Source organism: Thalassorhabdomicrobium marinisediminis (assembly GCF_003072065.1).
GTDB lineage: Bacteria > Pseudomonadota > Alphaproteobacteria > Rhodobacterales > Rhodobacteraceae > Octadecabacter > Octadecabacter marinisediminis.
This window is the reverse complement of sequence record NZ_QCYG01000008.1, coordinates 56,957-224,181: the sequence shown is the minus strand read 5'-3', so window position 1 is coordinate 224,181 and position 167,225 is coordinate 56,957. Positions and strand designations below refer to the sequence as shown.

The window sequence follows — 167,225 nt, the reverse complement described above, 5'->3', positions numbered from 1 at the left end:
AGGAAGGGGTGGGGCAACTGGAAGCGAAGCTCGAAGAACTTATGAGCGACTTCACCGCGATCCGCACGTCAATGGAACGTCACGCGAAATCTCTGGATGCGTTGGTCCCCCGAGCAGACGCCATGAACGAGGTGCGGGGGATGCAGCAGCAAATCATGGAAACCCTACAGAACCAGGCTTCCGCTATCAGCTCAATTCAAGCGCAATTGGGGCTGCCGATCTTCGACGATGTGACGTGATCTGTTTGGCGAAACGAGCGGATGCCGGTCTGAAAGCCGTCATGGTCCAAGGCGACAGCGGAGCCCTCATTTTACAGTTCGCTCCTCACGTTGTCGAAATCGGACGCGACGGACGGCTGGAGGTCCGGGATGTTAAAGACCCAGAGGAGGCCGCGCGGATCGCCGAGAGCCTCGCGTCAAACTTGGCGGTGGAGCTGATCGACCCAGAACAAGGCGTGCCCGAAGCTGGCCCCGATATGGAGTGGTAGGTTGCTTGGCTCTGCGAAATATCTGTCGTCTGCATAGAAGATTGGGAGACGAATCCTGCGAAATAATTGCCGGTCGAATTTTGGGGATAACAGGAAAACACTTGCTGCAATGTGGTACGATGTGGCTAAATTGGGGGGCATCTTTAGACGAATTAAGAGGTGCAACATGCAACCAAAGCAAACCCCAACTCTCCGCCTGATCGACCGCTGGGCCGTCATCGACCGGCTTGGAATCTCGGAATCCACTCTCGAGCGCATGATGGTGCGCGAGGTCGATTTCCCGCAACCCCGCCGGATCAGTTCCAGATCCATTCGCTGGCTCGAACACGAGGTGGACGCATACAGTCGAAAGCTGGAGACCGTGGATTACTTCGGCGAGGATGATTGAAGTTGGGTTCAAGCCGGACATATCAATTGTTCGGCTTGAGTGCACTTAAACCAAATCGATCAACTGCGGTGGCACCGCGCCGCCCGTTACATAGTCGGCCCAGTCCTGCATCAGGATGCGCCGCTCATCGAGCAAGTCATCTCGCATGTAGGCGGCAACGAGCTCATCCTTTTCATGAGACAACGCCATCTCCATGACGTCGTGGGCGTATTTGCTCTGCTTGCGCGCCCAGGTTCGGAAGGTGGTTCGAAGCCCATGGGCCGTGATGCCAGGATCGAATTTCTGAACGAGAATACAGGCGGCGTTTTCGCTCATTACGCCGGACTTATTACGGGGGCGTGCGAAAACCCAGTCGGATCCTTGGGTTAAAAGCTCCATGTTGGAGAATACGCCACCGAGTTGCCTGCTGACCGGAATCCGGTGAGTCCGACGCATCTTCATGTGCTCAGACTGGCTGGTCCAGATGCCACGTTTGAGATCAAGATCCGCCCACTCGAGAAATCGAATTTCTTTGGTACGTTTGGCAGACAGGATCAACCCCATGACCATCTGTCGGAGGTCCTCTTGTACATCGCATTCCAGAAGCCAAGTCCACAAATCGGGAGCTCGCTCCCATTCCAGTGCGGGCAAATGCTTGGTTTTCTTTTTCACGTGGCCAAACGCGATCTTGGTATTGAAGTCCGCGGGGTTTACCTCGACATGCTCCAACAGTCTTGCGAGTTCAAAGATCTCGCTGACACGACCGAGGGTGTGGCGAGCCGTTGCATGTTTCACGCGCCAGATCGGGTCGAACACGGCGATCACATGGCGCTGTTTGATCTCGTCCAGACGCATCCGTCCGAGGTGAGGGAAGACGTAGGTTTTCAGCGTGCTCCAGATCTGATCAATGTGCTTGCCGTTTGAAAGGCTCAGCCTCTTGCGATCGAACCACACTTTGGCAAACTCTCGAAAGAGGGGTTGCACGCCACTTGCATCGGGGAGGTCGGGCATGTGTGAAAGACTGTCACTTGCTGGCGGGGTGTAGTCGGGATCGAGCAATTCTGCTTTCTTCAGAACAGCCTGCATCCGTGCATCCCGGAGGGACAGTTTCGGGAACTGTCCAAGGGTAATCCAGCGCGCGGCCGTACCCATTCGCAACCGAAGCTGGAAAGTCTTGCTCCCGCCCTTGTTCAATCGAAGATAAAGCCCATTGCCATCATGCAAACGGTCCGAAGAAATACCATAGACCGCGGCTTCGATTTGTTTGACTGTCAGCATGACGCAGATCCTTGCTCGAAATTGGGGTTTTTCACTCGGGACAGGGTACGAAACGGCATTGGACTGCTACAGGGCCGTCTGAATGCGGGTGAGGGCAGTCGGCGGAAAAAATAAATGAAATATAATGACTTACGAGGAATCTTTGAAGGCTCTTGGACGCATGAGATGCGTTTGACTGCCATATCCTCGGCCCGCCACTCATATTGGGCGGCAGCTTATTCCTGATGGGGTGCTCCGCAGGCCGCGGGGAACGCGTGTCTGTCTAGGCACAGCGAATGCGCACCGTCATCTAATTATGCGGGGCCAGCAGCATTCCCGTCTCGGTCCCTTCGGTCACCTGCTGTCACGATGCGGGCGAGCGGGGGGAAAGCGCGTTAAGGCCAACCCCTGTCGCTTTTCGTGTTGGAGCTCACTTTGACCTTGCTTGGCTCCGGTCAGGCCAAGCTCAGGAGAGCCAGGCCTTGACCTCGGGTCGTTCAAGAACGGCGCGCATATGCGCTTCGGCCTTGTCTTCGGGCATCCGCAAGGCCATCGGCGCGCGGGTGGGGCCGCAGTCGATGCCCTGCAGGCGCAAGGCGATCTTCATGCCCGGCAGCACGCCGGTCTCGAGAAGTGCTTCGACGAAAATCTGCGACACGTCCTGCAGCTCTTGCGCGCGGCGCAGGTCGCCGTCGTTCATCGCTGCGTCAAGGGCGACGTAGAGCTTGCCCAGAAGGTTATAGGTCGTGCCGATGCCGCCATTCGCGCCCAACACCTTGCCGGTCGTGTAGATTTCATCGAAGCCGAAGAAGTAGCTGCTGTCGGGACGCTGGCGGCGGAGCATAGAGAACTTGAACGTGTCGGTCGAGGTGAACTTGATCCCCGACACGTTGGGCAGATCGAGAATCCGGACAAGCGAATCCAGCGGGATCGGACGCCCGGTGCGCACCGGCACCTCATAGACGATCAGGGGCAGGTCGGTGGCTGCCGCCAGATCGCGGTAGTAGCCTTCGATCTCGGCGTCGCTGAACGGATAGGAATGGGGGGGCAGGGCGGACAGTGCGTGATAGCCCAGCCCGGCCGCCTGTTCCGCCAGCCGGATCGAATCGCGCAGATTCGGCATGCCCACATGGGCGATCAGGGTCGTGTCGCGCCCTTGCGCGCAGTCTGCCACGATGCCCTGCTGCTGCGACAGCTCCTCAACATCCAGAAGGCCCGCTTCACCGCTGCTGCCGCCGACGTAAAGCCCCGCCAGCCCCTGGCCAAGGACATAGTCCGTCAACGCCCGCTGCCGCGCCTCATCAAAGGCGCCGTCGTCGTTCAGGCCGGTCATCAGCGCGGCGTACATGCCGCTCATTTTCTTGGTCATTGTCGTCTCACCTTGTGGGTTTCGTGCGACGGTCTGGCTCCGTCAAAACCGGTCTGGCCTTACAGCATCGCGCTTGGAAGTTGCCCCATCCATACACCTCTCATTTTTAGTTTGACAAGATTTTATTATGGTCATACCAAAACGGCGGGAGGAACTATCAGGATGCGAGCGACCGCCACACCGACGCGCAATACGCCCGATGTGATCGCCGAGGCGCTGATCGCCGAGATCAGGGGCGGCGTCTTTGCGCCCGCCACACCGCTGCCCACCGAGCGCGAGCTGTGCGAGAGGTTCGCAGCCTCGCGCCCCACCGTGCGTGAGGCTTTGGCCCAACTGCAGATGCGCGGCTATGCCGAGGCGGGGGCGGGCAAACGGCCGCGTGCCGCGCTCCCGTCAATCACCAGCATTCTCAAGGGCACCGGCGATCATATCCGTGAAATTCTCGGCGACACCGAAAGCGGGGCCCATCTTGAGCAGATGCGCCAATTCATCGAAACCGGCGCCGCGCGCGAAGCCGCGAAACGGGCCGACAACGCCCAGTTGTCCAAGCTGCAATCTGCGCTCGAGGACAACTTCGCGGCAATCGGCACGGCCTGTTTCGCCACCACCGACATTGCCTTTCATCGCGCCCTTGTGGCGGTTGTCGGCAACCCGGTCATTCTGGCGCTGCACGATATGTTCGTCAGCACCATGATCGCCCACCGGCCGCCCACCGATGATGCCCGGCGTTACGACCAAATCGCCTATGAAGAGCATCGCGAGCTGTATCAGGCCATTCTGAACGGCGAAGTGCTGGCCGCAACCGATGTGATGGACCGTCATCTGACGCGGTCCTATCGCGCGCGTTTGCAGGTCCCGAAAATCACGACCGCTGCAAAAGACCAGCCGACGGGTTGAAGCAGCCCACGACGACCCAATCGTCAATCATCGAAAAACAAGGAGGATACGATGACTTTGAAGACCCACCTGCTCGCCTGTGCGGCGACCCTGGCGATGGCCCTGCCGGCCCATGCCGAACGCGAACTGACCCTTGGGATGCAAGACAACGAAGCGTCCAACGTCTACGCTGGCACGCAGGAATTTGCCGCGCGGCTGGAAGAGGCCTCCGGCGGTGAGCTGACCGTGAACATCTTCCCCTCCTCGACCCTTGGTGACTTCAAGGCGATGGTCGCGCAGGTGCAGGCGGGTGAGCTGGACATGGTCATCACCGGCTACCCGGACATGAGCTACATCATCCCCGAGCTGAACCTGATCGGCGCGCCCTATGTCGCCGACGACTTCGACCACCTTAAAGAGATCATCGCCGGGGACTGGGGTCAGGAGATGGCCGCCAAGTTCGAAGAGAACGGCGTGCATCTGCTGGATGTGTGGTATTACGGCACGCGCCAGACCACAGCCAACCGCGCCATCGAATCCATGGACGACATGGAAGGCCTGCGCATCCGCACGCCGAACGTGCCTTTCCTGATCGCCTATGCCGAAAACACCGGCGGCACGGCGGCCCCCGTTGCCTTCGCCGAGGTCTATCTGGCCCTGCAGACCAATCAGGTCGACGCGCAGGAAAACCCGCTGCCCACAATCGAGGCGATGAAATTCTACGAGGTGCAAAGCCACGTGGCGATGACCAACCACTTTGTGGCCTCCGCCGCAGTGCAGATTTCCAACGATCTGTGGGACAGCCTGAGCGATGAGGAAAAGGGCTGGATTCAGGAAGCCGTCGAAGCGGGCGGCGAAGTGAACAACAGCAAGACGATCCAGGCCGAAGAGGATCTGATCGCGACCTTCGAAGAGCGCGGCCTGACCATCACGCGCCCCGATCTCGCGCCGTTCCGCGAGGCGATGCAGCCCTACTATGACACGCTGGAAGCCGAATTCGGCGAAGGCGCAATCGCCCGCGTTCGCGGCGAATAAGCCATCTGTCGGCGGGCGCGCTGGCGCCCGCTGACCCCCTCTTTCCACAAGGACCGCGCCATGAAACCCCCAAGCCGATACAGTGTCGGAGGCACCGTCGCCGCGGTCCTGTTCATCGTGCTGATCGCCGTGGTCCTTGTGCAGATCCTCGGCCGCACGCCGGTGCTGCGCGGCCCGGTCTGGACGGAAGAGGTCGCGCGCTGGGTCTGGGTCTGGATGGCCTTCATCGGCATCGCCGAAGTGGAACGGCAGGACGGCCAGTTGAAAATGGCCTTTCTGGCAGACCTGTTGCCCGCAAAGGTGCGGCTGGTGCTCTACACGCTGATTGATGTCGTGTTCCTGGGCCTTGTGGGGCACTTGATCTGGATCAGCTACAAAACCGTTCTGCGCACCTCCAACAATATCAGTGTCACCCTGCCGACCACCGATGCGGTTCTCTATGCCTCGGCGCTGGTCGGCTTTGTCCTTATTCTTTACCGCATCCTGCGCCGCATCTTCGGACGACGGGATGTCACCGTGACACGGGAACCAACGCTATGACCCTTGCCGCCGTCGGCATCATGTGGCTGATCTTCGTGTTGATCGGCGTGCCCATCGGGATCGCCATGATCTTCGTCTCCATGGGATATTTCTACTATACCGGCATGGGGATCAGCTTTGCCTCACAGCGGATGGTGGACGGGCTGAACAGCTTTCCGCTCCTTGCGGTGCCGCTGTTCATCCTTGCCGCCGGCGTGCTGAACTCCGCCGGGATCACCAAGCTTCTGTTTGGCTTTGCCCGCTCGCTGGTTGGCCATATCACCGGCGGGCTGGGCCATGTGAACGTGCTGGCGTCGCTGTTCTTCTCGGGCATGTCCGGCTCGGCGCTGGCCGATGCGGGCGGCTTGGGCAAGATGGAGATCGAGGCCATGCGCGAAGCGGGCTATGACGACGATTTCGCCGGCGCGGTCACGGCGGCCTCGTCGATGATCGGCCCGCTGGTGCCGCCCTCGATCACCATGGTGCTGTACGGCGTGATCGCCAACGTCTCGATCGGCAAGCTGTTTCTGGGCGGGATCGTGCCCGGCGTGCTTTGCGCCGTCGCGCTGATGACCATGGTCTGGGTCATCTCGCGCCGGCGGAACTACCCGACCGACACCCGCTCCACCCCGGGCGAGATCGGCACCCTCTTCGTCAAATCCCTTCCTGCACTGCTGACCCCCGTGGTGATCGTCGGCGGCATCTTTTCGGGGATGTTCTCACCCACCGAAGCGGCCGCGATCACCGTGCTCTACGCGATCCTGATCGATCTTGTCTTCTACCGCGAGCTGACCTGGCGCAAGCTGTGGGACGCGCTTTACGAGACAACCGTCACGTCCGCCTCCATCGCCACCATCGTCGCCGGTGTCGGCCTGCTCAGCTTCATCATGGCGCGCGAGCAAGCGCCGCAGCAGATTGCGACGTTCTTTTTGTCGATTGCCGACAGCCCGATCACCTTCCTGATCGCCGCCAACCTGATGATCTTCGTTTTGGGCTGCTTCATCGAAGCGCTGGTGATCCTGCTGGTGGTGGTGCCGATCCTTGTGCCGGTCGCCATGGGCTTCGGCATCGATCCGGTGCATTTCGGGATTATTACCGTCCTCAACCTCATGATCTCGATCCTGACGCCGCCCATGGGCATGGCCCTGTTTGTCGTGGCGCAGGTCGGGGGCATTCCCTACCAAAGGCTGGCGCGGGCCATTCTGCCTTGGCTGATCCCGCCTTTCGTCGTGCTGATCCTGATCTGCGCCTTCCCGATCCTGGTCACCGGCCTGCCCAACCTGATGGATAGATAACATGAACCCTTTGACCCTTTTGCGCCGCGGGCTGGTGGTGTCCTGTCAGCCTGTCGATCATGGCCCGATGGACCGGCCCGAGATTGTCGCCGCCATGGCGCAGGCGGCGGTGGCGGGCGGTGCCGACGGTCTTCGCATCGAAGGCGTCGACAACCTCGCCGCGGTGCGGCCTGCCGTATCCGTGCCGATCATCGCGATCCTCAAACGCGATCTCGACGACAGTCCGGTGCGTATCACGCCTTTCTTGCAAGATGTCGAAGCTTTGGCCGCCGCGGGGGCCGACATCATCGCCTATGACGCCACAGACCGGCCCCGCCCCGCGCCCTCAGCCGCCATCGTCGAGGCGATCCGCAGCTCGGGTGCTTTGGCCATGGCCGATTGCGCGACCCTTGCCGACGGGCAGCGCGCCCTGCGCGAAGGTGCCAGCATACTCGGCACGACCCTGTCAGGCTACACCGACGAGACGGCGGACCGTGCCGACGGGCTCGACACCGACCTGATCAGCGCCTTCCGCGCCTTGGACGCTTTCGTCATGGCCGAAGGGCGCGTGAACACGCCAGAGCTCGCCGCGCGGGCCATGCAGGCAGGGGCGGATGCGGTGACGGTGGGCACGGCGCTCACGCGGTTGGAAATCATGACGGACTGGTTCGCCGCCAAGATAAAATCGTCCCCCGAGGACCGGTAATGCGCCCCGTGATGCCCCCCGTGCCGCGCGATGCCCTGACGGGCTTTGCCGCCGATCTGGGCGGCACCAAGACGGCCGCGGCCCGCATCGAAGGCGGCGCTGTCGTGCAGCGACTGACAGTGCCCACCAATGGGGCCGCCGAACCGGACGCGCAAATTGCAGCGATTGGCGATCTGTTGGCACAGCTCGGACACGGCCGAGGCGCGCCCCTTGGGATCGCGGTCGCGGGGCGCGTGGACGGGGCCGGCGGCTGGCACGCGGTGAACGAGGGCACGCTGTCGGGGATCGGGGACTTCGACCTGCGCGGCGCGCTCTTGCAGGCGTTCGGACGGGCGACGTGTCTGAATGATGCTGCCGCTGCGGCCTTTGCCGAAGGCCTTTACGGGGCTGGCGCGACAAGCGAGTGTTTCGCCTACATCACCGTGTCCACCGGCGTGGGCGGCGGTCTGGTGATCCACAACCGGCTTTTGTCCAGCGCCAACGGGCTGTCGGGCCATGTGGGTTTTGTCGCAAGCCGTCTCGCCCGCACCGCCTGTGGCAGCGGACGTCAGGCCACGGTAGAGAGCGTCGCCGGAGGGCGGGGCATCGCGGCGGCGGCCCGTGCTGCGGGATATGCAGACCACGACGCCCGCGCCGTTTTCGAGGCAGCCGCGAAAGGACAGGACTGGGCCGAACAGATCGTCACCACATCGGCCCGCGCCATCGCCGCGCTGATCGGTGACCTGACGGCGATCCTTGGCCTTGATACCGTGGCGCTGGGTGGCAGTATCGGGCTTGCCGAAGGCTACCTCGACCGGGTGCGCCACGCCCTGACCGAGGAGCCCGCGCTGTTCCGGCCCGACATCGTCCATGCCAGTCTGGGGCACGACGCCCCGCTGTTCGGCGCTCTGGCCCGCTTTCAAGAATGGGAAACGACATGAAAGTATTGATCCTGCCGGATTTGCAGGCCGCGATCGCGCGAGCTGCGGATATCATCGTCAAGACCGTGCAGACCAAGCCCGACGCGGTGCTGGGTCTGGCCACCGGGGGCACCATGTTGCCGCTCTACGACGAACTTGCGCACCGTCACCGTGCGGGCAAGGTGTCCTTTGCCAGCACCACCAGCTTCAATCTGGACGAATACATCGGCCTCTCGCCCGAGCATCCGTGTTCCTACCACCACTACATGCAGCAGGCGTTCTTCGACCACGTGGACATCGACCCGGCCCGCACCCATCTGCCCAAAGGCGACGCAAGCGATCCGCAGGCCGCCGCCGACGACTACGAGGCGCGCATTTCTGATGCGGGCGGGATCGACCTGCAACTGCTCGGCATCGGACAGAACGGGCACATCGGCTTCAACGAACCCACGGCAAGCCTGGGTTCGCGCACACGGATCAAGACCCTGACCAGAAGCACGCGCGAAGCGAACCAGCGGTATTTCAGGTCCTTCGACGAGACGCCGCAATATGCGATCACCACCGGCGTGGCGACGATCCTTGAGTCGCGCAAATGTCTGTTGATTGCCACCGGCGCCGCCAAGGCCGAAGCCGTGGCCCGCATGATCGAAGGCCCCCTTGCGGCCGTCTGTCCGGCCTCGGCGCTGCAGTTGCACAAACGCGCGACCGTGGTCCTTGACGCCGAAGCGGCCGAACAGCTCGCCTTGCGGGACTACTACGAGACGGTGCACCCCGACGGCCGTGAAAGCGCGTTCGGCGGGTAAAACATTATGTGCCGCGCCCTATCCGCGGCACTCGATAAACCCGGTGAAGGTGGTGGCCATGTCGGCCAGCTCGGTGGGGGGCAGCGGGGCGTCGCTGGTGCCAAGCTGCGGTTCGATGCCGTTCTGGAACAAAAACAGCTTCGCCAGCTCGCCCCGGATGGCAAAATTGACGTTCTGCGGCGTGTCGCCGGTCGCTTCGGCAATGGCACGTTCGTCAAGTTTGCTGACGACCACCCCGACCACCTCACCGTCAGCGGCAAGGACCGGCCCCCCGGAATTGCCCGTCTGCACCGGCGCTGTGATCTGCATGCCGCCGATCTCCCCTCCGAACCCCAGCTTCGAAGACACCGCCCCCCGCGTGACGTTCAACCCCGACAGGATCCCGGCCAGTGGGAAGCCCACCACCGTCACGTCCGAATTCAGACGCGCCGGCGTGGGAGAGAAGCGCGCGAAGTCGTCGCCGGACCAGTCGGACACATGCAGCAGGGCAAGATCGTCATCCTCGGAGGCGGCAACACGGGTCGCGGGCATCCCGTTGAAGGTGATCGTGCTGCATCCTTCGATCACATGGGCATTGGTCAGAACATGCCCCTTGGCATCGACCACGAAACCCGTCCCCGACGACACCTGCGGCGTCGCCGGTTTGGCGGGAGTCGCAATGGAGGTCTGCGGAGCGTCCTCCTCGGCGCTGAGCACTGCGGCAGTCTGCAGGATCGCCGTCTCGAGGGTGCCGTTCTCGGTGATTTGCAAGGGCGCGGTGCGGCCCACCGCGATGCTTCCCGCGACCGCGTTCAGAAGCGCGGTATCGCGGCGATTGGCCGACAGCATGATGGTCCGCCAGGCACCGTTGGTGAAATTGGACCGCGTATAAAGCACCGCGCCGCCTGGTTGCGTGACGCTGCTGATGGCATAGTCCTGACGGCGCAGGATGTAGGGCTCGGCCCCCGCCGCTGCGCTGTGTTCGGTGTAGTCGTGCAGGCGCTGGGTCGTCGCGCGGGAATGCACCCCTACGGAATAGGACAGGCTGCTGTTGCGGTGCCGGAAGTTCACGAAATTGTCCGTCGGAGGGTCAGTGCGCGCTGCGCCATTGGGAAACAACATCGACATGTTCAGGCCGTCGAAATACTCGATCTGCCAGCCGTCCCGGTCGACCAGCTGAAAGAAGCCGAAGGCCAGCAGGGCCATGTGCCAGTCTTCCGTCGCGGAGCCGAATTCCTGCCGCGAAAACCGTTGCATCGCGCGTTGGCTGCGGGGGCCCCAGTCCCCGTCCAACAGTCCGTTGTAATGTCCCTCGAACGCCAATGCCGCCTGCAGGAAACGACGATCATTCCACGAAAGGGTGTCGGCGCGGAAGGTTCGGAACAGGTTGCTGTAGTCCTGCGCCTCGGTTTTCGGGGACCCCACAAGCGCGAACAGGACAACGGCGAGCAAACGACAAAAAACGACCATGGCACTCCCTCATGACCCTGGTGGATCGTGCCACAGGGGCGCGCGCTTTCGCAATCCCCCGAGGGGGCGTGGCGCTTGGGTGTTGCAGGAGGGGCTGGTGGGCGCCCGTCGCATAAGAGCAGGGCCGGGGGGGGAGGGGCGGCGGGCCGGGGTGCCGGATGGCACACCGCCCCGCCGCTTGGTTTGTTTAGTGGCTCGCGGTCTCGGCAGAGGGGCCGCGGGGGACCAGTGCGCGAACGAGGTCGCGCATGTGCAGCACGCCCACCTGTTCGCCGTCGCGCGTCACCTTGTAGTGCTTGTTGGTGTCGCCGCCCGAGGCCTCGATCACGTTTTCCAGCGTGTCGTCGTGGTCAACCTCACCGCTGACACCCTCGGCGGGGGCGGTGGTCTTTTCCATCACCGAGCGCACGCGCAGCACGCGGGCGCGGTTGATGTCGGCCACGAAGTCCTCGATGTAGGGATCGTTGGGGTGCAGCAGGATCTGCTGCGGCTCGCCCTGTTGCACGATGAACCCGTCTTTCAGGATCACCAGATGGTCCGCCAGCTTCAAGGCCTCATCCAGATCGTGGGTGATGAAAACGACCGTTTTCTGCAACTCGTTCTGCAACTCGATCAACAGGTTCTGCATGTCAGTGCGGATCAGGGGGTCGAGCGCCGAGAAGGCTTCGTCCATCAGCATGATGTCACTGTTAGAGGTCAGCGCCCGGGCGATCCCGACGCGCTGCTGCATCCCGCCCGACAATTGCGCCGGATACTGGTTGCCCTGACCCTCAAGCCCGACCCGGTCGAGCCATTTCGTCGCCTCGGCGGCATAGGCCTTGGGGCGCTGGCCGCTGATCGACGGGGCAAGCCCCGTGTTCTCCAGCACCGTGCGGTGCGGCAGAAGCGCGAACTTCTGGAACACCATCGACATCCGGTGCTGCCGCAGGTCGCGCAGCTGCCGCGCCGAATAGTCAAGGATGTTGTCCCCGTCGACGAGGATCTCCCCCGCCGTGGGTTCAATCAACCGGTTGAGGTGCCGGATCAGGGTGGATTTCCCCGAGCCCGACAGCCCCATGATCACCGTGGTCTTGCCCGTGGGCATGTCGACGTTGATGTCGTTGAGCCCCAGCACGTGGTTGGTCTCGGACAGCAGCTCGGCCTTGCCGATGCCGTCCTTGACCCGTTGCAGGGCGGTTTCAGGGTCGTTTCCGAAGATCTTGTAAAGACCCCGGATCGAGATTTTGGGTGTCGTGTCAGTCATCTCAATATCCTTACTGGGGTTGCTGTGCATTGATACGGGCCAAGGCGGCCTTGGTCACCCGGTCAAGGATGACGGCAAGGAACACGATGCCCAGACCGGACAACAGCCCGACGCCCAGTTCAAGGTTGCGAATGCCGCGCAGCACCAGCACGCCAAGCCCGGGGGCCGAGACGAGGGATGCGATCACGACCATGGCAAGGCTCATCATGATGGTCTGGTTGACGCCCGCCATGATGTTGGGCAGCGCCAGCGGCACCTGCACCCGGTAAAGTTTCTGCCGCTCGGTCATGCCGAAGGCATCCGCCGCCTCGATCACGTCGGGATCGACCAGCCGGATGCCAAGGTCGGTCAGGCGCACCACGGGCACGATTGCGTAAAGGATGATCGCAATGCCGTAGAGCTTCGGCTCGGTCACGCTGAACAGGAAAATCAGCGGGATCAGATAGACGAAGGGCGGCAGCGTCTGCAGCATGTCGAGGATGGGAATGACCGCCCGCTGCACCCGGTCACTGCGCGACATGGCAATGCCGATGGGCACCCCGAGCAACACGCATATAAAGGCACAGACGAAGATGATCGCCAGCGTCTGCATGGTGTAATCGTAGTAATCCACAAATGCGAGCAGGCCAAAGACGACCGCCACCAGCCCGACCAGCTTGAGCGACCGGCCCACCAGCCAGGAAATCAGCATCAGCGCCGGAATCATGATGAACCAGGGCATCGCCTGCATCAGCCAAAGCGCATTCTCGAGCGCCCAGCTCAGCGGTTGCGTGATCGGGTCGACGATGACCTTCAGGCCATCCTTGATGTCGAGAAACCCGCGCTCCAGCCCTAGTGTGAGGTCCCGCGACTGGGGGATCTTGTCACAGGCGTCGTGCAGCGCATCGAGCGAGGGAAACGGCGTATCCCACAGCGATGTCGTGTCGTCCCCGCCGCCGGAATTGCCCAGCAGGTCCGCCATCGAGGACAGGCCGCTGCTTTCTTCGCCGCACCAGCCCCTCAGCCCTGTCTTGTCGAATAGAAAATCATATGTTGCCATCTCATTACCCTTCCGGCGCCTGGCGCCGTCGTCGTCTTTGTTGTCATCCGTCCATCTGCGCGTGATCGCGCGGCGCCCCTGCGCCAAAAAAAGAGCCGACGGCCCTGCGGGACCGTCGGTGATAAAAAGCAGAAGGGCGGCACCCGCAGATGCCGCCCTTCGTAACAGGATTATTCAAGCAGGGGTGCAAGTTTCTCGCGGGCATCGTCGTTCAGCCACGCCCCCCACTGGTCCTTGTTGTTTTCCAGGAAATACACCGCGGCTTCCTCGGCCGTTGCGTTGTTCTCATCCTGCCAGGCCAGCAGACCGCTCACCGTGTCGGACTTGAACGAGATGTTCGTCAGAAGCTCCGACTCCTCGGGGTGGGACTCGTAGAAGTCCTTGGTCACGATGGTCAGGATCGGCGCCGTCGGGAAGGCCGAAGGGCGCGGGTCGGGGGTGTTGGCGTTCTGGTTCGCGGCGTGGGCGTCTTCGTCGAATTCACCCAGATCGATGCTCACCATGTCGTATTTGCCAAGCGGCGTGGTCGGGCCCCAGTAGTAGCCGAACCAAGGCTCTTCGTTCTCGAACGCCGAGGCCATGGAGGTGGCCAGCGTCTCACCGGAGCCGTGGTTGAAGACTTCGATGCCGTTGCCTTCCAGATCGAACGCACGGGCAAGGTTGTCGCTGATCACGCGGCAGCCCCAGCCATCGGGACAGTTGTTGAACATGCCGCCGACCAGTTCGGGGTTGGCCAGCACGCCGTCGATCGTCTTCAGTTCGGGGTGCTCTTCAACCAGATAGGCGGGCAGCCACCAGCCTTCGACACCACCGGGGTCAAGAACACTGGTCAGCTCGACGATCTGGCCGCCTTCCTTGAGCTTGTCATAGACGTCACCGGCTGCGTTCGGCCAAAGTTCGGGCACGATGTCGGGTTCGTTGTTCTCGGCCAGCGATGTCACCGCAGGCGTCGTGTCAGAGGGCACGACAGCGACGTCACAGCCATAGCCCTGCTCAAGCAGGAACTCGGACACGGCGACGACGATCTTCGCCGAGGCCCAGTTCATTTCGGCCATCGTCACTTCGCCGCAGTCGTCGGCCGCCAGTGCGGCACCGGGGATCGCAAGCGCGACGGCGCTTCCCAACAGATACTTTTTCATCACGTTATCTCCTTCTGTGTGGCGCCGGTCGCAAGGGCTTCGGCGCATGACTCGTCAGGGTGGGTGCATCAGGCCGGCGCCCGGACAGGGGCCCACCTTGGCACCGTTCGGCCGGAACCAAACAAACCACCGCCCAAGGTTCAACCCCCGGGGGCAAGGTATATCCGGTGGCGGACCAGTCTGATCCGTGTATAGGCGGTCGCGAATCAACGGACAAAGGTCGGTTTTCTGCCTCGCAGCGCCCGGATTTGGCGCGGGGGGCGGCCGCGCCTAAGCCGGACCGGGCTGGGCTGCCATGATCGACCAGGACTGCAACAGGCGCACGGCCGTGTCCGATGCGATCCGGCGGCGTTGCAGACGGGTGCGCAGGATCGTGTCGGCGACCTGCGCCACAACGCTGTGGCGCACCTGGCCGTCAGGCAGATCCATGTCGTTCAACTCCTCCGGCAACAGGCCGAACTGGGTGCCGACGGCCAGCTCGGGGGCGTTCTCGTAAACGCCGACGTGCTCGAGCATCAGCAGGTTGTGAAACAGCTCACCGGATTGCTGATGCACGTTCTTGAGCACCACAAGGGTCGGGCGTTTCTCGGTCAGCGCGGTGCGAATCTCCGCCCGCGCGGCGTCGTTTTCCGTGTCGCCCTGCAGGAACCGGCAATTCTGCCCCAGATGCTCGGCGGTCGCCCCGGTCAAGGTCTGAAACGCCGGGTTGAAATAAACCAAAGGTTGATCCGGGGCCGACAGGTTCGAGATGGTGATTGCAAAATGCATCTTGTCGAGTGCATTTTGCAACTTTCCGAATTCGACTTTTCCGCTAAATTGCATCGAAACCCTGTCCTTGTGATCTTGTCATCATCCACCCCTGCTATAGATCGGTTCGTTCCCCATGTCCAAAACTCCTAAGTCGGTCGCGCCTATCCTTGTGGGCGTCGGGGCCTCTGCGGGCGGACTCGAAGCGTTCCAGCGATTGCTCAAGGGGCTGCCGGACGATCATGATCTTGTGCTGATCCTGGTTCAGCACCTTGACCCGGACCACGACAGCCTGATGCCCGAGCTGGTGCGCTCGAAGACCGCCTCACCAGTGCACAGCATCACCGACAACATGACGATTGAAGCCGGGCACATCTATCTTCTGCCCCCCGGTTACGAGCTCGGGATCGAGGGCGCGACGCTCAAGCTGATCGCGTTTGAAGAGCCGCGCGGGCTGCGCCGGCCGATCGACCACTTCTTCAAAAGCCTCGCGCAGGCCCACAAGGACAACGCCATTGCGGTGGTGCTCTCGGGGACGGGCAGCGATGGCGCCGAGGGCGCGCGCGAGATCAAGGGCGAGGGGGGCCTTGTCTTCGTGCAAACCCCCGATCAGGCGAAATACGATGGAATGCCCCGCAGCGTGATCGATCAGGGCACGGCCGATGTCGTGCTGGACGCGGAAGAAATCGTCGATGTCGTCAAGGATTACTTCGCCCTGCGCACCGACGACGGGATCGAAGCGGACGATGATGCCTATGGCCGGATCATCCGCCAGCTTCGCTTTCGCACGGGCTACGATTTCTCCGAATACAAGGATGCAACGATCCGGCGCCGGGTCGCCGTGCGCATGTCGGTCCTCAACTGCGCGACGCCGGGCGAATATCTGGCCTATCTCGTGGCCCACAAGGATGAGGCCGACCTGCTGTTCCGCGATCTTCTGATCAACGTGACAAGCTTTTTCCGCGACCCCGAGCACTACGACGCGCTGGCGGCCGATGTCATCCCGCGGCTGGTGGAGGAAGCCGAGCCCGACAGCGACCTGCGGATCTGGGTTGCCGGCTGTTCCACGGGGGAAGAGGCCTACTCCATCGCGATGCTGGTTGCGGAAGAGGTCAAGCGCGTGAGCAAGAAGGTCGGCGTGGTGGTCTTTGGCACGGATATCGACGAGCAGGCCCTGAACGCCGCGCGCACCGGCATCTATTCCGACGCGATCTCCGAAGCCGTGCCTGCAGACCTTCTGGCGCAATATTTCAGTCCGGTGGCGAACGGCTATGAAATCAGCAAGGAACTGCGCGGCATCGTGCGCTTCTCGCGGCATTCCTTCGTCAAGGATCCGCCCTTCTCGAAGCTTGATCTGGTGTCCTGTCGCAACGTGTTGATCTACTTCAAGGACAGCCTGCAAGAGGTCGCGATGCAGGTGTTCCATCACGGCCTGCGCGACGGCGGGCACCTGTTTCTCGGGCCCAGCGAAAACCCCAGGGGGATCAAGACCCTGTTTGAAGAGACATCAATGCGCTCGCGCCTGTTCCGGCGGCGTCCCGGGGCGTCCAAACCGCTGTATCTGGGGCGCATGGCGCAGCCCGGCGCGGTCCCGTCGATGCCCGACCCCGAGGCGACGGAGCCTCATCCCCGCGCCATCGACCGGCTGGTGCTGGAAAACTACGCCCCGGCTTATTTGCACGTGGATGAGCACCGCGATGTCCTTTTCGCCTCGCCTCAGGCGACACGCTTTCTGGCGCTGCGGTCCGGCGTGATCTCGGTCAAGCTGTTCGACACCATCGCGCCCGAGCTTGAGCCGGCCCTGCGGCAACTGTCCCGAAAGACCCTTGACGTCGGAGAGGCTGCCGAGGTCGATTTTCAGGGAGAGATCAACGGCCGCACCGAACGCGTCGTCGTCATCGTCCGGCAACTGGCCGATGGCAGCCAGTTGATCGTGCTGCGGGACCGGCTTGACCTGCTTGAGGACCGCCCCGAGGTCGGGATCACCGCCGGATCGGAACCGGACCAGTATGTCGCGACGCTGGAACGCGACCTTGAAGAAGCGCGGCAGGAAGTGCGCACCACCGTTGAAGAGCTCGAGACCTCGAACGAAGAGCTGAAAAGCTCCAACGAGGAAATGATGTCGATGAACGAAGAGTTGCAGTCGGCCAACGAAGAGCTGACGACGATCAACGACGAGTTGCAGCAGAAGCTGCGCGACCTGCATCAAGCCAACACCGACCTTGCCAACTTTATCCAGTCGTCGCGGATTCCCACCGTCTTTCTGGACGATGCCTTCCGTGTGCTGCGCTACACCCCCGAGGCGGAGAATTATTTCCGCTTCTCCGAGGCCGATCTCGGTCGCCCGTTGGAGGACCTCAACTCGGAACTCGATCACGCGCGCCTGCTTGAGCTGTGCGAAAGCGTCATCACCGCGCAACAGGAGACCGTCGAGGAATTCGCCACCGACGAGGGCAAGGCGCTGTCCGTGCGGATCATGCCCTATTCGCCCGACGGGCTTGACCAACGCGGCGTTGTTTTCACGATCCTCGACGTCACCGAACTGCGGACGGCCGTGAAAGCCGCCGATGAGGCCCGCGCACAGGCCGAGGCGCGCGCCGAAGAGGTGCGCCAGATCTACGAGACCAGCCCCCTTGCTATGGGGTTGATCAGCCGCGACATGGTCTATCTGCGGCTGAACGAACAACTGGCGCGCCTCAACGGGTTGTCGCGCACGGATCACGTGGGCCGCACGGTCCGCGACGTCCTGCCCTCGGCCGCCGAGGTGATCGAAGCCAACGTCCGGCAGGTGTTCGAGACGGGTCAGCCGGTCATCGATCAGGAGATCTCCGGCACGACCCGCGACGACCCCGACAAGCAGCACATCTGGCTGTTCGACTTCCTGCCGTTCTTCAGCGACGGGCGGCTGACCGCCGTGTCGACCAACGTGCGCGAGATCACCGAGCACGTCGAGACCGCGAACAACCTGCGCCAGATCATGCGCGAGCTTGAGCACCGCGTGAAAAACATGCTGTCCAACGTCAATTCGCTTATTAACCGCGCGTCCCGCGACGCGACCACCGACCGCGCCGTGTTCGAGACCTTGCAGCGGCGCATTCGGGCGCTATCGCAGACCCATTCCCTGCTCACCGCCGAGAAATGGTCGTCCGCCACCCTGCGCAGCATCGTCGAGCCAGAGACCATCGACGTCTATGGAGAAGAGCGGGTGACGATCAAGGGGCCGGACCTGCGCGTCACTTCGGAAGCGGCGCTAGCGCTGGGCATGGCGGTGCATGAACTGGCGACCAATGCCACCAAATACGGTGCCTTTTCGGTCCCCGAAGGCTATGTCACCATCACGTGGTCGCGCATCAATGACGCCGACAGCGACCGGCTGGTGCTAACCTGGACCGAACGGGGCGGCCCGCCGGTCGAGAAACCCGAACGCACCGGCTTCGGCTCACAGCTGATCACCTCGACCCTTGAAGGCAGTCTTGAGGGAAGTATTTCGCGAATTTGGGAACCAGAGGGCCTTACCATGAGTATAGCCATCGAATACGCCCTCATTGCGGCCCCGATGGAAGACCCTGTGAATGTTTGACGACAAGAAGATCCTGTATCTTGAGGATGAGCCTTTGGTCGCCCTCGACACCAGCGAACATCTGGAATCTCTTGGATTCGGACAGGTCGAGGTGGCCTACAGGCTGGCGAGCGCGGAAAAGAAAGCCGCCGAAGGGGATTTCGACCTCGCCATGCTCGACATCAACGTGGATGGGGGGCAGACCAGCATCGCCTTGGGGCAAAAGCTGAAGGAATCCGGCGTTCAGGTGGTCTTTGCCTCGGGCAACAGCTTTGAGGCGGATCGCCTTTGCAATGAGGGGTTCGCCTTCCTCGACAAGCCCTTTAGTCTCGGCCAGCTGTCGGAAACGCTCAAGACCCTCGCCAGTCAGTCCTGAGGCACCGCCAGCTGGATCACGGCCTCGCGCACGGCACGCAGGGGATGCTGCACGTGGCCGGCCCAGTCATGCACGGCCAGTTCCGGCCCGTAACCCCAGCGCGCCACGGCATCCGCTTGCGTAGGCGATAGGGCGGGGGCGCCCACATAGGGGCGGTTGCCGTCGGCGATGGCCTCCGGCGTGCTGGCGGGCTTGGTGTCAAGAAACGCCGCGATCTGATGCAGGGCGCGGTCCGGCGCGCGGATGATGCCCTCATACCGCAGGATCAGCACCGCATGGAGATAGGGCAGGTCCGCAGCCAGTTGCGCATGGGCCTCGCACCAGTGGTCGATCAAAGCCGCCGGTGCCGCGTCCACCCAGGCGGCGACCGAGGCGGCGACCGCTTCGGGGTGGCGCAGGACGACGATGAATTGCGCCATGGGGAACAGCTGCTGCAACAGCCGCATGCGCGTGAGGTTCACAGGCGATTTCTCGACCCGCCAGTCCAGCCCCGGCGCGAACCACGGGTCCCAGTCATGGTCCAGCCGCAGCCGGGTCTCCAACCGGTTGAGCGGGTGCGCCTCGGTCAGATGTTCTTCGGGGTTGGTGGCAAACTGCATGGGCCGCCCCGACAGGGCGGTGTGCGGGATGGCCCCTTGCAGATAAACCCCCTCATTCTCGGGCGCGGCCGACCCGGTGATCCCGCCCGCACCGGGCAGGGCGTTGGCCAGCCGGTTGACGAGCGACGTGCCCGACCGATGCAGCCCGCCGATGAAAAGATACCGCGGACGCGGGGCGAATTTATCTGTCATCGCGGCACCTTCGCGCATTCAAATCAAAGGGAATTCTTAGCAGGTAGGCCGCCGCCCCGGTTTGCCCAGCCTTCCGCGCCGTAACATATGTTATTGGAACAGCCACCCAGACCCCGGGGGTTCCCCCCTCAGCAAGGAGTTTGGGTATGTTCATCTGTCACATCGCATTGGGGGGCTGTCTGACCGCTCCGAACGTCAACTACGGCGTGACCGAGGATACCGGCGGGCATATCACCTACATCCTTGGCGCGGCCAACGCGCAGGCGCAACGCAAGGACGTGGATGCGGTGCAGATCGTCACCCGTGCGTTCGAGGATCCCGCCCTTGGCTTGATCCACGCGCAAACCAACCAGCCGGTGACGCAGAAGCTGTCGATCCGCCGCCTCTGGACCGCGCAGCGGGCCTATCTGCGCAAAGAGGATCTGGCCGCCGAAGTGCCGGCCCTGACCCGCGCCTTTCTTGACAATCTTGAGCGCGCGCCGCGCCGCCCGGACGTGCTGCACGCGCATTTCGCCGACGCCGCGGTGCTCGCCTTTGCCGCCCGGGACAGGTTCGGCATCCCGGTGATCTACACGCCCCATTCCCTCGCGCTGAGCAAGTCCACCGCCACCCCCGATGAGCCCCGGATCGAAGCCGAGCGCCGCGCGCTGTGCGAAGCCGATGCGGTCGTGTTGTCGTCGCGTGACGAAGCAGAGTGCCAGACGGCCGCCTATGGGCGCGGGGCGCAGGCGCGGGTGCATCGCGTCTCGCCCGGTGTCGCCTTGCCTCGGCTGACCGATCCGACCGCGGCCCGCGCATTGCTTGAGCCGCACCTTGCCAACCCCGAGCGCCCGATGCTTTTTGCCGTGGCCCGTCCCGTGGCGCGAAAGAACCTGACCACGCTGGCCGAAGTCTATGCCCGCAGCCGCAAGCTGCAGGAGCGCGCAAATCTCGTGATCCTTGCGGGCCAGCACGGGGACCCATTGCAGGCCAACGCCGAGGCCCGCGCCGAAGTGGACCGTCTGCGGCACATTCTGGGGGCCAACACCCTGACCGGCAAGGTGGCGCTGCCCGACCGCCACAGTCAGGCCGAGGTCGCGGCGCTGTATGACTGGGCCGCGCGCAGTCGCGGGTTGTTCGTGAACCTCGCCCTGCATGAACCTTTCGGCCTGACGATCCTTGAAGCCGCGTCCTATGGCGTGCCGGTGGTGGCAACGCAGGAAGGCGGACCGGCGGACATCGTGGCCGATTTGCAGCACGGCATCTGCGTGCCGCCGCGCGACCACCGCGCGATCGAGACTGCGCTGCTTGAGCTTCTGTCCGACGCCAAGGCATGGGACGCGGCCTCACTCGCCGGGCAATGCAACGTCGGGCGCTATGACTGGGCCCATTGGGCCGAGGACGTGCAGGCGATCTATGCCGAGACCCGCCCCGCAACCCCGCTCCACGCCCCGACGCTGATGCTCGCCAGCGACATCGACAACACGTTGACAGGCTGCGCGGCATCGGCCGAGCGGTTTGGTGCATGGCACAAGGGCAGCGGTGCGCTGTTCGCCGTGGCGTCGGGCCGGACCCTGAGCGAGGCGCGGCGCGTGCTGCGCCAGTGGAAGCTGCCCACGCCGCAGGTGTTTATCACCTCGGTCGGCACCGAGATCTATGCCCCCGATGCGCAGGGCCGTCTCGCGCTGGACAATGATTTTGCCCTGCGGCTTGACGCTGGCTGGGATCGCGCGGCGGTCGAACGGGCCCTGCACCGCTTCGGCCTGACGTGGCAGCCGAAGGTCGAGCAACGCCAGTGGAAGCTGAGCGGCTATGGCACCGCATGGGACGCCGCGCGGCTGCAGCGCTACCTTGGCAAACGCAGCATTGCGGCCCGCGTCGTCCCCTCGCACGGGCGGTTCATCGACGTGCTGCCCCGCGCGGCTGGCAAGGCGCAGGCGATCAAGGCGGTGGCGCGGCGGATGCAGATTCCCCTCTCACAGGTGGTCGTGGCGGGGGACAGCGGCAATGATCTGGACATGCTGCAGGCCGCGCAGGCCGGGCACGGGCGCGGCATCGTCGTGGGCAACGCCATGGACGAGCTGCGCCGCGCCCTTGGCCCGCAAGGCGTCTATATGTCCGACGCCCATCATGCGGCGGGCGTGCTCGAAGGGTTGAGCGCGTTCGGATATGCGCCCGACGCCATGGACCCCGCCGTTCAGGTGGCCGCACAATGACGCGCCCCATCGGATATTTCGTGCACCATCAGGGGCGTGGCCATGCCGAGCGTTGTGCCGCCGTGGTCAATGCCTTGCCTGCCGATCAGCCCGTCACGGTGTTCTGCGCCCGGTCGGGCATCTTCCCCCGGTTCACCCGTCCGGTGGACCTTGTGACCCTGCCGTCCCTGTTTGAGCCGACGGGGGCCGAGGACATCAACGACATCACCACCGCCCCCGAGACGGTCCATTGCGCGCCCCTAGGCTGGCCCGGCATCCGCGAGGCGATGGCCACCATGGCGCAATGGTTCGCCACCGCCCGTCCGATCCTGATGATCTCGGACGTCTCGGCCGAGGTCGCGCAGCTTGCGCGGCTGTGTTCCGTGCCGCACGTCAAAGTCCTGCAACACGGGCTGCGCGACGATCCCGGTCATCAGGCGGCCTATGACGGGGCCGTGGGCCTGTTGTGTCCCGCCGCGCGCGCGCTCGCGCAAGAGGATTGGTCGCCGCGCCATCTGGCAAAGACGCATTTCGTCGGCGGGCTGGGCGTGGACGTGCGCCGGCCCGATCCATCCGCCCGGCAAAAGGCCCGCGCGACGCTGGGCGTGCAGGACGATCAACGCATGGTGCTGGTGATGTCCGGTGGCGGAGGCACAGGCTTTGCATCGGCCCCGCTGGGCATCGCCGCCCGCGCCATGCCCGACGTTGCTTGGCGCACCATCGGCCGCATCGATGAGGATTGGCACGCCACCGAGCCGGGCAACCTGATCCATCACGGCTGGGTCGACAACGCGCAGGAGTTCCTCGCCGCCGCCGACCTTGTCATCGCCTCCACGGGCAACACGACCTGCCACCAGATCCTCGCCTCCGAGACGCCGTGGCTCGCGATCCCCGAATGGCGCTATTTCGACGAGCAGGTGGAGAAGGCCCGCGTCCTGCACCTGGCGGGGGCGGCGCACATGATGCCGCATTTCCCCGCTTCTGTGGGCCAATGGCGCGACGCGATTGATCGCACGCTCGGCACCCACGACCCGGCCCGCCAACGCGCGCTGGTGGATGAAAAAGCCGCGCCGAAAACGGCCCGCTGGCTGTGCGGGCTGATCGAACAGTTGACCCCCAACACCCCTGTAACGACTGGAGAGTATAATGAGTATCCGAGTGAGCACCCCGCGTCCGAAACAACAGACCGTCAGCGCCTTGACGCTGGCGCGGGGGCGTGAGGCGCACCTGCGCAACGTCATCCTTGGCCTGACTCGCCAAACGCGCCAGCCCGACGAGCTGGTCATCGGCGTGATGCAGGACAGGCTCTACGACGACCTCCCCGACACGGATTTCCCGATCCGCCAGATCCGCATCGACGGCAAGGAGTTGCCCCTGTCCCGCGCCCGCAATTCCGTGGCCGAGGCTGCGGCGGGCGACTGCCTTGTCTTTCTCGACGTCGATTGCATCCCCGCGCCCGAGCTTGTCGCCGACTACGCGGGCTATGCCATCCCGGGCAACGGTCTGATCATGGGCGAGGTCAACTACCTCCCCGCCGGGGCGGCGACCGAGGGCTGGACCTATGCGGGCTTCGACGCCGTGGCCGAACGCCACTCCGACCGGCAGGGACCGCCGGCCGAAGGGCTCAAACGGTGCGAGGATTACCGCTGCTTCTGGTCGCTGAACTTCGCGATCCACCGCGCCGACTGGGACCGGACCGACGGCTTTGACGAGGCTTTCACCGGCTACGGCGGCGAGGATACGGACTTTGGCCGACAGCTCGACCATCTGGGGGTGCCGATCTATTGGGCCAAGGGGGCCAAGGTCTATCACCAGCACCACCCCCACTGCATGCCGCCGATCCACCACGTCCCGTCGATCCTGCGCAACACCGAGGTGTTCGCCGCGAAATGGGGCCACCGCACGATGGAGCACTGGCTCACCGCGTTCCGCATCATGGGGCTGATCGAAGAGGTCGACGGCACCCTGCGACAGATCCGTGAGCCCGACGCCGCAGATTTCGCCCTGTGCGAGCAACAGTCGCACATGCCTTACGCCAACACCGCCCGCGTGTTGCGCCACCTCAAAGCGACGGCGCAGGTGGCCGCGGAATGAGGTTTCGCATCGCCATCGTGGGGCACATCCGGCACCCCATCGCGCCGCCCTTCATGGGCGGGATGGAGGCGTTCACCCATACGCTGGCCGGCCAGCTCGCCCGCCGCGGCCATGACGTCACGCTGCTGGCCAGCGCCGACAGCGCCGTGGGCCTGCCGGGGGGCGTGACGCTCTTGCCCATCACTGATGCCCATTACGACACCCGGTATCCGTGGCACGAGTTCCACGGCACCGACATCCTCAACGATCATCTCGACGTCTGTTATGCCCGCGCCGCGCGGCTGCTGCTCGACGGCGGGTTCGACGTGATCCACAACAACGCGTTGCACCGGTTCATTCCGCGTCTGTCGCGGGCGCAGCGCTTGCCTATGGTCACCTCGCTGCACATCCCGCCCTTCAAGGTCCTGCGCCGCGCCCTGAGCGACAGCGCGGCCCCGTGGCACCTCAGTTCGGTCACCTCGGCGCGGCAGGCGGAAATCTGGTGGCCCGATGGCGCGCCGGACACCGCACATGTGGTGCACAACGGCATCGAGTTGCAACGCTGGCCCTATCATGCTCAAGGGGACGGCAGTGCCATCTGGGCCGGGCGCATCACCCCCACCAAGGGCACCGCATTGGCGGCGGAGGCGGCGCAGCGGGCTGGCGTGCCGCTGCGCATCTGCGGCACCATCGAACATCGCGACTACTTCAACGACGCCGTGCGCCCGCATCTGGGCGGCGGGGTCGAATATGTCGGGCACCTTGCCGCGGCGGATCTGGCGCAGGCCTACGGGCAGGCCTCGGTCGCGTTGTTCACGCCACTTTGGGAAGAGCCGTTCGGCCTCGCCGCGGTTGAGGCCATGGCAACGGGCCTTCCGGTTGCCTCAACAGGGCAGGGGGCCGTGCGCGAGGTTCTGGGCAACGCGGGGGTGATCGCGCGCAGCGATACTGCCGCTGATCTGGCCGAGGCTTTGGTGCAGGCTGCGGACATTCCGCCAACGGTGCCGCGCTCCCGCGTGGAAAGCTATTTTTCGGCAGAGACGATGATCGACGGATTTGAGCGGCTCTATGCACGCGCACGGGCCGAGCAGGACGTGCCGCTCGCTGAGGTGTTCTACCCGTCCCACGCCTTGCAGGTCGGACGCGCCGGGCCTGGCCGCACCGGCACACCGGTTGGAGGGCAGGGCGTTATGGCGGCCGGTTATTCGACCGAACCTGTGTCCTAGACCGTTTTGAACGGTTCGGGGAAATACAGGTAGGAATCGTCGAACTCCCCCCGTTTGCGCAGCCGGTCGCGGCAGATGATCTCAAGCGTGCCATTGCGGATCGCGCAGCATTGATCCTCGCGCAGGTCGCGCAAGGTTCGGCTCACGTGGACCTTGGTCACGCCCGTGGCGTCCGCAATGTCGGCCTGGGTGATCGCCAGCGGGTAGCGGTCGCGCTCTTCGCCCAAGGCCACTGTCATACGGGCGTCAAACTCGCTGAGGAAATTGGCGACCCGCCCGAAAGCCCGCATGGCGCTGTTGCGCATGACCCAATGGCGGTGGATCGCCGCATCGACCAGCGTCAGGGACCACAGGACGCGGGCAAGCTCTACGTCATCGTTGAGCAATTCCGTCAGTTTGTCGTGCCGGATCACAGCCAACTCGCTGGGCGTCAGCGCCACAATATCATGGTCAAGCTTTTTCAAAGGAAAGGCATGCAGGTCGACGAAATCGCCGGGGAATTGCAAGGCGACGAAGGTGCTGCGGTCGTGATCGGCCCGCGGCACGCTGCGCGCCACCAGCCCGTCGAGCAACAGCAGGCTGTATTCCAGCTTCTTGCCGCGTGTGCTCAGCACCGTGTCGGGCAGCGCGGTCACCCGCTCGGTCATGGCCGGGGCCAACCTTGCCCATTGCTGATCACTCAAGTGACGCATCATGCCCATCTGCCGTGGACTCAGCGGATGCGGCGACGCAGGCCGCAAGGTGGCGTCGGGCAGGGTCGTCTCGTTTGTCATGTGTCGTCCTCTTAAACCCTTACTGAACAGGGACACCGTCACTACCGTAAGGGGGCATGGACCGGATACGCCTGCCACAAGCATGCGGGTTCTGGCCGGAACATCAAGGTCGTATTGGTTATCCCGGTCCGGTTTCATAGTGAAATCGGACGTTGCGCGCGCTATGGTACAGCGCCCACAACCGCTGCAAAAGCGCAGCGACCGTCGGCCCCGCGTCATATTTTCGGCCCATTTTTCGCTGATACCGGCGCGCGGTGGCAACGGCAATGTGTCGCACGGCAGAACAGTATGAACCAGAATGGGAGAGACGATGGGTCTGGGATGGAAGGGCGTGATCACGACATGCGCGCTATGCTGGGTGGCCGCCTCAACGGCGCAGGCCGAGGCGCAGGACCGCGCCTTGCTTGGCATCGGCCGGCTGTTCACCAATGACTTCTTCGCGGACCACCGTGACCGTTGGCGCACCGGGTCCTATTCCTATTCCATCGTGCACGGCCGCCCTTGGAGTGGGGCGCGACCGCAGGTGCCCGGCGCGGTTCTGGAATATCGTCTGCGCTCCGAGATCATCGCCCCGGCGCGGCTAAACGGGGCGGGCTCGAACGATCGCGCCTATGTGGGGGCGCTTTCGGCGGGGCTGCACACGCATTACAGCCACGGCGCGCTCGACATCTCGGCGGGGGTCGATCTGGTGGCGACCGGCCCGCAAACCGGCATGCTTGACCTGCAGGACGCGTTCCACGACCAGATTTCGGCGCCCAGCATCTCGGACCGGGTAAGGGATCGGCAGGTCGGGGATGACGTTCATCCCACCGCGCTGGTCGAGCTGTCCTCTCCGGTGGCTTTGAACGACCGCACCAGCCTGCGGCCCTTTCTTGAGGCGCAATACGGGGTCGAGACCTTGCTGCGCGTCGGTGCCGACGTTCTGATCGGGCCGATGTTGCAACAGGACCTGTGGCTGCGGGACGTGCCCACGGGCCAGCTTTATACCGGCGTCGATCACGGCAAGGCCGGCACCGGCTTCGTGCTGGGCGCGGATTACGCCCGCGTCAGCGACAGCGCCTATTTCCCCGCCAGCTTCGGCACCCGCGCCAAGGACGAGCGGTTCCGCGCGCGCGCCGGGCTGCACTGGCGCTTCGGCGACGGGATTTCCTATTTCTATGGCGTGACTTACCTCAGCGAAGAGTTCGAGGGCCAGCCAGAGGGCCAGATCGTCGGCTCACTGAAGCTTAATTTCAACTTTTGAATAAATAGTTAACGCGGGTTTCCGAAGTGTCTTGATCGGCGCGAATCACCTCTGCTAGGCCTGTTCAAAGGTCCCCGCGCCAAATGACGGGGCCAACACGAAGGCAGAGGCAGAAACAGGTATGAAAACGGGCTTTCGAGGCACGTTCGTCATTTCCTGGTCACAGACGGAACTCGACGGGTTCTGGGCGGCACCGCTCGAGAATTTGCGGGTCGGGACAGCGTGGTCATGGGCGGGCGAAGCGGTGCGGGTGGACGGACCCGCGGAGATCCTTCCATTGGGCGACGCGCTGGGCGAGGCAGACATCCGCACGCGGGCGGCACTCTCTGTGCGCAGGTTGCTGCGGGCCGTCGAGGTGAACACCGCGCGGCTGGATCTGGTCGAGGTGGAGGCCCCGGCGTTCGAGCAGAGCTTCACCGTCACCGACGGGCGCGACACCTGGACCGTGACGCTGATCGAAGGGGCGACACCGTCTTCCCGGCTGTGCATGTTCGTGGGAGAGATCCCGCCCCGGACCACCGATCTGTGGATCGTCAATCACACGGTCGACCTCAAATCGCGTGACCAGAACGAAGATGCCTCGGGCGGGGTGATCTGTTTCACCCCGGGCACGATGATCGCGACCGAACACGGCCCCATGCGGGTCGAGGATATCGGCGAGGGTGTGAAGATCCAGACCAAGGATAATGGCTGCCAAGAGGTGCTTTGGACCGGCGCGCGCCGCGTAACCGGGGCACGGCTTTATGCCATGCCGCACCTGTGTCCGGTCCGGCTGCGGGCAGGGTCTCTGGACAAGGGCGTGCCCGGCGCGGGCCTGCTGGTCAGCCCCGATCACCGGGTGATGGTCAAGGGCGCGCGGGCGCGGGACCTGTTCAACACCGACGAGGTTCTGGTCGCCGCCCGCGATCTGGTAGACGACCAGTCGATCTATGTGGACCGCTCCCTGCGTGAGGTGCGCTATATCCACCTGCTGTTGCCGCGCCACGAGGTGGTGTTTGCTAACGGGGTCGAAAGCGAGAGCTTCCACCCCGCCAGCGCCGGGCTCGACAGTCTGGACGAAACGGACCGCGCCCGCCTGTTCGCGCAGGTTCCGGCGATCGAGGCAGATGCGAATTCCTACGGTGCCTATGCGCGCCGCGTCGTCTCAGCCTCGGAGGCGGCGATCCTGCGGCACGCCGCCTGATCTGTTTGCGCCCTGCGGGTGGCGGCCGCGCTTGTGGCTGCGTCGGAGCCTCCGGCGGAGGTATTTTCGAACCAGAGAAGGGCCGGGTGTTGACAGGCGAGGGGCGCGCGCGTATGGGGGCCGCTCATTGGTGTTGGTGGACCCCGCAAGGGGATTCCTGTCGGAGAGTATCTCAGAGGACAACGCCCTTCGAGCGCCGTGTTCGCAGAGCTTATCTGCGGATAAGGCGTTAACAAAACATGAAGGAGATCAGCCGTGACCAAACGCACGTCTGCCAAGTACAAAATTGACCGCCGGATGGGTGAAAACATCTGGGGTCGCCCGAAATCCCCCGTCAACCGTCGTGAATACGGCCCCGGCCAGCACGGTCAGCGCCGCAAGGGCAAGCTGTCCGACTTCGGCATCCAGCTGCGCGCGAAGCAGAAGCTCAAGGGCTACTACGGCGACCTGACCGAGAAGCAGTTCCGCCGCATCTTCGGCGAAGCCGAGCGCGTCAAAGGCGACACCGGTGAAAACCTCATCGGTCTGCTCGAGCGGCGTCTGGACGCGGTCGTTTACCGCGCCAAGTTCGTGCCCACCGTCTTCGCGGCCCGTCAGTTCGTGAACCACGGCCACGTCCGCGTGAACGGCAAGAAGGTGAACATCCCCTCTTACCGGGTCAAGGAAGGCGACGTGATCGAAGTGCGTGACCGCTCCAAGCAGAACGTGGCCGTGCTCGAGGCCGTCGGCCTTGCCGAGCGGGACGTGCCCGACTACATCGACGTCGATCACTCCAAGATGACCGCGACCTTCGTGCGCACGCCAAGCCTTGGCGACGTGCCGTATCCTGTCATGATGGAACCGAACCTCGTCATCGAATATTACGCCCAGAACTAAGTCTGGGCAGGGCGCTGTCGCGTCGTTAGGAATAGGGCCTGCCACCTTCGTGTGGCGGGCCTTTTTGTTTGAAAATGCGAAGGAAACGCCATGGCGGTCACACCGCAGCCGGGGATCATGGAAATCGACCTTTATGTGGGCGGCAAGTCCCATGTCGACGGCGTCGAGAATGTCTTGAAACTGTCGTCCAACGAGAACCCGTTCGGCCCCTCGGACGCGGCGAAAAAGGCGCTGGAACGCGCGGCGCTTGGCTTGCACCGCTACCCTTCGACCGATCACGCCGGGCTGCGGGCGGCCATCGGTGAGGTCTGGGGGCTTGATCCGGCGCGGGTGATCTGCGGCAATGGCTCGGGCGAGTTGTTGATGCTGATCGCGCAGGCCTATGCGGGGCCAGGCGACGAGGTGCTGTTTACCGAACACGGCTTCGCCATGTATCCGATCTATGCCAATGCGAACGGGGCGACGCCGGTGATCGTGGCCGAACGCGATCGGCGGATCGACGTGGATGCGTTGCTGGCCGCCTGCACCGAGCGCACGCGCATCGTCTATCTTGCCAATCCGGCGAACCCCACGGGCACCATGCTGGGCGAGGCGGAGCTGCTGCGGCTGGCCGAGGGCATTCCCGACACGGCGCTGCTGGTGCTCGACGGCGCCTATGCGGAGTTTGTCGAGGGCTACGATGCAGGCAAGGCACTGGTGGACCGGTTCGACAACGTGGTGATGACGCGGACCTTCTCCAAGATCTACGGGCTGGGCGGGCTGCGGATCGGCTGGGCCTATGCCAGTCAGGGCGTGATCGACGTGCTGATGCGCATTCGCGGGCCGTTCAACCTGTCGGCACCCGCGCTGGCCGCCGCTGAGGCCGCCGTGCGCGACCGCGCCCACACGGAGAAATGCCGCAGCGAGAACGCCCGCCTGCGCGAGTGGATGGCCGGTGCCCTGGCCGAGTTGGGCGTGCCTTCGGACACCTCGACCGCCAACTTCATTCTGGCGCGCTTTGCCTCGGAAGAGGAGGCGCGCGCCTGCAACGATTATCTCGCGGCGCAGGGAATCCTGCTGCGCTACGTGGGCGGCTATGGCCTGCCGGATTGCATCCGCATCACCGTGGGGGACGAAGCCTCCTGCCGCCGGGTGGTGCACGCCATCGGCCAGTTCAAGGGGGCGTCGTGATGGCTGTGATCTATGACCGCGTGGCGCTGATCGGGCTGGGGCTGATCGCCTCGTCCATGTTCTGGGCGATGAAGCGCGCCGGTGTTGCCGGTGAGGTTGTGGGCTATGCGCGCTCGGTCGAGACACGGGACACCGCGCGGCGCATCGGGCTGTGCGATGTGGTGTGCGACAGCGCCGCCGAAGCTGTCGCCGGCGCCGATCTGGTGGTGCTCTGCGTGCCCGTGGGCGCGATGGACCGCGTGGCGCGCGAGATTGCGCCCGCGTTGAAACCGGGCGCGGTGCTCTCCGATGTGGGGTCGGTCAAGCGGGCGGTGATCGAGGCGGTCGGCCCGTACGTGCCCGAAGACGTCCATTTCATCGCCGCGCACCCGCTGGCGGGGACCGAGCAGTCGGGGCCCGAGGCCGGGTTTGCGGAACTCTTCGACAACCGCTGGTGCTTGCTCACCCCCGAAGGCGCGGACCCGGGAGAGACCGCCCGCCTGCGCCGGTTTTGGGAGGCGCTGGGATCGAAGGTGGATGAGATGGACCCGGATCATCACGATCTGGTTCTGGCCGTCACATCGCACACGCCGCACCTGATCGCCTATACGATGGTGGGGGTGGCCGATGATCTTGGCCGCGTGACGGACAGCGAAGTGGTGAATTTCTCGGCCGCCGGTTTCCGGGATTTCACGCGCATCGCCGCCTCGGACCCGACCATGTGGCGCGATGTGTTCCTGACCAACAAGGACGCGACGCTGGAAATCTTGGGGCGCTTCACCGAGGAGCTTTTCGCGCTGCAACGGGCGATCCGGCAGGGCGACGGTGAGCACTTACACGCCTATTTCACCCGCACCCGCGCCATCCGGCGTGGTATTATCGAGGCTGGTCAGGATACAGATGTTCCCAACTTTGGGCGCAATCCGGAGAAGTCATGACCTTTCGATCCAGCGTGTTCGTGCTGCTGCTCGTGCTGGCGAGCTGCGCAAAGAAGGAAGAGCCTGTGGCGCTGTCGCTTGAGGGCAGCGTCTGCGGTGATCCCGCCCTGCGCGGCGAAGTGATCGGTGAGGTGCAGGGCGCGGGCGCCTGCGGGATCGAGAACGCCGTGCGCCTGCGCGAGGTGTCGGGCGTGCGTCTTTCCACGGCGGCCACCGTGGATTGCACCACCGCGCGGGCGTTGAAGACGTGGGTTGATGAAGGGTTGAAGCCCGCCGTCGGCACGGAGGGCGGTGGCGTGGCGGCGCTGCGGGTGGTGTCGCACTATGCGTGCCGGTCGCGCAACAACCAGTCCGGCGCGCGCCTGTCCGAGCACGCCAAGGGGCGGGCCATCGACATCGCGGGCATCCGGTTGAAGAACGGCACCGAGCTGACTGTGCTGACCGATTGGGGGCGCGGCGGCGTGGGCCGGCGGTTGCGGCAGATGTGGCAGGCGGCCTGCGGCCCCTTCGGCACAGTGCTGGGACCCGAGGCGAACCGCTTCCACCGCGATCATTTCCACTTCGACACCGCGCGCTATCGCTCGGGCAGCTATTGCCGCTGACCCACAGGGCCGAGCCGTTTTAGCGCAGGCGTGGAGCTTCGCCCAGGGGCAGGGGGCCCAGCGTCATCACGCCGTCGTCAAAGGCCAATGTGGCGGTCAGCGTGTCGGGGATATGCGGCGTCTCATCCAGCCCGTTGAGGATCGTGGTATAAAGCTCGCGGCTGTCCCCCGAGACGACGCCCGCCGCGATCAGCAGATCGAAAATCCGCGACCAGTTGCGCGCGGCCAGCGTGACCGAGCCGTTGATCCGCCCCATTTCGTCCGGCGTCAGGTCGCCAATCGCGGAGAGGGAGATCTCGCCCCAGTCCAGCGCCAGTTCGCGAATGCTCAGGGTCTCGATCCGGCCCATGGTGACATCGGCGTTCAACGCAATCGGCGCGTCCAGATCAATGTCCGCGTCCAGTCGCAGGCTCTGGATCATCGGCGGCTGCAGGTTCTGCGGGTCCGCGAGCCTGCGGATATAGTCGGGCAGGGCCAGACTGCGGGCCTCGAAAAACGCGTCGTAGGTCTGATCGGTATCCGGCGCGAGGCGCATGGCGGCAAACAGGCGAGCCAGCGAGATTTCGGCCCCTTCCTCGGTGCGCAGGCGCGGGTTGACGAGTTCGAGTTCCGCTTGCTGGAACGGCAGGGTGGTGCTTGGGCTGACCTGCCCCCGGGCGACCATCTCTTCGGTCAGCAAGGTGAACCGTTCCCCGTCAAGCGTGAACACCTGTTCCTCGGGGAAATGCGCGCGCACGTTGTTGGGGCGGTAGGACAAGGCGAGAAGCTGGAAAATCGGGGTTTCCCAGCGCACCCCGGCGGTCGGGTCCGCAACGGTGAGGTTGGTGATCGTGGTGTCGAAGCGCGACGGGAAGCCCCGGGTGGACAGGTCGTCATAGCTGATTTCGGTCGCGCCCGCGTCGATCTGGGCCAGCGCCTCGGTCAGGCGCGACTGGACCTGCGCGCGGCCAATGAACCAGTAGCCGCCGTATAGCGTGGCAAGGATGACCACCAAGGCAATGAGTTTGCGCATCTTTGACCCTTTCGCGAAGCGTTGGTTTGGTGTTTAGAGGAGCCGCAATAAAAGGACCATAAGCAGATGACAATGTGGGTATTCGGCTACGGATCTTTGCTGTGGAACCCGGGCTTCGTGCCGGCGGAAACCGTCACGGCGGTGCTGCATGGCTATCACCGCAGCTTTTGCATGCTGTCGATCCACCACCGCGGCACGGTCGAGAAGCCCGGCCTTGTGCTGGCGCTGGACAAGGCGGACGCGATCTGCACCGGCGTGGCTTTTCGCGTGGCCCAAGAGGATGAGGCGCGGGTGCTGGCCGAGCTGCGCGAGCGTGAGCTGGTCTCCTCCGCCTATGTTGAAGCCCATGTGCCCCTGTCGCTTGAGGATGGCCGCGAGATCGAGGCGCTGGCCTATGTGGTCAGCCCCGAGCATGAGCAATACTGCCAGTTCGATCTGGAAACCCAGGCCCGGATGATCGCGCGGGCCGCGGGCGGGCGCGGGCCGAACCCGGAATACCTTTATAACACCGCCGCACACCTTGAGCAGATGGGCATCCACGATCCCGACCTTGCATGGCTCGTGGAGCGCGTGCAGACATTGGCGTGAAGGTGTTTGTGCCTGATTTTGTTTGGGGTTTGGGACCGCTGTCTTTATGTTGGATACAATGACAAACGCAAAAGGGCCTGATCCCGTGGCAGGGGGCGAGCAAGAGGCCGCGCCGCATTTCTCGCAACCCTGGCGCCAGATCGTTTCGATGCTGGTGGTGCTGGGGCTGGTGACGGCGGGCGTGATCCTTGCCTTTCCCCGCGTGGGTCCGGTGTTTCTGGCCAATCCCTACCTGAACGGTTTCATTTTCGTCGTCTTCGTGATCGGCGTGCTGTCGTGTTTCTGGCAGGTCTGGCAGTTGATCAAATCTGTCAGCTGGATCGAAGGCTTCGTGCAGGACCGGCTGGGCGCGCCCAACGTCAAGGCCCCCGCCCTGTTGGCACCGTTGGCGACGTTGATGCGGTCGCGGGGCGCGCGGATGCACCTCTCGGCAAGCTCGAGCCGTTCGATCCTCGACACGGTGGCGCAGCGGATCGACGAAGACCGCGAAATCACCCGCTACATCGTCAACACGCTGATCTTTCTGGGACTTCTGGGCACCTTCTACGGGTTGGCGACGACCGTTCCGGCACTCGTCGACACGATCCGCTCCCTCTCCCCCGGGGAGGGGGAGAGCGGTGCCGAGGTCTTCGCGCGTCTGCAAGCGGGGCTTGAGAGCCAGCTGGGCGGCATGGGCGTGGCCTTTGCCTCGTCGCTTCTGGGTCTCGCCGGCTCGCTTGTCGTGGGCCTGCTGGAGCTGTTCGCGGGCCACGGGCAGAACCGGTTCTACCGCGAGCTGGAAGAATGGCTGTCGTCGATCACCCGCGTGGGGCTGGCGTCGGGGGATGAGGTCGACGGCGAGACCACGGCGATGGCCAGCGTCGTCGATCACATGGTCGACCAGATGGAGCGGATGCAGGACATGTTCGCGGCTTCGGAAGCCAGCCGGACCGAAGCGAACACCCGTCTGGGGGCGCTGGCCGAAGTCGTCGAACATCTGGTGCAGAACACCGCCTCGGCCGATGCCTCGGCGCAACTGTCCCGCGTGGCCGACGCGCAAGAGGCGCTGATCGCCGCGCTCAAGGACACGGGCATGGAGGGGATCGACGCGGAAAGCCGGATGCGGCTGCGCTCGATCGACGTGGGACTGATGCGCATTCTGGAAGAGATGGCCGCGGGTCGGCAAGAGGTTGTGCACGACTTGCGCGCGGATATGGCAGCACTCACCAAGGCCGTGCGGCAGGGCAACCGCGAAGCCCGAAAATCCGCGCAGGATGGCAGCTAGGCCATGGCACTGAGCCGCAGAACCGGTGCCCGTTTTCAGGCCTCGATCTGGCCGGGGTTCGTGGACGCGATGACCGGTCTGTTGCTGGTTTTGATGTTCGTGCTGACCATCTTCATGGTGCTGCAATTCGTGTTGCAGGAAACGATTTCCGGACAGGAGGATGAGCTCTCGCAGCTCTCGGACGAAGTGGCTGCACTGGCCAGCGCGCTGGGGCTGGAGCAGGATCGCGCGGCGGCCTTGGGCTCGCAGGTGGGCTCTCTGTCCAGTGCGCTGTCTGACCTTGAAGACGATCTGGCCGAGAGCGAACGCCTCGTCACCCAGCAGAACGCCCTGATCGCGCGCCTCACGGGGGAACGCGACGACCTGAGCGCGGCCCTCTCCGATGCCGAGACCAAGATCACCGGGTTCGAGGCGCAGGTGGCGGGGTTATTGGCGCAACGGCGCGAGGCGGAGACGACGATCGCGGAGCTTGAGGACCGCGAGGCGGAGCTTTTGTCCGCGCAAGAGGCCGCCGCCGTGGCGCTGGCGCAGGCCCGTGAAGAGATCGACGCCGGCGCTGAAGAGGCCCGCCTTGCCGCCGCCCGGCGCGAGGCGCTGGAAGCAATGATCGCCGACTTGCGCGCCCAAGGAGAGGCCGCCGCGACGCGGATCGAGACGTTGCAGTCCGAAACCGATGACAACGCCGCGCGGATCGCCGAGCTTGAAGCCGCAGAGCAAGCCGCGCAGGTGGAAATCTCCGAGTTGGAGGCCGCCATGCTCGTGGACGCCGCTGCGGCTGAAGCCCTGCGGGAACGGCTGGCCAATGCGGACACGGAACTCACCGCGATGACGTTGGCGCTGGAAGAACAGCGGCAAGAGGCCGAGGACACGTTGACGCTTCTGGCTGCCGCGCGGGCGGCGCGGGATGAGTTGGACGAAAACCTCGCCATCGCCCTGCTGGCCCAGCAGGAGGCCGAAGCCGCCGCCGAAGCGCTGGGCAGCGAACGGGACGCGCTGGCCGAACGGTTGGCCGGCGCGCTGGACGAAGCTGAGGCCACGGGCGAGACCGCCGAGGAGCTGCAGGCGAGATTGGCACAGGCGTTGATCGCACGCAGCGAGCTTGAGGAGGCGGTGGAAGAGGTCGAAGCCGACCGGGCTGCCCTGCGCGATGAACTGGCCGCAGCGGTGGCGGCGTTGGCCCGAACCCAGACGGAAGCGGACAGCAGCGCCAGCGAACAAGCGCGGCAGGCGGCGCTGCTGGCGCAGGCCAATTCCGCACTGGCCGAGCAAGAGGCCTTGTCTGCCGAAAGCCAGCGGCAGGTGGCGCTTCTCAACGAACAGGTGGCAACCCTGCGCAATGAGCTGTCGCGCCTGCAGGGGCTGCTGGACCTTGCCAACGACGCCGACGCCTCGGCCAATGTGCAGATCGAAAGCCTGACCGAAAACCTCAACACCGCCATGGCCCGCGCGCTTCTGGCGGAACGCCGTGCGCGGGCACTGGAAGAGGCGGAGCGCGAACGGCTGGCCTCGGAAGCGCTTGAATTGGAACGGTTCCGTTCGGACTTCCTCGGCCTTCTGCGCGAGGTTCTGGAAGACGTCGACGGGGTACGGATCGTGGGCGACCGCTTCGTTTTCTCGTCCGAGGTGTTGTTCGAGCCGGGGTCGGCCACGCTGTCCCCCGACGGGCGGGCGGAAATCGCCAAGGTCGCCGGTATTCTTCGCGAGGTGGCCGACGAGATCCCGGACGAAATCGACTGGGTGATCCGTGTGGACGGGCACACCGACGACGTGCCCCTGTCGGGGACCGGCGAATTCGCCAACAACTGGGAACTCAGTCAGGCGCGCGCGCTGTCGGTGGTGCTTTACATGGTGAACGCCCTTGGCATTCCGCCGAACCGGCTGTCGGCCAACGGGTTCGGGCAGTACCAGCCCGTGAACCCCGCCGACACGGAAGCCGCGCGCGCGCAGAACCGGCGGATCGAGTTGAAGCTCACGGAACGCTGAAATGGCTAGGGCAGGGTGATCCGCGCGGTCCGTCGGCTGAGCTCCGCCCCGTCGCGACTGTGGCTGACGCTGCCGACATATTCGCCTGATGGCCAGCCCCGGTTCGGCGCTCTCAGCCCCCCCGCCCGCATGACAAGCGCCTGCCTGCGGTCAAGAACATCCTGCGTCTCGAAGGTCGGTCCCTCGGGTCCGTCGATCCGGATGCCGATCACGTCACCCGGTTCAGCGCCGAAGGCCAGCCCCCAGAACACGATGGGCGCATCCGCGACAAGGGTTTCGGCGGCGGCCGTGCCCGCCTTGACGGCGTCGAAGTCGGGCACATGGTCCGCAAAACCCACTGCGATCACCCCGCCCGGTGCGGTGTCGGGCACCTCGCGCCACAGGGTTTCATCCGCAGGGGTGCTGCACAGGATTTCCCCGTCGCGGTCGAAAGGATCGACGACCTCACCGTTGCGGCGCAGGGATAGGTGGACGTGGGGGAACTGCGTGCGTCCCGACAGGCCAACCTGGCCGATCACGTCGCCTGCGGCGACCTCGTCCCCCGGGGCGACGGTGACCGAGCCTTGTTTCATGTGGCAATACTGGGTTTCCCAGCCGTCCCCGTGCAAAAGCACCACGCCATTGCCGCATTCCCTCGGGCCGATCTCGGCAGCGCGTTCGGGCGTGAAATAGGCGTCGGCCATGTTGCTGCGGACGGCCTGCACCGTGCCTGCCGCGGCGGCAAGCACATCGACGCCCACATCCATCGCCGCACGCGAGGGCAGGGCGAAATCGGTGCCCTTGTGGGTGTCATAGGTCAGGTGGCCACAGCGGTAATCCTGCGCCCGGTCGCTGGGGTCGTGGTCAACGTAGTTCTGGATGTAGCAGTCGTCGCCCGGGGTGCAGTCGATGGGCAGGTCCAACAAAAAATCCTGCGCCGTGGCGGGCACGGCGCAGGATATGATCAGCGCTGCAAGGCGCATCAATCTGCTGCGAGAAGCGGCGGGGTGTGCTTCGACAGGCGGGCCTTGGCGGGCGGGTCGATCTGCAGATCAAGCTCACCCTTCTTGACGCCCACCTTGACGTGACCACCCTTCGCCAGTTGACCGAACAAGAGTTCTTCGGCCAGCGGCTTCTTGATGTGCTCCTGAATCACACGGCCCAGCGGGCGCGCGCCCATCTTGTCGTCGTAGCCACGCTCGGCCAGCCATTCGGCGGCTGGACGGCTCAGCTCGATCGAGACGTTGCGGTCCATCAGCTGCGCTTCCAGTTGCAGCACGAACTTCTCGACCACTTGCAAGATCACGTCCTTGCTGAGCGGCGCGAAGGACACGACGGCGTCCAGACGGTTGCGGAATTCCGGCGTGAACGTCTTCTCGATCGCTGCCGTATCCTCACCGGTGCGGCGGTCGCGGCCGAAGCCGATGGCTTCTTTCGCCATTTCGGACGCACCCGCGTTGGATGTCATGATGATGATCACATTGCGGAAGTCCGTCGTGCGGCCGTTGTGGTCGGTCAGCTTGCCGTGGTCCATCACCTGCAACAGGATGTTGTAGACGTCCGGGTGGGCCTTTTCCATCTCGTCCAGCAGCAGCACACAATGGGGGTTCTGGTCGACCCCATCGGTGAGCATGCCGCCTTGATCGAACCCGACATAGCCCGGAGGTGCGCCAATCAGACGCGAGACCGCGTGTTTCTCCATGTATTCCGACATGTCGAACCGCAGCAATTCCACACCCAGCGTATCGGCCAGCTGTTTTGCCACTTCGGTTTTACCCACACCGGTCGGACCGGCGAAGAGGTAGTTGCCAATGGGCTTTTCAGGCTCGCGCAGACCGGCCCGCGCCAGTTTGATGGCGGAGGAGAGGGCGACAATCGCGTCGTCCTGCCCGAAAACCACCCGCTTGAGGCTGCCTTCGAGGTCTTTGAGGACTTCGCTGTCGCTCTTGGTGACGGTCTTCGGCGGGACGCGGGCGATCTTGGCGACCACGGCCTCAATCTCTTTCGCGCCGATGGTCTTGCGTCGCTTGCTTTCCGCCACAAGGTGCTGTGCCGCGCCGGCTTCGTCGATCACGTCGATCGCCTTGTCGGGCAGCTTGCGGTCATTGATGTAGCGGGCCGAGAGTTCCACGGCGGTCTTGATCGCATCGGCGGTGTATTTGATCTGGTGGTGATCTTCGAAATAGGGCTTGAGGCCCTTGAGAATCTTGATGCTGTCCTCGACCGAAGGTTCGTTCACGTCGATCTTCTGGAACCGGCGGGCCAGCGCGCGGTCCTTCTCGAAGTGCTGGCGGAATTCCTTGTAGGTGGTGGAGCCCATGCAGCGCAGCTTGCCACCGGCCAAAGCGGGTTTCAGCAGGTTCGAGGCATCCATCGCCCCGCCAGACGTCGCACCGGCCCCGATCACCGTGTGGATTTCGTCGATGAAGAGCACGGCATCGTCGTGCTCTTCCATCTCGGTCATCACGGCTTTCAGGCGCTCTTCGAAATCACCGCGGTAGCGGGTGCCGGCGAGCAATGCGCCCATGTCGAGCGCATAGATCGTGGTGCCGGAGAGCACTTCGGGCACTTCGCCCTCAACGATCTTGCGGGCCAGACCTTCGGCGATGGCGGTTTTGCCCACACCGGGATCGCCCACCAGAAGCGGGTTGTTCTTGCGGCGGCGGCAGAGCACCTGCACGGCGCGCTCGACCTCATGCCCGCGGCCAATCAGCGGATCGACATCCCCTTCCGAGGCTTTGGCGTTCAGATCGACGCAGTATTTCGCCAGCGCGCTTTCGTCCTTGCTGGTGTCCGAGGCCACGTCAGCCTCTTCATCCAGGGTCGGAGAGCCGGACACGGGGCGGGATTCGCCGAACGCAGGGTCCTTGGCGACGCCGTGGGCGATGAAGTTCACCGCGTCATAACGGGTCATGTCCTGATCCTGCAGGAAATAGGCGGCGTTGCTTTCGCGCTCGGCAAAGATGGCGACCAGCACGTTGGCACCGGTCACTTCGGTGCGGCCCGAGCTTTGCACGTGGATCGCGGCGCGCTGGATCACGCGCTGGAACGCGGCCGTTGGCACGGCTTCGGAGCCTTCAACCTCGGTCACAAGGGTGCTGAGGTCGTCGTCGATGAAATCGTCCAGCGTCTTGCGCAGCTCATCAAGATCGACGGAACAGGCCTTCATGACGCGGGCGGCGTCAGGCTCGTCAATCAGGGCGAGCAGCAGGTGCTCGAGCGTGGCAAGTTCGTGCTTGCGCGCATTGGCGATGGCCAGCGCGGCGTGAATGGACTGCTCAAGAGTTGTCGAGAATGATGGCACTTCAGTGCTCCTTTTCATCGGGGTCCGGCGGGGTCTGGCACCCTGTCGGACGGTAGCCTCTTACAGTTAAGTTTTGGCTTATTTCGATCATCTTCAAGGAAAAAATGCCCACAAAGATGTGATGGTGCGGCGGGTGTGGCGGACGGGTTGTCACGGCTGGGCGATGATTTACGGGCTAAAGCCTTAGAAATTATCGCGTTTCTTGCGGATATGGGCGAAGACCTCGGCGGCGGGCCGGCCGGTCATGTTCAGCGCGGCCTGAAGGTCGGGATCATCGGCCCGAAGGAAGGGGTTGGTGCGCAACTCTTCTGCGAGGGTCGACGGGACGGTGGGCCGTCCTTCTGCGCGGGCTGTGGTGATGTCGGCTGAGCGAGAGATAAGGTCTGGATTGTCCGGTTCAAGGGTCGCCGCGAAGGCCGCGTTGGTGGCGGTGTATTCATGGCCGGAACAGACGCGGGTTTCGGGCGGCAGGGCGCGCAGTTTCTGCAATGAGGCCCACATCATCTCGGGCGTGCCCTCGAACAGCCGTCCGCAGCCCAAGGCCATCAGGCTGTCGGCGGTGAACACCGCACCGGCGTCCGCCATATAGACCGCGATGTGGCCCACCGTATGGCCGGAGACGTCGAACACCTCGGCCCGCGCGCCGCACAGCGTCAGGTCGTCGCCCTCGGACACTTGCAGATCCAGCGCGGGCAGGCGGCGGGCGTCAGCCTTGGCCCCGATCACGCGGGCCGTGCCGCGCAAGGGCTCAAGTCCGTCTACGTGGTCCCAGTGGTGGTGCGTCAGCAGGATGTCGGTGAGTGTCCAGCCGCGTTCGTCCAGTGCCGCCTGAATCGGCGCGGCTTCGGGGGCGTCCACAAGCAGCGTCTCCTCGCTGTCGGGATTATGCAACAGGAATGCATAGTTGTCTTCAAGGCAGGGCACGGTGATCAGTTCAAGGGGCATGGCGTTGACGGTCCTGATTGGTATTGTGCCCCCAACTGTTGCCCAAAGGCGGTGCCGCTGCAATGCATCTGGACGTTCACGACCTGAGAGAATTCTACTACCGCAGCACGCTGGGTCGCGCTGCCCAGAAGGTGATCCGGGACGAGCTGGTGCGCCTGTGGCCCGAAGCGAAGGGCCAGACGGTGGCGGGGTTCGGGTTTGCGGTGCCGCTTCTGCGCCCCTATCTGGGCGATGCCCGGCGCGTGATCGGCCTGATGCCCGGCCCGCAAGGCGTGATGCCCTGGCCCGCAGGGGAGCCCAACGTCAGCGTGCTGTGCGAGGATACGCTTTGGCCGCTGGCGACCGGATCGGTGGACAAGTTGGTGCTGTTGCATGGGCTCGAGACGTCGGAGCGCCCGCTCGCGTTGCTCGACGAATGTTGGCGGGTGCTGGGACCCGGGGGGCGGGCGGTCTTCGTGGTGCCGAACCGCACGGGGCTGTGGTCCCGGTCGGACCGCACGCCCTTTGGCTACGGGCGGCCCTATTCGCTGGGGCAGTTGGAGGCCCTGCTGCGGTCGGTGGGGCTGATTCCGGTCAAGACGCTGTCGACCCTGTATCAGCCGCCCTCGGCGCGGCCGCTGTGGCGCAGGCTCGCGAAAACCATGGAAAGCGCGGGTCAGCACCTTCCGGTGTTTGCCGCTGGCGGCGTGCTGATGGTGCAGACCACCAAGCAAGTGCCGCAACCCAAGCGCCCGGGGCTGACCGAGGCGGTGAAACGCCCGCTGAGCGTGCTGGAAGGCATGGGCGGGCCGGTGGTCAAGCCGGTCTAGGCCCCGGTCGAGCACCCCGTAAGCGGTGACGTTGGGCAACGCGGGCCCGCGCGAAGAATCGCCCCGCTGGCCGGTCCACCTGTGTGCCAGATCGCATGGAACGTCGCGTCACGGGGGGCAGGCGGGGGCGCTGTGGCGCGGATCGGTGGGGGCACACTCTCTTTTATGGCTTTCTTGGATGCACAATGGCATGTCTAGGCGGTTGCCGTGGGCGAAACCCTCTGCTACATCGCCCCTGATTTTGCCGCCTCGCAAGGACGTGAGGCATGACCATGCCGCGTTACTGGCCCCATCCGGGAGCCGGGCGGGGCCAAGACATCGGAAGGGTGGACGTGTCCGAACCAGCTTCGATTTCCTCAGGCATTGCCAAGCGCTATGCCACTGCTGTCTTCGATCTTTCGAAAGACGCCAACAGTCTTGCGGGGCTGGAGTCCGACATCAACACGCTTTCCGCCGCGCTGGACGACAGCGATGATCTGCGTGATCTGATGTCGTCGCCGCTTTACAGCCGCACGCAGCAGTCCGACGCCGTCGTCGCCGTGGCGCGCAAGATGGGCCTGTCGGACACGATGACCAACACGCTGGCGCTGATGGCATCCAAGCGCCGCCTGTTCGCGGTGCCGCAGATGCTGACCGCCCTGCGCGACATGATCGCGACCGAAAAGGGTGAGGTGACGGCCGAGGTCGTATCCGCGAAGTCCCTGACCAAGGAACAGTCCGACAAGCTGGCCCAGACGCTCAAGGCGTCCGTCGGCTCGGATGTGAATATCAATGCGACCGTTGATGAAAGCCTCATCGGCGGTCTTGTCGTTAAAGTTGGCTCCAAGATGATCGACACCTCGGTCAAATCGAAGCTCAACGCCCTCCAGAACACCATGAAAGAGGCCCGGTAATGGCGATCCAAGCTGCGGAAATCTCCGCGATCCTCAAGGACCAAATCAAGAACTTCGGCCAGGAAGCCGAAGTCGCAGAAGTCGGCCGCGTGCTGTCCGTCGGGGACGGTATTGCGCGGGTTTACGGCCTCGACAACATTCAGGCCGGTGAGATGGTCGAATTCCCCGGCGGCATTCAGGGCATGGCGCTGAACCTCGAATCCGACAACGTCGGTGTGGTGATCTTCGGCTCTGACCAGGACATCAAGGAAGGCGACACCGTCAAGCGCACCAACTCCATCGTGAGCGTGCCGGTCGGTGACGAGCTTCTGGGCCGCGTTGTGGACGGTCTGGGCAACCCGATCGACGGCAAGGGGCCGATCAACACCACCAAGACCGCCGTGGCTGACGCCAAGGCGCCGGGCATCATCCCGCGTAAATCCGTGCACGAGCCCATGGCGACCGGCCTGAAGTCCGTGGACGCGATGATCCCGATTGGCCGTGGCCAGCGTGAGCTGATCATCGGTGACCGTCAGACCGGCAAGACCGCCATCGCGCTCGACACGATGCTGAACCAGAAGTCCTACAACGACGCCGCCGGCGACGACGAGAGCAAGAAGCTCTACTGCGTCTATGTCGCCGTGGGTCAGAAGCGTTCGACCGTGGCGCAGTTGGTCAAGAAGCTCGAAGAGAACGGCGCGATGGAATACTCCATCGTCGTGGCGGCAACCGCGTCCGACCCGGCACCGCTGCAGTTCCTTGCCCCCTATGCGGCAACCGCCATGGGCGAGCACTTCCGTGACAACGGCCGCCACGCGCTGATCACCTATGATGACCTCTCCAAGCAGGCTGTGGCCTATCGCCAGATGTCCCTGCTGCTGCGTCGCCCACCAGGCCGTGAAGCCTATCCCGGTGACGTGTTCTACCTCCACTCGCGCCTGCTTGAGCGGTCCGCGAAGCTGAACGAAGACAACGGCGGCGGCTCGCTGACGGCTCTGCCTGTCATCGAAACCCAGGGCGGCGACGTCTCCGCGTTTATTCCGACGAACGTGATTTCGATCACCGACGGCCAGATCTTCCTTGAGACCGAGCTGTTCTATCAGGGCATCCGCCCCGCCGTGAACACCGGTCTGTCGGTGTCGCGCGTCGGCTCCTCGGCCCAGACCAAGGCGATGTCCTCGGTTGCCGGTCCGGTGAAGCTGTCGCTCGCCCAGTATCGTGAGATGGCCGCTTTTGCGCAGTTCGGCTCTGACCTTGATGCCGCAACGCAGGCCCTGCTGAACCGCGGTGCGCGTCTGACGGAACTGATGAAGCAGCCGCAGTATTCGCCGCTGACCAACGCCGAGATCGTCGTGATCATTTTCGCCGGCACCAATGGCTACCTCGACAACGTCGAAGTCAGCGATATTGCCGCCTGGGAAAATGCCCTGCTCAAGCATATGCACGGCAATCACAGCGACATCATGGACTGGATCACCAACGAGGATCCGAAGATCAAGGGTGACGCAGCTGATCGGTTGAAGGCAGCCCTCGATACCTTCGCCAAAGACTACGCGTAAGGGAAAGGATGCAGGCTGATGCCTAACCTTAAGGACCTTAAGAACCGGATCTCGTCGGTCAAATCGACCCGCAAGATCACGAAGGCCATGCAGATGGTGGCCGCCGCAAAACTGCGGCGGGCACAGGAAGCGGCCGAGATGGCGCGCCCCTATACGGAGCGTTTCAACTCGGTCATGGCCGGGCTTGCGGCATCTGCCAGCGGTGAGGGTGCGCCCAAACTGCTTGCGGGGACCGGCTCCGACGACACCCATCTGCTGGTCGTAATGACGGCGGAGCGCGGTCTGTGCGGCGGGTTCAACAGCAACATCGCCAAGCTTGCCAAAAGCCATGCCGCCGATCTTCTGGCGCAGGGCAAGACCGTGAAAATCATCACGGTCGGCAAGAAGGGCCGCGACGCGATCCGCCGCGATCTGGGTGACCATTTCGTCGGACACGTGGACCTGTCCGAGGTCAAGCGCGTCGGCTACGACAACGCGCAGGACATCGCCCGCGATGTGCTGGCCCGTTTCGATGCCGGTGAATTCGACGTGGCGACGATCTTCTATGCGAAGTTCGTCAACGTCGTCAGCCAGATCCCGACCGCGCAACAGATCATTCCGTTCGAAGTGCCAGAAGGCACTCAGGCGGATGACAGCACGCTGTATGACTACGAGCCCAGCGAAGAAGCCATTCTGGCCGATCTGCTGCCCCGTGGCGTGGCGACGCAAATCTTTGCCGCGTTGCTTGAAAACGGCGCATCCGAGCAAGGCGCTAGGATGTCCGCGATGGACAACGCGACCCGCAACGCGGGCGAGATGATCGACAAACTGACGATTGAGTTCAACCGCTCGCGTCAGGCGGTCATCACCAACGAGCTGATTGAAATCATTTCCGGCGCTGAAGCGCTGTAAAGAACCGGAGAAACGATAATGGCAAAAGCAACTGGCAAAATCACGCAGGTGATCGGCGCCGTGGTGGACGTGCAGTTCGATGGCGAACTGCCCGCGATCCTCAACGCTTTGACAACAGACAACAACGGCAAGACCCTTGTGCTTGAGGTTGCCCAGCACCTTGGCGAGAACACCGTGCGCGCCATCGCGATGGACGCCACCGAAGGTCTGGTGCGCGGGCAGGACGTGACCGACCAGGGTGAGCCGATTTCCGTGCCCGTGGGTACCGCGACCCTCGGCCGCATCATGAACGTGACCGGTGAGCCTGTGGACGAGCAGGGCCCTGTTAACACAGACTCCCGTCGTTCGATCCACGGTGAAGCGCCGAAGTTCGAAGACCAGTCCACGGCGACCGAAATCCTCGTGACCGGGATCAAGGTGATCGACCTTCTGGCCCCTTATACCAAGGGCGGCAAGATCGGCCTGTTCGGCGGTGCCGGCGTGGGCAAGACGGTTCTCATCATGGAGCTGATCAACAACATCGCCAAAGTGCACTCGGGTGTGTCCGTGTTCGCCGGTGTGGGTGAGCGGACCCGCGAAGGCAACGACCTCTATCACGAGATGATCGAATCCGGCGTTATCGTCCCCGACAACCTGCCCGACTCGAAAATTGCGCTGGTTTACGGCCAGATGAACGAGCCTCCAGGGGCGCGTATGCGGATCGCTCTGACCGGTCTGTCCCTTGCGGAACAGTTCCGCGACGACACCGGTTCGGACGTGCTGTTCTTCGTCGACAACATCTTCCGCTTCACGCAGGCCGGGTCCGAAGTGTCCGCACTTCTGGGTCGTATTCCTTCGGCTGTGGGCTACCAGCCAACGCTGGCCACCGACATGGGTGCGATGCAGGAACGCATTGCCTCGACCCGTGGTGGTTCGATCACCTCGGTGCAGGCCGTCTACGTCCCTGCCGATGACTTGACCGACCCCGCGCCCGCCACGTCGTTCGCCCACCTCGACGCCACGACCGTTCTGGACCGTGCGATTTCGGAAAAGGGCATCTATCCGGCTGTGGACCCGCTCGGCTCGACCTCGCGTCTGCTTGACCCGCTGATCATCGGCGAAGAGCACTACAAGGTTGCGACCGACGTCCAGCAGATCCTGCAGCGCTACAAGTCCTTGCAGGACATCATCGCCATTCTCGGCATGGACGAGCTGAGCGAAGACGACAAGATGACCGTGACCCGTGCACGTAAGCTTGAGCGTTTCCTCAGCCAGCCGTTCGACGTCGCCAAGGTCTTCACCGGCTCTGACGGTGTGCAGGTGCCGCTGGAAGACACGATCGCGTCGTTCAAAGCCGTTGTGAACGGTGAGTATGACCACCTGCCCGAAGGTGCGTTCTACATGGTCGGCGGTATCGACGAAGTGAAAGCCAAGGCCGAGAAAATGGCTGCGGACGCGGCCTAAACCTCGGAACAGGAGCCTATCACATGGCAGACTTCAAATTCGATCTCGTCTCTCCGGAACGCCGTCTGGCGGAACTGGACGCGACCGAGGTGCAGATCCCGGGTGCGGACGGGGACATGACGGCAATGGCCGATCACGCCCCCACCATCACCACCCTGCGCCCCGGCATCCTGAAGGTGGTCCACTCCGGTGGCACCGAGGAATTCGTCGTCTCCGGTGGCTTTGCCGAAATCACCGCGAACAGCGTGACCGTCCTTGCCGAAAAGGCCCTGCCACGCAGCGAGGCCACGAAAGAGCGCATGGACAAGCTGGTGGAAGAAGCGACCGCCGCGCACGAGGCTGCGAAAGCGTCCGGCCAAGGCGTGGACGAGGCCGATCAGGTCCGCAACGCCATGGTCGAGGTTGCCAGCCACGTGATGCTCTGAGCGCCACGACCATCTATGCGTGAATTTGAGGAATGGCGTCCCGCAACGGGGCGCCATTTTTCGTTTTGGCCGATCACTGTTAACCTCGGACGACGGACGCTCATCGCAGCCGCTCTGGCCGCGCCATACCTGACGCGTGACGTCGAAGCGATGATAGCGATGAAGATAGATTGTGCTTGCCTCGGCGCGGCGCAGGGGCTCATGTCCGCCCATGAAAAATCGCGCCTATCTGTTCATCCTCATCACCTTGATGATCGACGCCATCGGTATCGGGATCGTCTTTCCGATCATGCCCGATCTGATGGCGCGGGTGGGGGCGGGCACCACGGGTGAGGGGGCCTTTTGGGGCGGGATCCTCATGGCGTCTTACGCCGGCGCGCTGTTTCTGTTTGCGCCCATCGTGGGCAGCCTGTCGGATGCCTATGGCCGCAAGCCGGTGCTGTTGCTGGCGTTGGCGGTGTTGGCGTTGGACTACGTCATCATGGCGCAGGCGACGGTGTTCTGGCTGTTGCTGCTGGGCCGGGTGATCGCCGGGGTGGCGGGGGCCACCTACACCACGGCGACGGCCTATATCGCCGACATTTCCAGCCGCAGCGAACGCGCCGCGCGGTTCGGGATGATCGGCGCGGCCTTCGGGCTGGGCTTCGTCATGGGGCCCGCGTTGGGCGGGGTTGCCGCAGCCTATCACCTGTCAGCCCCGTTCTGGCTGGCCGCAGCTCTGTCCACCACAAACGTCGCCTTTGGGCTTTTCGTCCTGCCTGAAAGCCTGCCGCCGGAACGGCGCCGCCCGTTCGGGGCGCGCGACCTCAACCCGTTCTCGGCCATCGTGCAAGCCTTCCGTCTGCCCGGTCTGGCGGTGCCGCTGATTTGCCTGTTCGTGTTCGAGTTCGCCAACATGGTCTATCCCACGCTCTGGGCGTTCTTCATCCGCGAGCTTTTCGGCTGGTCCACCCTGTGGATCGGCCTATCGCTGGCGGGCTACGGCATCATGCTTGCGGGCGTGCAGGGCGGGTTGATGCCGGCCCTGATCCGCCGCGTTGGGGAATACCGGACCTTGCAGATCGGCATGGCCGCGGCGATCACCGGTTTCGTCGGGTTCGGGCTGATCTCGACGGTGACGGGGTTGGTCGTGTTTATCATCCTCGCGGCTTTGTCCGACCTGTCCCCGCCGATGATGACGGCGATTGCCTCAAACGTAATGGACGAGGATCGGCAGGGGCTGGTGCAGGGGGTCATTGCCTCGCTGGCCTCCATCGCGGCCTTTCTGGCGCCCTTGCTGGCCACCGGACTGTTCGAGGCTTTCGTCGACGAAACCGGCCCCTACCTGCCCGGCGCTCCGTTCCTGTTCTCGGCGGTGCTGGTTCTGGCCTTGCTGCCGATGGTTGCAAAAATGCGGCCCCTGGCACAGTCCTGACGCGTTTGGGGGGTTAATCCCGCCAAATTTCCCGTTAATGTCTGACGGATGACCCACACAGCGAAGACCGGTTGGACCTGACATGAAGCGAATGCGCAATCACCTGATCGGCGTGGATCATGGCGAAGTCGTCATGTTTTCCGACTTCGAGCATGACGGTGCCATGTGGACCGGAGAGGGCGCGCGCCAGACCCGCGCCCATGTGGAATTTTCCGAAGGGTTCCGATCGGTTCCGGTGGTGCAGGTCAACCTGTCGATGTTCGATATCTCCAACGCGACGAACGCGCGGATGGATGTGCAGGCCGAGGACATAACGCCGGAAGGGTTCGCCATCGTCTTTCGCACCTGGGGCGACAGCAAGGTCGCCCGCGTGCGGGTGGCGTGGCAAGCGATGGGTGAGTTGCGACAGGCGGATGAGTGGGACCTTTACTAAGGCCCCACTGTCACTGTCAGATGCTGGAATACATGCCTTCGTAGATCGGCTGCAGCGCCTTGTGATCGAACAGCGAAGAGACCGAGGTGCCGTTCCAGGTATTCAGGATCGCTTGCGCAAACATCGGCGCGGTGGGCACGATGCGGATATTCTCGCAGGATTTAACCGCCGCCGTGGGCTGGATCGTGTCGGTGATCACAAGGTTCTTCATGACCGATTTGCCAACCCGCTCAATCGCCGGGCCGGACAGGACACCGTGGGTGATATAGGAATGCACTTCCTTTGCGCCATGCTCAAGCAGGACTTCGGCGGCCTTGCACAGGGTTCCGGCGGTGTCGACGATGTCGTCCACGATCAAACAGGTGCGATCCTTCACATCGCCGATCACGGTCATCTCGGCCACTTCACCGGGTTTGCCGCGGCGCTTGTCGACGATGGACAGGGGCGCACCGATCCGCTGTGCCAGATCCCGCGCCCGGGCCACGCCGCCCACATCGGGGGACACCACCATCACGTCTTCCATCCGGCCCTTGAAATTGTGCATCACGTCCAGCGCAAACACCGGCGAGGCATAAAGGTTGTCCACGGGAATATCGAAGAAGCCCTGAATCTGCGTGGCGTGCAGATCGAGCGTCAGGATCCGCTCGACCCCCGCTTCGACCAGCATGTTGGCCACCAGCTTAGCGGTGATCGGCGTGCGCGCCTTTGAGCGGCGGTCCTGCCGGGCGTAGCCGAAATAGGGGATCACGGCGGTGATGCGCGACGCGGACGACCGGCGCAGCGCGTCGGCGATGATCAACAGCTCCATCAGGTTATCATTGGCCGGGTTCGACGTGGGCTGGATGACGAACATATCCTCACCCCGCACGTTTTCGTAAACTTCGACGAAGATTTCGCCGTCGTTGAACCGCTCCACCCGTGCGTCGACAAGGCCCACGTTCATGCCGCGGTGCATCGACATGCGCCGTGCGACGGATTGGGCCAAGGGCATGTTGGCGTTACCGGAAATGAGTTTCGGTTCGATGAGATTTGGCATGGTCTGGGGGTCCCGAGGTGACAGATTCGCAGCGTTGACACGAGGTAGCACAGCCTTAGGGTCGCACCAAGAAAGCAAGCAGGGTGAGGAGCCGGAAATGCCACATATCGACTATTACTTTGCGACGATTTCGCCCTTCACCTACCTCGCCGGGCCCCGGTTCGAGGAGATCGTCGCAAAACACGGGGCGACGGTGACCTACAAGCCGCTCGACATCATGGCGCTCTTCGCCCGGACCGGCGGGGTGCCGCCGATGGACCGGCATCCGAACCGGCAGGACTACCGCTTGCAGGACCTGCGGCGGCGGGCCATCGTCGCGGGGCTGCCGCTCAACCTGCGGCCCGCGCACTGGCCCACCAACATGGCGCCGTCGTCCTATGCGATCATTGCGGCGCAATCGGCGGGCGGCGATGTGGGCAAGCTGGTCAATGCTGTGACGCGCGCCTGTTGGGCCGAGGAGCGTAACATTGCCGACGACGATGTGATCCGCGCCTGTCTGGAGGAGGCGGGCTTCGATCCGTCGCTGGCGGACAGCGGCCTGTTGGCCGGGGCGGAAACCTATGCCCGCAATCTCGATGAGGCCGTGACCAACGGAGTGTTCGGCGCGCCGTTCTTCATCACCGACGGGGATGAGAGGTTCTGGGGGCAGGACCGTCTTGACGATCTGGACCGACACCTGTCCGGCGAGTTGTAAATGCTGAAAGAAATCGCGGGCCAGCGCATCTGGACCACCGAAGACGGGCAGGGCGCACCGCGACTGTTCCTGCATTGCTCGCTGGGGCAGTCCGAAAGCCTGTTCAGTCTTGCCGGGGCGCTGCCGCCTGCGCGCAACCTCTTTTTCGACCTGCCCGGACACGGCAAAAGCGGCCCTTGGCGGGGCGAGGATCTGCACAAGGACGTCTTCGACGTGGCCGAAGCGCTGCTGCAGGGGCCGACCCATGTGGTGGGCCATTCTTTCGGCGGCACGGTGGCCTTGCGATTGGCGGTCGAGCGCCCGGATCTGGTGTCGCGCCTGACCCTGATCGACCCGGTGTTTTTTGCCGCCGCAAGACGTGGTGCCGAGGATGCGGAAGCCCATTCAGCCTACAAGGTCGCCAGTCCGGCCTTTATCGATGCCTGGGAGGCGGGCGATCTCGAAGCGGCGTCGAAGGCGTTTCTGGCGCAATGGGGCACGGGCCGGCCGTGGGATGCGATGTCTCAGGCCACGCGCGAACGCATCATGGGGCAGATTCACCTGATCGCCGCCGCCGTGCCGGTGCTTGAGAATGACGCGCCGGGCCTGTTGGACCGGCTGGATCGCGTGACCTGTCCGGTGGACTTGATCGAGGGCGGCGCCAGCGATCCGGTGATGTCGAAGATCGTCGCGGCGCTGGCGGTGGACCTGCCGCAGGCGGGCCACCACGTGATCGAAGGCGCGGGGCACATGGTCGCCGTCACCCACCCGCAAGAGGTTGCCGCCGCGATGGCGGGGCGGGGTACTGTGATCAGCGCTTGAGCACGTCGAGAAAGGCGTCCACCCCCTCGGCCCCGATGGACCAATCGCAGACCAGACGCCCCACCACCGGCGCATCCGCGTCCCCGTCAAGGCTGTCCATGACGTAATATTGCGCGCCGGCCCCTTGCAGTTTTCGGTGCAGATGGCGCGGGGCGCTGAAAAACATCAGGTTGGCCTCGGGCTCGTGCGTAAAGGTGACCTGTCCGGTGGCGCGCAGCCCCTCGGCCAGCCGCTGGGCCGCAGCGTTCGCCCGCGCGGCGAGGTCGCGCCAGAGGTCGTCAGTCAGATAGGCTTCCATCTGCGCGGAGAGATAGCGGTGCTTCGAGAAAAGATGCGCCCCGCGCTTGCGGCGCAGCTCGAACTCCCAAGCGTGTTTGGGGTCGAAGAAAATCACCGCCTCGACGCCCATCAGGCCGTTCTTGGTGCCGCCGAAGGACACACAGTCGATGCCCGCCTTCCATGTCATCTCCGCCGGGGTGCAGCCCAGCGTCACGATGGCATTGGCGAATCGCGCGCCGTCCAGATGGGTGCTGACCCCGAAGTCCCGCGCAACCTTTGTCACTGCCGCAATCTCGTCCAGCGTGTAGACCGTGCCCTTTTCCGTGACCTGCGTGATCGACACCGGCCCGCGCTGGGGGCCGTGGACGCCGCGGGTCTCTTCCGCTTCCATCGCCGCGCGCAAGGTCTCGGCGGTCATCTTCGCGTTTACGTCGTCCACCAGTGTCAGCTTCGCCCCGCTGTAGAATTCCGGGGCGTTGCACTCATCCTCATTAATGTGGCTGGGCTTGGTGCAAAAGATCGTCTCCCACGGCTGGGCGAGCGTCGCCAGCGCAATCGAGTTCGCCGCCGTGCCCGTGGCCACCAGATAGACCGCCGCCTCGGGTGCCTCAAACAGGTCGCGCACCATCTGGCGCACGCGGTCCATTTCCGCGTCGGCGCCGTAGCCGAAGCGGTAGCCTTCGTTGGCGCGGTGCAGGGCGTCAAGCACCGAAGGATGGGCAGGGCCGGAGTTGTCGGAGGCGAAAAACATCAAAGGGGCTCCTCGATTATATGGTCTTCCCAGTCGTCTTCGGGCGTGTTGGCTTCCGAAACGGTCAGATCCTGCGCTGAAACGCCTGCGTCATGGACCGACTGCGGCGTGCCGGAGATGAGCGGGTGCCAGTCGAACAGGGGTTTGCCTTCGTAAACAAGGCGGTAGGCGCAGGTTTGCGGCAGCCAATACAGGCTGTCACGAATGGTGTTCGGCGTGAGCACGATGCACTCGGGGACGTATTTGTGTCGCGTGGGATAGTTCGAGCAACGGCAGGTGCTGTCGTCGAACAGCTTGCAGGCGACACGGGTGAGCACGACTTCTCCTGTGGCCTCGTCCTCAAGCTTGTTGAGGCAGCACTTGCCACAGCCGTCGCACAGCGCCTCCCACTCGGTGGGGGTGAGCTTTTCCAAAGGAACGGTGTCCCAGAACGCGGGCCGGACGTCGTCGCGGGGGATTGGATCGGACGATTGCTCAGTCATCGGCCAGAATATCCCGCGCCTGGCGGCAGTCGGCGTCCATCTGGGTGATCAGCGCATCGAGACTGTCGAATGTCTCTTCCCCGCGCAGATAGTCCACAAGCCCGACGCTGAGCTGCGCGCCGTAAAGATCACCTGAGAAATCAAACAGATAGGTTTCGCAATTCGGCACGTTCTCACCGAACATCGGGCGAACGCCGATTGAGGCGGCACCGTGGTAAGCCCCTTTGTGCGGTCCGTCGAGGACATCGACCTTGACCGCGTAGACGCCGAATTTCGGCGGATGCAACCCGTCGATGGACATGTTCGCGGTGGGATAGCCCAGATCGCGGCCGCGCTGCTCGCCGCTGATGACCGGACCGTCGATGCGGTGCCGGTGGCCCAGCATCTCGGCCGCGCGGCGGGGGGCGCCGTCGCTCAGCGCGCGGCGGATCGCGGTGGAAGAGACGGCACCCGCGGAGGTTTGCAGCATCGGTGCGATGGTCACACCAAAGCCCAGCTTGGCGCCGAAGCCCTCAAGGTCGGCCGCATTGCCCGCGCGATCCTTGCCAAAGCAGAAATCCGCGCCAACGACGACATGGGTCAGGCCAAGACGGTCATGGATGATGTCTTCGGCAAATTGCCACGGGGTGAGCGCGGCCAAAGCGGCGTTGAACGGCACCTCGTAAAGCCGCTGCACGCCGAGCTTTTCCAGACGGTGCGCCTTGGCTGTCGGGCTCATCAGGCGGAAGGGCGGAGCGTCGGGGGCGAAATATTCGCGGGGGTGGGGCTCGAAGGTCAGCACGCCCAACGGGGCGCCGTCGGCCACACTGCCGGTCAGGTCCAGCACCGCCTGATGGCCCAGATGCACGCCGTCGAAATTCCCGATCGCCGCGGCGGCGCCACGGTCGGCAGGGGCAATGAAGGCGGGGTCTCGGATGATGCGCATGGGCTTGCCTAGCCCGCCCGCGCGCGGGGTTCAAGACGGGTTTGTTCAGTCGAATTTGCGCGACGGGGCAAGGACGACAGCCTCCCCCTTGAGGACCTTCTTGCCGTCGATCTCGCAATGGGTGTCCATGGTCACGCGGCGCTTGCCCACGTCCATGTCGGTCACCGTGACGACCGCCTGCACGCTGTCGCCCGGACGCACCGGTGCAAGGAATTTCAGGCTTTGCCCCAGATAGACCGTGCCATGGCCCGGAAGCTGTTCCCCGATCACCGCCGAGATCAGACCGGCGGTGAGCATTCCGTGGGCGATGCGCCCCTCGAAAATCGTGTCCTGCGCATAGGCCTCGTCAAGGTGGACCGGATTGTGGTCGGTCGAGACTTCGGCGAAGAGTTCGATGTCCCGGTCGGTGATCACCTTGCGCAGTGACCGCGACATGCCGATTTCGATGTCCTCGATGCAGATCGTGCCGCGGGGAAAATTGTCGAGCATTGCGTGATCCGTCCCGTAATAATAATTCAACCCGTGCAGGGCGGGTGAAATAAGATTACTTCGCAGTCGCAGAAACTGTCAAGCCTGCTTTGGTCTAGCGCAGGAACCCGATGGCGTAAGTTGGGGTGACCTGTTCGCTGTCGATGTAAGAGGTGAGAGAGGTCTGATCCGGGTCGGTGACGGTCTTCGTCTCTTCCGCCGCAAGCCCGCCGGTGATGAACAGGCTGTCGATATCTTCCTGCTGCGCCCCGAGAACGTCAGTGCGAATCCCGTCGCCTATGGCGATGACGCGCGGGTCGGGAACCGATCCGTCCAATGCGGCGTAGCGGCGGCGGGCAAGGTCGTAGATCGGCGGATGCGGCTTGCCGAAATAGAGGCTTTCTCCGCCCATCTCGGTATAGAGCGCGGCAAGGGCGCCGGCGCACCATTCGCGCCGCTCACCCCGGTCGACGATGATGTCGGGATTGGCGCACAGCAGTTTCAGGCCGCGCGTCTTGGCATAGAGGAACTCGGGGCGGTTCACCGCCGGATCGGCATAGGGGTCGAACGGACCGCAACAGACGATGCCCTCGGCCTCTTCCAGCGGCACGGTCTGGATATCGACGGGATCCTTGATGATTTTCAACGGTTTGAAGAAATCATCGTCTCGGGGGCTTTCGCCCATGAACCACACTTTCGACCCAACGACGCCGCGGAACATCGCCGCGCGGGCGCTGTCGCCCGAGGTCGCGATGGCGTCCCAGCATTCGGCCATCCCCATGGCGCGCAACTGCTGGGCCACGCTGTCCCAGGGGCGGGGCGAGTTCGTCACCAGCACCACTTTGCCCCCGCGCGCGCGGAAATCCTGCATCGCGGCGACGGCCTCTTCAAACGGGGTGATGCCATTGTGCATGCAGCCCCAGATGTCGACGAAGGCCACATCGTAGCGGTCGGAAATCTCGGCAAAACGGGGGATGATCTGGGGCATGGGTGAACCTTTTGCAAAAGGGTGGGGCCGGACCGCCGGGCAGATGCCCATGAGGATAAGCCACCGGGGGGATTTGTCGATCCGATGAAAGCGGGCCGGACGCCTGTGCAGCCTCCGGCCCGGTCGTGTCAGCTCGGGGGGATCAGATCTTCAGCGCCGGAATGATCTGTTTCTTGCGGCTCATGATGCCCGGCAGGATGACGTGATCTTCGGTGACGGTCACGCCAAAGGACTTTTCCGCCACGGTCTTGCACATCTCGTTGGCGATCAGCAGCGTCGCCTCTTCCTTGAGGATGTCGACCACAAACAAAAGCACCTGATCGACCCCGTCCTCGGTCGCCACATCCGCCATGCTGCTCAGGAGCGACGCCTTGCGGTCCAGCACGATGTCCGGCGCGGTCGTCTCAAGCACCGAGACGCGGAACTTGGTGCCATCGACGGCGAATTCCTTGGAATCCATGCGCAAAAGCTCGGCATCCGAGAAGGCGGAGACGTCGGATTTCGCCGCGAACATTTCCGCCGCGTAATCATTGATCGCGATGCCCAGCTGTCCGGCCAGAGCCACCGCAAGATCGCGATCCCGGTCGGTGGTGGTCGGGGAGCGGAACTCAAGCGTGTCCGACAGAATGCACGACAGCATCAGGCCCTTGATCGCGTCGGGCATCTCGGCCGCGTGATCGCCCATCAGGTCATACATGATCGTCGCGGTGCAGGCGAGCGGGCGCACTGTGATATCGATCGGGCCCTTGGTCTCAAGCCCGCCGACAAGCTTGTGGTGGTCGATGATGCCGCGGATGTCCGCGTTGTTGATGTTGGCGGGCAGCTCGGCGGGGTTGTTGGTGTCGACGATGACGCAGGGCTGGTCGTCGTCAATATCCGTCAGCAGCGCGGGCAAATCGAAGCCCCAGCGCTCGGCCACGAATTTCGCTTCGGTGTTCGGCTCGCCCAGCAGGCGGGCCTCGGCCTTGGTGCCGGTGTGGTTGAGGAACCATTCCCAGATCAGCGGGGAGCCGGTGGAATCCGTATCGGGGGCCTTGTGGCCGAAAACGAGGGTGGTCATAGCAAACGCCTTATCGGTTGAATTTGCCGCCTTATAGGAGTGGCGCGGGCCGGAGTCACCCCCGGCGCGGGGCATCACGCCCATGCCGCGGTCGCAACGCTTGGGGCTTGGAGCGGGGCGCGAAACCGCGATAGGTTGCGCGCCATGAGCAAACCCCGCGAAGCCGATCTTTATGCCCCCGTGAAAGCCTATCTTCAGCGGCAGGGCTATGACGTGAAGGGCGAGGTGGGCGCGGCGGATGTGGTCGGGCGGCGCGGCGCGGATGTCGTCATCGTTGAGCTGAAGTTGGGGTTTTCGCTCTCGCTGTTCCATCAGGGGGTCGAGCGGCTGGCAATTTGCGACGATGTCTATGTTGCCGTGCCAGCGGGCGGGCGGACGAAGGCCTTACGCTCCAACGTGAAACTGGCGCGACGGCTCGGGCTGGGCGTGCTGACCGTGCGGCTGCGCGACGGCTTTGTTGAGGCGCTGGCCGATCCGGGCCCCTATGCCGCGCGCAAGATCGCCAGGAAGAAAAAGGCGCTGTTGCGGGCGTTTGACCGGATGGAGGGCGACCCGAACGCCGGCGGCGCCACCCGACACGGGATCGTCACCGGCTACCGGCAGGACGCGCTGAAATGCGCCCGGTTTCTTGCGGTGCACGGGCCGAGCAAGGGGGCGACGGTGGCAAACTGGACCGAGGTTCCGACGGCCACGCGGCTCATGGCGAACGATCATTACGGCTGGTTCGAGCGGGTCGAGCGGGGCGTTTACAGGCTGACCGAGGCGGGCGCCAAAGGGCTGACTGATTGGGGCGACGTCTAGGGCATCACGCCGAGCAGCGCACTTGCAAGCTTGGCGCACCGGCCACCAGCGACGCTGGAAAAAATCCCCGCAGTTGCCCGTTGACAGGCCCTGTCGGGTTGCCTACCTATCCGCCGTTAGCACTCGCCCTTGGTGAGTGATAACGGCCCGCAAGACGGGCATCAGCACAGAAACATTAGCTAGGGAGCTATAGACATGGCTTTTAAACCGCTTCACGACCGCGTCCTCGTGCGTCGCACCGAAGGCGAAGAAAAGACCGCTGGCGGCCTGATCATCCCCGACACCGCAAAAGAAAAGCCTGCCGAGGGTGAAGTCGTCGCATGTGGCGAAGGCGCGCGCAAGGACAGCGGTGAGCTGGTCGCAATGGCTGTCAAAGCTGGCGATCGCATCCTGTTCGGCAAGTGGTCCGGCACCGAAGTGACCGTCGACGGCGAAGAGCTGTTGATCATGAAAGAGAGCGACATCCTCGGGATCATCTCCTAAGGCCCTCGCCCCCAATCAAACGAAATTCCAAAGGAGCTAAAACATGGCTGCTAAAGACGTAAAATTCGGGACCGACGCCCGCAATCGCATGCTCAACGGCGTGAACATCCTTGCGGATGCGGTCAAAGTGACCCTCGGCCCCAAAGGCCGCAACGTGGTGCTGGAGAAGTCCTTCGGCGCCCCGCGCATCACCAAGGACGGTGTTTCTGTCGCCAAAGAGATCGAGCTTGAGGACAAGTTCGAGAACATGGGCGCGCAGATGGTCAAGGAAGTCGCATCGCGCACCAACGACGAAGCCGGTGACGGCACCACCACCGCGACGGTTCTGGCTCAGGCCATCGTCAAGGAAGGCATGAAGGCTGTTGCAGCCGGCATGAACCCCATGGACCTCAAGCGCGGCATCGATCTGGCGACCTCGAAGGTTGTCGAGTCCATCAAAGCCGCAGCCCGCAAGGTCGAGAACTCCGACGAAGTGGCCCAGGTCGGCACGATCTCTGCCAACGGCGAAGCTGAAATCGGCCGCCAGATCGCAGACGCGATGCAGAAAGTCGGCAACGAAGGCGTGATCACTGTCGAAGAGAACAAGGGTCTGGAAACGGAAACCGACGTTGTCGAAGGCATGCAGTTCGACCGCGGCTACCTGTCGCCCTATTTCGTCACCAACCCCGACAAGATGACGACCGAGCTGGAAGACTGCATCATCCTGCTGCACGAGAAGAAGCTGTCTTCGCTGCAGCCAATGGTTCCGCTGCTCGAGTCCGTGATCCAGTCCGGCAAGCCGCTGCTGATCATCGCGGAAGATGTTGAAGGCGAAGCGCTGGCGACCCTCGTGGTCAACAAGCTGCGTGGTGGTCTGAAGATCGCTGCCGTTAAAGCGCCCGGCTTCGGCGACCGTCGCAAGGCCATGCTGCAGGACATCGCCATTCTGACCGGTGGTCAGGTGATCTCCGAAGACCTCGGCATGAAGCTGGAGTCCGTGACCATCGACATGCTGGGTTCGGCCAAGCGCGTTGCGATCACCAAGGACGAAACCACCATCGTGGACGGTGCCGGCGACAAGGCCGAGATCGACGCACGCGTGGCGCAGATCCGCAACCAGATCGAAGAGACAACCTCCGACTACGACAAGGAGAAGCTGCAGGAACGCGTGGCCAAGCTGGCTGGCGGTGTTGCCGTGATCCGCGTGGGCGGCATGTCCGAAATCGAAGTGAAAGAGCGTAAAGACCGTGTCGATGACGCGCTGAACGCGACCCGCGCTGCGGTTCAGGAAGGTGTCGTCGTCGGTGGCGGTGTGTCCTTGGTTCAGGCCGCCAAGAGCCTTCAGGGCCTTGAGGGTGCGAACTCCGACCAGAACATCGGCATCAACATCGTGCGCAAGGCGCTGGAAGCGCCGCTGCGTCAGATCGCCGAGAACTCCGGTGTGGACGGCTCCGTCGTGGCGGGCAAGATCCGCGAGAGCGACGACAAGACCTTTGGGTTCAACGCGCAGACCGAAGAATATGGCGACATGTTCAAGTTCGGCGTGATCGACCCTGCCAAGGTGGCCCGCACCGCGCTGCAGGACGCAGCTTCCGTGGCCGGTCTGCTGATCACCACCGAAGCCATGGTTGCCGACAAGCCCGCCAAAGAGGGCGCAGCCCCCGCAGGCGGCATGCCCGACATGGGCGGCATGGGCGGCATGATGTAAGATGCGGCCCGGGCTTTGCCCAAATGGCTAAAGACAACAGGGGGCGTTCCGAAAGGAGCGCCCCTTTTCGATGTTACCGCAGGATCAACTCCAACGGATCATAGACCGGCGCATCGCGATCGCCCCAGGCCACCGCCGCCAGCGATTTGGGCCGCACGGTGAGCCTCTCCATCTCGTCGCGCGTTACCCAGCGCCGCGCGGTGACGATCTGCTCGGGGTCCTGCCAGCCCGCATCCAGCGCCCCTGCGGTGAGGGTGCAGCGAAAGAACACCTCAACCTGATGATAACTCCGCTCGGGGTCGTGGAACTCGTTCAACAGGCAAGGCGCGCCGATGCGCACGGTCAGGCCGGTTTCCTCGTATATCTCGCGGGCGAGATTGTCCGGCAGGCACTGATGTGGATCGGCCCCGCCGCCGGGCGCGCACCAGAGATCTTCGCGCCCTTTGTAGGCGTTCACCAGCAGCAGCCGGTCGTCGTGCAAAAGGATGCCCCGGGTGGCAAGACGGATGGCGGGTTTTCGCGGCGGCAGGTCTGACATGGGCGCAGACTGGCGCGGGACGCATGATCGCGCAAGCGACACCTTACCTTCGCTGGAATTGGGCCTATGTTGGGGGGATGAAACAGATCCTCGCCACCCTTTTGTTGCTGATCGCCCCGCCCGCCTTTGCCGCGCAGGACGACTGTGTTGTGTTGCTGCACGGGCTGGCGCGGACCGAAACCTCGTTCCTGCCGCTGCAAGAGCTTCTGGAGCTCGAAGGCTACCACGTGGTCAACGACGGCTACCCCTCGACCAGCGCCGATATCCGCACGCTGGTCGAAGAAAACGTGCCGCAGGCCGTGGCGCAATGCGGCGACCGCAAAGTGCATTTCGTCACCCACTCCATGGGCGGGATTTTGGTGCGGGTTTACCTGTCCGCGGAACAGCCCGAACGGCTGGGGCGCGTGGTGATGCTGGGGCCGCCCAACGATGGCTCGCAACTGGTGGACGAACTGGGGGATCTGGAGCCGTTCGAGTGGCTGAACGGGCCTGCGGGCATGGAGTTGGGCACCCACGAAGACGACACCACCGGCGCGCCGCTGAGCCTGCCATGGCTCGGCGGAGAATTGGGAATCATCGCCGGGGACCGCACGTTGAACGCCTATTATTCCAGCCTGATCGACGGGCCCGACGACGGCAAGGTCAGCGTGGACTCCACCCGGCTGGAGGGCATGACCGAACATATCACCCTGCCGGTGACGCATACCTTCATGATGAACAATCCGCTTGTCATGCGGCAGGTGATGGAGTTTCTGGACAAGGGGCGGTTCGACCGGTCCCTGAGCCTTGTTGGCGTGATGCTGGGGCTGCAGTAGGGCGGCGACGGGAAGAGAGGGGGCGCTGCCCCCGGCGCTGCGCGCCTCCCCCGAGGTATTTTGAACCAGAGAAGGCGGGGTTATTTTGCGGGGCCGGTGACCGTATTGGTGTGGCCCATTTTGCGGCCCGGTTTCGCGTCCGCCTTGCCGTAGAGATGCAGCGCGGCATTGGTCTTCGCAATTTCGGGCACGCGGTCGATGTCCGCCCCGATCAGGTTCTCCATCACGACGTTGGAATGACGGCTGCCGTCGCCCAAGGGCCAGCCTGCAATGGCGCGGATGTGCTGTTCGAACTGGTCGATGGTGCAGCCGGCCTGGGTCCAGTGGCCGGAGTTGTGCACACGGGGAGCGATCTCGTTGACGATCAGGCCGGAGCCGGTGACGAAAAGCTCGACCCCCATGGTGCCCACATACTCCAGCGCGTTGAGGATATTCGCGGTGAGCAGGACAGCGTCGGTGCGCTGTGCGGGTGACAGGCGCGCGGGGACCGTGGTGCTGTGCAGGATGCCGTTGCGGTGGAGGTTTTCACCGGGATCGAAACAGGAGATCGCGCCATCCGCGGCGCGGGTGCCGATCACCGAGATCTCATGGCTGAAGTCGATGAAGCCTTCCAGCACCGCAGGCGCCCCGTTCATGGCCGCGAGGGCGGCTTCCGCGTCGTCGTCCGAGTGCAGCCGCGCCTGCCCCTTTCCGTCATAACCCAGCGTGCGGGTCTTGAGGATGGCGGGCGTGCCGATCCGGTCGATGGCGCTTTGCAGATCGCTTGCGGTTTTCACCGCGCTGAAGGGCGCGGTCTTGAGGCCGATGCGGGTCAGGAAGTTCTTTTCCAGCAGACGGTCCTGCGAGGTGGCGAGCGCCTTGCGGTTGGGGTGGATCGGGGTGATTGCCTCGATCACGTCCAGCGCATCGGTGGGGATGTTCTCGAACTCGAAGGTCACCACGTCGCAGGCTTGCGCAAAGGCGGTGAGGGCGTCGGTGTCGCTGTAGTCCGCCTGGTAATGAAAGTTCGACACATGGGAGGCCGGGCAATCGCCCTGCGGCTCAAAAATGCAGGTCTTGAAGCCGAGACGCGCGGCCGCGACCGAAAGCATGCGGCCCAGTTGGCCGCCGCCAAGAATGCCGATGGTTGCGCCGGGGCGAAGGGGGTCAGTCATCGGAGGGCTCCTGCGGGATCGAGTTGGAAAGGGCCGCGCGCCAGGCGTCGAGCCGCCCGGCAAGCTCCGCGTCCTGCAGGGCGAGGATGCCGGCCGCCATGAGCGCGGCATTCGCAGCACCGGCGGCCCCGATCGCCATGGTTGCGACGGGGTAGCCCTTGGGCATCTGCACGATGGAATACAGGCTGTCGACGCCGCTGAGCGCTTTGGTCTGCACCGGCACGCCGATCACCGGAAGGCGCGTCTTGCTGGCCATCATACCGGGCAGGTGCGCGGCCCCGCCAGCGCCTGCGATGATCACCTGCAGACCGCGGCCCGCAGCCTCGGTCCCGTAGGACCACAGACGGTCCGGGGTGCGATGGGCCGAGACAATCCTGGCTTCGTAGGGGATCGCCAGGTCATCAAGCAGTTGGGCCGCGTCGCGCAGGGTGGCCCAGTCGGACTGGCTGCCCATGATGAGGCCGACAAGAGGTGTCATAGAACGCGCCCTTTTTCCTGTTCGCGGCGGTTATAACGTGCTCGGGCACAGGCGCAATCGGCGAAGCGGCGCTGGCTCAGGCGATGATGTCGGGGGTCGTGCGGTCTTCGAGCACGGCGATCTTGTCTTTCAGGGCGAGCTTTTGCTTTTTCAGACGTTTGATCGTCAGCATGTCGGCTTTGCCGGTGTCTTGCAGGGCGTGGATCGCCTCATCCAGGTCGCGGTGCTCGCGGCGCAGCACCTCAAGCTCGATGCGCAGGACATCCAATTGGTCCATCGGGGTACTGCTGTTCATGGCGGCTCCGTCCATCAGGGGTGTGTGAGACCTGCAATGTAAGCGCTCCGGCCCTTTTTACAAAGCGAAACCGGCCCCGCGCATCTTGCAACCCGCGACGTCTGCCCCCATATTTTCCATGTGGTCGCCGCGAACGGGGCCGCGCACATTGACTGTCGCTTCGAAAAGGACGTGTCGCATGACGAAATTGACGTTGGGAACGCATCCGTTCCTGTTGGGCTTTGAAGAGCTTGAGCGCCTTGTGGAACGGACGGCCAAGTCCGGCAACGAAGGCTATCCCCCCTACAACATCGAACAGACATCCGGCACGTCGTACCGGATCACGCTGGCCGTGGCGGGGTTCGCTGAGGATGACCTGTCGATCACGGTCGAGGACAACCAGTTGGTGATCCGCGGGCGGCAGTCCGACGACAGCGAAGGGCGCGTGTTCCTGCATCGCGGGATCGCCGCACGGCAGTTCCAGCGCGCTTTCGTGCTGGCCGAGGGTGTCGATGTGGGCGAGGCGACCATGGAAAACGGTTTGCTGCATGTGGATCTGACGCGGGCGGTGCCCGAATCGGTGGTGCAGACAATCAACATCAGGAAGGGTTGAGTCATGGATACGAAGTTTGATTTCACGACATTGGGCGCGCAGCCGGAAGAGCGGCTGGTCTATGTCAAGGCCGTCGAAGTGGCGAGCCTGCCAGACGAGGTGCGCGAGGCGGCCGGCGATCTGGAACAGCTGTTTGCCGTGCATGACAGCGACGGGCAGCAACTGGCGCTGGTCGCCGACCGGACGCTGGCGTTCGTGCTGGCCCGTCAGCATGACATGACGCCGGTGACGGTGCACTAAATCCCGCCGGGGGCGCCCGGTGGGCCGCCCCTTGCGAGGGCGCGCGTTTTGGCGTTTTTGGCAGTCAGCCAAGGTTTGCACAGGATGCAGGATGCCAAAACACTCCCTATTCGAATTCGCCGGACACAACATTGAGCCGGGGAGCCGCCAGACGGTCGAGCTTCCGGTCTCGGTCCTGTCCGATCACACCCCCGTCAACCTCAAGGTCCACGTCATCCACGGCAAAAAGCCGGGGCCGGTGGTCTTTGTCAGCGCCGCTGTGCACGGGGATGAAGTGATGGGCGTTGAGATCGTCCGGCGGATGCTGCAGTCGGACCTTCTTGGCGGGCTGCGGGGCGCCTTGCTCGTGGTGCCCATCGTCAACGCTTTCGGCTTCCACAACCGCAGCCGGTACCTGCCGGACCGCCGCGATCTGAACCGGTCGTTTCCCGGCTCAGCGGGCGGGTCGTTGGCGTCGCGTCTGGCGGGAATTTTTCTGGAACAGGTGGTGATGCGTTGTGATCTGGGGATCGACCTGCATTCCGCCGCGATCCACCGGACCAACCTGCCGCAGGTGCGCGTCAGTGAGGGTAATGGCCGGACGATGGCGCTGGCCAAGGCCTTCGGTGCGCCGGTCATCCTGACCTCGGATCTGCGCGAAGGCTCGTTGCGGGCCGAGGCGAAGGCCGCTGGCGTCGACGTCCTGCTTTATGAAGCGGGCGAGGCCTTGCGGTTTGACGAGATGGCGGCGCGGGCCGGTGTGGCTGGCATTTTCCGCGTGCTGCGCGCGATGGAGATGCTGCCCGCTAAGGGCATAGCCAAGGCGCGCGTCGCCCCGTTGCTGTGCCGGTCGAGCCGATGGCTGCGCGCGCCCGCGGGCGGGCTGCTGCGCACCTATCGCGGCGACGGGGATGTGGTGGAGGAGGGCGATGTGCTGGCCTCGGTCGCGGACCCGTTTGGCGAGGCCGAGGTGGAGCTGATCGCGCCGATGGACGGAATCATCGTCGGCCGTGCGGTGATGCCCGTGGTCAACGAAGGCGATGCGGTGTTCCATCTGGCCGAGGTGCGCCACGACGACCCCGCGCAAGCGGTCGAGGATCTAGCCACCCAGTTGGAGAACTCGCCTTTGTTCGATGAGGATGAGATCATCTAGGCGGGGGCGTGTTTCGACACGAAAAAGGCGCCACCCGCTGGGGATGGCGCCTTTTGTATGTATGGGGCGAAGGTCACTCGGCCGCGATCAACCCCATGCTTTCCAGCTTCAGGATCACCTGATGCGCGCAGTTGTCGACGGCCACATTCTCGGTTTCGACCCGCAGCTCGGGATCCTCGGGCACGTCATAAGGGTCGGAAATGCCGGTGAATTCCTTGATCTTGCCTTCCCGCGCCAGCTTGTAGAGCCCCTTGCGGTCGCGGCGTTCACACTCTTCGATGCTGGTCGCGACATGGACTTCGACGAAGGCGCCGAAGTTTTCCACATCCTCACGCACCGCGCGGCGGGTGGTGGCATAGGGCGCGATGGGCGCGCAGATGGCGATGCCTCCGTTCTTGGTGATCTCGGACGCCACATAGCCGATGCGGCGGATGTTCAGGTCACGGTGCTCTTTCGAAAAGCCCAGCTCGGAGCTGAGGTTCTTGCGCACGATGTCCCCGTCCAGCAACGTCACCGGACGTCCGCCCATCTCCATCAGCTTGACCATCAGCGCGTTGGCGATGGTGGACTTGCCCGAGCCGGAGAAGCCGGTGAAGAACACGGTGAACCCCTGCTTGGAGCGCGGCGGGCGGGTGCGGCGCAGCTCTTTCACCACCTCGGGGAACGAGAACCATTCGGGGATTTCCAACCCTTCCTGCAGGCGGCGGCGCAGCTCGGTGCCCGAGATGTTGAGGATGGTGACGTTATCCTTGTCCTCGATCTCGTCAATCGCTTCGTATTGCGCGCGCTCGTCGACCCAGACCATGTGTTTGAAGTCGACCATTTCGATGCCCATCTCGGCCTCGTGCTCGCGGAACAGGTCCTGCGCATCGTACGGGCCGTAGAAATCCTCGCCCTTGGAGTTCTTGCCGGGGCCCGCGTGGTCGCGGCCGACGATGAAATGGGTGCAGCCGTGGTTCTTGCGGATCAGGCCGTGCCAAACAGCTTCACGCGGGCCGCCCATGCGCATGGCGAGGTTCAGCAGCGACATGGACGTCGTGGACTGGGGATATTTGTCGAGCACTGCTTCATAACACCGCACGCGGGTAAAATGATCGACGTCGCCCGGTTTGGTCAGGCCCACGACGGGGTGGATCAGCAGGTTGGCCTGCGCTTCGCGGGCGGCGCGGAAGGTCAGTTCCTGATGCGCGCGGTGCAGCGGGTTGCGGGTCTGGAAGGCCACGACCTTGCGCCAGCCCATCTTGCGGAAATAGGCGCGCAATTCGTTGGGCGTGTCGCGGCGGGCGCGGAAATCGTAGTGCACGGGCTGCTGGATGCCGGTCACGGGGCCGCCAAGGTAGATCTTGCCCGCCTGATTGTGCAGGTAGTTCACAGCAGGGTGGGCCTGATCGTCCGCACCGAAAACCTTTTCGGCTTCGCGGGATTTGTTCGGCTCCCAGCGGTCGGTGACGGTCATGGTGGCGAGGATCACACCTTCCTGGTCGCGCAGGGCAATGTCCTGACCGATCTCGAGCGAGGCGGCGAAATCTTCGGAGACGTCAAGGTTGATCGGCATGGGCCAGAGCGTGCCATCGGCCAGACGCATGTTGTCCAAAACGCCGTTGTAATCCTCTTCGTTAAGAAAGCCCTTGAGCGGGTTGAAGCCGCCGTTCATCAGCAGTTCCAGATCGCAGATCTGTCGCGGTGTCAGGTCGTGGGAGACCAGCTCGCCTGCTTCGACTTTCAGCTTTTGCGCAGAGTCGTAAGAGACATAGAGCTCGGGGATCGGGGCGAGGTTGTGTTCCATCAATTTGGTCCTGTTGTTCAAGGGAGTATGACCGGAGGCCGCCCCGGTGAGCTCGGCATGGAGCGCATCGTATTCGGCAAATTTCCGGTGGAGGAATTGGGTGGTCAGGCGCTCTTTCTCGGCTTGGCCACGGGGGGTGATCGCATAGGCATTGCGCGCGCGCTTGTCGGGTCCGTTGCGGGCGGTGACTTCGACCAGCCCGCCTTCGGTCGCCTGTTTCAACAGGCCGTTGAGCCGCCCCAGCGACACACCAATGGCTGCCGCCATCACCCGTTGCGACGCCTCGGGCGACTGGTCCACCTGACGCAACAGGCGGAACATCTGATCCTCATGCTCGGAGGTGGATTTGATCGTGGACAGGCCCATGACGCGCGACTCAGCGTTTGTTCACGCGCGAACATACACATAAAGTTTGTTCACGCCAGAACAAACTTGGCGCCAGCAGCAATTTGCCGGGCTATGTTACAGGGGCGCAGGCCTAGGCTTCGACCTTGGCCCCGTAGCCCAGCGGCAGGGAGGTGTCCTTGCCGCCGTCGATCTCGACATCGTCGCCCTGTTCGGCCAGCCAGCGCTCAACCTCAAGCGCGGCCATGCAGCCCATACCGGCAGACGTCACGGCCTGACGGTATTTGTAGTCCGTCAGGTCGCCCGCCGCGAAGACGCCGGGGATCGAGGTTTCGGTGCTGTCGGGCTTGGTCACGACATAGCCGCCCATGTGCGTCTCGAGGTGGTCCTTGACCAGCTCGTTCGCGGGGGCGTGGCCGATGGCGATGAACACGCCCTTGGCGGGGATGTCCGTGATCTCACCGGTCTTGACGTGTTTGACCTTGATGCCTTCGACGCCCAGCGGATTGTCGGCGCCGTACACCTCTTCAAGTTGATGATCCCAAAGCGGTTCGATCTTGGGGTTCTTCATCAGCCGGTCGATCAAAATCTTCTCGGCGCGCAACTCGTCACGGCGGTGCACCAGCGTCACCTTGGACGCGAAGTTGGTCAGGAACAGCGCCTCTTCCACGGCCGTGTTCCCGCCGCCGACGACAACGATTTCCTGATTGCGGTAAAAGAACCCGTCACAGGTGGCGCAGGCGGAGACGCCGAAGCCCTTGAACTTCTCTTCGGTGTCCAGCCCCAGCCATTTCGCCCGCGCCCCGGTGGCGAGGATGATCGCATCGGCCACGTATTGCGTGCCGCTGTCGGACTGGCAGACGAAGGGCCGTTTCGAGAAATCGATCGAGGTGATGATGTCGCTGATGATCTCGGTCCCCATGGCGCGGGCGTGGGCCTCCATGCGCAGCATCAGGTCGGGGCCCTGCACCTCGGTGTCGCCGGGCCAGTTCTCAACCTCGGTCGTGGTGGTCAACTGGCCGCCCGGTTCAATCCCCTGCACAAGGATCGGTTCCAGCATCGCGCGGCTGGCATAGACCCCCGCGGTGTAGCCCGTGGGGCCGGAGCCGATGATCAGAACTTTGGTTTTGCGGGTCTCGGCCATGGGGAACTCCTTTGTGCTCGGACCCGATATAGTCAGCAAGCGCCGCGGGGAAAAGGGGGACCGCATCGGACCAAAGCACGCATTATTCTTGCGGAATTGCGAAACATTGTTGCGCATTTCGGGGCGCTGGCGTATGAAACACGACAGCCAACAGGAGATGCGCCCAACTATGCCCGGACAGAAGCTGGATGAGATCGACCGGATGATTCTTGCGCAATTGCAGGCAGACGGGCGAATGACGAATGTGGAACTGGCCAAACGGGTCGGGATTTCCGCGCCGCCGTGCTTGCGGCGGGTGCGCACGCTGGAGGAGCAGGGCTTCATCCGCGGCTATCACGCCGACGTCAACGCGCGCGAACTGGGGTTCGAGGTGCAGGTGTTCGCGATGGTCGGCCTTGTCTCGCAGGCGGAAACGGACCTGAGCGCCTTTGAGCAGAAGTGCAAGGGCTGGCCGCTTGTGCGCGAATGCCACATGCTCAACGGTGAGGTGGATTTCCTGCTCAAATGCGTGGCACCGGACCTGCGCACTTTTCAAAACTTCCTGACCGAACAACTCACCAGCGCCGACAACGTGGCGAGCGTGAAAACCTCGCTGGTGATCCGCGGCGCCAAGGATGAGCCGGGTGTGCCCTTCGATGTTCTGGAAGAGCGTTTGGCGAAAGACGCCTAAAGCTGGCCCTAGGCAACCACCCCGAAATCAAGGTCGTGCAGCGATAGGCGCGGGTGCATGAGCATGCCAAAATCCTCGATCCGGGTGACATGGGGAAACAACGACAGGTAAAGCGCCAGCATCTCGCCGCGCAGGTTCAATTCATGCCGCGCGCCGGGGTTGTGGCTGTCGACCTCGACCCCGTTCACGACAAACCGTTCGTGATTAGTAAAACCAAGCTGGAAGACCTGAACCGAGGTCTGCGGCGTCACTTCGACCACGTTCACTCCATCGACAAAATCCACCGCCGGCACGAAGGCCGCCGGATGGCCCGTGACGCGTTCCAACGTGGGCGAGCGGTGATAGAGCCGTGCTGACGGGCCCAGCAACAGATCGGGCATGGGGCGACCGATGCCCAATGCGTCCGAAGCCAGCCGGATCAACCGGCCCATCCGCGGGTTCTGCCCCTGCACGTTCGGGACCAGCGTCATCGAGCCGCGCCACTGCACGGGCTGAAAGCCATTGGTTACGGTGTTGACCTCGTCACCGGGCAAGATGTCTTCAATGGCGACGATGCCGCGCCGCGTTTTAATAAGCGCACCCCGCGCAAGTGCTGCGAAACTGTCCTCGAACGCGGCATGGGCGGGCGCGACCCGCGTGAAATCGTCGATGTCTCCGTTGGGAAGCAAATGGACGACCTCATACCGGCGCATCAAACGCTGCGTCTGCTGAGGCCGTCCGTCTGTTTGAGCATACCGGGCTGAGGAGGCCACCGGTGCGGTCGTGTCAGGCGCCGCCGCGGCTGCGGAGGCAAAGGGGCTTTTCTTCATCATGCGATCACCTGTTCTAGGTTGTCACATCATCTGTCGGCCCCCACCGACAACATCTGAGGAACGTTGCTTTGAACCAAATGTGACCGATCCGATGGGAAAAGGTCAAACTTTTTGCGGAATTTATCGGATGTCGGCGTCAATCGCCGCTTCAGCGTCGGATTGTTCGCGAAGCGGTGACGGGATTGCCACAATTTGCGCCGGTCGGGCGGCGGCAGGGCCGTCGAGAACGAGAATCGCCGCCCCCGGAATGCAAAACAGGGGCGGCGATCCGGGGCTGCGCACTAGGTCGGCGGCAGCGGGCGTGAATTCTTTAGGCGGCCGGGCGCGTGTTGTGCGGAGGGGCTACCTTGGGGGCTACCTCGGGCGTGGCTGCGGCACGGCGGCTGGCGATGAAAGCCTCACGGCGCAACCCGCGTTCCCAGGGGAGCTTCACGGTGCAGGCGGCGGCGGCTTGCTGGGTGGACTTGATCCAACGGGGAGACTTGGTCATGGCGGGGCCTCATGGGGTTCGTTGCTGCGTGTTAGGGTTAATCTCGCAGGGCAAAGGGGCATGAATTTGGCCGCGCGTCGGGAAAATCGCGCCCCACCGGAGGTGCGTGGCGGCGGAATGTGGCACGGGGGCAGAGCAGCGGTCGCGCGCGAATCGGTCAAATTTTAAGGGTTCGGCAACAATGCGGGGGCAGGGCCCGTGATTGTTTCGCGCAAACTGGGGCCGTCGCGTGGCGGGCCCCGCCGCAAAGCCGTCAAAGTCCGGGCGTGTCGTCGTGGCTGTTCAGCGTGATTGCAGCCATCATCCGACCGTAGTCCGCATCCTTGTTATGGGTCGCCCGGCGGTAGCTGAAGAATCGCGCCGGATCGCTGTAGGTGCAGTGGCGCGTCCACTCCGCCGCCCCCACACCGGCGGTGCGCAGCCGGTAAAGCCCAAGTGCGGGCAGGTCGAACAGGAATTTGCCATTCGCGCCATTGACGAAGAACCGCGCAAAGGCCGGATCCTCGGCGATGAAATCTTCGAAGAACTCTGGCCCCACTTCATAGGCGCGCTGGCTGATACAGGGGCCGATCACCGCGTGGATATTCTCGCGCGTGGCGCCCAATGCCTCCATAGCCTCAAGGGTGGCTTCCAGCACGCCCCCCAGCGCGCCCTTCCACCCCGCATGGGCCGCGCCGATCACGCGGGCCTTGTGGTCGGCAAAAAGCACCGGCTGGCAATCGGCGCTCAGCACGCTCAGGGCGATGCCCGGCGTGCGGGTGACGAGCGCATCGGCCTTGGGGCGTTCGGTTAGCGGTGCTGTAACGGTGACCACATCGGCCGAATGCACCTGATAGACCCCCATGAGGTCGGGCGCCTCGACCCCCAGCGCTTGGGCCACGCGGGCGCGGTTGATCGCCACCGCTTCGTGCTGGTCGGTGCTTCCGGTGCCGCAGTTCAGACCTTCGAACACGCCGGACGACGCACCGCCCCGGCGGGTGAAGAACCCGTGTCGACAAGGGGCAAGGTTGTCCGAGGTGATGATATCGAGTGTCATGGCTCCAATCCGGCGGGCGGTGGGGCGCCGTCGGGATAAAGCCCCATCACTTTGAACAGGGAACCCATTTCTTGCGGGGCCGTCAAGCGGCGGTGTGCGGCGATAAGGTTTTCGAGCGCATCCCCTGCAAGCCCGGCGGCAAGTCTTTGCGACCGATCGGTGATGCCGAGCCGTTCCAGAAACACCCCTTGCGGGGCAAGGCGGGTGAAGCGGGCCGGGGCGGCGGCCCCGGCAAGGGCTTCGAAGTCCACATGGGCGGTGATGTCGGCCCGCCCCGGCGCAGTGAGAGGATCGACCGGCGCGTGATCCTGCACCGCCTGCACGGTGTCCCCCAAAGAACGCCAGTCGCCGTAATCGATGATAAGCGCCGCTCCGCCACGGGCCGCGATCCGCTGGGCGATCTGCGCGGTGATTTCGGGCAGGGCGGGGCAGGTCTCGACGATGTCGCCGCCGCGGGTGTCGTCCAGCCGGTGGGTGAGCCTGTCTTCGGCGCGGGGGCGCGACCAGCGCCGGATAAAGGTCGTGCCGTCCTGATCCACCAGCGCCTCGCGCCAGCCATCGCCGTCCCGCCGGAACTGGCGCACGGGCAGGGCGTCGAAGAATTCATTCGCGACAAGGAACAGCGGCAGATCGGGCAAGTCGGAGGCCGTGTCGTGCCAGGTGGTGCCGCCCGGAAGCCGGCGGGCCTGTTCAGCCCGCAGGGCGGGCGAGGTTTCGACCAGATGGAGCCGGGCGGCTTCGGCAAAACCCGGCACCCGGGCGGTGGCGCGCAGAATGTCGGCCATCAGCGTGCCGCGTCCAGGGCCGAGTTCGGCCAGCGCGAAAGGGGTCGGGCGGCCCTGATCCATCCAGGCCTGCGCCAGAGACAGGCCCACAAGCTCGCCGAACATCTGGCTGATTTCCGGCGCGGTGGTGAAATCCCCGGCCGCCCCCAGCGGGTCGCGGGTGGTGTAATAGCCATGCTCCGGATGGCCCAGCGCGGTGGCCATGAAGTCGTGCAACGGGATCGGGCCGCTGTCTTCGATTCTGGCGCGCAGAATGTCCGCCAGCGCCGTCATGTGCGGTTGCGAGTCCAGACCACGAGCGCCAGCCCCGCCAGAATCATCGGCAGCGACAGGGCCTGCCCCTGTGTCAGCCCCCATGTGCCGAAGTCATAGGCCCAGCCCACGGGATTGTCCGGGCTGGTGAACTGCGCATCGGGCTGGCGGACGAATTCCACCAGAAAGCGGGCGACGCCGTAGCCGATCAGAAACACCGCCACGAGGGACCATCGCCGCTTCAGCCAGCCGCGCCGGAAGGCGAGGAACAGGATCACCGCGCCAAGGATCAAGCCTTCGGTCAGGGCCTCATAAAGCTGGCTGGGGTGGCGCGCGCAAAGGCCGGCCACGTCGGGGCAAAATTGCGCGGCCTCACCGGGGAAAATCACACCCCAAGGCAGGTCCGTCGGCCGGCCCCAAAGCTCGGCGTTGATGAAGTTGGCGATGCGGACCAGAAAGATTGCCGGTGTCGCCGTCAGAGCAAGGATATTGGCCACATCCCCCAGCGCCGCGCCGTAACGCCGCGCGCACAGAATGACCGCGACGCTGACGCCGATAAAGCCGCCATGAAACGACATGCCGCCATCCCAGATGCGCAGGATCTGCAACGGGTTCTCGCGAAATTGGCCGTCCCCGTAGAACAGCACGTAGCCCAGCCGCCCGCCCGCGATCACACCGATGATGATCCAGGTGAGCAGGTCTTCGATCTGTTCGCGCGACAGGGGCGGCGTGTCGTGGCGCCACAGGGCCGGGCGTTTGCTGGCCTGCACCGCGATCCACCAACCGATGAGGATGCCGACAATATACCCCATGGCATACCAGCGCAGGGCGAAGGAAAAGCCGAACAGCGAGATGGTAAAGATCTCGGGCGAGATATCGGGAAAAGGGATACCGGTCATGGGCCTCTTAGGGCGACTGGGGCGGGCGATGTCAACAGTATGCACGGTCACAAGCCCGCAAGGCGTGCGCGAAAACCGGTGCTTTGGGTTGTTCTGGGGGCGAACCCTCCCATATATCAGGGCAGAGCCAAGGAGAGAGTGATGCAGACCCGTAACAAAGTATTCGATGATTTGTCGCAACTGATGACCAATGCCATGGGCGTGGCGCAAGGCGCGAAGGATGAAGCGTCGAACGCGGTGTCCGGCATGATGGACCGCTGGCTGGCGGAGCGGGATTTCGTCACCCGCGAGGAGTTCGACGCCGTGCGTCTGATGGCCCAGAAGGCCCGCGAAGAGAATGCGTCGCTGCTGGCGCGGATCGAGGCGCTTGAAGCCAAGCACGAGAAGTGACGACCGCTTTTGGTCGAAGAATGATGCGGGGCCGCCGTTGGGGTGGCCCTTTTGCGTGGTGGCAGGCGCGCGCGGGCGGACCGGGGCGCTGCCCCGGACCCCGGGATATTTCTAAAGCAAAGATGGGGCGCGGCGTGCTGTGAGGGGCGCGGCGCACTTTACCATGGGCGCAGGCGGGCCTATAAGGCGCTGCATGAGCCTTTGCGCGTTCCAGATTATTCGAATTATATCCCCGGCGTCGTGACCCCCACACGCCGGACGAAGGTGTTTGACGTGATGCGCACCGCCCCCGATATCCCTAGATTGACCCTGCAAAAGGACGCCCGAAATGTGCGCCGACACCCCCGAGACACTTGACTATAAAGACACGCTGCATCTGCCCCGCACCGATTTCCCCATGCGGGCCGGCCTGCCCAAGCGCGAGCCCGATTGGCTGGCGCGCTGGGCCGAGCTTGGCGTTTATGAAAAGCTGCGCGAGAAAGCAAAAGCCGAGACGCGCCAGCCGTTCACGCTGCATGACGGCCCGCCCTATGCCAATGGGCACCTCCACATCGGCCATGCGCTCAACAAGATCCTGAAAGACATGGTGGTGCGCAGCCAGCAGATGATGGGGCGCGATGCGCGCTACATCCCCGGCTGGGACTGTCACGGGCTGCCGATCGAGTGGAAGATCGAAGAGAAGTATCGCGAGAAGGGCCTTGATAAAGACGCCGTGGACGTCGTCGAGTTTCGGCAGGAATGCCGCGACTTCGCCGCCGGCTGGGTCGATATCCAGCGTGACGAGTTCAAACGACTCGGGATCACCGGCAATTGGGACGATCCCTATCTGACGATGGACTTTCACGCCGAGCGGGTGATCGCCGAGGAATTCCAGACCTTTTTGATGAACGGCACACTGTATCAGGGCTCGAAGCCCGTCATGTGGTCGCCGGTGGAGCAGACTGCGCTGGCCGAGGCGGAGGTGGAATACCACGACAAGGAAAGCTTCACGGTCTGGGTGAAGTTCAAGGTGACAGGTTTCGACCTGCCCGATCTGGACATCTCGGGCGAGGAAGCCCCCATCGAAGACCGCGAATCCGTGGCCGAGATCGAGGCGCAGGTGGCGCAGGAGTTCGTCGGAGCCTCGGTTGTGATCTGGACGACGACGCCCTGGACCATCCCGTCCAACAAGGCGGTCGTCTTCGGGGCCGACTATTCCTACGGGCTGTATGAAGTGACCGACACGCCCGAAGAATGCTGGGCCGAGGTGGGGGAGCGGTTCCTGCTGGCCGACAAGCTGGCGGCGGACGTCTTCGCCAAGGCGCGGCTGGAAGAGGGGCAGTGGCGGCGGGTGCGCGATGTCACGCCCACGCAGCTTGAGGCGATGACACTGGCACATCCTTTGGCAGGGGTCGAGGGATCGCAGGGCGAATGGGATGCGCCACGCGATTTCCGCGCCGCCCCCTTCGTGACCGACGAGGAAGGCACCGGCTTCGTGCATTGCGCCCCGTCCCACGGGATGGAGGAATTCGAACTCTACCGCGATCTGGGCATGCTGCAGGAGGTTATCACCTATAACGTGATGGATGATGGCACCTTCCGCGAAGATCTGCCCTTTTTCGGCGGCAAGCGCATCCTGCGCGAGAAGGCCAAGAAGGGGAACTGGGAAGGCGATGCCAACGCGGCAATCATGTCCAAGCTGGCCGAGGTTGGCGGGCTTTTGGCACGTGGCAAGATCAAGCACTCCTACCCCCATTCGTGGCGCTCGAAAGCGCCGGTGATCTATCGCAACACGCCGCAATGGTTCGCCGCCATCGACAAGGCTGTGGGCGACGGACAGGACACCTATGGCACGACGATCCGCCAGCGCGCGCTGACCAGCATCGACGAGTTGGTGACCTGGACCCCGCAGAAGGGCCGCAACCGGCTGTATTCCATGATCGAAGCGCGGCCCGACTGGGTGCTGAGCCGCCAACGTGCCTGGGGCGTGCCGCTGACCTGTTTCGTCAAGAAAGGCGCCAAGCCCTCGGATGACGATTACCTGCTGCGCGATGAGCGGGTGAACGCCCGCATTCTTGAAGCCTTCGAGGCCGAAGGGGCGGACGCCTGGTACAAGGACGGCGCGAAGGCGCGGTTCCTGGGCGCGGATTACGATCACGACGCCTATGAGCAGGTGATGGATATTCTTGATGTCTGGTTCGATTCCGGCTCGACCCACGCCTTCACCCTGCGCGACCGTGAGGATGGCTCAGACGATGGCCTGGCCGATCTTTATCTGGAAGGCACCGACCAGCACCGCGGCTGGTTCCATTCCTCGATGCTGCAGGGCTGCGGCACCATGGGGCGCGCGCCCTATCGCGGGGTGCTGACCCATGGGTTCACGCTCGACGAGAAGGGCATGAAAATGTCCAAGTCGCTGGGCAATACCATCGTCCCCGAAAAGATCGTCCAGCAATATGGCGCGGATATTCTGCGGCTTTGGGTGGCGCAGGTCGATTTCACCAATGACCAACGGATTGGGGATGAAATCCTGAAAAACGTTGCCGACAGCTACCGCCGTTTGCGCAACACCATGCGGTTCATGCTTGGCTCGCTGGCCGACTACGATCCGGCCCGCGCCGTGGCGCGCGAGGACATGCCCGAGTTGGAGCAGTTGATCCTGCACAAGCTGGCGGTGCTCGACGGTGTCGTGCGCGAAGGCTATGCGAAATACGACTTCCAGGGCGTGTTCCGCGCGATCTTCGACTTCGCCACGCTGGACCTGTCGTCGTTCTATTTCGACGTGCGCAAGGACGCGCTCTATTGCGACGGGGATACGCAGCGGCGGTTTGCGGCGCTTACGGTGCTGGATGCCCTTTATCAGCGGCTGACCACCTGGCTTGCGCCGATCCTGACCTTCACGATGGAAGAAGTCTGGCTTGAACGCAACGGGCCGGAAACCTCGGTGCATCTGGTGGATTTCCCCGAGACCCCTGCGGACTGGCGCGACGATGTGCTGGCCCAACGGGCGGAGACGGTGCGCGCGGCGCGGCGGGTGGTGACAGGCGCGCTGGAAGAGCAGCGCACGGCCAAGGTCATCGGCTCCTCGCTCGAAGCGGACCCGACGGTCTATCTGTCGCCCGAGCTGGCACAGATCATCACCGATCCCGACACCTTCGCGGATCTTTGTATCACCAGCCAGATCGAGCTGGTCGAAGGGGCAGCACCCGAGGGGGCCTTTACCTCGGACGAGATTGCAGGCGTTGCCGTGGTGTTCGACCGGGCGGAGGGGCAGAAATGCGCGCGCTGCTGGAAGATCTTGCCGGACGTGGGCACCCACGCCCATGCCGGTGTCTGTGGCCGTTGCGACAAAGCGCTAAGCTGACGGCTTGGTCAGCGACGCGGATATCGAAGCGTCGCTGATGCAGCACGCGATTGCACGGGGGGCGGACAAGAGCTTCTGCCCCTCGGAGGTGGCGCGGGCCTTAGCCGATGACTGGCGGCCCTTGATGCCACGGGTGCGGACCTGCGCGGTGCGTCTGCGCCTGCGCGCGACGCAGCAGGGCGCACCGGTCGATCCGCTCACCGCGCAGGGGCCGATCCGGCTGAGCCTTGCGCAGGATCCGGATTGATCGCGATCACCGCTTGAGGTGGGGTCCTGATCTAGCGGTGCGTCAGCCGTCCGGCCCGTGCACCGCCTGTTGAGCTGCCCCTGCAACCAGCAGATAGACCGAGGTGATCATTAGCCCCCAGAAGACGACTGGATCGGGGCGGAACCCTTCCCAAGCGGCCATTCCGGCGAAGACCGTCCAGAGCAGCGCCACCGGAAGCGACACCATCCGCCACCGCTTCGTGCGCACCGGGTGGATGAATTTGACCGGCAGGAACATCGCCACGGACAGCACCGCCACCAGCACCAAAGAGACCCACCACGGCGGGGTCAGCGCGAACAGCACCAACACGAGCATGTTCCAGCAACCGGGGAAGCCCGCGAAGGAATTGTCGCGGGTTTTCATGCGGGTATCGCAGAAATACAGGGCCGAGGTATAAGTGATGACGATCACCGCCACCCATCCGGACCAGCCATCCATCATCCCCGAGGCATAAAGCGCATAGGCGGGGATAAAGACATAAGTCAGATAGTCGATGATCAGATCAAGCAGAACGCCGTCGAACTGCGGCGCATAGCGCTTGACGTCGTAATGCCGCGCCAAAGGCCCGTCGACACCATCCACTGCAAAGGCGACGATCAGCCAGACGAACATCATGTCCCAGTCCCGCTGGATCGCCTCGAGCATGGCGAGCATGGCGAAGACTGCGCCGGTGGCGGTGAACAGATGCACGGCCAAAGCTTTGGCGCGGAGCCGGTTCTGGGGGTCGGTTGTCTGTGTCATGGCAATCTCATGCCGGAAATGCGGGCAGGGCGCAACACGCAGCAGGCAGGGGTGCGAAATTCACGGATCGGACCGGGCACCGGCGGCCTTGGGGTGCGCCTTGTCGTAAACCTCCATCAGCCGTGCGGTGTCCACAGCCGTATAGGCCTGCGTGGTGGACAGCGACGCATGGCCCAGAAGCTCTTGAATCGAACGCAAATCACCGCCCGCGTTCAGCAGATGGGTCGCGAAACTGTGGCGCAGGGCATGGGGCGTGGCGGTGGCGGGCAGGCCAAGCTGCATCCGGGCTTGCGCCATGACCGACTGGATCGCCTTGGGGTAAAGCGGCCCGCCGCGCGCGCCCCGAAACACCGGCGCCTCCGGTTCCGCCGGATAGGGACAGGCCCGCAAATAGGCACTGACCGCGCTGCGTGCCGCCGGGATCACCGGCACCAAACGCTCCTTGCCGCCCTTGCCGCGGATCCGCAAGGTCTCGGGCAGGGGGACGTCGGCCCCGGTCAGGCCCAGCGCTTCGGAGATACGCAGCCCGCAGCCATAAAGCAGTGTCACGACCGCCACATCCCGCAGGGCGATCCACGGCGCGCGGGCCTGCATCTCGACCGTGTCGATCATCGCGCGGGCCGCATCCACCGCCAGCGGGCGGGGCAGCTTCTTTTGAAACTTCGGCGACCGGGTGGTGAGGACCGCCGTAGGCTCGAACCCTTCGCGCTCGGCCAGCCAGCGATAGAAGGATTTCACCGCCGAGAGGGACCGCGCCAGCGACCGCGCCGCCACGCCACGCGCGCGCTCATGGGCCATCCACGACCGCATGTCCGACACCGTGATGCGCGAGACCGGCCCCAGGCCCTGCGCCGCCCCGTTGTGCTGCGTCATGAAGCCAAGAAACCCCAGAACGTCCGTCTGATAGGCGCTCAGGGTGTTCTCGGCCGCACCGTTCAGGCTGCGCTGCTGCTCCAGCCATTCGCCCAAAGCCTCGCTCAGCGCGGCCGAGACCATCAGCTCAGCCAGTGGCGCATGACCCGTTCGAACACGCCGGCGAAAAAGGTCAGAAGATCGGTGCCCTGTTGCGGGGTGAACTGGTGCGGGTCTTCGGCGCCAAGGATCAGCATCCCGGGCAGGCGCCCCTCACCAAGGTTGAGCTGCAAACAGGCTTCCGAGCGGATATAGGCGGCCTTTTCGCCAAAAATCGCGGTGTCGTCGGTCTTGACCTGACGCAATGTCACCTGCCGCGCAGGTGCCGAACGGCCGTGGGTGATGTAGTTGCGCACGAAGCCGGGTTCCGCGATCGACAGCACGTCGCTCAGCCGGGCGATGGCCGGATCGGCCTCCCCGCTCGAGGATTCCAGAATAAGCCGCACCGCATCCACCCGCAGAATATCCGCCACGTCGCCGCGCAGATCGCGCAGGAAGCTCTCGAACTTGCCCGCATCCATCATCCGCAGGATCGCGCGGTGAACTTGATTGGTTCCGGCGAGATTCTCGTAAGCGGCGGCAATAACGTTGCGATGGGTGTCCTCAAGCCGGTCTAGCCGGGATTCCAGCCGCTCCATCGCGATGCCACGCAAATCGACGATATTGCCGCCCAACGATTTCTCGTTCGCTGCCACCAGCGCCCGCATCAGGTCCTGATCTTCAAGAATGGCGTCCGGATCGGACAGGATTTTCGACCGCAGCGCTTCGGTCAACAGGGCGTCACTACTCATACTCGGCTCGTTCTTGTTGATTGGCCAAGGGTGTAACAGACCCCGCGCGGGTGCGGCCAGTGCAATCTGGCGCAATCACAAAGTGTTGCCGCTTCGCACCCCGCCCCGCTTCTTTGGTTCGCAAATACCTCGGGGGGACGCCGGAGGCATCCGGCGGGGGGGCTGGCCCCCCACCGCATCGGGTCAGACGATCTTGATGTTGGCTTTCTGCGCGTCCTTCACAAAGGCATCCAGCCCCTTGTCGGTCAGCACGTGGTTGGCCATCGCCTTAATGACATGGGGCGGCGCGGTGGCCACGTCAGCGCCGATCTTGGCACATTCGCTCATGTGGTTGGCGCTGCGGATCGAGGCGGCAAGAACCTGCGTGTCGAAGCCGTAGTTGTCATAGATCGTGCGGATATCCTCGATCACCTCAAGCCCGTCGAGGTTGAGATCGTCGAGCCGCCCGATGAAGGGCGAAATGAAGGTCGCCCCGGCCTTCGCGGCCAGCAGCGCCTGATTGGCCGAGAAACACAACGTCACGTTGACCATGTGCCCGTCGTTGGACAGCACCTTGCAGGCCTTCAGCCCGTCCCAGGTCAGCGGCACCTTGACGGCGATGTTGTCGGCGATCTTGGCCAGCTTGCGGCCCTCTTCGATCATGGCGTCGGCCTCAAGCGCGATCACCTCGGCCGAGACGGGGCCGTCGACGAGATCGCAAATCTCCTTGGTGACCTCAAGAATATCACGGCCGGACTTGGCGATGAGCGAGGGGTTGGTTGTCACGCCGTCCACCATGCCCAGTTCGTTAAGCTCGGTGATGGCGTCGATTTCGGCGGAATCTACGAAGAATTTCATGGCAGCGCTCCGGTGTTAAATGCGTTTGCCGTAGCCATATCCTATCGCAGAGGGCGCGGAAAGGGCCGGTTGTGCCGCGCCCGTGGCAGGTGTCTAATGTGCCGGTCAGAAACGAGGCCGCGGATCCGGTGGAATGATTGTGGGTATGAGCAGCAGGTCTAGAGACGATTTCAAGCCGGTGCGGGCGGCCCGCCCGGGCGGCGCGGCCGGGGTGGTGCGGGCGTGACGCAGGAGTTTTTCGACGAAGGCGCACTGGTGGGCGTGTTGACCACCCAGCCGCTGGACCGGGTGCTGGACTACAAGGCCCCCGAGGGTGGCTGCTGGCTTGGGGCGTTTGTCGAGGTTCCCTTGGGGCCGCGCAAGGTGTTGGGCGTGGTCTGGGGGCCGGGCCGGGGGGATTGGGACATCTCCAAGGTGCGCGCGGTCAACCGGGTGCTGGACGTGGTGCCCATGGCCGACGAGATGCGCCAGTTTCTGACCAAAGCGGCCGATTACACGCTGACCCCGATGTCTGCGATGCTGCGGTTGGCCACCCGTGCGCCGGGGCTGGGCGACGCCCCGTCGATGCGCAAGGTTTACCGTCTGGGCACCGCCGAGCCCGAGCGAATGACCGACGCGCGGCGCAAGGTGCTTGAGGTGCTGCGCGACTATGGCGGCCTTGCGTTCACCTTGAAAGAGGTGGCCGAGATGGCGGGGGTGACGCCTTCAGTGGTCAAGGGCCTCGTGAAGCTTGGCGCGGTGAGCGAGGAGGACAGCCCCCGCGATCTGCCCTATCCCCGCCTTGATCCGGAGTATGGCAGCAAAGAGCTGACCGAGGATCAGCAGGCCGGTGCGCAGGTGTTGCGCGATGCGGTGCGCTCGGGGCGCTACGGCACGACCCTGCTCAAGGGTGTCACCGGGTCGGGCAAGACCGAGGTCTATCTTGAAGCGGTGGCCGAATGTCTGCGCCAAGGGCGGCAGGCGCTGGTGCTTTTGCCGGAAATCGCGCTCACCTCTGAGTTCATCACACGGGTCGAGGCGCGCTTCGGCCACAAGCCTGCGGAATGGCACAGCGGTGTCACCATGACCGAGCGGCGCCGCTGCTGGAAAATGGTGGGGCAGGGCGAGGCGCAGCTGATCGTCGGCGCGCGCTCGGCGCTGTTCCTGCCGTTCCGCGATCTGGGGCTGATCGTCGTCGATGAAGAACACGACACGTCTTACAAGCAAGAGGACGGCGTGCTTTACAACGCGCGCGACATGGCGGTGTTGCGGGCCTCGCTCAACAGCGCGCAGGTGGTGCTGGCCAGCGCCACGCCTTCGCTGGAAAGCTGGGCCAATGTGGAGGCGGGCAAATACCGGCGGGTGACGCTCACCTCGCGCTATGGGGCGGCGGTGCTGCCCGAGATGACCGCCATCGACATGCGCAGTGAGGATTTGCCGGGCAGTCGCTGGGTCTCTCCGAGTTTGCAGGCCAAGGTGCAGGCGCGGCTGGAGCGGGGCGAGCAATCGCTGCTGTTCCTCAATCGGCGCGGCTATGCGCCGGTGACGATCTGTCGGGCTTGCGGCCACCAGATCGGCTGCGACGACTGCGATTCGACGATGGTGGAGCACCGGTTCCTCAAGCGTCTGATGTGCCACCAGTGCGGCGAGACGAAACCGATGCCGACGGTCTGCCCCTCGTGCGAGGTCGAGGACAAGCTGGCCCCCGTGGGTCCGGGTGTCGAGCGTATGGCGGAAGAGGCGCAGGCCCTGTTTCCGCAGGCGAAGATCGCGGTTCTATCGTCGGACCTTTATGGCTCGGCGCGGGCGTTGAAAGAGCATATCGAGGCGATCGCCCGGGGCGATGCGGATGTGATCGTCGGCACCCAGCTGGTGGCCAAGGGGCACAATTTCCCCAAGTTGACGCTTGTGGGGGTGATCGACGCCGATCTGGGGTTGCAGGGCTCGGACCTGCGCGCAGCCGAGCGCACGTTTCAGTTGATGCGGCAGGTCGCGGGGCGGGCCGGACGGGCCGAAGCGGCGGGCGAGGCTGTGTTGCAGACCTTCCAGCCGGAGCACCCCGTCATTCGCGCCATTCTGGGCGGCGATGAAGAGGCTTTCTGGGCCGCCGAAGCCGGCGAGCGTCGGGCCGCGGGCGTGCCGCCCTATGGCCGGATGGCGGGGATCGTGCTGAGCAGCCCCAACGTGCAAGAGGTCTTCGATCTGGGCACCGCCATGGCGCGACAGGACGGCCCCTTGCGCCAGATTGGCGCGCAGGTCTTCGGACCCGCCCCCGCGCCCATTGCAAGGATTCGGGGGCGGCACAGGGTGCGCTTGCTGGTGAAGGCCGAGAAAGGCGTGCCGCTGCAACAGGCGCTTGCGGCCTGGGCCAAGCAGTTCAAGCTGCGCGGGGATCTGCGGATGGCAATCGATATTGATCCGCAGAGTTTCTATTGACGGACGTAAATGGGGCTCTGCCCCGTCCTTCGGACTCCCCGGGATATTTGTGAAGCAAAGATGAGCGGGCAAAGGGTGAGGCGCGGACGGGCAATTGCGGGTTCGACAAATCCGCCGGGCGGGCGTAAAGCCATGGCATGAAAACCATGACCCTTTCCGAGGCGCAGAGCCTGCCGCGGTGGCGCCGCCCCGTGGCGTTGCTGTTTCTGATGGCCGCCGCGATGCCGGTGGCCTTTGCCACATGGTCGGCGCTGCTCAACAACTTCGTGATTGAAGTGGCGGAGTTCGACGGGTCCGACATTGGCTGGCTGCATACGGTGCGCGAGATTCCGGGCTTTTTCGCCATTGGCGTCATCGTTCTGTTGATGCTGTTCCGCGAACAGGTGCTGGGGCTGGTGGCCCTGTGTCTGCTGGGGGTTGCGACCGCGCTGACCGCGCAGTTTCCCAGTCTGGGCGGCATCCTTACGATCACCATGCTCAGTTCCATCGGGTTCCATTATTACGAGACGGTGAACCAGTCGCTGCAGCTGCAATGGCTCGACAAGCAGCGCGCGCCGCAGACGCTGGGCTGGATCATCGCCGCCGGATCGGGGGCGACCTTTCTGGCCTATGTGCTGATCGTGCTGACGTGGGAGGCGCTGGGCCTGTCCTATTCGGTGGTTTATTGGGTCTCCGGCGGGTTGACCGCTGCGGTCGCGGTGTTCTGCCTGTTTGCCTATCCCCAGTTCGAAAGCCCCAATCCGCAGCTGAAATCCTTCGTGCTGCGGCGGCGCTACTGGTTGTATTACGCCTTGCAGTTCATGTCCGGCGCGCGGCGGCAGATCTTTGTGGTCTTCGCGGGCTTCATGATGGTCGAGAAGTTCGGCTTTGCAGTGCACGAGATCACCGCGCTGTTCCTGATCACCCTGATCGCCAACATGGTCTCGGCCCCCCTTGTCGGGCGGGCGGTCGGCGTGTTCGGAGAGCGCAACGCGCTGGTGTTCGAATATATCGGGCTGGCGGCGATTTTCTTTCTGTATGGCGGGCTGTATTACTTCGGCTGGGGCGTGGTGCTGGCGGCGGCGCTTTACGTGTTCAACCACATCTTTTTCAGCTTGGCGCTGGCGCTCAAGACCTATTTCCAGAAAATCGCCGACCCCGGTGACATCGCGCCCACGGCGGCGGTGGCCTTTACGATCAACCACATCGCGGCGGTCTTTCTGCCGGCGCTGCTGGGGTATTTGTGGCTGACCTCTCCGGGGTTGGTGTTTCTGGCGGCGGCGGGCATGGCGCTGGTGTCGCTGACGCTGGCGTTGATGATCCCGCGCCACCCCGAAGCCGGGAACGAGACCATATTCGCGCACCTGCGGCGCGCCCAACCTGCGGAGTAACCCATGACGACCTTTACGGCCCTGACCACCCTGACCGGCAAGCCAGCAGCGGATGCGCTGGGCGCCGCCATGGAAGAGATGCAGCCCGCACCGACCGGGGTCGGCGTCTTCGAGGTGGAGGATGACAGCGGATTGTGGGAGGTTGGCGGCTATTTCGAAGGTGCGCCGGACGAGGTTGCGCTGGCGCTTCTCGCGGCCACCTTCGGCGCGCGGTCGTTCGTGGTCAGCGAAGTGCCCGAGACCGACTGGGTCGCCCATGTGAAGCGCGAATTGCCCCCGGTCGAGGCGGGGCGGTTCTTTGTCTATGGCAGCCATGATGCCGAGCAACTGCCCGCCGATCGCATTGGCCTGCTGATCGATGCGGCCATGGCCTTCGGGACGGGGCACCACGGGACGACGCTGGGCTGCCTGAAGGCCCTGGACCGGCTGCTGGCTGATGGCGCGCAGTTTGCCGACGTCGCCGACATCGGCTGTGGCACGGCGGTGCTGGGGATGGCCGCTGCGAAGGCAGGTGCGCCGAACGTGATCGCCAGCGACATCGACCCTGTGGCTGTCGACGTGGCGCTGGCCAATCTGGCGGCGAATGACATGACCGGGGCCGTCACCTGTGTCACCGCCGCCGGATTCGACGCTCCGGCACTGGCGCAAGCGGCGCCGTTTGATCTGATCTTTGCCAACATCCTCAAAGGGCCGCTGATCACGCTTGCCCCTGATCTTGCGGCGCATTCCAAACCGCAAGGCATCGCGATTCTGTCCGGTCTTCTGAACGAACAGGCCGAGGAGATTGTGGCGGTTTATGCCGAAGCTGGATACAATCTGCTGCACCACGACCGGATTGGTGACTGGTCGACCCTGACCTTGCGGCGCGTTTCATAAAGAAACCACATTTGAGGCGGTTTTTACAGGCATTTGAGCGATCCGCCACACTTTCGCCACATTTCGGCCTGACTCTGGCACCCGTTCGGTGGGGGCCGGATGACAATAGGCTGCTTGATGGCGATGGATGCTTCTTTCAACAAACGACTGGTTCGCGTCGTGCGGACCCATGAACGGATGCGCCGCAATGGTGTCGTCCACCGTGTTGGCCGTGACGGGTTGATCCGGTCGCGCCCGCGACTGATCCGACCCCGCTTTCCGGTCAAAGGGGCCATGATCGTGGTTGGCCTGCTGCTGGCGTTCAAGGCGTTGCTGTTTGCCGAACTCGGGGCCGAGGCTTACGGCGACCGCGTGGCGGGGCTGCGGGAGGGCATGTTGCTTGAGCGGGCCGGCGCCGTGGTCATGCAGGAAGACCCGGTGACCGTTGCGGTCGGGGCCTATCTGGCGCGGACGGTGTTCCGGCCCTGACACCTTTGCTCGCACGGACAATCCCGGACATGAAAAGGCCGCGCCCGATGGGACGCGGCCTTGTTGTATCTTGTTGTTTCACGCGGCCGGCGCGCGGCCGCGGATCGGTCAGCGGATAAGCTGGCCGTTCACAATGGCGTCGATGTCGGCACGCACAAGGCCGATATCGTCGAGCTCGCGGGCCGTGAGGCTCGACAGCGCGCGACGGGTCAGGCGGGCGTCGTTCCAGGCGGCGATCATGCCGATCAGGTTGGAGAGGGAGAAACCGGATTTTGCGGTTGCGGTGCGGATGTCGATGGCGGCCATTGGGATAACTCCTGAAAACGGGGCGGGCGCCGGTGGAGGGGATGTCGTTCTGAGGCGCAGTTAGGCCCGAGATCGCGTTTGAACCAGATCAATTTAAGCATGGGTGATATGCGGTTTCTGCATAACGGTGAGGCGGGCTAAGGGGCTGAAAGAAAAGTTAAAATTTTGGCCCTGAAAGTGTCGCGAACGAACGAGGCGAGGTCGGAAACGACCCATCTTTGAGGCCTGTCGCGCGAGGGGGCTGCGACAAGGGGCTAGGCGGGTGTTCGCCTTTTGTGCTAGGCCTGTGATCAAGACTGAGAAAAAAGGGGCAGTGATGCGGGTTTTGGGCATTGATCCGGGGTTGCGATGCATGGGCTGGGGCGTGATTCGCATTGACGGATCGCGGCTGTCCCATGTCGCGAATGGCGTTTGCACGTCGGGATCGGGGCCGCTTGCCAGCCGCCTGATGGCCCTGCATGTCGCGCTGACCGATATCGTGGCAACCTATGCGCCCGATGCGGCGGCGGTGGAGCAAACGTTCGTGAACACCAACGGGGCGGCGACGCTGAAGCTGGGGCAGGCGCGGGGGATCGCGATGCTGGTTCCGGCGCAGGCGGGGCTCGCCGTCGGGGAATACGCGCCCAACGCGGTGAAAAAGGCCGTGGTCGGGGTGGGCCATGCGGACAAGGCGCAGATCGCGCATATGGTGAAGCTGCAACTGCCGGGGGTTGAACTGGCCGGACCGGATGCGGCGGATGCCCTGGCGATTGCCATCTGTCACGCCCATCACGCCCAGACCGCGGGCCGCGTCACCGCCGCCGCCCGTCGCGCAGGTGCCGCATGATCGGGCGCATCGCCGGACGGCTGGAATATCGCGCGACCGATCACGTGCTGATTGACGTGCGGGGTGTGGGCTACGTCGTTTATGTCAGCGACCGGGTCATGGCGACCCTGCCCGGCGTGGGCGAGGCAGTAGCGCTTTATACCGACCTTCTGGTGCGCGAGGATCTGTTGCAGCTTTTCGGCTTCTCGACCCTTGTGGAAAAGGAATGGCACCGCCTGCTGATGTCGGTGCAGGGGATCGGGGCCAAGGCGTCGCTGGCCATTCTGGGCGCCTTGGGCGCCGACGGTGTGAGCCGCGCGATTGCCTTGGGGGACTGGGCGGCGGTGGCGACGGCGAAGGGCGTGGGGCCAAAGACCGCCAAGAAGGTCATTCTTGATCTCAAGGACAAAGCGCACAGCGTCATGGCGCTGGCGGGAACGGCGCCTGCGGCGGGCGGCGGGGCCGTAGCCCCCGCAGACGCGCAGGATGACGCTGTGATCGAGACCGTCGCAGCACCCGCTGCGGCGGACGGTGCCGCGCAATCCGAAGCGCTCTCGGCGCTGGGCAATCTGGGCTACGGGCCGTCCGATGCCGCAAGCGCCGTGGCGCAGGCCGCAGGGGCCGCGCCGGATGCCGATACGGCGACGCTGATCCGCGCGGCCTTGAAGCTGCTGGCGCCCAAGGGGTAGGGGTGACAGGCCCCCACAAGGATAACCGATATGGATGAGCCGTCTTTGCAACCCCAGCGTCAGGCCGAGGATGCCACCCACGAGGGGGACCGCGCCCTGCGCCCGCAGGTGCTGGACGAGTTCATCGGCCAGGCGGAGGCCCGCGCCAACCTGAAGGTGTTCATCGAAAGCGCCAAGCGCCGGGGCGAGGCTATGGACCACACCCTGTTCCACGGCCCCCCCGGTCTGGGCAAAACCACATTGGCGCAGATCATGGCACGGGAATTGGGCGTCGGGTTCCGCATGACCTCCGGACCTGTGCTGGCGAAAGCGGGGGATCTTGCAGCGATCCTGACCAACCTTGAGGCGCGGGACGTGCTTTTCATCGACGAGATCCACCGCCTCAATCCGGCGGTCGAGGAGGTGCTCTATCCCGCGTTGGAGGATTTCGAACTCGATCTGGTGATCGGAGAGGGGCCGGCGGCGCGGACCGTGCGGATCGAATTGCAGCCTTTCACCTTGATTGGCGCAACGACGCGGATGGGCCTGCTCACCACGCCCCTGCGCGACCGTTTCGGCATCCCCACGCGGTTGCAGTTCTATACCACCGCCGAGCTGCACGAAATCGTCACCCGTGGCGCGCGGCTCATGGGGGCGCCGGCAACCGAGAACGGCGCGCAAGAGATCGCCAAACGCGCTCGCGGCACGCCGCGCATCGCGGGCCGTCTGCTGCGGCGGGTGGTGGATTTCGCCATCGTCGAGGGGGACGGCACGGTCACACAGGAGATCGCCGATCGCGCCCTGACCCGGTTGGGGGTGGATCATCTGGGGCTTGACGGCGCGGACCGGCGCTATCTGCGGCTGATCGCCGAGAATTATCAGGGCGGCCCGGTGGGGATCGAAACGCTGTCGGCGGCGCTATCGGAGTCCCGCGATGCACTGGAAGAGGTGATCGAACCCTATCTGCTGCAACAGGGATTGATCCAGCGCACGCCCCGCGGGCGGATGTTGGCGCAAAAGGCATGGACGCATTTGGGACTGGCACCGCCCAAGGGGCAAAACGATCTCTTTGACCGATAGCGGCCCTGCGGGGCGAGTTTATGGGGTCAGATGAAGAGGGGGCTTGAGCCTGCGGGCTTGCGGGGTATCTAGGGGCGATGATGAATGTGACCGAGATCGAACCGCTGTTCACCCGTGCCGACGGCAGCTACCTGTGCGCCCGTTGGGGGCGCCCCATCGTGCCCGTCGTCTTCGGGGTCGAGGATGACACTGTGGCCCTGCTCAAGGGCGCGTTCGAGGCGGTCTGCCTGCTGGCCGGGCACCAGATGGCCGAGACCGACCCGGAGCTGGGCGTCAACGTGATGATGTTTTTCTGCCGCGACTGGGATGAGCTGGCCGCCGTGAAGGACCTTGACCGGCTGGTGCCCGAATTGCCCGAGCTGGTCGGGCGGTTGATAAGGGCCGATGCCAACCAATACCGGATTTTCCGGTTTGATGAGTCCGGCGCAATCAAGGCCTGTTTCATTTTCCTGCGGATGGACGCCGCGCTTGAGGCCGTGCCCGCCGATGCCTTGGCGCTGGGGCAGGCGGTGCAATCCATCGTGCTGTGGTCCGACGTGGCGTTCAACCAGACCTCGCCTTTGGCCATGGCCGGAGACAAGGCAGTGCTGCGGCCCGAGGTCGCCGATGTGATCCGCGCGGTCTACGATCCGGTGTTGCCCGCCGTGGCGCAGGACGCAAGCCACGCCCTGCGGCTGGCAGCACGGCTGGGGGGCAGGGCATGACGCACCGGTTCGGCCTGCGGGTCTATTACGAGGATACGGACCTTGCGGGGATCGTATACTATGCCAATTACCTCAAGTTCATCGAGCGGGCGCGCAGCGAATGGGTGCGCGAGTTGGGCGTCGATCAGGCGGCGATGAAGCGCGACGATGGCGTGGTGTTTGCCGTACGCCGGGTGGAGGCGGATTACCACGCGCCTGCCCGCTATGACGACGAGTTGGTGGTCGAGACCGGGGTCGAGACGGTGACCGGCGCGCGGCTGGTCCTGACCCAATCCGTGCAGCGGAACGGTGAGGTCTTGTTCAGCGCCACCGTGACCATTGTTGCCATCGGCGAGAGCGGCGCGCCCGCCCGCCTTCCGGCGGCATTTCGCCGAAATCTGCACTGAGTCTGCGGCCTCAGGACCCTGTGATGTGCGTTTTGTTGGCAATTGTGCCAAGCCTGCGTTACATCTGATCGCAATCAGAGGTCAAAATCGGCCCCAAAGCAGAGCAGGCACTAAAGATGGTAGAAGACTTCACGTTGTGGGCGCTGTTCGCGCGCGCCACCGTCACCGTAAAAATCGTCATGATTATCCTGATCATCGCGTCGCTGTGGAGTTGGGCCGTGATCATCGACAAGTGGATCCAGTATCGCAAGGCGCGGGCCGAAGCGCGGGTCTTTGATGAGGCTTTCTGGTCCGGCAACCCGCTGGATGAGCTGTTCGACCGGATCGGCGCCTCGCCGCGGGGCCAGTCCGAGAAGATTTTCGCCGCAGGGATGCTGGAGTGGCGCCGCTCGCACCGGCAGGACGGGGGACTGATCGCGGGGGCCACGGCGCGGATCGACCGCAGCATGGACGTGGCCATCGCGAAAGAGACCGAGCGGTTGCAACGCGGATTGACCGTGCTTGCTACGGTCGGCTCCTCCGCGCCGTTCATTGGTCTCTTCGGCACCGTGATCGGCATCATGAATTCATTCATCGAAATCGCCGAGCAGCAGAACACCAACCTTGCCGTTGTGGCCCCGGGCATCGCCGAGGCGCTTCTGGCCACCGGTCTGGGCCTTCTCGCCGCGATTCCGGCGGTGATCTATTACAACAAGCTGAGCGCCGACGCGGACCGGATCGTCAGCGGCTATGAGGCCTTCGCCGACGAATTCGCCACCATCCTCAGCCGCCAGTTGGACAGCTGAGATGGGCGCGGGCGTGGTGCAAAAGGACGAAGGGGGCGGACGTCGCGCACGGCGGCGGTCCCGGCGCAGCCGTCCCATGGCGGAAATCAACGTCACCCCCTTTGTCGACGTGATGCTGGTGCTGTTGATCATCTTCATGGTCGCGGCCCCCCTGTCGGTGGTGGGCGTTCCGGTGCAAACGCCCGAGACCGCGGCGAACCCGCTGCCGACCCCGCAGGAAGAGCCGTTGACCGTGACGCTGAACGCCGAGGGCGGGATTTTCATTCAGGAGACCGAGGTCGCGCGCGCCGAACTGGTGACGCGTCTGCGCGCTATCTCGCAAGAGCGGGACAGCGATCAGATATTCCTGCGCGCGGACGGTGTGAACGCCTGGAACGAGGTGGCGCAGGTCATGGGCGCGCTGAACGCGGCGGGCTTCAACAACATCGGCCTTGTGACCGACATCGGCGGGCCGACGTTGGACGGCGGGCCGGGCAATTAAGGCGGGCAGACACGCATGAGCGTTGGCACCTATCTTTCTGGCGTCGGACATGCAGCCCTGTTGATCTGGATGGTCGCGGGCTGGGGCATGTCCGTTGATCCTTTGCCCTTCGAGATCACCGAGGTCTCGGTCGTCTCGGGTGAGGATTTCGCCGCGATGACACAAGGCGTGCAGCCCGAGTTGCCGCCCGACGCGCCGCAGGCCCCCGAGCAGCCCCCCGTGGAAGATACGCCGCCCGCGCCCGAACCGGCCGCCGAGCCGCCGCAGGTGGTCGAGGCGCCCGCGCCGGTGGAAGCGCCGGTCGCGGAAACGCCGCCCGAAGCGCCGGATCTGACCGTGCCTGAGACGGTGGTCACCGATGCGCCGCCAGACGTGCCGCAGACGCCCCAGATCATCACCCCGCCGCCCTCGGCCGAGCTGGGCACGAGCGCGCGCCCCGTGCCCCGCCCGGCCCCGCGCGTCGCACCCGAGATCATCGAAGCCCCTGAGCCGGACGCGACCGTTGCGCCCGAGGTGGCCGAGGCCGCGACCGAGCAGCCCGAGGCCCCCGTCGAGGAGGAGGTTGTCGAGCCGGAGGAGGAAACCACCGCCCCCGAAGCGGCCGCCGACGAGATCGTGACCGAAGCGGAGGACCCCGCTTTCGCGCCGGAAATCTCGCGCCGGCCGCAGACGCGGCCCAACCGTCCGGCCCCCGCAGTCGAGGCCCCAACGGAAGAGGTGGTCGATCCGGTCGCCGCCGCTTTGGCTGAAGCCGTGGCGAACGACACGGCCGCGTCCGAACCGGACCCCGCGCCCACGCCGACCCCCGGCGTGTCGGGCGGGCAGTTGTCCGAGGGCGACAAGGCGGGCTTCCTGCGGCAGATCGGCAGGTGTTGGAATCTCGGCGCTGCGTCCACGGGTGCTCAAAATACCATCATTGTAATGTCGTTCAGTATGACGCCGGACGCCAAACCAGTGTCTGACTCCTTCGATCTCGTAAGCTTCACGGATGGGACAGCAGCAGATGCACAAATTGCATTTGACGCAGCTCGCCGCGCAATAATTCGCTGCACATCAGACGGATACGATCTTCCACGTGAGCAATACAACTTATGGCAATACGTTGAACTGACCGTGGACCCCACCGCGATGCGGCAAAGATGACGAAAACGGCAGGCAGTGATACGCCGAACACCATTCTTCCCGTTGAAGATCGGGACAATTCAGTGAGTATACGCGCTATGATGATACGATTCCTGACCTTTCTCGCCGCCGCAATGATGGCTTTCGCATTCACCGGGCCTGCCACAGCGCAAGAGCCTTTGCGCCTGACCCTGCGCGACGGCGTGATCGAGGCTTTGCCCTTCGCCCTGCCGCAGTTCGAGGCCGAGGTCGCAGGCTCCGAACAGATGGCCGCCGACATCAGCCGGGTCGTGGCCGAAGACCTCACCGGGACGGGGCTGTTCCGGCAGATCCCCGCGACCTCGTTCATCTCGACGCCGTCCGGGTTCGCAAGCCCCGTCGCCTTTGCCGACTGGCGCGCGATCAATGCGCAAGCGCTTGTGACCGGGGCCGTGGCGGTCAACGGTGCGACCGTGACGGTCAAGTTCCGGCTTTACGACGTGTTCAGCGGGCAGGAGATGGGCGAGGGCTTGCAGTTCTCGGGCACCACCGACGGATGGCGTCGCATGGCGCACAAGGTAGCCGACGCGGTCTATAGCCGGATCACCGGGGAGGCGGGCTATTTCGACAGCCGCGTGGTCTTCGTGGCCGAGACCGGCCCCAAGGACGACCGCGCCAAGCGCGTGGCGATCATGGATTACGACGGCGCCAACGTGCAGTATCTGACCGACAGCAGCACCATCGTGCTGGCCCCGCGGTTCAGCCCGAACGGCGACCGGATCCTGTTCACCAGCTACGAGAGCGGATTTCCGCGCATCAATATCCTCGACGTGGCCTCGGTCACGCGCCAGCAGTTGGGCACGGTTGAGGGCGAGATGGCCTTCTCGCCCCGCTTCAGCCTGGACGGGCGGCAGGTGATCTACAGTCTGGCCAACGGCGGCAACACCGACATCTACCGCACCGATCTGGCGACTGGCCAGCACAGCCGGCTGACCAACACGCCTGCTATTGAGACCGCGCCCAGCTTCAGCCCGGACGGCAGCCAGATCGTGTTCGAAAGCGACCGGTCGGGCACCCAGCAGCTCTATGTCATGCCCGCAAACGGGGGCGAGCCGCAGCGCATTTCCTTTGGAAACGGGCGCTATGGCACGCCGGTCTGGTCGCCGCGCGGTGATCTGATTGCCTTCACCAAGCAAGAGGCCGGGCGCTTCCACATCGGCGTGATGCGCACCGACGGCAGCGAAGAGCGGTTGCTCACCTCTTCCTTCCTGGATGAAGGCCCCACCTGGGCGCCCAACGGCCGCGTCATCATGTTCGCCCGCGAAACCCAAGGTGCGGGCGGGACCACCGCGCTCTATTCAGTGGACATCACCGGCCGCAACCTGCGCCGCGTGCCGACCCCGCAGGGCGCATCGGACCCGTCGTGGGGGCCTTTGCAACGCTAACGCGCGGGGATCACGCATTCGCGTTTCTCAATCGCGCGGGGGCGTGTTAACATCGAACCAAGAACAACAAACGAGCATGTTAGAACATCGGGACACAACCATGACATATTTCATCAAGACCGCTTTGGTGATCGGGACCCTTGCGCTGGGGGCCTGTACCAACGCCGACCGTTTCGACAGTGCCGACGCGGTTGACCTGAACGCGCAAGCCGGGGCCGGGGGCATCAACCAGTCCGCGCTCGATCCGTCGCAGAACCCGACCAGCCCGCAGTATTTCAGCCAGACCATCGGCGACCGCGTGCTGTTCGAGAACGATTCGTCGCTGCTGACCGCGCAGGGCCGCGCCACGCTGGACGGTCAGGCCGGATGGCTGGGCACCAATTCCGATTACCTTGCGGTGATCGAAGGCCACGCCGACGAAAAGGGCACGCGGGAATACAACCTTGCGCTGGGGGCACGTCGCGCCAACGCGGTGCGGGAATACCTGATCTCCAAGGGCGTTGCCTCAAGCCGGATCCGCACGGTGTCCTATGGCAAGGAACGCCCCCTTGCGGTCTGTTCCGAAGAATCCTGCTACGCCCAGAACCGCCGCGCGGTGACGATCATCTCGATCGGGCAAGTCAGCTAAGCCGGCCGGGGGCCTATCATGTTTCGAACGCTCGCACTTTGTGTCGCCTTGGCCGTCCCCACAGGGGCGGCCTTCGCGCAGGACCGTGACCAGACCCTCGCCGACATCCGGCAAGAGCTCACGCGCCTTTATGTCGACGTCACCGCCCTGCGCAATGAGCTCGTGGCCTCGGGCACGGCGGGGCAGGGCGTGGCCGGTGCGACGCCGCTGGACCGGCTCAATTCCATTGAGGCAGAGCTGACGCGGCTGACCTCGAAGACCGAAGACCTCGAGTTCCGGATCACCCGGATCACCCGCGACGGCACCAACCGGATCGGCGACCTTGAGTTCCGGCTGTGTGAGCTGGAAGAGGGATGCGACATCGGCAGCCTTGGCGACACGCCCAGCCTTGGTGGCGTTGACGTCGAACCTGTGGCCCCGGCCGTGGAAACCCCCGTAACCAACGGCCCGTCCATGGCGGTGGCCGAGCAGGAAGACTTCACGCGGGCGCAGGAGGCGCTCGCCGCCGGTGACTTTCGCGGCGCCGCGGATCTCCTTGCGACCTTCAATGAGACCTACCCCGGAAGTCCGGTAGCCAACGACGCGCATTTCCTGCGCGGGCAGGCTTATGACAATCTGGGTGAGGTGACAAAGGCGGCGCGGTCCTATCTGTCGGCCTTTTCGGGCAACCCCGAAGGGCCGCTGGCCCCCGCCGCGCTGACGAAGCTGGGCATTTCGCTGGGCGCGCTGGGGCAGAAGCAGGACGCTTGCGTGACGCTGGGCGAGGTGTCCACCCGCTTCCCCACGGCACCGGAAGTCGAAGAGGCCGCGAACGAGATGGCCAAGTTGAATTGCGGCTGACGCCAGAGAAGCTGAGCGGCGAAGGCGACGACGCCGGCCTGATCCATTTTATCGATACCGCATTCAAAGGACGTTCGGGACCTGAACGGGTCGGGGTTGCGGTGTCCGGTGGCGGTGATTCCATGGCACTGCTGCATCTTGCATGGCGCTGGGCGCGGCTCGCAGATGTGAAGATCGAGGCCGTGACCGTCGATCACGGCTTGCGACCTGCCGCTGCCGATGAGGCGCAGATGGTCGCCGCATATTGTAGAACGCTGCACGTGCCGCACACAACCCTGAAGTGGGACGGGACGACCGCGACAGGAAATCTCGCGGCGGCGGGCCGAAGCGCAAGATACCGGCTGATTGGCGCATGGGCGGCGGAGCGAGCGATTACAGGGGTTCTGCTGGGCCACACCGTTGATGACATCGCTGAGACGTTCCTGATGCGGCTGGCCCGCAAATCCGGTGTCGATGGCCTTTCGATGATGGATGTGAATTTCGAGCGCGAGGGTATTCGTTGGGCCCGCCCGCTTTGGCAGCAGGAACGTGCGGACTTGCGGGACTATCTGCGGCGGCACGAGGTTGACTGGGTCGACGATCCAACCAATGAGGATGAGACTTACGACCGGCCAAAGGCGCGCAAGGCTCTGGATGTACTCGCCCCCCTCGGCATCACGCGGGAGTCTCTGAAGACTGTGGGGATGAACATGATGACCGCCCGTAGCGCGTTGGACCATTACGCCGAAGTAGAGAGCCGTCGCCTCGTGCGGTTCGAGGGCGGCGACGTAATCATCAAGACACGTTGCGTGCCGCCCGTTCCGCAAGAGATTGAGCGCCGCCTGCTGGTTGCGGCACTTCGGTTCGTGGGAGGCGGAGCCTACGCGCCGCGGTCCGATGCGCTTCTCGAACTCGATACCGCCCTGATGCAGGGCAAGAGCCATACATTGGCGGGCTGTCTCGTGACCAGTGATCGGGACGAAATGCGGATTGCCCGCGAATTCAACGCGGTGAAGGGGCATGAGGTGGCGCTGGGTCATGTCTGGGACAACCGGTGGCAGATTCTTGGAACACCTGCGACAAAGGCCACAGTGCGCGCCTTGGGCGCGGCGATCACGCAGGTCCCCGACTGGCGCGAGACTGGCTTGCCGCGCGCATCGCTCATGGCGTCGCCCGCGGTTTTTCGGGGCGATTGGCTTATCTCCGCGCCTGTCGCCGGACTCAAGAACGGGTTCGACGCGCGCATTGTCGCGGATTATGCCTCATTCCTGCTTTCCCGTTGAACTCAGGGTTCAAGCCTCTATTTAGAGAGCAGGACACGCGCATCCCGATGCAACGTTCCAACCGTTATACTGAAGGAGTGTCGCCTTGGGCAACGCACGCAATCTGGCCTTCTGGGTCGTCCTCTTCGTTCTGGTGATTTCGCTGTTCAACCTGTTCGGCAACAGCGCGACAGGTCCGGCAAGCAATGAAAAGAGCTATTCCGAATTCGTTCAGGCGGTCGACGCAGGGGCTGTCGCCGAGGCCCGCATCGATGGCGAGAATCTGATTTATCGCGGCGCGGACGGGCGTAGCTATCAGGTGGTCGTGCCCGGCGATGCCAAGCCGACCGAGTTGCTGTTGGACAACGGTGTTGCGCTGACAGCCGAAGCGCAGGAGCAATCGGGCCTTGCGACCTTCCTTGTCGGTCTTTTGCCGTTCCTGCTGCTGATCGCGGTCTGGATCTACTTCATGAACCGCATGCAGGGCGGGGGCAAAGGCGGCGCCATGGGCTTTGGCAAGAGCCGGGCCAAGCTTCTGACCGAGCGTTCGGGCCGGGTGACCTTTGACGACGTCGCAGGCATCGACGAAGCTAAGGAAGAGCTTGAGGAAATCGTCGAATTCCTGCGCAACCCGCAGAAATATTCGCGTCTGGGCGGCAAGATTCCCAAAGGTGCGCTGCTGGTGGGCCCTCCGGGCACCGGTAAGACGCTGCTGGCCCGCGCCATCGCAGGTGAGGCAGGCGTGCCCTTCTTCACCATTTCCGGCTCGGACTTCGTGGAAATGTTCGTCGGTGTCGGTGCAAGCCGCGTGCGCGACATGTTCGAGCAGGCCAAGAAGAATGCGCCCTGTATCCTGTTCATCGACGAGATTGACGCCGTGGGCCGCGCCCGTGGTGCGGGCTATGGCGGCGGCAACGACGAGCGCGAACAGACGCTGAACCAGCTTTTGGTCGAGATGGACGGGTTTGAGGCCAACGAAGGCATCATTATCGTCGCCGCCACCAACCGGCGTGACGTGCTGGACCCCGCCCTGCTGCGCCCCGGTCGCTTCGACCGTCAGGTCACCGTGCCCAACCCCGACATCAAGGGCCGCGAGAAGATCCTTGGCGTTCACGCCCGCAAGGTGCCCCTTGGCCCCGACGTGGACCTGCGCATCATCGCCCGCGGCACGCCCGGTTTCTCCGGTGCTGACCTCGCCAACCTCGTGAACGAAGCGGCTTTGATGGCGGCGCGGGTGGGGCGGCGCTTTGTGGCGATGCTCGATTTCGAACAGGCCAAAGACAAGGTCATGATGGGGGCTGAACGGCGCTCCATGGTGATGACCGACGCCCAGAAGGAGATGACCGCCTATCATGAAGCTGGCCACGCCATCGTGGGCATAAGCCTGCCCAAGTGTGATCCGGTCTATAAGGCAACGATCATCCCCCGTGGCGGTGCGCTGGGCATGGTGATGTCCCTGCCCGAGATGGACCGGCTCAACATGTTCCGCGACGAATGCCACCAGCGGCTTGCGATGACCATGGCCGGCAAGGCCGCCGAGGTCATCAAATACGGTGAGGATCGGGTGTCGAACGGCCCTGCCGGTGACATCCAGCAGGCCAGCCAGTTGGCGCGCGCGATGATCATGCGTTGGGGCATGTCCGACAAGGTGGGTAACATCGATTATTCCGAAGCGCACGAAGGCTATTCCGGCCAGACCGCAGGCTTCTCTGTCTCGGCGGAAACCAAGGCGCTGATCGAGGAGGAGGTGAAAGCCTTCATCGATCAGGGCTTCCAGACCGCCATGCAAATCCTGACCGAGAAGAACGAAGAGTTCGAGCGTTTGGCGCAGGGGCTGCTGGAATACGAGACCCTGACCGGTGACGAGATCAAGCGCGTGATGAAGGGCGAGCCCCTGAACCGCGACGATGACGGCGACACAGATGTGCCGCCCACCTCGGGCACCTCGGTGACGGCGATCCCCAAGACCAAGCCGCGCAAGCCAAAGGACCCGGACCTTGAGCCGGAAACGACCTGAGGCCCCACGCCAGACACTGAAGACCCCGCAGCGCTGACGCCTGCGGGGTTTTTCTTTGTCGCAGGCTTGCCAGCGGCGCGCGCAGGCGGCACGGTCCGCGCGAAAGTCCGGTGCCGCCGATTTCAGGAAGGGAAGTGTCGCAATCGCGGTGCGCCCCACGCGTGGCCGTGCTTACTGTTGGCGATAACGAAACGGGGCACAGGCCCCGAGAGGGAGAATCTACATGGCCTATAAATCCGACATCCAGATCGCGCGCGAAGCCCAAAAGAAACCCATTCAGGAAATCGGCGCGAAACTGGGGATCGGCAGCGATGATCTGCTGCCCTACGGCCATGACAAGGCGAAGGTCAGCCAGTCCTTCATCAACGGTGTGCAGGGCAACCAGACCGGCAAGTTGATCCTTGTGACCGCGATCAATCCCACCCCCGCGGGCGAGGGCAAGACGACCACCACCGTCGGGCTGGGGGACGGCCTCAACCGCATTGGCAAGAAGGCCGCCGTCTGTATTCGCGAAGCCTCGCTCGGGCCGAACTTCGGCATGAAGGGCGGCGCGGCCGGGGGCGGCTATGCGCAGATCGTCCCGATGGAAGACATGAACCTGCACTTCACGGGTGACTTTCACGCGATCACCAGCGCGCATTCCTTGCTGTCCGCGATGATCGACAACCACATCTATTGGGGCAACGAGCTCGAGATCGACGTGCGCCGCGTCGTCTGGCGCCGCGTCGTGGACATGAACGACCGCGCTTTGCGCCAGATCACGGCGTCCCTTGGCGGTGTGGCCAACGGTTTCCCGCGGGAAGCCGGGTTTGACATCACCGTCGCCTCGGAAGTCATGGCGATTCTGTGTCTCGCCAAGGACCTGCAGGACCTGCAGCAACGGCTTGGCGACATGATCGTCGCCTATCGCCGCGACCGCACCCCCGTGTTCTGCCGCGACATCAAGGCCGACGGCGCGATGACCGTGCTTTTGAAGGACGCGATGCAGCCGAACCTTGTGCAGACGCTGGAAAACAACCCCGCATTCGTGCACGGCGGCCCCTTCGCCAACATCGCCCATGGGTGCAACTCGGTCATCGCAACCTCGACGGCGCTGAAGATCGCCGATTACGTCGTCACCGAAGCGGGTTTCGGCGCAGACCTCGGGGCGGAGAAGTTCCTTAACATCAAGTGCCGTAAAGCCGGACTTGCCCCGGATTGTGTGGTGCTGGTGGCGACTGTGCGGGCGATGAAAATGAACGGCGGCGTCGCCAAGGCCGATCTGGGCGCGGAAAACGTCGAGGCGGTCAATCAGGGCTGCCCCAACCTGGGCCGGCACATCAGCAACCTCAAATCGTTCGGCGTGCCGGTGGTGGTGGCGATCAACCACTTCGTCACCGACACCGAGGCCGAGGTGCAGGCCGTCAAAGACTACGTCGCAACACAGGGCTCGGAGGCAATCGTCTCGCAACATTGGGAGCACGGGTCGAAAGGCTCCGAAGCGCTCGCCACCCGCGTGGCCGAAATCGCCGACAGCGGGGTCAGCGCCTTTGCCCCGCTTTACCCCGATGAGATGCCACTCGCCGACAAGGTGCAGACGATCTGCAAACGCATCTATCACGCCGATGAGGCGCTGATGGATCAGAAAATCCGCGATCAACTGAAACTCTGGGAAGAGCAGGGCTACGGCCATCTGCCGGTCTGCATGGCCAAGACGCAGTATTCCTTCTCGACCGACCCGACCCTGCGCGGGGCGCCTACGGGCCATTCCGTTCCCGTGCGCGAGGTGCGCCTGTCCGCCGGGGCCGGGTTCATTGTGGTCGTCTGCGGTGAGATCATGACGATGCCGGGCTTGCCCCGCGTGCCCTCGGCTGAGAATATCCACCTCAACGAGGACGGCCAGATCGAAGGGCTGTTCTAGGCGGGGCAACGCCTGATATTCAGACCACTACGACACAAGGGACAGCCATGACAGCCACGGTGATTGACGGAAAAGCCTTCGCGGCGAAGGTGCGCGGGCAAGTGGCCGAAGGGGTCGCAAGGCTCAAGGCGGATCACGACATCACACCAGGGCTGGCGGTGGTGCTGGTCGGAGAGGATCCGGCCAGCCAGGTCTATGTCAAATCCAAGGGCAAGATGACGCGCGAGGTGGGCATGAAGTCGGTGGAGCACCGGCTGGACGCCTCGGTCAGCGAAGCGGGCCTGCTTGAGGTGATCGAAACGCTCAACGCCGACCCGACAATTCACGGCATCCTTGTGCAACTGCCGCTGCCGGACCACCTCAACAGCGATCTGGTGATCAACGCGATCGATCCCGCCAAGGACGTGGACGGGTTCCACATCTCGAATGTGGGGCGGCTGGCAACCGGGCAGAAGGCGATGGTGCCCTGCACGCCGCTCGGCGCGCTGCTGATGTTGCGCGACCATCACGGGTCCTTATCAGGCATGAACGCCGTGGTGATCGGCCGCTCGAACATTGTCGGCAAACCCATGGCGCAGCTTTTACTGGGCGACAGCTGCACCGTGACGATTGCCCATTCGCGGACCCGCGATCTGCCGGACGTTGTGCGCGGCGCGGATATAGTCGTCGCCGCCGTGGGGCGCCCGGAAATGGTGCAGGGCGACTGGATCAAACCGGGGGCGACGGTGATCGACGTGGGCATCAACCGCATCGACAAACCGGACGGCGGCACACGATTGGTCGGGGATGCGGATTACGGCAGTTGCGTCAAAGTGGCCGGCGCGATTACCCCTGTGCCCGGCGGCGTCGGGCCGATGACCATCGCCTGTCTGCTGGCCAATACGCTGACCGCCTGTTGCCGCGCCAACGCGCTGGCTGAGCCTGACACGCTGACCGTTTAGTTTTTTGGTCGTCAGATCAATCAGCTCCCCCTAAGGTTGTGGGGCGCCGAATCGATTCGGTGCAAAACGATCTGAGGGGATCGGGTATGGAGAGACTGAAGGCGACCGTCGCAGAGGTCGCTGCTGAAATCGAGCTTCGGCCGGTTTTGGCGATTTGGATGCTGGTCAGCGTAATCATCGCGTTGTCGGGTCCGTTCAACACCTACGGCGCGTTGTCGTTTGGGGCTCGACTGGCTTACTGGGCTTTTGTGATCGGGCTGTCCGTCATGGCCGCTTTCGGCTTTCGCGTGGCATGGCGCATGCTGCGCAAGCGCAAGGCGGACGCGGCCGAGGATCTTCTGGTCGTGTTGGCCTTGGCGCTGGCGGTCGGCCCCTTCACGGCGGTGCTCAATCCGGTGATCTGGCCGCAAGAAGGGCCCCGCGTGGGCTGGCACACCATCAGCCTTTTCGCCTTTCTCATCGGTCTGGCGGCGACCATTGTCCGCCGCGCTATTCAACAAGAGTTGGCCGGCAATCCCGACCGGCGGGACCGTCTGCTTGACCGGATCGACGCGCCCGACGGGGCGCGGCTTGGTCGGGTGAGCTCCGACAACCACCACATCCGCATCCGGCTCGTCAGTGGTGAGGAATACCGTATCCTGATGCGGTTGCGCGACGCGGTGGCTGACATCGACCGCGAACCGGGCTTCTGCGTGCATCGGTCCCATTGGGTCGCACTGTCGCAGATCGAAGGGGTGGCTGAGGCCAATGGCCGGGACGTGGTCAAGCTGGTCTGCGGCACCGAGCTGCCCGTCGGGCCGAAATACCGACCCAACCTTGCGAAGATCCAGCCGGTCAGCGACGAAGACAGGCCGACAGGGGCACCGGCAGAGCGCGCTTTCCCGTCAGAATAGCCAGACCATCCGCAGCGAACAACGACCGCAGGGCTGTGTGCCCGACGGACAGTCCGCCCGTATAGGCCCCGAAGGCCGGCAGGATCAGTTTGCGGCGGTCCATCAGGAAACAGGCCCGCGCGAAGCCCGCGCCCCGCACGCTCGCCTTCGGGTGATAGTGTCCGGACACTTCGCCAATCGTCTTACCATCGGTGATGTGGCGAAAGGTCAGGGGGCCGACCGTGACCTCGACGCGGTGGGTGCCGCCAATGTCGACGGGGCCGGGATCGTGGTTGCCCTCGATCCAGATCCATTCCCGCCCGGCCTGCAAATGCATCAGGCTGCGCCGCGCCTCCTCCGGGACGGACTGCGCGGCAGTGATGTCATCGAAACTGTCCCCCAGACAGATTACCCGTTCGGGCTGCACGGCCGCGATCGCTGCTTTAAGCCGCCACAACGTGTCTTGCGTTTCATAGGGGGGCAACAGGTTGCCCCCCCTGCGCGCGATCCGTTCGGACTTGCCCAGATGCAGGTCGGACACACAAAGCAGCCCTTCATCGGGCCACCAAAGCGTGCCATCCGCCCGCGCCACAAGGGCCGCGGCGTTGAAGGTAAAGTGATGATCGTTCATGATCTGTTCCATGCCGGAATTTCCCAGCAGGGTCCAGAGGGGGATCACAGGTCCGTTAGACCGGCCTCTTGCATCAGTTCCTCGGTCTTCTCCTGCAACAGCCGTTCGCGCGCCTCTCCGAACACCGGGATCCGTCCGGGTTCGAGGAACAGCGGTGCGGCAAGCGGCGTCACCCGGTCAAGGTTCACCTGATCGACCCGCCCCGCGGTGCGCTGCAGCATTTCTTCCACGCGGCCGAAGTCCACCAACCCGCGCATCGCCTCTTCGCGGGTGATCCGCAACATCAGGTGATCGGGGTCATATTTCGCAAGCGTGTCATACAGAATATCGCTCGAGAATGTCGCCTGCCGCCCCGTCTTGCGCCCGCCACGCGTGTTGCGGTCGATCAGCCCCGCAATGATCGCAGCCTGCCGGAAGGTGCGCTTCATCACGGCGTTGCCCTGCAACCACGTCTCCAACCCGTCGCGGATGTTGGCAGGATCGAACAGGGGGGCCGCGTCCGCGACCGGCGTCAGCCCCCAGATCAGCAAGGCATAGTCGGTCACCACAAACCCCAACGGATTAAGCCCCGCCGCCTCCATCCGCTGGGTGAGGATCAGGCCCAGCGTGCGATGGGCGTTCAGCCCGGCAAAGCCATAGATCGCCAGATTGGCACGCCCGTCATGGGGAAAGGACTCCACAAGGATGCGCCCCGCATCAGGCAGCTTCGACACGTCGCGCTGAAGCTGCAGCCATTGGGCGGTGTGCGGCGGCAACTCCGGCCAACGCTCCTGCTGGAACATCCGCAAAATGCGCTGACTGAGCTGGGTCGAGGTGGCGAACTTGGTGCCGTAGAAGGTGGCAACCTTGGGTTCGCGCCCCTTGTTGCGGCTCACTTCAACGGTCATCTGGTTCAGCCCTTCATAGCGCACGATCTGACCGCCCATGAGGAAGGTATCCCCGGGGGTGAGCGAGGCGGCGAACGCCTCCTCGACCTCGCCCAGACTCTGCGCGGCACGCCGGAACCGGACCTTGAGGGTCTCCACATCGTAGATCGTGCCGATGTTCATGCGGATCTGCGCGGCGGACCGCGGGTCGCGCAACCGGTATGTGCCGTCCACCTCTTTCAGGCGCTGCCACTTGTCATAGGCGCGCAAGGCATAGCCGCCGGTGGCGCAGAACTCGAGGCAGTCGTCAAAGGCCGCGCGGCTCAACTCACTATAGGCGCCAACGGTCTTGATCTGCCGGAACAGCTCCGTGGCCTCGAACGGGCCAGCGCATGCGGCGATCAGGATATGCTGGCACAGCACATCCCGCGGGCCGGGGCCCTTCGGGTCACCGTCCAGATCGTGTTCGCGGCCGGCTTCCAGCGCGGCGACGCATTCCACCACCTCGAACCGGTTCGCAGGCACCAGAACGGCCTTCGACGGCGCGTTGTAGCGGTGGTTGGCACGACCGATCCGCTGGATCAGCCGTTTGACATTCTTGGGCGCCCCGATCTGCACCACAAGGTCCACGTCCCCCCAGTCGATGCCCAGATCAAGGCTGCCGGTGCAGACAATCGCCCGCAAATCGCCACGCACCATCGCCGCTTCGACCTTGCTGCGCTGGTCCCGGCTCAGGCTGCCGTGATGGATCCCGATGGGCAGGCTATCCTCATTGGCAAGCCACAGGTTGTGGAAATAGATTTCCGCCTGCGCGCGGGTGTTGTGAAAAATCAAGGTTGTGCTGTGTTGCCGCACCAGATCCAGCACCGCCGGGATCGAGTATTTCGCCCCACCGCCAGACCAGGGCGGGGTCTCTTCAGTCACCAGCATCGAGATATCGGGGTCCGGACCGGGATCGGCCATGACGATGGGGCAGGGGTCGGGGTGCCGAGCGAGTTGATGGGCAATCGCGGCCGGGTCCTCGACCGTGGCCGACAGCCCGACACGGCGCAGCCCCGGCGCCATGGCCTGCACCCGGCTCAGTGCCAGCATCAACTGATCGCCCCGTTTGCTTTCCGCCAGCGCGTGGATCTCGTCAACGATGATCCGTTGCACGCCCTTGAACATCCGGGGCGCGTCTTCGTAGGACACCAGAAGCGCCAGCGATTCCGGCGTCGTCAACAGAATATGCGGTGGATCCGCCCGCTGCCTGCGTTTTTGCGTGTAGCTGGTGTCGCCCGTGCGATCCTCAACCCGGATCGGCAGGTCCATATCGGCAATCGGCGTGCCCAGATTGCGCTTGATGTCCGCGGCCAGGGCTTTGAGCGGCGAGACATAAAGCGTGTGCAACCCCTCGTGCGCACCGTCCTCCAATTCAACCAGAGAGGGCAGGAACCCCGCCAGCGTCTTGCCGCCCCCGGTGGGCGCAATCAGCAAAAGCGCAGGCTCCCCTGCGCGGTCCAGCATCACCTGCTGGTGCGGATGAATCGACCAGCCTTTGCTATCGAACCAGTCCTGAAATCTTTGGGGCAGATCGCGCATCCCCATAAGATGCCCCATCACCGCCCGCGGTCAAGGCGGAGCCCCGGCTTCTTTGGTTCACAAATACCTCGGGGTCCGGGGCAGCGCCCCGGGGGATCGGATGGGCCGTGCCCATTCGATCCGTCGAACGTCAAGCCGGGCAACTTGGCTTAATGCACGATCTCTTCTTCCTTGACGAACATGTTCGCCCAGGCCCGGTCGATCAGCTCCGGTGACATCTGATAGGGGATTCCCTCGAACTCGCAGATCGAAATCATCTGGTCGATCAGGAAGATCGGCTGATAGTTCGCATAGACGTTGTCGATCGTCGGATATTTGTTCTGCAACAGATGCACCAGCGCGGCCTCATCCAGCGGCATCTTGCGTTTGCGCGCCATCATCGCGAAAATCTTCAGGAAGTCTTCCTGATCCGGTCCGTCGATCTTGATCTTGAAGAAAATCCGGCGCAGCGCCGCCTTGTCGAAGATCTCGTTCGGGTGGAAGTTGGTCGAGAAAATCACCAGCGTGTCGAAAGGCACCTCGAATTTCTCGCCCGACTGAAGGGCCAGAATATCGCGGTTTTCTTCCAGCGGGACGATCCAGCGGTTGACGATGGCCTGCGGCGGCTCGGCCTGCCGCCCAAGGTCGTCGATGATGAAGATCCCGCCGGTGGACTTCAACTGCAGCGGCGCCTGATAGGTCCGCGCAACGGGGTTGTAGACCAGATCGAGCATCTCGAGGCTGAGTTCCCCGCCGGTGATCACCGTCGGGCGTTCGCATTTCACATAGCGGGTGTCATAGCGCCCCGAAGTGCGGCGCAGAGAGTTCGGGTCGTCCACGTCTTCCTCGGCGGCGGTATGGACGATGGGATCATAGACGGTGATCACCTGACCGGAATATTCGATCGCGCGGGGGATGTAGATCTTGTCGCCCAGCGCATCGCGGATCCCGTTCGAGATCGAGGATTTCCCGTTGCCGGGTGGTCCATACATCAGGATCGACCGACCGGCGCCCACGGCGGGGCCGAGCTGGTCAAGCAGGGCAGGGGGCAGGATCAGGTGCCCCATGGCCGAGGTGAGCTGATCGCGGGTCACCTGAATGTTGCGGATCGACTGGCGTTTCACCTGTTCGCGGTAGGTCTCGAGCGGCACCGGCATCGCGCCGAAATATTCCGACTGCGCAAGGGCATCCAGCGCCCGGGCCTTGCCGGCTTCGGTCAGCTGATAGCCCATCTCGTTGCCGTTGTTGGCATTGAGCGTGCCGGTCGCCTCGCACAGGCGCTGGCCACGCGCGGCATCAACCAGTTGCTGGGTGACGTTGACCGGCAGGCACAGGACCTTGGCCAGCGCGCTTACGTTTTCAAGGTTGGTGCGAAACATCGTCTTGATCAGAATGTCGCGCATCATCACGGGCGACAGGGACATCGCTTCGACGGTTTTTGGCGCCGGGGGGGCCATCACGTTCGAGACCTGCATGTTCATAGCGTTCCACCCAAATTTCGTGCCTTTCGGCCGGTTTCTGTGACCCGTTTGCCCCTCCGCGACACAATTCGGACGTGGACGGGGAAAGGTTTGCAATGTCGGTGTGCCCCAGTATTGTGTCGAAAAAAGGGACAAAACCGTTCCAGAGGCAGGCATGACACGAAAATCCTGGGCGGTATTGGCCGCCTTTCTCACCCTGACGTGGTTGGTTCTGGGCGGCGCAGCCGTGCTGAGCGACGGGCTGTACGTCGGCAAACACGAAGGCGATACCCTGCACGTCATCCAGATCGTGCTGCGGATGGCGCAAGGACAGCTGCCGCACCTCGACTTCATGACGCCGATCGGGCTGCTCGCGTTCTGGCCGATTGCCATGTTGGTCAAAGCGGGGCTGGGGGTCGGCACGGCCTTTTTGTGGACGCAGGTGCTTGTCGCTGCGGTGTTCCTGCCGATGATCATCCGGATCGCCGGGTCCCGGCTAGGGCTTTGGCTGGCCGCGCTCTTCGGGTTTATCGTATTAGTGCTGTTGCTCGCCCTCGTCCACGGAGAGGCCGAGCAGTCGATTTCTATCTCCATGCATTACAACCGTCTGGCTTGGGCGGCGGCCTTTGTCGCCATTCTGGCCGCCATGATCCCGCCGGAAACGTCGCGGGACCCCCGGCGGGCCGGTGCGATTGACGGCGTCATCATCGGGCTGATGGTCTTCATCATGGCCATGACGAAGATGACCTATTTTGCCACGTTCATCATTCCTATCGTGGTGGCCCTTGCCCTGACCAGGCAGCGGCGGGCCATCGGTGTGGCGCTGGTGACTGGTCTGGTGTTGGCGCTGGGCGTGACTATTTTCACAGGGGTGGATTTCTGGACTGCCTATCTGGGCGATCTTTTGGAGGTCGCCGGATCGGTGGTGCGCCCGGCCCCCGGGGCGCCGCTCAGCGCGGTCATGGCCGCGCCGGCCTATCTGGCCGGGTCGCTTGTCGCCGTTGCCGGTGTCATTTTTCTGCGATTGGCACATGCACGGGCGGGCGGCATGGTGCTCTTGATGCTCTTGCCGGGCTTTATCTATGTCACCTATCAGAACTTCGGCAACGATCCCCAATGGCTCTTGCTGCTGGGGGTCCTGCTTCTCGGGCTGCGGGGGCAGGCCGACAATGTCATCAGCCGCTGGGGCTGGAGCTATCGGGACGCGCTGGTGCTGGCCTCGGCGGTCGCATTTGCGCTGTCATCCGCGTCGCTGTTCAACCTCATGTCCAGCCCGCTGCGCCACTTGCAGGTCGATCCGGTGGACTACGTGCCGATGCTGCCGCGCGGGGGCGTCCATCGTGATTTGCTGGGCCATGAAGCGCGACAGGAACGCGTCGATGCTCGGATAGCCTTGGATATCGAACTCGACCTTTTGCCGCGGTTCGAAGGGCGCGATCCCGATACGGTTTTTCTAGGCGAGACTTCGGCGCCCTGTGCGCTGGAGCTCGGATTGCCCGGGATGTTCGGCGCGATCGTTCGCGACCTTGAGCAGGCCGGATTGGCTGACGGGGCATCACTATTCGCGGCGGATATCTTCTCGAGCCATTGGCTTTTTGGTGATCTGGACCCCTTGGATCAGGGCGCGCCGTGGTATTATGGCGGATTGCCGGGGATCGAGGATGCGGATTACCTCCTCGTGCCGAGGTGCCCGGTCATCGAAAGCGCACGGCAAATGATCCTTGAGCTTATTGAAGAGCGGATCGAGACGGGCACGCTGACCGTATCAGAGGTACGGCGCACACCGCTCTATGTGCTCTACGCGCTGGACTAGAGCTGAGACAGCAGCGGTAGGGCCAGATACAGGATCAGGACCGCACCCATGGGAAAGCCCAAGGGAAAGCGCTTGTGCTCCTGCCAGCTTTGCCACGTGGGGACGAGGTTGCGAACCGCGCTGATGCGCCCCGCCACCCGGTGCATCACGTATCCGACGAGCATGCCCAGCCCAAGTAGCATTAGGACAAGAAACGCATCCTCCAGCGCCACGAATGGCGCGGCCGAGGCCAGAAATTTGCTATCACCTGCGCCCATCGCCCCTACGGCATTCAGGATCATTGCGATTACTAGAACGACGAAGAAGTGGCTGTAGCGCCAGGCGTACTCTCCGAAGGGCATGACGAAGATGCCCACGACCACGAAAATGATTGCCAGCGCGTCGGTCGACCAGGTGGGGATCTTCATCGCCCGCAGATCGTTCCACGCCACATAAAGGCACAGGGGGGCCACGAAGATCAGGAAGGCGACCGATTGCGTCAGCGTCACCGACACCTGCGGAAGGGTCAGCACCTTAGTTCGTCACGTTGTCTTCAAGCGCCCGCATCGCGCGTACGGCGGCTTCGAAGTGTTGCGGGTGGGTGTCGATGGCTTCTTTCAGAAGCCCGCGCCCGATAGTGAGGTCGTTCTGCTTGATCGCGGTCAGCGCCAGCGTGTGCAGAAGCTGTGCCCGCTCGACCTGATCCATCGGCACCACGGGTAGGTCGTAGTTGCGCTGCGCCCCGCGGGCCAGAACCAGATTGTTCTTGGCGGTGAAGAGGTCGGAATCGTTGCGCAGGGCCGCTGTGAACATGCGTTCGGCCGCGGCGTAATCCCCACGCGTCAGCTTCGAGAAACCCCAGTTGTTGTAGACCCCGGCGGGCGAGGTGGTGAGCCCGACGGCCGTTTCGTAGAAACTGTCGGCATTGGCCCACTCCTCGTTGCTGTCGGCGACCATCGCCTCAAGCCGGTAGCGTTTGAAGGTCTCGTAAGTGGGCGGGATCGTGTCGAGCACCGCTTCCGCCTTGTCCCAGTCGTTGGTGCGGATCAGGGCGTCGGCCAGATCGATCTTGTCGTTCAGCGTGCTGTCGTCATGGTCCACCACGGCGGACCATGCGGTCACCGCATCGGCGGGCCGGCGGGCGCGGACCAAAGACTTGGCCAAACCGCGCATAAGGTCAATCCGGCCCGGATCGTTGGTTGATGCGCGGGAGAAGTAGTTCACGGCCTCGTTGGGGTCCGCGACCGTCAGCATCACGTCATTGAGGTTGGTTTCATCGACCACGTTCACGTCCTGCAACGCGCGTTCGACCTGCGCGTCGCCCGACTTGTCGCACGCGGCCAATGCAAAAGAGCCCAGAAGGGCCACTGAAAGGAGAATAGGGTGGCGCATGGGTGTGCGTCCTTTTACTGCTCTGTCTTTATTGGGTCGACAGGATCACGTAATCGCCCGTACCCCGTCGCACCAGTTGGAACGGTTCGTTCTCTTGCCCGTCAGTATGAAGCGGATCATCCAATTTTGCGAGCGCCAAGCGCAGGTTGTCGCGGATTTCGTCGGAATTGCCGTTATCCGTGGCAAATGCGCGACGGAAGACCTGCGCGGCCTCGGCGGTCTTTCCGCGCTCCATTAAGATAACGCCGAGGTTGTTCCAGGCGGCGGCAAAGGTGGGATCCTCTTCAGTGGCACGGCGCAGCAGCCTCTCGGCCTGATTGAGCCGCCCCAGCTTGAGGTTCGCAGATCCCAGCGCCGAGAGCGTGTCGACGTTCAGCCCCTGTTGCGCCGCCGCGCGGGTATAGGCGCGCAAGGCTAGCTCGTACTCGCCCGCGGCCATCAGCCGGTGCCCGATCAGCAGCCCGTCGATGTCCGAGGAGCCGGCCACACCGGGCGCGAAAACGCGGTCACCTTTGGACGGCGCAAAGCCGCCCGGACCACAAGCGGTCAGGACGGCACATGCAGCCAGCATCAGCGCGCGATTTCGCATCAGGTCCCTAGAAATTGCCCTTATTCAACGTCTCGTAGATGTTATAAACCGACGGGCCGATCAAGATGATAAGTAGCGGGGGCACCGTCAACATCATCGTCGCCAGTGTCATTTTTGTCGGCAGGGTGTTGGCCTTCTCCTCGGCCCGCAACACCCGCTTGTCGCGCATCTCGGCCGAGAACACGCGCAGCGCTTCGGCGATGGATGTCCCGAACTGTTGGCTTTGGATCAGCACGGTTACGAAGGATGCGATGTCCGGCACGCCGCAGCGTTCCGACATGTCGCGCAACACCTGCGTCTTGTCCTTGCCGGCCTTCATCTCATGGCTGACCGCTTCGTATTCCTCGGCCAGCGCCGGGAAGCCGGACTTGAGCTCGGTGGCGACGCGGATGATGGCTTGGTCAAGGGACTGCCCTGCTTCGACGCAGACCAGCATCATGTCAAGGCTGTCGGGAAACCCGTTGACCATTTCCGACTGTCGTGCGGTTTGCCGTTTGTTCACCCACCATTTGGGCAGGTAATACCCCATGAAGCCGGGGATGAAGATCGACATGATGGTGTTTTGCGTGCTCGGCTCCCCCGTTGAGGAGGCGTAGACCGCATAGGTGATCCCCAACAACAGGAACGAGATGCCCAAGGCGAACTGCATGAAGTGGTAGGTCTTGACCGCCGATTTGGTGCGATAGCCGGCCTGAATCAGCTTCAACCGGATGGCCGAATATTCCTCTTCATCCTGCGGTTCCAGAAAGTTTGAATACTTGTCGAGCTTGTCCGTCCCGCGTGAAGCGCGCAGCGTGTCCGAGCTGCGTTCTTGCGCGTGTTGGTTCGCCGCCTTGAGCTTGTCCAGCGGGTCGGCCCGCTTCTGCATCATCGCTGGCAGAACCAGCAGGATCAGCAAAACCCCCAGCATCAGCAGAGCCATGACCGGCCCGAAAGGACCCAAAAGCTCGGTCAATTTGGTGTTGATCGTGTCGAGAATGCCCATAGTCGTTACACCTTGATGTTTACAAGTCGACGCATGACGACGACGTTGGCGACCAGAAAGCCCGCTACGGCCAGACAGGCCGGAATGAAGACCGACGTCTCTTTCACGTCGTCATAGTAGTTCGGCTGGATCAGGTTGATCATAACCAGTGCCCCGAGCGGGAAGACGGACAGGAACATGCCCGACCATTTCGCCTCGGCGGTGATTGCTTTAACCCGGCGGAATAGCTTGAAGCGGGCCCGGATCACCTGCGCCAGCCCGTGCAGGATTTCGGCAAGGTTGCCGCCGGCGGTCTGCTGGATGGTCACAGCGACGGCCAGAAACCGCAGATCCTGCATATCAAGCCGTTCGGCCATGTCTTTCAGCGTCTCACCCATGTCGCGCCCGTAGGCCGCCTCGTCCGAGATCACGCCCATTTCCGAACCCAGCGGGTCGGGCACCTCTTTCGCCACGATCGCGATGGCCGAGCTGAACGGATGCCCCACCCGCAAGGACCGAACCATCAGCTCAACCGCTTCCGGAAGCTGCTCCTCGATCATCGCGATGCGCTTTTTTGCCTTGTTGCTGACCCAGACATAGATGCCACCGATGCCCATGGAAATCGACACGGCGATGCGGATCGGCAGACTGGTCGAGGTGCCCACCGTGAGCCCCATGAAGGCCACGCCGGACATCACCACCATCAGCATCATCAGCTGCGATGGGGTAAAGGCGATGTTGGCCTTCTGCGCCTTCGCCGCCAACAGGGAATACAGCGGAATCTGTTGCGATTCCAGGTGCTGGCCCATTTCCTTGCGAAGTTGGTCGAGAACCTGTTCGCGGTTGCCGCCTTTCTCCAACATCTCCAAACGGCGGTTCACCCGGTTGTTGAAGTTGATGCTTTTGCCGAAGGCGACCAGATAGATGCCGTTGACGAGCACGATACAGGCCACGAAGATCAGGCCATAGATAATCGGTTCCGGAGAAATCGTCATGTGTGGGTCCCCTTACTGGGCGGCTACGGGTTCGAAGATGGCGGGGGGCAGATCGTAGCCCCACAGCTTGAACCGTTCCGAGAAATGCGATCGCACGCCGGTGGCGGTGAAATGGCCGATGATCTTGTTGTCGGGGGTCAGGCCCACACGCTGGTAGCGGAAGACTTCCTGCATCGAGATGACGTCGCCCTCCATCCCCGTGATCTCGGTGATTGAGGTCATCCGGCGAGAGCCGTCCTGCAGACGTGAGGCTTGCACGATCAGGTTCACAGCCGAGGAAATCTGGCTGCGTGTGGCCTTCAGCGGCATTTCGATCCCCGCCATGGCGATCATGTTTTCCAGACGGGATACCCCGTCGCGCGCGCTGTTGGCGTGGATCGTGGTCATCGATCCGTCGTGACCGGTGTTCATCGCCTGCAGCATGTCGATGACTTCCTCGCCGCGGGTTTCGCCCACGATGATCCGGTCCGGTCGCATCCGCAGGGCGTTGCGCAGACAGTCACGCTGGCTCACGCCGCCTTTGCCTTCGACGTTGGGCGGGCGGCTTTCCATCCGGCCCACGTGGGTCTGTTGCAACTGCAGTTCCGCCGTATCCTCAATCGTCAGGATGCGTTCGGCGTCGTCGATGAAAGACGACAGCGCGTTGAGCGTGGTGGTCTTGCCCGAGCCCGTGCCGCCCGAGACGATGATATTCAACCGGGTCGAGACGGCGGCCTGCAAATAGGCGGCCATCTCTTCGGTGAAGGCGCCGAATTTCACCAGATCGTCGATGCCCAGCTTGTCCTTCTTGAACTTACGGATCGACACCAGCGAGCCGTCAACCGCAATCGGCGGCACCATGGCGTTGAAACGCGAGCCGTCGGCCAAGCGGGCGTCCACATAGGGGTTCGATTCATCGACGCGACGGCCCACGGCGGACACGATCTTGTCGATGATCCGCAGCAGGTGGCGTTCATCCTTGAAGGTCACATCGGTGAGTTGCAGCCGCCCGTCACGTTCCACGAAAATCTGCTGCGGTCCGTTCACTAGAATATCGTTCACGCTGTCGTCTTGCAGCAAGGTTTCCAGCGGGCCCAGGCCCTTGACCTCGAAGAACAGCTCTTTGACCAGCGTCTGCCGCTCTTCGCGGTTCAGAACGATGCCCATCTCGTCCAGCGTCTCCTGCGAGATCGACTGGATCTCTTCGCGCAGGTCCTGGTCCGAGGCCCGCTCAAGCGCGGCGAGGTTCAGGTTGTCGAGCAGGGCCTTGTGCAGCTCGAGCTTGATCTCGCCCAGCCGCTCCTTGCGCTTGCGCTCTTTGTCCGCCGCAGGCACGACGGCCTTGACCGGCGGCTGCTTGACCATCGTCGCACGGGTGGGCGCTTCGGGCTGGTTCGGCTGATCGGGCGCGACCTCGGCGTTGGCGGCGGACTGGGGGGCCGGGGGTGCGGTCTTTTTATACTTCGAAAACATGATGTCCCACCTTTATGCGGATGCGGCGATGTCGGCCTCGTTCACCTCGTGCACCGAAGCCGCCAGCTTGGCGATTTCCTTGCGCAGGGGATTTTTGGCGATCCCTTCGGCCATTGGCACGCCGTGGTCGGCGTTCTGCGCCACGGTCTTGCCGCCGTCGGGCAGTTGCACTTCGATCGAGATGCCAAGACTGTCGGCCAGACGCTTGATCCGGCTCTTGCCGTTCAGATCGGTAAACTTGGGCGCGCGGTTCAGCACGAAGCGCATCTTCTCGAAGGGCAGTTGCTCGGATTGGAGCACCCGCTTGATCCTCAGGGTGTTCTGCGCCGAGCGCATGTCGAGCTCGAGCGTCGCGAAGAACACATGCGCCTTGTTAAGCACGGTCTCGGTCCATTCCAGCAGCGTGCTGGGCATGTCGATGATGACATAATCGAAATTCGTGCGCGCCATCTCGATCACCCGCTCCACATCCACCGGAGAGATCAGGTCCATCGGGATCAGGTCCGTCGGCGCGGTCAGCACCTGCAATTTCTGGTCGTAGGACAGAAGCGAGTTCATGAAGACCTCGCTGTCCATGTTGTCGGTGTCCTGCAGCATCTCGAACACGGCCTCGCGGCGGGGCAGGTCGAGATAGGTGGAGGTTGTGCCGAACTGGAAATCCAGATCAAGCAGGCAGACCCGAGGACCGGCGGGTGCGTCTGCGCCCTTGACCTTTTTGCCCTTGCCCACGTCGATGTTTGCCAACTCCCACGCCAGATTGACGGCGAGCGTTGTGGCGCCGGTGCCGCCGGCCATGCCCTGCACCGGGATCACCACCCCGTTGCGGTCGCCGGTGGCCTTGAGTTTGTTCTCAAGCTCCGGTGCTACGGCAGGCGTGTCCTGCACCGAAAGCACCCGCTCGATCGCTTGCGCCAATTCGCCTTCGGGAAGCGGGTAGGGGACGAACTCATCCCCGCCGTCACGCAGCAACCCGTGCAGCGCCGCGGGTGAGACATCTTCGGCGATCAGCAACACCTTGATCTCGCGCGCTTTCGCGGCCCGGACGATCTCGGAGATGAGGGCAAGATCCGCCTCGTCCTCTTCTTCCAGCGCGATGGCGATGAACTCCAGCTCCGAAGCGTCGGGCTGCTCCAGAAAGGGCAGGGCGTCTGCGAAACTCAGATCGCCCCAGCTTTCGCCAAGGCAGGCTTCCATGTCCTCGATCAGCAGATCGAAGTTCTGCACATCGCGGCTGACCGTGCAGGCCGTGATCGGCTGGGGTTCCGGCTGTAGCATTTGCGAACTGGTCATGGCCTTATCGTCCTTCTACTCGGGGTCGGGTCGCGGAATCACCGCGTCCTCAAGCGTGCGTCCCGCCCGGCACACAAAGCACCCAAGGGCGGTTTCAGCAGAGGTTTTGACGGAAGAAGGCGGCAAGAATGGGGCTAGAAATGCCCATTTGTGCGGTATCTGACGACGATCATGGCCCTGACGTTGCCTTTGTTTCCATGGGCGATCGCGGGGCACATGCAAAAAGGGGCCCGCTTGGGGCCCCATTTGGTGGTGTTTACGTGCTCCGGTGTCAGCCGCCCGCGGCTGGTGCAGCGCCACCGCCGCCACCGCCGCCAACCGCGCTGGCGGGCGTGGCGCTGGCCACATATTCGCGGAAGATCACCTCGGCGTAGCGGCCGTTCAGAAGCATGGGCGAGCCATCGACGAAGCCGGACACTTCGGTCACCGTGCGCCGGTTGCGTCGCTCACGCCCCTGCGTGACGACCAGCGGCTGGGTTTCGCCAAAGGACACGACCGCTTCCAGACGGTCGCGGCTGATCCCCTGCGAGGTCAGATAAAGCACCACGGCTTCGGCCCGGCGCAGGCCCAGACGGCGGTTGTAGGCCGTTGAACCCACAAGGTCGGTGTGCCCATAGACCTTGAAGCGGATTTCCGGGAATTGCCGGATCCAGTTCGCCTGCTGTTGCAGGATCGCCCGCGCGTTGGCATCCAGCGCGGTCGAGTTGAACGGGAAGGTCACCATCGTGTTCACCTCATTGGCGAACCGCTGGTTGAGATTGACGCGCATGTTGTGGCCCTGACCGCTTTGGACTTGGGTGTTGTTCATGGTCGCGTTGCCGAAATAGCCGCTGTCGATTTCCGCGCCGGCCTCTCGCGTGTTGAAGTTTCGCGCGGCGGGACTGTCTGCTTGGGTACAGGCCGAAAGGGCCAATACCGCCGTCATGGTGAGTGCTGCTGTCGTTTTCATTGCCGCGATTCCCATCTCAATCGTCCAATACGTAGCCATAGGAGCCGCTGAAGTCCTGTCGTGCGACTTCTCCGGCACCACCCTGCTGGGGTGCATTCTCGGCGGCAACGCGGCCAAACAGGAACAGGTCCCGTTCGGTCGGCGGGCGCACGCGGTCGGTGGGCAGGGCCAAAGCCTCACCCCGGGTCGGTGTCACCAGATGCGGGGTGACGATGATCACCAATTCGGTCTGTTTCCGGCTGTATTCGGCGGACCGGAACAGCGCGCCCAACACCGGAATGTCACCGGCCCATGGCACCTGACCGGCGAGATCGACGAAGTCGTCGGACAGAAGCCCTGCGATGGCGAAGCTTTCCCCGTCGCGCATCTCAACCGTAGTCGAGGTGCTGCGCGTCTTGAAAGCGTCGATGTTAAAACCGTTCTGGCTGAACCCGTTCGACGGGTCGAGCGAGGAGACCGAGGCGGCGAGCTCAAGGTTGATAATGTCGCCATCGATCACCCGGGGGATGAAGTCCAGTTCGATCCCGAAAGGCTTGTATTCCACCGAAATCGTGTCGGCGTCCTGTGCGACCGGCACCGGGTATTCACCACCTGCAAGAAAGCTGGCTTCCTGGCCCGAAAGCGCGGTCAGGTTGGGCTCGGCCAACGTGCGGACGACACCGCGATTTTCCAGCGCTTCCAGAAGGATGCCAACCTCGACCCCGCCTGCGTTGAAGCCGAACAGGAAAGCGCCCGCGTTGTCATTTGCGTTGGGGGTCGATCCGCCAAGGGCGGCCAGCCGCGATCCGTTGCCGACGCTCGATCCGGTGCCAAGGGCCAGGCCAAGATCCCCGCCCAGCGTGTTGCCACCAAGCGCCAGCGACGAGCTGAGCGACTTGGACACCGACCGCTGCATTTCGGCAAAACGGACCCGCAACATCACTTGCTGGGTGCCGCCAACGCTCATCAGGTTGGACACGCGGTCCGGTGCGTAGCGGTTGGCCAGCTCAAGCGCGCGGTCCAGCCGTGCGATGGACGACACGGTGCCGGAAAGCACGATCCCGTCGTTGGCCGTGCGCACTTCGATGTTCTCACCGGGAAGGATCTGGCCCAGCCGTTCCTTGAACTCGGCGATGTCGGGGGTCACGTGCACCTCGACGTTGGTGATCAACCGCCCGTCACCGCCCAAAAGCGTCAACGTCGTGCGCCCGGGCACCTTGCCCAACACATAGATCGTGCGCTCGGACAGGGAAGAAATGTCTGCAATGGACGGGTTGGCGATGGAAAGTTCGGTAAAGGGAACGTCGCTTTCGACCACCACCGCCCGGTTCATCGGAACATTCAGGGCCCGCGACGGCGCGCCCCGCATAACCTGCAGGGTTTCAGCCGAAACCTGCGCAGGAACGGTCGCAAACGCCAAAGCGAGGCCTGCGAAAGCCGCCTTAAGTAATTTATCATATGTCATATGTGACTGCCTCTGATGCCACGCTTAAATCGGACTTTTCGCCCATTATTGGCGTCAACCTGCGGCACTTCGGCATTTATTGCAAGAATCAATGGATTGCACTGCGTAGTTTATGTGGACTGCCGGCAACAGCCCATAGGAGCGCGAAGCGTGTGACAGGCGCCACGCCCGCCCCGAAACGGGGCGGGCGGGCCGGCGATTTGGCTGGTGCTTTTGAGGGGGCGAGCCGGTGGCATCTGCGTGCGAGCTGGATCATCCGCGCGGCCCGGCGACCCGATCAGTTGGTGCAGGGGATCGGGATGTCGACCACTTCGGCGCCGCGGCGCGTCTTGATGGTGCAGACCTGCTCTCTGGGTTCCTCGACCACGGGCTCTCGCGGGACGATGCCCAACAGACGGGCCTGATCGACCTCGATGGTGCCTGCGATCATGTCATCCCCGCGCCCGACCAGCGCAAGGGACAGGCTGCCGGTGGCCTGTGCCTGTGCCAGCGCCGCAACCTCGTCTGGGGTGACCTGCACGGTCACGGTGCGGGCGATGCGGGCGCCAGTGCTGTCGGTCTCGGCGGTCTGGTCGATGGCCACCAGTTCGACGTTGGACTGGATCAGTTTGGTGACGCCTCCGTTCATCGCGCCGTCGTAACCGCTCACCCGGCCGGTCCAGTAAACGTCAACACGGTCGCCGGGTGACAGGAAGCCCGACACGCCTGAAGCGACGTCCACCTCAATGGCGAAGGCGCGCATCCCGCGCGAGATCAGCGCGGTGATCCCGGCCGTCTGACCCGGCTCGGTGACCTTCACGGCCATGATCGGCTCGTTCTCTTCCATTTGGCGGGTGACGACGCGGGGCTGGTCCAGTCCGTGGGGGAAGAGCTCTTCCTGGGTCATATAGACCCCTTCGGGCAGGAACGGTTCGGCATATTTGATCACGATCACATCGTCCGGCGTGATCGGTTCGCCGTGCTCGATGGTGCGATTCACCGCAAAAACGTCCACCGTGGGGACCGCCTGGGCCAAGGCCAGACGCTGTTGATAAAGATCGGCGTTCTGCTGCTGGAAGTAGCCCTGCACCATGTAGATGGCAAAGCCGGCCAAGCCCATGCCGATTAGAAGTACTAGTCCGAATACTGCTCGCATCATGTGTCCTTTCGGAGTTCCCAGTTGCTGCTGGCTCAGTCAATTACCCGGAAACGGATACATCGAGAATGCGGCCCCAATATGCCGCCTTCGTGAAACTGGTATGGTGGTCCGGGCGCTGCACCTAGAATTCGACCGCGGTGACAGTTGCTATCTGCGCGCCCACCTCCGTTGACTTGTCAGCTGCCGACTGTCCGATCACAGTGGCGACAAGGATAGGCAGCCCCACAAGCGCAGCCGTCAGGACGACCCAGTCAACGGTGACAGCGCCGTCGTCACAGGCGCGAAAGGATTTGAAGAAATCGTGCATCGGGGAAACTCCAGTCTGGCAGCGTATCGCAAAGAACGTCTGGGTAGATCGGAAATTCGTCGGCAATGCGTCCGGTCGGTGACTTTGATGAGATCATTTGCCGCGAGGGGCGTTTCGGCCCCGGAAATGTAGCAAGGGCCGCATCCTGGAATGCGGCCCCTGTTTGGTTTGCCTTGACCAACGTCAGTTGTAGGTCGCGATGGTCTGCGCCGAGAGTTGAGAGCTGATCTTTTCGCTGAGGGCAATCGTACCTTCACCAATGACCGCCAGGACGGCGATGCCAAGTCCGACAACCAGCGCCGTCAGGACAACCCAATCAACCGTTACGGCACCGCTCTCGTCGGCGCGGAAGGTCTTCAACATCTCAAGCATGATGGGCGCCCTTTCTATAAGTGATTAAATGGTTACAAGCGTAGACTTATTACCATTTAATTGCGGTGTGTGCTGTCGCGATCACTCCGGAGGTTGCCTGCGTCGTGGTCTTAACGCTGCCATTGATGGACGTCAGAACAGCGATGCCCAGGCCCACGATGGCTGCGGTCAGCACAACCCAGTCAACAGTAACGGCGCCGTCTTCGTCGTTGCGGAAGTTCTTGATGTAGTTAAGCATGTAAATTCCCTCCTCAGGGTGGTTTGCTCTGGTTTCAGATCCGTCTCTGGCTTGGCCCTTATCGGGTGTCCGCCGTTTGGATGGCTATGTTTTGCTCTTTGATTGGGGCAGGAATGGGACGCCAATCGTGCAATTTTGCAACCCGTGCAGAATTGGTGTGAGGGATCTTATAAGTATATGAAAATCAACGATTAAAAACTTAACACTTTATTAGGGATAGTCTGATTTGGTGGTGTAGCAGGGGGCCAGTCCCCCCGATTTTCAGCGATTGTTCACGATTCTGTGGAACGCTTGCCCCGATATCTGTTAAGACATCACCAATAAGAGGCAGGCGGAGACCGCACCAATGCGGCGTAGCAAAGGGACAATTCAGCGGATCGCGCAGACCGGCGCCGTCATGGGGCTCCTGTCCGCGGCAACGGCTGCCGTGGCGGAAAGCCCGACCTTGCAGAACGACTTTACGTTCCGCCGGGTGGGCGTGCCGCAGTCCGGGGCGCGGAACCGGATCACCGTGCAGATTGCCCCTGCCGCCCCCGGTGGCCCCAGCGCACCGTCTGCGGCGGGTGCCGCACCGCCCATTCCCCAGGCTGCGGCCTCACCGGCGATTGCCGGACTGGCACCGCGGTCCGGCGGCGTGGACTGGTATTGGGATGCGATCTCACCCTCATTGGATGAGGTTACCAGCTTCAGCCTTGAAACCGCCGTCGCCGCCCTTGGCTCCGCGCCTGACGGGCAGGCCATGCCGGCGCCCCGCTTGCAAGGCATGTCCGAGCTGGCGCATCGCTACGGGCGCGACATCCTTGCGGCGACCATCGGCACCAACGTCTCGCCCGCGCTCGTGCTGGCGGTCATCTCGGTTGAAAGCGCCGGACGGCCCGACGCGGTAAGCTCTGCCGGTGCGCAGGGGCTGATGCAGCTCATGCCCCCCACGGCGGCGCGCTTCGGCGTCACCAATGCCTTCGATCCGGCGCAGAACATCAAGGGGGGCACGGCCTATCTGGACTGGCTGCTGGGCGAATTCGACAACGGCGTGATTTTCGCCTTGGCCGGATACAACGCGGGCGAGGGGGCCGTGCGCAACAACAACGGGGTTCCCCCTTACGCGGAAACGCTGGCCTATGTGCCCAAGGTCCTGTCCGCGTGGGAGGTGGCCCGCGGCCTGTGCATGACCCCGCCTGAACTTGTCACGGATGGTTGCGTCTTTGCCACAAGCAGCAACTGATATGACCGATAAACCGCTTATACTGGATGCCGACGGCACCTTGCTGCGCACCGATATGCTGTGGGAAGGCATCTGGAAGGGGCTGGGCACCGATCCGCTGGCCACCCTTCGGGCCTTCGCGATGATTGGCGATCGCGCTGCCTTCAAGGCCGAGATCGCGCGGATCGCGCCTTTGCGGGTGGACCTGCTGCCGGTCCATGAGGAGGTTCTGGCGCTCGCGCGTACCGCGCAGGAAGAGGGGCGTGAGGTCGCGTTGGCCAGCGCGTCGGACCGCACTCTGGCCGAACCACTGGCCGCGCACCATGGCTTGCACCCGGTCTTCGCCACGGACACGGACGAAAACCTGAAAGGGGAAGCCAAGGCCCGCGCTTTGGTTGCGGCCTATGGCGCGGGCGGGTTCGACTACGCCGGTGACAACCGCTGCGACCGCGCGGTCTGGGACGTGGCCGACCATGCCATCGTCGTGGGGCGCGCGGGCGGCGCAGCCCAAGGGCTCACGCGGGTAACGCGGATCGAGAGTGGCTGGTCCCCACGCGCGGTCCTCAAGGCGTTGCGGCCCCACCAATGGGTCAAGAACGTGCTTTTGTTCCTGCCGATGATCGCCGCCCATGCCTTCTATCTCGAGACCTTTCTTGCGGTCTGTCTGGGGGTCGTAAGTTTCTCTGCCGCCGCCTCGTGCATCTATATCGTCAACGATTTGCTCGACATCGAGGCCGACCGCCAGCACGTCAAGAAATGCAAGCGCCCCTTTGCCGCCGGAACCGTGCCGATCCCCGTCGGTATGGGGGTCTGCGCGGGATTGGGGGCCATCGCGCTGGGCGTGGCGGCGCATTTGTCGCTAAAAATGGTCGCGGTCGTCGCCTTCTACATGGCGCTGTCGCTGGCGTATTCCCTGCGTCTGAAGCGGCTGCGTTGGGTCGACATCGCGATCCTTGCCGCGCTCTACACGTTGCGGGTGGTGGCGGGGGCGGCGGCCAGCGGGGTCTATGCCTCGCTCTATATGCTCATCTTCATCTTTCCGATTTTCATCGCGCTGGGCAGCGTGAAACGGATGACCGAACTGGCGCTGGCCCGAGATGACGGCCCCTTGCCCGGGCGGGACTACACGCGCAAGGATATGGGTGCACTGCTCAAGCTGTCGCTTGTCGGAGCAATTGGCGCGCTGGTGATCTTCCTGCTGTATTCGAGCTCAGCACAGGGGCGCGCGCTCTACCCCGACCAATGGTTGCTGTGGATGGCGCTTCTGCCCATCGCCGGCTGGCTCTACCGGATGATCCGGTTGGGCTACATGGGGCGGATGGATTACGATCCAATCGTCTTCACCATGACCGACATTCGCGGTCTGGGGTATCTGATGATCGCCCTGTCGCTGATGTTCTACGCCGCAGGTCTTTGGGGGGCCTGGTTCACGCGGCTGTTCGGCACCTAGATCGACATCTTCTTGAAGATCGGTTCCGGGATCAGCTTGATCACTGTCATCACCGGCCACCAGATGCGCTTTGTGTAGAGCGTGTTGCGCTTCTTGCGCAGGGCGGTGTGAATATCCGCGACCACCGCCTCGGCGGTTGTCATGAAGGGCTGTTTGCCCAGGCCCTGGATCATGGCGGTGTCCACGGGGCCGGGCTTCACGGTCAAGACATGCACGCCGCTGCGCCCCAGCTGGTTGCGCAATCCGCTCAGATAGGTGGCGAAACCGGCCTTGGCCGCGCCATAGACGTAGTTGCCCAGCCGTCCGCGGTCGCCCGCCACCGACCCGACGCCGACCACTGCGCCGCTGCCTTGTTCGGCCAAATGCGGGGCGAGCATCTGAAGCAGCCGCGCAGGGCCGGTGAAACTGTCCGCGATGGTGCCATCGATCAGCGCGGGGTCCGCGTCGATTGCGGCCTGCGGGGGCATCGAGCCTACAAAAACCGCACAGTTCAGGCGGCCGCCGCTGGCGAGGGCGGCGTGCAGCACGCCGTCAAAGGTCTCAGGCCGGCGGGCATCGAAGGCCACCGGCGTGGCCTGTGCCGCGCCCCGGGCCGTGGCGTCGGCTGCGTTCGCCTCAAGGTCGTCCATGCGGCGCCCGGCGAGGATCACCGCCGCGCCCTGTTGCGCCACCGACCGGGTGAACGCCTTTGCGATGGTCGAGCTTGCGCCCAGTATGATCCATGTGTCAGTCATCGTTCAGGTCCTCAATTCAAGGCGGCGGACAAGGTCCGTCTGTAAAGCGCCCTCCGGGTCCGCAGCGCGCGCCGCTTTGGCCCAGTCGGGAAATTCGGGATACATCGATTTGATCGCGGCGCCCGACGACAGCGCGTCTTTCGCCAGATAGATCCGCCCGCCGGCAGCGGTCGTCGCCGCTTCAAGGCGGGCAATCAGGCTGCGTGCAGCGGCGCGGTTCGGAAAATCCACGGCCAGCGTATAGCCCTCCATCGGGAAGGACAGGCAGCCCGCGCGCCCCGGTCCCATCCGTTTGAGCACCGCCAGCGGCGAGGCGAGGCCCGATGCCGTGATGGTGCCCAGCATATCGCGCAGCGCGTCCCGCGCCCCAAGGGGCACCACGCATTGAAACTGGTGAAAACCGCGTTTGCCGTAAAGCCGGTTCCACGCCAGCACCCGGTCGAGCGGGAAGAAAAAATCCTGCAAGGCCCGCACCTGCGAGCGGCCCCCCTTGGGGACGCGGTGATAATAGGCCGCGTTGAAGGCTTTCACCACGTGCTTGCCCAAGGCCCAGTGGGGCGCATCGAAGGGCACTGTCTTGGCAGCTTTCAACCGGGGTGCGATGCCGCGACAAATTTCCCCTTCTTCGACGATCCCCCGCCCCAGCGTCGCGCCAGTTGCCGTGGCGTCGATCCAGCCGACGGTGAATGACGCGTCCGAGCCGTCCAGCAGGGCGATATGCTCGTCCCAGTCGCGGGCCCGCTGTTCGGTGACAAGCATCATCGCGCCGCGCACGGGCATAAGGCTCAAGGTGGCCTGTGTGATGATCCCGGTCTGGCCCAGCCCGCCACAGGTCGTCCGCCAGAGCGCCCCATCGGCGGGGGTGAGCCTGCGCGGCCCGGCCCCCTGCATCAGGGTCAATGCGGTGACATGTTGGCAAAAGCTGCCCGCATGGTGGTGGTTCTTGCCGTGCACGTCCATGGCAATGGCGCCCCCCACGGTGGCGAACCCGGTCCCCGGCACAACCGCCGGAAGCCAGCCGTGGGGGGCGGTGATCTCGATGATTTCACCCAGCGACAGTCCGGCCTCGACGGTCAAAAGGCCCGCGTCCCGATCAAACGCAAGCACCCGGTCAAGCGCCGTCATCTCCACCGCCGCCCCGCCGGAGTTCAGCGCCGCATCCCCGTAAGAGCGTCGGTTGCCGATGGCCGGCGCATGGGCTTTGAGGCTGGCGGGGTCGTGGGCGCGGCGCAGCTCTCCCGTGGCGCGCAATGCCCGGCCCCAACCGGCATAGGTGATCAAGTCGTCGCTCATGACTGCGCGCCTTTCGCGGCGATCCGTTCCGCGACCGGAAAGACCAGCGCACCCAGTCCGATGGCGAACCACAGGGTCGTGGCGCGGATCACGGCCGTCGCGGGGACCGAAACCTCAAGCGGGACGCCTTCGACGGTCAGAAGCGCAATCATCGCCGCTTCGGCCCCGCCCAGACCGCCCGGCGCGCCGGTCAAGCCGCCGGCAAGCATCGAAAAGGTGAAAATCGCCAGCGCCTTCGCCGCGCCGATGTCCGTGCCCAGCCAGATCAGCAGCAGATGGAAGGCATACCCCTCGGCCGCCCAGCCACAGGCGCCCAGAAGGACGGTGAAAAAGATCAAAGAGGGCGCGTTGAACGCCCCCAAGCCGCGGGCGGTTTGCCGCAACCGGGCAAAGGCCCGTGGCAGGCATCCGGACACGCGATAGGATGCGGTCACCCCCGCGCAAAGCAGGGTGGGCCGGGTCACGAGGACGGCCGCCGCCACGGCAAGGCCCGCCACCGGCATCGCAAACGCGATGCCCCCGGTTGAGAGGGCCAGACTGCCCAGCAAGATCAGCGCCATGGCCACAAGGTCCGATGCGCGATCCACCACCGCGAGGGGTGCGGTCTGCGCAAGGCCGAAGCCGGTTTCGCGTTGCAGCCAGCGCATCCGCACAAGTTCGCCCACGCGGCCGGGTGTGACGGACAGGGCAAAGCCGCCGATGAAATGCCGGAGGCTTTGAGCAAGGGTTGCGGGCACCCCGGCGTGGCGCACGAAAAGATGCCAGCGCAGGCCGCGTGAGAGGTAGTTCGCCAGGCTGAGCAGTAGAAGCACGACGATCTGGCCCGGTCCGAGCTGCACGAGCTGGCGCGCGATCTCGTGCCAGCCGGTCGTGCGGACGAGCGTGACCAGACCCCAGCCGAGCGCCACCAGCAGCGCGGCCAGCAAAAGGCTGCGGCGCCAGCGATACACCGTTGCGGTCACCGTGCGCAGGGCCGTGCGGCTGAAATTTGCGTCGCTCATGCTCATGGTTTTCGCGATTAGCGACAAAATTGGGCGAGACTATGACTTTGTGGCCGTTTGGGAAACGAAAAAGCCGGGTGTGGCGGGGGCGCGCAGGGAGGCTGCGGGCAGCGCTTCTGGCGCGCGGCGGAGCCTCCGGCGGGGATATTTCTTAAGCAAAGATGAAAGGGGTGGCGCGTCCGTTTCGGGGCGAAGCGGACGCGCCCGCAGGATTAGACGATTGTGGCTTCGGTTGCGGCGCGCAGCTCGTCCTCGCTGACGCCATCGGCCAGTTCGACGATCTCGAGGCCGCCGTCGACCACGTCCAGAACGCCCAGATTGGTGATGATCCGGTCCACCACGCCCTTGCCGGTCAGCGGCAGGGTGCATTCCTTGAGCAGCTTGCTGTCGCCGTGCTTGTTGGTGTGGTCCATCACCACGATGACCTTGCCGACACCGGCCACGAGGTCCATGGCGCCGCCCATCCCCTTGACCAGCTTGCCCGGGATCATCCAGTTCGCCAGATCGCCTTTTTCGTCCACCTCCATCGCGCCAAGGATCGCCGCTGCGATCTTGCCGCCGCGGATCATGCCGAAGCTTTGGGCGCTGTCGAAATAGGCGGTGCGTTTGAGTTCGGTGATGGTCTGTTTGCCCGCGTTGATCAGGTCGGGATCTTCCTCACCCTCGTAGGGGAAGGGGCCCATGCCCAGCATGCCGTTTTCCGATTGCAGGGTGATGTCCTTGTCGCCCACGTAGTTCGCCACCAGCGTCGGAATGCCGATGCCGAGGTTCACATACCAGCCGTCTTCCAGTTCCTGCGCCGCCCGTTCGGCCATTTGATTGCGATCCCACATTATGCCTTCTCCCTCACCGTGCGCTGTTCGATGCGTTTTTCGTGCTCGCCCTGAATGATCCGGTGGACGTAGATGCCGGGCAGGTGGATCTGGTCGGGGTCGAGCGATCCGGTGGGCACGATCTCTTCAACCTCGACCACGCAGGTCTTGCCGCACATGGCAGCGGGCGGGTTGAAGTTGCGGGCGGTCTTGCGGAACACCAGATTTCCGGTCTCGTCCGCCTTCCAGGCCTTCACGATGGCGAGGTCGGCGAAGATGCCGTTCTCCATGATATAGGTCTCCATCGCGCCGTTCTCGCCGGTGGGGAAGTCCTTGTGTTCCTTGCCTTCGGCGATCACCGTGCCGACGCCGGTCTTGGTGTAGAAGCCCGGAATGCCGCAGCCGCCCGCGCGCATCCGTTCCGCCAAGGTGCCTTGGGGGTTGAACTCAAGCTCAAGCTCGCCCGAGAGGTATTGCCGCATGAATTCGGCGTTTTCCCCGACATAAGAGCTGATCATCTTCTTGACCTGCCGCGTCTGCAACAGGATGCCGATGCCGAAATCGTCCACGCCTGCGTTGTTCGACGCGAACGTCAGGTCCTTGGTGCCGGCGTCCTTGATGGCCGCCAGCAACAGTTCGGGAATGCCGCACAGGCCAAAGCCGCCTGCGGCGATGAACATCCCGTCGTGAAGCAACCCGTCAAGCGCGGCTGCGGCGTCTGGATAGATCTTATTCATGAAACCCCCATTGATGCGTTGCCCCATTGATAGGGGCGAACACGGGGGTGTCAATGAAGATGCTGCACTGCGGCGCTATTTCAGAACATCGCCCTCTGCCGAGGCATCCCCCGACGCGGTTTTGGCGGTCGACTTTTTTGCCGCGGGCTTCTTTTGTGTGGCGGTGGCCTTCTTGGCTGCAGGCTTTTTCTTGGTCGCCGTCTTTTTCGCGGCCGTTTTCTTCGGGGCGGCCTTGCGGCGGGTGCCCTTCTTGGCCTGTTTCTCGGCGATCAGCTCAAGCGCCTGTTCCAGCGTTACGGACTCAACTTCGCTGTCCTTCGGCAAGGTGGCGTTGATCTTGTCCCATTTGACGTAGGGCCCGTATTTGCCTTCCTTGATCTCGACGGCGCCGCCTTCGTCCGGGTGATCGCCCAAGGATTTCAGCGTCTTGGCCGCGGCGCCGCGTCCGCCCCGGCTGGCGACCTTTTCCGCCAGAAGCTGCACGGCGCGGTTCATGCCCACGGTGAACACATCTTCAAGCGTCTCCAGATTGGCATTGGTGCCGCCCCGGTCCGAGGTGCTTTCGGCATGTTTAAGATAGGGGCCGTAGCGGCCGATGTTGGACCAGACGTTCACCCCATCTTCAGGGTGCGGGCCGATCAGGCGGGGCAGGGACAGCAGCTTGACGGCGGTCTCGAGGTCCACCTCTTCGGGGGGCCATTCCTTTGGGATCGACTGGCGCTTGGGCTTCTTGTTGTCCTCGGTCACTTCGCCGCGCTGGGCGTAAGGCCCGAAGCGACCCTTGTGGACCCAGATCTTGTCGCCGTCATCCTCGCCCAGAAGCTTGCCTTCGGGCGGAATACCGGCGGCGTCGTCCTGTCCGGGCGGGCCAAAGGCGCGTGTGTATTTGCAATCGGGATAGTTCGAGCAGCCGATGAAGGCCCCCCCGGCGCGGGCCGTGCGCATGGACAGCCGTCCGGTGCCGCAGTTCGGGCACAGCCGAGGGTCGGTGCCATCCTCGTTCGGGGGGAAGATGTGCGGGGCAAGGACGTCGTTGATCTTTTCCAGCACCTCGGTGATGGAATTGTCCATCGCCTCATCAATGGTCACCTTGAAGTCGCGCCAGAAATTTTCCAGCACCTTCTTGTAATCGGCATCCCCGGCAGAGACGAAATCGAGCTCTTCCTCAAGGCTCGCCGTATAGTCGTAGCCTACGTATTTGCGGAAGTAATTGGTCAGGAAGGCGGTCACCAGACGGCCCTTATCCTCGGGGATAAGGCGGTTCTTCTCTTTGCGGACATAGCCGCGATCCTGAATCGTCGTCACGATGGAGGCATAGGTCGAGGGCCGCCCGATGCCGAGCTCTTCCATCCGTTTGACCAGCGTCGCTTCGGTGTAGCGGGGGGGCGGCTGCGTGAAGTGCTGCTCGGGCGTGACGACCTCCTTGGTCATGGCGTCACCCTCGGCCATCTGCGGCAGGCGCTTGTCGTCGTCCTCGGCGGTATCGACGTCGTCGCGGCCTTCTTCATAAACGCGCAAGAACCCGTCGAATAGCACGACCTGACCGGTGGCGCGCAGCACGACCTGTCCGTCATCGCTGCCCACATCGACCGTGGTGCGTTCCATCCGGGCGCCGGCCATCTGGCTGGCGATGGTGCGTTTGTAGATCAGGTCATAAAGCTTGCGCTGATCCGGATCGGCGATCTTCGCGTCCGACGCGTCCTTCATCAGATCCGTCGGGCGGATACATTCGTGGGCTTCCTGCGCGTTCTTGGCCTTGTTTTTATAGATGCGCGGTGTCTCGGGGACGTATTGTTTGCCGAATTTTGCGGCAATGGCGTCGCGCGCGGCGGTGACCGCTTCGGGGGCCATGTCGATCCCGTCGGTCCGCATGTAAGTGATCAAGCCCGCTTCATAGAGACGCTGGGCGGCGTTCATCGTCATCCGCGCGCCGAAGCCGAATTTGCGGCTGGCTTCCTGTTGCAGGGTCGAGGTCATGAACGGGGCTGAGGGGTTGCGGTTGGCGGGCTTCGCCTCGACCCGCTGCACGCTGAGATCCCGCGACAGCACTGCCTGCTGGGCCATTTCCGCCTGTGTTGCGTTCTCGAGGTCGAACTTCTCAAGCCGTTTGCCCGCAAGGACGGTGAGCCGCGTTTCGACTGTCTGGCCACGTGGCGTGGTCAGTTGCGCCTTAACGGTCCAGTATTCGCGGGGATTGAACGCCTCGATCTCCATCTCGCGCTCAACGATCAGCCGCAGGGTGACCGATTGCACGCGGCCGGCGGATTTCGCGCCGGGCAGGCGACGCCACAGGACGGGGGAGAGTTTGAACCCGACGAGATAGTCCAGCGCGCGCCGGGCAAGATAGGCGTCCACCAGCGGCTGGTCGACCTGCCGGGGATTGCGCATGGCCTCGGTCACGGCGTCCTTGGTGATCGCGTTGAAGACCACGCGGCTGACCGGGGTGTCCTTCTTGATCGATTTGCGTTTGCGCAGCGCCTCTTGCAGGTGCCACGAAATCGCCTCCCCCTCGCGGTCGGGGTCGGTTGCGAGGATCAGTTCGTTGTCCTCGGCCAGCGCATCGGCGATCGCCTTGATGTGCTTCTTGCTGTCCGACGCGACCTCCCACTGCATCTCGAAATTCTGGTCGGGGTCGACCGATCCGTCCTTGGGCGGCAGGTCACGGACGTGCCCGTAGGAGGCCAGAACCGTATAGTCCGGTCCCAGATACTTGTTGATTGTCTTGGCCTTGGCCGGGGATTCGACGACAACAACGGGCATGGGAATCCTTTCAGAATACGGACACGAAACGTGGCGCTAGATGTGGGGGGCCTTGGGGGATTGTCAATGCAGCATATAATCCGGGCCCTGTCCGGCAGCGCGGAACACCGGTGCAGGGGGCGGTTTCAGACCACCCGCGCCAACAGGCCGCCGGCCTGCCGCACCACCTTGCCGTCAAGCTCAAGATCCACAAGAAGCGGCGCAACCGCCGTGGGGGGCACCCCGAGGCTGCGGATCAGGTGATCCTCGGCCATGGGCGCGGGGCCGAGCCGCGCCAGAATGTCATCGTGCAACAGGGCGGTTTCGCGCAAGGTGCGGTTCCCGGGCGGCGAGGGCGCGGGGGTCGAGACGGCGGGCGTGCGTGGCTCGGGACAGTCAAGCGGCAGTTCGGGTGCCGGTTCGGTGGCCGCTCCGGGGTTGCCCAGATGGTCGATCACATCCTGCGCGCCGCGCACCAGTATGGCCCCGTCGCGGATCAGCATGTTGCAGCCCGATGCACGCGCGTCGAAGGGGTGGCCCGGCACCGCGAGCACCTCACGCCCCTGATCGAGCGCGGTGCGCGCGGTGATCAGACTGCCGGATTTCGCCGCAGCTTCGACCACGACCGTGGCCTGTGCCATGCCCGAGATAATGCGGTTGCGGGCCGCGAAGTGCCGCGCCTTGGGGTATTGCCCCATCGGCTGGTCCGAGAGCCGCAGACCCTGTTCGCCAATCTGTCTGGACAGGGCAGCATTCTGCGGCGGATAGACGCCATCGACGCCGCCCGCGACGACGGCCACGGTGCCGGTGTCCAGCGCTGCGCTATGGGCGGCGGTGTCGATCCCACGCGCAAGGCCCGAAACCACGGTGAACCCGGCGGCCCCCAGATCGGCGGCCAGCTTGCGTGCCATCCGCACCCCCAAGGAGGAGGCATTGCGCGCGCCCACCAGCGCCACGAGGGGCCGCGCGAGAAGGTCCGCCCGGCCCACCATCCACAGCATGACGGGTGCGTCGTCAATCTCGCTCAGCAGCTTGGGGAAATCCGCATCGCCCTCGAACACAAGCCGCGCGCCAGCGGCATGGCCGGCCCTGAGCTCGGCACGGGCGACGCCTTCGGGGCAGGGCTGGTAATCTGTAACTCCGGCCGCGCGGGCCACTTCAGGCAGGGCGGCAAGGGCCGCCTCCGCTGTTCCATGTTCGCGCATCAAGCGGCGATAGGTCGCCGGGCCCACCCGGCGAGAGCGCAACAGGCGAAGGCGCAAGATCCGATCATCTTCCGTGGTGGGTGGGAGTGGGGGGTGAGTGGAAGAACTGTCGTTCTCGGTCATCCGAACCTCCGCCTGTTGCAGACTCAGGTTTAGGATGTTGAGGTTAACGGAAGGTTATTAAATCCGCGACATTTGACCGGACACCGCAAATTTCTGACCGCACGCACTAGTCGGTGAAGGTCCAGCTTTCCGCACCATCGAAGTGGCGCAGTGGCAAGGCGGCCTGCACGTCCGGCTCCCCCAAGGCGCCGTTCACCGCCATATAGGGAGCATCGCCCTGCGGGGTGGCCGGTTCCCAATGGGTGGTCACGCCGCAGGTGGCGCAGCTCACAAACACCAGACCGCCGTCCTCGGGCCCGTCCAGATCCGCGCGGGTGTATCGGATGAGGGGGCCGTCCGCGCGAATGCGGATGGCGTCGAGCGGCCCATGCGCCCAGAGCGCGCCATAGCGGCGGCAGGCCGCGCAGTTGCAGCGCACCAGCTTCTCGGGCGCCGCATGGGTAAACGTGACCGCCCCGCACAGGCATGCGCCCGTCAGGGTGATCACGCCGCCGCACCACCGACGGTCAGGCCGCCGATCAGCAAGGACGGCTGCCCCACGCCCACGGGCACCCATTGACCCGCCTTGCCGCAGTTGCCGATCCCGGGGTCGAGCGCCATGTCGCTGCCGATGCCGCGGATCTGCTGCAACGCTGTGGCCCCGTCGCCGATCAGGGTTGCCCCTTTTACGGGCGCGCCGATTTTGCCGTCCTTCACGCGGTAGGCCTCGGTGCACGAGAAGACAAACTTGCCGTTGGTGATATCCACCTGCCCGCCACCGAATCCGACGGCATAGATGCCGTCCTTCAGCCCGGCGAGCATGTCCTGCGGGTCCGCGTCACCGCCCAGCATATAGGTGTTGGTCATGCGGGGCATGGGGATATGCGCGAAACTTTCGCGGCGGCCGTTGCCGGTGGGTTTGACCCCCATGAGCCGCGCGTTCTGCCGGTCCTGCATGTAGCCCACAAGCTTGCCGTCCTCGATCAGCACATTGCGGGCGCTGGGGGTGCCTTCATCGTCCACGGTGATCGAGCCGCGCCGGTCGGGGATCGTGCCATCGTCGAGCACGGTGACCCCCTTGGCCGCGACCTGCTGGCCCATCAAGCCGGCGAAGGCGCTGCTGCCCTTGCGGTTGAAGTCGCCTTCCAGCCCGTGGCCCACCGCTTCGTGCAGCAGGATGCCGGGCCAGCCGGGGCCAAGCAGCACGTCCATCACGCCCGCGGGTGCCGGTTCCGCCTCAAGGTTCACCAACGCGATGCGCAGGGCTTCGCGCGCCACCGGCTGCCAATGATCCGGCGCCGTGAGGCCGATCAGACCGCTGCGCCCGCCGCCGCCCATGCCGCCGCTTTCCCGGCGACCGTCCTGTTCCACGATCACCGAGATATTCAGCCGCGACATGGGGCGCGTGTCGGTCACGAGCATGCCGTCAGGCCGCAGGATCACCACCTCCTGATGCGATGCGGCGAGCGTCGCGCTCACCTGCACCACGCGCGGGTCGAGATCGCGACAGAAGGCGTCGATCTCTTTCAACAGGTCGATCTTCGCGGGGAAGGTCGCCTCGGCCATGGGGTCGGCGTCGGTATAAAGCACGGTGTTGGTGCGCGCCGGGCCCTCGGCCAGCGTGCCGCCGCCGTCGCCCACGGCCAGCCGCGCCGTCGCCACCGCGCGTCGCAGGGCGTGTTCGTCGATGGTGGTCGAATGGGCATAGCCCGCAACCTCGCCACGCACCGCCCGCAGCCCGAACCCTTCGGAGGCGTCATAGCTCGCCGTGCGCACGCGCCCGTCGTCATAGGACAGAACCTCGGACCGGCGGCGCTCAAGAAAGAGCTCACCATCGTCGGCGCCCGCCGTCGCCTCTTGCACCAAAGCCAGCGCCTGATCGTGGTCTAGGCTTGTCTCGAACGGGCGAAAGGGGTCCTGCGACATCTGGAAATCCTGACTGTTTTGTTGATTTGCGGCAAAAAGCGACCCTTTGACACATAATCTGCGGGGGCAATCGCTTGAGTTGATGCACAGGATATGGGAATAGCTTGCGTGAATACAACGGGATTCCGTCCGGGGTCCTTTGAGAATCAAGGCGGCGCTGGGTTCCGCGCCTCAATCACAAGGATCGAGATGCAGATGATGACATTTGTAAAACGCATGGGCATTGCCGCTGGGATCGGGATCGGGGCAGGTGCTGCTTCTGCCCAGACCGCGATCGAGGATCTTGAGATCGTCGGCGCGCCAACGCCCGGCGCCACCGGGTTCCAGACCGCCGCGACCGAGCTTGCCCGCGATTTGCATTGGCTCGATGGCATGCTGCTGGTGATCATCACCATCATCACCCTGCTTGTGGTGGGCCTGCTGGCCTGGGTCATCCTGCGCTACAACGCGCGCCGCAACCCCACCGCCGCCACCTTCACCCACAACTCCCCGCTTGAGGTGGCATGGACCATCGTGCCGATCGTGATCCTTGTGTTCATCGGGGCCTTCTCGCTTCCGGTGCTGTTCAAGCAGCAGGAAATCCCCGAGGGCGACATCAACATCACCGTCACCGGCTACCAGTGGTTCTGGTCCTATGAATACACGGATGAGGATATCTTCTTCGAAAGCTACATGATCGGCTACAACGAAGGGAACCTGAACGACGACATCGTGGCCCAACTGGAAGAGGCCGGCTACTCCGAGGATGAGTTCCGCCTTGCCACCGACACCGCCGTCGTCGTGCCCGTGGGCGCCACTGTGGTGATGACCGTCACCGGTGCGGATGTGATCCATTCGTGGACGATCCCCGCCTTCGGTGTGAAGCAGGACGCCGTGCCCGGCCGCTTCGCGCAGCTTTGGTTCAACGCCGAGAAGGAAGGCATCTATTTCGGCCAGTGTTCCGAGCTGTGCGGCAAGGACCACGCCTATATGCCGATCACCGTGAAGGTCGTCGATCCCGCCGTCTATGAAGAGTGGCTGGCGACCGCCAAGGAAGAATTCCCGGCCTAAGGCTGTCTGCGGGCCTTCGCCGTATGAATGTTTCGCGTCGGGCAGGGTTTGCCCGGCGTTTCAAGTTACAGGACCGTAATGACTGACGTGACCAATCAACAGCACACTCGAGAGGCGCAGATGGGCGATTATTTCGCCTTGATGAAGCCGCGCGTGATGCAACTGGTGGTGTTCACAGCCCTTGTGGGGCTGCTGGTCGCGCCGGTCTCGGTGAATCCGTTCATCGCCTTTGTCGCGGTGCTGTGCATCGCGGTGGGGGCAGGGGCCTCGGGCGCGCTGAACATGTGGTGGGACGCGGATATCGACGCCATCATGAAGCGCACGGTGAACCGCCCGATCCCGTCAGGCGCGGTGCAACCCGGTGAGGCGCTGGGCATCGGCGTGACCCTGTCGGTCTTTGCCGTGGTGCTGCTGTTTCTGGCGACCAACGCGCTGGCCGCCGGGCTTCTGGCCTTCACCATCTTCTTCTATGCCGTGATCTATTCCATGTGGCTGAAGCGCTCGACGCCGCAGAACATCGTGATCGGCGGCGCCGCTGGCGCCTTCCCCCCGATGATCGGCTGGGCCGTGGCCACGGGCTCTGTCTCGCTGGAAAGCGTGTTGATGTTCGCGCTGATCTTCATGTGGACGCCGCCGCATTTCTGGGCGCTCGCCCTGTTCGTGAAATCCGACTACGGGGACGCGGGCGTGCCGATGCTGACCGAAACCCACGGGCGCGACGTGACCCGCAAGCACATTCTGGCCTATTGCCTGCCGCTTGTGGCCGTCGCTTTCGGGTTGGGTTTCACCTCGATCGGCGGGCCGTTCTACCTGCTTGTGGCTGTGGTGCTCAACGTCTGGTTCCTGCGCGGCTGCTACGCAATCTGGACGCGCACAGATGCCGACAGCGAGGCGGACAAACACGCGGTCGAGCGGCGCACCTTCGTCGTTTCCATCTACTACCTGTTCGGACATTTTGGCGCATTGCTGGTTGAGGCTTTGCTGCGCACATATGGCCTGACGCAATGGGCTGGATGGTAGAAATGGCACTCAAGGTCGAACATGAACTGCACAACCGCCGCCGGGGCCGCAACTGGGGCGTGGGCCTTTTGTTGCTGGCGCTGATTGGCATCGTCTTCGGGCTGACAGTGGTCAAGGTGCTGGGCCTGTCGGACATCACCCAGATGGAACGGTTCGACCATGTCGCCCGCCCCCAGCTTGAACCCGGCGCGCTGGAAGCCGCCGAGAAGCGTGCCGCGGAACAGGCCGCGCAACGTGCTGCTGAGGAGGGCGAGCCATGAAACTGAACCCGTTCAACTACATCCCCGAGGGACCGAGCCGCACCGCGACCCAGGCGGTCAGCATCGTTGTGCTCATGGGCGGGCTGGCCTGGGCCTCGGTCCCGTTCTACGACTGGTTCTGCCGCGTGACCGGCTTCAGCGGTGTGACCAACGTCGCCACCAGTGGCTCGGACCGGATTCTGGACCAGACGATCAAGGTGCGCTTCGAATCCGCTGTTGCCCGCGACATGCCGTGGGAGTTCAAACCCCTCCAGCGTGAGATGGAGGTGCGCATCGGTGAAACGGTGCTGGCCTTCTATGAGGCGACGAACCCCACGGACGAGCCCATCGCCGGGGCCGCGTCCTACAACGTCGCCCCTTATGCGGCGGGCGGGTTCTTCGACAAGATCGACTGTTTCTGCTTTGAACAGCAGGTCCTGCAACCGGGCGAGACGATGAACATGCCGGTCACGTTTTACATCGACCCCGACATCGTCGATGACTACGAAGGACGCTATATCCATACGATCACTTTGGGGTATACGTTCCACCGGAACAACATGCCCGAGGCGGTGCAGAATGCCAGTCTTGACCTGAACCCGCCGACCGAATTGAACTAAGACCAAAAACCCACGAGGGAACACACCCATGGCGCACGAAAAGAACCACGACTACCACATCCTGAACCCGTCGATCTGGCCCTTGCTGACCGGCATCGCCGTGTTCACCATGCTGTTCGGCGCGGTGCTCTGGATGGATTCCAGCGACAGCCCCTATCTGTTCCTGATGGGTCTGGCCGGTGTGTTCTACTGCATGTACGGATGGTGGGCCGACGTGGTGGCCGAAAGCCAGCAGGGCGATCATACGCCCGTCGTGCGGATCGGCCTGCGCTATGGCTACATCATGTTCATCATGTCCGAAGTGATGTTCTTCGCCGCGTGGTTCTGGTCGTTCTTCAAGCATGCCATGTATCCCATGGGCCCGCTGTCGCCTGCCGTTGACGGTGTCTGGCCGCCCGAGGGGATCGAGACCTTCGATCCCTGGCACTTGCCGCTGATCAACACTCTGATCCTGTTGTGTTCGGGGGCCGCAGCCACATGGGCGCACCACGCGCTGGTGCATGAGAACAACCGCAAAGACCTGAAAAACGGCCTTTTGCTGGCGGTGCTGCTGGGTATCCTGTTCACGATCTTCCAGGCCTATGAATACAGCCACGCGGCCTTTGGCCTTGCCGGCAACATCTACGGCGCGAACTTCTTCATGGCGACCGGCTTCCACGGCTTCCATGTGGCCATCGGGACGATCTTCCTGTTCGTCTGCTACATGCGGGCGCGGGCAGGGCACTTCACCCCCGAAAAGCACGTCGGCCTCGAAGCGGCGGCCTGGTACTGGCACTTTGTTGACGTGGTCTGGCTGTTCCTTTTCGCGGCGATCTACGTCTGGGGTCAGTAAGACGCCTTGACCTCGCACAGGTGACACGACAAGACGCGCGGGGTGACAGCCTCGCGCGTTTTCCAGTTTTAGGGACTTTCATGCGAAACCTTCTCTTTCCCTTGGTGATCGGACTGGGCGGCCTTGCGGTACTGCTCTGGCTCGGCTTCTGGCAGGTAGACCGACTCGATTGGAAAGAGGGTGTGATCGCCGACATCGAAGCCCGGCTGGCGCAGCCCCCGGTGCCGTTGCCCGAGGTTCCGGAACCGGAAACGGACAATTACCTGACCGTCATCATGGAAGGCGCCGCCACGGGGGACGAAATCTGGTTTCTCGATTCCGGCACCACCGCCGGAACCGGGCACCATGTCATCTCCGCGTTCGAGACCAGCGATGGCCGCCGCGTGATGCTCGATCAGGGGTTGCTTGAAATCAACGACGCCGCGGCCCGTGCCGCCGATCCGCTGACCGAAACAGTCACCGTGCAGGGCAATCTGCTTTGGCCCGATGACATGTCGGACCAGCCGCCCGAAGGCATGGAATGGTATGCCCGCGACGTGCCCGCCATGGCCCGCGCGCTTGAGGCCGAGCCGGTTCTGGTTGTGCTTTCGGCGGCATCGCAATACGACGACCGCGTGACGCCCTTGCCCGTCGACACGCGCAGCATCAAGAACGACCACCTTGAATATGCGATCACCTGGTTCCTGCTGGCCGTGGTCTGGTCCGCAATGACGATTTTCTATGTGGCGCGGGGGACGCGCTGGAAGGACGCCTAGAATGCAGTATATCTCGACCCGGGGCGAAGCGCCCGTGCTCAGCTTCGAAGATGCGATGATGACCGGCTTGGCGCGGGACGGCGGGCTGTATGTCCCGCAGGAGATCCCCGGCCTTGACGCCGACACCATCGCCGCGATGGCGGGCCAGTCCTATGAGGATATCGCCTTCACCGTCATGCGCCCCTTCATCGGCGACACCTTCACCGACGCGGAATTCCGCGAGTTGATCGCGGCAGCCTACAGCGGGTTCGATCACGCCGCCCGCGCGCCGCTCAAGCAGTTGGACGCGAACCACTTCCTGCTTGAGCTGTTCCACGGCCCGACGCTGGCGTTCAAGGACTTCGCCATGCAGCTTATCGGCCAGATGTTTCAAGCCTCGCTCACCCGTTCGGGCAAGCGCATCACCATCGTCGGCGCGACCTCGGGCGACACCGGATCGGCCGCGATCGAAGCGTTCCGCGGCCTGAGCAACGTCGACGTGTTCATCCTGTTTCCGCACGGCCGCGTGTCCGAGGTGCAGCGCCGCCAGATGACCACCCCGACCGAAGGAAACGTCCACGCGCTGGCGATGGATGGCGACTTCGACGATTGTCAGGCCGCGCTGAAGGACATGTTCAACGACTTCGACTTCCGCGATGCGGTGAACCTTGCCGGCGTGAATTCGATCAACTGGGGGCGTGTGCTGGCGCAGGTGGTTTATTACTTCTCCTCCGCCGTGTCGCTTGGCGCGCCGCACCGCAAGGTCAGCTTCACCGTGCCCACGGGCAACTTCGGCGACATCTTCGCAGGCTACATCGCCAAGCGGATGGGCCTGCCAATCGAGCAACTGGTAATCGCCACCAACCAGAACGACATCCTGCACCGCACGCTACAGACCGGCGCGCAGGTGAAAGAGGGGGTGACCCCGTCGATCAGCCCGTCGATGGACATTCAGGTGTCGTCGAACTTCGAACGCGCGCTCTTCTACGCCTATGGGCAGGACGGGGCCGTGGTGGCCGAGCAGATGCAGGACCTCAAAGACAAGGGCGGCTTCACGATTTCCCAAGGGGCCATCGAGATGCTGCGCGATACCTTTGCCTCGGGCCGCGCCTCGGAAGACGAGACCTCTGCCACCATCGCGGCCGAGGTGAAGCGCTCGGGCGAGTTGCTGTGCCCCCACAGCGCGGTGGGGGTAAAGGTTGCCGAAGACCATCTCGGTGCCGTGCCGATGATCACGCTGGCGACCGCCCATCCGGCGAAATTTCCCGCCGCCGTCGAACAGGCCACCGGCCAGCATCCGCCGCTGCCGCCGCACATGGCCGACCTGTTCGACCGTGAAGAACGGGTGACGCGCGTGCCCAACGACCTTGCCGCCCTGCAGGCCCTGATCACGGAGCGTATCCAGACATGACCGTTCAATTCCACACGCTGTCCAACGGGTTCCGCATCGTCACCGAACAGATGCCCGGCCTGAAGTCCGCCTCGATCGGGATCTGGGTCACCGCGGGCGGGCGGGACGAGCGGCCCGAACAGAACGGCATCGCGCATTTTCTGGAGCATATGGCCTTCAAGGGGACCGAGCGGCGCTCGGCCTTGCAGATTGCCGAAGCCATAGAAGACGTGGGCGGCTACATCAACGCCTATACCAGCCGCGAGATGACGGCCTATTACGCGCGGGTGCTGGAAAACGACGTGCCGCTGGCGCTGGATGTGATCGCGGATATCCTGCTCAACCCCGCGCTGGAGCAAAGCGAGATCGAGGTCGAGCGGGGGGTGATCCTGCAAGAGATTGGCCAGGCGCTCGACACGCCTGACGACATCATCTTCGACTGGTTGCAAGAAGAAGCCTTTCCCCAGCAGGCTCTGGGCCGCACAATTTTGGGCCCCACCGACCGTGTGAGCAGCTTCTCGCGCGCGGATCTGGCGACCTTCATCAAGGAACAATACGGCCCCGAGCAGATGATCCTGTCGGCTGCGGGCGCTGTGGACCCGGACAAACTTCTGGCGCAGGCTGAAAAGCTCTTTGGCGGCATGACGCGGCGCAAATCCGCCCCCACGGCCGAACCTGCGACCTTCGCAGGCGGAGAGCGGCGGGTCGTCAAACCGCTGGAACAGGCGCATTTCGCGCTGGCGTTCGAGGGGCCGGATTACCGCGATCCGGGCATCTACGCCGCGCAGATCCATGCGATTGCCATGGGCGGGGGCATGTCGTCGCGCCTGTTTCAGGAGCTGCGCGAGAACCGGGGCCTGTGCTACACCATTTTCGCCCAAGCGGGGGCCTATGCGGATACGGGCATGCTGACGGTCTATGCGGGCACCTCGGGCGACCAGCTGGGCGAATTGGCCACGCTGACCGTGGACGAATTGAAGCGTGCCGCCGATGACATGAGCGCCGAGGAAGTGGCCCGCGCGCGGGCGCAGATGAAGGCGGGGATGTTGATGGGGCTGGAAAGCCCGAGCAACCGCGCCGAGCGGCTGGCGCGGATGGTGGCGATCTGGGGCGAAGTGCCCAGCATCGAAGGCACCATCGCGCGGATCGACGCGGTCACCACCGGAGACGTGCGCGACTTCGGCGCCCGTATCGCCACGGACGCGGCGGCGGCCATGGCGCTTTACGGCCCGATTGACGCGGCCCCCGATCTGGACGCCCTGAAGGCGCGGCTGGCGGCCTGATGTTTCGGCCCCGTCGCAAGGTCCGGCTGGAAACCGAACGCCTCACCCTGAGGCCGCCGGTGCATGCGGATTTTCGACAATGGACGGCGCTGCGTTTGGAAAGCGCCGATTTCCTCACCCCGTGGGAACCGACTTGGGCGCCGGACCATCTGACCCGCAAGAGTTTCACCAACCGGGTCTATTGGGCGCAACGGTCCATCGCGCAAGGCACGGCGGTGCCGCTGTTCCTGATCCGGCGCAGCGACGAGGTGCTGTTGGGTGCGATCACGCTGGATCACATCCGGCGCGGGCCGGCGCAGGCGGGAACCGCGGGCTATTGGATCGGCGCGCAATTCGCCCGCGAAGGCTACATGCGTGAGGCGATTCAGGCCGTGGTGCATTACGCTTTCTCATCGCTCGACATCAGCCGGATCGAAGCCGGCTGCCTGCCCGAGAACGCGCCGTCGCGCGGGTTGCTGGAATCCTGCGGGTTCAAATACGAAGGCGTCGCGCAATCCTATCTGCAGATCAACGGGCGGTGGCGCAACCACGTGCTTTACGCTAACCTGCGCCATGATCGTCGGGGCAAGACCGATGTGGGCTAGAGGGATCGGCGTGTGCGGGGGGCGCTGCCCCCGGCCCGGACGGGGTCCGGACCTCCCCCGAGGTATTTTCGAACCAGAGAAGCGGGGGGCGGGGCATGTCTGAGCTGCGGCCTGCCGATAACGGGTTTCTGCGCCAGTTGCGGGCGTTGCTGCCAGAGGCTGCGTTTCAGGCCGATCCGGCGGCCTTTCTGACCGAGCCGCGGGGGCGTTGGCAGGGCCGGGGGCACGTCGTCTCGCCCGCGACCACGCAGGAGGTCTCGGTGCTGCTGCGGGCCTGTTTCGACGCGCAGGTGCCCGTGGTGCCCTATGGTGGCGGCACCGGTCTGGTGGGGGGGCAGATCGCCGAAGACATCACGCCGGTGATCCTGTCGCTGCACCGCATGGCGCAGGTGCGCGCGGTGTTTGCCGAAGAAAACGTGATCGAGGTGGATGCCGGGATCATTTTGGCGGATGTGCAAGCGGTGGCCGAGGCGGCGGACCGGCTGTTTCCCCTGTCGCTCGCCTCCGAGGGCTCGGCGCGGATCGGCGGGCTTTTGGCGACCAACGCAGGCGGGTTGAACGTGATCCGCTATGGCAACGCGCGGGCGCAATGTCTGGGGCTTGAGGTGGTGCTGGCGGACGGCACGATCTGGAACGGCATGAGCCGTTTGCGCAAGGACAACACCGGCTACGACCTGCGCGACCTGATGATCGGGTCCGAGGGGACGCTGGGGGTGATCACGGGCGCCAGTCTGCGGTTGATGCCGCGCCCGGGGGATGAGGCCACGGCGCTGTTCGTAGTGACCGATCCCGCCGCCGCCGTGCGTCTTCTCGCGCGCGCTGGTGAGCAGATCGGCGAAGCGGTCACGGCGTTCGAGTTGATCCACCGGCAGGGGCTGGCGTTTCTGGCCGAGGCGGGCATTGCCCATCACGCGCCCTTTGCCCGGCCGCCCGAGTGGATGGTGCTGATCAAGGTGGGCCTATCCGCCGGCCAATCCGCGCAGGCGGCGTTGGAGCAGCTTTTCGAAGGGGCGCTTGATCTGGTCTCCGATGGCGTCATCGCGCAATCGCAACAGCAGGCGCAGGACCTTTGGGCGATCCGCGAGTTGATTCCCGAGGCGAACCGCAAGATCGGGTCGATCTCGTCCCACGATATATCCCTGCCGATCAGCGCGATCCCGGATTTCATCGCCAAAGCCCCATGTGAGATCGGCAAGATCGGCCCCTTCCGTATCAACTGCTTCGGGCATCTGGGGGACGGCAATCTGCACTACAACGTCTTCCCGCCCCAAGGCTCCTCGCGCGATACCTATCTGGCCGAACGCGAAGCGGTGAAGACCACGGTCCATGATCTGGTGCACAGCTTCGGCGGCTCGGTCAGCGCCGAGCACGGGATCGGGCGGCTCAAGGTTGCAGACCTTGAGTGCTACGGCGATCCGGCAAAGCTGACGATGATGCGGGCGATCAAGACGGCGCTGGACCCGCGGGGCATCCTGAACCCCGGCGCGGTGCTGCGACACCATGGTGACCACGGGTAACCTTGCGTCCGGCGGGGCGGCGGCGTAACAGGGCGCAACGGTCACGACTATCGAGATTTGAGACAGATTATGCCAGTTCTGGTGATGAAATTCGGCGGTACGAGCGTTGCGACGCTCGACCGGATCAGGCGCGCCGCCAAGCGCGTGGGGGTCGAGGTGGCGAACGGCTATGACGTGATCGTCATCGTCTCGGCCATGTCGGGCGAGACCAACAAGCTTGTGGGCTTCGTGGATGAAACCTCTCCGCTTTATGATGCGCGGGAATATGATGCGGTCGTCAGCTCGGGCGAGAATGTGACCGCCGGTCTGATGGCGCTGACCCTGCAAGAAATGGACGTGCCCGCGCGGTCGTGGCAGGGCTGGCAGGTGCCGGTGAAAACCACCAGCGCCCACGCGAATGCCCGGATCGAAGAGATTCCGACCGAGAACATCACCGCGAAATTCGCCGAAGGCATGCGCGTCGCGGTTGTCGCGGGCTTTCAGGGCCTGAGCGACGAGAACCGCATCACAACGCTGGGCCGCGGCGGCTCTGACACCACGGCGGTGGCCTTTGCGGCGGCCTTCGGGGCGGATCGCTGCGACATCTATACGGACGTGGACGGGGTCTATACCACCGATCCGCGGGTCACGTCGAAAGCGCGCAAGCTGGACCGCATCGCCTTTGAGGAGATGCTTGAGCTTGCGTCGCTTGGCGCCAAGGTGCTGCAGACCCGCTCGGTCGAGCTGGCGATGCGATACAAGGTGCCGCTGCGTGTGCTATCATCATTCGACGAACAAACCGACGAGGCTGGAACGCTTGTCTGTGCAGAGGAAGAAATCATGGAATCCAACATTGTAGCTGGCGTGGCCTTCAGCCGGGACGAAGCCAAGATGACGCTTATTTCCGTGGCCGACCGCCCGGGCATCGCGGCGGCGATCTTCGGTCCGCTGGCCGAGGCCGGGGTGAACGTGGACATGATCGTGCAGAACATCTCGGAAGAGGGGCGCACGGATATGACGTTTTCCTGCCCGATCAATCAGGTGAAACGCGCGCAGCAGGCGATGGACAAGGCGAAAGCCTCGGGCGAGATCAATTTCCACGATCTGGTCGCGGATGAGAACGTGGCCAAGGTGTCCATCGTTGGTATCGGTATGCGGTCCCACGCGGGCGTCGCGGCCAAGATGTTCGCCGTGCTGCGCGACGAAGGTGTGAACATCAAGGTCATCACCACGTCCGAGATCAAGGTGAGCGTGTTGATCGACCGCAAATACATGGAGCTGGCCGTGCAGTCGCTTCATGACGCCTTCGAGCTTGAAAAAGCCGCATGAGCCTGACGGTCCGCCCCATAAAGCCCGCCGACCGCGCTGCGTGGGACGGGCTTTATGCCGCCTATGCCGCCTTTTACGGGGTCGAGCAGACGGCCGATATGCGCGACCGGGTGTTCGGCTGGTTGACGGAGAACGCCCATGAGGTTTGCGGGTTGTGCGCGCTGGAGGGGGACCGGCTTGTGGGGATTGCCCATTACCGTGTCTTTGCGCGGCCCCTGTCTGCGGCGACGGGGCTGTTTCTGGACGATCTCTTCGTTGCGCCCGAGGCGCGCGGCTCGGGCGCGGCGGGCGCGCTGATCGATGCGGTCCGTGCCGTCGCACGGGACGGGGGGCACGGCGTCGTGCGTTGGATCACCGCCGCCGACAACGCCCGCGCCCGCGGGCTGTATGACAAGATCGCCACGCAAACCGGATGGGTCACCTACGACCTTGAGGTTTAGGCGGTTTTTCAACGGTTTGCCGACCTTCTACACATGACCCGAGGGCACGGCACCGTGGGGTTGCAAACGCCATTGCGGGCCTTCTCACCCACAGGTAGTGTCTGACCGTCAAGCGGGAGAGTAGATGGCACAGGGACTAGAGTCAGAAAGCCGAAAGCTGCTTGTGCGGTTGCGCGACGTCATGGCCAGTGGCGAGGCCGGTCAGGCCCGGCTGGACGAGATCGTGCGCCTTATCGCGTCCTCTATGCAGGCCGAGGTGTGCTCGATCTATCTGTTCCGGGATGCGGAAACCCTTGAGTTGTGTGCGACCGAGGGTCTGCAGCAAGAGGCGGTGCACCAGACCCGGATGCGGCTGGGCGAAGGTCTGGTCGGACGGGTCGCGCGCAAGCGGCAGGTGATCAACACCGCCGATGCGCCGTCGGCCAAGGGGTTCCGCTACATGGCGGAAACCGGGGAAGAGCGGTTCTCGAGCTTTTGCGGCGTGCCGATCCAGCGGCTGGGCGAGACGATGGGCGTGTTGGTCGTGCAGGGCCTCACCCGGCGCGAATTCACCGCAGATGAGGTTTACGCGCTGGAAGTCGTGGCTATGGTTCTGGCCGAGATGACCGAATTGGGCGCCTTTGTCGGCGACGGGGCCGCCCTGCGCGCGCGGCATCAAGATTCGGTGATGTATCGCGGCACCGTCGCACAAGAGGGCGCCGCCGGTGGGCATGTCTACCTGCATGAGCCGCGCGTCATCGTCACCAACCTGATCGCCGACGACCCCGACGCCGAACTGACCCGTCTGCGCGAGGCGGTGGACGTCTTGCGGGTCTCCGTGGACGAGATGTTGACCGAGACCACGACCGTCAACGCCGACCAGCAGCAGGTGTTGGAAGCCTATCGCATGTTCGCCAATTCGCGCGGCTGGATGCGCCGGATGGAGGCGGATATCGCCCAAGGTCTGAGCGCGGAAGCCGCTGTCGAGAAAGAACAATCCCTCGCCCGGACGCGGATGGAACATGCCGACAGCTACCTGCGCGACCGGCTGCACGATCTGGACGACCTGTCGAACCGCCTGCTGCGCATCCTGACCGGGCAGGGCGGGCAGACTGGTGCTGCCATGCCCGACCAGCCGGTGTTGGTCGCGCGCAACATCGGGCCGGGGGAATTGCTGGAATACGGCAAGACCCTGAAGGGGATCGTGCTTGAGGAAGGGTCCGTCGGAAGCCACGCCGCCATCGTCGCGCGGGCCTGGGCCATTCCGCTGGTGATCCACGCGCGGGGGATCACGACCGACGCGCTCAACGGGGACCGGATTCTGGTGGACGGGGAGCAGGGCATCGTGCATCTGCGCCCGGGCGAGACGGTCAAGAAAGCCTTCGGCGACAAGATCGCGATGCAGGCCAAGGCGCAGGCGCGCTATGCGGACATTCGCAACCAGCCGGCGCAGACCGCCTGTGGCAAGGTGATCTCGCTGCAGATGAACGCGGGTCTGATGGCGGACCTGCCGTCGCTGGAAAGCTCGGGCGCCGAAGGTGTGGGTCTGTTCCGAACCGAGCTGCAATTCCTGATCCGCAACCAGATGCCCAAGCGGGCCGAGCTGTCGGCGCTTTATGCGCGGGTGATGGATGCGGCCCACGGGCGGCGGGTGGTGTTCCGCACGCTGGATATTGGGTCGGACAAGGTGCTGTCCTACATGAAGCCCAACGAAGAGCCGAACCCCGCCATGGGCTGGCGCGCGATCCGCGTGGGGCTGGAAAAGCCCGGCGTGCTGCGAATGCAGTTGCAGGCTTTGATCCGGGCCGCCAACGGGCGTCCGCTGACGCTGATGTTCCCCTTCATCGCCCAGCTTGAGGAATACCGCGCAGCACGGGCGGAGTTCGACAAGGCAATGGCACGGGAACGGCGCTTGGGGCATCCGGTCCCCGAGGATTTCACCATCGGCGCCATGCTGGAGACGCCGAGCCTTGCCTATGCGCCGGATGCATTTTTCGAGGATGTGGATTTCATCTCGATCGGGGGCAATGACCTCAAACAGTTCTTCTTCGCCGCCGACCGCGAGAATGAGCGGGTCCGCCGTCGCTACGACACCCTGAACGTGAGTTTTCTGACGTTTCTCGAACAGCTTCTTGGCCGGTGCCGCGCGATGAACACGCCGGTGAGTTTCTGCGGTGAGGATGCGGGCCGGCCGATTGAAGCAGTGGTCTTTGCGGCGCTGGGGTTGGAGACCTTGTCGATGCGTCCGGCCTCGATCGGGCCGGTCAAACACCTGCTGCGCCGTGTCAATCTGGACGAGGTCAAGACGGTGATCGACGCCGCGCGCGCGCAGGGCGACCAGTCGGTGCGCGGTGCCATCAGTGCCTACCTGCGCGATTTGGACTGACGCGCCCTCAGGCTTTCAGGACCGGCTGTTTGTGCTTGGCCAATTCTTCGTGAAAAGCATTGGTGACCGCCTGCGGGTCGTGGCTGCGGGCAAGAGCGCGCAGGCCGAAGTGCACGTGGGCAATCTCGGTATAGTAGCGGGTAAAGGTGTAGTTCGTGCCCGCCCCCGCGGCCACGCCGAGGATCGGCACGGTCTGACCGGCCAGCTTCTGGCCCAGCACGGCGGCAAACTTCGGCGCCACCTTGCTGATCAGCCGGTTGATCGCCGCCCCCGACAGGCCCAGACGTGCGCCGATGAAGCTGGTGTCGATGCCGTCGTCTTCCTCACCGGGGCCGCCGCTGCCGAAGACATGCAGACATTGGGCGCGGGTTTCCATGGTTGTCGGATCCTCGCCATGGGCTTCGGCTACGTGCTGTACGGCGCGGAAAATCATCGTGGTCGCCACGGGCAGCTCCGCAATCGCGGTGGGCAGACCGCCGAGGCCCCCCAAAGCGCCAGAGACCGACGCCAGCGCCTGATGCGCCCGGTCGGACCGGATCATCTGGCCCACGCCGCCACGGCTGCGCCCGGCGGCGTCATAGCTGGCGCGCAGGGCCTTGGTCGCGGCCCCGTTGAGCTTCGCGCGGGCCGGGGCAGGCAGCAGGTTCAGCCCGTCTTCCACCTGTCCGCCCAGATAGGTGACAAGCTGCATCAACAGACCCGAGGCGTTTTCTTGCCGGGCGGCAAGGGCCGCGATCTCGGCGCGGACCTCGTCCGGCAGGGGGGGCAGGGCGGGTTCGGTGATCTTCTGTGTCTCGCTCATAGGGGTAATGTGGGGCGGTCGGGGGGTGTTTTCAATTCCTCCAGCGCATCAAGGCGCTTGCGCACCCGGCCGCGCACCCCGGCCCAGGGGCCATGACCCAGCACCCGGTCGGGGTTGGTGGGGGGCGGCATCACCACGCCGTTGAGCTTGCGGAACCCGAACCGCTCGTAATAGGGCGCGTCGCCCACCAACAGCACACGGGGCCAGCCCGCAGGCGCGGCCCGGTCCAGAACGTCGCGGATCATCAGCCCGCCCAACCCTTCCCCCTGACGGGTCGGATGCACGGCCACGGGGCCAAGCAGAAGCGCGTCGTGCGCCTCAACACGGACCGGCCAGCACCGGATCGCGCCGCCGATCACGCCGTCGTCCGAGACCACCACGCGGCAGAAGGCAGGCACCGGCGGCACCTCGTCGCGCAACCGGTAGGACGACAGCGCCTTGCGGCCCGGCGCAAAGGTCAGGTCGTAGAGCGCTTCGACCGCCCAGGCGTCCGCTGCTGTTTCATCACGCAAATTCATGCCACAGGTTTCCCCGCGTTTTGCTTTCAATGCAAACAGGTTATGGGGAACGTGCGCGACGCACCAAAGGAGGGCCGCAATGTTCTATCACCCAAAGGACGGCCACGGGCTGCCGCACAACCCGTTCAGTGCCATCGTCGCCCCCCGGCCCATTGGCTGGATCTCAACACGCGACGGGGACGGGGCCGACAATCTGGCCCCCTATTCGTTCTTCAATGCGGTCGCTTATGAGCCGCCGCAGGTCATGTTCGCCTCAACGAGTGCGAAAGAGGATCGCGGCGACACGAAGGATTCGGTCGCCAACATACGCGCCACGGGTGTATTTGCGGTTAACATCGTGGAGTTCGCCATGCGCGAGGCGATGAACAGCACTTCGGGTCCTTGGCCCCGGACGGTGGACGAGTTCGCCCATGCGGGGGTCGAGAAAGCAAATTGCGAGACCATTGACTGCGCCCGGGTGGCTGGCGCGCCGGCGGTGCTCGAGTGCCGTATGACGCAGATCGTGACCCTGTCGGGCCCGTCGAATTTCGCGGTGTTCGGGGAAGTGACCGGCGTGCATCTGCGCGATGACTGCCTTGTTGATGGCATTTTCGATGTGACGCGGTTCCACCCGGTCGCGCGGCTTGGCTATCGCGACTACGCGGCCGTGCGAGAGGTGTTTTCCATGGTCCGGCCGGGGCAGGACTGACGCCCGATAAGGGCGCGGGCGGCACGATGAACGCGCCGCCCGAATATTTTAGTGCCCGCCGATGATGCCCGTGCGGACCGAATAATCCACCGCGACCTCGTAATCCGGGTCGTCGTCGCTGTCGACGACAAGGTGCCCGGCCCTCGACAGCAACTGGTGGCAATCCTTGGTCAGGTGGCGCAGCTGGATCGCCTTGCCCTGTTCTTGATACTTCGCGGCCACGGTCTCGATCGCTTGCAACGCAGACTGGTCCGCCACGCGCGAGTTCTGGAAGTCGATGATGACCGAGGCGGGATCGGCGGCCACGTCGAACAGCTCCACAAAACCGTCGGTCGAGCCGAAGAACAGCGGGCCGTTGATCTTGTAGACCTTGGCACCTGCGTCATCGACCTCGGTCGTGGCGTAGATCCGTTTCGCGTTCTGCCACGCATAGGCCAGCGCCGAGACGATCACACCCACGACCACCGCCGTCGCCAGATCGGTCATCACCGTGACGACGGTCACCAGCACGATCACGAAGGCGTCCATGCGCGGCACCTTGGTCATGATCTTGAACGAGTTCCACGCGAAGGTGCCGATCACCACCATGAACATCACGCCCACCAGCGCGGCCAGCGGGATCATCTCGATCAGGCCCGAGGCAAACAGGATGAAGCCCAGCAGGAAGAGCGCCGCGACCGTGCCCGCGATGCGTGTGCGACCGCCGGATTTCACGTTGATCATCGACTGGCCGATCATCGCACAGCCGCCCATACCGCCGAAAAAGCCGGTGACCGTGTTGGCCACGCCCTGCGCCACGCATTCCTGGCTCGCGCCGCCCCGCTTGCCGACGATCTCGCCCACAAGGTTCAGCGTCAGCAAGCTTTCGATCAGGCCGATGGCGGCGAGGATCAGCGCATAGGGCAGGATGATGTAGAACGTCTCAAGCGTGAGGGGAACGGCGGGGATGTGGAAGGACGGCAGGCCACCCTCGATGCTGGCCAGATCGCCCACCACCGGCACGTTCAGGCCAAAGCCGATCACGATCAGCGCGACGATGCCGATGCCCGCCAAGGGGGCCGGAATCAGGTTGGTGATCTTCGGCCAGACCCAGATGATCGCCATGGTCAGCGCGGTAAGCGCCAGCATCAGATAGAGCGGCGTCCCAGAGAGCCATTCGCCGGACGCCATGCCGTGCCCGCCGCTTTCGCCAGCCGTGCCGGGCACCTGAAACTGCCCCAGTTGGGCCAGAAAGATCACGATGGCCAGCCCGTTCACGAAGCCCAGCATCACCGGATGCGGCACCAGCCGGATGAATTTGCCCCAGTGCATGAAGCCCACGACCAGTTGGATCAATCCCATAAGGACGACGGTCGCAAACAGGTATTCGACCCCGTGCAGCGCCACCAGCGACACCATGACCACCGCCAGCGCGCCCGTGGCGCCCGAGATCATCCCCGGCCGGCCCCCGATCAGCGCGGTGATCAGCCCGACGATGAAGGCCGCGTAAAGCCCGACGAGCGGTTCGACCCCGGCCACGAAGGCAAAGGCCACGGCCTCGGGCACCAGCGCCAGCGCGACAGTCAGCCCCGAGAGCACCTCGATCCGCAAGCGGTCGGGCGTGAAATTGGTGGTGGTGGGTTTGAGATCGGCGTCCTCGAGACGGCCAACAAGAGAAGCGAACATGGATTGACGCACGAGCGGAGCACCTGAATGATTTTGGGAGTCGTGCGCGCCGTTTACCCAAAGCCGCGCCGTTTGTCACCCCTTGGGTCCGGCGCCCCGCGCGCCGGGGGAAGGGGCGGAAAAACAGGGGTGCAAGACGACGCCCTATTGCGTATGCACGACACCGGGCCACGGCCTGCCCTGATTGTCGCCGCAAAGGACCTTCGATGAAACCCGCCCAGAAAACCGTTCAGGACTACATCCGCACGATTCCCGATTTCCCGCACGAAGGTATCATGTTCCGCGATGTGACCACGCTGTTCGCCAATCCGCGCGGGTTCCGCATGGCGGTGGACCAGTTGCTGCACCCCTACGCGGGCGCGGATATCGATGTGGTCGTCGGGCTCGAGGCGCGCGGCTTCATTCTGGGCGGTGCGATTGCCCACCAGTTGGGCAAGGGGTTTGTGCCGATCCGCAAGAAAGGCAAGCTGCCAGGGCGGACGATCGAACAGAGCTATACGCTGGAATACGGCGAAGCGGTCGTGGAAATCCATGATGACGCGATCGAAGCGGGAGCCAAGGTGCTCGTCGTTGACGATCTGCTGGCCACGGGCGGCACTGCTGAGGCGGGGATCAAATTGATCGAAAAGCTGGGCGGCGATGTCGTGGGCTGCGCTTTCGTGATCGACCTGCCGGACCTCGGGGGGCGTGCGCGGCTCGAAGGGCTGGGGCAAGAGGTTCACGCCCTGTGCGCCTACGCCGGCGACTGACCGGCGCGGCCTAGTTCGTCTTGCGTTTGGGCAGGAACGGCAGCGGCGCCACGGGCACGCCATCCTCGATCAGCTTTTTCGCATCGGCGAGCTTGGCCTCGCCATAGATCGCGCGCTCCGGCGCTTCGCCCGCGTGGATCTTTCGGGCCTCTTGCGCGAAGGTCAAGCCGACATATTCGCTATTGGACTCAACCTCTTGCCGGATCTTTGCAAGGGCGGCCTCAACCTCTGACCGGGGGGCGGCAAGGGGCGCGGAGGTGCCCTGCACCGAGGGTGCCATCAGCGCACGCTGCACCCGCGACGAGCCGCAGACCGCGCAGGACAGATGCCCCGCCTTGTCCAGCGTGTCGAACGCCTCGGACGATTGGAACCAGCTTTCGAATTCGTGGTCCTGATCGCATGTCAGTCTATAGCGGATCACTCTTTGGCCTTCCTTTCCTTCCCTATGACATAGGCCGCGGCGGGGCCGACGACAATGGGCAGGCCGGCCGCGGAGAGGGGCCTCAGGCCGGATCGGGTCTGAAATTCAGGATGATCGCCGCCAGTTCCGGATCGCTCACAAGCGCCGCCGCCTTTTTGCGCGGCAGCCATTTGCGCTGGCGCTCGGCCGCTTCGGGCCAGTCGTCAAGGACCTTCTTGACCTTCAACGGATAAACCACCGCCAGACAGGGCAAAGCGTCCGCCGCCCGGGTCTTGTTGTAGCTGAAGACACCGGCGGGGCGCGGATGCACCTTGCCGCGCACGCCCGCCTCTTCAAAGGCTTCGGTGGCCGCCGCATCCGCCGGGGTTTCCCCGTCCATGGGCCAGCCCTTGGGCACGATCCAGCGCCCGCTGCGGCGGGAGGTGACAAGGCAAATTTGCACCTTGTCGTGCTTGATCCGGTAGCACAAAGCTGCAAATTGGGTGCGCAGATCGGTCTTGCCCCCCGCGCGCAGGTTGATCTGCTGTTGCTGAAGTCCGCTCATGCCCGCGATCCGGCTGTTGCCCTTGGCGTGTGTTGGTGCACACTGTTGCTTGATCCTGTAAGCCTAAGGAATAGTGAAAGAAATGAAAAGATTGGCCGGAGGCGCGGGGCGGATTCTCGCGATTTGTGGTGCCCTGTGGACACTTGCGGGCACGCCCGGTGCGGCCGAGCCTGTGACGATCTTCGCCGCCGCCAGCCTGCGCGACGCGGTGGGGGATGTGGCCGCGGCGTTCGAAGCGGAAACGGGGCAGGACACGACGCTGGTCTTCGCCGCCTCCTCGGCCATCGCGCGGCAAGCGGCGGCGGGGGCACCGGCGGATGTGGTGCTGCTGGCCGATGTCGCTTGGGCCGATTGGCTGGTTGAGCAGGGTGTGCTTGAGGCGGTCACCCCCGTCGCCGGCAACGCGCTGGTCGTCGTGAGCCGCGCACCCGGGCAACTGGAGAGCGCGCAGGATTTGCCGGATGCACTGGGTGACGGCGTTCTGGCGGTGGCGCAGGTCGATGCGGTGCCCGCAGGGCGCTACGCGAAGGCGGCGCTGACGTCCCTTGGGCTGTGGGATGCGCTGGCGCCGCGTGCCGTGCAGGCCGACAACGTGCGCGCCGCGCTGCGGTTCGTGGAACGGGGCGAGGCGGCGTTGGGCATCGGCTATGCCAGCGATCTGGTTGCCCTGCCGGACCTGCACGAGGTCTATCGCTTCGCGCCCGAAACCCACCCGCCGATCACCTACGCCGGTGGCGCGATCACCCCCGCCGGAGCCCCGTTCATGGCCTATCTGGTGGAACCTGCGGCGCAAGACATTCTGTCGGACTGGGGCTTTCTGCCCGGTTGGGCCGCCCCGTGACGGACTGGCTTGGCCCGGCGGAATGGTCTGCGCTGTGGCTGTCGCTCAAGGTGGCTTTCTGGGCCACGCTGGTCAGCCTGCCGTTGGGGTTCGCGGTGGCCTATGCCTTGGCGCGGGGGCGGTTTTTCGGGCGGCAAGCGCTCAACGTGCTGGTGCATCTGCCGTTGGTGATGCCCCCGGTGGTCACCGGCTATCTGCTGTTGCTCGGCTTCGGACGCACCGGCCCGCTTGGTGCCGGATTCGAGGCGCTGTTCGGTCTGGTGTTTGCCTTTCGCTGGACAGGGGCGGCGCTGGCGGCGGGGATCATGGGCTTCCCGTTGATGGTCCGCGCGATCCGCCTGTCGCTTGAGGCGGTGGACGCAGGTCTGGAAGAGGCCGCGGGCACGCTGGGCGCCTCGCCCTTGCGGGTTCTGCGCACGGTGACCCTGCCGCTCGCTTGGCCCGGTATCGTCGCGGGCGCGGTGCTCGCCTTCGCCAAGGGCATGGGCGAGTTCGGCGCGACGATCACCTTTGTGTCCAACATCCCCGGCCAGACGCAGACGCTGGCCCTGTCCATCGACACCTTGCTTGAGGTGCCCGGCGGCGAGCCTTTGGCCCTGCGGTTGGCGATCGTCTCGATCGTCATCGCGGCCGCGGCCCTGATCGTGAGCGAGCTTCTGGCCAACCGCGTGGTGCGGCGGAGGGCGCTTTGATGTTGCAGGTGCATGTCACCCGGGCCTTCCCGGATTTCACGCTCGACGCTGCCTTCGAGGCCCCCGCCGGGGTGACCGCGATTTTCGGGCCCTCAGGTTCCGGAAAGACCAGCCTGATCCGCGCTGTGGCCGGCCTGTCGGACTGTGACCACGCGCGCATCACCCTGGGCGGGCGCGACCTTTCTACGTTGAAGCCGCACAGGCGAAACATCGGCTATGTCTTTCAGGACGCACGGCTTTTCCCCCATCTGACGGTGTTGAAAAACCTTCGCTACGGCGGGCGTCACGATGAAGAGGCGGTGATCGCGGTGCTGGGTCTTGCACCGTTGCTCGGGCGTCATCCGGCCTCGCTCTCGGGCGGGGAACGGCAGCGGGTGGCCTTGGGGCGGGCGCTGATGTCGGCGCCGCACCTGTTGCTGCTGGATGAGCCCTTGTCGGCGCTGGATTCCCCCCGCAAGGCCGAGGTTCTGCCCTATCTCGAGGCGCTGCGCGACCAGACCGCGATCCCGATCCTTTATGTCAGCCACGACATGACCGAAGTGGCGCGGCTGGCGCGGCGGATCGTGGTGCTGGACCGCGGGCAGGTCGTCGTCTCCGGCGCGCTTGAGGACGTGCTGGCGGACCCTGCGGCCGTCCCCTTCATCGGGGTGCGCGACGCGGGCGCGGTGCTGTCGGGGCGCGTGGTCGGGCATTCGGACGATGGCTTGACCAAGATCGAGACCGAAGGCGGCGCGCTTTGGGTGCCGGGCGCCGTGGGTCGGGCGCTGGGCCATATCCGGGTGCGAGTGCCCGCGCAGGATGTGATCCTGTCGCGCAGCGCGCCCGAGGGGCTCAGCGCGCTCAACGTGCTATCGGTTACGATCACCGGGCTGGAGCGGGGCACCGGCCCGGATGTGGCTGTGGCGTTGCAGGCCGGTCAGGCGCGGCTTCTGGCGCGGGTGACGGCACGGTCCTGCGACGGGATGGGCCTGCAGGTGGGCGACCACGTCTTCGCGATCCTCAAGGCCACGGCCATCGCCCCCGGCGACGTGGGCTAGCGGTAGGTCGCGATGAGGTCGCCCGGCTCCGGCGTCGCCTCATAGACCGCACGGGCAATGGCGCGGGCCAGACAGGTGGCAGCGGCTGCGCCGATGGGGGCATAGCCCGCGTGATCCACGGAAGCGGCGGTCGAGGTCGACACACCGAACACAAGGTCCCCGTCCAGCGGCGTATGCGCGGGCACAATGGCGCGGGCCATGCCGTCGTGGGCGTTGACCGCCAGCCGGTGGCACTGGGGCTTCGACAGGGGCGCATCCGTGGCGACGATGGCGATGGTGGTGTTCGCCCCCTGCTGGGCATGCAGCCCCATGGCCTGTTCTTTCAGGCTCGGCTCAGGTCCGGTGTAGCCGCCCTTCGGGTCCGGGCCGAGGCCGCCGAACTCGTCCCCCATCTCGAAGGGCGCCGCCCAGAAGTGACGGTCGCCGGGCGTGGTGACCGAGCCCAGCGCGTTGACCACGACCAGCGCCCCTACGGTGGTCCCGTCGGGCAAGATGACCGACGCCGAGCCCAACCCGCCCTTGTGCCGCGCGGCCATGGCCCCCGTGCCCGCGCCGTGGCTGCCCAGCGCAAAATCACGCGCCGCATTGGCCAGCGCCGCGCGGCCCAAAGCGGGGTAGGGGTTCACCTCCCAGGCCTTGTCGCCGCCGTTGATCAGATCGAACACGATCGCACCGGGCACGATGGGCACGGTGACGTTGCCGATGGCAAAGCCGCGCCCCTGTGCGCGCAGCCCGTCCGCCACGCCGGAACAGGCATCGAGACCGAAGGCCGAGCCGCCCGACAGCACGAGCGCGTCGACCTGCTGCACGGTCTTGTCCGGCGCGAGCAAATCGGTTTCCCGCGTGCCCGGCCCGCCGCCCATGACGTGCACGGAGGCTGTGAAAGGCGCATCGCCCAGCAACACCGTGCTGCCGGATTTGAGCGCGGCGTCCGAGGCGTTGCCGACCTTCAACCCCGCGACATCGGTGATCATGTTCTTCGGTCCGGTGGTGTAGGTCATGTCGTCCTATCCGTGATACGCGGCGACGGTCTTGAGGGCGGAGAAGCCGTAGAGCGCCTCGAACCCCTTTTCCCTCCCGTGGCCGGACTTGCCGACGCCGCCGAAGGGCAATTCAACGCCGCCACCAGCGCCGTAGTTGTTGATGAAAACCTGCCCTGATTTCAGCGCTTTGGCCAGCCGCATCTGCCGCGCGCCGCTGTCCGTCCAGACCGACGCCACAAGGCCGTAATCGGTGCCGTTGGCGATGCGCAGGGCCTCAGCTTCATCCTCGAAGGGGATCAGCACCTGCACGGGGCCGAAAATCTCGTCTTGCGCAAGCGGGTGGTCGGGGGGCACGTCCGCGAAGAGCCGTGGTGCCACGTAGTGGCCCGCCGCGTCGGTCGCGATCTCGCCTTGGGCGACAAGGGTCAGGTCCGCGCCTTTGGCGATGAACCCTTCGACAATTTTTTTCTGGCGCTTGGAGATGAGCGGCCCGAGGGCGAGATCCTCTAACGCTGGCCCCACCCGAAGCGCACGATAGGCTTCGGCCATGCGGTCGCGGACGCTCTCATAAACGCCACGCTGGATCAGAATGCGCGAGGAGGCGGAACAGGTCTGGCCTGCGTTCTGGATGCCCGCATTCACAAGGAACGGCAACGCGCGATCAAGGTTCGCGTCGTTAAAGACCAGTTGCGGGGACTTGCCGCCAAGCTCCAGCGTGACGGGGACGACATTCTGCGCCGCGGCCGCTTGAATCGCCTGTCCGGTCCGCACCGATCCGGTGAAGGACACATGCTGGATGCCGAGATGCGCGGCCAGCGCCGCCCCCGCCTCGGCCCCCAGACCGGTGACGACGTTCAGCGCCCCCGGCGGCAAACCCGCGTCCGTGGCGATCTGCGCGAAGGCCAGCGCGGTGAGGCAGGCGTCCTCGGCAGGTTTCAGCACGCAGGCGTTGCCCATGGCCAGCGCGGCCCCGACCGAGCGGCCGATGATCTGCATCGGGTAGTTCCACGGCACGATATGGCCCGTCACCCCGTGCGGTTCGCGCAAGGTATAGACGGTGTAGCCGTCAAGGTAGGGGAGGGTTTCGCCGGTGATCTTGTCCGCTGCGCCGCCGTAGAATTCCAGATAGCGCGCCAAGGCCGCAGCATCGGCGCGGGCCTGACTGAGCGGTTTGCCCACATCGCGGGATTCCAGTTCGGCCAAGGCATCGACCTGCGCCAGAACCGCCGCGCCGATCCGGGTCAGGATGCGGCCCCGCTCTAGTGCGGTCATCGCGCCCCATGCGCCGTCCCGCGCCCCATGGGCTGCGCCCACCGCCGCGTCGATGTCTTCGGGCGTGCCGCGTCCGATCCGGGTCAGGGGGGCGGCGGTGGAGGGGTCGGTGACTTCAAGCGTGTCTGTGGCCGCGACCCATGCGCCTCCGATCAGATGGTGCGCCGGGGGGATGTTGAACGGGGACAGGGGCATGGACTCAAACCTTGTGCAGATCGGGAAGCTGGGGTGCGGCGGCCAAAAGCGCGCGGGTGTAGGGATGTTGCGGGGCGCTGAAGACGTCTTCGGTCGGCCCCTGTTCGACGATCTGGCCGGATTTCATCACCAGCACGCGATCTGTCACCCCGCGCACCACGGAGAGATCGTGACTGACGAAAAGATAGGCAAGGTCGCGCGCCGCACAGATGTCGGCGATCAGGTCCAGCACCTGCGCGCGGACCGACACATCAAGGGCCGAGACAGCTTCGTCAAAGATGATCAACTCGGGCGCGACGATCAGGGCGCGGGCGATGGCGATGCGCTGCCGCTGGCCGCCGGAAAACTCGTGAATGAACTTGCCGGCATCGCTCTCCGACAGGCCCACATCGCGCAGGGCGCGGGCGATCCGGTCGTTCACATCGTCCGGGGGATGCGGCAGAAGGTGGAAGGGCTCGGCCACCAATCGCCCCACCTTGTGACGGGGATTGAACGAGCTGTAGGGGTCCTGAAACACCACCTGCATCTTGCGCCGCACCGCTAGGTTGGGCCGCGTGCCGGTGAACACAGGTGCGCCGTCCAATGTGATGGTGCCGGATTGAACCTCTTCCAGCCCGAGGATGGCGCGGGTGAGGGTGGACTTGCCGCTGCCGCTTTCCCCCACAAGGCCCACGCGCTCACCGGGTTTGATGTCAAAGCTCACGTCATCCAGCGCGCGAAAGCGGGGGCGGGGGCCGAACAGGCGGCGGCGCGGCAAGGGATATTCGCGGCAGACGTGACGCACCTGCAACCCCTGTCGGTCGTCACCCGTGGGGCGGGGTGCGATGTCGGGCGTATGGCTTGAGGCTGCGAAAAGCGCGCGGGTGTAGGGGTGCTGCATGTCACGCAAAAGCTGCCCCGTGGGGCCGGCTTCGACCACGCGGCCATTCTGCATGACCACGATCCTGTCGGCGATATCGGCCACTACCGCAAGGTCATGGGTGATGAGCAGCAACCCCATATCGAACTCGCGCACCAGATCGCGCAGCAGGTCAAGGATGCGCGCCTGGGTGGTGACATCCAGCGCGGTGGTCGGCTCGTCCGCGATCAGCAACCGCGGTTGGCGGGCGATGGCCATGGCGATGACCACCCGTTGACGCTGGCCGCCAGACAACTCATGCGGATAGCGGGTCGGGGGCACCTTCAGCCCGACCTTGACGAGCATGTCAGCGGCGCGGGCGCGGGCATCGCGCTTGGTGGTCGCTTCGTGGATCTCGATGGTCTCGGCCACCTGCGCGCCGATGGTCTGGACGGGGTTGAGTGCGGTCATCGGTTCTTGAAAGACCATTCCCATCGTATTGCCGCGCATCCGGCAGAGGTCGGGCTCGGGCGTTGTCAGAATGTCGGTGCCGTCCAGATCCACGCGGCCCGAGGCCTGCGCCCCACGCGGCAGCAACCCCATGACGGCCAGCGCGGTCATTGATTTGCCCGAGCCGCTTTCCCCGGTGATGGCCACGATCTCCCCCGGGGCGACGGTCAGAGTGACGTCGTGCAGGATGTCCACCGGCCCGATGGAAAGCGACAGGTCCGAGATCGAAAGCAGGCTCATACGCGCTGTACCCGGATGCGGGGGTCAAGCCAGTCGCGCAACCCGTCGCCCAGAAGGTTCAGCCCCAGCACCATCAGCACGATGGCCAGCCCCGGGACCAGTGCCACGTGGGGCGCGATGGCGGTCAGGGTCTGCGCATCGGCCAGCATCCGGCCCCAGCTTGCCGTAGGCGGCTGCGCCCCCAGCCCGATATAGGACAGGGCCGCTTCGGCGAGAATGCCGAGCGAGAACTGGATGGTGCCCTGAACGATCATCAGGTTGGTGATGTTGGGCAGGATATGTTCGTAAGAGATGCGCAGCCGTGATTTGCCGAAGACACGGGCGGCCAGGATGAAATCCCTCTCCCAGATCGGCAAGGCCGCGCCGCGTGCCAGACGGGCGAAGACGGGGATGTTGAAGATGCCGATGGCGATGATCGCGTTGACGGCCGAGGCGCCGAACACGGCGGTGATCAGGATCGCGATCACAAGGCTCGGAAAAGCGAAGACCAGATCGTTGCCGCGCATGATGACCTCGTCAAGCAGGGTGCCGCGCCGGGCAGCGGCCAGCAGCCCCAAGGGCACGCCCACGGCGATGCCGATTCCCACCGCCAGCACCGCCACCGCGATGGAGGTGCGCGCGCCCATCATGATCATCGACAGGATGTCGCGCCCGAAGTGATCGGTGCCCAGCAGATGATCCCCGCCGGGCGGCTGCAATTTGTCGGGAATATCAAGGCGGGTCACGTCGAACGGCGTCCAGAAGAAGGACAGCGCGGCAAGGCCGAGGAACAGCAGCGACAGCGTGCCGCCCAGAAGGATATTGCGGTTCAGATGCACCACCGGCCTAGCCCCGCGACCGCAGGCGCGGATCGACCAGCGCATAGGCCAGATCGACCGTGAAGTTGACGACGATCACGGTGAAGACAAGCAGCATGACCACGCTTTCGACGACGATCAGATCGCGGGCGGAGATCGACTGGAAGATGAGACGGCCGAGGCCGGGCAGGAAGAACACCTGTTCGATGATAATCCCGCCGGCCAGCAGAAAGGCGAACTGCAAACCGATGATGGTCAGCACCGGGATCAGCGCGTTGCGCACCGCATGTCGCCAGAGCGCCTGACGCCGGCTGAGGCCCTTGGCGCGGGCGGTGCGGATGAAATCCTCGGACAGCATGTCGAGCAGGGAAGAGCGCATGACCCGCGCCAGGATCGCCGCCTGCGGCAGGGCCAGCGCGATGGCCGGCAGGGTGAGGGATTTGAGCGCGGCGAGGGGATCGTCCCAGCCGGGAAAGCCGCCCGAGGGGAACCAGCGCAGATTGATGGCAAAGACGAGCACGAGGATCATCGCAAACCAGAAATTCGGGATCGCGACGCCCAGCTGCGTGGCCCCCATGATCGACACATCGCCCAGCCCGCCACGCCGCGCGGCGGCAAGGATGCCCGCGGGAAAGGCCACGAGCGTGGAGAGGATCAGCGCATAGACCGCAAGCGGCAGGGAGACCCAGATCCGGTCGGACACAAGCTCGGCCACCGGGGTTTTGTAGGTCCACGAGGTGCCGAAGTCGCCGGTGAGCAGCCCGCCGACCCACGACAGGTAGCGCAGAAACAGCGGATCGTTCAGCCCCATCTGGTCGCGCAGGGCCTCGACCGCTTCGGGGCGTGCGTTGAGGCCAAGCATGAAGGCGGCCGGGTCGCCGGGGATCACCTCGATCACCGCGAAGATCACCAGCGAGGCGGCGATCAGGCTGAGGGTCAGCGACAAAAGGCGTTTGGCGAGATAGCGGATCATGAGGCGGCTGCGGCGGGCCGGGGGCGCGCCTGCGGCGCGCGATTGGGGGCGCTGCCCCCGCGCTGCGCGCCCCCCCGGGATATTTTTGAAGCAAAGATGAACGGGGGCGGGGCCAGTTGGTCGCGCCCCCAGCAGTGGTGGATCATTCCGACCAGGCGACGCCGGTGAGGTCCACGGCGGCGGTGGGTTGGTCGACCCAGAGGCCGGTCAGCCCCGCCTTGGCCACCGTCGGCACCGAAAGCTGGAACAGGTAGCCGTTGACATAATCTTTGGCGATCATGGTTTGCGCTTGCGCCAGAAGATCGCTGCGTGTCGCGGGATCGGTGGTGGCGTTCAGGGTGTCCATCAGGTCCTGAAAGTCCGGATTGTCGTATTGGAAATAGTAGTCCGGATTGGCATAGACGCCGATGTCCATCGGTTCGGTGTGGGACACGATGGAGAGGTCGAAATCCTTGTTGGTGAAAACCTCTTCGATCCATTGGGCCCATTCGAGGTTGGAAATCTCCGCGTCGATGCCGATGTCGCGCAACTGGGCGGCGATGATCTCTCCTCCGCGGCGGGCGTAGGAAGGGGGCGGCAGTTTCAGGGTGGTGCTGAACCCGTCCCCGTAGCCCGCTTCGGCGAGCAGTGCGCGCGCGCGGTCGGGGTCGTAAGGCGAGTTGTCGAGCAGGTCCACGTAGTCGGGATTGTGCGGCGCGAAATGGGTGCCGATGGGCGTACCGTAGCCGAACATCGCCCCGTCGATAAGCGCGTCGCGGTCGATGGCATGGGCGATCGCCTCACGCACCTGCGGGTTGTCGAAGGGTTCTTGTTTGTTGTTGATCGAAAGGATCGTCTCACCTTCGGTGTTGCCGATCAGGACCTGGAAGCGCGGGTCGGCTTCGAATTGCGGCAGGTTCTCGGGCGCGGGGAAGCCTACGAAAGCGTCCACATCCTCGGCCATCACGGCGGCGAAGGCGGCGGTCGGGTCGGAGATGAACCGGAAAGTGGCAGAGTCAAGCGCAGGTGCCGTGCCCCAGTAATCGGGGTTGCGTGTCAACTCGATCCGGTCGCCCTGCACCCAGTCGGCAAAGGCGAATGCGCCGGTGCCCACGGGATTGGAGGCAATGGTGTCGATGCTTTCGGGGGCCACGATCACCGCGTCGCCCCAGGCCATGTTGAACAGGAAATTGCCATTCTGCTGCGCGAGTTTGACTTCGACGGTCTGCGGGTCGATCACCGTCACCTCGGCGATGTCCGTGAACAGGCCCTTTTGCGCGTTGGTGCTGTCTTCGGCGCGGGCCCGGTCGAGCGAGAACTTCACGTCTTCCGCGTCCATCGTGGTGCCATCGTGGAAGGTCACACCCTCGCGCAGGTGAAAGGTGTAGGTCAGACCGTCTTCGGAGATGTCCCAGCTTTCCGCGAGGCCGGGCACGACGGAGCCATCGGCCATGAACCGGGTGAGGCCCTCGAACACGTTGGTATAAAGCACCGAATCGATGGCCTGCGCCGCCCCGCCCGTGGGGTCGAGGTTCGGGGGCTCAAGCTGGATCGCGACGGTGATGTCGGTTTGCGCCGTGGCCATGCCCGCGCTGAGGGCCAGCACGCTGGCGCCGAGAAGTTTGCTGAAATGGGTCATAGCGACCTCCCTGTTTCGTCCGTTGGCAGCAGCAGCGCGGCCAGGCTTCTGGCCATAACTTCCACGCTCACCATCATATCGTCAACGGCGATGTATTCGTCGGGCTTGTGCGCCAGCTCAAGGATGCCCGGCCCGTAGGCCACGCAGTTCTTCAGTCGGCCGATCCGATCAATGTGTTTCTGGTCGTAGGTCCCGGGCGAGGCGACGAACTCGGCCGGGGCGCCAAGCACGGTCTCGATCTGTTGCGCCAGCGTGGCGGCGACGGGGGCGTCGCGGTCGGTCATGGAGGGCAGCACGTGATTGAGTTCGCGCAGCGCGTAGTCGAACCGTGCGCGCGAGGTTTTGAGCCCGTCCAGCAGCGCTGTCACCTCGCCGCGCACCTGATCGAGCGGTTCCTCGGCGAGAAACCGGCGGTCGATCACGATACGACAGGAATCCGGCACGCAATGAGCGGGCAGACCGGTGAAATCGTCGGGCTGTTCCGGCTGGCCGCCGTGGATCGAATTGATGTTCATGGTCGATTGCCGCGCCCCTTCGGGGACCACTGGCATATCGGTGCGGCGCTGGGCCATGGCTGGAAAGAGGTCGGTTTCGAATTTGTCGAGGACCGCGCCCATGTGGCGCACGGCGCAGTCGCCCAGAAACGGCATGGAGCCGTGGGCGATTTCGCCCTTTGTTTCGATTTCGGCCCACCAGCCGCCCCGGTGGCCAAGACACACGCGGTCCTTGTTCAGCGGCTCGGGGATGATGACGTGCTGCACCCGTGCGGGCGAGAAATAGCCCTGTTCGGCAAGGAAGGCGACACCGCCATAGCCGCCGGATTCCTCGTCCGCGGTGCCGGAGATCTCGATTGCGCCGTGAAAGTCGGGGAAGGTTTCGATGAAGGCTTCGGCGGCGATGATCGAGGCGGCAAGCCCGCCTTTCATGTCGCAGGCCCCGCGGCCATAGATCTTGCCGTCGATGAGCGCTGCGCCGAAGGGGTCCTGCGTCCAGCCCTGACCCACTTCGACCACATCCGTATGGCTGTTGAAATGCACGCAATCGCCCGTATGCGCGCCCTCGCGACGGGCGACGATGTTCCAGCGGGGGTAGGCTGTGCAATCGCCCGGGGTGTCATAGGCGCGGATCAGTTCGGTGGCAAATCCGTGAGCCGAGAGCCGCGCGTCGAGGTAGTCGCAAATCTCGCGGTAATTCTCGCCCGGGGGGTTCAGCGTGGGAATGCGGATCAGCTCTTGCGTGAGGGCGATCAGGTCGTCGCGCTTGTCCGCGATCCGCTCGAGAAGGGGGGTCAGGTCGGTCATGCCCGCACTATTGGCGAGGGCGCGCGCCGCCGCAAGGGGCAGAAAAAGGAGGCAGAAAGGGGCTGGACGCTGGGGCTGCGACCCTGTTCGATGGGTGCTCAAGCGGCATAGCCGCGCAGGAAGGGCAGAGGGCAGCATGCGGTTCAGCTTTACGCGGGACGATTTTCCCGAAGGGTTCATCTTTGGCGCGGCCACGGCGGCCTATCAGATCGAAGGCAGCGCCAATGGCGTTTGCGGGCCGTGCCACTGGGATACATTCGCCGCCACGCCGGGCAATGTGCTGCACGCGGACGACGGATCGATCGCCTGCGACCATTACCACCGCTATGAAGAGGATCTGGACATCATCCGGTCGGGGGGCTTTGACGCCTACCGGTTCTCGACCTCATGGGCGCGGGTGATGCCGGACGGGCGAACCGTGAACCCGGAGGGTCTCGATTTCTACGACCGCCTGGTGGATGCCACGGTGGAGCGGGGGCTCAAGCCGGCGCTAACGCTGTATCACTGGGAATTGCCCTCGGCGCTGGCGGATCAGGGCGGCTGGACCAACCGCGACACGGCCTTGCGGTTCGGGGACATGGCCCGCGTGGTGATCGAGCGGATCGGCGACCGCGTGGAGCGGGTGGCCACCCTGAACGAGCCTTGGTGCGTCGCCTGGCTGTCGCATTTCATCGGCCTGCACGCGCCGGGCTTGCGCGACATTCGGGCGGCGATGCGGGCCATGCATCACGTGCAGCTTGCCCACGGAACGGCGATGTCGGTGCTGCGCGACCACGGCCAGAAGAACCTTGGCATCGTGCTGAACTTCACGCAGGCGGAACCGGCCAGCGACGCCCCCGCCGACCGCCGCGCGGTAGAGACCGTCGATGCGATCCAGATGGGCTGGTTCGCCGGTGGCCTGTTCAAGGGCCGCTACCCCGACGAGATGATCGCCGCCGCGGGCCAGCACATGCCGGACGGATACGAGGATGACATGGCCTTGATCAGCCAGCCGATGGATTGGTTGGGTCTGAATTATTACACCCGCGCGCTGATCGAAGCCGCCCCCCATGAGCCCTGGCCCCATCAAAGAGAGGTGCTCGGCCCCTTGCCCAAGACCCAGATGGGCTGGGAGATTTACCCCCAGGGGCTGGAAATCCTGCTCAAACGGTTGCAGCGGGACTATACTGGCGATCTGCCTTTGATGGTGACCGAAAACGGCATGGCCTACGACGATCACGTGGTTGGTGGTGAGGTTGAGGACCCGGTGCGGGTGCAATATTTCGAGGACCATTTGCAGGTGGTGCGCCGCTGCATCGCCGACGGGGTGCCGGTGCAGGGCTATTTCGGCTGGTCGCTGCTGGACAATTTCGAATGGGCGCTGGGCTATGAGAAACGCTTTGGTCTGGTCCACGTGGACTACCACACGCAAAAGCGCACGCCCAAATCCTCGTTCGAGGCCTTTCGCGCGGCGCTCACCAAAGGCGGCGAAAAATAACCGCGCGGGGGGGTTGCAGTCGGCTGGCGGATTGACGGATCATTTCGCCGGAAACACGGCTGCCCGAAGGGGCGGCGGCTGAGCGGAAAGTCCTGTCATGCGTTACGAACGACCCGAAACTCTGGAAGACGCGGTTGGCCTTTTGAGCGCCACGCCCGAGCGGTCCCATATCCTTGCGGGGGGGACGGACCTGCTGGTCCGGATGAAGAACGACGATTTCGACGCCGATCTGGTGGTCGATATCAAGCGCATCGCCGGCATGGGCGAGATTGCCCGCACCGACGCGGGCTTCGTGATCGGGGCGGCGGTGCCTTGCGCGAAGCTGGCCGAGGATGCCGCGCTTGTGGCCGCATGGCCCGGCGTGGTCGAGGCGGCGAACCTGATCGGGTCCACGCAGATCCAGTCGCGCTGCACGATGACGGGCAATCTGTGCAACGCGGGGCCTGCCGCCGACAGCGTGCCGGCTTTGGTGGCGGTGGACGCCCGCGTGAAGATCGTCGGGCCCGAGGGCAACCGCATCATTCCCGCGCGCGACGTGCCGGTGGGGCCGGGGCAAACCTCGCTCGCCCCCGGTGAGATCGTGGCCGCCATTGTCTTGCCCGAACCCGCGCCGCAGACGGGCAGTGCCTATCTGCGGTTCATCCCGCGCACGGAAATGGACATTGCGGTGGTCGGGACGGCTGTGGTGCTGACCCGCGATGCAGATGGAACGGTGGCCTCGGCGCGGGTGGCGCTGGGCGCGGTGGGGCCGCGGGTGATCGTGCCCGATGACGCCGCGCAGATGCTTGTGGGCACGACGCTGGACGATGACACGCTCGCCCGGTTTGAGGCCGCCTGTTCCGACGCGGCCACGCCAATCGACGACAAACGCGGCACCGTTGCCTTCCGCAAGGAGGTGGCGGGCGTGCTGGCCCGTCGCGCCGCGAAGATCGCCTACGACCGCGCAGGAGAGACACAATGACAACGATAGCTGTATCCACCACCATCAACGGCGATGACGTCGAATACCTGTGCCACGCGGACGAAAGCCTGCTGGACGTATTGCGCAACCGTCTCGGGCTCATGGGCTCGAAAGAGGGCTGCGGGACGGGCGATTGCGGGGCGTGTAGCACGATGCTGGACGGGCGGATCGTCTGTTCCTGTCTGGTGCTGGGGGCCGAGGCCGAGGGGCGCGAGATCGAGACCATCGAAGGCATGGCCCACGGCCATGATCTGCACCCGTTGCAAACCAAGTTTCTGGAACATGCGGCCTTGCAATGCGGCATCTGCACACCGGGCTTCCTGATGGCGGCCAAGGCCTTGCTCGACGTGAACCCCGACCCGACCGAAGAGGAAATCCGGTTCTGGCTGGCGGGCAACCTGTGCCGCTGCACCGGCTATGACAAGATCGTGCGCGCGGTGCAGGATGCCGCGGCCGAGATGCGGGGGGATGCGGCATGAGCTTTGACGCAAGCTACAATGAAAAGGAGCTGAACGCTGTTGGCACCCGCCCGGTGCGGCCTGACGGGGTCGATAAGGTAACGGGCCGCGCGCGCTATGGCGCGGATTACAACATGCCGGGGCAGTTGGTGGCGCGGGTTCTCCGCAGCCCCCATGCCCACGCGCGCATTCTGCGGATCGACACCTCTCAGGCGGAGGCGTTGAAGGGCGTCAAGGCGGTGGTCACTGCCGCTGACCTGCCGGACCTGACCGACGGCGACGCAAGCCTGTTTGCCATCCTCGACAACTGCATGGCGCGCACTAAGGCGCTTTATGACGGCCACGCGGTCGCCGCGGTCGCCGCCATCGACGTCCATGTGGCGCGCAAGGCGCTCAAGCTGATCGAAGTGGACTATGAGGTGCTGCCCCATGTGGTCGACGTCGATCTGGCCATGGCACCGGACGCGCCGGTGCTGGACGAGACGATCATCACGAAGGGCGTGACGCCAGCGCCCGACGCCCCCTCGAACGTCTTCGCCCATTCGGAGTTTGGCCACGGGGATGTCGCGGCGGGTTTTGCCAAAGCGGATGAGATCGTCGAGCGCACCTTCAAGACCGAACAGACCCATCAGGGCTATATCGAACCCCATGCCTGCGTCGCCAGTTGCAACAGCGACGGAAGCGCCGAGATGTGGGTCTGCACGCAGGGGCCGTTCGTTTATCGTCAGGTCTGTGCCGACCTGCTGGGGCTCGAGGTCTCGAAGCTCAAGGTCACGTCGTCCGAGATTGGTGGCGGCTTTGGTGGCAAGACCCACGTCTGGGCGGAACCGGTGGCGCTGGCCCTGTCGCGCAAGGCGGGCCGGCCGGTCAAGCTGGTGATGTCCCGCAATGAGGTGTTCCGCGCCTCGGGGCCGACTTCGGCCACCTCCATCGATGTGAAAATCGGCGCCACGAAGGATGGCACGATCACTGCCGCCGAAGCCACCTTGCGCTATACCAGCGGGCCCTATCCCGACACTTGGGCCGAAACCGGCGCGATGACGGCCTTTGCCTGTTACGATCTGGAGAACGTGAAGACCGTGGGGATCGAGGTGCTGGTGAACCGGCCCAAGGTCGCTGCCTACCGCGCGCCCTCGGCCCCGATGGCGGCCTTTGCCGTGGAAAGCGCGATTGACAGTCTGGCCCATAAGATCGGCATCGACGCAGTAGATTTCCGCATCAAGAACGCCGCGCGAGAGGGCACCCGTTCGTCCTACGGTCCGGTTTACGGCCCCATCGGCATCGGCCCTACGCTTGAAGCCGCCAAGGCGCATGCGCATATGTCGGCACCCCTTGGGAAAAATCAGGGGCGCGGCATGGCCTGCGGGTTCTGGTTCAACTTCGGCGGGCAGACCTGCACCGACCTCAACATCAGCGCTGATGGAACGGTGACGCTTTCGGTCGGCACGGTGGACGTGGGCGGCTCGCGCGCGTCGCTGTCGATGATCGCGGCTGAAGAGCTGGGCATCGCCTATGAGGATGTGAAGGCCGGCGTCGCGGACACGGCCTCGCTTGGATACAACGACATGACCGACGGCAGTCGCGGCACGTTCTCGTCGTCCATGGCGACGATCTCGGCCGCGCGCAACGCCATCGCGGTGATGAAACAACGCGCGGCCCTGATGTGGGACATTCCGGTCGAGGATATCGAGTGGAAGGACGGACAGGCCCACGCGGTCGGCGCCAGCCACGACAACCTCGCCCCTCTCTCGGTGAAGGACATCGCGGCCAAGGCGGGCAACACCGGCGGGCCGATCGCAGGGCATAGCGAGCTTGTGGCCGACGGGGCCGGCGTGTCCTTCGGCACCCATATCTGCGACGTTGAGGTGGATCCCGAAACCGGCGCGACCCGCGTGATCCGTTACACGGTCATTCAGGATGCGGGCAAGGCGGTGCATCCGGCCTATGTCGAGGGGCAGTATCAGGGCGGCGCGGCGCAGGGCATCGGCTGGGCGCTGAACGA

At 64.2% G+C, this 167,225-nt stretch carries 163 protein-coding genes (1 of these 163 cut by a window edge); 90 read left to right on the top strand and 73 right to left on the bottom strand.

Translation table 11 applies throughout. The annotated features are described in order from the left end of the window. Both DC363_RS16875 and DC363_RS13835 read left to right on the top strand, forming a co-directional pair. On the top strand, positions 1-239 hold a 239-nt coding region (locus DC363_RS16875), incomplete at its 5' end, for a hypothetical protein (protein WP_158270881.1). A 414-nt stretch (positions 240-653) separates the two neighbouring features. Continuing rightward, positions 654-875 carry a helix-turn-helix transcriptional regulator gene (locus DC363_RS13835; protein ID WP_108641766.1) on the top strand — a complete coding sequence of 74 codons (222 nt, stop codon included), beginning with the start codon at positions 654-656 and terminating at the stop codon, positions 873-875. Between the two features lie 45 nt (positions 876-920). On the opposite strand, the gene DC363_RS13830 is transcribed toward DC363_RS13835, so the two are convergent. Next, the gene (locus DC363_RS13830) at positions 921-2,132 is read right to left on the bottom strand and encodes a tyrosine-type recombinase/integrase (RefSeq protein ID WP_108641740.1); all 1,212 of its coding nucleotides are present in this window, start codon (positions 2,130-2,132) and stop codon (positions 921-923) included. A 445-nt stretch (positions 2,133-2,577) separates the two neighbouring features. Next, positions 2,578-3,480 (bottom strand): dihydrodipicolinate synthase family protein, encoded by a 903-nt coding sequence (locus DC363_RS13825; protein WP_108641739.1) that lies wholly within the window; start codon positions 3,478-3,480, stop codon positions 2,578-2,580. Between the two features lie 162 nt (positions 3,481-3,642). Between DC363_RS13825 and DC363_RS13820 the strand changes: the two genes are divergently transcribed. The 7 genes from DC363_RS13820 to nagB are packed head-to-tail and all read left to right on the top strand — an operon-like array spanning position 3,643 to position 9,592. Beyond that, positions 3,643-4,377, top strand: a complete 735-nt coding sequence (locus DC363_RS13820) for an FCD domain-containing protein (protein ID WP_108641738.1) — start codon at positions 3,643-3,645, stop codon at positions 4,375-4,377. Positions 4,378-4,428: 51 nt separating this feature from the next. Beyond that, entirely contained in the window at positions 4,429-5,391 is a 963-nt protein-coding gene (locus DC363_RS13815) for a sialic acid TRAP transporter substrate-binding protein SiaP (RefSeq protein WP_108641737.1), read from the top strand. Positions 5,392-5,451: 60 nt separating this feature from the next. Further along, positions 5,452-5,931, top strand: a complete 480-nt coding sequence (locus DC363_RS13810) for a TRAP transporter small permease (protein WP_108641736.1) — start codon at positions 5,452-5,454, stop codon at positions 5,929-5,931. After that, the gene (locus DC363_RS13805; RefSeq protein ID WP_108641735.1) at positions 5,928-7,205 is read left to right on the top strand and encodes a TRAP transporter large permease; all 1,278 of its coding nucleotides are present in this window, start codon (positions 5,928-5,930) and stop codon (positions 7,203-7,205) included. The genes DC363_RS13810 and DC363_RS13805 overlap by 4 nt, the downstream gene beginning before the upstream one ends. Position 7,206: 1 nt before the next feature. After that, positions 7,207-7,890 carry an N-acetylmannosamine-6-phosphate 2-epimerase gene (locus DC363_RS13800; protein ID WP_108641734.1) on the top strand — a complete coding sequence of 228 codons (684 nt, stop codon included), beginning with the start codon at positions 7,207-7,209 and terminating at the stop codon, positions 7,888-7,890. After that, positions 7,890-8,810, top strand: coding sequence for an ROK family protein (locus DC363_RS13795; RefSeq protein ID WP_241963006.1), 921 nt, complete (start codon positions 7,890-7,892; stop codon positions 8,808-8,810). Before DC363_RS13800 ends, DC363_RS13795 begins: the two co-directional genes overlap by 1 nt. Continuing rightward, complete coding sequence (nagB, locus tag DC363_RS13790; protein WP_108641733.1) at positions 8,807-9,592, top strand: glucosamine-6-phosphate deaminase; 786 nt, start codon at positions 8,807-8,809, stop codon at positions 9,590-9,592. Before DC363_RS13795 ends, nagB begins: the two co-directional genes overlap by 4 nt. A gap of 18 nt (positions 9,593-9,610) precedes the next feature. Here the strand turns inward: nagB and DC363_RS13785 are convergent, their stop codons facing one another. The 5 genes from DC363_RS13785 to DC363_RS13765 all read right to left on the bottom strand — a co-directional run bounded on the left by DC363_RS13785 (position 9,611) and on the right by DC363_RS13765 (position 15,284). Then, on the bottom strand, positions 9,611-11,041 hold the full coding sequence (locus DC363_RS13785; protein WP_108641732.1) for a S1 family peptidase: 1,431 nt from the start codon (positions 11,039-11,041) through the stop codon (positions 9,611-9,613). Between the two features lie 187 nt (positions 11,042-11,228). After that, a complete protein-coding gene (locus DC363_RS13780) occupies positions 11,229-12,284 on the bottom strand; it encodes a quaternary amine ABC transporter ATP-binding protein (RefSeq protein ID WP_108641731.1) in 1,056 nt (351 codons plus the stop codon). Positions 12,285-12,294: 10 nt separating this feature from the next. Then, entirely contained in the window at positions 12,295-13,323 is a 1,029-nt protein-coding gene (locus DC363_RS13775) for an ABC transporter permease (RefSeq protein WP_108641764.1), read from the bottom strand. Between the two features lie 170 nt (positions 13,324-13,493). Beyond that, positions 13,494-14,462: an ABC transporter substrate-binding protein gene (locus DC363_RS13770; protein ID WP_108641730.1), complete on the bottom strand. Its 969-nt coding sequence runs from the start codon at positions 14,460-14,462 to the stop codon at positions 13,494-13,496. 270 nt (positions 14,463-14,732) lie between these two features. Continuing rightward, positions 14,733-15,284, bottom strand: coding sequence for a hypothetical protein (locus DC363_RS13765; RefSeq protein ID WP_108641729.1), 552 nt, complete (start codon positions 15,282-15,284; stop codon positions 14,733-14,735). A gap of 61 nt (positions 15,285-15,345) precedes the next feature. Between DC363_RS13765 and DC363_RS13760 the strand changes: the two genes are divergently transcribed. Then, positions 15,346-18,789, top strand: coding sequence for a CheR family methyltransferase (locus DC363_RS13760; RefSeq protein ID WP_108641728.1), 3,444 nt, complete (start codon positions 15,346-15,348; stop codon positions 18,787-18,789). Further along, on the top strand, positions 18,782-19,144 hold the full coding sequence (locus tag DC363_RS13755; RefSeq protein ID WP_108641727.1) for a response regulator: 363 nt from the start codon (positions 18,782-18,784) through the stop codon (positions 19,142-19,144). Before DC363_RS13760 ends, DC363_RS13755 begins: the two co-directional genes overlap by 8 nt. On the opposite strand, the gene DC363_RS13750 is transcribed toward DC363_RS13755, so the two are convergent. Next, positions 19,135-19,935: a sulfotransferase family protein gene (locus tag DC363_RS13750; protein ID WP_108641763.1), complete on the bottom strand. Its 801-nt coding sequence runs from the start codon at positions 19,933-19,935 to the stop codon at positions 19,135-19,137. The two genes, DC363_RS13755 and DC363_RS13750, sit on opposite strands and share 10 nt — an antisense overlap. 146 nt (positions 19,936-20,081) lie before the next feature. On the opposite strand from DC363_RS13750, the gene DC363_RS13745 reads away from it, so the two are divergent. Genes DC363_RS13745 through DC363_RS13730 form a run of 4 tightly spaced genes read left to right on the top strand, consistent with a single transcriptional unit; the run spans position 20,082 to position 25,408 of the window. After that, positions 20,082-22,130 carry an HAD-IIB family hydrolase gene (locus tag DC363_RS13745; protein ID WP_108641726.1) on the top strand — a complete coding sequence of 683 codons (2,049 nt, stop codon included), beginning with the start codon at positions 20,082-20,084 and terminating at the stop codon, positions 22,128-22,130. Beyond that, entirely contained in the window at positions 22,127-23,329 is a 1,203-nt protein-coding gene (locus DC363_RS13740) for a glycosyltransferase (protein WP_108641725.1), read from the top strand. Before DC363_RS13745 ends, DC363_RS13740 begins: the two co-directional genes overlap by 4 nt. After that, positions 23,268-24,203 carry a glycosyltransferase family 2 protein gene (locus tag DC363_RS13735; RefSeq protein ID WP_241963005.1) on the top strand — a complete coding sequence of 312 codons (936 nt, stop codon included), beginning with the start codon at positions 23,268-23,270 and terminating at the stop codon, positions 24,201-24,203. The genes DC363_RS13740 and DC363_RS13735 overlap by 62 nt, the downstream gene beginning before the upstream one ends. Next, complete coding sequence (locus tag DC363_RS13730; RefSeq protein WP_108641723.1) at positions 24,200-25,408, top strand: glycosyltransferase; 1,209 nt, start codon at positions 24,200-24,202, stop codon at positions 25,406-25,408. Before DC363_RS13735 ends, DC363_RS13730 begins: the two co-directional genes overlap by 4 nt. Here the strand turns inward: DC363_RS13730 and DC363_RS13725 are convergent. Then, positions 25,405-26,181: a Crp/Fnr family transcriptional regulator gene (locus tag DC363_RS13725; RefSeq protein WP_158270880.1), complete on the bottom strand. Its 777-nt coding sequence runs from the start codon at positions 26,179-26,181 to the stop codon at positions 25,405-25,407. The two genes, DC363_RS13730 and DC363_RS13725, sit on opposite strands and share 4 nt — an antisense overlap. A 298-nt stretch (positions 26,182-26,479) precedes the next feature. Here DC363_RS13725 and DC363_RS13720 point away from each other — a divergent pair, with 298 nt between their 5' ends. The 6 genes from DC363_RS13720 (at position 26,480) to DC363_RS13695 (ending at position 32,172) form a co-directional block, all read left to right on the top strand. Next, positions 26,480-27,424: a lipid A-modifier LpxR family protein gene (locus tag DC363_RS13720; RefSeq protein WP_241963004.1), complete on the top strand. Its 945-nt coding sequence runs from the start codon at positions 26,480-26,482 to the stop codon at positions 27,422-27,424. Between the two features lie 121 nt (positions 27,425-27,545). After that, complete coding sequence (locus DC363_RS13715; protein ID WP_108641721.1) at positions 27,546-28,607, top strand: Hint domain-containing protein; 1,062 nt, start codon at positions 27,546-27,548, stop codon at positions 28,605-28,607. A gap of 255 nt (positions 28,608-28,862) precedes the next feature. Then, positions 28,863-29,483: a 30S ribosomal protein S4 gene (gene rpsD, locus DC363_RS13710; RefSeq protein ID WP_108641720.1), complete on the top strand. Its 621-nt coding sequence runs from the start codon at positions 28,863-28,865 to the stop codon at positions 29,481-29,483. A gap of 90 nt (positions 29,484-29,573) precedes the next feature. Next, positions 29,574-30,653 (top strand): histidinol-phosphate transaminase, encoded by a 1,080-nt coding sequence (hisC, locus tag DC363_RS13705; protein WP_108641719.1) that lies wholly within the window; start codon positions 29,574-29,576, stop codon positions 30,651-30,653. Then, positions 30,653-31,570, top strand: coding sequence for a prephenate/arogenate dehydrogenase family protein (locus DC363_RS13700; protein ID WP_108641718.1), 918 nt, complete (start codon positions 30,653-30,655; stop codon positions 31,568-31,570). The genes hisC and DC363_RS13700 overlap by 1 nt, the downstream gene beginning before the upstream one ends. Further along, positions 31,567-32,172 (top strand): extensin-like domain-containing protein, encoded by a 606-nt coding sequence (locus tag DC363_RS13695; RefSeq protein ID WP_108641717.1) that lies wholly within the window; start codon positions 31,567-31,569, stop codon positions 32,170-32,172. The genes DC363_RS13700 and DC363_RS13695 overlap by 4 nt, the downstream gene beginning before the upstream one ends. 19 nt (positions 32,173-32,191) lie before the next feature. Here DC363_RS13695 and DC363_RS13690 read toward each other — a convergent pair whose 3' ends face one another. Continuing rightward, on the bottom strand, positions 32,192-33,184 hold the full coding sequence (locus DC363_RS13690; RefSeq protein WP_108641716.1) for a DUF2125 domain-containing protein: 993 nt from the start codon (positions 33,182-33,184) through the stop codon (positions 32,192-32,194). 66 nt (positions 33,185-33,250) lie between these two features. Here DC363_RS13690 and DC363_RS13685 point away from each other — a divergent pair, with 66 nt between their 5' ends. The 3 genes from DC363_RS13685 to DC363_RS13675 are packed head-to-tail and all read left to right on the top strand — an operon-like array spanning position 33,251 to position 37,019. Further along, positions 33,251-33,772 carry a gamma-glutamylcyclotransferase gene (locus DC363_RS13685; RefSeq protein ID WP_108641715.1) on the top strand — a complete coding sequence of 174 codons (522 nt, stop codon included), beginning with the start codon at positions 33,251-33,253 and terminating at the stop codon, positions 33,770-33,772. Between the two features lie 58 nt (positions 33,773-33,830). Further along, the gene (locus DC363_RS13680; protein ID WP_241963003.1) at positions 33,831-35,036 is read left to right on the top strand and encodes a biopolymer transporter ExbB; all 1,206 of its coding nucleotides are present in this window, start codon (positions 33,831-33,833) and stop codon (positions 35,034-35,036) included. A 3-nt stretch (positions 35,037-35,039) separates the two neighbouring features. Next, on the top strand, positions 35,040-37,019 hold the full coding sequence (locus tag DC363_RS13675; protein WP_108641713.1) for a peptidoglycan -binding protein: 1,980 nt from the start codon (positions 35,040-35,042) through the stop codon (positions 37,017-37,019). Positions 37,020-37,024: 5 nt separating this feature from the next. On the opposite strand, the gene DC363_RS13670 is transcribed toward DC363_RS13675, so the two are convergent. The 3 genes from DC363_RS13670 to gloB form a co-directional block, all read right to left on the bottom strand. Beyond that, a complete protein-coding gene (locus DC363_RS13670; protein ID WP_108641712.1) occupies positions 37,025-37,981 on the bottom strand; it encodes a M23 family metallopeptidase in 957 nt (318 codons plus the stop codon). After that, positions 37,981-40,302, bottom strand: coding sequence for an ATP-dependent Clp protease ATP-binding subunit ClpA (gene clpA, locus DC363_RS13665; protein ID WP_108641711.1), 2,322 nt, complete (start codon positions 40,300-40,302; stop codon positions 37,981-37,983). The genes DC363_RS13670 and clpA overlap by 1 nt, the downstream gene beginning before the upstream one ends. Before the next feature lie 183 nt (positions 40,303-40,485). Then, complete coding sequence (gene gloB, locus DC363_RS13660) at positions 40,486-41,247, bottom strand: hydroxyacylglutathione hydrolase (RefSeq protein WP_196778430.1); 762 nt, start codon at positions 41,245-41,247, stop codon at positions 40,486-40,488. 62 nt (positions 41,248-41,309) lie between these two features. Here gloB and DC363_RS13655 point away from each other — a divergent pair, with 62 nt between their 5' ends. From DC363_RS13655 to DC363_RS13620, 8 genes are all read left to right on the top strand, one after another. Further along, positions 41,310-42,056 carry a class I SAM-dependent methyltransferase gene (locus DC363_RS13655; protein ID WP_108641710.1) on the top strand — a complete coding sequence of 249 codons (747 nt, stop codon included), beginning with the start codon at positions 41,310-41,312 and terminating at the stop codon, positions 42,054-42,056. A 272-nt stretch (positions 42,057-42,328) separates the two neighbouring features. Further along, the gene (locus DC363_RS13650; protein ID WP_108641760.1) at positions 42,329-42,949 is read left to right on the top strand and encodes a F0F1 ATP synthase subunit delta; all 621 of its coding nucleotides are present in this window, start codon (positions 42,329-42,331) and stop codon (positions 42,947-42,949) included. After that, positions 42,949-44,487 carry a F0F1 ATP synthase subunit alpha gene (gene atpA, locus DC363_RS13645; protein WP_108641709.1) on the top strand — a complete coding sequence of 513 codons (1,539 nt, stop codon included), beginning with the start codon at positions 42,949-42,951 and terminating at the stop codon, positions 44,485-44,487. The genes DC363_RS13650 and atpA overlap by 1 nt, the downstream gene beginning before the upstream one ends. A gap of 18 nt (positions 44,488-44,505) precedes the next feature. Further along, on the top strand, positions 44,506-45,378 hold the full coding sequence (locus DC363_RS13640; protein WP_108641708.1) for a F0F1 ATP synthase subunit gamma: 873 nt from the start codon (positions 44,506-44,508) through the stop codon (positions 45,376-45,378). A gap of 18 nt (positions 45,379-45,396) precedes the next feature. Next, entirely contained in the window at positions 45,397-46,821 is a 1,425-nt protein-coding gene (gene atpD, locus DC363_RS13635; protein ID WP_108641707.1) for a F0F1 ATP synthase subunit beta, read from the top strand. A gap of 23 nt (positions 46,822-46,844) precedes the next feature. Next, positions 46,845-47,246, top strand: coding sequence for a F0F1 ATP synthase subunit epsilon (locus DC363_RS13630; RefSeq protein WP_108641706.1), 402 nt, complete (start codon positions 46,845-46,847; stop codon positions 47,244-47,246). 211 nt (positions 47,247-47,457) lie between these two features. Next, the gene (locus DC363_RS13625; protein ID WP_108641705.1) at positions 47,458-48,660 is read left to right on the top strand and encodes an MFS transporter; all 1,203 of its coding nucleotides are present in this window, start codon (positions 47,458-47,460) and stop codon (positions 48,658-48,660) included. A gap of 82 nt (positions 48,661-48,742) precedes the next feature. Continuing rightward, positions 48,743-49,093 (top strand): H-type lectin domain-containing protein, encoded by a 351-nt coding sequence (locus DC363_RS13620; protein WP_108641704.1) that lies wholly within the window; start codon positions 48,743-48,745, stop codon positions 49,091-49,093. 16 nt (positions 49,094-49,109) lie between these two features. On the opposite strand, the gene DC363_RS13615 is transcribed toward DC363_RS13620, so the two are convergent. Further along, the gene (locus DC363_RS13615; RefSeq protein ID WP_108641703.1) at positions 49,110-50,129 is read right to left on the bottom strand and encodes a ribose-phosphate pyrophosphokinase; all 1,020 of its coding nucleotides are present in this window, start codon (positions 50,127-50,129) and stop codon (positions 49,110-49,112) included. Positions 50,130-50,226: 97 nt separating this feature from the next. On the opposite strand from DC363_RS13615, the gene DC363_RS13610 reads away from it, so the two are divergent. Both DC363_RS13610 and DC363_RS13605 read left to right on the top strand, forming a co-directional pair. Continuing rightward, on the top strand, positions 50,227-50,823 hold the full coding sequence (locus DC363_RS13610; protein WP_108641702.1) for a 2-hydroxychromene-2-carboxylate isomerase: 597 nt from the start codon (positions 50,227-50,229) through the stop codon (positions 50,821-50,823). Beyond that, on the top strand, positions 50,824-51,624 hold the full coding sequence (locus tag DC363_RS13605) for an alpha/beta fold hydrolase (protein WP_108641701.1): 801 nt from the start codon (positions 50,824-50,826) through the stop codon (positions 51,622-51,624). It begins immediately after the preceding gene. On the opposite strand, the gene DC363_RS13600 is transcribed toward DC363_RS13605, so the two are convergent. The 6 genes from DC363_RS13600 to DC363_RS13575 form a co-directional block, all read right to left on the bottom strand. Then, positions 51,614-52,654, bottom strand: a complete 1,041-nt coding sequence (locus tag DC363_RS13600) for a threonine aldolase family protein (RefSeq protein WP_108641700.1) — start codon at positions 52,652-52,654, stop codon at positions 51,614-51,616. The genes DC363_RS13605 and DC363_RS13600 overlap by 11 nt on opposite strands. Beyond that, positions 52,654-53,136, bottom strand: coding sequence for a YcgN family cysteine cluster protein (locus tag DC363_RS13595; protein ID WP_108641699.1), 483 nt, complete (start codon positions 53,134-53,136; stop codon positions 52,654-52,656). Before DC363_RS13595 ends, DC363_RS13600 begins: the two co-directional genes overlap by 1 nt. Then, positions 53,129-54,061 carry a bifunctional riboflavin kinase/FAD synthetase gene (locus DC363_RS13590; protein WP_108641698.1) on the bottom strand — a complete coding sequence of 311 codons (933 nt, stop codon included), beginning with the start codon at positions 54,059-54,061 and terminating at the stop codon, positions 53,129-53,131. Before DC363_RS13590 ends, DC363_RS13595 begins: the two co-directional genes overlap by 8 nt. Positions 54,062-54,106: 45 nt before the next feature. Beyond that, positions 54,107-54,550, bottom strand: a complete 444-nt coding sequence (locus tag DC363_RS13585; protein ID WP_108641697.1) for a MaoC family dehydratase — start codon at positions 54,548-54,550, stop codon at positions 54,107-54,109. 94 nt (positions 54,551-54,644) lie between these two features. Next, complete coding sequence (locus DC363_RS13580) at positions 54,645-55,517, bottom strand: HAD family hydrolase (protein WP_108641696.1); 873 nt, start codon at positions 55,515-55,517, stop codon at positions 54,645-54,647. A 142-nt stretch (positions 55,518-55,659) separates the two neighbouring features. After that, positions 55,660-56,577 carry a manganese-dependent inorganic pyrophosphatase gene (locus tag DC363_RS13575; RefSeq protein ID WP_108641695.1) on the bottom strand — a complete coding sequence of 306 codons (918 nt, stop codon included), beginning with the start codon at positions 56,575-56,577 and terminating at the stop codon, positions 55,660-55,662. 144 nt (positions 56,578-56,721) lie between these two features. On the opposite strand from DC363_RS13575, the gene DC363_RS13570 reads away from it, so the two are divergent. From DC363_RS13570 to groL, 3 genes are all read left to right on the top strand, one after another. Then, positions 56,722-57,378, top strand: coding sequence for a DUF2161 domain-containing phosphodiesterase (locus tag DC363_RS13570; RefSeq protein WP_108641694.1), 657 nt, complete (start codon positions 56,722-56,724; stop codon positions 57,376-57,378). 195 nt (positions 57,379-57,573) lie between these two features. Then, positions 57,574-57,861, top strand: a complete 288-nt coding sequence (gene groES / locus DC363_RS13565; protein WP_108641693.1) for a co-chaperone GroES — start codon at positions 57,574-57,576, stop codon at positions 57,859-57,861. 43 nt (positions 57,862-57,904) lie between these two features. Then, entirely contained in the window at positions 57,905-59,548 is a 1,644-nt protein-coding gene (gene groL, locus DC363_RS13560; protein WP_108641692.1) for a chaperonin GroEL, read from the top strand. Between the two features lie 73 nt (positions 59,549-59,621). Here groL and DC363_RS13555 read toward each other — a convergent pair whose 3' ends face one another. Next, positions 59,622-60,086 carry an NUDIX domain-containing protein gene (locus DC363_RS13555; protein ID WP_108641691.1) on the bottom strand — a complete coding sequence of 155 codons (465 nt, stop codon included), beginning with the start codon at positions 60,084-60,086 and terminating at the stop codon, positions 59,622-59,624. A gap of 77 nt (positions 60,087-60,163) precedes the next feature. Between DC363_RS13555 and DC363_RS13550 the strand changes: the two genes are divergently transcribed. After that, positions 60,164-60,901, top strand: coding sequence for an esterase/lipase family protein (locus DC363_RS13550; RefSeq protein ID WP_108641759.1), 738 nt, complete (start codon positions 60,164-60,166; stop codon positions 60,899-60,901). 80 nt (positions 60,902-60,981) lie between these two features. On the opposite strand, the gene DC363_RS13545 is transcribed toward DC363_RS13550, so the two are convergent. The 3 genes from DC363_RS13545 to DC363_RS13535 form a co-directional block, all read right to left on the bottom strand. Then, on the bottom strand, positions 60,982-62,055 hold the full coding sequence (locus DC363_RS13545) for a 5-(carboxyamino)imidazole ribonucleotide synthase (protein ID WP_108641690.1): 1,074 nt from the start codon (positions 62,053-62,055) through the stop codon (positions 60,982-60,984). Then, positions 62,048-62,533, bottom strand: a complete 486-nt coding sequence (purE, locus tag DC363_RS13540; protein ID WP_108641689.1) for a 5-(carboxyamino)imidazole ribonucleotide mutase — start codon at positions 62,531-62,533, stop codon at positions 62,048-62,050. Before purE ends, DC363_RS13545 begins: the two co-directional genes overlap by 8 nt. Before the next feature lie 76 nt (positions 62,534-62,609). Then, positions 62,610-62,828 carry a YdcH family protein gene (locus tag DC363_RS13535; protein WP_196778429.1) on the bottom strand — a complete coding sequence of 73 codons (219 nt, stop codon included), beginning with the start codon at positions 62,826-62,828 and terminating at the stop codon, positions 62,610-62,612. 178 nt (positions 62,829-63,006) lie between these two features. On the opposite strand from DC363_RS13535, the gene DC363_RS13530 reads away from it, so the two are divergent. The 3 genes from DC363_RS13530 (at position 63,007) to DC363_RS13520 (ending at position 64,792) form a co-directional block, all read left to right on the top strand. Next, positions 63,007-63,420 (top strand): Hsp20 family protein, encoded by a 414-nt coding sequence (locus DC363_RS13530; protein ID WP_108641687.1) that lies wholly within the window; start codon positions 63,007-63,009, stop codon positions 63,418-63,420. Between the two features lie 3 nt (positions 63,421-63,423). Next, a complete protein-coding gene (locus DC363_RS13525) occupies positions 63,424-63,660 on the top strand; it encodes a DUF1150 family protein (RefSeq protein WP_108641686.1) in 237 nt (78 codons plus the stop codon). A gap of 91 nt (positions 63,661-63,751) precedes the next feature. Continuing rightward, positions 63,752-64,792, top strand: a complete 1,041-nt coding sequence (locus tag DC363_RS13520) for a succinylglutamate desuccinylase/aspartoacylase family protein (protein WP_108641685.1) — start codon at positions 63,752-63,754, stop codon at positions 64,790-64,792. 73 nt (positions 64,793-64,865) lie between these two features. Here DC363_RS13520 and DC363_RS13515 read toward each other — a convergent pair whose 3' ends face one another. Continuing rightward, positions 64,866-66,944, bottom strand: coding sequence for a bifunctional sulfate adenylyltransferase/adenylylsulfate kinase (locus tag DC363_RS13515; protein WP_108641684.1), 2,079 nt, complete (start codon positions 66,942-66,944; stop codon positions 64,866-64,868). 112 nt (positions 66,945-67,056) lie between these two features. Continuing rightward, the gene (trxB, locus tag DC363_RS13510; protein ID WP_108641683.1) at positions 67,057-68,067 is read right to left on the bottom strand and encodes a thioredoxin-disulfide reductase; all 1,011 of its coding nucleotides are present in this window, start codon (positions 68,065-68,067) and stop codon (positions 67,057-67,059) included. Positions 68,068-68,236: 169 nt separating this feature from the next. Here trxB and DC363_RS13505 point away from each other — a divergent pair, with 169 nt between their 5' ends. Further along, positions 68,237-68,737, top strand: coding sequence for an Lrp/AsnC family transcriptional regulator (locus DC363_RS13505; protein WP_108641682.1), 501 nt, complete (start codon positions 68,237-68,239; stop codon positions 68,735-68,737). An 8-nt stretch (positions 68,738-68,745) separates the two neighbouring features. Here DC363_RS13505 and DC363_RS13500 read toward each other — a convergent pair whose 3' ends face one another. From DC363_RS13500 to lgt, 5 genes are all read right to left on the bottom strand, one after another. Beyond that, a complete protein-coding gene (locus DC363_RS13500) occupies positions 68,746-69,549 on the bottom strand; it encodes a Hint domain-containing protein (protein ID WP_241963002.1) in 804 nt (267 codons plus the stop codon). A gap of 310 nt (positions 69,550-69,859) precedes the next feature. After that, on the bottom strand, positions 69,860-70,039 hold the full coding sequence (locus tag DC363_RS13495) for a hypothetical protein (RefSeq protein ID WP_108641681.1): 180 nt from the start codon (positions 70,037-70,039) through the stop codon (positions 69,860-69,862). Between the two features lie 253 nt (positions 70,040-70,292). Next, entirely contained in the window at positions 70,293-71,075 is a 783-nt protein-coding gene (pgeF, locus tag DC363_RS13490) for a peptidoglycan editing factor PgeF (RefSeq protein WP_108641680.1), read from the bottom strand. Further along, positions 71,072-72,133, bottom strand: coding sequence for a class I SAM-dependent methyltransferase (locus tag DC363_RS13485; RefSeq protein ID WP_108641679.1), 1,062 nt, complete (start codon positions 72,131-72,133; stop codon positions 71,072-71,074). The genes pgeF and DC363_RS13485 overlap by 4 nt, the downstream gene beginning before the upstream one ends. Then, the gene (gene lgt / locus DC363_RS13480; protein WP_108641678.1) at positions 72,130-73,011 is read right to left on the bottom strand and encodes a prolipoprotein diacylglyceryl transferase; all 882 of its coding nucleotides are present in this window, start codon (positions 73,009-73,011) and stop codon (positions 72,130-72,132) included. The genes DC363_RS13485 and lgt overlap by 4 nt, the downstream gene beginning before the upstream one ends. 141 nt (positions 73,012-73,152) lie before the next feature. Between lgt and DC363_RS13475 the strand changes: the two genes are divergently transcribed. The 3 genes from DC363_RS13475 to DC363_RS13465 all read left to right on the top strand — a co-directional run bounded on the left by DC363_RS13475 (position 73,153) and on the right by DC363_RS13465 (position 76,991). Then, the gene (locus DC363_RS13475; protein WP_108641677.1) at positions 73,153-73,401 is read left to right on the top strand and encodes an accessory factor UbiK family protein; all 249 of its coding nucleotides are present in this window, start codon (positions 73,153-73,155) and stop codon (positions 73,399-73,401) included. A gap of 328 nt (positions 73,402-73,729) precedes the next feature. Beyond that, a complete protein-coding gene (gene ileS / locus DC363_RS13470) occupies positions 73,730-76,744 on the top strand; it encodes an isoleucine--tRNA ligase (RefSeq protein WP_108641676.1) in 3,015 nt (1,004 codons plus the stop codon). 4 nt (positions 76,745-76,748) lie between these two features. Further along, positions 76,749-76,991 carry a DUF3253 domain-containing protein gene (locus tag DC363_RS13465; RefSeq protein WP_277871188.1) on the top strand — a complete coding sequence of 81 codons (243 nt, stop codon included), beginning with the start codon at positions 76,749-76,751 and terminating at the stop codon, positions 76,989-76,991. 42 nt (positions 76,992-77,033) lie between these two features. On the opposite strand, the gene DC363_RS13460 is transcribed toward DC363_RS13465, so the two are convergent. The 4 genes from DC363_RS13460 to fsa all read right to left on the bottom strand — a co-directional run bounded on the left by DC363_RS13460 (position 77,034) and on the right by fsa (position 80,293). Next, the gene (locus tag DC363_RS13460; protein WP_108641675.1) at positions 77,034-77,753 is read right to left on the bottom strand and encodes a CDP-alcohol phosphatidyltransferase family protein; all 720 of its coding nucleotides are present in this window, start codon (positions 77,751-77,753) and stop codon (positions 77,034-77,036) included. A 60-nt stretch (positions 77,754-77,813) separates the two neighbouring features. After that, positions 77,814-78,749 (bottom strand): tyrosine recombinase XerC, encoded by a 936-nt coding sequence (locus DC363_RS13455; protein WP_108641674.1) that lies wholly within the window; start codon positions 78,747-78,749, stop codon positions 77,814-77,816. After that, on the bottom strand, positions 78,749-79,456 hold the full coding sequence (locus tag DC363_RS13450) for a DUF484 family protein (protein WP_108641673.1): 708 nt from the start codon (positions 79,454-79,456) through the stop codon (positions 78,749-78,751). Before DC363_RS13450 ends, DC363_RS13455 begins: the two co-directional genes overlap by 1 nt. A gap of 183 nt (positions 79,457-79,639) precedes the next feature. Further along, the gene (gene fsa / locus DC363_RS13445; protein WP_108641672.1) at positions 79,640-80,293 is read right to left on the bottom strand and encodes a fructose-6-phosphate aldolase; all 654 of its coding nucleotides are present in this window, start codon (positions 80,291-80,293) and stop codon (positions 79,640-79,642) included. 222 nt (positions 80,294-80,515) lie between these two features. On the opposite strand from fsa, the gene DC363_RS13440 reads away from it, so the two are divergent. The 4 genes from DC363_RS13440 to DC363_RS13425 all read left to right on the top strand — a co-directional run bounded on the left by DC363_RS13440 (position 80,516) and on the right by DC363_RS13425 (position 85,422). After that, positions 80,516-82,708, top strand: a complete 2,193-nt coding sequence (locus tag DC363_RS13440; RefSeq protein WP_108641671.1) for a primosomal protein N' — start codon at positions 80,516-80,518, stop codon at positions 82,706-82,708. A gap of 137 nt (positions 82,709-82,845) precedes the next feature. Further along, on the top strand, positions 82,846-84,078 hold the full coding sequence (locus tag DC363_RS13435; protein ID WP_108641670.1) for an MFS transporter: 1,233 nt from the start codon (positions 82,846-82,848) through the stop codon (positions 84,076-84,078). A 3-nt stretch (positions 84,079-84,081) separates the two neighbouring features. Further along, on the top strand, positions 84,082-84,954 hold the full coding sequence (locus DC363_RS13430; protein ID WP_108641669.1) for a 50S ribosomal protein L11 methyltransferase: 873 nt from the start codon (positions 84,082-84,084) through the stop codon (positions 84,952-84,954). 117 nt (positions 84,955-85,071) lie between these two features. Continuing rightward, positions 85,072-85,422, top strand: coding sequence for a hypothetical protein (locus DC363_RS13425; protein ID WP_108641668.1), 351 nt, complete (start codon positions 85,072-85,074; stop codon positions 85,420-85,422). Positions 85,423-85,530: 108 nt separating this feature from the next. On the opposite strand, the gene DC363_RS13420 is transcribed toward DC363_RS13425, so the two are convergent. Continuing rightward, the gene (locus DC363_RS13420) at positions 85,531-85,728 is read right to left on the bottom strand and encodes a DUF1127 domain-containing protein (protein WP_108641667.1); all 198 of its coding nucleotides are present in this window, start codon (positions 85,726-85,728) and stop codon (positions 85,531-85,533) included. Between the two features lie 316 nt (positions 85,729-86,044). On the opposite strand from DC363_RS13420, the gene ruvC reads away from it, so the two are divergent. The 16 genes from ruvC (at position 86,045) to DC363_RS13340 (ending at position 101,643) form a co-directional block, all read left to right on the top strand. Continuing rightward, entirely contained in the window at positions 86,045-86,554 is a 510-nt protein-coding gene (gene ruvC, locus DC363_RS13415; RefSeq protein WP_108641666.1) for a crossover junction endodeoxyribonuclease RuvC, read from the top strand. Beyond that, positions 86,551-87,222 carry a Holliday junction branch migration protein RuvA gene (ruvA, locus tag DC363_RS13410; RefSeq protein ID WP_108641665.1) on the top strand — a complete coding sequence of 224 codons (672 nt, stop codon included), beginning with the start codon at positions 86,551-86,553 and terminating at the stop codon, positions 87,220-87,222. The genes ruvC and ruvA overlap by 4 nt, the downstream gene beginning before the upstream one ends. Before the next feature lie 30 nt (positions 87,223-87,252). Then, positions 87,253-88,281, top strand: coding sequence for a Holliday junction branch migration DNA helicase RuvB (gene ruvB, locus DC363_RS13405; protein ID WP_196778428.1), 1,029 nt, complete (start codon positions 87,253-87,255; stop codon positions 88,279-88,281). A 77-nt stretch (positions 88,282-88,358) separates the two neighbouring features. After that, positions 88,359-88,985: a hypothetical protein gene (locus tag DC363_RS13400; RefSeq protein WP_108641663.1), complete on the top strand. Its 627-nt coding sequence runs from the start codon at positions 88,359-88,361 to the stop codon at positions 88,983-88,985. After that, complete coding sequence (gene ybgC / locus DC363_RS13395) at positions 88,982-89,371, top strand: tol-pal system-associated acyl-CoA thioesterase (RefSeq protein ID WP_108641662.1); 390 nt, start codon at positions 88,982-88,984, stop codon at positions 89,369-89,371. Before DC363_RS13400 ends, ybgC begins: the two co-directional genes overlap by 4 nt. A gap of 116 nt (positions 89,372-89,487) precedes the next feature. Further along, positions 89,488-90,156, top strand: coding sequence for a protein TolQ (tolQ, locus tag DC363_RS13390; RefSeq protein ID WP_196778427.1), 669 nt, complete (start codon positions 89,488-89,490; stop codon positions 90,154-90,156). 1 nt (position 90,157) lies between these two features. Beyond that, positions 90,158-90,637 (top strand): ExbD/TolR family protein, encoded by a 480-nt coding sequence (locus DC363_RS13385; RefSeq protein WP_108641661.1) that lies wholly within the window; start codon positions 90,158-90,160, stop codon positions 90,635-90,637. A gap of 15 nt (positions 90,638-90,652) precedes the next feature. Further along, complete coding sequence (locus DC363_RS13380) at positions 90,653-91,780, top strand: cell envelope biogenesis protein TolA (RefSeq protein ID WP_108641660.1); 1,128 nt, start codon at positions 90,653-90,655, stop codon at positions 91,778-91,780. An 80-nt stretch (positions 91,781-91,860) separates the two neighbouring features. Continuing rightward, a complete protein-coding gene (gene tolB, locus DC363_RS13375) occupies positions 91,861-93,183 on the top strand; it encodes a Tol-Pal system beta propeller repeat protein TolB (protein ID WP_422396413.1) in 1,323 nt (440 codons plus the stop codon). 100 nt (positions 93,184-93,283) lie between these two features. After that, positions 93,284-93,811 carry a peptidoglycan-associated lipoprotein Pal gene (gene pal / locus DC363_RS13370; protein WP_108641658.1) on the top strand — a complete coding sequence of 176 codons (528 nt, stop codon included), beginning with the start codon at positions 93,284-93,286 and terminating at the stop codon, positions 93,809-93,811. An 18-nt stretch (positions 93,812-93,829) separates the two neighbouring features. Then, entirely contained in the window at positions 93,830-94,651 is an 822-nt protein-coding gene (ybgF, locus tag DC363_RS13365) for a tol-pal system protein YbgF (protein WP_108641657.1), read from the top strand. A gap of 101 nt (positions 94,652-94,752) precedes the next feature. Next, complete coding sequence (tilS, locus tag DC363_RS13360) at positions 94,753-95,913, top strand: tRNA lysidine(34) synthetase TilS (RefSeq protein ID WP_277871189.1); 1,161 nt, start codon at positions 94,753-94,755, stop codon at positions 95,911-95,913. Positions 95,914-95,998: 85 nt separating this feature from the next. Then, a complete protein-coding gene (gene ftsH / locus DC363_RS13355; protein ID WP_108641655.1) occupies positions 95,999-97,909 on the top strand; it encodes an ATP-dependent zinc metalloprotease FtsH in 1,911 nt (636 codons plus the stop codon). Between the two features lie 223 nt (positions 97,910-98,132). After that, positions 98,133-99,809 (top strand): formate--tetrahydrofolate ligase, encoded by a 1,677-nt coding sequence (locus tag DC363_RS13350; RefSeq protein ID WP_108641654.1) that lies wholly within the window; start codon positions 98,133-98,135, stop codon positions 99,807-99,809. Between the two features lie 47 nt (positions 99,810-99,856). Next, positions 99,857-100,750 carry a bifunctional methylenetetrahydrofolate dehydrogenase/methenyltetrahydrofolate cyclohydrolase FolD gene (gene folD, locus DC363_RS13345; RefSeq protein WP_108641653.1) on the top strand — a complete coding sequence of 298 codons (894 nt, stop codon included), beginning with the start codon at positions 99,857-99,859 and terminating at the stop codon, positions 100,748-100,750. A gap of 86 nt (positions 100,751-100,836) precedes the next feature. After that, positions 100,837-101,643: a LytTR family DNA-binding domain-containing protein gene (locus tag DC363_RS13340; protein ID WP_108641652.1), complete on the top strand. Its 807-nt coding sequence runs from the start codon at positions 100,837-100,839 to the stop codon at positions 101,641-101,643. Here DC363_RS13340 and pdeM read toward each other — a convergent pair. The 3 genes from pdeM to DC363_RS13325 form a co-directional block, all read right to left on the bottom strand. After that, positions 101,585-102,253 carry a ligase-associated DNA damage response endonuclease PdeM gene (gene pdeM, locus DC363_RS13335; RefSeq protein ID WP_108641755.1) on the bottom strand — a complete coding sequence of 223 codons (669 nt, stop codon included), beginning with the start codon at positions 102,251-102,253 and terminating at the stop codon, positions 101,585-101,587. The two genes, DC363_RS13340 and pdeM, sit on opposite strands and share 59 nt — an antisense overlap. A 44-nt stretch (positions 102,254-102,297) precedes the next feature. After that, positions 102,298-104,700, bottom strand: a complete 2,403-nt coding sequence (locus tag DC363_RS13330) for a ligase-associated DNA damage response DEXH box helicase (RefSeq protein WP_108641754.1) — start codon at positions 104,698-104,700, stop codon at positions 102,298-102,300. A gap of 149 nt (positions 104,701-104,849) precedes the next feature. Further along, positions 104,850-106,160 (bottom strand): P-loop NTPase family protein, encoded by a 1,311-nt coding sequence (locus DC363_RS13325; RefSeq protein WP_108641651.1) that lies wholly within the window; start codon positions 106,158-106,160, stop codon positions 104,850-104,852. Positions 106,161-106,314: 154 nt separating this feature from the next. Here DC363_RS13325 and DC363_RS13320 point away from each other — a divergent pair, with 154 nt between their 5' ends. Beyond that, positions 106,315-107,952, top strand: a complete 1,638-nt coding sequence (locus tag DC363_RS13320; RefSeq protein ID WP_108641650.1) for an alginate O-acetyltransferase AlgX-related protein — start codon at positions 106,315-106,317, stop codon at positions 107,950-107,952. Here the strand turns inward: DC363_RS13320 and DC363_RS13315 are convergent. The 13 genes from DC363_RS13315 to DC363_RS13255 form a co-directional block, all read right to left on the bottom strand. After that, positions 107,949-108,464 carry a prepilin peptidase gene (locus tag DC363_RS13315; RefSeq protein ID WP_108641649.1) on the bottom strand — a complete coding sequence of 172 codons (516 nt, stop codon included), beginning with the start codon at positions 108,462-108,464 and terminating at the stop codon, positions 107,949-107,951. The two genes, DC363_RS13320 and DC363_RS13315, sit on opposite strands and share 4 nt — an antisense overlap. Before the next feature lies 1 nt (position 108,465). Continuing rightward, positions 108,466-109,323, bottom strand: a complete 858-nt coding sequence (locus tag DC363_RS13310) for a tetratricopeptide repeat protein (RefSeq protein ID WP_108641648.1) — start codon at positions 109,321-109,323, stop codon at positions 108,466-108,468. 28 nt (positions 109,324-109,351) lie between these two features. Next, positions 109,352-109,912 (bottom strand): tetratricopeptide repeat protein, encoded by a 561-nt coding sequence (locus DC363_RS13305; protein ID WP_108641647.1) that lies wholly within the window; start codon positions 109,910-109,912, stop codon positions 109,352-109,354. A 7-nt stretch (positions 109,913-109,919) separates the two neighbouring features. Further along, the gene (locus tag DC363_RS13300; protein WP_108641646.1) at positions 109,920-110,897 is read right to left on the bottom strand and encodes a type II secretion system F family protein; all 978 of its coding nucleotides are present in this window, start codon (positions 110,895-110,897) and stop codon (positions 109,920-109,922) included. Positions 110,898-110,902: 5 nt separating this feature from the next. Beyond that, positions 110,903-111,871: a type II secretion system F family protein gene (locus tag DC363_RS13295; RefSeq protein WP_108641645.1), complete on the bottom strand. Its 969-nt coding sequence runs from the start codon at positions 111,869-111,871 to the stop codon at positions 110,903-110,905. 12 nt (positions 111,872-111,883) lie between these two features. After that, a complete protein-coding gene (locus tag DC363_RS13290; protein WP_108641644.1) occupies positions 111,884-113,323 on the bottom strand; it encodes a TadA family conjugal transfer-associated ATPase in 1,440 nt (479 codons plus the stop codon). A gap of 12 nt (positions 113,324-113,335) precedes the next feature. After that, complete coding sequence (locus DC363_RS13285; RefSeq protein WP_108641643.1) at positions 113,336-114,613, bottom strand: CpaE/TadZ family protein; 1,278 nt, start codon at positions 114,611-114,613, stop codon at positions 113,336-113,338. 271 nt (positions 114,614-114,884) lie between these two features. Further along, positions 114,885-115,562: an OmpA family protein gene (locus DC363_RS13280; protein ID WP_108641753.1), complete on the bottom strand. Its 678-nt coding sequence runs from the start codon at positions 115,560-115,562 to the stop codon at positions 114,885-114,887. A 16-nt stretch (positions 115,563-115,578) separates the two neighbouring features. Further along, positions 115,579-117,006, bottom strand: coding sequence for a type II and III secretion system protein family protein (locus DC363_RS13275; protein ID WP_108641642.1), 1,428 nt, complete (start codon positions 117,004-117,006; stop codon positions 115,579-115,581). A gap of 277 nt (positions 117,007-117,283) precedes the next feature. Beyond that, a complete protein-coding gene (gene cpaB / locus DC363_RS13270; protein ID WP_108641752.1) occupies positions 117,284-118,141 on the bottom strand; it encodes a Flp pilus assembly protein CpaB in 858 nt (285 codons plus the stop codon). A 124-nt stretch (positions 118,142-118,265) separates the two neighbouring features. Continuing rightward, on the bottom strand, positions 118,266-118,451 hold the full coding sequence (locus tag DC363_RS13265; RefSeq protein ID WP_108641641.1) for a hypothetical protein: 186 nt from the start codon (positions 118,449-118,451) through the stop codon (positions 118,266-118,268). 183 nt (positions 118,452-118,634) lie between these two features. Further along, positions 118,635-118,823: a Flp family type IVb pilin gene (locus tag DC363_RS13260; protein WP_108641640.1), complete on the bottom strand. Its 189-nt coding sequence runs from the start codon at positions 118,821-118,823 to the stop codon at positions 118,635-118,637. A gap of 49 nt (positions 118,824-118,872) precedes the next feature. Continuing rightward, the gene (locus DC363_RS13255; protein ID WP_108641639.1) at positions 118,873-119,061 is read right to left on the bottom strand and encodes a Flp family type IVb pilin; all 189 of its coding nucleotides are present in this window, start codon (positions 119,059-119,061) and stop codon (positions 118,873-118,875) included. 346 nt (positions 119,062-119,407) lie between these two features. Between DC363_RS13255 and DC363_RS13250 the strand changes: the two genes are divergently transcribed. Further along, a complete protein-coding gene (locus tag DC363_RS13250) occupies positions 119,408-120,283 on the top strand; it encodes a lytic transglycosylase domain-containing protein (protein ID WP_108641638.1) in 876 nt (291 codons plus the stop codon). A 1-nt stretch (position 120,284) separates the two neighbouring features. Then, the gene (locus DC363_RS13245) at positions 120,285-121,712 is read left to right on the top strand and encodes a UbiA family prenyltransferase (RefSeq protein ID WP_108641637.1); all 1,428 of its coding nucleotides are present in this window, start codon (positions 120,285-120,287) and stop codon (positions 121,710-121,712) included. On the opposite strand, the gene DC363_RS13240 is transcribed toward DC363_RS13245, so the two are convergent. The 9 genes from DC363_RS13240 to tldD form a co-directional block, all read right to left on the bottom strand. Then, positions 121,709-122,446: an SDR family NAD(P)-dependent oxidoreductase gene (locus DC363_RS13240; protein ID WP_108641636.1), complete on the bottom strand. Its 738-nt coding sequence runs from the start codon at positions 122,444-122,446 to the stop codon at positions 121,709-121,711. The genes DC363_RS13245 and DC363_RS13240 overlap by 4 nt on opposite strands. Before the next feature lie 3 nt (positions 122,447-122,449). Continuing rightward, positions 122,450-123,739 carry an FAD-binding protein gene (locus DC363_RS13235; RefSeq protein WP_108641635.1) on the bottom strand — a complete coding sequence of 430 codons (1,290 nt, stop codon included), beginning with the start codon at positions 123,737-123,739 and terminating at the stop codon, positions 122,450-122,452. Next, on the bottom strand, positions 123,736-124,740 hold the full coding sequence (locus DC363_RS13230; protein ID WP_108641634.1) for a lysylphosphatidylglycerol synthase transmembrane domain-containing protein: 1,005 nt from the start codon (positions 124,738-124,740) through the stop codon (positions 123,736-123,738). The genes DC363_RS13235 and DC363_RS13230 overlap by 4 nt, the downstream gene beginning before the upstream one ends. A gap of 212 nt (positions 124,741-124,952) precedes the next feature. Beyond that, the gene (locus DC363_RS13225; RefSeq protein ID WP_108641633.1) at positions 124,953-125,576 is read right to left on the bottom strand and encodes a CoA transferase subunit B; all 624 of its coding nucleotides are present in this window, start codon (positions 125,574-125,576) and stop codon (positions 124,953-124,955) included. Further along, positions 125,573-126,289, bottom strand: coding sequence for a CoA transferase subunit A (locus DC363_RS13220; protein WP_108641751.1), 717 nt, complete (start codon positions 126,287-126,289; stop codon positions 125,573-125,575). Before DC363_RS13220 ends, DC363_RS13225 begins: the two co-directional genes overlap by 4 nt. Positions 126,290-126,364: 75 nt before the next feature. Then, positions 126,365-129,049: a type I DNA topoisomerase gene (topA, locus tag DC363_RS13215; protein ID WP_108641632.1), complete on the bottom strand. Its 2,685-nt coding sequence runs from the start codon at positions 129,047-129,049 to the stop codon at positions 126,365-126,367. A gap of 125 nt (positions 129,050-129,174) precedes the next feature. Further along, entirely contained in the window at positions 129,175-130,356 is a 1,182-nt protein-coding gene (gene dprA / locus DC363_RS13210; RefSeq protein WP_108641631.1) for a DNA-processing protein DprA, read from the bottom strand. A gap of 106 nt (positions 130,357-130,462) precedes the next feature. Further along, the gene (locus tag DC363_RS17170; protein WP_108641630.1) at positions 130,463-130,843 is read right to left on the bottom strand and encodes a GFA family protein; all 381 of its coding nucleotides are present in this window, start codon (positions 130,841-130,843) and stop codon (positions 130,463-130,465) included. Continuing rightward, a complete protein-coding gene (tldD, locus tag DC363_RS13200) occupies positions 130,840-132,261 on the bottom strand; it encodes a metalloprotease TldD (protein WP_108641629.1) in 1,422 nt (473 codons plus the stop codon). Before tldD ends, DC363_RS17170 begins: the two co-directional genes overlap by 4 nt. Positions 132,262-132,456: 195 nt before the next feature. Between tldD and coxB the strand changes: the two genes are divergently transcribed. From coxB to ptsP, 13 genes are all read left to right on the top strand, one after another. Next, positions 132,457-133,311: a cytochrome c oxidase subunit II gene (gene coxB, locus DC363_RS13195; RefSeq protein WP_108641750.1), complete on the top strand. Its 855-nt coding sequence runs from the start codon at positions 132,457-132,459 to the stop codon at positions 133,309-133,311. A 78-nt stretch (positions 133,312-133,389) separates the two neighbouring features. Continuing rightward, positions 133,390-134,331, top strand: a complete 942-nt coding sequence (gene cyoE / locus DC363_RS13190) for a heme o synthase (RefSeq protein ID WP_108641628.1) — start codon at positions 133,390-133,392, stop codon at positions 134,329-134,331. Continuing rightward, positions 134,316-134,591: a hypothetical protein gene (locus DC363_RS13185; protein ID WP_338418937.1), complete on the top strand. Its 276-nt coding sequence runs from the start codon at positions 134,316-134,318 to the stop codon at positions 134,589-134,591. Before cyoE ends, DC363_RS13185 begins: the two co-directional genes overlap by 16 nt. Next, positions 134,588-135,190 (top strand): cytochrome c oxidase assembly protein, encoded by a 603-nt coding sequence (locus DC363_RS13180; protein ID WP_108641626.1) that lies wholly within the window; start codon positions 134,588-134,590, stop codon positions 135,188-135,190. Before DC363_RS13185 ends, DC363_RS13180 begins: the two co-directional genes overlap by 4 nt. 28 nt (positions 135,191-135,218) lie before the next feature. Then, complete coding sequence (locus tag DC363_RS13175) at positions 135,219-136,022, top strand: cytochrome c oxidase subunit 3 (RefSeq protein WP_108641625.1); 804 nt, start codon at positions 135,219-135,221, stop codon at positions 136,020-136,022. Positions 136,023-136,102: 80 nt separating this feature from the next. Then, the gene (locus DC363_RS13170; RefSeq protein ID WP_108641624.1) at positions 136,103-136,777 is read left to right on the top strand and encodes an SURF1 family protein; all 675 of its coding nucleotides are present in this window, start codon (positions 136,103-136,105) and stop codon (positions 136,775-136,777) included. A gap of 1 nt (position 136,778) precedes the next feature. Beyond that, a complete protein-coding gene (gene thrC, locus DC363_RS13165) occupies positions 136,779-138,167 on the top strand; it encodes a threonine synthase (RefSeq protein ID WP_108641623.1) in 1,389 nt (462 codons plus the stop codon). After that, entirely contained in the window at positions 138,164-139,429 is a 1,266-nt protein-coding gene (locus tag DC363_RS13160) for a M16 family metallopeptidase (RefSeq protein WP_108641622.1), read from the top strand. Before thrC ends, DC363_RS13160 begins: the two co-directional genes overlap by 4 nt. Beyond that, on the top strand, positions 139,429-140,013 hold the full coding sequence (locus DC363_RS13155; RefSeq protein ID WP_108641621.1) for a GNAT family N-acetyltransferase: 585 nt from the start codon (positions 139,429-139,431) through the stop codon (positions 140,011-140,013). The genes DC363_RS13160 and DC363_RS13155 overlap by 1 nt, the downstream gene beginning before the upstream one ends. A 95-nt stretch (positions 140,014-140,108) precedes the next feature. Continuing rightward, on the top strand, positions 140,109-141,530 hold the full coding sequence (locus DC363_RS13150) for an FAD-binding oxidoreductase (RefSeq protein WP_108641620.1): 1,422 nt from the start codon (positions 140,109-140,111) through the stop codon (positions 141,528-141,530). A 69-nt stretch (positions 141,531-141,599) separates the two neighbouring features. Beyond that, the gene (locus tag DC363_RS13145) at positions 141,600-142,838 is read left to right on the top strand and encodes an aspartate kinase (RefSeq protein WP_108641619.1); all 1,239 of its coding nucleotides are present in this window, start codon (positions 141,600-141,602) and stop codon (positions 142,836-142,838) included. Next, the gene (locus DC363_RS13140; protein WP_108641618.1) at positions 142,835-143,278 is read left to right on the top strand and encodes a GNAT family N-acetyltransferase; all 444 of its coding nucleotides are present in this window, start codon (positions 142,835-142,837) and stop codon (positions 143,276-143,278) included. Before DC363_RS13145 ends, DC363_RS13140 begins: the two co-directional genes overlap by 4 nt. Positions 143,279-143,402: 124 nt before the next feature. Beyond that, positions 143,403-145,643: a phosphoenolpyruvate--protein phosphotransferase gene (ptsP, locus tag DC363_RS13135; protein ID WP_108641617.1), complete on the top strand. Its 2,241-nt coding sequence runs from the start codon at positions 143,403-143,405 to the stop codon at positions 145,641-145,643. A 7-nt stretch (positions 145,644-145,650) separates the two neighbouring features. Here the strand turns inward: ptsP and DC363_RS13130 are convergent, their stop codons facing one another. Further along, positions 145,651-146,445, bottom strand: coding sequence for an EcsC family protein (locus DC363_RS13130; RefSeq protein WP_108641616.1), 795 nt, complete (start codon positions 146,443-146,445; stop codon positions 145,651-145,653). Beyond that, entirely contained in the window at positions 146,442-146,963 is a 522-nt protein-coding gene (locus tag DC363_RS13125; protein ID WP_108641615.1) for a GNAT family N-acetyltransferase, read from the bottom strand. The genes DC363_RS13130 and DC363_RS13125 overlap by 4 nt, the downstream gene beginning before the upstream one ends. Before the next feature lie 79 nt (positions 146,964-147,042). Between DC363_RS13125 and DC363_RS13120 the strand changes: the two genes are divergently transcribed. After that, positions 147,043-147,651 carry a flavin reductase family protein gene (locus tag DC363_RS13120; protein ID WP_108641614.1) on the top strand — a complete coding sequence of 203 codons (609 nt, stop codon included), beginning with the start codon at positions 147,043-147,045 and terminating at the stop codon, positions 147,649-147,651. Positions 147,652-147,699: 48 nt separating this feature from the next. Here DC363_RS13120 and DC363_RS13115 read toward each other — a convergent pair whose 3' ends face one another. After that, positions 147,700-149,316, bottom strand: coding sequence for a SulP family inorganic anion transporter (locus DC363_RS13115; RefSeq protein WP_196778425.1), 1,617 nt, complete (start codon positions 149,314-149,316; stop codon positions 147,700-147,702). Between the two features lie 206 nt (positions 149,317-149,522). Between DC363_RS13115 and DC363_RS13110 the strand changes: the two genes are divergently transcribed. Beyond that, a complete protein-coding gene (locus DC363_RS13110; RefSeq protein WP_108641612.1) occupies positions 149,523-150,065 on the top strand; it encodes an adenine phosphoribosyltransferase in 543 nt (180 codons plus the stop codon). A 10-nt stretch (positions 150,066-150,075) separates the two neighbouring features. Here DC363_RS13110 and DC363_RS13105 read toward each other — a convergent pair whose 3' ends face one another. Further along, the gene (locus tag DC363_RS13105; protein WP_108641611.1) at positions 150,076-150,486 is read right to left on the bottom strand and encodes a DUF1178 family protein; all 411 of its coding nucleotides are present in this window, start codon (positions 150,484-150,486) and stop codon (positions 150,076-150,078) included. 82 nt (positions 150,487-150,568) lie between these two features. Continuing rightward, positions 150,569-151,030: an NUDIX hydrolase gene (locus tag DC363_RS13100; RefSeq protein ID WP_108641610.1), complete on the bottom strand. Its 462-nt coding sequence runs from the start codon at positions 151,028-151,030 to the stop codon at positions 150,569-150,571. 82 nt (positions 151,031-151,112) lie between these two features. Here DC363_RS13100 and modA point away from each other — a divergent pair, with 82 nt between their 5' ends. Genes modA through modC form a run of 3 tightly spaced genes read left to right on the top strand, consistent with a single transcriptional unit; the run spans position 151,113 to position 153,600 of the window. Continuing rightward, positions 151,113-151,871, top strand: a complete 759-nt coding sequence (gene modA, locus DC363_RS13095; protein WP_108641609.1) for a molybdate ABC transporter substrate-binding protein — start codon at positions 151,113-151,115, stop codon at positions 151,869-151,871. Beyond that, a complete protein-coding gene (modB, locus tag DC363_RS13090) occupies positions 151,868-152,563 on the top strand; it encodes a molybdate ABC transporter permease subunit (RefSeq protein ID WP_108641749.1) in 696 nt (231 codons plus the stop codon). Before modA ends, modB begins: the two co-directional genes overlap by 4 nt. Further along, the gene (gene modC / locus DC363_RS13085) at positions 152,563-153,600 is read left to right on the top strand and encodes a molybdenum ABC transporter ATP-binding protein (RefSeq protein ID WP_108641608.1); all 1,038 of its coding nucleotides are present in this window, start codon (positions 152,563-152,565) and stop codon (positions 153,598-153,600) included. The genes modB and modC overlap by 1 nt, the downstream gene beginning before the upstream one ends. Here modC and DC363_RS13080 read toward each other — a convergent pair. From DC363_RS13080 to DC363_RS13050, 7 genes are all read right to left on the bottom strand, one after another. After that, a complete protein-coding gene (locus DC363_RS13080) occupies positions 153,597-154,601 on the bottom strand; it encodes a P1 family peptidase (protein WP_108641607.1) in 1,005 nt (334 codons plus the stop codon). The two genes, modC and DC363_RS13080, sit on opposite strands and share 4 nt — an antisense overlap. 6 nt (positions 154,602-154,607) lie before the next feature. Beyond that, positions 154,608-156,050 (bottom strand): aldehyde dehydrogenase family protein, encoded by a 1,443-nt coding sequence (locus tag DC363_RS13075; protein ID WP_108641606.1) that lies wholly within the window; start codon positions 156,048-156,050, stop codon positions 154,608-154,610. Positions 156,051-156,054: 4 nt separating this feature from the next. Further along, on the bottom strand, positions 156,055-157,638 hold the full coding sequence (locus DC363_RS13070; RefSeq protein ID WP_108641605.1) for an ABC transporter ATP-binding protein: 1,584 nt from the start codon (positions 157,636-157,638) through the stop codon (positions 156,055-156,057). Further along, entirely contained in the window at positions 157,635-158,450 is an 816-nt protein-coding gene (locus DC363_RS13065; protein WP_108641748.1) for an ABC transporter permease, read from the bottom strand. Before DC363_RS13065 ends, DC363_RS13070 begins: the two co-directional genes overlap by 4 nt. Before the next feature lie 13 nt (positions 158,451-158,463). Further along, positions 158,464-159,408 carry an ABC transporter permease gene (locus DC363_RS13060; protein ID WP_108641604.1) on the bottom strand — a complete coding sequence of 315 codons (945 nt, stop codon included), beginning with the start codon at positions 159,406-159,408 and terminating at the stop codon, positions 158,464-158,466. 142 nt (positions 159,409-159,550) lie between these two features. Next, positions 159,551-161,026, bottom strand: a complete 1,476-nt coding sequence (locus DC363_RS13055) for an ABC transporter substrate-binding protein (RefSeq protein WP_108641603.1) — start codon at positions 161,024-161,026, stop codon at positions 159,551-159,553. Further along, positions 161,023-162,327: an acetylornithine deacetylase/succinyl-diaminopimelate desuccinylase family protein gene (locus DC363_RS13050; RefSeq protein WP_108641602.1), complete on the bottom strand. Its 1,305-nt coding sequence runs from the start codon at positions 162,325-162,327 to the stop codon at positions 161,023-161,025. Before DC363_RS13050 ends, DC363_RS13055 begins: the two co-directional genes overlap by 4 nt. A 136-nt stretch (positions 162,328-162,463) precedes the next feature. Between DC363_RS13050 and DC363_RS13045 the strand changes: the two genes are divergently transcribed. From DC363_RS13045 to DC363_RS13030, 4 genes are all read left to right on the top strand, one after another. Continuing rightward, a complete protein-coding gene (locus DC363_RS13045; RefSeq protein ID WP_108641601.1) occupies positions 162,464-163,804 on the top strand; it encodes a GH1 family beta-glucosidase in 1,341 nt (446 codons plus the stop codon). Between the two features lie 97 nt (positions 163,805-163,901). Next, entirely contained in the window at positions 163,902-164,765 is an 864-nt protein-coding gene (locus DC363_RS13040) for an FAD binding domain-containing protein (RefSeq protein ID WP_108641600.1), read from the top strand. Beyond that, positions 164,762-165,244, top strand: coding sequence for a (2Fe-2S)-binding protein (locus tag DC363_RS13035; protein WP_108641599.1), 483 nt, complete (start codon positions 164,762-164,764; stop codon positions 165,242-165,244). Before DC363_RS13040 ends, DC363_RS13035 begins: the two co-directional genes overlap by 4 nt. Continuing rightward, positions 165,241-167,225: the 5' portion of a xanthine dehydrogenase family protein molybdopterin-binding subunit gene (locus DC363_RS13030; protein ID WP_108641598.1), read on the top strand. The gene runs 274 nt beyond the window's last position; only the first 1,985 of its 2,259 coding nucleotides appear in the window; the start codon lies at positions 165,241-165,243; its stop codon lies off the right edge, out of view. The genes DC363_RS13035 and DC363_RS13030 overlap by 4 nt, the downstream gene beginning before the upstream one ends.

What these genes read in the sequence shown, in the direction of transcription:
- DC363_RS13835 (WP_108641766.1), top strand. Translation starts at nt 654, where the DNA reads ATGCAACCAAAGCAAACCCCAACTCTCCGCCTGATCGACCGCTGGGCC.
- DC363_RS13830 (WP_108641740.1), bottom strand. Translation starts at nt 2,132, where the DNA reads ATGCTGACAGTCAAACAAATCGAAGCCGCGGTCTATGGTATTTCTTCG.
- DC363_RS13825 (WP_108641739.1), bottom strand. Translation starts at nt 3,480, where the DNA reads ATGACCAAGAAAATGAGCGGCATGTACGCCGCGCTGATGACCGGCCTG.
- DC363_RS13820 (WP_108641738.1), top strand. Translation starts at nt 3,643, where the DNA reads ATGCGAGCGACCGCCACACCGACGCGCAATACGCCCGATGTGATCGCC.
- DC363_RS13815 (WP_108641737.1), top strand. Translation starts at nt 4,429, where the DNA reads ATGACTTTGAAGACCCACCTGCTCGCCTGTGCGGCGACCCTGGCGATG.
- DC363_RS13810 (WP_108641736.1), top strand. Translation starts at nt 5,452, where the DNA reads ATGAAACCCCCAAGCCGATACAGTGTCGGAGGCACCGTCGCCGCGGTC.
- DC363_RS13805 (WP_108641735.1), top strand. Translation starts at nt 5,928, where the DNA reads ATGACCCTTGCCGCCGTCGGCATCATGTGGCTGATCTTCGTGTTGATC.
- DC363_RS13800 (WP_108641734.1), top strand. Translation starts at nt 7,207, where the DNA reads ATGAACCCTTTGACCCTTTTGCGCCGCGGGCTGGTGGTGTCCTGTCAG.
- DC363_RS13795 (WP_241963006.1), top strand. Translation starts at nt 7,890, where the DNA reads ATGCGCCCCGTGATGCCCCCCGTGCCGCGCGATGCCCTGACGGGCTTT.
- nagB (WP_108641733.1), top strand. Translation starts at nt 8,807, where the DNA reads ATGAAAGTATTGATCCTGCCGGATTTGCAGGCCGCGATCGCGCGAGCT.
- DC363_RS13785 (WP_108641732.1), bottom strand. Translation starts at nt 11,041, where the DNA reads ATGGTCGTTTTTTGTCGTTTGCTCGCCGTTGTCCTGTTCGCGCTTGTG.
- DC363_RS13780 (WP_108641731.1), bottom strand. Translation starts at nt 12,284, where the DNA reads ATGACTGACACGACACCCAAAATCTCGATCCGGGGTCTTTACAAGATC.
- DC363_RS13775 (WP_108641764.1), bottom strand. Translation starts at nt 13,323, where the DNA reads ATGGCAACATATGATTTTCTATTCGACAAGACAGGGCTGAGGGGCTGG.
- DC363_RS13770 (WP_108641730.1), bottom strand. Translation starts at nt 14,462, where the DNA reads ATGAAAAAGTATCTGTTGGGAAGCGCCGTCGCGCTTGCGATCCCCGGT.
- DC363_RS13765 (WP_108641729.1), bottom strand. Translation starts at nt 15,284, where the DNA reads ATGCAATTTAGCGGAAAAGTCGAATTCGGAAAGTTGCAAAATGCACTC.
- DC363_RS13760 (WP_108641728.1), top strand. Translation starts at nt 15,346, where the DNA reads ATGTCCAAAACTCCTAAGTCGGTCGCGCCTATCCTTGTGGGCGTCGGG.
- DC363_RS13755 (WP_108641727.1), top strand. Translation starts at nt 18,782, where the DNA reads ATGTTTGACGACAAGAAGATCCTGTATCTTGAGGATGAGCCTTTGGTC.
- DC363_RS13750 (WP_108641763.1), bottom strand. Translation starts at nt 19,935, where the DNA reads ATGACAGATAAATTCGCCCCGCGTCCGCGGTATCTTTTCATCGGCGGG.
- DC363_RS13745 (WP_108641726.1), top strand. Translation starts at nt 20,082, where the DNA reads ATGTTCATCTGTCACATCGCATTGGGGGGCTGTCTGACCGCTCCGAAC.
- DC363_RS13740 (WP_108641725.1), top strand. Translation starts at nt 22,127, where the DNA reads ATGACGCGCCCCATCGGATATTTCGTGCACCATCAGGGGCGTGGCCAT.
- DC363_RS13730 (WP_108641723.1), top strand. Translation starts at nt 24,200, where the DNA reads ATGAGGTTTCGCATCGCCATCGTGGGGCACATCCGGCACCCCATCGCG.
- DC363_RS13725 (WP_158270880.1), bottom strand. Translation starts at nt 26,181, where the DNA reads ATGACAAACGAGACGACCCTGCCCGACGCCACCTTGCGGCCTGCGTCG.
- DC363_RS13720 (WP_241963004.1), top strand. Translation starts at nt 26,480, where the DNA reads ATGGGAGAGACGATGGGTCTGGGATGGAAGGGCGTGATCACGACATGC.
- DC363_RS13715 (WP_108641721.1), top strand. Translation starts at nt 27,546, where the DNA reads ATGAAAACGGGCTTTCGAGGCACGTTCGTCATTTCCTGGTCACAGACG.
- hisC (WP_108641719.1), top strand. Translation starts at nt 29,574, where the DNA reads ATGGCGGTCACACCGCAGCCGGGGATCATGGAAATCGACCTTTATGTG.
- DC363_RS13700 (WP_108641718.1), top strand. Translation starts at nt 30,653, where the DNA reads ATGGCTGTGATCTATGACCGCGTGGCGCTGATCGGGCTGGGGCTGATC.
- DC363_RS13695 (WP_108641717.1), top strand. Translation starts at nt 31,567, where the DNA reads ATGACCTTTCGATCCAGCGTGTTCGTGCTGCTGCTCGTGCTGGCGAGC.
- DC363_RS13690 (WP_108641716.1), bottom strand. Translation starts at nt 33,184, where the DNA reads ATGCGCAAACTCATTGCCTTGGTGGTCATCCTTGCCACGCTATACGGC.
- DC363_RS13685 (WP_108641715.1), top strand. Translation starts at nt 33,251, where the DNA reads ATGACAATGTGGGTATTCGGCTACGGATCTTTGCTGTGGAACCCGGGC.
- DC363_RS13680 (WP_241963003.1), top strand. Translation starts at nt 33,831, where the DNA reads ATGACAAACGCAAAAGGGCCTGATCCCGTGGCAGGGGGCGAGCAAGAG.
- DC363_RS13675 (WP_108641713.1), top strand. Translation starts at nt 35,040, where the DNA reads ATGGCACTGAGCCGCAGAACCGGTGCCCGTTTTCAGGCCTCGATCTGG.
- DC363_RS13670 (WP_108641712.1), bottom strand. Translation starts at nt 37,981, where the DNA reads ATGCGCCTTGCAGCGCTGATCATATCCTGCGCCGTGCCCGCCACGGCG.
- gloB (WP_196778430.1), bottom strand. Translation starts at nt 41,247, where the DNA reads ATGCCCCTTGAACTGATCACCGTGCCCTGCCTTGAAGACAACTATGCA.
- DC363_RS13655 (WP_108641710.1), top strand. Translation starts at nt 41,310, where the DNA reads ATGCATCTGGACGTTCACGACCTGAGAGAATTCTACTACCGCAGCACG.
- DC363_RS13650 (WP_108641760.1), top strand. Translation starts at nt 42,329, where the DNA reads ATGCCGCGTTACTGGCCCCATCCGGGAGCCGGGCGGGGCCAAGACATC.
- atpA (WP_108641709.1), top strand. Translation starts at nt 42,949, where the DNA reads ATGGCGATCCAAGCTGCGGAAATCTCCGCGATCCTCAAGGACCAAATC.
- DC363_RS13640 (WP_108641708.1), top strand. Translation starts at nt 44,506, where the DNA reads ATGCCTAACCTTAAGGACCTTAAGAACCGGATCTCGTCGGTCAAATCG.
- atpD (WP_108641707.1), top strand. Translation starts at nt 45,397, where the DNA reads ATGGCAAAAGCAACTGGCAAAATCACGCAGGTGATCGGCGCCGTGGTG.
- DC363_RS13630 (WP_108641706.1), top strand. Translation starts at nt 46,845, where the DNA reads ATGGCAGACTTCAAATTCGATCTCGTCTCTCCGGAACGCCGTCTGGCG.
- DC363_RS13625 (WP_108641705.1), top strand. Translation starts at nt 47,458, where the DNA reads ATGAAAAATCGCGCCTATCTGTTCATCCTCATCACCTTGATGATCGAC.
- DC363_RS13620 (WP_108641704.1), top strand. Translation starts at nt 48,743, where the DNA reads ATGAAGCGAATGCGCAATCACCTGATCGGCGTGGATCATGGCGAAGTC.
- DC363_RS13615 (WP_108641703.1), bottom strand. Translation starts at nt 50,129, where the DNA reads ATGCCAAATCTCATCGAACCGAAACTCATTTCCGGTAACGCCAACATG.
- DC363_RS13610 (WP_108641702.1), top strand. Translation starts at nt 50,227, where the DNA reads ATGCCACATATCGACTATTACTTTGCGACGATTTCGCCCTTCACCTAC.
- DC363_RS13605 (WP_108641701.1), top strand. Translation starts at nt 50,824, where the DNA reads ATGCTGAAAGAAATCGCGGGCCAGCGCATCTGGACCACCGAAGACGGG.
- DC363_RS13600 (WP_108641700.1), bottom strand. Translation starts at nt 52,654, where the DNA reads ATGTTTTTCGCCTCCGACAACTCCGGCCCTGCCCATCCTTCGGTGCTT.
- DC363_RS13595 (WP_108641699.1), bottom strand. Translation starts at nt 53,136, where the DNA reads ATGACTGAGCAATCGTCCGATCCAATCCCCCGCGACGACGTCCGGCCC.
- DC363_RS13590 (WP_108641698.1), bottom strand. Translation starts at nt 54,061, where the DNA reads ATGCGCATCATCCGAGACCCCGCCTTCATTGCCCCTGCCGACCGTGGC.
- DC363_RS13585 (WP_108641697.1), bottom strand. Translation starts at nt 54,550, where the DNA reads ATGCTCGACAATTTTCCCCGCGGCACGATCTGCATCGAGGACATCGAA.
- DC363_RS13580 (WP_108641696.1), bottom strand. Translation starts at nt 55,517, where the DNA reads ATGCCCCAGATCATCCCCCGTTTTGCCGAGATTTCCGACCGCTACGAT.
- DC363_RS13575 (WP_108641695.1), bottom strand. Translation starts at nt 56,577, where the DNA reads ATGACCACCCTCGTTTTCGGCCACAAGGCCCCCGATACGGATTCCACC.
- DC363_RS13570 (WP_108641694.1), top strand. Translation starts at nt 56,722, where the DNA reads ATGAGCAAACCCCGCGAAGCCGATCTTTATGCCCCCGTGAAAGCCTAT.
- groES (WP_108641693.1), top strand. Translation starts at nt 57,574, where the DNA reads ATGGCTTTTAAACCGCTTCACGACCGCGTCCTCGTGCGTCGCACCGAA.
- groL (WP_108641692.1), top strand. Translation starts at nt 57,905, where the DNA reads ATGGCTGCTAAAGACGTAAAATTCGGGACCGACGCCCGCAATCGCATG.
- DC363_RS13555 (WP_108641691.1), bottom strand. Translation starts at nt 60,086, where the DNA reads ATGTCAGACCTGCCGCCGCGAAAACCCGCCATCCGTCTTGCCACCCGG.
- DC363_RS13550 (WP_108641759.1), top strand. Translation starts at nt 60,164, where the DNA reads ATGAAACAGATCCTCGCCACCCTTTTGTTGCTGATCGCCCCGCCCGCC.
- DC363_RS13545 (WP_108641690.1), bottom strand. Translation starts at nt 62,055, where the DNA reads ATGACTGACCCCCTTCGCCCCGGCGCAACCATCGGCATTCTTGGCGGC.
- purE (WP_108641689.1), bottom strand. Translation starts at nt 62,533, where the DNA reads ATGACACCTCTTGTCGGCCTCATCATGGGCAGCCAGTCCGACTGGGCC.
- DC363_RS13535 (WP_196778429.1), bottom strand. Translation starts at nt 62,828, where the DNA reads ATGAACAGCAGTACCCCGATGGACCAATTGGATGTCCTGCGCATCGAG.
- DC363_RS13530 (WP_108641687.1), top strand. Translation starts at nt 63,007, where the DNA reads ATGACGAAATTGACGTTGGGAACGCATCCGTTCCTGTTGGGCTTTGAA.
- DC363_RS13525 (WP_108641686.1), top strand. Translation starts at nt 63,424, where the DNA reads ATGGATACGAAGTTTGATTTCACGACATTGGGCGCGCAGCCGGAAGAG.
- DC363_RS13520 (WP_108641685.1), top strand. Translation starts at nt 63,752, where the DNA reads ATGCCAAAACACTCCCTATTCGAATTCGCCGGACACAACATTGAGCCG.
- DC363_RS13515 (WP_108641684.1), bottom strand. Translation starts at nt 66,944, where the DNA reads ATGGGCCTGTCCACGATCAAATCCACCTCCGAGCATGAGGATCAGATG.
- trxB (WP_108641683.1), bottom strand. Translation starts at nt 68,067, where the DNA reads ATGGCCGAGACCCGCAAAACCAAAGTTCTGATCATCGGCTCCGGCCCC.
- DC363_RS13505 (WP_108641682.1), top strand. Translation starts at nt 68,237, where the DNA reads ATGCCCGGACAGAAGCTGGATGAGATCGACCGGATGATTCTTGCGCAA.
- DC363_RS13500 (WP_241963002.1), bottom strand. Translation starts at nt 69,549, where the DNA reads ATGATGAAGAAAAGCCCCTTTGCCTCCGCAGCCGCGGCGGCGCCTGAC.
- DC363_RS13495 (WP_108641681.1), bottom strand. Translation starts at nt 70,039, where the DNA reads ATGACCAAGTCTCCCCGTTGGATCAAGTCCACCCAGCAAGCCGCCGCC.
- pgeF (WP_108641680.1), bottom strand. Translation starts at nt 71,075, where the DNA reads ATGACACTCGATATCATCACCTCGGACAACCTTGCCCCTTGTCGACAC.
- DC363_RS13485 (WP_108641679.1), bottom strand. Translation starts at nt 72,133, where the DNA reads ATGACGGCGCTGGCGGACATTCTGCGCGCCAGAATCGAAGACAGCGGC.
- lgt (WP_108641678.1), bottom strand. Translation starts at nt 73,011, where the DNA reads ATGACCGGTATCCCTTTTCCCGATATCTCGCCCGAGATCTTTACCATC.
- DC363_RS13475 (WP_108641677.1), top strand. Translation starts at nt 73,153, where the DNA reads ATGCAGACCCGTAACAAAGTATTCGATGATTTGTCGCAACTGATGACC.
- ileS (WP_108641676.1), top strand. Translation starts at nt 73,730, where the DNA reads ATGTGCGCCGACACCCCCGAGACACTTGACTATAAAGACACGCTGCAT.
- DC363_RS13460 (WP_108641675.1), bottom strand. Translation starts at nt 77,753, where the DNA reads ATGACACAGACAACCGACCCCCAGAACCGGCTCCGCGCCAAAGCTTTG.
- DC363_RS13455 (WP_108641674.1), bottom strand. Translation starts at nt 78,749, where the DNA reads ATGGTCTCGGCCGCGCTGAGCGAGGCTTTGGGCGAATGGCTGGAGCAG.
- DC363_RS13450 (WP_108641673.1), bottom strand. Translation starts at nt 79,456, where the DNA reads ATGAGTAGTGACGCCCTGTTGACCGAAGCGCTGCGGTCGAAAATCCTG.
- fsa (WP_108641672.1), bottom strand. Translation starts at nt 80,293, where the DNA reads ATGAAATTCTTCGTAGATTCCGCCGAAATCGACGCCATCACCGAGCTT.
- DC363_RS13435 (WP_108641670.1), top strand. Translation starts at nt 82,846, where the DNA reads ATGAAAACCATGACCCTTTCCGAGGCGCAGAGCCTGCCGCGGTGGCGC.
- DC363_RS13430 (WP_108641669.1), top strand. Translation starts at nt 84,082, where the DNA reads ATGACGACCTTTACGGCCCTGACCACCCTGACCGGCAAGCCAGCAGCG.
- DC363_RS13425 (WP_108641668.1), top strand. Translation starts at nt 85,072, where the DNA reads ATGGCGATGGATGCTTCTTTCAACAAACGACTGGTTCGCGTCGTGCGG.
- DC363_RS13420 (WP_108641667.1), bottom strand. Translation starts at nt 85,728, where the DNA reads ATGGCCGCCATCGACATCCGCACCGCAACCGCAAAATCCGGTTTCTCC.
- ruvC (WP_108641666.1), top strand. Translation starts at nt 86,045, where the DNA reads ATGCGGGTTTTGGGCATTGATCCGGGGTTGCGATGCATGGGCTGGGGC.
- ruvA (WP_108641665.1), top strand. Translation starts at nt 86,551, where the DNA reads ATGATCGGGCGCATCGCCGGACGGCTGGAATATCGCGCGACCGATCAC.
- ruvB (WP_196778428.1), top strand. Translation starts at nt 87,253, where the DNA reads ATGGATGAGCCGTCTTTGCAACCCCAGCGTCAGGCCGAGGATGCCACC.
- DC363_RS13400 (WP_108641663.1), top strand. Translation starts at nt 88,359, where the DNA reads ATGATGAATGTGACCGAGATCGAACCGCTGTTCACCCGTGCCGACGGC.
- ybgC (WP_108641662.1), top strand. Translation starts at nt 88,982, where the DNA reads ATGACGCACCGGTTCGGCCTGCGGGTCTATTACGAGGATACGGACCTT.
- tolQ (WP_196778427.1), top strand. Translation starts at nt 89,488, where the DNA reads ATGGTAGAAGACTTCACGTTGTGGGCGCTGTTCGCGCGCGCCACCGTC.
- DC363_RS13385 (WP_108641661.1), top strand. Translation starts at nt 90,158, where the DNA reads ATGGGCGCGGGCGTGGTGCAAAAGGACGAAGGGGGCGGACGTCGCGCA.
- DC363_RS13380 (WP_108641660.1), top strand. Translation starts at nt 90,653, where the DNA reads ATGAGCGTTGGCACCTATCTTTCTGGCGTCGGACATGCAGCCCTGTTG.
- tolB (WP_422396413.1), top strand. Translation starts at nt 91,861, where the DNA reads ATGATACGATTCCTGACCTTTCTCGCCGCCGCAATGATGGCTTTCGCA.
- pal (WP_108641658.1), top strand. Translation starts at nt 93,284, where the DNA reads ATGACATATTTCATCAAGACCGCTTTGGTGATCGGGACCCTTGCGCTG.
- ybgF (WP_108641657.1), top strand. Translation starts at nt 93,830, where the DNA reads ATGTTTCGAACGCTCGCACTTTGTGTCGCCTTGGCCGTCCCCACAGGG.
- DC363_RS13350 (WP_108641654.1), top strand. Translation starts at nt 98,133, where the DNA reads ATGGCCTATAAATCCGACATCCAGATCGCGCGCGAAGCCCAAAAGAAA.
- folD (WP_108641653.1), top strand. Translation starts at nt 99,857, where the DNA reads ATGACAGCCACGGTGATTGACGGAAAAGCCTTCGCGGCGAAGGTGCGC.
- DC363_RS13340 (WP_108641652.1), top strand. Translation starts at nt 100,837, where the DNA reads ATGGAGAGACTGAAGGCGACCGTCGCAGAGGTCGCTGCTGAAATCGAG.
- pdeM (WP_108641755.1), bottom strand. Translation starts at nt 102,253, where the DNA reads ATGAACGATCATCACTTTACCTTCAACGCCGCGGCCCTTGTGGCGCGG.
- DC363_RS13330 (WP_108641754.1), bottom strand. Translation starts at nt 104,700, where the DNA reads ATGCGCGATCTGCCCCAAAGATTTCAGGACTGGTTCGATAGCAAAGGC.
- DC363_RS13325 (WP_108641651.1), bottom strand. Translation starts at nt 106,160, where the DNA reads ATGAACATGCAGGTCTCGAACGTGATGGCCCCCCCGGCGCCAAAAACC.
- DC363_RS13320 (WP_108641650.1), top strand. Translation starts at nt 106,315, where the DNA reads ATGACACGAAAATCCTGGGCGGTATTGGCCGCCTTTCTCACCCTGACG.
- DC363_RS13310 (WP_108641648.1), bottom strand. Translation starts at nt 109,323, where the DNA reads ATGCGCCACCCTATTCTCCTTTCAGTGGCCCTTCTGGGCTCTTTTGCA.
- DC363_RS13305 (WP_108641647.1), bottom strand. Translation starts at nt 109,912, where the DNA reads ATGCGAAATCGCGCGCTGATGCTGGCTGCATGTGCCGTCCTGACCGCT.
- DC363_RS13300 (WP_108641646.1), bottom strand. Translation starts at nt 110,897, where the DNA reads ATGGGCATTCTCGACACGATCAACACCAAATTGACCGAGCTTTTGGGT.
- DC363_RS13295 (WP_108641645.1), bottom strand. Translation starts at nt 111,871, where the DNA reads ATGACGATTTCTCCGGAACCGATTATCTATGGCCTGATCTTCGTGGCC.
- DC363_RS13290 (WP_108641644.1), bottom strand. Translation starts at nt 113,323, where the DNA reads ATGTTTTCGAAGTATAAAAAGACCGCACCCCCGGCCCCCCAGTCCGCC.
- DC363_RS13285 (WP_108641643.1), bottom strand. Translation starts at nt 114,613, where the DNA reads ATGACCAGTTCGCAAATGCTACAGCCGGAACCCCAGCCGATCACGGCC.
- DC363_RS13280 (WP_108641753.1), bottom strand. Translation starts at nt 115,562, where the DNA reads ATGAAAACGACAGCAGCACTCACCATGACGGCGGTATTGGCCCTTTCG.
- DC363_RS13275 (WP_108641642.1), bottom strand. Translation starts at nt 117,006, where the DNA reads ATGACATATGATAAATTACTTAAGGCGGCTTTCGCAGGCCTCGCTTTG.
- cpaB (WP_108641752.1), bottom strand. Translation starts at nt 118,141, where the DNA reads ATGCGAGCAGTATTCGGACTAGTACTTCTAATCGGCATGGGCTTGGCC.
- DC363_RS13265 (WP_108641641.1), bottom strand. Translation starts at nt 118,451, where the DNA reads ATGCACGATTTCTTCAAATCCTTTCGCGCCTGTGACGACGGCGCTGTC.
- DC363_RS13260 (WP_108641640.1), bottom strand. Translation starts at nt 118,823, where the DNA reads ATGCTTGAGATGTTGAAGACCTTCCGCGCCGACGAGAGCGGTGCCGTA.
- DC363_RS13255 (WP_108641639.1), bottom strand. Translation starts at nt 119,061, where the DNA reads ATGCTTAACTACATCAAGAACTTCCGCAACGACGAAGACGGCGCCGTT.
- DC363_RS13250 (WP_108641638.1), top strand. Translation starts at nt 119,408, where the DNA reads ATGCGGCGTAGCAAAGGGACAATTCAGCGGATCGCGCAGACCGGCGCC.
- DC363_RS13245 (WP_108641637.1), top strand. Translation starts at nt 120,285, where the DNA reads ATGACCGATAAACCGCTTATACTGGATGCCGACGGCACCTTGCTGCGC.
- DC363_RS13240 (WP_108641636.1), bottom strand. Translation starts at nt 122,446, where the DNA reads ATGACTGACACATGGATCATACTGGGCGCAAGCTCGACCATCGCAAAG.
- DC363_RS13235 (WP_108641635.1), bottom strand. Translation starts at nt 123,739, where the DNA reads ATGAGCGACGACTTGATCACCTATGCCGGTTGGGGCCGGGCATTGCGC.
- DC363_RS13230 (WP_108641634.1), bottom strand. Translation starts at nt 124,740, where the DNA reads ATGAGCGACGCAAATTTCAGCCGCACGGCCCTGCGCACGGTGACCGCA.
- DC363_RS13220 (WP_108641751.1), bottom strand. Translation starts at nt 126,289, where the DNA reads ATGAATAAGATCTATCCAGACGCCGCAGCCGCGCTTGACGGGTTGCTT.
- topA (WP_108641632.1), bottom strand. Translation starts at nt 129,049, where the DNA reads ATGCCCGTTGTTGTCGTCGAATCCCCGGCCAAGGCCAAGACAATCAAC.
- dprA (WP_108641631.1), bottom strand. Translation starts at nt 130,356, where the DNA reads ATGACCGAGAACGACAGTTCTTCCACTCACCCCCCACTCCCACCCACC.
- tldD (WP_108641629.1), bottom strand. Translation starts at nt 132,261, where the DNA reads ATGTCGCAGGACCCCTTTCGCCCGTTCGAGACAAGCCTAGACCACGAT.
- coxB (WP_108641750.1), top strand. Translation starts at nt 132,457, where the DNA reads ATGATGACATTTGTAAAACGCATGGGCATTGCCGCTGGGATCGGGATC.
- cyoE (WP_108641628.1), top strand. Translation starts at nt 133,390, where the DNA reads ATGACTGACGTGACCAATCAACAGCACACTCGAGAGGCGCAGATGGGC.
- DC363_RS13185 (WP_338418937.1), top strand. Translation starts at nt 134,316, where the DNA reads ATGGGCTGGATGGTAGAAATGGCACTCAAGGTCGAACATGAACTGCAC.
- DC363_RS13180 (WP_108641626.1), top strand. Translation starts at nt 134,588, where the DNA reads ATGAAACTGAACCCGTTCAACTACATCCCCGAGGGACCGAGCCGCACC.
- DC363_RS13175 (WP_108641625.1), top strand. Translation starts at nt 135,219, where the DNA reads ATGGCGCACGAAAAGAACCACGACTACCACATCCTGAACCCGTCGATC.
- DC363_RS13170 (WP_108641624.1), top strand. Translation starts at nt 136,103, where the DNA reads ATGCGAAACCTTCTCTTTCCCTTGGTGATCGGACTGGGCGGCCTTGCG.
- thrC (WP_108641623.1), top strand. Translation starts at nt 136,779, where the DNA reads ATGCAGTATATCTCGACCCGGGGCGAAGCGCCCGTGCTCAGCTTCGAA.
- DC363_RS13160 (WP_108641622.1), top strand. Translation starts at nt 138,164, where the DNA reads ATGACCGTTCAATTCCACACGCTGTCCAACGGGTTCCGCATCGTCACC.
- DC363_RS13155 (WP_108641621.1), top strand. Translation starts at nt 139,429, where the DNA reads ATGTTTCGGCCCCGTCGCAAGGTCCGGCTGGAAACCGAACGCCTCACC.
- DC363_RS13150 (WP_108641620.1), top strand. Translation starts at nt 140,109, where the DNA reads ATGTCTGAGCTGCGGCCTGCCGATAACGGGTTTCTGCGCCAGTTGCGG.
- DC363_RS13145 (WP_108641619.1), top strand. Translation starts at nt 141,600, where the DNA reads ATGCCAGTTCTGGTGATGAAATTCGGCGGTACGAGCGTTGCGACGCTC.
- DC363_RS13140 (WP_108641618.1), top strand. Translation starts at nt 142,835, where the DNA reads ATGAGCCTGACGGTCCGCCCCATAAAGCCCGCCGACCGCGCTGCGTGG.
- ptsP (WP_108641617.1), top strand. Translation starts at nt 143,403, where the DNA reads ATGGCACAGGGACTAGAGTCAGAAAGCCGAAAGCTGCTTGTGCGGTTG.
- DC363_RS13130 (WP_108641616.1), bottom strand. Translation starts at nt 146,445, where the DNA reads ATGAGCGAGACACAGAAGATCACCGAACCCGCCCTGCCCCCCCTGCCG.
- DC363_RS13125 (WP_108641615.1), bottom strand. Translation starts at nt 146,963, where the DNA reads ATGAATTTGCGTGATGAAACAGCAGCGGACGCCTGGGCGGTCGAAGCG.
- DC363_RS13120 (WP_108641614.1), top strand. Translation starts at nt 147,043, where the DNA reads ATGTTCTATCACCCAAAGGACGGCCACGGGCTGCCGCACAACCCGTTC.
- DC363_RS13115 (WP_196778425.1), bottom strand. Translation starts at nt 149,316, where the DNA reads ATGTTCGCTTCTCTTGTTGGCCGTCTCGAGGACGCCGATCTCAAACCC.
- DC363_RS13110 (WP_108641612.1), top strand. Translation starts at nt 149,523, where the DNA reads ATGAAACCCGCCCAGAAAACCGTTCAGGACTACATCCGCACGATTCCC.
- DC363_RS13100 (WP_108641610.1), bottom strand. Translation starts at nt 151,030, where the DNA reads ATGAGCGGACTTCAGCAACAGCAGATCAACCTGCGCGCGGGGGGCAAG.
- modA (WP_108641609.1), top strand. Translation starts at nt 151,113, where the DNA reads ATGAAAAGATTGGCCGGAGGCGCGGGGCGGATTCTCGCGATTTGTGGT.
- modC (WP_108641608.1), top strand. Translation starts at nt 152,563, where the DNA reads ATGTTGCAGGTGCATGTCACCCGGGCCTTCCCGGATTTCACGCTCGAC.
- DC363_RS13080 (WP_108641607.1), bottom strand. Translation starts at nt 154,601, where the DNA reads ATGACCTACACCACCGGACCGAAGAACATGATCACCGATGTCGCGGGG.
- DC363_RS13075 (WP_108641606.1), bottom strand. Translation starts at nt 156,050, where the DNA reads ATGCCCCTGTCCCCGTTCAACATCCCCCCGGCGCACCATCTGATCGGA.
- DC363_RS13070 (WP_108641605.1), bottom strand. Translation starts at nt 157,638, where the DNA reads ATGAGCCTGCTTTCGATCTCGGACCTGTCGCTTTCCATCGGGCCGGTG.
- DC363_RS13060 (WP_108641604.1), bottom strand. Translation starts at nt 159,408, where the DNA reads ATGATCCGCTATCTCGCCAAACGCCTTTTGTCGCTGACCCTCAGCCTG.
- DC363_RS13055 (WP_108641603.1), bottom strand. Translation starts at nt 161,026, where the DNA reads ATGACCCATTTCAGCAAACTTCTCGGCGCCAGCGTGCTGGCCCTCAGC.
- DC363_RS13050 (WP_108641602.1), bottom strand. Translation starts at nt 162,327, where the DNA reads ATGACCGACCTGACCCCCCTTCTCGAGCGGATCGCGGACAAGCGCGAC.
- DC363_RS13045 (WP_108641601.1), top strand. Translation starts at nt 162,464, where the DNA reads ATGCGGTTCAGCTTTACGCGGGACGATTTTCCCGAAGGGTTCATCTTT.
- DC363_RS13040 (WP_108641600.1), top strand. Translation starts at nt 163,902, where the DNA reads ATGCGTTACGAACGACCCGAAACTCTGGAAGACGCGGTTGGCCTTTTG.
- DC363_RS13035 (WP_108641599.1), top strand. Translation starts at nt 164,762, where the DNA reads ATGACAACGATAGCTGTATCCACCACCATCAACGGCGATGACGTCGAA.